Annotated in this window: 200 protein-coding genes, 1 tRNA gene, 1 other RNA gene and 2 pseudogenes (2 of these 204 only partly in view); 102 read left to right on the top strand and 102 right to left on the bottom strand. The window is 62.2% G+C overall.

Annotated features, from left to right (window positions below; translation table 11 throughout):
• Positions 1–1,464, top strand: the 3' portion of a protein-coding gene (locus tag LPW11_RS05535; RefSeq protein ID WP_230997135.1) for an acetyl-CoA hydrolase/transferase C-terminal domain-containing protein. The gene continues 183 nt to the left of window position 1, outside the view; 1,464 of the gene's 1,647 nt are visible here — the last part of the coding sequence; the start codon falls outside the window, past its left edge; it ends in the stop codon at positions 1,462–1,464.
• Between the two features lie 397 nt (positions 1,465–1,861).
• Here the strand turns inward: LPW11_RS05535 and xerC are convergent, their stop codons facing one another.
• Entirely contained in the window at positions 1,862–2,743 is an 882-nt protein-coding gene (gene xerC / locus LPW11_RS05530; protein WP_230997134.1) for a tyrosine recombinase XerC, read from the bottom strand.
• A 57-nt stretch (positions 2,744–2,800) separates the two neighbouring features.
• Here xerC and LPW11_RS05525 point away from each other — a divergent pair, with 57 nt between their 5' ends.
• The 5 genes from LPW11_RS05525 (at position 2,801) to LPW11_RS05505 (ending at position 9,583) form a co-directional block, all read left to right on the top strand.
• A complete protein-coding gene (locus tag LPW11_RS05525; RefSeq protein ID WP_230997133.1) occupies positions 2,801–3,937 on the top strand; it encodes a DUF362 domain-containing protein in 1,137 nt (378 codons plus the stop codon).
• A gap of 500 nt (positions 3,938–4,437) precedes the next feature.
• Entirely contained in the window at positions 4,438–5,892 is a 1,455-nt protein-coding gene (locus LPW11_RS05520) for a transglycosylase SLT domain-containing protein (protein WP_230997132.1), read from the top strand.
• A gap of 193 nt (positions 5,893–6,085) precedes the next feature.
• The gene (locus LPW11_RS05515; RefSeq protein WP_230997131.1) at positions 6,086–6,811 is read left to right on the top strand and encodes a tetratricopeptide repeat protein; all 726 of its coding nucleotides are present in this window, start codon (positions 6,086–6,088) and stop codon (positions 6,809–6,811) included.
• Positions 6,812–6,922: 111 nt separating this feature from the next.
• A complete protein-coding gene (gene typA / locus LPW11_RS05510) occupies positions 6,923–8,728 on the top strand; it encodes a translational GTPase TypA (protein WP_230997130.1) in 1,806 nt (601 codons plus the stop codon).
• Between the two features lie 120 nt (positions 8,729–8,848).
• Positions 8,849–9,583, top strand: a complete 735-nt coding sequence (locus tag LPW11_RS05505) for an outer membrane protein assembly factor BamD (RefSeq protein WP_230997129.1) — start codon at positions 8,849–8,851, stop codon at positions 9,581–9,583.
• On the opposite strand, the gene LPW11_RS05500 is transcribed toward LPW11_RS05505, so the two are convergent.
• Positions 9,552–10,868 carry a GGDEF domain-containing response regulator gene (locus LPW11_RS05500; protein WP_230997128.1) on the bottom strand — a complete coding sequence of 439 codons (1,317 nt, stop codon included), beginning with the start codon at positions 10,866–10,868 and terminating at the stop codon, positions 9,552–9,554. The genes LPW11_RS05505 and LPW11_RS05500 overlap by 32 nt on opposite strands.
• A 318-nt stretch (positions 10,869–11,186) precedes the next feature.
• Here LPW11_RS05500 and LPW11_RS05495 point away from each other — a divergent pair, with 318 nt between their 5' ends.
• From LPW11_RS05495 to LPW11_RS05375, 25 genes and pseudogenes are all read left to right on the top strand, one after another.
• Positions 11,187–11,717, top strand: coding sequence for a DUF4337 domain-containing protein (locus LPW11_RS05495; protein ID WP_230997127.1), 531 nt, complete (start codon positions 11,187–11,189; stop codon positions 11,715–11,717).
• A 35-nt stretch (positions 11,718–11,752) separates the two neighbouring features.
• A complete protein-coding gene (locus tag LPW11_RS05490) occupies positions 11,753–12,886 on the top strand; it encodes a THUMP domain-containing class I SAM-dependent RNA methyltransferase (protein ID WP_230997126.1) in 1,134 nt (377 codons plus the stop codon).
• A 111-nt stretch (positions 12,887–12,997) separates the two neighbouring features.
• Positions 12,998–13,074, top strand: a tRNA-Ile gene (locus LPW11_RS05485).
• A gap of 122 nt (positions 13,075–13,196) precedes the next feature.
• Positions 13,197–14,315, top strand: coding sequence for a Nif3-like dinuclear metal center hexameric protein (locus LPW11_RS05480; RefSeq protein WP_230997125.1), 1,119 nt, complete (start codon positions 13,197–13,199; stop codon positions 14,313–14,315).
• 39 nt (positions 14,316–14,354) lie between these two features.
• Positions 14,355–15,071: a zinc ribbon domain-containing protein gene (locus LPW11_RS05475; RefSeq protein WP_230997124.1), complete on the top strand. Its 717-nt coding sequence runs from the start codon at positions 14,355–14,357 to the stop codon at positions 15,069–15,071.
• 17 nt (positions 15,072–15,088) lie between these two features.
• Positions 15,089–15,454: RNase P RNA component class A (gene rnpB, locus LPW11_RS05470), an RNA gene on the top strand.
• A gap of 120 nt (positions 15,455–15,574) precedes the next feature.
• Positions 15,575–16,165 (top strand): hypothetical protein, encoded by a 591-nt coding sequence (locus LPW11_RS05465; RefSeq protein WP_230997123.1) that lies wholly within the window; start codon positions 15,575–15,577, stop codon positions 16,163–16,165.
• A 30-nt stretch (positions 16,166–16,195) separates the two neighbouring features.
• Positions 16,196–16,522: a hypothetical protein gene (locus LPW11_RS05460; protein WP_230997122.1), complete on the top strand. Its 327-nt coding sequence runs from the start codon at positions 16,196–16,198 to the stop codon at positions 16,520–16,522.
• A 390-nt stretch (positions 16,523–16,912) separates the two neighbouring features.
• A complete protein-coding gene (gene mraZ / locus LPW11_RS05455; protein WP_230997121.1) occupies positions 16,913–17,395 on the top strand; it encodes a division/cell wall cluster transcriptional repressor MraZ in 483 nt (160 codons plus the stop codon).
• Positions 17,396–18,334: a 16S rRNA (cytosine(1402)-N(4))-methyltransferase RsmH gene (rsmH, locus tag LPW11_RS05450; RefSeq protein ID WP_230997120.1), complete on the top strand. Its 939-nt coding sequence runs from the start codon at positions 17,396–17,398 to the stop codon at positions 18,332–18,334.
• Between the two features lie 77 nt (positions 18,335–18,411).
• Complete coding sequence (ftsL, locus tag LPW11_RS05445; protein WP_230997119.1) at positions 18,412–18,747, top strand: cell division protein FtsL; 336 nt, start codon at positions 18,412–18,414, stop codon at positions 18,745–18,747.
• A complete protein-coding gene (locus LPW11_RS05440; protein WP_230997118.1) occupies positions 18,744–20,720 on the top strand; it encodes a penicillin-binding protein in 1,977 nt (658 codons plus the stop codon). Before ftsL ends, LPW11_RS05440 begins: the two co-directional genes overlap by 4 nt.
• Before the next feature lie 16 nt (positions 20,721–20,736).
• Positions 20,737–22,248 carry a UDP-N-acetylmuramoyl-L-alanyl-D-glutamate--2,6-diaminopimelate ligase gene (locus LPW11_RS05435; RefSeq protein WP_230997117.1) on the top strand — a complete coding sequence of 504 codons (1,512 nt, stop codon included), beginning with the start codon at positions 20,737–20,739 and terminating at the stop codon, positions 22,246–22,248.
• A gap of 123 nt (positions 22,249–22,371) precedes the next feature.
• Positions 22,372–23,775, top strand: coding sequence for a UDP-N-acetylmuramoyl-tripeptide--D-alanyl-D-alanine ligase (locus tag LPW11_RS05430; protein ID WP_230997116.1), 1,404 nt, complete (start codon positions 22,372–22,374; stop codon positions 23,773–23,775).
• Positions 23,775–24,851: a phospho-N-acetylmuramoyl-pentapeptide-transferase gene (gene mraY, locus LPW11_RS05425; RefSeq protein WP_230997115.1), complete on the top strand. Its 1,077-nt coding sequence runs from the start codon at positions 23,775–23,777 to the stop codon at positions 24,849–24,851. Before LPW11_RS05430 ends, mraY begins: the two co-directional genes overlap by 1 nt.
• Before the next feature lie 207 nt (positions 24,852–25,058).
• Positions 25,059–26,420, top strand: coding sequence for a UDP-N-acetylmuramoyl-L-alanine--D-glutamate ligase (gene murD, locus LPW11_RS05420; protein ID WP_230997114.1), 1,362 nt, complete (start codon positions 25,059–25,061; stop codon positions 26,418–26,420).
• Positions 26,417–27,523 carry a putative lipid II flippase FtsW gene (gene ftsW, locus LPW11_RS05415; RefSeq protein ID WP_269145390.1) on the top strand — a complete coding sequence of 369 codons (1,107 nt, stop codon included), beginning with the start codon at positions 26,417–26,419 and terminating at the stop codon, positions 27,521–27,523. The genes murD and ftsW overlap by 4 nt, the downstream gene beginning before the upstream one ends.
• The gene (gene murG, locus LPW11_RS05410) at positions 27,520–28,593 is read left to right on the top strand and encodes an undecaprenyldiphospho-muramoylpentapeptide beta-N-acetylglucosaminyltransferase (protein ID WP_230997113.1); all 1,074 of its coding nucleotides are present in this window, start codon (positions 27,520–27,522) and stop codon (positions 28,591–28,593) included. The genes ftsW and murG overlap by 4 nt, the downstream gene beginning before the upstream one ends.
• 87 nt (positions 28,594–28,680) lie before the next feature.
• The gene (gene murC / locus LPW11_RS05405) at positions 28,681–30,060 is read left to right on the top strand and encodes a UDP-N-acetylmuramate--L-alanine ligase (RefSeq protein WP_230997112.1); all 1,380 of its coding nucleotides are present in this window, start codon (positions 28,681–28,683) and stop codon (positions 30,058–30,060) included.
• The gene (gene murB / locus LPW11_RS05400; protein ID WP_230997111.1) at positions 30,060–30,974 is read left to right on the top strand and encodes a UDP-N-acetylmuramate dehydrogenase; all 915 of its coding nucleotides are present in this window, start codon (positions 30,060–30,062) and stop codon (positions 30,972–30,974) included. Before murC ends, murB begins: the two co-directional genes overlap by 1 nt.
• Before the next feature lie 133 nt (positions 30,975–31,107).
• Positions 31,108–32,025 carry a D-alanine--D-alanine ligase gene (locus tag LPW11_RS05395; protein WP_230997110.1) on the top strand — a complete coding sequence of 306 codons (918 nt, stop codon included), beginning with the start codon at positions 31,108–31,110 and terminating at the stop codon, positions 32,023–32,025.
• Positions 32,026–32,089: 64 nt separating this feature from the next.
• A pseudogene (locus LPW11_RS05390) lies at positions 32,090–32,914 on the top strand (cell division protein FtsQ/DivIB); the annotation flags it as partial.
• A gap of 129 nt (positions 32,915–33,043) precedes the next feature.
• The gene (gene ftsA, locus LPW11_RS05385; RefSeq protein WP_230997109.1) at positions 33,044–34,279 is read left to right on the top strand and encodes a cell division protein FtsA; all 1,236 of its coding nucleotides are present in this window, start codon (positions 33,044–33,046) and stop codon (positions 34,277–34,279) included.
• Between the two features lie 188 nt (positions 34,280–34,467).
• The gene (gene ftsZ, locus LPW11_RS05380; protein ID WP_230997108.1) at positions 34,468–35,625 is read left to right on the top strand and encodes a cell division protein FtsZ; all 1,158 of its coding nucleotides are present in this window, start codon (positions 34,468–34,470) and stop codon (positions 35,623–35,625) included.
• Positions 35,626–35,940: 315 nt separating this feature from the next.
• Positions 35,941–37,650: a radical SAM protein gene (locus LPW11_RS05375; protein WP_230997107.1), complete on the top strand. Its 1,710-nt coding sequence runs from the start codon at positions 35,941–35,943 to the stop codon at positions 37,648–37,650.
• Between the two features lie 515 nt (positions 37,651–38,165).
• Here the strand turns inward: LPW11_RS05375 and LPW11_RS05370 are convergent.
• Positions 38,166–38,756, bottom strand: coding sequence for an outer membrane beta-barrel protein (locus tag LPW11_RS05370; RefSeq protein ID WP_230997106.1), 591 nt, complete (start codon positions 38,754–38,756; stop codon positions 38,166–38,168).
• A gap of 115 nt (positions 38,757–38,871) precedes the next feature.
• Complete coding sequence (gene elbB / locus LPW11_RS05365; protein WP_230997105.1) at positions 38,872–39,528, bottom strand: isoprenoid biosynthesis glyoxalase ElbB; 657 nt, start codon at positions 39,526–39,528, stop codon at positions 38,872–38,874.
• A 205-nt stretch (positions 39,529–39,733) separates the two neighbouring features.
• On the opposite strand from elbB, the gene LPW11_RS05360 reads away from it, so the two are divergent.
• Complete coding sequence (locus LPW11_RS05360; protein ID WP_230997104.1) at positions 39,734–40,243, top strand: hypothetical protein; 510 nt, start codon at positions 39,734–39,736, stop codon at positions 40,241–40,243.
• A gap of 276 nt (positions 40,244–40,519) precedes the next feature.
• Here LPW11_RS05360 and LPW11_RS05355 read toward each other — a convergent pair whose 3' ends face one another.
• Positions 40,520–41,752, bottom strand: a complete 1,233-nt coding sequence (locus LPW11_RS05355) for an MFS transporter (RefSeq protein WP_230997103.1) — start codon at positions 41,750–41,752, stop codon at positions 40,520–40,522.
• A 185-nt stretch (positions 41,753–41,937) separates the two neighbouring features.
• On the opposite strand from LPW11_RS05355, the gene LPW11_RS05350 reads away from it, so the two are divergent.
• Positions 41,938–42,537: a DUF1003 domain-containing protein gene (locus tag LPW11_RS05350; RefSeq protein ID WP_230997102.1), complete on the top strand. Its 600-nt coding sequence runs from the start codon at positions 41,938–41,940 to the stop codon at positions 42,535–42,537.
• An 85-nt stretch (positions 42,538–42,622) separates the two neighbouring features.
• On the opposite strand, the pseudogene glgA reads toward LPW11_RS05350, so the two are convergent.
• The 6 genes and pseudogenes from glgA to LPW11_RS05320 form a co-directional block, all read right to left on the bottom strand.
• Positions 42,623–44,126, bottom strand: a pseudogene (glgA, locus tag LPW11_RS05345) (glycogen synthase GlgA); the annotation flags it as partial.
• Between the two features lie 220 nt (positions 44,127–44,346).
• Positions 44,347–45,609: a M48 family metallopeptidase gene (locus LPW11_RS05340; protein ID WP_230998249.1), complete on the bottom strand. Its 1,263-nt coding sequence runs from the start codon at positions 45,607–45,609 to the stop codon at positions 44,347–44,349.
• Between the two features lie 458 nt (positions 45,610–46,067).
• Positions 46,068–46,877, bottom strand: a complete 810-nt coding sequence (locus LPW11_RS05335) for a DNA-binding protein (RefSeq protein ID WP_230997100.1) — start codon at positions 46,875–46,877, stop codon at positions 46,068–46,070.
• 96 nt (positions 46,878–46,973) lie between these two features.
• The gene (clpB, locus tag LPW11_RS05330) at positions 46,974–49,568 is read right to left on the bottom strand and encodes an ATP-dependent chaperone ClpB (RefSeq protein WP_230997099.1); all 2,595 of its coding nucleotides are present in this window, start codon (positions 49,566–49,568) and stop codon (positions 46,974–46,976) included.
• Between the two features lie 330 nt (positions 49,569–49,898).
• Entirely contained in the window at positions 49,899–50,138 is a 240-nt protein-coding gene (locus tag LPW11_RS05325; RefSeq protein ID WP_230997098.1) for a hypothetical protein, read from the bottom strand.
• Entirely contained in the window at positions 50,117–51,190 is a 1,074-nt protein-coding gene (locus LPW11_RS05320) for a branched-chain amino acid aminotransferase (protein ID WP_230997097.1), read from the bottom strand. Before LPW11_RS05320 ends, LPW11_RS05325 begins: the two co-directional genes overlap by 22 nt.
• 211 nt (positions 51,191–51,401) lie before the next feature.
• Between LPW11_RS05320 and rpoH the strand changes: the two genes are divergently transcribed.
• Positions 51,402–52,271, top strand: a complete 870-nt coding sequence (rpoH, locus tag LPW11_RS05315; RefSeq protein ID WP_230997096.1) for an RNA polymerase sigma factor RpoH — start codon at positions 51,402–51,404, stop codon at positions 52,269–52,271.
• Positions 52,272–52,397: 126 nt separating this feature from the next.
• On the opposite strand, the gene plsY is transcribed toward rpoH, so the two are convergent.
• The gene (plsY, locus tag LPW11_RS05310; RefSeq protein ID WP_230997095.1) at positions 52,398–52,979 is read right to left on the bottom strand and encodes a glycerol-3-phosphate 1-O-acyltransferase PlsY; all 582 of its coding nucleotides are present in this window, start codon (positions 52,977–52,979) and stop codon (positions 52,398–52,400) included.
• Positions 52,980–53,197: 218 nt separating this feature from the next.
• On the opposite strand from plsY, the gene LPW11_RS05305 reads away from it, so the two are divergent.
• The gene (locus LPW11_RS05305) at positions 53,198–54,547 is read left to right on the top strand and encodes a sensor histidine kinase (protein ID WP_230997094.1); all 1,350 of its coding nucleotides are present in this window, start codon (positions 53,198–53,200) and stop codon (positions 54,545–54,547) included.
• A 26-nt stretch (positions 54,548–54,573) separates the two neighbouring features.
• Here LPW11_RS05305 and LPW11_RS05300 read toward each other — a convergent pair whose 3' ends face one another.
• The 4 genes from LPW11_RS05300 to LPW11_RS05285 form a co-directional block, all read right to left on the bottom strand.
• On the bottom strand, positions 54,574–55,020 hold the full coding sequence (locus LPW11_RS05300; RefSeq protein WP_331001597.1) for a MauE/DoxX family redox-associated membrane protein: 447 nt from the start codon (positions 55,018–55,020) through the stop codon (positions 54,574–54,576).
• On the bottom strand, positions 55,017–55,538 hold the full coding sequence (locus LPW11_RS05295) for a rhodanese-like domain-containing protein (RefSeq protein ID WP_230997093.1): 522 nt from the start codon (positions 55,536–55,538) through the stop codon (positions 55,017–55,019). Before LPW11_RS05295 ends, LPW11_RS05300 begins: the two co-directional genes overlap by 4 nt.
• Positions 55,539–55,584: 46 nt before the next feature.
• Positions 55,585–56,634 (bottom strand): AI-2E family transporter, encoded by a 1,050-nt coding sequence (locus tag LPW11_RS05290; protein ID WP_230997092.1) that lies wholly within the window; start codon positions 56,632–56,634, stop codon positions 55,585–55,587.
• Positions 56,635–56,739: 105 nt separating this feature from the next.
• A complete protein-coding gene (locus tag LPW11_RS05285; RefSeq protein WP_230997091.1) occupies positions 56,740–57,168 on the bottom strand; it encodes a UPF0158 family protein in 429 nt (142 codons plus the stop codon).
• A gap of 104 nt (positions 57,169–57,272) precedes the next feature.
• Between LPW11_RS05285 and LPW11_RS05280 the strand changes: the two genes are divergently transcribed.
• Positions 57,273–57,989 (top strand): UDP-2,3-diacylglucosamine diphosphatase, encoded by a 717-nt coding sequence (locus LPW11_RS05280; RefSeq protein ID WP_230997090.1) that lies wholly within the window; start codon positions 57,273–57,275, stop codon positions 57,987–57,989.
• Here LPW11_RS05280 and LPW11_RS05275 read toward each other — a convergent pair.
• From LPW11_RS05275 to gspC, 18 genes are all read right to left on the bottom strand, one after another.
• Positions 57,964–58,212 (bottom strand): YkgJ family cysteine cluster protein, encoded by a 249-nt coding sequence (locus LPW11_RS05275; RefSeq protein ID WP_230997089.1) that lies wholly within the window; start codon positions 58,210–58,212, stop codon positions 57,964–57,966. The genes LPW11_RS05280 and LPW11_RS05275 overlap by 26 nt on opposite strands.
• Before the next feature lie 8 nt (positions 58,213–58,220).
• Complete coding sequence (locus LPW11_RS05270; RefSeq protein WP_230997088.1) at positions 58,221–59,558, bottom strand: penicillin-binding transpeptidase domain-containing protein; 1,338 nt, start codon at positions 59,556–59,558, stop codon at positions 58,221–58,223.
• 33 nt (positions 59,559–59,591) lie between these two features.
• Positions 59,592–60,935 carry a YhjD/YihY/BrkB family envelope integrity protein gene (locus LPW11_RS05265; RefSeq protein ID WP_230997087.1) on the bottom strand — a complete coding sequence of 448 codons (1,344 nt, stop codon included), beginning with the start codon at positions 60,933–60,935 and terminating at the stop codon, positions 59,592–59,594.
• 140 nt (positions 60,936–61,075) lie between these two features.
• Complete coding sequence (locus tag LPW11_RS05260; RefSeq protein WP_230997086.1) at positions 61,076–61,387, bottom strand: YtxH domain-containing protein; 312 nt, start codon at positions 61,385–61,387, stop codon at positions 61,076–61,078.
• Between the two features lie 5 nt (positions 61,388–61,392).
• Entirely contained in the window at positions 61,393–61,782 is a 390-nt protein-coding gene (locus LPW11_RS05255; protein ID WP_230997085.1) for a DUF948 domain-containing protein, read from the bottom strand.
• Positions 61,783–61,927: 145 nt separating this feature from the next.
• Positions 61,928–62,815 carry a cytochrome c3 family protein gene (locus tag LPW11_RS05250; RefSeq protein ID WP_230997084.1) on the bottom strand — a complete coding sequence of 296 codons (888 nt, stop codon included), beginning with the start codon at positions 62,813–62,815 and terminating at the stop codon, positions 61,928–61,930.
• A 245-nt stretch (positions 62,816–63,060) separates the two neighbouring features.
• Positions 63,061–63,900 (bottom strand): type II secretion system protein GspN, encoded by an 840-nt coding sequence (gene gspN, locus LPW11_RS05245; RefSeq protein WP_230997083.1) that lies wholly within the window; start codon positions 63,898–63,900, stop codon positions 63,061–63,063.
• Positions 63,897–64,436: a general secretion pathway protein GspM gene (locus LPW11_RS05240; RefSeq protein ID WP_230997082.1), complete on the bottom strand. Its 540-nt coding sequence runs from the start codon at positions 64,434–64,436 to the stop codon at positions 63,897–63,899. The genes gspN and LPW11_RS05240 overlap by 4 nt, the downstream gene beginning before the upstream one ends.
• Positions 64,433–65,707 (bottom strand): type II secretion system protein GspL, encoded by a 1,275-nt coding sequence (gene gspL / locus LPW11_RS05235; protein ID WP_230997081.1) that lies wholly within the window; start codon positions 65,705–65,707, stop codon positions 64,433–64,435. The genes LPW11_RS05240 and gspL overlap by 4 nt, the downstream gene beginning before the upstream one ends.
• Positions 65,707–66,636, bottom strand: coding sequence for a type II secretion system minor pseudopilin GspK (gene gspK / locus LPW11_RS05230; protein WP_230997080.1), 930 nt, complete (start codon positions 66,634–66,636; stop codon positions 65,707–65,709). The genes gspL and gspK overlap by 1 nt, the downstream gene beginning before the upstream one ends.
• Entirely contained in the window at positions 66,633–67,235 is a 603-nt protein-coding gene (locus LPW11_RS05225) for a type II secretion system protein GspJ (RefSeq protein ID WP_269145389.1), read from the bottom strand. Before LPW11_RS05225 ends, gspK begins: the two co-directional genes overlap by 4 nt.
• Positions 67,213–67,548 (bottom strand): prepilin-type N-terminal cleavage/methylation domain-containing protein, encoded by a 336-nt coding sequence (locus tag LPW11_RS05220; protein WP_230997079.1) that lies wholly within the window; start codon positions 67,546–67,548, stop codon positions 67,213–67,215. The genes LPW11_RS05225 and LPW11_RS05220 overlap by 23 nt, the downstream gene beginning before the upstream one ends.
• On the bottom strand, positions 67,545–68,069 hold the full coding sequence (locus tag LPW11_RS05215; protein ID WP_269145413.1) for a pilus assembly FimT family protein: 525 nt from the start codon (positions 68,067–68,069) through the stop codon (positions 67,545–67,547). Before LPW11_RS05215 ends, LPW11_RS05220 begins: the two co-directional genes overlap by 4 nt.
• Before the next feature lie 163 nt (positions 68,070–68,232).
• On the bottom strand, positions 68,233–68,673 hold the full coding sequence (gene gspG, locus LPW11_RS05210; protein WP_230997077.1) for a type II secretion system major pseudopilin GspG: 441 nt from the start codon (positions 68,671–68,673) through the stop codon (positions 68,233–68,235).
• 84 nt (positions 68,674–68,757) lie between these two features.
• Complete coding sequence (gene gspF, locus LPW11_RS05205; protein ID WP_230997076.1) at positions 68,758–69,960, bottom strand: type II secretion system inner membrane protein GspF; 1,203 nt, start codon at positions 69,958–69,960, stop codon at positions 68,758–68,760.
• Positions 69,941–71,503: a type II secretion system ATPase GspE gene (gene gspE / locus LPW11_RS05200; RefSeq protein ID WP_230997075.1), complete on the bottom strand. Its 1,563-nt coding sequence runs from the start codon at positions 71,501–71,503 to the stop codon at positions 69,941–69,943. The genes gspF and gspE overlap by 20 nt, the downstream gene beginning before the upstream one ends.
• Positions 71,504–71,592: 89 nt before the next feature.
• A complete protein-coding gene (gspD, locus tag LPW11_RS05195) occupies positions 71,593–73,521 on the bottom strand; it encodes a type II secretion system secretin GspD (protein ID WP_230997074.1) in 1,929 nt (642 codons plus the stop codon).
• A gap of 150 nt (positions 73,522–73,671) precedes the next feature.
• The gene (gene gspC, locus LPW11_RS05190; RefSeq protein ID WP_230997073.1) at positions 73,672–74,568 is read right to left on the bottom strand and encodes a type II secretion system protein GspC; all 897 of its coding nucleotides are present in this window, start codon (positions 74,566–74,568) and stop codon (positions 73,672–73,674) included.
• 969 nt (positions 74,569–75,537) lie between these two features.
• On the opposite strand from gspC, the gene mqnB reads away from it, so the two are divergent.
• From mqnB to LPW11_RS05170, 4 genes are all read left to right on the top strand, one after another.
• Complete coding sequence (gene mqnB / locus LPW11_RS05185) at positions 75,538–76,257, top strand: futalosine hydrolase (protein WP_230997072.1); 720 nt, start codon at positions 75,538–75,540, stop codon at positions 76,255–76,257.
• Positions 76,258–76,323: 66 nt separating this feature from the next.
• A complete protein-coding gene (locus LPW11_RS05180) occupies positions 76,324–77,214 on the top strand; it encodes a 1,4-dihydroxy-6-naphthoate synthase (protein WP_230997071.1) in 891 nt (296 codons plus the stop codon).
• Between the two features lie 92 nt (positions 77,215–77,306).
• Entirely contained in the window at positions 77,307–79,484 is a 2,178-nt protein-coding gene (locus LPW11_RS05175; RefSeq protein ID WP_230997070.1) for a PAS domain-containing protein, read from the top strand.
• A gap of 105 nt (positions 79,485–79,589) precedes the next feature.
• On the top strand, positions 79,590–80,045 hold the full coding sequence (locus tag LPW11_RS05170) for a septal ring lytic transglycosylase RlpA family protein (protein ID WP_230997069.1): 456 nt from the start codon (positions 79,590–79,592) through the stop codon (positions 80,043–80,045).
• A 347-nt stretch (positions 80,046–80,392) separates the two neighbouring features.
• Here the strand turns inward: LPW11_RS05170 and LPW11_RS05165 are convergent, their stop codons facing one another.
• The 3 genes from LPW11_RS05165 to LPW11_RS05155 all read right to left on the bottom strand — a co-directional run bounded on the left by LPW11_RS05165 (position 80,393) and on the right by LPW11_RS05155 (position 83,420).
• The gene (locus LPW11_RS05165; protein WP_230997068.1) at positions 80,393–80,638 is read right to left on the bottom strand and encodes a hypothetical protein; all 246 of its coding nucleotides are present in this window, start codon (positions 80,636–80,638) and stop codon (positions 80,393–80,395) included.
• Positions 80,639–80,782: 144 nt separating this feature from the next.
• The gene (locus LPW11_RS05160) at positions 80,783–81,268 is read right to left on the bottom strand and encodes a low affinity iron permease family protein (protein WP_230997067.1); all 486 of its coding nucleotides are present in this window, start codon (positions 81,266–81,268) and stop codon (positions 80,783–80,785) included.
• A 151-nt stretch (positions 81,269–81,419) separates the two neighbouring features.
• Positions 81,420–83,420, bottom strand: coding sequence for a tetratricopeptide repeat protein (locus LPW11_RS05155; protein WP_230997066.1), 2,001 nt, complete (start codon positions 83,418–83,420; stop codon positions 81,420–81,422).
• Positions 83,421–83,851: 431 nt separating this feature from the next.
• On the opposite strand from LPW11_RS05155, the gene LPW11_RS05150 reads away from it, so the two are divergent.
• Genes LPW11_RS05150 through thiL form a run of 3 tightly spaced genes read left to right on the top strand, consistent with a single transcriptional unit; the run spans position 83,852 to position 87,725 of the window.
• Positions 83,852–84,289 (top strand): Hsp20/alpha crystallin family protein, encoded by a 438-nt coding sequence (locus LPW11_RS05150; RefSeq protein WP_230997065.1) that lies wholly within the window; start codon positions 83,852–83,854, stop codon positions 84,287–84,289.
• Positions 84,290–84,300: 11 nt separating this feature from the next.
• Complete coding sequence (gene lon / locus LPW11_RS05145; protein ID WP_230997064.1) at positions 84,301–86,754, top strand: endopeptidase La; 2,454 nt, start codon at positions 84,301–84,303, stop codon at positions 86,752–86,754.
• Entirely contained in the window at positions 86,751–87,725 is a 975-nt protein-coding gene (gene thiL / locus LPW11_RS05140) for a thiamine-phosphate kinase (protein ID WP_230997063.1), read from the top strand. The genes lon (LPW11_RS05145) and thiL overlap by 4 nt, the downstream gene beginning before the upstream one ends.
• A gap of 491 nt (positions 87,726–88,216) precedes the next feature.
• Here the strand turns inward: thiL and LPW11_RS05135 are convergent, their stop codons facing one another.
• A complete protein-coding gene (locus tag LPW11_RS05135) occupies positions 88,217–88,612 on the bottom strand; it encodes a secondary thiamine-phosphate synthase enzyme YjbQ (RefSeq protein WP_230997062.1) in 396 nt (131 codons plus the stop codon).
• Positions 88,613–88,616: 4 nt separating this feature from the next.
• A complete protein-coding gene (locus LPW11_RS05130; protein ID WP_230997061.1) occupies positions 88,617–89,096 on the bottom strand; it encodes a tetratricopeptide repeat protein in 480 nt (159 codons plus the stop codon).
• Positions 89,097–89,351: 255 nt separating this feature from the next.
• Here LPW11_RS05130 and folK point away from each other — a divergent pair, with 255 nt between their 5' ends.
• From folK to fsa, 3 genes are read left to right on the top strand one after another with little or no spacing between them, the layout of a single operon-like run.
• Entirely contained in the window at positions 89,352–89,840 is a 489-nt protein-coding gene (folK, locus tag LPW11_RS05125; protein WP_230997060.1) for a 2-amino-4-hydroxy-6-hydroxymethyldihydropteridine diphosphokinase, read from the top strand.
• A 9-nt stretch (positions 89,841–89,849) separates the two neighbouring features.
• A complete protein-coding gene (locus tag LPW11_RS05120) occupies positions 89,850–90,116 on the top strand; it encodes a transcriptional regulator (RefSeq protein ID WP_230997059.1) in 267 nt (88 codons plus the stop codon).
• Complete coding sequence (gene fsa / locus LPW11_RS05115; RefSeq protein WP_230997058.1) at positions 90,113–90,757, top strand: fructose-6-phosphate aldolase; 645 nt, start codon at positions 90,113–90,115, stop codon at positions 90,755–90,757. The genes LPW11_RS05120 and fsa overlap by 4 nt, the downstream gene beginning before the upstream one ends.
• Before the next feature lie 153 nt (positions 90,758–90,910).
• Here the strand turns inward: fsa and LPW11_RS05110 are convergent, their stop codons facing one another.
• Complete coding sequence (locus LPW11_RS05110; protein ID WP_230997057.1) at positions 90,911–91,513, bottom strand: DedA family protein; 603 nt, start codon at positions 91,511–91,513, stop codon at positions 90,911–90,913.
• Positions 91,514–91,596: 83 nt separating this feature from the next.
• Here LPW11_RS05110 and LPW11_RS05105 point away from each other — a divergent pair, with 83 nt between their 5' ends.
• The 5 genes from LPW11_RS05105 to LPW11_RS05085 all read left to right on the top strand — a co-directional run bounded on the left by LPW11_RS05105 (position 91,597) and on the right by LPW11_RS05085 (position 97,899).
• Entirely contained in the window at positions 91,597–93,237 is a 1,641-nt protein-coding gene (locus LPW11_RS05105; protein ID WP_230997056.1) for a putative manganese-dependent inorganic diphosphatase, read from the top strand.
• A complete protein-coding gene (locus LPW11_RS05100; protein WP_230997055.1) occupies positions 93,237–95,108 on the top strand; it encodes a bifunctional homocysteine S-methyltransferase/methylenetetrahydrofolate reductase in 1,872 nt (623 codons plus the stop codon). Before LPW11_RS05105 ends, LPW11_RS05100 begins: the two co-directional genes overlap by 1 nt.
• Before the next feature lie 89 nt (positions 95,109–95,197).
• Positions 95,198–95,887, top strand: a complete 690-nt coding sequence (locus LPW11_RS05095) for an NAD(P)/FAD-dependent oxidoreductase (RefSeq protein WP_230997054.1) — start codon at positions 95,198–95,200, stop codon at positions 95,885–95,887.
• Positions 95,888–95,935: 48 nt separating this feature from the next.
• Positions 95,936–96,703 (top strand): tRNA 2-thiocytidine(32) synthetase TtcA, encoded by a 768-nt coding sequence (ttcA, locus tag LPW11_RS05090; RefSeq protein WP_230997053.1) that lies wholly within the window; start codon positions 95,936–95,938, stop codon positions 96,701–96,703.
• 200 nt (positions 96,704–96,903) lie between these two features.
• Positions 96,904–97,899 carry a 4Fe-4S binding protein gene (locus LPW11_RS05085; RefSeq protein WP_230997052.1) on the top strand — a complete coding sequence of 332 codons (996 nt, stop codon included), beginning with the start codon at positions 96,904–96,906 and terminating at the stop codon, positions 97,897–97,899.
• 72 nt (positions 97,900–97,971) lie between these two features.
• Here the strand turns inward: LPW11_RS05085 and LPW11_RS05080 are convergent, their stop codons facing one another.
• The 13 genes from LPW11_RS05080 to LPW11_RS05020 all read right to left on the bottom strand — a co-directional run bounded on the left by LPW11_RS05080 (position 97,972) and on the right by LPW11_RS05020 (position 109,377).
• Positions 97,972–98,391 carry a TraR/DksA family transcriptional regulator gene (locus LPW11_RS05080; protein ID WP_230997051.1) on the bottom strand — a complete coding sequence of 140 codons (420 nt, stop codon included), beginning with the start codon at positions 98,389–98,391 and terminating at the stop codon, positions 97,972–97,974.
• A 117-nt stretch (positions 98,392–98,508) separates the two neighbouring features.
• On the bottom strand, positions 98,509–99,843 hold the full coding sequence (gene rimO / locus LPW11_RS05075; RefSeq protein WP_230998246.1) for a 30S ribosomal protein S12 methylthiotransferase RimO: 1,335 nt from the start codon (positions 99,841–99,843) through the stop codon (positions 98,509–98,511).
• 63 nt (positions 99,844–99,906) lie between these two features.
• Positions 99,907–100,392, bottom strand: coding sequence for a YajQ family cyclic di-GMP-binding protein (locus LPW11_RS05070; RefSeq protein WP_230997050.1), 486 nt, complete (start codon positions 100,390–100,392; stop codon positions 99,907–99,909).
• 99 nt (positions 100,393–100,491) lie between these two features.
• Positions 100,492–101,196, bottom strand: a complete 705-nt coding sequence (locus LPW11_RS05065) for a LolA family protein (protein ID WP_230997049.1) — start codon at positions 101,194–101,196, stop codon at positions 100,492–100,494.
• Between the two features lie 164 nt (positions 101,197–101,360).
• A complete protein-coding gene (locus LPW11_RS05060) occupies positions 101,361–101,951 on the bottom strand; it encodes a chemotaxis protein CheC (RefSeq protein WP_230997048.1) in 591 nt (196 codons plus the stop codon).
• A gap of 28 nt (positions 101,952–101,979) precedes the next feature.
• Positions 101,980–103,560, bottom strand: a complete 1,581-nt coding sequence (locus tag LPW11_RS05055; protein WP_230997047.1) for a chemotaxis protein CheA — start codon at positions 103,558–103,560, stop codon at positions 101,980–101,982.
• Between the two features lie 6 nt (positions 103,561–103,566).
• Entirely contained in the window at positions 103,567–103,932 is a 366-nt protein-coding gene (locus LPW11_RS05050) for a response regulator (RefSeq protein ID WP_230997046.1), read from the bottom strand.
• 20 nt (positions 103,933–103,952) lie between these two features.
• On the bottom strand, positions 103,953–104,402 hold the full coding sequence (locus LPW11_RS05045) for a chemotaxis protein CheW (protein WP_230997045.1): 450 nt from the start codon (positions 104,400–104,402) through the stop codon (positions 103,953–103,955).
• Positions 104,402–105,676: a methyl-accepting chemotaxis protein gene (locus LPW11_RS05040; RefSeq protein ID WP_230997044.1), complete on the bottom strand. Its 1,275-nt coding sequence runs from the start codon at positions 105,674–105,676 to the stop codon at positions 104,402–104,404. The genes LPW11_RS05045 and LPW11_RS05040 overlap by 1 nt, the downstream gene beginning before the upstream one ends.
• Positions 105,677–105,736: 60 nt before the next feature.
• A complete protein-coding gene (locus LPW11_RS05035) occupies positions 105,737–106,615 on the bottom strand; it encodes a CheR family methyltransferase (protein ID WP_230997043.1) in 879 nt (292 codons plus the stop codon).
• A gap of 132 nt (positions 106,616–106,747) precedes the next feature.
• Positions 106,748–108,052, bottom strand: a complete 1,305-nt coding sequence (locus LPW11_RS05030) for a pyridoxal phosphate-dependent aminotransferase (protein WP_230997042.1) — start codon at positions 108,050–108,052, stop codon at positions 106,748–106,750.
• Positions 108,053–108,271: 219 nt separating this feature from the next.
• Positions 108,272–108,838 (bottom strand): SH3 domain-containing protein, encoded by a 567-nt coding sequence (locus tag LPW11_RS05025; protein ID WP_230997041.1) that lies wholly within the window; start codon positions 108,836–108,838, stop codon positions 108,272–108,274.
• 2 nt (positions 108,839–108,840) lie between these two features.
• Positions 108,841–109,377: a WbuC family cupin fold metalloprotein gene (locus tag LPW11_RS05020; protein ID WP_230997040.1), complete on the bottom strand. Its 537-nt coding sequence runs from the start codon at positions 109,375–109,377 to the stop codon at positions 108,841–108,843.
• Between the two features lie 207 nt (positions 109,378–109,584).
• Here LPW11_RS05020 and LPW11_RS05015 point away from each other — a divergent pair, with 207 nt between their 5' ends.
• The gene (locus LPW11_RS05015; RefSeq protein ID WP_230997039.1) at positions 109,585–110,826 is read left to right on the top strand and encodes a GGDEF domain-containing protein; all 1,242 of its coding nucleotides are present in this window, start codon (positions 109,585–109,587) and stop codon (positions 110,824–110,826) included.
• 60 nt (positions 110,827–110,886) lie between these two features.
• Entirely contained in the window at positions 110,887–111,048 is a 162-nt protein-coding gene (locus tag LPW11_RS05010; protein WP_230997038.1) for a hypothetical protein, read from the top strand.
• Between the two features lie 53 nt (positions 111,049–111,101).
• Here the strand turns inward: LPW11_RS05010 and LPW11_RS05005 are convergent, their stop codons facing one another.
• The 3 genes from LPW11_RS05005 to LPW11_RS04995 form a co-directional block, all read right to left on the bottom strand.
• Positions 111,102–111,317, bottom strand: coding sequence for a hypothetical protein (locus tag LPW11_RS05005; RefSeq protein WP_230997037.1), 216 nt, complete (start codon positions 111,315–111,317; stop codon positions 111,102–111,104).
• A 446-nt stretch (positions 111,318–111,763) separates the two neighbouring features.
• Positions 111,764–112,021, bottom strand: coding sequence for a hypothetical protein (locus LPW11_RS05000; RefSeq protein ID WP_230997036.1), 258 nt, complete (start codon positions 112,019–112,021; stop codon positions 111,764–111,766).
• Positions 112,022–112,300: 279 nt separating this feature from the next.
• Positions 112,301–112,921 (bottom strand): LexA family protein, encoded by a 621-nt coding sequence (locus LPW11_RS04995; RefSeq protein WP_230997035.1) that lies wholly within the window; start codon positions 112,919–112,921, stop codon positions 112,301–112,303.
• Between the two features lie 277 nt (positions 112,922–113,198).
• On the opposite strand from LPW11_RS04995, the gene def reads away from it, so the two are divergent.
• The 5 genes from def to LPW11_RS04970 all read left to right on the top strand — a co-directional run bounded on the left by def (position 113,199) and on the right by LPW11_RS04970 (position 117,539).
• Positions 113,199–113,711, top strand: a complete 513-nt coding sequence (def, locus tag LPW11_RS04990; protein ID WP_230997034.1) for a peptide deformylase — start codon at positions 113,199–113,201, stop codon at positions 113,709–113,711.
• On the top strand, positions 113,708–114,658 hold the full coding sequence (gene fmt, locus LPW11_RS04985) for a methionyl-tRNA formyltransferase (protein WP_230997033.1): 951 nt from the start codon (positions 113,708–113,710) through the stop codon (positions 114,656–114,658). Before def ends, fmt begins: the two co-directional genes overlap by 4 nt.
• A gap of 53 nt (positions 114,659–114,711) precedes the next feature.
• Positions 114,712–115,425, top strand: a complete 714-nt coding sequence (locus LPW11_RS04980) for a DUF116 domain-containing protein (RefSeq protein ID WP_230998245.1) — start codon at positions 114,712–114,714, stop codon at positions 115,423–115,425.
• Positions 115,426–115,434: 9 nt separating this feature from the next.
• Positions 115,435–116,502: a polysaccharide deacetylase gene (locus LPW11_RS04975; RefSeq protein WP_230997032.1), complete on the top strand. Its 1,068-nt coding sequence runs from the start codon at positions 115,435–115,437 to the stop codon at positions 116,500–116,502.
• A gap of 194 nt (positions 116,503–116,696) precedes the next feature.
• Positions 116,697–117,539 (top strand): NlpC/P60 family protein, encoded by an 843-nt coding sequence (locus LPW11_RS04970; RefSeq protein WP_230997031.1) that lies wholly within the window; start codon positions 116,697–116,699, stop codon positions 117,537–117,539.
• 47 nt (positions 117,540–117,586) lie between these two features.
• On the opposite strand, the gene LPW11_RS04965 is transcribed toward LPW11_RS04970, so the two are convergent.
• Positions 117,587–118,624 carry an HD-GYP domain-containing protein gene (locus tag LPW11_RS04965; protein ID WP_230997030.1) on the bottom strand — a complete coding sequence of 346 codons (1,038 nt, stop codon included), beginning with the start codon at positions 118,622–118,624 and terminating at the stop codon, positions 117,587–117,589.
• A 140-nt stretch (positions 118,625–118,764) separates the two neighbouring features.
• Positions 118,765–120,171: a mercury(II) reductase gene (merA, locus tag LPW11_RS04960; protein ID WP_230997029.1), complete on the bottom strand. Its 1,407-nt coding sequence runs from the start codon at positions 120,169–120,171 to the stop codon at positions 118,765–118,767.
• Positions 120,172–120,321: 150 nt separating this feature from the next.
• Here merA and LPW11_RS04955 point away from each other — a divergent pair, with 150 nt between their 5' ends.
• Genes LPW11_RS04955 through LPW11_RS04945 form a run of 3 tightly spaced genes read left to right on the top strand, consistent with a single transcriptional unit; the run spans position 120,322 to position 122,403 of the window.
• The gene (locus LPW11_RS04955) at positions 120,322–121,080 is read left to right on the top strand and encodes an NRDE family protein (RefSeq protein ID WP_230997028.1); all 759 of its coding nucleotides are present in this window, start codon (positions 120,322–120,324) and stop codon (positions 121,078–121,080) included.
• Between the two features lie 40 nt (positions 121,081–121,120).
• On the top strand, positions 121,121–121,495 hold the full coding sequence (locus LPW11_RS04950; protein ID WP_230997027.1) for a TfoX/Sxy family protein: 375 nt from the start codon (positions 121,121–121,123) through the stop codon (positions 121,493–121,495).
• On the top strand, positions 121,492–122,403 hold the full coding sequence (locus tag LPW11_RS04945; RefSeq protein WP_230997026.1) for an ROK family protein: 912 nt from the start codon (positions 121,492–121,494) through the stop codon (positions 122,401–122,403). The genes LPW11_RS04950 and LPW11_RS04945 overlap by 4 nt, the downstream gene beginning before the upstream one ends.
• Positions 122,404–123,113: 710 nt before the next feature.
• On the opposite strand, the gene LPW11_RS04940 is transcribed toward LPW11_RS04945, so the two are convergent.
• Positions 123,114–123,434, bottom strand: a complete 321-nt coding sequence (locus tag LPW11_RS04940; RefSeq protein ID WP_230997025.1) for a cytochrome C — start codon at positions 123,432–123,434, stop codon at positions 123,114–123,116.
• Positions 123,435–123,600: 166 nt separating this feature from the next.
• On the bottom strand, positions 123,601–124,377 hold the full coding sequence (locus tag LPW11_RS04935) for a ParB/RepB/Spo0J family partition protein (RefSeq protein WP_230997024.1): 777 nt from the start codon (positions 124,375–124,377) through the stop codon (positions 123,601–123,603).
• A gap of 1,191 nt (positions 124,378–125,568) precedes the next feature.
• On the opposite strand from LPW11_RS04935, the gene glyQ reads away from it, so the two are divergent.
• The 5 genes from glyQ to LPW11_RS04910 all read left to right on the top strand — a co-directional run bounded on the left by glyQ (position 125,569) and on the right by LPW11_RS04910 (position 132,484).
• Entirely contained in the window at positions 125,569–126,444 is an 876-nt protein-coding gene (gene glyQ, locus LPW11_RS04930; RefSeq protein ID WP_230997023.1) for a glycine--tRNA ligase subunit alpha, read from the top strand.
• On the top strand, positions 126,444–128,507 hold the full coding sequence (gene glyS, locus LPW11_RS04925) for a glycine--tRNA ligase subunit beta (protein ID WP_230997022.1): 2,064 nt from the start codon (positions 126,444–126,446) through the stop codon (positions 128,505–128,507). The genes glyQ and glyS overlap by 1 nt, the downstream gene beginning before the upstream one ends.
• A gap of 110 nt (positions 128,508–128,617) precedes the next feature.
• The gene (ppdK, locus tag LPW11_RS04920) at positions 128,618–131,362 is read left to right on the top strand and encodes a pyruvate, phosphate dikinase (RefSeq protein WP_230997021.1); all 2,745 of its coding nucleotides are present in this window, start codon (positions 128,618–128,620) and stop codon (positions 131,360–131,362) included.
• 78 nt (positions 131,363–131,440) lie between these two features.
• Complete coding sequence (locus LPW11_RS04915) at positions 131,441–131,641, top strand: cold-shock protein (RefSeq protein ID WP_230997020.1); 201 nt, start codon at positions 131,441–131,443, stop codon at positions 131,639–131,641.
• 384 nt (positions 131,642–132,025) lie between these two features.
• Entirely contained in the window at positions 132,026–132,484 is a 459-nt protein-coding gene (locus LPW11_RS04910) for a YaaR family protein (RefSeq protein WP_230997019.1), read from the top strand.
• Positions 132,485–132,507: 23 nt separating this feature from the next.
• Here LPW11_RS04910 and LPW11_RS04905 read toward each other — a convergent pair whose 3' ends face one another.
• The 12 genes from LPW11_RS04905 to LPW11_RS04850 form a co-directional block, all read right to left on the bottom strand.
• Complete coding sequence (locus LPW11_RS04905; protein WP_230997018.1) at positions 132,508–133,470, bottom strand: TIGR01212 family radical SAM protein; 963 nt, start codon at positions 133,468–133,470, stop codon at positions 132,508–132,510.
• A gap of 3 nt (positions 133,471–133,473) precedes the next feature.
• Complete coding sequence (thiE, locus tag LPW11_RS04900) at positions 133,474–134,130, bottom strand: thiamine phosphate synthase (protein ID WP_230998244.1); 657 nt, start codon at positions 134,128–134,130, stop codon at positions 133,474–133,476.
• Between the two features lie 2 nt (positions 134,131–134,132).
• Positions 134,133–134,915 carry a thiazole synthase gene (locus LPW11_RS04895; protein WP_230997017.1) on the bottom strand — a complete coding sequence of 261 codons (783 nt, stop codon included), beginning with the start codon at positions 134,913–134,915 and terminating at the stop codon, positions 134,133–134,135.
• Positions 134,912–135,166 (bottom strand): sulfur carrier protein ThiS, encoded by a 255-nt coding sequence (thiS, locus tag LPW11_RS04890; RefSeq protein ID WP_230997016.1) that lies wholly within the window; start codon positions 135,164–135,166, stop codon positions 134,912–134,914. The genes LPW11_RS04895 and thiS overlap by 4 nt, the downstream gene beginning before the upstream one ends.
• Positions 135,167–135,344: 178 nt before the next feature.
• Complete coding sequence (locus tag LPW11_RS04885) at positions 135,345–135,761, bottom strand: menaquinol oxidoreductase (protein WP_230997015.1); 417 nt, start codon at positions 135,759–135,761, stop codon at positions 135,345–135,347.
• Entirely contained in the window at positions 135,748–136,560 is an 813-nt protein-coding gene (locus LPW11_RS04880) for a HAMP domain-containing protein (RefSeq protein WP_230997014.1), read from the bottom strand. The genes LPW11_RS04885 and LPW11_RS04880 overlap by 14 nt, the downstream gene beginning before the upstream one ends.
• A gap of 130 nt (positions 136,561–136,690) precedes the next feature.
• Positions 136,691–137,905, bottom strand: a complete 1,215-nt coding sequence (locus LPW11_RS04875) for a cytochrome c3 family protein (RefSeq protein WP_230997013.1) — start codon at positions 137,903–137,905, stop codon at positions 136,691–136,693.
• Between the two features lie 57 nt (positions 137,906–137,962).
• The gene (locus tag LPW11_RS04870; RefSeq protein ID WP_230997012.1) at positions 137,963–138,616 is read right to left on the bottom strand and encodes a cytochrome b/b6 domain-containing protein; all 654 of its coding nucleotides are present in this window, start codon (positions 138,614–138,616) and stop codon (positions 137,963–137,965) included.
• 4 nt (positions 138,617–138,620) lie between these two features.
• On the bottom strand, positions 138,621–139,661 hold the full coding sequence (locus LPW11_RS04865) for a cytochrome c3 family protein (protein WP_230997011.1): 1,041 nt from the start codon (positions 139,659–139,661) through the stop codon (positions 138,621–138,623).
• Positions 139,662–139,698: 37 nt separating this feature from the next.
• Positions 139,699–139,926, bottom strand: coding sequence for a hypothetical protein (locus LPW11_RS04860; protein ID WP_331001596.1), 228 nt, complete (start codon positions 139,924–139,926; stop codon positions 139,699–139,701).
• A 39-nt stretch (positions 139,927–139,965) separates the two neighbouring features.
• Positions 139,966–140,361 (bottom strand): response regulator, encoded by a 396-nt coding sequence (locus LPW11_RS04855; protein ID WP_230997010.1) that lies wholly within the window; start codon positions 140,359–140,361, stop codon positions 139,966–139,968.
• Between the two features lie 43 nt (positions 140,362–140,404).
• Complete coding sequence (locus LPW11_RS04850; RefSeq protein ID WP_230997009.1) at positions 140,405–140,635, bottom strand: hypothetical protein; 231 nt, start codon at positions 140,633–140,635, stop codon at positions 140,405–140,407.
• Positions 140,636–141,081: 446 nt separating this feature from the next.
• Between LPW11_RS04850 and LPW11_RS04845 the strand changes: the two genes are divergently transcribed.
• The gene (locus tag LPW11_RS04845; RefSeq protein ID WP_230997008.1) at positions 141,082–142,533 is read left to right on the top strand and encodes a sigma-54-dependent transcriptional regulator; all 1,452 of its coding nucleotides are present in this window, start codon (positions 141,082–141,084) and stop codon (positions 142,531–142,533) included.
• Positions 142,534–142,636: 103 nt separating this feature from the next.
• Here the strand turns inward: LPW11_RS04845 and LPW11_RS04840 are convergent, their stop codons facing one another.
• A complete protein-coding gene (locus LPW11_RS04840) occupies positions 142,637–144,262 on the bottom strand; it encodes a sensor histidine kinase (protein WP_230997007.1) in 1,626 nt (541 codons plus the stop codon).
• A 278-nt stretch (positions 144,263–144,540) separates the two neighbouring features.
• On the opposite strand from LPW11_RS04840, the gene LPW11_RS04835 reads away from it, so the two are divergent.
• On the top strand, positions 144,541–145,323 hold the full coding sequence (locus LPW11_RS04835; protein ID WP_230997006.1) for an IclR family transcriptional regulator: 783 nt from the start codon (positions 144,541–144,543) through the stop codon (positions 145,321–145,323).
• A 76-nt stretch (positions 145,324–145,399) separates the two neighbouring features.
• Here the strand turns inward: LPW11_RS04835 and coaE are convergent, their stop codons facing one another.
• The 5 genes from coaE to mltG form a co-directional block, all read right to left on the bottom strand.
• Positions 145,400–146,005 carry a dephospho-CoA kinase gene (gene coaE / locus LPW11_RS04830; RefSeq protein WP_230997005.1) on the bottom strand — a complete coding sequence of 202 codons (606 nt, stop codon included), beginning with the start codon at positions 146,003–146,005 and terminating at the stop codon, positions 145,400–145,402.
• A 203-nt stretch (positions 146,006–146,208) separates the two neighbouring features.
• Positions 146,209–148,659, bottom strand: coding sequence for a methyl-accepting chemotaxis protein (locus LPW11_RS04825; protein ID WP_230997004.1), 2,451 nt, complete (start codon positions 148,657–148,659; stop codon positions 146,209–146,211).
• 31 nt (positions 148,660–148,690) lie between these two features.
• Positions 148,691–149,455 carry a substrate-binding domain-containing protein gene (locus tag LPW11_RS04820; protein ID WP_230997003.1) on the bottom strand — a complete coding sequence of 255 codons (765 nt, stop codon included), beginning with the start codon at positions 149,453–149,455 and terminating at the stop codon, positions 148,691–148,693.
• Positions 149,456–150,022: 567 nt separating this feature from the next.
• The gene (locus LPW11_RS04815) at positions 150,023–151,003 is read right to left on the bottom strand and encodes a sulfite exporter TauE/SafE family protein (protein WP_230997002.1); all 981 of its coding nucleotides are present in this window, start codon (positions 151,001–151,003) and stop codon (positions 150,023–150,025) included.
• 321 nt (positions 151,004–151,324) lie between these two features.
• Complete coding sequence (gene mltG / locus LPW11_RS04810) at positions 151,325–152,344, bottom strand: endolytic transglycosylase MltG (protein ID WP_331001610.1); 1,020 nt, start codon at positions 152,342–152,344, stop codon at positions 151,325–151,327.
• Positions 152,345–152,733: 389 nt separating this feature from the next.
• Between mltG and LPW11_RS04805 the strand changes: the two genes are divergently transcribed.
• Both LPW11_RS04805 and LPW11_RS04800 read left to right on the top strand, forming a co-directional pair.
• Positions 152,734–156,096, top strand: coding sequence for an alpha-amylase family glycosyl hydrolase (locus LPW11_RS04805; RefSeq protein WP_230997000.1), 3,363 nt, complete (start codon positions 152,734–152,736; stop codon positions 156,094–156,096).
• Positions 156,086–156,790, top strand: coding sequence for a lipoprotein insertase outer membrane protein LolB (locus tag LPW11_RS04800; RefSeq protein ID WP_230996999.1), 705 nt, complete (start codon positions 156,086–156,088; stop codon positions 156,788–156,790). The genes LPW11_RS04805 and LPW11_RS04800 overlap by 11 nt, the downstream gene beginning before the upstream one ends.
• A gap of 118 nt (positions 156,791–156,908) precedes the next feature.
• Here LPW11_RS04800 and LPW11_RS04795 read toward each other — a convergent pair whose 3' ends face one another.
• The 7 genes from LPW11_RS04795 to LPW11_RS04765 form a co-directional block, all read right to left on the bottom strand.
• Positions 156,909–157,016 (bottom strand): RCKP-type rubredoxin-like domain-containing protein, encoded by a 108-nt coding sequence (locus tag LPW11_RS04795; RefSeq protein WP_230996998.1) that lies wholly within the window; start codon positions 157,014–157,016, stop codon positions 156,909–156,911.
• 9 nt (positions 157,017–157,025) lie between these two features.
• On the bottom strand, positions 157,026–158,453 hold the full coding sequence (locus LPW11_RS04790) for a M16 family metallopeptidase (RefSeq protein WP_230996997.1): 1,428 nt from the start codon (positions 158,451–158,453) through the stop codon (positions 157,026–157,028).
• Between the two features lie 6 nt (positions 158,454–158,459).
• Positions 158,460–159,950, bottom strand: coding sequence for a M16 family metallopeptidase (locus LPW11_RS04785; RefSeq protein WP_442899817.1), 1,491 nt, complete (start codon positions 159,948–159,950; stop codon positions 158,460–158,462).
• A gap of 286 nt (positions 159,951–160,236) precedes the next feature.
• Complete coding sequence (lon, locus tag LPW11_RS04780; protein WP_230998242.1) at positions 160,237–162,558, bottom strand: endopeptidase La; 2,322 nt, start codon at positions 162,556–162,558, stop codon at positions 160,237–160,239.
• 92 nt (positions 162,559–162,650) lie between these two features.
• Positions 162,651–164,600, bottom strand: a complete 1,950-nt coding sequence (locus LPW11_RS04775; RefSeq protein ID WP_230996995.1) for an ABC-F family ATP-binding cassette domain-containing protein — start codon at positions 164,598–164,600, stop codon at positions 162,651–162,653.
• A gap of 146 nt (positions 164,601–164,746) precedes the next feature.
• Complete coding sequence (locus LPW11_RS04770) at positions 164,747–164,953, bottom strand: hypothetical protein (protein WP_230996994.1); 207 nt, start codon at positions 164,951–164,953, stop codon at positions 164,747–164,749.
• Positions 164,954–164,986: 33 nt separating this feature from the next.
• Complete coding sequence (locus tag LPW11_RS04765; RefSeq protein WP_230996993.1) at positions 164,987–165,322, bottom strand: YajD family HNH nuclease; 336 nt, start codon at positions 165,320–165,322, stop codon at positions 164,987–164,989.
• A gap of 166 nt (positions 165,323–165,488) precedes the next feature.
• Between LPW11_RS04765 and LPW11_RS04760 the strand changes: the two genes are divergently transcribed.
• Positions 165,489–166,733, top strand: a complete 1,245-nt coding sequence (locus tag LPW11_RS04760; RefSeq protein WP_230996992.1) for a spinster family MFS transporter — start codon at positions 165,489–165,491, stop codon at positions 166,731–166,733.
• A gap of 6 nt (positions 166,734–166,739) precedes the next feature.
• Here LPW11_RS04760 and tsaA read toward each other — a convergent pair whose 3' ends face one another.
• Together tsaA and LPW11_RS04750 are read right to left on the bottom strand one after the other, a co-directional pair.
• Positions 166,740–167,201, bottom strand: coding sequence for a tRNA (N6-threonylcarbamoyladenosine(37)-N6)-methyltransferase TrmO (gene tsaA / locus LPW11_RS04755; protein ID WP_230996991.1), 462 nt, complete (start codon positions 167,199–167,201; stop codon positions 166,740–166,742).
• 1 nt (position 167,202) lies between these two features.
• The gene (locus LPW11_RS04750) at positions 167,203–167,883 is read right to left on the bottom strand and encodes an HAD family hydrolase (RefSeq protein WP_230996990.1); all 681 of its coding nucleotides are present in this window, start codon (positions 167,881–167,883) and stop codon (positions 167,203–167,205) included.
• Positions 167,884–168,046: 163 nt separating this feature from the next.
• Here LPW11_RS04750 and LPW11_RS04745 point away from each other — a divergent pair, with 163 nt between their 5' ends.
• The 11 genes from LPW11_RS04745 (at position 168,047) to LPW11_RS04695 (ending at position 184,443) form a co-directional block, all read left to right on the top strand.
• Complete coding sequence (locus LPW11_RS04745) at positions 168,047–168,877, top strand: exodeoxyribonuclease III (protein ID WP_230996989.1); 831 nt, start codon at positions 168,047–168,049, stop codon at positions 168,875–168,877.
• Positions 168,878–169,361: 484 nt separating this feature from the next.
• Positions 169,362–172,220, top strand: coding sequence for an Rne/Rng family ribonuclease (locus LPW11_RS04740; protein WP_230996988.1), 2,859 nt, complete (start codon positions 169,362–169,364; stop codon positions 172,218–172,220).
• Positions 172,221–172,338: 118 nt separating this feature from the next.
• Positions 172,339–173,157, top strand: a complete 819-nt coding sequence (locus LPW11_RS04735; protein ID WP_230996987.1) for a hypothetical protein — start codon at positions 172,339–172,341, stop codon at positions 173,155–173,157.
• A gap of 26 nt (positions 173,158–173,183) precedes the next feature.
• On the top strand, positions 173,184–173,558 hold the full coding sequence (crcB, locus tag LPW11_RS04730; protein ID WP_230996986.1) for a fluoride efflux transporter CrcB: 375 nt from the start codon (positions 173,184–173,186) through the stop codon (positions 173,556–173,558).
• 149 nt (positions 173,559–173,707) lie between these two features.
• Entirely contained in the window at positions 173,708–176,395 is a 2,688-nt protein-coding gene (locus tag LPW11_RS04725; RefSeq protein ID WP_230996985.1) for a 2-oxoglutarate dehydrogenase E1 component, read from the top strand.
• A gap of 98 nt (positions 176,396–176,493) precedes the next feature.
• Positions 176,494–177,783 (top strand): 2-oxoglutarate dehydrogenase complex dihydrolipoyllysine-residue succinyltransferase, encoded by a 1,290-nt coding sequence (odhB, locus tag LPW11_RS04720; RefSeq protein WP_230996984.1) that lies wholly within the window; start codon positions 176,494–176,496, stop codon positions 177,781–177,783.
• Positions 177,784–177,818: 35 nt separating this feature from the next.
• The gene (gene lpdA, locus LPW11_RS04715; RefSeq protein ID WP_230996983.1) at positions 177,819–179,228 is read left to right on the top strand and encodes a dihydrolipoyl dehydrogenase; all 1,410 of its coding nucleotides are present in this window, start codon (positions 177,819–177,821) and stop codon (positions 179,226–179,228) included.
• Positions 179,229–179,244: 16 nt separating this feature from the next.
• Entirely contained in the window at positions 179,245–179,868 is a 624-nt protein-coding gene (gene lipB / locus LPW11_RS04710; protein WP_230996982.1) for a lipoyl(octanoyl) transferase LipB, read from the top strand.
• A 99-nt stretch (positions 179,869–179,967) separates the two neighbouring features.
• Complete coding sequence (locus LPW11_RS04705; protein ID WP_230996981.1) at positions 179,968–182,400, top strand: Lon protease family protein; 2,433 nt, start codon at positions 179,968–179,970, stop codon at positions 182,398–182,400.
• A gap of 278 nt (positions 182,401–182,678) precedes the next feature.
• The gene (locus LPW11_RS04700) at positions 182,679–183,548 is read left to right on the top strand and encodes a diacylglycerol/lipid kinase family protein (protein WP_230996980.1); all 870 of its coding nucleotides are present in this window, start codon (positions 182,679–182,681) and stop codon (positions 183,546–183,548) included.
• 190 nt (positions 183,549–183,738) lie between these two features.
• Complete coding sequence (locus tag LPW11_RS04695) at positions 183,739–184,443, top strand: response regulator (protein ID WP_230996979.1); 705 nt, start codon at positions 183,739–183,741, stop codon at positions 184,441–184,443.
• On the opposite strand, the gene LPW11_RS04690 is transcribed toward LPW11_RS04695, so the two are convergent.
• Positions 184,412–185,512: a TIGR04283 family arsenosugar biosynthesis glycosyltransferase gene (locus tag LPW11_RS04690; protein WP_230996978.1), complete on the bottom strand. Its 1,101-nt coding sequence runs from the start codon at positions 185,510–185,512 to the stop codon at positions 184,412–184,414. The genes LPW11_RS04695 and LPW11_RS04690 overlap by 32 nt on opposite strands.
• Entirely contained in the window at positions 185,496–186,437 is a 942-nt protein-coding gene (locus LPW11_RS04685; RefSeq protein WP_230996977.1) for a chemotaxis protein, read from the bottom strand. The genes LPW11_RS04690 and LPW11_RS04685 overlap by 17 nt, the downstream gene beginning before the upstream one ends.
• Before the next feature lie 296 nt (positions 186,438–186,733).
• Between LPW11_RS04685 and LPW11_RS04680 the strand changes: the two genes are divergently transcribed.
• The 5 genes from LPW11_RS04680 to LPW11_RS04660 all read left to right on the top strand — a co-directional run bounded on the left by LPW11_RS04680 (position 186,734) and on the right by LPW11_RS04660 (position 189,982).
• Positions 186,734–187,753 (top strand): PilZ-like domain-containing protein, encoded by a 1,020-nt coding sequence (locus tag LPW11_RS04680; protein WP_230996976.1) that lies wholly within the window; start codon positions 186,734–186,736, stop codon positions 187,751–187,753.
• Positions 187,754–187,883: 130 nt separating this feature from the next.
• Positions 187,884–188,435, top strand: coding sequence for a surface-adhesin E family protein (locus LPW11_RS04675; protein ID WP_230996975.1), 552 nt, complete (start codon positions 187,884–187,886; stop codon positions 188,433–188,435).
• 96 nt (positions 188,436–188,531) lie between these two features.
• Positions 188,532–189,011, top strand: a complete 480-nt coding sequence (locus tag LPW11_RS04670; protein WP_230996974.1) for a GreA/GreB family elongation factor — start codon at positions 188,532–188,534, stop codon at positions 189,009–189,011.
• A 181-nt stretch (positions 189,012–189,192) separates the two neighbouring features.
• A complete protein-coding gene (locus LPW11_RS04665) occupies positions 189,193–189,594 on the top strand; it encodes a DUF309 domain-containing protein (RefSeq protein WP_230996973.1) in 402 nt (133 codons plus the stop codon).
• Positions 189,595–189,643: 49 nt separating this feature from the next.
• Positions 189,644–189,982, top strand: a complete 339-nt coding sequence (locus LPW11_RS04660; RefSeq protein ID WP_230996972.1) for a zinc ribbon domain-containing protein YjdM — start codon at positions 189,644–189,646, stop codon at positions 189,980–189,982.
• A gap of 31 nt (positions 189,983–190,013) precedes the next feature.
• Here LPW11_RS04660 and LPW11_RS04655 read toward each other — a convergent pair whose 3' ends face one another.
• Complete coding sequence (locus LPW11_RS04655; protein ID WP_230996971.1) at positions 190,014–190,388, bottom strand: ubiquitin carboxyl-terminal hydrolase 14; 375 nt, start codon at positions 190,386–190,388, stop codon at positions 190,014–190,016.
• A 247-nt stretch (positions 190,389–190,635) separates the two neighbouring features.
• Here LPW11_RS04655 and LPW11_RS04650 point away from each other — a divergent pair, with 247 nt between their 5' ends.
• From LPW11_RS04650 to tpx, 5 genes are all read left to right on the top strand, one after another.
• The gene (locus LPW11_RS04650) at positions 190,636–190,887 is read left to right on the top strand and encodes a type II toxin-antitoxin system RelE/ParE family toxin (protein WP_230996970.1); all 252 of its coding nucleotides are present in this window, start codon (positions 190,636–190,638) and stop codon (positions 190,885–190,887) included.
• 2 nt (positions 190,888–190,889) lie between these two features.
• Positions 190,890–191,210 carry a helix-turn-helix domain-containing transcriptional regulator gene (locus LPW11_RS04645; RefSeq protein WP_230996969.1) on the top strand — a complete coding sequence of 107 codons (321 nt, stop codon included), beginning with the start codon at positions 190,890–190,892 and terminating at the stop codon, positions 191,208–191,210.
• Positions 191,211–191,381: 171 nt separating this feature from the next.
• A complete protein-coding gene (locus LPW11_RS04640) occupies positions 191,382–193,022 on the top strand; it encodes an aspartate:alanine exchanger family transporter (protein ID WP_230996968.1) in 1,641 nt (546 codons plus the stop codon).
• A 394-nt stretch (positions 193,023–193,416) separates the two neighbouring features.
• Complete coding sequence (locus LPW11_RS04635) at positions 193,417–204,648, top strand: fibronectin type III domain-containing protein (RefSeq protein WP_230996967.1); 11,232 nt, start codon at positions 193,417–193,419, stop codon at positions 204,646–204,648.
• 361 nt (positions 204,649–205,009) lie between these two features.
• Positions 205,010–205,513, top strand: a complete 504-nt coding sequence (tpx, locus tag LPW11_RS04630; RefSeq protein WP_230996966.1) for a thiol peroxidase — start codon at positions 205,010–205,012, stop codon at positions 205,511–205,513.
• Between the two features lie 188 nt (positions 205,514–205,701).
• Here the strand turns inward: tpx and LPW11_RS04625 are convergent, their stop codons facing one another.
• Positions 205,702–206,271, bottom strand: a complete 570-nt coding sequence (locus tag LPW11_RS04625) for a manganese efflux pump MntP (protein ID WP_230996965.1) — start codon at positions 206,269–206,271, stop codon at positions 205,702–205,704.
• Positions 206,272–206,446: 175 nt separating this feature from the next.
• On the opposite strand from LPW11_RS04625, the gene LPW11_RS04620 reads away from it, so the two are divergent.
• Together LPW11_RS04620 and LPW11_RS04615 are read left to right on the top strand one after the other, a co-directional pair.
• The gene (locus LPW11_RS04620; RefSeq protein ID WP_230996964.1) at positions 206,447–207,727 is read left to right on the top strand and encodes a hypothetical protein; all 1,281 of its coding nucleotides are present in this window, start codon (positions 206,447–206,449) and stop codon (positions 207,725–207,727) included.
• A gap of 229 nt (positions 207,728–207,956) precedes the next feature.
• Complete coding sequence (locus LPW11_RS04615) at positions 207,957–208,343, top strand: hypothetical protein (RefSeq protein ID WP_230996963.1); 387 nt, start codon at positions 207,957–207,959, stop codon at positions 208,341–208,343.
• A 99-nt stretch (positions 208,344–208,442) separates the two neighbouring features.
• Here LPW11_RS04615 and LPW11_RS04610 read toward each other — a convergent pair whose 3' ends face one another.
• Complete coding sequence (locus LPW11_RS04610) at positions 208,443–209,492, bottom strand: acyl-CoA thioesterase (protein WP_230996962.1); 1,050 nt, start codon at positions 209,490–209,492, stop codon at positions 208,443–208,445.
• 187 nt (positions 209,493–209,679) lie between these two features.
• On the opposite strand from LPW11_RS04610, the gene LPW11_RS04605 reads away from it, so the two are divergent.
• From LPW11_RS04605 to hydG, 3 genes are all read left to right on the top strand, one after another.
• Positions 209,680–210,351, top strand: a complete 672-nt coding sequence (locus LPW11_RS04605; protein WP_230996961.1) for an L-fuculose-phosphate aldolase — start codon at positions 209,680–209,682, stop codon at positions 210,349–210,351.
• Between the two features lie 413 nt (positions 210,352–210,764).
• A complete protein-coding gene (locus tag LPW11_RS04600; RefSeq protein ID WP_230996960.1) occupies positions 210,765–211,037 on the top strand; it encodes a TM1266 family iron-only hydrogenase system putative regulator in 273 nt (90 codons plus the stop codon).
• A complete protein-coding gene (gene hydG, locus LPW11_RS04595) occupies positions 211,030–212,466 on the top strand; it encodes a [FeFe] hydrogenase H-cluster radical SAM maturase HydG (protein ID WP_230996959.1) in 1,437 nt (478 codons plus the stop codon). Before LPW11_RS04600 ends, hydG begins: the two co-directional genes overlap by 8 nt.
• Positions 212,467–212,604: 138 nt before the next feature.
• Here the strand turns inward: hydG and LPW11_RS04590 are convergent, their stop codons facing one another.
• The 3 genes from LPW11_RS04590 to LPW11_RS04580 all read right to left on the bottom strand — a co-directional run bounded on the left by LPW11_RS04590 (position 212,605) and on the right by LPW11_RS04580 (position 215,210).
• Entirely contained in the window at positions 212,605–213,738 is a 1,134-nt protein-coding gene (locus tag LPW11_RS04590; RefSeq protein WP_230996958.1) for an IS481 family transposase, read from the bottom strand.
• A gap of 249 nt (positions 213,739–213,987) precedes the next feature.
• Positions 213,988–214,551 carry a quinol:electron acceptor oxidoreductase subunit ActD gene (locus LPW11_RS04585; RefSeq protein ID WP_230996957.1) on the bottom strand — a complete coding sequence of 188 codons (564 nt, stop codon included), beginning with the start codon at positions 214,549–214,551 and terminating at the stop codon, positions 213,988–213,990.
• Between the two features lie 269 nt (positions 214,552–214,820).
• Positions 214,821–215,210 (bottom strand): BON domain-containing protein, encoded by a 390-nt coding sequence (locus LPW11_RS04580; RefSeq protein WP_230996956.1) that lies wholly within the window; start codon positions 215,208–215,210, stop codon positions 214,821–214,823.
• A 274-nt stretch (positions 215,211–215,484) separates the two neighbouring features.
• On the opposite strand from LPW11_RS04580, the gene lon (LPW11_RS04575) reads away from it, so the two are divergent.
• Positions 215,485–217,935 (top strand): endopeptidase La, encoded by a 2,451-nt coding sequence (gene lon / locus LPW11_RS04575; RefSeq protein WP_230996955.1) that lies wholly within the window; start codon positions 215,485–215,487, stop codon positions 217,933–217,935.
• 78 nt (positions 217,936–218,013) lie between these two features.
• Here the strand turns inward: lon (LPW11_RS04575) and LPW11_RS04570 are convergent, their stop codons facing one another.
• The 4 genes from LPW11_RS04570 to LPW11_RS04555 form a co-directional block, all read right to left on the bottom strand.
• Positions 218,014–218,406, bottom strand: a complete 393-nt coding sequence (locus LPW11_RS04570; protein ID WP_230996954.1) for a YidB family protein — start codon at positions 218,404–218,406, stop codon at positions 218,014–218,016.
• A 201-nt stretch (positions 218,407–218,607) separates the two neighbouring features.
• The gene (locus LPW11_RS04565) at positions 218,608–219,126 is read right to left on the bottom strand and encodes a YgjP-like metallopeptidase domain-containing protein (RefSeq protein ID WP_230996953.1); all 519 of its coding nucleotides are present in this window, start codon (positions 219,124–219,126) and stop codon (positions 218,608–218,610) included.
• 223 nt (positions 219,127–219,349) lie between these two features.
• The gene (gene dmpI / locus LPW11_RS04560) at positions 219,350–219,562 is read right to left on the bottom strand and encodes a 4-oxalocrotonate tautomerase DmpI (RefSeq protein ID WP_230996952.1); all 213 of its coding nucleotides are present in this window, start codon (positions 219,560–219,562) and stop codon (positions 219,350–219,352) included.
• 70 nt (positions 219,563–219,632) lie between these two features.
• Entirely contained in the window at positions 219,633–220,727 is a 1,095-nt protein-coding gene (locus tag LPW11_RS04555) for an NADH:flavin oxidoreductase (RefSeq protein ID WP_230996951.1), read from the bottom strand.
• A 143-nt stretch (positions 220,728–220,870) separates the two neighbouring features.
• On the opposite strand from LPW11_RS04555, the gene LPW11_RS04550 reads away from it, so the two are divergent.
• Positions 220,871–221,470 (top strand): TetR/AcrR family transcriptional regulator, encoded by a 600-nt coding sequence (locus LPW11_RS04550; protein WP_230996950.1) that lies wholly within the window; start codon positions 220,871–220,873, stop codon positions 221,468–221,470.
• A gap of 523 nt (positions 221,471–221,993) precedes the next feature.
• Here the strand turns inward: LPW11_RS04550 and LPW11_RS04545 are convergent.
• From LPW11_RS04545 to LPW11_RS04535, 3 genes are all read right to left on the bottom strand, one after another.
• Positions 221,994–222,998: a hypothetical protein gene (locus LPW11_RS04545; RefSeq protein WP_230996949.1), complete on the bottom strand. Its 1,005-nt coding sequence runs from the start codon at positions 222,996–222,998 to the stop codon at positions 221,994–221,996.
• Between the two features lie 266 nt (positions 222,999–223,264).
• Positions 223,265–225,445: an MASE3 domain-containing protein gene (locus LPW11_RS04540; RefSeq protein ID WP_230996948.1), complete on the bottom strand. Its 2,181-nt coding sequence runs from the start codon at positions 225,443–225,445 to the stop codon at positions 223,265–223,267.
• Between the two features lie 153 nt (positions 225,446–225,598).
• Complete coding sequence (locus LPW11_RS04535; RefSeq protein ID WP_230996947.1) at positions 225,599–226,870, bottom strand: B12-binding domain-containing radical SAM protein; 1,272 nt, start codon at positions 226,868–226,870, stop codon at positions 225,599–225,601.
• Positions 226,871–227,044: 174 nt separating this feature from the next.
• On the opposite strand from LPW11_RS04535, the gene LPW11_RS04530 reads away from it, so the two are divergent.
• The 3 genes from LPW11_RS04530 to LPW11_RS04520 form a co-directional block, all read left to right on the top strand.
• A complete protein-coding gene (locus LPW11_RS04530) occupies positions 227,045–227,326 on the top strand; it encodes a hypothetical protein (protein WP_230996946.1) in 282 nt (93 codons plus the stop codon).
• A gap of 355 nt (positions 227,327–227,681) precedes the next feature.
• Entirely contained in the window at positions 227,682–228,872 is a 1,191-nt protein-coding gene (locus LPW11_RS04525; protein ID WP_230996945.1) for an FIST signal transduction protein, read from the top strand.
• A gap of 18 nt (positions 228,873–228,890) precedes the next feature.
• Positions 228,891–230,686: the 5' portion of a sensor histidine kinase gene (locus tag LPW11_RS04520; protein ID WP_230996944.1), read on the top strand. The gene runs 49 nt beyond the window's last position; 1,796 of the gene's 1,845 nt are visible here — the first part of the coding sequence; it begins with the start codon at positions 228,891–228,893; the stop codon falls past the right edge of the window.

Raw genomic sequence — 230,686 nt, 5'->3', positions numbered from 1 at the left:
GGGAAACTGCGTTTCAACCTCTTCATCGGGGCCTCCGTCGGGGCGGAGACCGAGAACCGCTGGGCCTCGCTCGACATGATCGACCGCCGCTGGCCGTACCAGACGGGGAAGAACATCGCCGCCGGGATCAACGAGGGGCGCATCCGCATGGGCGACAAGCACCTCTCCATGTTTGCCCAGGACCTCGCGTACGGCTTCTACACGAAGGACACCGAGAGCGGCAAGATCGACATCGCCGTTATCGAGGTCTCGGCAATCACCGAGGACTGCGGCCTCATTCTCACCTCCTCCTGCGGCGTCGTGCCGGAACTGATGGCGGTCGCGGACAAGATCATCCTCGAGGTGAACACAGGCGAGCCTTCGTTCGAAGGGATGCATGACATCGTCATGTGCCAGAATCCGCCGCACCGCCAGCCCTTCCTGATCCGCAAGGTCAATGACCGCATCGGCACCTCCTACGTCCCGTGCGACCCGGACAAGATCATCGCCATCGTCGAATCGAAGTACCGGGACAAGGGGCGCTCCTTCACGGAGTCCGACGAGAACGCCGAGGCAATTGCGAACCACATTCTCGAGTTCTTCGCCCATGAGGTGAAGGCGGGGCGCCTCCCGAAGAACCTGCTCCCCCTCCAGTCCGGCGTCGGCTCGATTGCCAACGCGGTCGTCGGGGGGCTGGCGAAGGGGCCCTTTTACAACCTCACGGTGTACACAGAGGTGCTGCAGGACACCATGCTGGACCTTTTTGACTCCGGGCGCCTCGACTTCGCGTCCTCCTGCTCGCTGTCGCTGTCGGAGACCCTCGGCTTCCCGCGCTTCTTCGAAAACTGGGACCGTTACGCCGACAAGATCACCCTGCGCCAGCTCGCCATTTCCAACTCTCCGGAGGCTATACGGCGTCTCGGGTGCATCGCCATGAACACCCCGGTTGAGATCGACATCTACGCCCACGCGAACTCCACGCTTGTCGGCGGGACGAGGATGATCAACGGGCTCGGCGGCTCCGGCGACTTCCTGCGCAACGCCTATCTCTCCATCATGCACACCCCGTCCACGAGGCCGAGCAAGACCGACCCGCTGGGGATTTCCTGCGTGGTGCCGCACTGTTCCCACATCGACCACACCGAGCACGACCTGGACGTGCTGGTAACCGAGCAGGGGCTAGCCGACTGCCGCGGTCTCGCGCCGAAGGAGCGGGCGAAGCTCATCATCGAGAAGTGCGCGCATCCGGCGTACCGGCCGCTCCTCGAGGAGTACCTGGAGATAGCCACGAAGGAGTGCATTGCCAACAAGGCAGGGCACCAGCCGCAGCTTTGGGATCGCGCCTTCAAGATGCACCTGAACTTGCAGCAAAACGGCACCATGAGGATCAGGAACTGGGACATGAAAATAGATCTGTGCGAGGAGCCCGCGGTGCCGACTCTGCAGGCCGCGCAGGTGGGTGCAGTGGCGGCGCCTCCAGCTTAGTTCCGCGCTGCAGAAGGTGTAATGAAAAAGACCCCGGCCACTCGGTCGGGGTCTTTTTTCGTGGAATTATCGACGTTTGTGGGGTGGTTGTAAGGGGTGACGAGAGGCAAATCCGCCCTGTCCCCCCTTCGCAAACCGCAAAGGGGGGACGCGAGGCCCTCGTGCAGTGCTTGTGGAGATGCATTCCTAATTGCAGTTTTGCGAAAGACCCTCTTTTTATCGGAGTGCGATGCAGCATCATCACCGCGTTAATCTGCGGAATCTGCGTAATCTGCGGATAAGGCTTTTACCTTGGGCAGGAGGCTGCAGCACCACGACCGCGTCACTGTGCGAATGTGCGTAATCTGCGGACAAGTTTTAGCCTGGCGCGACTCTGCGAAAGTGCCTAATCTGCGGATCAGCTTTTGGCCTTGGGGTGCGCCTTGTCGTACACCTCCATAAGCTTGTCGATGCTTACGTGGGTGTACTTCTGGGTGGTGGAGAGGGAGCTGTGGCCGAGAAGCTCCTGTATCGCGCGCAGGTCCGCGCCCCCTTCCAGGAGATGGGTGGCGAAGGAGTGGCGCAGGGTGTGAGGGGATGCCTTGCGCATGGAGGCAATGAGGAGCATGTGGGTGTCCACGATCCTGCCGATGCTGCGCCGGGTGAGCCTCCCGCCGCGGGCGTTGAGGATGAGCGGCTCCTCCCCTGTCGGTTTTCCTCTCTCCTCGAAGTAGCGGCTCACCGCCCCCCTCGCGTAGCTCCCCACCGGAACGATCCGCTCTTTCCCACCTTTTCCCAGCACACGCGCGAGTCCCCCCTCGAGATCGAGATCCGAGACGTTCATCGCCACCAGTTCGCTCACGCGCAGCCCGCAGGAGTAGAGGATTTCCAGCACGGCACGATCCCTCACGGTAAGGAGGGTCCCCGCCGAGGGCGCCTCCATCAGTGCGGAGACCTGGTCGATATTGAGATGGAAAGGGACCTTCTTTTCCTTCTTCGGTGCGCTGACAAGTTCGGCAGGGTTGACCTCCACGACCCCCTCGCGCAGGAGGTAGCGAAAGAGGGCGCGCAGCGCCGAGAGCTTCCTGCCGATGGAGCTCTTGCCGAGCTTTTTGTGCAGGAGCGCGAGGTAGCGCCTGATCAGGAGCCGGTCGACCTCTCCCGGTGTGGGGATGCGCTCGCCTTCGGAGGCAAAGGCGACAAACTGCTCGAGATCGCTGCGGTACGCGGCTACCGTATGAGCGGAGGCATTTCTTTCCGTCTCGAGGTACGAGCAGTATTTCTCGATTGCCACTTTCATGCGGTGAAGCTAACCTAGGGGCGCAGCTATTACAACTCTTTTTCGCGAAGGAAGACTATGCATGTCGTCGCTATCGAAAAGGTCGACCGCTACCAGCGGGAGCTGGTGAAAGAGGGGGTGATCCGTCTCCTGCAGCCGCTGGGGGGGATGGGGCGCTTCGTGCGGAACGGGGAACGGGTCCTCATAAAGCCCAACATGCTCTCCGCCAAACCGGCGGAGGCGGCGGTCACCACGCACCCCGAACTCCTGCGCGCGGTCATCGAGCTGGTGCAGGAGTGCGGCGCGGTGGCGCTGGTGGGGGATTCCCCGGGCTTTGGCAGCGCCAGGCGGGTGGCGGAGCGTTCGGGGATGCTCCCGGTCATCGAGGAGACGGGCGCGGAGCTTGTTCCCTTCACGGAGGGGGTGCCGGTCCCCGGTGGCGGCACCTTCCGGCGCTTCGAGCTGGCGCGCCCCTACCTGGAGGCCGACCGCCTCATCAACCTCCCGAAGCTCAAGACCCACGAGATGATGACACTGACCTGCTGTGTCAAGAACCTCTTCGGTGCGGTGGTGGGGGGGGAGAAGGCGGCCTGGCACCTGAAGGCGGGGGCCGACCGCGCCCTCTTTGCCCGGATGCTCCTGGAGATCTACCTCCTCAGGGAGCCGGACCTGAACATCGTGGACGCCATCGTCGCCATGGAAGGGGACGGCCCCGGGAGCGGCGACCCGCGTCATGTCGGGCTGCTCCTGGCGGCGGAGAACGCGGTCGCCCTCGATGTGGTGGCCGCACGGATCGCGAAGATGCCGGAGAAGCTTCTCTACGTGGAGAAGGAGGCTCGCGCCCTGTCGCTCCCCGGGAGCGCGGAGAAGGAGATCTCGGTGCACGGTGTCTCGCTGGAGGAGGCATCGGGGGAGCCGTTCCATCTGCCGGCCATATCTGACGTGCAGTTCGGCCTCCCGGTTTTCCTCAAGAACAGGCTGCGGCACCAGCTCACTTCCCGGCCGGAGGTCGTTGCGGAGAAGTGCCGCCTGTGCGGCGTCTGCGTCCGCGCCTGTCCGCCGCAGGCGATGGAGATCGCCGATGGCGAACTCCGCTTCGACTACCCCCGTTGCATCCGCTGCTTTTGCTGCCGCGAGCTCTGCCCCCATGCCGCCCTCCGGATGCGTGACGGGGCCTTCTTGAAGTTTATTAAGAAGGTGAAGGCGGCGCGTTAATATTTTGTCCCGGTCCTGTTGACAGCGCTGTAGGCGAGGATTATCATTGGGTCATCCGTAAAAAAAACGGCCAGAAATTAACAGCGAAAGGAGACCTAGAATATGTGGACTACCATCTACATGCTTCGCCCGGTAACCCGCTGCAAAGAGGGTTGCAGTAGCCAGCCCACCGGCTAAAGACGGTGGGCGTCCTCAAACAAGCCCCCTGTGAGTGATCGCAGGGGGCTTTGTATTGTTATGGGAGTGTTGATTCAACAGGGAGATAAGCTTGTACTGGACCACTTCGCGGGCTATGTCTTGCGAAGGTACAGCTAAGAGAGAAGAGACTTTCTTTTCCTGCAGTAACAGTCACATCGTAAGCCGCACAGGCGCTTTCAGCGTCCGCGATATCCACAGAGAGACCCCCCCGCCGGCCCGTTTGAATTGACAACCTCCCGCAATTCCGCTATCCTACCGCGTCCACAGATGCACCCTTCAACCGACACTACAGGTCACTGCCTATGCTTAAAGCCTATATGCTCGCTGCGGCGTTCACTGTGCTCGGCGGAATTCCCGCCTTCGCAGAGGAGATGCCTCAGCTCGCGGCGCTTGCCTCTCCGGCTGCCCCGCCAGGGGCGGAGCGAGGGGGCCTTTCTTCTGACGCTCCCGGGGAGGAGCGCTTCGCTGCGGCATTGGAGCTTGCCGCACCCGATGACTCCGCCGACACTGCAGACCTCGACGAGCCGCAAGACGCAGGTCTCGTCATCCCGGAGGACCTGCCCCAATCCGACTTGCCCCTGACCTTCAACAACAAGGTTGAGTACTTCATCAGGTCCTTCCAGGGCTCCGGCCGCAGCGCCTTCGCCAAGTGGCTCTCCCGCTCAGAGCGCTACATCCCCATGATGAAAAAGGTGTTGCGCGAGGAGAAGCTACCCGAGGATCTCGTGTACCTCGCCATGATCGAGAGCGGTTTTGCCCCGCACGCCTTCTCCGTGGCGAGCGCGGTGGGGCCGTGGCAGTTCATGTCGGCGACAGGGAAGCGCTACAGCCTGAGGATCGACCCGTGGATCGACGAGCGGCGCGATCCGCTGAAGTCGACGGTGGCGGCAGCGCTTTACCTCAAGGAGCTCTACGCGCTGTTCAACAACGACTGGTACCTCGCCGCGGCCGGCTACAACGCGGGAGAGAACAAGATCCTGCGCGCCATCAACATGTACAACAGCAGGAACTTCTGGGAGCTCACCAAGGGGCAGTACCTGAAGCGCGAGACGAAGGACTATGTCCCGAAGCTCCTCGCTGCGGCAATCATCGCCAAGGAGCCGGCAAAGTACGGTTTTGCCGAGATCGCCTATCTCCCCCCCATAGAATTCGACACCGTCGAGATCCCGAGCCGTACCGATCTCGACCTGGTGGCAAAGCTTTGCGGGGTGCACGCGGTGGACGTGCGTGCCCTCAATCCGGAGCTGCGCCGCGGCACGACTCCGCCGGATTACCCGGGATACCAGTTGAAGGTCCCGAAGGGGACGGCGGCGCTCTTCCAGGCGGAGTACGCGAAGGTCCCTGCCGACCAGCGCTTCGTGGAGCGGGTGCAGCACGCCCGTTACCGCGCAAAGAGGCACGAGACCCTTGCCTCCATAGCGAAGAAGTTCTCCACCACGCCCCAGGTCCTCGCCGAGCTCAACGGCCTTCACCTGAAGACGAAGAGGGTGCACGGGCGCGTCCTCACCATTCCCGTGGAGGTGCAGGGCGCTTCGCCGGCGCCGGTCGTCGAGGCGCACGCCGAGCGCACAAAGGCGAAGACGGTGGCGGTGAACAAGTACTACACGGTGAAGAAGGGGGACACCCTCTTTGCCCTGGCGAAGCGCTTCAACGTCACCACCCGTATCCTTTCGGCCTGGAACAACCTGAAGACGCGGGTCGCGCTGAAGCCGGGGAAGCGGCTCATCGTGGCCAAGACGCAGGAGCGGACAGGGTAGGGACGCCGGAGATACGGTTGCCGCGCGATGCGGTTCCGGCATAACATGGAGAAAAGGGTTTTGCTCCGCACCTCTGTCTTTCCCTTCGAGGGGAGACTGCGGCAGAAAGGGGTGCAGAGCCTGATACGAAAAGGGATTGGCGTTCCGTCCGCCAACGACCATCAACACGGATTACACGAGAGGACAACAGCAGATGTACAACTTACTGATCTCCGCAGGCGCTGCGATCATCGCCTTTTCCCTCACCCTTCTCGCCGGCAAGGAGTACTGGTGGGTGGGGCTCATCCTCGCCATCCTGGCTTTCCTCGGGTGCTTTCTCCTCATTTCCCGTTACGTCTCCAAAAAGCTGGAGGCGATCATGGGCCCCGCCATGAAGGACATCCAGGCGCAGCGTTTCGAGAAGGGGATCCGCGACCTCAAAAGCGCCCTCAAGTACGGCAAGTGGCAGATCTACGTGGAGAGCCAGATCAACTCCGCGATCGGGATGGTGTACTACGTGAAGCGCGAGTTCTCCACCGCCTTCCCCTACCTGGAGAAGGGGTTCTTCAAGAACTGGGTCACCATGGGGATGCTCGCCGTCACCTACATGAAGCGCAACAAGCACGACAAGATGAAGGAGACCTTTGAGAAGGCGGTCATGGCCTCCCCGAAGGAGTCGCTGCTCTGGAGCCTGTACGCGTACTGCCTGAACGAGACCGGGGAAAACGTAAAGGCGTGCGAGGTCCTTGCCCGCGCGCAGAAGAAGCTCCCCTCCGACGAGACGATCAAGCAGAACCTCGAGCTGCTGCGCGAAGGGAAGAAGATGAAGATGAAGTCGTACGGCGAAATGTGGCTCCAGTTCCACCTGGAAAGCCTCGGCACCATTCAGAAGCAGCAGATGGCCCAGATGGGGAACCGCCGCCGCTTTATCAGAAAATAGCTTGTAACCGACGGCGAAAGATGCCATATTATGCTGTTTTTAAAGACGGGCGCTGCAAAAGCTCGTCTTTTTATTTTGCAGGCGCCCGAAGGAAAAGGAGTTTTTCGAGAAATGCAGGAAAAGATCAGAAATATTGCGATAATCGCCCACGTTGACCACGGAAAGACCACCCTGGTCGACGCTATGCTGAAACAGTCCGGAGTATTCCGCGAAAACGAAGCGATCACCGAGCGCGTGATGGATTCCAACGACCTGGAGAAGGAGCGCGGCATCACCATCCTCGCGAAGAACCTCTCCATCCACCACGGCGAGTTCAAGATAAACATCGTCGACACCCCCGGCCACGCCGACTTCGGGGGCGAGGTGGAGCGCGTCCTGAAGATGGTCGACTCCGTCCTCCTCCTCGTCGACGCCCTCGACGGCCCGATGCCGCAGACCCGCTTCGTGCTGAAGAAGTCCCTCGACCTGGGGCTGCGTCCGATCGTGGTGATCAACAAGATCGACCGCCCCGGCGCGCGTCCGCACGAGGTCGTGGACATGGTTTTCGACCTCTTCTGCGAGCTGCAGGCTTCCGACGCCCAGCTCGACTTCGCCATCGCCTACACGAGCGCGAAGCTCGGCTACGCCATGATCGACCCGGAGCACCCCTCCGAGAACATGGAGCCCCTCTTCGAGCTCATCAAGAACAACGTCCACCCCCCCGAAGGAGACCCGGAGAAGCCGTTCCAGCTTCTGGTCACCAACATCGACTACAACGACTACATCGGCAGGATCGCCACCGGGAAGATCTTCAACGGGAAGGTGAGCGCCGGCGAGACGGTGGCGCTCATCAAGCGCGACGGCACCATCTCCAAGGGTCGCGTCAGCAAGCTCCTCGGGTACGAAGGGCTGAAGCAGGTCGAGGTAGCGGAGGCCTTCACCGGCGACATCGTCACCATCGCCGGCTTCGACGAAGTGGGGATCGGCGAGACCCTCGCGGCCGCGGATCAGCCGGAGGCGCTGCCGTATGTCGCCATCGACGAGCCGACCCTCTCCATGAACTTCATCGTGAACAGCTCCCCCTTCGCCGGGCGCGAGGGGAAAATGGTCACCTCCAGGAATATCAGGGAGCGACTCGACCGCGAGCTGCGCACGAACGTCTCCCTGCGGGTGGAGAACACCGCGAACCCCGACACCTTCAAGGTCTCCGGCCGCGGTGAGCTGCACCTCTCCATCCTGATCGAGAACATGCGCCGCGAAGGGTTCGAGATGGCGGTATCGAAGCCCGAGGTCATCCTGCGCGACGTGGACGGCAAGAAGTACGAGCCGATGGAGTACCTCGTGGTCGACGTCCCGACGGAGTACCAGGGTGTCATCATCGAGCGCATGGGTCCCCGCAAGGGGGAGATGGTGGCGATGACCCCGATGGGGGAGACCACCAGGATCGAGTTCATCGTCCCGGCCCGCGGCCTCATCGGCCTGCGCGGCGAGATGCTGACCGAGACCCGCGGCACCGCGGTCATCACCCACACCTTCCACGACTACGCGCCGTTCAAGGGGGAGATCCCGGGGCGCAAGAACGGCGTCCTCATCGCCATGGAGCAGGGGGAGACGACGGCGTACTCCCTCGACGCGCTGCAGCCGCGCGGCATCCTCTTCCTCGGCGCCGGCGTGGAGGTTTACGGCGGGATGATCATCGGCCAGCACGCGAAGGACAACGACCTCGAGGTGAACCCCTGCAAGGGGAAGAAGCTCACCAACGTCCGCGCCTCCGGCAGCGACGACGCCATCAAGCTCACGCCGCCGCGCCTCCTCACACTGGAGCAGGCGCTGGAGTTCATCGACGAGGATGAGCTCGTCGAGGTGACTCCGCACTCGATCCGCCTGAGGAAGAAGGAACTCGACCCCACCCGCAGAAAGCGCGCCGGCAGGGCGTAGTATCGGCGGATCCCCTCATTCCCTCTGTTCCCTCCCCGGAAGGGGAGGGGCAGGGTGGGGGGCACAGTTTCCACTTATCAGCATGAGCTTCGCATCACCTTTGAAGGAGGGCTCTTCGTCATGGCTTTGCGCACTACTCCCCGTCTGATTCTTCTTTTCGCCGTCGCGCTCCTTTGCGCCTGCGCCACCACACCGAAGGTGCCGAACGCGAGGAATAATTATGAGGCGGGGCAGACCGCCCTCAAGTCGCAGAAGTATGAAGAGGCGATCGAGTACTTCAAGAAGGTGAAGGAGAGCTACTCCTCCCCCGAGCTCTCCGCGCAGGCGGAACTGGGGATTGCCGACGCCTACTTCGAGAACAAGGGGTACATAGAGGCCGCGGCAGCATATGAGGAGTTCCGCAAGCTGCATCCGACCCATCCGAAGGTGCCTTACGCACTGTACCGTCTCGGCATGTGCAACTACCGGGAGGTCACCGGGATAGACACCGACCAGACGCCGGTGAAGAATGCGGTTGCCACTTTCGAGGGGTTCCTCGCGTCGTACCCGACTTCGGAGTACGCCGCCGAGGTGAAGGAAAAGCTGGAGGACTGCCGCAACAAGCAGCTTGCCTACGAGGTGTACGTGGGGAATTTCTACCTGCGCACGAAGAAATACGACTCGGCAATAAAGCGACTCACCGAGGCGCTCGCCAAGTTTCCCGGCAGGGCACACGATGCAACGCTCTTGAGGCTCGGGGAGGCGTATCTGCGCTCGGGGGAGAAGGTGCGCGGGACGGAGACGCTGGAGCGGATGCTGAAGGAATACCCGCAGAGCCCCCTTGTCACGGAGGCGCGGAAAGAGCTGGGGAAGTAGCCTCACCTCCCATGATGACGCTGTGACTCATGCGGCGCGTGCGCCCCTTCTTCTGGCGATACATCCGCTCGTCCGCCAGGCGCCAGGCATCCATCAGCCCCTCTCCGCTGGAGGCGGTGGCTGCCCCTATAGAAAGCCGCAGATGCTTCGCCCCCTCCCGCTTGTTGTGGGCGGCGAGGCTCTGCTCCAGCCGTTCCATCGCCTCGTCGAGCGCCGCCTCCTCCGTTCCCGGCAAGATGGCGGCGAATTCATCCCCGCCGACGCGGGCGACCACATCCTCCCGCCTGAAGGAACTTCTGAGGACGTCCGCGGCCCGCTTCAGAAGCGCATCCCCGGCCGCGTGCCCCTCCTCGTCGTTCATCTCCTTCAGCCCGTCCACGTCCGCCATTACTATGGAGATAGGGAAGTGACGCCCCTGCTTCAGGCGCATGAGCTCCTCGTCGAAGTAGGCGCGGTTGTAGATCCCGGTGAGCATGTCGTGGGTGCTCATGTAGCGCAGCTTCATCTCGGAAGCCTTCCTCTCGGAGATGTCGAAGATCGCGCAGACAATCCCCCCGATGGTGCTGTCACTGTTCTTGAAGGGGGCGCTGTAAAAGATGACGTCCCGCCGCGCGCCGTCTGCGCAGGTCATCGCACCTTCCAGCCCGCGGTTGATCCCCTCGCCCCTGAGGGCATCCTCCCCCCTCCTGAAGAGCGCTCCAAGCTCGAGAGGGAGGACGTCGTGCACGCTCCTGTTGATGATCTCGCCCCGCTGGAGCCCCGTGTGCTCCTCGAAAGCCCTGTTGCAGCCGAGATAGATCCCGTTCGTGTCGTTGTAGAAAATGGGGGTGGGGATGGTGTCGATGAGGACCTGCACGAAGTCCAGCTTGCTCCTCAGCTCCCGCTCCGAACGCCTCTGCTCGCGGCGCATCGCCGCCTCGCCGATCTCCCGCTCGATGGCGGGGACGAGCCTCGTGAGGTTACCCTTCAGAAGGTAGTCGTGGGCGCCGGCGCGCATCGCCTCCACTGCGGTCTCTTCCCCCATCTTTCCGGATACCATGATGAAGGGAAGGTCGAGCCCCATCTCCTTCAGGATGGCGAGCGCCTCCAGTCCGCTGAAGCCGGGGAGGACATAATCTGCGATGACGGCGTCGAAGTGGGCCGCCTCCAGGACGCGACGCATGGCCTCGGCACTGTCGACGCGACGGTAGTGGACCTGGTAGCCGCCGTGTTTCAGCTCCAGGGCGAGAAGATCGGCATCATCCTGGGCATCTTCAATTATGAGAACACGCAGCAGAGTACTCATCCGCGGTACCTCCGGTAGTGTGTAGGCAGCCACTCGTCGCGAAGTTTATTGTAGAACAAATGTCCCTTGGCGCAATGTAATTAGTCAGTGTTAATTTTAAACTTTTATTGATACTCCATTGCCTTGTCTCTGTCAAATTCTTTACCGTGTGTAGAGTTTTTTAACTGCAACAACCGTCGCTGTTACAATCATTTACATTCCGACGCCACCCCTATGACTTGGGAGTTGCCGGTAACTTTGTCGGCACGGCAGCGGCACTCTTTACCACGTCACCACGTTTGGCTTATACTTGCGTCTCCCTAGAGAAAGGAGATCTGGATGTCTGAAGAAAAGAAAGAACCGTGGCTCAACTATCTCGCCCTCACGACCGTCATCCTGGCGGTATGCGCCACCATGGCCACCTTCAAGGGGGGCGGCTTCTCCTCGCGCTCCCTCCTTAGCCAAACCCAGGCCTCGGACCAGTGGGCGTACTACCAGTCGAAGAGCATCAAGGGGTACTTAAACGAGATGCAGAAGGACCAGCTGGAGTTGCAGCTGCAGACCGTGCACCGGGACCCCGCGACGGAAGCGCGCTACCGTGAGAAAATTGAAGGATACGGGAGGAAGGTGGCGAAGTACGAGGAGGAGAAAAAGAAGATCGAGCAGGACGCGAAGCGCCTTGAGCAGGTAAGAGATGAGGCGACCCGTCACGGGCAGGCCTTCGGCGTCGCCGTCATTTTCCTGCAGATTGCCATTCTCCTCTCCTCCATCGCCGCGCTCCTGAAGAAACGCTGGCTCTGGATCGGCGGGTGTGTCGTAGGGTGCTACGGCATCGTGCAGTTTGCAAACGGCTTCTTCCTCTTCATGTGAGGAACCGTGACAGGAAAGAGGGAGAAAAGGCAGGGATGATAAAAGAGAGAGAGTTTTTCGCCAGTACGGCCAAGGGTGTGGAAGAGGTATTGGGCGCCGAGCTCGTACGCCTCGGGGTTTCCTCCGTGTCGCAGGAAAACGGCGGTGTGCGCTTTCGCGGCGACCTTTCGAGCGCCTACCGTGCCAATCTCTGGCTGAGATGCGCCAGCCGCATCCTCATGCCGGTCGCGGAGTTTCCGTGCGAGTCGCCGCAGCAGCTTTACGACGGGATCAGGGGGGTGGAGTGGGGGGAATACCTCACGCCGCAGATGACCCTCTGCGTCGACTGCAACTTGCGCGACTCCGCGCTTACCCATTCCGGCTTCGTGGCGCTGAAGACGAAGGACGCCATCGTGGACCAGATCAGGGAGCAGCGCGGCAGCCGCCCGAGCGTCGACACGAAGGACCCCGACCTCAGGGTGAACGTGCACCTCGTGCGAAACCGGTGCACGGTGAGCCTCGATACCTCGGGCTACCCCCTGGACCGGCGCGGCTACCGGCTGGAGCGCCACGAGGCCCCTCTGAAGGAGAACCTGGCGGCGGCGCTTGTGGAGCTCTCCGGCTGGGAGGGGAACACACCCTTCGTCGATCCGATGTGCGGCACCGGGACGATCGCCATCGAGGCGGCACTGAAGGCCCTGCGGGTTCCCCCCGGCCTCCTGCGGGGCCGCTTCGGCTTCCAGCGCTGGCCCGGATTCGACAGGACGCTCTGGCAGGGGCTTCTGGACGAGGCGCGACACGGTATGCTGGGCGCGCTGCCGGCGCCGGTCGGGGGGAGCGACATCTCGCACTCCGCCGTCGCCATGGCGTGGGAAAATGCCCGCCGCGCCGGGGTGGCGGATCACCTGGAGTTGCAGCGCCTCCCGATAGCGGAGCTCTCCCCGCCCCCCGGGCCGGGAGTCATGATCTTCAACCCTCCCTACGGCAAGCGCCTCGGCGAGCAGGAGGCGCTGAAGCCCCTGTACAAGGAGATCGGCGACGTCATGAAGCAGCGCTGCAAGGGGTACACGGCGTACCTCTTCACCGGGAACCTGGAGCTCGCGAAGTCCGTGGGGCTGCGCGCTTCCCGAAGAATCGTCCTCTTCAACGGGCCGATCGAGTGCAGGCTTTTGAAGTACGAGTTATATTAAAAGGAGAGGGGGAGAGACCCCCCTCACCCGCAAAGGCGCGCCGGAAGCGGCTGCGGGGAATAAAGGGCTTGACACTTTGGAGTTTTTGGCATAGTGTTTAATTTCGCTTTAGGGCCTATAGCTCAGTTGGTTAGAGCTACCGGCTCATAACCGGTCGGTCCCAGGTTCGAGTCCTGGTGGGCCCACCATCTATAAAAAGTAGGATGATGTGGGGATGCCCTTAAAGCACCTGGTCAGACGAAAAAATACACGCAGTGTGGAGAGAAAGAGTGCACGCCGATAAGGATGCACTCTTTTTCTTTTGTGGGCGATGATAACACCAAGACTTTCAGATATAGTCGGAATCACTAACAAAATAGCTCCTCTGCACCTCGCGGAGAGCTGGGACAACGTAGGGCTCCAGGTCGGGGACCCTGCGGCTAGTGTGAACCGGATCATGACCGCGCTCGACCCGGGACGCCCCGCGATTGAGGCGGCAGTCCAGGCAGGATGCAACCTCCTGGTGACCCACCACCCCTTCATCTTCACCCCGCTAAAGAAGATTGTGGCCACTGACGAAGTCGGCAGCCTCCTCCTTCTCGCCATCAAGAACGATCTCGGCGTCATCTCGCTGCACACGAACTACGACATCGTCTCCGGCGGCGTCAACGACCTTCTGGCGGCGCGCCTCGGGGTGCAGGACCCTCAGCCGCTGAAGGTGACCGCCTCCCAAGAATTCCTGAAGCTCGTGGTTTTCGTGCCGGAGGGGCACGAGGAGGCGCTCCTGAAGGGGCTCTCCCCGTTCTCCCCCCATCTCGGCAACTACCGCGACTGCTCCTTCCAGGGAGCGGGTGTCGGGCGCTTCACCCCCCTTGACGGTGCGAACCCGTATCTGGGGAAGGTGGGGACGCCGGAGGCCGCGCAGGAGAGCCGCCTGGAGCTCCTGGTGCGCAAGGAGCTCCTCACCCCCGCTCTCGCCGCGCTGAAAAAGGCGCACCCGTACGAGGAGCCCGCCTTTGACCTCTACCCCGTCCTGAACAGGGGGGAGGCGCTCGGGATCGGGAGGATCGGGACACTTCCCGAGGCGCTCCCTGCGGCAGCCTTTGCGGGGATCGTGAAGGAGAGGCTCGGCGCCCCCGCCCTGCGCCTGGTCGGCTCCCCGGAGCGGAGCGTGCGCAAGGTCGCCCTCTGCGGCGGGTCCGGATCGTCCCTCCTCATGGAGGCGGCGAGAAAAGGGGCGGATCTCCTGGTGACGGGGGATCTCAAGTATCATGAAGCGCGCGACGCGGAGGCCCTCGGGGTCGCGGTGATAGACGCCGGGCACTTCGCCACGGAGTACCCCATGGTGGATGCCATGGCACAGGCGCTGCGGGAAGCACTCGCGGCAAAGAGGTTCGAAGCGGAAGTTACGGCATTTAAGGGAGAGAGGGAGCCTTTCAGCTACCTGTGAGTATTCCCGTTTGCATAAAAAAATGATGGGAGGCAGATTTTGCGTAACAAGTTGAGGTCGCTGTACGAGTTACAGGAGATGGATCTGCGGATCGACGGTTTGGACGGAGAGAAGGCCCAGCTCCTGAGGGAAGTCGCTACCTTGGAGGCGCTGCTCGCCGACTCGCGTCGCAAGATAGAGGAGCGCAGGCAGAGCGCCCAGATCCTCGAAGAGGAGAAGGCGGGGCTGGAGGCGGGCCTTTCCACCGAAAACGACAACATCACCAGGTCCGAGACGAACCTGAGGGAGATCAAGACGCAGAAGGAGTACCAGGCTGTGTCGAAGGAGATCTCCGGGGCGAAGAAGCTCATCTCGGAGCTGGAGGAGCAGATCCTGCAGAAGATCACCGCCCTTGAAGAGATAAGCGGCGACATCGCCCGCAAGGAGAGCGATCTGGCCCAGCTCGAGGCGAACGTGGCGGCTCAGCAGGCGGAGGTGAAGCAGAAGGTCGACGAGCTCGAGGCGAGAATCGCCGCCGACGCCGCAGCCCGCGAGACGACCCTCTCCGCTCTCCCCGCCTCCGTGGTGAAGCGCTACACCCGTCTTCGGGAGCAGCGCCGCGGGGTCGCGGTCGTCGAGGCGCGCGAGGGGAACTGCATGGGGTGCAACATGCACCTGCCGCCGCAGCTCTACAACACCCTCTTCCGCCAGGACGACGTCATCACCTGCCCGCACTGCCAGCGCATCCTGGTGATGAGGCCGCAGCAGGAAGGGTAGCTCGCACGATTTTGGCCGGAGCAGACCAGATGGCCGCCGCCTCTTCGAGGGGGAGGAAAGTCCGGGCTCCACAGGGCATGGTGCTGGATAACGTCCAGCGGGGGCAACCCCAGGGAAAGTGCCACAGAGAGAAGTCCGCCCGCCTCGGCGGGTAAGGGTGAAAGGGTGAGGTAAGAGCTCACCGGATCCGGCGGCGACGTCGGATGCCAGGTAAACCCCACCAGGAGCAAGACCAAATAGGGAAGCGTCAAGGACGGCCCGTCCGTGCTTCCGGGTTGGTTGCTTGAGGCCGTCGGTAACGGCGGTCCTAGATGAATGACCATCGCCCGCAGTGAGGGTAACCCGCTGCGGGAACAGAACCCGGCTTATGGGCTGCTTCGGCCAAACTAGTTCTTTATCAGCTGAAAAGCAGAGCCGTCCCCCCTCCTTCAGTCAGGGGGGCGGCGGCTCTTTCCCGGCCATGCGGGGTCGAACCCTCCGTGGCCGTTTTTGTTCAGGAAACGATGCGCAATACTGCGGATAACGTGAAGGCGTGGGGTGCGGGTGTGGCGAGGGTGCAGGAGGCCTTCGTGCGTCTCTCCCCGGAGAAGAGGGGAGAGCTCCATTCCCTCGCCTGCCACCTCATGGCGCGGAAGAGCGCGATGCAGGCGCTGGTGGAGCAGGTCGATGCCGCCGCCACATGCGCCGCCTGCCGCGGGGCATGCTGCGCCTCCGGGCGCTACCATTTCCGCAACGCCGACCTTCTCGTCTACCTCGTGACGGGAGAGCCGCTCTTTACCCCTCTCTTTGGCAACGGCGCCTGCCCGTACCTCGCGGTCGAGGGGTGCCTCATGCCCCCCGCCTACCGCCCCTTCAACTGCATCACCTTCAACTGCGAGGCGATCGAGGATCTCCTCCCCGCGGGGGACACGGCCCGCTTCTACCAGGGGGAGCGGGAGCTTCGCGAGATCTACCGCCAGATCGAGGAGCTCTTTCCCGGCCGCTCCCTCCACGGCGCACTCCTCGACCTCTCCGGCGAGGATGCCGCCCCCGCCCCTCTCGTAATCTCCGGGGGAGGCGCGGCGACCCCCCTTTCCATGCAATGCAATGAGTGATGATTTTTTCCGAACCAAAGTGGAGGCATAATGGCAACAATCAACGATCTGGTGCTGGCGCACATTGATGAAAAGCCGGCCTTTTACGCGAGAATAGAGGATGTGAGCCCGGACGTGAAGCCCGGGTGGTGGAAAGTGAAGCTCCTCGTCCTTACCATTCCGCTGCAGACCTACACCTGGATACTCGACGAGAGCCAGGTGAACGGGGCTCCCTTCACCATGGGGGGGACCCCGATCATGCTGGAGAAGGTCGTCTCTCCCGAGCCGCCGGTGAAGCCGGTGGCGCCGCTCGGGAAGGGTGCGGGGAAGAAGGGGAAGGTCGTCTCCCTCTTTGACAGGAAAAAGCCGGAAGCATAGGGTGCTGTCGCCGTGGGGAGTCCGGCGACTCCCCCCCCCAGTCGTGGCTCCATCCTGAGGACCCCTTCCCAGCGCTCCCCCGCTTCCCCCGCATGTCGAACTCCGTTCCCGCCAGACCCGTACCGGCCGCCGCCTCCTTTCCTGTCGGAAGGGGGGCGGCGGAGCCGTTTGCGGAAAAATTGATCCTGTTTACGTTTACCTTTTTTAACCTGCCGGAATGACTGCCCTATTTCACCCTCCCCGACCCCCTCTGGAACGAAGGTTAACCCCTTAAAAAAGCTCCGAAAAATTACTTTTTGCCGGGCAGTTTTGCCTTGACATCGCACTTCCCCTGCCGTATAGTTCATGCCCAAAATGTGGTAAATAGTGGTATAAAGTGGCAAGGTGTGTATGTTCCGGGGAAAATTCGAGACGACAATCGATCCGAAGGGGAGGACGAGCCTCCCTGCAAAGTTCCGCGAGGTACTCGTGGAAACCTTCGGAGACGAGCGTTTTTTCCTCACCAACTCGAACCCGGTGCGGCTGGCAAACGGCCTCTACTCCTCGGGGCTGGCGATTTACCCCTACAAGGAGTGGCTCTCCCTGGAGGAGAAGCTCATGTCCGGCGCCTCACTCGGGCTCGGCTCGGCGGAGCTTGCCGCGGTGAAGCGCAGGATCATCGCCCCCGCGGTGGAGTGCGTGGCGGACAAGCTCGGGCGCGTGCTCGTGCCGAGCGATCTGCGAAAGAGCGCGTTTCTCGACAGGGAGATCCTTTTTGTCGGGCTTTTGAACAAGGCGGAAGTCTGGAGCCTTGCTGAGTGGGACAAGGTGAGCCGTCAGGACGAGGAGAACTTCCCGATCGATTCCCCGGCGCTCGCCGCCCTCGGACTATAAATGGCGGACTTTCATCACATATCGGTGCTCCCGGAGGAAGTGCTGGCGCAACTCGCGCCGCGCCCCGGCGGAGTATACCTGGACGGCACCCTCGGCGGCGCCGGCCACGCGACCCTTATCCTGGAGGCATCGGCCCCGGACGGGATCCTCATCGGCTTCGACCGTGACGTCGAGGCGCTCGCCGCAGCAGGGGAGCGCCTGGCGAAATACGGCTCCCGGGTCCACCTCTTTCACGGCAACTTCTCGGAGGCGGCGAGCCGTCTCCCGGAGATCGGCATCAGCGAACTCGACGGCTTCCTCCTCGATCTCGGCGTCTCCTCCCACCAGCTCGACCAGGACGAGCGCGGCTTCTCCTTCCAGACCGACGCGCCGCTCGATATGCGCATGGACAGGAGCCGCGGACCGAGTGCCGCAGATCTCGTGAACACCCTCCCGGAGGGGGAGCTCTGCCGCATCATCTCCGAGTACGGTGAGGAGCGCTGGGCGAAGCGGGTAGCGTCGTTTATCGTGAAGCAGCGCGACATCGCCCCCATCGAGACGACGATGCAGCTTGTCGATGTGGTGAAGGGAGCGATACCGAAGGCGAAGTGGGAAGAGCGCCTCCACCCGGCGACGAGGACCTTCCAGGGGCTGCGCATCGCGGTGAACGAGGAGCTCGCCAGCGTCGAGGAAGGGGTGGAGGCACTCCTGAAGCTCTTGAAGCGTGGGGGGCGAGGGGTGGTGATCTCCTTCCATTCCCTGGAGGACCGCATCGTGAAGGAGCGCTTCCGCGCCGCAGCCACCGGCTGCACCTGCCCGAAGGACCTCCCGATCTGCGTGTGCGGCAGAACCCCGCAGTACAAGGTGCTGACCGGAAAGCCGCTGCGCCCGCAGGAAAAGGAGCTCTCCGAAAACCCCCGGGCGCGCAGCTCGCGGCTGAGGGCGATCGAGAGGGTGTAGCACCCGATGCGGCAGCTCCCCGGTCTCCGCACCGGTCGCTTGAAATAGATACAAACCCAACCTGAGGATATAAAAGCATGGCACACACCAAAGTCGCCTACGGGAAAGTCGCAGCACCGGCGCGCACCGGCGCGGTAGTCAGGGAGAACTGGAACGTCTTCCCGTACCTCACCGCCGTCATGGTCCTTCTGACGCTGGTCTCGATCTTCCACGTCTGGTCGAGGGTCGAGGTGATCGACCTCAACCTGAAGATCTCGGAGGCCTCCCGCCTCTACAAGGAAGAGCTGCAGGCCAACAAGAGGCTCAGGGTGGAAGTCGCCTCGCTTAAAAACCCCGCGCGCATCGAGTCGCTGGCAAAGGGTGAGCTGGGGCTGGCACTTCCGACCGACCAGCAGGTGATCATCGTCAGATGATGGAGAAGCGGGATAAATGGGCGCGGGTAAGGATGCGCTCGGTTGCCCTCTTCTTCTGCGTCTTCTTCCTGCTGGTAACCACGAGGCTCTTTTACCTGCAGGTGCTGCAAAAGGATCGTCTGGTGAAGCTCGCGGAGCGCCAGCACCAGAGGATAGTCTCCCTTACCCCCGGGAGGGGGGGGATCTACGATGTGAACAGCGCTCCGCTGGCGGTGTCGATAGAGATGGACTCCTGCTATGCCGAGACGCGCAACATGGAGCACATTCCGACCGCTGCCGCAAAGCTCGCCCCCCTCATCGGGATGACCGCGCCGGAACTCGAGGCGAAGCTTAAAGGGGCGAGGAACTTCGTCTGGCTCGCCCGCAGGATCACCCCGGACCTGGCGGCGCACATAAAGGCGCTGGGGCTGGAAGGGATCGGCTTTGTAAAGGAGAGCAAGCGCTTCTACCCCAATTCCGAAGTCGCCGCCCACGTGGTCGGCTTCACCGGGATGGACCCCGGCGGGCTGGAGGGGATAGAGAAGAAGTACGACTCCACCATCCTCGGCAACACCGGTTATCTGGTGACCGAGCGGGATGCCCTCGGGCGCGACGTGGACCTGAAGGGGGGGGAGTCGAAGCAGGGCTCCAAGGGGAGCAGCGTCTACCTCACCCTCGACAAGAACATCCAGTACATCGCGGAGAAGGAGCTCGCCCAGGCGGTTGAGAAGAACAGGGCCAAGGGGGGGATCGCCATAGTCATGGAGCCGGACACCGGCAAGGTGCTGGCGATGGCGAATTATCCGACCTTCAACCCGAACACCTATTTCAAGTACCCTCCGGGGGCGCTGAGAAACCGCGCCATCTCCGATACCTTCGAGCCCGGCTCCACCTTCAAGATGTTCCTCGTGGCAGCCGCACTGGAGCACCGCGTCATCTCCGCCGGGGAGCGCTTCAACTGCGAGAACGGGTCGTACCAGTACGCGGGGCGCACGATCCACGACACGCACCCTTACGGGGCGCTGAGCGTGCCGGAGATCCTCAAGTACTCCAGTAACATCGGGGCCGCGAAGATAGGGAGCCGGCTCGGGGCCGAGCGCCTCTACAACGCGCTCATCGGCTTCGGCTTCGGGGACAGGAGCGACGTGGACCTTCCCGGAGAGGCGGGAGGGTACCTGCGCCAGAAGGACAAGTGGTACCCGATCAACCTCGCCACCATCTCCTTCGGGCAGGGTGTCTCGGCGACAGCGCTGCAGATAGCGTCTGCCGTCTCCGCGATAGCAAACGGCGGCCAGCTCATGAAACCGTACCTGGTGGACCGCATCCTCGACGACAGCGGCAATGTCGTGAAGCAGTGCGCGCCGCAGGTGAAAAGGCGGGTCGTCTCGGCCCAGACCGCCAAGACGGTCGCCCACATGCTGGAAGGGGTCGTCATCGAGGGGGGGACCGGCACGAACGCCGCCGTGGAGGGGTACCGCGTCGCAGGAAAGACCGGCACCGCCCAGAAGGTCGACCCGGTCACCCGCGGCTACTCCGCCACGAAGAGGACTGCGTCCTTTGTCGGTTTTGTCCCTTTGGAGCAGCCGCGCCTGACGATCCTCGTGGTGGTGGACGAGCCGGGCACCAGCCCGTACGGCGGCGTCGTGGCGGCACCTGCCTTCAGCGCCATCGCGCAGCAGGCCCTTTGCTACCTGAAGGTCCCGGTGGACAAGGGAGCACCCACGAAGAAAAAGCCGGAAACGGCACCGTCGGTCCCTGCACCGCCGGTGCAGACGGAGCAGATGGTGGAGGGTGGCACCGTCGACGGAGGGGAGGCGGGGGTCATGCCGAACTTCAGGGGTATGAGCATGCGCCAGGTTCTGCGCATAATGGAAAAGAGCGGACTGAACGTGAAGCTGGAGGGGAGCGGCAGGGCGGTGGAGCAGAACCCGGCGCCGGGAAGCCACATCACGCCGCACGATCCGGTCTGGGTGCGCTTCGTACCGTCGGCCTAGAAAAGTTGGGGGAATCATGACGTTTCAGGAACTTTTGCTCGGCATGGAGCCGCTGTCGGTGACGGGAACCCTCGACCTCGCCGTCTCGGGCCTCTACTACGACTCCCGGCAGGTGCAGCCCGGAGGGGTCTTCTTCGCCCTGCGCGGTGTGAAGAGCGACGGCACCGATTTTGTTCCGGCGGCGCTGGAGCGAGGCGCGGTCGCGGTGGTGACCGAATCGCCGCTGTCACTTCCGGGAAAGACGGTGGTGCAGGTGGCAAACGGCCGCCTCGCCATGAGCCTCATGGCCGCTGCCTTCTACGGAAACGCGTCCGCTGCCATGCCGGTAGTGGGGATCACCGGGACAAACGGCAAGACCACAACGAGCTATCTCGTCGAGGGAATCCTGGAACAGGCGGGGTTCCCTTGCGCCGTTCTCGGCACCGTGAGCTACCGCCTCGGTGACTATTCCCTCCCCGCTCCGAACACCACACCGGAATCGGTCGACCTGCAGAGGATCCTCAGGGAACTCGCCGACCGGGGGGCGCGCGCGGCGGTCCTGGAGGTTTCCTCCCACAGCCTGGAGCAGCACCGTGCAGATGGCTGCCTCTTCGACGTCGGGATCTTCACCAACCTGACCCGCGACCACCTCGACTACCACCTGGACATGGATTCGTACTTCCGCAGCAAGCTGCGCCTCTTCACCGACCTCCTGACACCGGAGGGAGCGAAGCCGAAGCGCACCGCGGTGGTGAATCTGGATGATCCGGTCGGCGCGGAGATCGCCGCCCAGGCGACCTGCCCGGTCCTCGGATACTCTGTGCACCGCGAGGCGGAGCTGACGGTGAAGGAGGTGGACTTCTCGGTGGAGGGGATCAGCTGCACCGTGGTGAGCCCCGCCGGGGACATCCGCATCACCTCCGACCTCCTCGGCCGGTTCAACCTGTACAACATCCTCGGTGCCGTGGGCGCCGGGCTGGCACTGGGCCTTCCGACCGATGCCATCCGCCTGGGGATTACCTCCCACAGCAAGGTCCCCGGCAGGCTGGAGCGGGTCGACAACAACCACGGCATCACCGTACTCGTGGACTACGCCCATACGGGAGACGCGCTGGAGAACGTCCTTTCCACAGTGAGCGAGCTGAAAACGGGGCGGATCATCACCGTCTTTGGCTGCGGCGGGGACCGGGACCGCGGCAAGAGGCCGATCATGGCGGAAGTCGCCGCGCGCTACAGCGACCTCACCGTCATCACCTCGGACAACCCCCGCACCGAAGACCCGGCCGCAATCCTTGCCGATGTGAGGGGGGGGATCCCTGCCGGTACGAAGGAATACTCCGCTGAAGAGGCGGGGTCTTTTTCGGAGAAGGGGTTCACCGTCATCGAGTCGCGCCTGGAAGCGATACAACTCGCCATTGCCGCTGCCCGCAGGGGGGACATCGTTCTTCTCGCCGGGAAGGGGCACGAGGATTACCAGATCATAGGGACCACGAAGCACCACTTCGATGATCGCGAGGAAGCCGCCGCGGCACTCGCGCTGCGGGGGTAACCCGCTGAAATTCCGCTTCTTCGGCGACTCGAGCTGAGGTAAGCTTACAGTGGTACAGGGTGTAGCCTTCAGGGATCATTCCCTCCGACGGAGGGGGCACGTGACAGTGGAGAAAAGAGATAGATGTTCAGCTTATTTGAAATAGCCGAGGCGACCGGCGGCACCGTTCGCGGCGAGGGAAACGCCCTCGCCGGCGGCGTTTCCACCGATTCCCGCAGCGTTGCAGCCGGAGAGCTCTTCATCCCGCTGCGCGGGGAGCGCTTCGACGGGCACGCCTTCATCGGCACCGCTCTCGAGCGCGGCGCCTCCATCATCCTCGTGGAAGAGGGGTGGCTCGCCGGCAACTCCCTCCCCGGGACGGTTCCCGCAGTCGTGGTGAAAGACACGCTGCGCGCCCTCGGCGATCTCGCCGCCTGGCATCGCAGCCGCTTCGACATTCCCGTCGTCGGGGTCACCGGCAGCAACGGCAAGACCACCACGAAGGAGATGCTCGCACGCATCCTCTCCGAGACGGGGCCGGGGCTGAAGACCGAGGGGAACCTGAACAACCTCATCGGCCTCCCCCTCACCGTGCTGCGCATGAACGGTCGCCACCGCTGGGCAGTCCTGGAGATGGGGATGAGCGAGTTCGGGGAGATCGACCGCCTGGCTGAGATCGCCGCTCCTAAAGTGGGGATCATCACCAACGCCTTCTCCGCCCACCTGGAGACCCTTGGGAGTGTGGAGGGGGTGGCCCGCGCGAAGGGAGAGCTCTTCCTGCGCCTGAAGGACGGCTGCTGGGCGGTGTACAACGTGGACGATCCGCTGATCTCCAAGCTCCCGATCCCGCTCGGGGTAAAGAGTCTCGCCTTCGGCCTGCGCGGCGCGGAGGTAAGCTCCGCCTCCATAAAGAGTCTGGGCGTTCGCGGCGAGAGCTTTACCCTTCGCCTGCCTGAAGATGAATTCCAGATCCACCTGAAGGCGTTCGGCAGGCACAGCGTGTACAATGCGCTGGCGGCTGCTGCCGCCGCCTCCGCGCTCGGGGTGGAGGGGGAGCTCATCAGGAAGGGGCTGGAGGAATTCACCCCCGCGGACAAGAGGTTCCAGCTGGAGGATCTCTCAGGCGTCGTCCTCGTGGACGACAGCTACAACGCCAATCCGGCCTCCATGGGTGCGGCTCTTACCACGCTCACGGAGATCAACGGGGGCGGGCACATCCACGCGGTACTCGGCGACATGCTGGAGCTTGGAAAGGCGAGCGCGGCGGCTCACCGCGAGCTCGGGCGCACCGCAGCCGGATGCGTCGACCGGCTGTACCTCCTCGGTGACATGGCCGAAACGGTCGCCGCAGGCGCCATCGAGGCGGGGCTTCCGCATGACCGGGTCCTCGTGGGAAAAGATCACGCGGAGATCCTCGAGTCGCTCCTCATACACCTCGGCGAGGGGGACTGCGTCCTCGTGAAGGGATCGCGCGGCATGAAAATGGAGCGGGTAGCGCAGGGCGTGCGCCAGGCATACGACGCAAAGGTACAGGGGGACAACCACTAATGCTGTATCATCTCCTCTTCCCGCTCGCCTCGGACTACAAGCTTTTCAACGTCTTCAAGTACCTCACCTTCCGCTCCATCTACGCGATGATCACAGCGCTCGTCGTCTCCTTCCTCGTCGGCCCCTGGGTGATCCAGAAGCTGGAGGGGCTCCAGGCGCGCCAGGTTATCCGCACCGACGGTCCGGAGTCGCACCTCAAGAAGCAGGGGACCCCCACCATGGGGGGGGTGATGATCCTCCTCTCCATCATCGTGCCGACGCTCCTCTGGGCCGATCTCACCAACGTCTTTGTGTGGATCACCCTCTTCGTCATCGCAGGGTACGGGGTTATCGGCTTTCTCGACGACTACAAGAAGGTGGTGGAGAAAAACCCGAAGGGGCTCTCGCCGCGCCAGAAGATGGTCGGCCAGGTCCTCCTCGCGGGCGCGGTGGGGATACTCCTGTACAACCTCCCCGGTTTCTCCACCCAGCTCTACTTCCCCTTCTTCAAGAGGGTCCATCCGGACCTCGGCATCCTCTTCATCCCCTTTGCCACCCTCGTCATCGTGGGGGCGAGCAATGCGGTGAACCTCACCGACGGGCTCGACGGCCTCGCCATCGGTCCGGTGGCGATAAACGCAGCGACCTACCTTCTCTTCTGCTACATCGCAGGTAACGCCCGCCTCTCCGGCTATCTGCAGATACCGTACGTCCCCGGCTCTGGGGAACTCGCCGTCGTGTGCGGCGCCATGGTCGGCGCAGGGCTCGGATTTCTCTGGTACAACGCCTATCCTGCCGAGGTATTCATGGGGGACGTCGGCTCCCTCGCGCTCGGGGGCGGGCTCGGGACCCTCGCGGTCCTTACCAAGCAGGAGATACTCCTCGTCATCGTAGGGGGCGTCTTCGTGGTGGAGGCGCTCTCGGTGATCTTCCAGGTGGGGAGCTACAAGTACCGCGGCAAGAGGATCTTCCGCATGGCCCCGATCCACCACCACTTCGAGCTGAAGGGGGTCGCTGAACCTAAGATCATCGTGCGCTTCTGGATCATCACCATCATCCTTGCGCTGGTGGCAATTTCCACCATGAAGATGCGCTGAAAAGGGCGCGAAAAAAAGTTTGGGATGTCACCCTTTTTCTGGGGGAAATCACCGGAATTTTCAGGTAGTATAGTGCCGCTTTTTTCCCGGCCGGGAAGGGTCAAAGCGAATTAGGGCGCGCTCACCGGGCGTGCCCGCACGAGTTTGTAGGTGCAGTGGCACGGTGCTTCCGCGCCGGCCGCAGTCAGAAGGCAGAGAAGGAACCAGATGGATCTCCAGGGCAAAAATATTTTGGTAGTAGGACTCGCCCGCACCGGCGTGGCGGTCACCCGTTTCCTCGCCGAGCGGGGCGCGCATCTCACGGTGACCGACATGCGCGACGAGGAGCAGCTCGCCTCCGTGCTGGAGCAGCTGAAAGACCTCGACATAAATTACGAGCTCGGGCGACACAGCGCCCACACCTTCCTCATGGCGGAGCTCATCGTGGTGAGCCCCGGCGTGCCGATGGACCTGAAGCCGCTGGCGATGGCGGTGGCCCAGGGGCGCCGCGTGGTGAGCGAGGTGGAGCTTGCCTCCTGGTTCATCGAAGCACCCATCGTCGCCATCACCGGGACGAACGGCAAGACGACGACCACCACCCTTACCGGGGAGATCTTCCGGCACTGCGGTTTCGACACCTTTGTCGGCGGCAATATCGGCAATCCCCTGATCGAGCTCGCCGCCTCCGGTGAGCGGGTCGACCGCGTCGTGGTGGAGCTCTCTTCCTTCCAGCTCGAGGGGATCGAGAGCTTCCGCCCGAACGTCGCGGTTCTCCTGAACATCACCGAGGACCACCTGGACCGCTACGAGACGTACCAGGAGTACATCGACGCGAAGCTGCGCATCTTCGAGAACCAGAGGGCGGAGGACTTCGCTGTTCTGAACATCGACGACCCGCTGGTGGCGGCCTGCGCCCCCCGGCTGAAGGCCCGCGTCTTCCCCATGAGCCGCCAAAAGGAGCTTGAGGAGGGGATCTGGTACCAGGAAGGCTTCATCACCTTTTCCTTCCAGGGGAAGGTGCTCCGCTTCGGCACCGACGGCATCCGGCTGAAGGGGGTGCACAACCTCGACAACATCATGGCGAGCCTCGCCTCCACGCTCCTCATGCGCTGCGAGGGGGAATGCGCCTACGCCGCCGTGACCTCGTTCAAGGGGCTGCCGCACCGGATGGAGTTCGTCACGGAGCAAAACGGCGTCGCCTGGTACGAGGACAGCAAGGGGACGAACGTGGGGAGCGTGGTGAAGTCGCTGGAGAGTTTCCCCGGCGGCATCACCCTCATCGCCGGCGGGAAGGACAAGGGGGGCTCCTACGAGCCGTTGGCTCCCCTGGTGCAGGAGCGGGTGAGCCACCTGATCCTCATCGGCGAGGCGAAAGAGCGGATGAACGAGGCCCTTGGCGCCCTCACCGACACCCACCTCGCCACGACCCTCGCGGAGGCGGTCTCCACCGCCCGCGCTGTCACGAAGTCCGGCGGCATCGTCCTCTTCTCACCGGCCTGCTCCAGCTTCGACATGTTCCGCGACTACGAGGACCGCGCGCTGCAATACCGCGCTCTCGTCCTCTCCGGCGACTCCGAGGGGGATAAGTGAGGCGTCCGGAAGGGTTCGACATCATCATCCTCGTCATGGCGGTGACCCTCACCTGCTTCGGGGTGGTCATGGTCTACTCCGCTTCCTCGGTGATGGCGGCGAAGAAGTACCACGACGGCTTCTACTTCCTGAAGCGCCAGGGGATCTTCGCCGCGGCCGGTTTTGCCGCCATGGTCTTCACCATGCAGCTCGACTACCACGTCTGGAAGAAGGTGGCGGTGCCCCTCTTCCTTTCCTGCTTCTTCCTGCTGATCCTCGTCTTCATCCCCGGGATCGGAGGGGCGGCCAAAGGGGCGTCGCGCTGGATCAGGCTGCCGGGCTTCAACTTCCAGCCCTCCGAGCTTGCGAAGGTCGCCCTCATCATCTACATGGCGTACTCGCTGGACAAGAGGCAGGAGAAGCTGCGCAACTTCAGCACCGGCTTCTTCCCGTACCTCATGATACTCGGCGCCTTCATCGTGATACTCCTGAAGCAGCACGACATGGGGGCGGCGCTCACCATGGGGACGGTGGCGATCACCATGCTCTTTGCCGCGGGAACAAAGCCGCGCTACATCCTCGGCATGGGTGTGGTCGCTCTTCCCGGCGTTTTTTACCTCGTCGTCTCCGAGGCGTACCGCATGCGGCGCATCACCGCCTTCCTCGACCCGTGGAAGGACCCGACGAACGCGGGATTCCAGATCATCCAGTCCTGGCTGGCGCTCGGCACCGGAGGGATCCTCGGACAGGGGCTCGGCGAGGGGAAGCAGAAGCTCTTTTATCTTCCGGAGGCGCATACCGACTTCATCCTTTCCGTATGCGGCGAGGAACTCGGGCTGGTCGGGGTGCTGGTGATCGCATCGATGTTCCTGTTACTGGTGCAGCGCTCCATCCGCGTCGCCATAGCGGCCGAAGACAACTTCGGTCGCTTTCTCGCATTCGGAATCGCCGTGCTTCTCGGGCTTGAGGCCTTCATCAACATGGCGGTGGTGAGCGGCATGCTCCCGACGAAGGGGCTCGCGCTCCCCTTTCTCAGCTACGGCGGAAGCTCCCTCATCATCTCCCTCACCGCCGTGGGGATACTCCTGAACGTCTCCTCGCGCATGAAGGGGCTCCCCTCATGAGGCTCATCGTGGCAGGGGGGGGGACCGGCGGCCACCTTTTCCCCGGGATAGCGGTGGCGGAGGAATTCCTGGCGACGCCGGGGAACGAGGTCCTCTTCGTCGGGACGAGCCGCGGCATCGAGGCACGCATGGTCCCCCGGCTCGGCTATCGGCTGGCGCTGATCTCCGCAAGCGGCGTGAAGGGGCTCGGCGCGGTGGCGAAGGTCAAAAGCGGCGGCAGGCTCCTCTTCGGCTGCCTGCAGGCCCAAAAGATACTGAGAAAGTTCAGGCCGGACCTCGTCCTCGGGGTCGGCGGCTACGCCTCGGCGCCCGTCCTCCTCGCGGCGCGGGCCTTGGGGATTCCGACCTACGTGCACGAGCAGAACGCGATCCCGGGGCTCACCAACAGGCTTCTTGGCCGCTTCGCCCGGCGCGTCTTCATCTCCATGGAACAGGCGGCGACCTTCTTCCCGCCGGACAGCACGGTGCTCACCGGAAACCCGATCCGCAAGGAGATCCTCTGGGGATTCCAAGGGCAGGACGAGGAGAGCGCCTCCACCTTCCGGGTCCTCGTTTTCGGGGGGAGCGCCGGGGCGCACAGCGTGAACCTCGCGCTGGTGGCCGCACTGCCGCACCTCTTATCCGTGAAGGAGAGACTGGTCATCACCCACCAGACGGGGGAGAAGGACCTGGAAGAGGTGCGGGCGGGGTACCGCGCGAACGGCTTCGACGCCGAGGTAAAGCCCTTCATCGACGACATGTCCGCGGCCTACGGCGCCGCCGACCTCATCATCTGCAGGGCAGGGGCGACGACGATCGCCGAGATCACCGCGTGCGGCAAGGCGTGCATCTTCGTTCCCTTCCCGTACGCCGCGGACGACCACCAGAGGAAAAACGCGGAGTCGCTGGTGGAGAAGGGTGCCGGCTTCATGATCCTCGACAAGGAACTCACCGGAGAACGGGTGGCGCGGGAGATCACCGCCCTCATGGAAAAGCCGGAACTCCTGGAGGAGACGAGGCAAAACGCGAAGAAGCTCGCCCACCTCGACGCCGCGCAGGTGATCGTGACCCGGATGGTGCGGGGGTATTAAGAAATTGCCCCTCCCTTTGCCGGGAGGGGGTGGCGAAGAGACGGCTGAGCGGCGGGTGCCGCCGGATGCCTTTGGATTGGAGTATTGATGTACGGAAAGATCGAGAAAATTCACTTTGTTGGAATCGGGGGGATCGGCATGAGCGGCATCGCCGAGGTCCTCCTGAACCTCGGCTACAAGGTCTCCGGCTCGGACCTGCGCGAAACGGAAATCACCCAGCGTCTCGCCGGGCTCGGGGGAGAGATCTTCTTCGGCCACCGCAGCGAGAACGTGGTGGAGGCGGACGTCGTCGTCATCTCCAGCGCGGTGCACGAGGATAACCCGGAGGTAGTGGAGGCGCACGCCCGCTTCATCCCGGTCATCCCCAGGGCGGAGATGCTCGCCGAGCTCATGCGCATGAAGTACGGGATCGCTGTTGCCGGGACCCACGGGAAGACCACCACCACCTCCATGGTGGCGACCCTGCTGTCCAGGGCGGGGATCGACCCGACGATGGTGATCGGCGGGCGGCTCAACTCCATCGGGACGAACGCGCGGCTCGGCCAGGGGAAATTCCTGGTGGCGGAGGCGGACGAGTCGGACGGCTCCTTCCTGAAGCTCTCCCCCACCATTGCGGTGGTCACCAACATCGACGCGGACCACCTCGACTTCTACAGCGGGATCGAAGAGATCAAGGACACCTTCGTGGAGTTCATCAACAAGGTCCCCTTCTACGGCCTTGCGGTCCTTTGCCTCGACAGCCCGAACGTGGCGGACATCCTGCCGCGCGTGCAGAAGCGCTTCACGAGCTACGGACTCTCCGCCCAGGCCGACTTCCGGGCCACCGACGTGCGCCTTTCCGGCTTCACCACCACCTTCGTGGCGCACCACAAGGGTGTGCGGCTCGGGGAGATCTCCTTTGCCATGCCGGGCGCGCACAACGTGCTGAACGCCCTCGCCGCGATCGCGGTGGCGATGGAGCTCGACATCCCCTTCGAGAAGATCCAGGAAGGGTTCGCTGCCTTCCGCGGCGTCGGCCGCCGGTTCCACCTGAAAGGTTCCGCGAACGACATCATGGTCGTCGACGACTACGGGCACCACCCCACAGAGGTGCGGGCGACTCTTGCCGCTGCCAAGTCCGGATGGGAGAAGCGGCTCGTGGTGGTCTTCCAGCCGCACCGCTACTCCCGCACGAAGGAGCTCTTTGAGGATTTCGTGAAGGCGTTCTACGACGCCGACGTGCTGATCCTCACCGATATCTACCCCGCGGGGGAGGCTCCGATCGAGGGGATCTCCGCGGAGAGCCTCGTGGCGCGGATCCGCCGCCACGGACAGAAGGACGTCACCTGGATCTCCGACCGCGAGGCGCTCGCGGAGCACCTCCTGAAGATCCTGCAACCCGGCGACATCCTTCTCACTCTCGGCGCCGGGAACGTATGGCAGATCGGTGAGAAGGTCCTCGGGCAGCTCACCCCCGGGAGCGAGTGATGGAGCGCACCCCCTGGCAGGACGGGCTGGACAGGGTCGCGGACGGGCTGCGCGGCGAAGCGCGCCACGCCGAGATGATGTCGCAGCACAGCACCCTGAAGGTCGGAGGTGCCGCAGAGCTTTTCATCGAGCCGCTCGATCTTGAGGACCTGCAGAGCGCAGTAGCGGTGCTCGCCCAGGAAGAGATCCCCTGGATCGTGGTGGGGGGTGGATCGAACCTTCTGGTCGCCGATGCCGGTTTCGCCGGGTGTGTCATCTCCCTTGCGCACTTCAACGCGCTGGAGACGTTGCCGGGTGCCCGGCTGCAGGCGGGGGCGGGTGTGACCACATACGGGCTCACCCACTACGCCTGCGACGCCTGCCTGACCGGGCTCGAGTTCATGGTGGGGATCCCCGGAACTTTCGGCGGTGCCGTAGCGGTAAACGCCGGTGCCCACGGCTGGTCCATTCTCGACAGGGTGGACACATTGATGACGCTCACCGCGGCAGGGGTGCGGGAAAGAGGGAAGAGCGAGCTCGAGTTCGGGTACCGCTTCCTGAAGCTGGAGCCGGGGGAGATCGTGGTGAGCGCGATCCTTTCCCTCGACCAGGGTGACTGCGCGGAGATCGAGCGCGTCATGGAGCAAAACCTCTCGCACCGTAAGACCGTGCAGCGAGTGGGGTACCCCAACGCCGGGTGTTTTTTCAAGAATCCCCCCGGGCAGGAGGCGTGGCGCCTCATAGATCAGGCCGGGCTGCGCGGGGTGAAGGTCGGGGGGGCGCAGGTATCCGAGGTGCACTGCAACTTCCTGGTGAACACCGGCTCCGCGACAGCGACAGACTTTCTGAAGCTCTGTGATTTGATCAAGGATCGGGTGAAGAGCTCGAGCGGCATCGAGCTTGAGGAAGAGGTCCGCGTAGTAGGAGTGCTTTAGGTCGGACCGGTCGGACCAGTCGGACCAGTCGGACCAGTCGGACCAGTCGGACCGTCGGACCAGTCGGACCAGTCGGACCAGTCGGACCAGTCGGACCAGTCGGACCAGTCGGACTACAGAAAGGAAGCAGCAAATGACAGTAGCAGAGCTCAAAACCAGGAAGATCGCAGTGCTGATGGGCGGGCTTTCCGCCGAGCGGGAGGTCTCCCTGAAAAGCGGCGCGGCGATCCTCAAGGCCCTCGTGGAGAAGGGGTACGACGCGGTCGGCATCGATGCCGGGCGCGACCTGGCAAGCCAGCTTTCCGCGCACGGCGTAGAGGTCGCCTTCATCGGCCTGCACGGCAGGTTTGGTGAGGACGGCTCCGTCCAGGGGCTCCTCGAGCTGATGGGGATTCCCTATACCGGCTCCGGGATCCTGGCGAGCGCCCTCGCCATGCACAAGGTCTACGCCAAGCGCGTCTTCGAGGGCGCCGGCCTCACCGTCGCCCCGTACGTAGTCCTGCGCCGCGGCGACAAGCTCGAGCTCCCCTTCCCCCTGCCGGTGGTGGTGAAGCCTTCCCGCGAGGGCTCCTCCGTCGGGGTGAGCATAGTGAAGGAGAGCGCGGGGCTGGAGCCCGCACTGGAAGAGGCCTTCAAGTACGACCCCGAGGTGCTCGTGGAGCAGTTCATCGACGGCCGCGAGATCCAGGTCGGCATCCTCGACGGACGGGCGCTCGGCGCCATCGAGATCGTTCCCAAGAACGAGTTCTACGACTACGAGGCGAAATACACCGACGGCTTTGCCGAGCACATCTTCCCCGCACCGCTCCCGGAGGACCTCTACCAGGAGGTGCTGCGCCTCGGTGAGCTCGCCCACGCGGCGCTGGGGTGCGACTGCTACAGCAGGGTGGACTTTCTTGTCACGAAAGACCGTGAGAGCTACATCCTGGAGGTGAACACCCTACCCGGAATGACGGACCTGAGCCTCCTCCCTGAGATAGCTCGCGGAGCAGGGATCGAATTCGGAGAGCTCGTGGAACGGGTTCTCCTCGCGGCAGCACTGAAAAACTGACAGCTACCCGACAGGTCTGACGGCGACCTGTCCAACGTGTCCGACAACGAAGGGCCGAACTCCCATGCGCGACCTGCACAAGAAAACCAAGCGCCAGCTTCCCCAGAACCGGGCGAAGAAGGTCCCGAAGAAGCGGAAGCCGATCAACTGGCGACCGCTCCTGAAGGGGCTTGCAAAGGGGACAGCTGCGCTTGCCGTGTGCGGCGCCCTCGGTGTCGGCGGGTGGCAGGTGAAGAAAGTGGTGGAGAACACCACCTTCCTGCGCCTGGAGACTGTGGAGGTCTCCCCTCTGAAGCGGCTCTCCCGTCAGGAGATCATCACCCTTGCCGGGATCAAACCGGGTGACTCCATGCTCGGGCTGCACCTGAAGGACATCGTGCAGCAGCTCTCCAGGAATCCCTGGATCGAGCAGGTGCAGGTGAAGCGGTACTTCCCGCACACCCTCTCCATCGCGGTCTCGGAACGTGCCCCCCAGGCGGTCGTCAATGTCGGTACCCTTTGCTACCTCGATGCGAAAGGTGTCCTTTTCAAGACCCTCGTCGAGGGGGACCGCCTCGACTACCCGCTCATCACCGGTGTGAACGCGCAGGACGTGCAGGCAGACCCCGCAGGTACCAAGGAGGCGCTGAAGACCGCGCTGGTCCTGATCGACCGGCTGAGGGAGGGGAAGGTTTTCAATCTCGAGGACGTCTCGGAGGTCCATTACGACAAGGGATACGGCTTCACCCTCTTCACGGTGAGCAGCGGCGTCCCCGTCCGCTTGGGCAACGGCGCCTTCGAGGAGAAGCTCGCCCGCTTCGCCTCAGTGTACAAGGATCTGAAGCCGCAGATGCAGGCGCTCGACTACATCGATCTCGACTACACGGACAAGATCGTGGTGAAAAGGTTGCAGCAGGGGAGCACGGAACAGCCGACCAGCAAAGTTGCTGAGAAGACGACTCCGGCCCACCCGATTACCTAGGTTCCAGCAGCTATGATTTTCTGTTTACTAATATAAAGGAAGCAAAAGGGGGAGAGCATGACCACCAGACGGGATAATTTGATCGTAGGCCTCGACATCGGCACCACCAAGATCTGCGCCATCGTCGGCAACCTCACGGAAGAGGGGATCGACATCGTGGGGATCGGCACCGCACCGTCCCGCGGGCTGCGCAAGGGGGTGGTGATCAACATCGAGAGCACCGTCGCCTCCATCAAGAAGGCCATCGAGGAGGCCGAGCTCATGGCCGGGTGCGAGATCAAGTCTGTCTACGCCGGTATCGCTGGGGGGCACATCAAGGGGCTCAACTCCCAGGGCGTCATCGCCATCAAGAACCGGGAGGTCACCACCGAGGACGTGAAGCGCGTCATCGAGGCGGCCAAGGCGATCGCGATCCCGATGGACCGCGAAGTCATCCACATCCTGCCCCAGGAGTTCATCATCGACGACCAGGACGGCATCCGCGAGCCTCTGGGGATGAGCGGCGTGCGCCTGGAGGCGAAGGTGCACATCGTCACCGGCGCGGTGGCGAGCGCCCAGAACATCGTGAAGTCGTGCAACCGCGCGGGTCTCGAGGTGGCGGACATCGTCCTCGAGCAACTCGCCTCCTCCGAGGCGGTTCTCTCCGCTGACGAGAAGGAGCTCGGCGTGGCCCTCGTGGACATCGGCGGCGGCACCACCGACATCGCCATCTTCGTCGACGGCGCCATCAAGCACACCTCCGTCCTCTCTCTTGGCGGCAACCACCTCACCAACGACATCGCGGTCGGCCTGCGCACCCCGATGGCGGAGGCGGAGCGGATCAAGCAGAAGTACGGCTGCTGCCTCTCCAGTCTCGTCGGAAAGGACGAGACGATCGAGGTGCCGAGCGTCGGCGGGCGCAAGCCGCGCGTCCTCTCCCGCCAGCTGCTGTGCGAGATCCTCGAGCCGAGGGTCGAGGAGATCTTCACCCTGGTGAACCGCGAGATCGTGAAATCGGGGCTCGAGGACCTCATCGCCTCCGGCGTCGTCATCACCGGCGGCTCCACGATCCTCGAAGGGATGCCGGAACTCGGCGAGCAGATCTTCAACCTCCCGGTGCGCCGCGGCGTGCCCCAGAAGATCGGCGGGCTCGTGGATGTCGTTAATTCGCCTGTTTACGCAACCGGCGTCGGCCTTGTTGTGTACGGCAGCAAGAACGTCGGCGTGCACGAGTTCCCGACCGCGCAAAGCGACGACCATGTCTTCCGCAGGGTCGGCAAAAGGATGCGCGAGTGGTTCGGTGAATTCTTCTAAAAACGCCAAAAACACCCTCCCCTGAAAGGGGACAGGCCCCCCTCAAAAGGCGCCTGTCCCCTTCTCTTTATTCCGCGAAAAAAGTGCTTGTTTGCTGCATTTTACGCTTCCCTATCGTTCCAAAAAAATGTATAAAAAGGTCCAATAATTTTTTGATCTGCCGGGGGCGGCGATAAGGGGGATATTGAATGTTTCACTTCGATGAGAGCATCGACCAGAGTGCGAAGATTAAGGTAATTGGGGTAGGCGGTTCCGGCGGCAACGCTGTGAACACCATGATTACGGTTGGCATCACCGGGGTCGATTTCATCGTAGCAAACACCGACGCCCAGGCATTGCGCATGTCGAAGGCGTCCATCAAAATCCAGATCGGCACCCAGCTTACCAAGGGTCTCGGGGCAGGCGCCAACCCCAACGTTGGGCGCGATGCTGCAATCGAGGATCGCGAGAAGCTCGTCGAGGCGCTGAAGGGCGCTGACATGATCTTCGTCGCTGCCGGTATGGGCGGCGGCACCGGTACCGGCGCTGCTCCCGTCATCGCAGAAATCGCCCGCGAAATCGGCGCCCTCACCGTCGGCGTCGTCACCAAGCCTTTCTCCCGCGAAGGTCGCCAGCGTCTTGCCAAAGGCGAAGACGGCATCAAGGAACTGAAGAAGCACGTTGACTCCCTCATCGTGATCCCGAACGACCGCCTCCTCGGCCTGGCCGGGAAGTCGATGTCGATCCTCGACGCATTCAAGCCCTCCGACGACGTGCTGCGCCAGGCGGTGCAGGGGATTTCCGACCTCATCACTCAGTCCGGCATGATCAACGTCGACTTCGCCGACGTGAAGTCGATCATGAGCGAGCGCGGCATGGCGATGATGGGTATCGGTCTTGGCACCGGCGAGAACAGGGCGGTTGACGCAGCGACCCGCGCGATCTCCTCCCCGCTCCTCGAAGACATCGACATCTCCGGCGCGAAGGGCGTGCTGGTAAACATCTCCGGACCGTCCGCCATGACCATGGACGAATTCGACGCCGCCAGCCGCATCATCCACGAGAAGGTGCACGAGGACGCAAACATCATCGTCGGTCTCGTCATCGACGAGAGCCTCGGAGAGACGATCAAGATCACCGCGATCGCCACCGGCTTCGGCGACCGCTTCGATCTGGAGAAAGGGCGCCACGAGCTGAAGAACGTCTCGACCCTGGTGAAGCCCTCCGCTTCCGAGATCAACAGGGAGATCCCGACCTTCATCCGCGAGAAGCAGCAGCGCGAGCACGTCGCCCGCCAGCGCTCCTTCCTGATGGACGACGAAGATCAGTACGATATCCCGACCTTCCTCCGGAAGTCAGTCGACTAGTTTAGTGCAATTCGGAGCTTTTCCAGCCCGGCCCTCTACAGGGGGCCGGGTTTTTTTACTTCTTCCGGGAAGCTCCCAGGAACCTTGACTACATTTCCACGAAGCGCTGCACGAGAACTCGCGTTCCCCCCTTTGCGAAGGGGGGGGCAGGGGGGATTTGCTCTTTGGTCGCCGACGCCGGGAACGCCTGCGGCTTATCCCGGCCTACATGTCACATGACCTCTCTCATGGATTCGGTTCCCCGAATTTCGCCTTAAGCGTCTGATATCACACCTTTTCCTTCCTCATCCCCGCAAAGAATGCTACTCTCGACCCATGTCCCGGATACCACACGACAAGCGCCGCGAAATCCTCGCAGGCGAGAGCGGCACCATCCAGCGCAACTGGGGCGGCCGCCTCTCCTGCTGCCTCGTCTACCCCAACAGCTACCATGCCGCGATGAGCAACCTCGGCTTCCAGACGCTCTACGCGATGATGAACGACGACCCCGGCGTCGTCTGCGAGCGCGCCTTTCTCCCGGACAGGAGCGAGCTGCAGGAGCGCCAGCGGCGAGGGGGGGCGCAGCATCTGGTATCCCTGGAGTCGCAACGCCCTCTGTCGTCATTTGACGTCGTCGCCTTCTCCGTCTCTTTCGAGAGTGACTACCTCAACATCCCCACCATCTTCAGGCTTTCGGGGATCTCTCCTTTCGCGAGCAACCGCACCTCCCACGACCCCCTCGTCATTGCAGGCGGCGCCGCGCTCTTCCTCAATCCCGAGCCGGTCGCCCCTCTGATAGATCTGGTTTGCCTCGGGGAGGCGGAAGGGGTCCTCCAGCACCTGCTGGAAGTGCTGAAGGGTGAGTCGGAGTCACGCGAGGAGCTTCTCCTGGAATGCGCCCGCGTCGACGGCATATACGTCCCTTCCCTTTATGCACCGGAGTACGAGGGGACGAGGCTACTTTCCATGCATCCGCTCCCCGGCGCCCCCCCCCGCGTGCAGCGCGTCTTTAGTCGCGATCTTGACGAGCGCCCCACCGTTACGGAGGTCCACACCGCCTGCACCGAGTTCTCCGACATGCACCTCGTGGAGCTCTCACGTGGCTGCCCGCGCGGTTGCCGCTTCTGCGCGGCCGGGTACATATACCTCCCATACCGGCAGCGCTCGCTCGAAGTCGTCCGGCGCGAGGTGCTGAAAGGGGTGCAGGAGGGGCGCAAAGTCGGTCTCGTCGCCGCAGCTGTCTCCGACTACGTAGGGATCGGTGATCTCAGCCGCGACATCATCGAACATGGCGGGAAACTCTCGGTCTCCTCATTCAGGCTGGACCGCCTCGACGAGGAAATGATAGAGGCGCTGAAAACGAGCGGGCAAAAGACGGTGGCGATCGCACCTGAAGGGGGCTCACAGCGGCTGCGCGATCTGATCAAGAAGGGGATTAACGAGGAGCAGATACTCGGCGCCTGCGACAAGCTCATCGCCAGCGGCATCCTCAATCTGAAGCTGTACTTCATCATCGGGCTCCCTACCGAGACGCACGAGGACCTGGAAGAACTAGTGCGCCTTGTGGAGAGGATCCGCGAGCGCGTCCTTGCTGCCGCGCGTGCGCAGAAGAGGATCGGCGAGGTGCAGCTTTCGGTGAATCCCTTTATTCCGAAGCCGTCCACCCCCTTCCAGTGGTGCGGCATGGAGGACTCGAAGAGTCTGGAGAAGAAGGTGAAGTTCCTGCAGCAGGCGATCGGCAAGCTTCCGAATGTGCGGATGCAGACCGAGAGCGTGCGCGAGGCGTATCAGCAGGCCCTCCTCTCCCGCGGCGACCGGAGGCTCGCGCAGGTCCTGGTGCGTGCCGACCAGCTGGGGAACTGGAAACAGGCGGCAAAGGAGGAGGGTTTCGACAGCGACAGTTTCGTCTATCGCGACATCGGACTAGACGAGCTCCTACCGTGGGGATTCATAGAGGGGATGGACCAGGAGCGGCTGCGGCAGGAGTACCGGAATGCGTTCGGAGCGGGAGGTCATGCGGGAGGAGCTCGTGCAGCGCACAGTTGAACCGTCGCAACCGCATCCGGGAAGGGGGAGCGGTGGGTACATTGCCACGAAGCACTGCAGAAGGCCTAACGTTCCCCCCTTTGCGAAGGGGGGGCAGGGGGGATTTGATCAACTCTCCTCCAGAACCCCGCCCCGTTTTGACAGTACATCTAGGTCGTCGAACCGCAGTGCTGCGGCAGTCTAAAGATCAACGACATGAGCCACCAGTTTTTGCGAACTGAATCAAGGAACTGCGCTTGAGACACAGCAGTTGCGCACTTTGCAGGACAGTGCTGGCCAAGTCAAATCCCCCCTGTCCCCCCTTCGCAAAGGGGGGGACGCGAGGTCTCGTGCGGCTCTTCATTGGACCATACTACGGCTTCCCCGGAATCCCAGGAAGACACTTCGTAAAGGGGGCGACGCAGTTGCCTTGCGTAGCTGGCGAGGGAACAGAAGCGCTGGGGCGCCGAGGGACCGGATATACGCGGAAAGGGGAAAGGCCGCTGCGCCCCCCCCCCTTTTCGGTTTATGCAGCTCTAGTTGAAGAAGAACCTCGCGCCGACGGTCGTGGACAGGTTCGTGGGATCAAAGTTTCCGATCTTCCTCCCGTCGTTCGCTCTTAGATCCGACTCAAACCCCTCGGTACCTTTCACCTCTACGTTGATTGCGAGCTGACGGTTCAGGAAAAAGTCGAGACCCGCGGCGAGGTGTACCCCCATGACGGTGTCGGCGGAGCCGTCTGAGATGTCCGGCATGAGAACATCGACCCCCCCTCCGAGGTAGGGCACGATCTGGTTTCGCTCCGGAAGGCGGTATTGCGCGCTGAAGGCGAGAGTGGTGAGATCGACATCGCCCCAGGCGGAGGTGCCGAAGCTGGCATGGGTGACATCCATCTCGATGGCGATTTCTTCATTCACGCCGAAAAGAACGCCGCCACCACCGACGAACCCGGCGTCTGTGTCGATAATCACTTTTCCTGCCGGGACATCTGCGGTGCCATCCGCGGGAATCATTGCTCCGATCCTTCCCGTGACCGCCACCCGCCCCTGCAGATCCTGCGCCCAGAGATTCCCCGCCAAAAGGACTGTCAGTGCCGTACACGCAAGCACGGTGAAAAGCTTTCGCATCTGTAGCATCCCTCCTTGAAGTTGTGGCATCCGATCAATTGAACATCCGGTGCATGCGCCTGTATTGCTCCCCCGTAAGCCCCGGAAGGCACAGCCGAAACGGGGCATGGAGGCGCTACCGGATAAGCTCCATTGTTGCTTTCACGGCCTTCTCGATCCCTGCTGCTGCTTCCGAGATGTTCTGGGCCAGCATGTAGGCGGGGGTGGAGACGATACTGTGTTCCCTGTCGATGACGCAGTCCGTTGCGGCGCACTCGACATGCCTGCTTCCTGTCGCCTCGATGGCCTTGGCGGTTCCGGCATCGTTGCCGATGGTAAGCTGCGGGGAAAGCTCCTTCCCGAGCGCGAGGGCGATGAGAGCCGGTGCGATGCAGATGGCGCAGATCGGCTTCTTCGCCCCTGCCATATCGCGCACCAGCCGCAATACGTCAGGCTGCACGGTGCCACCGGCCCCCTCCGTGGCGAAAGTGCAGAGGTTTTTCGCTGCCCCGAATCCGCCGGGGAAGACGAGGGCGTCGAGGTCGTCGGCGTGCACAGCTTTGATGTCGCTGATGTCGCCACGCGCGATGCGGGCGGCCTCCACGAGGACGCTTCTGCGCGAGCCGGTCTCCTGCATCGTCTGGTGGTTCACCTCGGCAAGCTCGATATCCGGTGCCATGAATACCGCCTTGCCGCCATTATTGGTAATCGCCAGCAGGGTGAGCACCGCCTCGTGAATCTCGCTCCCGTCCCGCACGCCGCACCCTGAGAGTACAACTCCGATTTTTTTCATCTGTGTCCCCCTCCCGTTTTTTGTCTCACTGCCAAAAAGTGGGCCTCATTTTAAGCATCGCACGGTGCCGGCGCAAGCCCTTTGTAGCGTTTGTTCATGTCCGGAGCTAACGAAGTAACAAATTCATTCTTGTCGCTGATGATATAATAGTTGTTGGGAAAGAGGCATTTCCTGATGAGACGGTAACAGATCAGGGGGTAGGGAAATGGCAGCTCAGAGACTGAGTGACAGCGAACTATTCAACTCGTACAGGAAGATAGATTCTGTGAAGGAACTTGTCGAGCTAACGAAGCTGAGCGACGACGAATTGTACCGCACAATAGGCAGTGCGGCGAGAAACTCCATGACGAGCCACGGCAGCGATGGGGCGGGCGAAGAGGCGCTGCAGCCGGGTGACTATACCGCAAGGAAACCGTCCTTCTTCTTCGAGGTGAAGGAAAGCAAGACCTCTCCGACTCTTTATCTTGATCTCCCGGAAGATCCGACGGAAGCGGGGCGGACGGTATTTGACCAGGTCAGCGGCGCTTTCGATAAGATCATGTGCAGGACGGTGAGCGAGAGCCCATTGCAGGGTTACAAGCAGGAGTCGATGTCCCTCGGCATGCAGTGCATGGAGGCGCTCTCGAGGGAATTCCCGTCTATGGACAGGGACATCTTGAAGGCATACGTGGCCTTAAGGACGAAGAGAGAATTTAATAGCTGCAACAGGTGGTAGGGGGGAGGATGTGTGAGGCAGGAAAGGGCGCCACGGCGTATGCTGTGGCGCCCTTTTTTCATTCATAGGTCAAACTACTAGAGATCCTTGTCCCTCTAGCAGAGCGCGAGCTCGTGTGTCCCCTCCCTTTCAAGGGGAGGGCCAGGGTGGGGATGGGGTACAACGCGGTGGTCGCCGAACCCCATCCCCCACCTGTCCTCCCCCTTGAAAGGGGAGGGACGTGCTGTCGACGGCTGAGTCTTCTAGGTCTTGCATTGCAGGTGTGAAGGGGAGCAATCAGCTCTTCCGCTGAAGGGAATCGAAGTGCGCCAGCTGCGGAAAGAGCCGCATCCAGAGAAGCGCCACGACTACCGTGCCGGCCCCTCCCAATAGCACCGCGGGGATCGTTCCGAAGAGCGCCGCGGTGACCCCCGATTCGAACTCCCCGAGCTGATTCGAGGTCCCTATAAAGAGGGAATTGACGGCACTCACCCTGCCGCGCATCTCGTCCGGCGTTTCTATCTGCACAAGAGAGGCGCGGATGACGACGCTTATGACGTCTGCGGCTCCGAGCACCATGAGACTTGCGATGGAAAGGGGGAAGGAGTGCGACAGGCCGAAGGCGATCGTCGCTATTCCGAAGATGATGACGGAGATGAACATGGTGCGGCCGACACGGTTTTTGAGCGGGTGGCGCGCAAGGTAAACCGACATGGCGAGTGCCCCGAGCGCAGGGGCGGCCCGCAGTAGCCCCAGTCCCCACGGCCCCGTCTTCAGGATGTCCCGTGCAAAGATCGGAAGAAGCGCGGTGGCCCCCCCAAGGAGTACCGCAAAGAGGTCGAGCGAGATGGCGCCTAGTATGTCGGGGCGGCTGCGGATAAAGGAGATGCCGGCAAAGAGGGAGTTGAGGCTGAGCGGCTCGCGCCGCGAGGCGTCATGGGTGCTGTGGATGAAGGAGACCAGCGTACTGGCCGTCAAGAAGAGGGCCGTGGAGGTGGCATACACGGTGGTCGGCCCCACCGCGTACAGGAGTCCCCCCAGCGCGGGGCCGAGGATGAAGGCGGTCTGCATCGCAGAGGCGGACCAGGCCGCAGCGGTAGGAATGAGCTCCGGCTCCACGAGAGTCGGCAGGAGCGCCTGCATGGTCGGTCCCTCGAAGGCGCGTGCAGCGCCGAGGAGGAAAACGATGGCGAGAATCGCCTCTTTTCCGAGCCATCCGGAGTGGCTACCGACGGTCAGAAGCGCCAGGGCGATCCCCTGCGCGGCCATGCACGTTCGCGCGACGTTGCGCCGGTCATAGCGATCCGCGACATGCCCCACCGGCAGGGTGAGGAGAAACATCGGGAGAAACTGGGCGAGTCCCACGAGGCCCAGGTAAAAGGCGCTGCCGGAGAGTGCATAGATCTGCCACCCCACCGCAACCCCCTGCATCTGGAATGCGATGATGGAGAAGGTGCGGGCAAACCAGAAGAGCCTGAACGATGGGTGTCGAAGGATGGAGCGGTCCGGCGGGGCTGATTCCTGAGGCATGATCTTCCTGTCGCGCGTGCTGAATGTTTTGGCGTAAACCTAGCTCTTTACCCACCCGATGTAAAGGGCTTTGTCCCTTTGATGGAGCTTTCGCACTTTTGACATCGGAAATGGAGAAGCAGATACTTTCCATAGAGGAAGAAAATGAAAAGACAACCGGAGGGGGAGTCGCGGAGAAAATACCTATGGCAGGAGTAACACGCAAGGGGAAGAAGGCAAGCACCGATGGCATGGGCGCTGTCGTCGACCGGAACATAGCAGCTCTCATTACGCGGCGGCAGTCAGAAGATGCGAGAAAGACCGTAGAAGATAGGATCGCCGACGGCATCACCAGGTTTACCGGGAGCATGCTCTTCGTCTACCTGCACCTGATGATCTTCGGCTCGTGGATCGCCATAAATCTTGGCTGGATCCCGAGGATACCGCGCTTCGATCCGAGCTTCGTCGTCCTCGCCATGGCCGCTTCCGTCGAGGCGATCTTTCTTTCCACCTTCGTGCTGATCAGCCAGAACCGGATGCAGTCGGCGAGCGACCGCAGAGCGGACCTGGACCTGCACGTAAGTCTTCTTGCGGAGCACGAGGTGACGAGGCTTATTTCGCTCGTAACGGAGATTGCCGAGAAGATGGGGATCGAAGAGGCGAAGAATCCGGAATTGCAGGAGCTTGCCAAAGACGTGGCACCTGAGCGTGTCCTCGACAAGATGATAAAGGCGGAGGAGGATCTCTCCAACGGCAGCTGCGCCGTCCCGGTTGAGCTAGCCCGCGTCGCCGAACCTCGCAAGTAGCTGCGCTGGTGACTTCGGCATGCCGAAGTGCCGCTGAGGTCTTCCCCGACTGTGCGGTAGCACCAGAAGGGGACCGATCGCTATACCCTTTCCCGCTCCAGCGTCTGTAACCGCTGGCTTCCGAGCCGGCGTCGCAGCGCATCCAGGTAAAGGCCCTCATATTTCCGGGCCGCTTCCTCCCAAGTGAAGCGCTGCTGCATCGCGTTCTTTCGCAAGGCCTCGATAGCCGGTTTGTTGTGGTACCAGGTGTGGACGGCCCAGCCGATGGTGTCGAAGAGTGCCCCGGCGTTCAAGTTCCAGAACTTGAAGCCGGTTCCGGTGATGTCGGCTTCGCTGAAGTTCTCCACGCTGTCGTCCAGCCCGCCGGTGGCGCGCACGATCGGCAGGGTGCCGTAGCGCATGCTGTACATCTGGTTGAGGCCGCACGGCTCGAAAGCGGATGGCATCACGAAGAAGTCGCACCCGGCCTCGATCTTGTGCGCGAGCGCGTTGTCGTACCCGATCCGGCAGGCAAAGCGCGCCCTGTTTTTCGCCGCGATGTCGCCGAAGTAGAAGTGGGCCCACGGCTCCCCCGCACCGAGCAGCACGAATTGCACGTCGAGGCCGAGGATCCTTGGTATCGCCTCGGCCAGCACATCAATCCCCTTCTGCTTTACGAGGCGCGAAACCATGCCGAGGAGGGGCACGTCGTCCCTCTCCGGGAGCCCGAAGATCTGCTGCAGTTCCCTCTTGCACAGGGCCTTTCCGCGCAGATCGCTGTCGCTGTATGTCGCTGCGATGTGATCGTCCCTTTCGGGGTTCCATTCGGTGTAGTCGACGCCGTTCAGTATCCCGAAAAGATCACCCGAACGCTCTCGTACCACCTCTTCAAGCCCCCAACCGTACTCCGGCGTCTGCATTTCACGAGCGTACCCCTCGCTCACCGTGTTCAGCACGGTGGCATTGTAGAGCCCCCCCTTCAGAAGGTTGACCTGGTCGTCCATCTCCAGCCCAAGGAAAGTGAAGTGCTCCCACCCGACTCCGAGGACCTCGATCACCCCCTCGTAGAAGTTCCCCTGGTGCTGCATGTTGTGGACTGTCAGGACGGAGGCGGCCTCGCGAAGGTACGGATCGTTCCGGTAGTTCGTGTTCATCAGGAAGGGCACCGCAGCGGTATGCCAGTCGTGCGCGTGGACAATGTCGGGATGAAAGTCGATCATCTTGCACAGCTCGAGGCTCCCCTTGGACAGGAAGACGAAGCGGTTGTCGTTGTCGATATACCCTTTGTTGTCCATCTCGTACAGCCCTTCGCGGCCATAGAACTGCTCGTGCTCGAGGAAGTAGATCGGCACCTCGCTCCCCGGCATTTTCCCTTCGAGGACGCCGCAGTACATGTGACCGATGATCCCCATCGGCACCACCAGCGTGCCGGGCATCTGCCGGAGCTGGAACTTCTCCCTGTCCACCTTGTAGTAGCGCGGCATCACCACCCTGACGTCATGCCCCAGTGCGTGCAGGAACTTCGGGAGTGCGCCGACCACATCGGCGAGCCCTCCCTCCTTGGCGAAAGGAACCGCTTCGGAAGCAGTCATAAGAATCTTCAGGTGCATGGGGAGCGATCCTCCTGTCGCTGCTGGTGGAATTTTAAGCTTTACTAAGGTACCACGGCAACCTGCTTCAGGCAACGGTTCACAGATATGTTGGAAAGGTGTGTGCGGGGGGAGTCGTAGTTGTAGGCCGGGATAAGCCGCAGGCGTTCCCGGCGTCGGCACAGCCGATGTACGTTGGACGAAAGCTGCCGGAAACGCAGCGCTTATTCCGGCCTACATTTCAGTGCGCGGTTTCCCGACCTGGAACCCCCGTCTGCTCCAGCAGCTTCTCCACGCGCTGGACCACCGGAGGATGGCTGTAGTAGAAGGCTGCATACAAGGGGTGGGGATGGAGATTGGAGAGGTTTTCCCTGGAAAGCTTCACGAGAGAGCTCGCGAGAGCGCCGGGGAGCCCGGAGAGCTCGACTGCGTAGCGATCCGCTTCCCACTCGTCGCGCCGGGAGAGCCACGACGAGAGAGGGGTGATCGGAAATCCGGCGAGGCTGCCGAGAAAGCCGACCATGAGGAACTGTGCCACAAACGAGGCGTCCGACAGGCCGAAAAGGGGAGGGAGTCCCCCCCAGGCAAGCAGGCGGTAGCTCAGGTAGAGAGCCGCCAGCGCCCCTACTTCCGTAAGCACCAGCCGCTTCAGGAGGTGCCCTTTTTTCCAATGCCCCACCTCGTGCGCGAGTATCGCGAGGATCTCGTTCCGGTCCATCTGCTTTAGCAGAGTGTCGTACAGGACGATCCGCTTCGTGCGGCCGATGCCGGTGAAGTAGGCGTTGGAATGGAGGGTACGGCGCGAGGCGTCCTTTTGCAGCACAGCCTTTACCCGCAGACCCGCCTTCTCCACCAATGCGTGGATCTCCGCGTCGAGCTCCGCGTCCTTTAGCGGCTCCACCTTGGAAAAGAGGGGCTCGATGATGTAGGGAAAGAGGTACATCATGGTGATGGTGAAGGCGAAGAAGAAGAGCCAGACGACCAGCCACCACAGGTTGGGCCAGTGCTGCACGAGAAGGAGGGCGCCACCCACCATGATCGCCAGGAGGAGGGCCGAGATGAGGAGCGACTTGATGAAGTCGGCAATCCACAGGCGCGGTGTCATGGTGTTGAAGCCATATCGCCTTTCGATCTGAAAGGTGCCGTAGAGGGAGAATGGTATTTCCAGCACGGTCTGGGCGAGTGTGAGGACCAGCATGAAGAGAATTCCCTGCACCACGAAGGACGGGGAGAGAGAAGCTATCCACCGGTCGTAGAGCGGTAGAAGCGGAGTGAAGAGAAAAAGGAGGAGGAGCGCGCTGTCAAAGACAGCTTCCACGAGCCCGAGGCGGCTCTGCTCCACCGTATAGCGCGATGCCTTCGCCAGCGCCTCGCCGTCCACCTGTCCGGCAAAGACTTTCGGAATGGTCGCGCCGTGCTTTCTGAGGTGGCGCAGGTTCAGCTCGCGCAGCAGGAAGGTGGCCGCGAAGCGCAGCAGGAAAAGGGTTATGAGTACGCCTTTCATGTCGTCCATCTGCCGTCCTCTCCAGGAGCCGCAACAGAGCCTCTCTCTTACTGTAGCAGGAAAAGGTCGATCAAGACCTTGTCCTGGCACAGGTAGGTGACATGTAGGCCGGAATAAGCGCAGCGTTTCCGGCAGACCTCGGCAGCGTGTATCGGCTCACGCCGACGCCGGGAACGCCCTTGGCTTATCCAGGCCTACAGGTACCAGAAGAAAATGTTCACCCAGCGTCCGCCGCCCCTGACGTCACTATGTAGGCCGGAATAAGCGCAGCGTTTCCGGCAGCCCTCGGCAGCATATCGGCTCGCGCTGACGCCGGGAACGCCTGCGGCTTATACCGGCCTACGACTGCAACCAGAACAGGTGGCCAAGCCCCATCATAGGGAGGGGAGGGACAGGGTGGGGATGGGGTGAAAGGTGAAAAAAAGGCCTCCCGCTTTCGCGGGAGGCCTTTGTCGATCCTACTGTTTTTTCACTGTCGCCTGTTCGACTATGACCGCGTACTTGTAGCCGCTGCCGAAGTCCTTGTCCTTGGCGACGGTGCCGGAGATGGTGATCACGTCTCCCTCTTCCGCCTGCTCCTTGCTGGTCACCACCAGGTCGTTCGTCTTTTTCTTCGCGTCGCCTGTGCCGTCCTGCAGGTGGATCCAGTTCCGGTTCATGATGCCGGTGGCAACCTTCACTACCTTCCCTCTTACCTGTACCTTTTTGCCGTTCAGAGCCGCGCTCTTGGCAAAGACTTCTGCAACGGTATAGGCATTCGGGCCCGCTGCCTTTTCAACCGATACCTTCTCTGTAGCCGCTGCCGCCCCTGCGCTACCGGGCGATTTCTTCCCCTTTACCGCCTCGGCTTTCGCCGTCTTTACCTTCCCCTTCTGCTCGGGACCGCCGCAGAAGAGGACTTTGTCGAAGGTGCGCTTCAGGCTCTTGCTCGTGAAGTTCGACATCTCGGAGCAGCCGCTAAAGGAGAGCTCTTCCCCGACTGCGACAGTTGCGGACGGAAAAGCTACCCACGCCTTCTTCTTGCCGTTCTCGAGATTGACGTAGCGGTATCCCCCTCCCTCAAATGTCTCCACGACCTTTCCTGCTGCGGCCGTGGCGCCGGTGCCCCCTCCGCTCATCATGGAACCCATGTGGCTTTTGGACATCGAGTTCTGGATCTCCTGGATGGTCTTCTCTTTTTTCGCCGCATCCTCGTCTACCGCAGCGTGCGCTGCGAGCGGTAGAGAAAGAGCAAAAAGAATGGCTATGGTCTTAACTGCCTGCTTCATGAAGATTCCCCTTTCGTTGTGGCGCCTGGCGGCGCTCCTGGTGCCGTTTTCGGCATGCACGATACCATAAAGCGGCGGCGAGAACAACGGGGACCCTTACTCCATCCTCCTTATTGCCAGCGCATCGCCGCCTGCGTTGACATCGACGACGACCGTATCTCCATTGGTGAACCGTCCTTCGAGGAGCATGAGCGCCAGGGGATCCTGGATCTTGCGCTGCAGCGCACGCTTCAAGGGCCGCGCTCCGTACGCGGGGTCGTACCCCTCGCGTGCCAGGTATTCCTTCGCCCCCTCCGTCACCTCCAGTTCGATGTTGCGGTCCTGGAGGCGCTTCTTCAGCGATTCCAGCTGTATAGCCACGATCTCCTTGATCCTTTCCAGCGGAAGCGCGTGGTAGATGACGATCTCGTCGACGCGGTTCAAAAACTCCGGCTTGAAGCTCTGCGTCAGCGTTTCCATGACCATTGCCTGCATCTGCTGGTAGTCGCTGGTGCCGTACTGCTGGATCCACTGGCTCCCCAGGTTGCTGGTCATGATGATGACGGTGTTGCGGAAATCGACCGTGCGCCCTTGGCCGTCGGTCAGCCGGCCGTCGTCCAGCACCTGCAGAAGGACGTTGAAGACCTCCGGGTGCGCCTTTTCGATCTCGTCGAAAAGGACGATGGTGTACGGGCGCCTGCGCACCGACTCGGTGAGCTGCCCACCTTCCTCGTACCCGACGTACCCCGGAGGGGCGCCGATGAGGCGGGCCACCGTGTGTTTCTCCTGGTACTCGCTCATGTCGATGCGCACCATCGCCTGGTCGTCGTCGAAGAGGAAAGAGGCAAGTGCGCGCGCCGTCTCCGTCTTCCCGACGCCGGTGGGGCCGAGGAAGATGAAGGAGCCGATGGGGCGGTTCGGGTCGGAGAGGCCGCTCCTGGCACGCCGCACCGCGTTCGATACGAGAACAAGTGCGTCGTCCTGTCCCACCACCCGGGTCTTCAGGCGCTCCTCCATGTGGATCAGCTTTTCCGACTCGCTCTCCAGCATCCGGTTCACCGGGATGCCGGTCCATTTGGCCACCACCTCCGCCACCATCTCGGCGTCGACCTCTTCGGAGAGCATCTTGCTGTCCTTCTGGAATTCCTCCAGTTCGACCTTTTTCTGCGCCATCTCCTTCTCGAGGCGCGGGATCTCTCCGTAGCGGAGCTCGGCGGTCCTGCCGAGGTTTCCTTCCCGCTCCAGCCTCTTTGCTTCTTCTCTGGTCTCCTCAAGTTGCTGCTGCAGCCCCTCGAGGTCCTTGATTATCGTCTTCTCCCGCTGCCAGTGTCTCTTCAGGTTGGCAGATTCCGCCTTCAGCGCCTCCAGCTCGTCGCTCAGTTTTCGCAGACGCTGCTCGCTTTGCACGTCCTTCTCGCGCATGAGCGCCTCTTTCTCGATCTCCAGCTGGATGATGCGGCGGTCGACCTCGTCGATCTCCGTCGGCTTCGAATCGAGCTCTATGCGCAGCCGCGAGGACGCCTCGTCGATCAGGTCGATCGCCTTGTCCGGCAGGAAGCGATCGGTGATGTAGCGGTCCGAGAGGGTTGCCGCCGCGATGATGGCGCTGTCTTTGATGCGGATGCCGTGGAATGTCTGGTAGCGCTCCTTCAGCCCGCGCAGGATGGAGATCGTCTCCTCCACGCTCGGCTCCCCGGCATAAACCTGCTGGAAACGCCGCTCGAGCGCCGCATCCTTTTCGATGTACTTGCGGTACTCGTTCAGCGTCGTCGCCCCGATGCAGTGCAATTCACCGCGGGCGAGCGCAGGTTTCAGCATGTTGGAGGCGTCCATCGCCCCTTCTGCGGCGCCGGCGCCGACGAGCGTGTGCAACTCGTCGATGAAGAGGATCACCTTCCCCTCGGAGCGCGCCACCTCCTTGATGACCGCCTTCAACCGGTCTTCGAACTCGCCGCGGTACTTCGCCCCGGCGATGAGAGCTCCCATATCGAGCGCCGCCACCGTCTTGTCGCGCAAAGTCTCCGGCACGTCACCGGCCACGATGCGCTGCGCCAGACCTTCCACGATGGCGGTCTTGCCGACCCCCGGCTCGCCGATGAGGACCGGATTGTTCTTCGTGCGCCGCGACAGGACCTGCAGTACCCTGCGTATCTCGTCGTCACGGCCGATGACGGGGTCTAGCTTGCCGCGGCGGGCGAGGTCGGTGAGATCCCGCGCGTACTTCGCCAGGGCCTGGTATTTCTGCTCCGGGTTCTGGTCGGTGACCGACTCGCCCCCCCTGAGGGACTGCAGCGCGGTCAGTATCGCCTGCCGGGTGACGCCGCTCTCCGTGAGGACGCGCGTCGCCCCCCCCTTCTCCTGCATCATGGCGAGGAGGAGGTGCTCAGTGCTCACGAAGGCATCGTGCAGAGCGTCCGCCTCTTTCTGCGCCTGCTCAAGGGTGCGGATGAAAAGGGGAGATGGCTGAATCTGCACGGAGCTCCCCGAGACGGTAGGCAGCCTTTTCAGCTGCGTGTTCAGCGCCTCCTTCAAACCCCCGACGTTTGCCCCAATCTTCTGCAGGAGCTCAGGCACGAGCCCCCCCTCCTGCTCCAGGAGAGCAGAGAGGAGGTGTTCAGGCTCGATGATCGCCGCCGACATCGAAGCCGCTTTCTCCTGTGCTGCGGCCAGCGCTTCCTGCGTTTTCACCGTCATTTTTTCCGGACGTACCATTTTTATCTCCTTTATTATCTTTCCGGAAATATAGGTACCCCCCCAGTGCCTGTCAAGGCACGGTCCGGCACGGCCATGCGCAGGGAGATCCGAAAGGGGGGGGAAGGTGAGACGCGGGGGGAGATGGGCGTGTTGGGGGGGCTGACTTTGTAGGCCGGAATAAGCGCTAGCGATTCCGGCATGCGCTGGCGCTGCGTCTGCGTCTGCTGTGGACCGCCGGGAACGCCTTTCGGCTTATCCCGGCCTACATGGACTACAAGGAAGCCCGGATGAACTAAAAAAGGCGCCCACAGGGGGCGCCTTTCAGTGCTCATATCTATTTTATCCAGGTTATTCCTTCTCTATCGGCAGCGCCAGTTGCTTCCAGTCCTCACGCTTCAGCTTAGGGCCCGGGTAGTACCTCGGACAGGAGGCTATGAGGGCGCTGCGCTCCTGCTTGCAGGAGCGCCGGCACGACAGGCACAGGGGATTGGCGTCCTTGACGGCAATCTTCTTCGCGCCCTTTGCGCGGGGCGTCTTTCCCTGTTCCCCGCACAATTCGTCCGGGACTAGCTGATCTTTTTGATCCATCCGAAGGTGTCCGCTACCTTCCCCCACTGAATACCGGTGAGGGTGTCGTACAGTTTTTGAGTAAGCGCCCCGACTCCGCCGCCACCGATTTCCAGACAGTCGTCCTTGTAGCAGAGTTCCCCCACCGGGGTGATGACCGCGGCGGTGCCGCTGCCGAAAGCCTCGGTGACCTTTCCGCTTTCGATGTCCCTCATGAGGTCGTGGATGTCGATCTTGCGCTCCTCCACCTCGAAGCCGAGGGAGCGGGAAAGCTGCAAGACGGAGTCCCTGGTGACGCCGTTGAGGATCGTGCCGCCGATCGGGGCGGTGACCACCTTGTTGCCGTAGGCAAAGAACATGTTCATGGCGCCGACTTCCTCGACATAGCGCTTCTCCACGCCATCCAGCCAGAGCACCTGGTCGAATCCCTTCTTCTTCGCCTTCAGCCCCGCCTTCAGCGAGCTGGCGTAGTTGCCCCCCGTTTTGGCCTCACCGGTGCCGCCGGGAGCGGCGCGGACGTACTCGTCCTCCACCATGATGCGCACCGGCTTGAACCCTTTCGGGTAGTAGGCGCCGACCGGGGAGAGTATGACGAAGAAGTAGTAGTGGTCGGAAGGCTTCACGCCGACGACCGGCTCCACCGCGATCATGGCGGGGCGGATGTACAGGGAGGTGCCAACGGCGCCCGGCACCCAGTCGCGCTCGAGAGAGACCAGCTGCTCGATCCCCTTCAGGAAGAGCTCCTCCGGCATCTCCGGCATGCACAGCCTGTCGGCGGAGTGGTTGAAGCGGCGGGCGTTCATCTCGGGACGGAACAGTGCGATCGAGCCATCCTCCCAGCGGTACGCCTTCAGCCCTTCGAAGATCTCCTGCGCATAGTGAAAGACGAGCGCCGCGGGCTCGAGGACGAACGGCTCGTACTTCTTTATCCTGGCGTCGCCCCACCCTGTGCCTGCTTTCCATTCGATAAGGAGCATGCGGTCGGTAAAGGTCCGGCCAAAAACGAGATTCGTCTCGTCGGTGAACTTCGGCTTCTTGTCGGCTTCACTAAGTGGCAGTACCTGAATCTCCATCTGCGCACACCCCCTCGGTATTTCGGCGCCAAGCGTCGGTTAATAACCACTTCGTTTACCATACTCCCCCCCGCAGGGGCAAGCAATTTAACCCTTTGGCAACAGAAGATAATCTGCCCGCACCGGGTTGATTTTTGGGGACCCCTTTGTTATATTATTAGCACTCGGCAGAAAAGAGTGCCAAAGTTCCAGAAAGCGGGAGATGACTTGTATGAGAGAAGCAGCAGTCCTTAACTACTCGATGCCGGTCCCTGTCGATAATCTCACCCTCTATCTGGCGGAGATCAACCGGTTTCCGTTGCTCTCGGCGGAGGAGGAGACGACCCTGGCGGAACGGTTCCGCAACGAAGGGGATCTGGAGGCGGCGCATACCCTCATCACCTCGAACCTGCGCTTCGTGGTGAAGATCGCCGGTGAGTACCGTTCCTACGGGCTGAAGATGCTCGACCTCATCCAGGAGGGGAACATCGGCCTCATGATGGCCGTGCGCAAGTTCGATCCGGCCAAAGGGGTGCGGCTCGTCTCCTATGCCGTCTGGTGGATCAGGGCGTACATCCAGAACTACGTCATGTCCGCCTGGAGCCTCCTGAAGATCGGCACCACCCAGGCACAGCGCAAGCTCTTCTTCAAGCTGAACCAGGCGAAGCAGGCGATCCGGAGCATGACCGGCGAGGAAGACCTTCATGCTGCGGCGCTCTCCCTCGATGTGAAGGACGGCGAGGCGCAGGAGATGGACCAGCGGCTGAAAGGGGAGCTTTCCCTCGACCTGGAGATGTTCGACGGCGAGGCGGGGACTTTCCTCGAGACCCTCCCGGACCAGCGGCAAAACCAGGAGGAGATGCTGGCCGAGCGCCAGGACGTGGCTCTTCTGGAGCAGAGCGTGGCGGCCGCCCTTCAGGGGCTGAACGAGAAGGAGCGCTACGTCATCGAGAACAGGGTGAGCTCCGATACCCCCATGACGCTGCAGGAGATCGCCGACCACTTCTCCATATCGAGAGAACGTGTCCGGCAGATCGAGGAAGGGGCACTGAAAAAGATGAAACGTCTCCTGACCCCACTTGTGGTGGCGCAGGGGGCCTAAAGATACTTACACAGCAGGCGCAAGAAAGGGGCATCCCATCCGGGAGAGCCCCTTTTTTCGTCCGTAGCGACCTTCCTTCCCCTCAGGCGGGGCACGGCAACGACTTTACGTGCCGGCGCCACCCCCCTATGCGCGGAAACGGTTCTCCGTTCCAGCGCGCAGTCTCCTGATATTCTCCTTGTGCCGGTATATGACGATTGCCGCGACGACTACCGACATGGCGATGACTTCGATCTTTCCTTCCGCAATGGTGATTATGATCGGCACCACGGCAGCCGCCGTTATGGAGGCAAGGGAGACGTAGCTCGAGCGGTAGAGGACGAGTGCAAAGACCGCAAAGGCACAGAGTATGGAAAGGGGGGAGATCCCGAGGAAGACGCCGAGTGCGGTCGCCACCCCCTTGCCACCCTTGAACCCGAGAAAGACGGTGTAGACGTGACCGAGGAAAGCGGCGAGCGCGACTGCGGCAACGATCGCCAGCGGAAATCCGAGCCACTGTGCCACCAGTACCGGGAGAAGTCCTTTGAGGCAGTCGCCGAGGAGGGTGAGGATGCCGAGCTTCCTGCCGACCGTGCGGTACACGTTCGTGGCGCCGATGTTGCCGCTCCCGGTGGCCCGTATGTCCACCCCCCAGGCCTTCGCCAGCAAAAGCCCGGTGGGGATCGAACCGATGAGATAAGCGGCAATGAGCAGTGCGGTTTCTTTCAAAAGGGTGCCTCCCTGGGGTGCGGTGCGAAATCGAACGGCATACTAGCGTATTTCACCGGAAACCGCAAGTTACGGGGGGGGCAGGCGGCGGGGGTATACCTTTTATTAGATTAATATTATTGCCTTCTTCTCCTCTTTTGGTGCATTATGCGGTTCTGTCATTCCCCACCAAATCAGGTGACATTACTGCACCCGCGGTTATCGGAGGCCGGCGCTACATGACGGCTCGAATTTTTGCCCAAAAATCGAAAGAGGCACGCATCATTGCCGTCGGCCTCGCCGTCATGGCTGCTTCCTGGTTCGCCGACACTCTCCTCGATGCCGGCGTCAGGAATAAAGCATTCCTCCACGAGTTGCTGCACCCTTCCGGCAACGACTTTGCCATGCGCTGCCTTTACTTCGGCGCACAATTTCTCTTCCTCTTGTACCTCGCCAAGATCATGAAGAGCTTTCAGCTCCAGGGGGAACTCCTGGAGGAGGCACTCCTGAGCGCGAAGAACGAGAAGGCTCGCTCCGATGCCATTCTGCAGGCGGTGGGGGATGCCATCAGCATCCAGGACCCCGACTACCGCATCCTGTACCAGAACGAGGCGCACAAGGAGCTTCTCGGTTCGCACGAAGGGGATATCTGCTACGAGGCGTACCAGCAGCGCACCACTCCCTGCCCGAGTTGCCACATCGCGAGCTGCATGAAAGACGGGTTGACCCACAAGTGCGAGCTGAGCAGAAAGACTCTGCACGGGCAGGGGTACCTGGAGATGATCTGCACCCCTCTCAGGGACGGACACGGGAAGGTCGTAGCGGGGATCGAGGCGGTGCGCGACGTGACGGAGCGGGTACGGGCCGAGCGGGAGATAAAGAGGATGAACGAGGAGCTCGAGCAGCACGCCCGGGAGCTCGCCTCCGCCAACCGCGACCTGGAAGCCTTCAATTACTCCCTCTCCCACGACCTGCGCACCTACATCACCCGTATCAGCACGGCACAGCAGATACTGGCGGAATCGTGCCCGGATGCGGAGTCGAGGTTTCTGGTGCAGAGCGTGGCGGAGTCGTGCCGCGGCATGGACGAGCTTATAGAGGCGATGCTCACCCTGTCACAGGTGTCGCACAAGGAGCTGGAGCTTGGCGAGGTCGATCTCAGCGCCATCGCCCTGGAGACCGCTTTGCACCTGCAGCAGCACGCGCCGGAGCGCCAGGCCCGGATCGACATTGAGCCGGGGATCACTGTCCGCGGAGACCGGCAGCTTCTGAAGATCTGCCTGGAAAACCTCCTGGGGAACGCCTGGAAGTACACCGGCGGGGTACGCGAGCCTGCGATCGTTTTCGGGGTGCGCGAGGAGGAGGGAAAGCGTCTCTACTACGTGCGCGACAACGGCGCGGGGTTCAGCATGGAAGAGGCGGGGCAACTTTTCAAACCGTTCAAGCGGCTGCAGAACTCCCGCGGGATCCAGGGAAGCGGCGTCGGCCTCGCCACGGTGCAGCGCGTCATCCAGCGGCACGGCGGCGAAGTGAAAGGGGAGGGTAAGCCGGGGGAGGGAGCCGTCTTCTCCTTCTCCCTCCCGGAGTAGATGAGGTTTCCCCTTCAAAAAGGGTGTCAGGCGCGTTTTACGCCGCGGCGCTCCTCCCCGCTGGTCCTTACGATATAGAGGGCCATGCAGATAAACACCACGTCTCTCCCCAGCGCAATCCACGGGGAGGTCTTCTCCCCCCCCCCCTGCCTGAAGCAGCCGCAATCGATGTCCAGCCCCCGCACGATAGCCGAGGCGAGCGCCACGATGAAGACCGCGTTCAGCAGCGCGATGACGACCGCCCCCGCCTTCGGGCGGAAGCCGCAGACGAGGAGGGCACCGGAAATTACCTCCACCCAGGGGAGAATCGCGGCGGTAAGGTAGCTCCAGAAGTACGGCACAAGCTTGTAGGCGGCGACGTTCCCCGCAAAAGCGACCGGATCGGCGATCTTCAGCACCCCCGCGTAGATGAACACCCCGCCGAGAATGACCCGTACCACCAGCGGCAGATACTCCTTCACTCTCGCGATCATGGTTTCCTCCCCTGAGAAATGGGATACCCCGCGCCGTACCACTCGGGATACCCACCCTCGTACACGTACACGGTCCGGTATCCCCACTTGATGAGGAGATTGGCGAGATCCATGCTGTCGTGGCAGGAAAACCCGTTGCAGTAGACGATGAGCTCCTTCGCGGTGGGGACCTCAGCCTGGAAGGAGGGGGGCGCCCCCTTCGACGCCTCCCCGAGGGGGAGGGAGACCGCGCCCTTTATGTGGCCGGCCTCGTAACTCTGCATGTCGCGGGCGTCGATGATGACCGCTTCCTTTGCGTCGTACAGCTCCTTCACCTGCATGAGACCGAGCGGCAGCGGGACAGCCTCTTGCGCAGCCGGCCCCGGGACCTCCTGCGTTTCCGCGGCAGGGGGGGCGGAGGTTGCCTCTCCGCGCCACGCCTTCAGGAGAAGTGTGTGATTCCAGGAGAGCCCGAGGACTGCTGCAACGACGAAGACGAGAAGTACGTCGGTCATCAACCGACTCGAGGCTTTTTTCATCGGTGACTCCTTTCGAAGCGAAAGTGCGCCCGTTCCGGCAGCGGGGCTACAGAGATTCCTCCTGCCTGAAATCCCCGCGCTCGGCGTGCACCGCGATGATCCTCGCCGCGGCTGCGACAGGTATGGCGAGGAGTATCCCCCAGAAACCTATGAGTTCGCCGAGCGCCATGACCATGATGATGGTGAGAAGGGGGTTCAGGTCCATGGAGCTGCGAAAGACGAGGGGCTTTACCAGGTACCCCTCCAGAAAGTAGATCGCGGCAAAGGCCGCAAGCACCTTTACCAGCGCGAGCCCGCTCTGGAACTTCAGGTAGGCGAAGAAGAGGGGGGGGATGGTGGCGATGACGACGCCGATGAAGGGGAGGACGGAGGCGACCCCTGCGAAGATCCCGTTGAAGATCGCGTAGTCCACCTCCATGAGGGCGAGGGTGCCGCTCACCAGGATCGCCACGATGGCGGAGACGATGATCTGCCCCTTCAAAAAGCCGCCGATACTGTCGTTGATCTCTCTCCCCAGCGACAGGAGGGTGCCGCGGTGGCGCACCGGCAGCCACGCCGCGATCTCCTCCTTTATGTCCTTTTTGTAGTACAGCATGAAAAAGACGAGGATCGGGGCGAGCACCAGGTTGAAGAGGTTGAAGACGACGCTCGCCGCCGCGGAGGAGACGCCGCTTCCCACGCTCCTGAAGACGTTGTCCAGCCACTCCACCGCCTTGTCCGCGGCCCAGCGCCACTCCGCGCCGTACAGCGGTTGCACCTGTCCCTGCAGCTCGAGCCCAAGGTTCTTCGCCTTCTCCAGGTAGGTCGGTATGCTCGGGATGAGCGCCTGTCCCCGCACAATCGCGTAGGGGACGAGATAGGAGAGGACGAATACGGAAAGGATGGCGAGGAGGACGTAAAGCGTCACGATCGCCGCGGGCCTGCGCACCCTGCGATGCTCGAGCCATACCACGAAGGGGTCGAGCAGATAGGCGATGACGAAGGAGAGGAGAAAGCAGGACGCGGTGTGGCTCAGGGCGTGACCGGCGGCGAAGAGTGCGGCTGCGACGAGGAGTATCACCACGGTCCGGTTCGCGGCGTTTCTTTGTGCAAGCATGGGTGCCTCTGGTTATGGGATGTGGCCGCGCCCGGAAAGGAAAAGGGGCGAGGAAAGAAGCGCCGTGCGGGTCGGTTGGGCCCGGCGTACGGTGCGAGGGGCGGTCTACCGGTCGGGGGGGAAGATGTCGTGCTCCTCCAGCCACTCTCCGGCGCGCCCGGTGATGACCTGCTCCCGCACCGCCTCGAAGCGCTCCTGCTCTTCGGGATAGAAGGAAAGGATCTCGCTCAGGCGCCCGTAGGCGCTCTTCCCGACGAAGGCGCGCACGAGCATCGCCTTCAGCGCCGCGTTGCTGACCCCCTGGATGAAGCCGTGCACCATCTGGCGCTCCTGCGCGTAGTCGAAGGCGGGTATTTCGAGGTAGCGCTCGTCCGCCGCCGCCATCTCCTCCCAGAACGTTTCGTCGTCGTAGTCGGCGGGAACGGAGAAGACTTCTCCGGTCTCACGGTCCAGAAAGTAGGTCAGTTCCGGGTCGGGGTTCTCGAATGCTTCCATCAGTTCGTCCCAGACTATCTCCACACTTCGCATGGCCATGCAGTCAACCTCGTCAGGGGAGGTGGGCACGAAGGGAGGTGCCGCCACCCTCCAGCGGGGGAACCCACTGGACCTCACCCATAGTTTTGTATATATTGTGCCCCATGCGCAACATTTTTATCGCCGATGCCCACCTGAAGCAACCGGGGGACGCGAATTACCGCTCCCTGCTCCGCTTCCTGGATACCCTCCCCCCGGACACCGACACGCTCTACATCCTCGGGGACCTCTTCGAGTTCTGGGTCGGCTCCCCGACCCCCGTGTACCGGCACTACCGGGAGGTCGTCGACTCCCTGAAGAGGGTGCGCGGGCGCGGTGTGCGCCTCGTCTACTTCGAGGGGAACCACGATTTCCACCTCACCCGCTTCTTCCGGGAGGAGCTGCAGGCCGAAGTGCACCGGCGCGGCGCGATCGTAACGATCGGCAGCCAGCAGGTCTATCTTTGCCACGGCGACCAGATCAACAGGAGGGACTATCGCTACCGGGCCTTTCGCCTCCTGCTGCACAGCCGGCTCGCCGGCGTCCTCCTCCCCCTCTTTCCCCGCGGCTTAGCGGGCGCGGTCGCCGCCATCCTCTCCAGGCTCAGCGGGAAGAGGCACAAGGTCCGCCGCGTCAGGTGGGACCGGCGCGCTATCACCCTCTCCTTTGCCAGGGGATGCTTCGGGAAGGGGTGCGACGCCGTCGTTACCGGCCACTTCCACCTGCCGTACCTGGAGCGGGAAGGGGAGCGGGTCGTCGTGTCGCTCGGGGACTGGATCACCCAGTTCTCCTACTGCGAGTGGCTCGACGGGGAGTTCACCCTGAAGACCTTTCCGCAGTAGCCCCGAAAAGGGCGAGGTACTTTTCCACCCGTTCCTCCAGCGTTTCCGCACAGATCATTCTGCAGATCTCGTCGGGGCGGTAGCCGCGGCACACGGCGGGGCGGTTCCCGTAGTCGGCGCAGGTCAGATCGTCGGAAAGGTGGGGACACCGCTCTCCGATCCTCTTCCCGAGCGCCGAGATGTCCGGCGCCACGCAGCACGTCCCGCAGCGCAGACACTCCACACTTACCCCTACTTGAAGAACGCCTCGAGCGCCTGCTCCCCGAGAAACGGTGCCTTTATCTTCCACTTCGCCTCGTTGATGACGAGCGCCGCGATGGCGATCTGTGGATCCTCCATCGGGGCGTAGGCGGTGAACCAGCTGTAGTGGCCGGCGGGGTCGGTCCCGTCGATGGAACCGGTCTTCGCCGCGACCTTCAGGGAGGCGAGCATCGGGCGCCCCCTGCGGTCGTGGAACGCCTTTCTCGAGGTCCCGGTCACCGTGGTGGTGGAGAGCATGCGGGCGAGCTCCGAGGCGGTCTGCGGCGTCACCACGCGGCGCAGCTCGAACGGCTGCTGCTTGAAGAGGGTCCCCCCCTTCGCGTCGACGACCTGCTGCGCGAGGCTCGGGGCCATCATGACCCCGCCGTTTGCGACGGCCGCCATGAGAGAGGCGGCGTGCAGCGGCGAGACCTTCACGTCGTGGTTCAGACCGGCGCCGGTCAGCATGAGCTGGTCGAGGGAGTCCGGAGGGGGCGCAGTGCTCGGGATCACGGGGCAGCCGGGGTAGATCTCCTGGTTGAAGCCGTACTTCTGGGCGCAGCTTATCAGCGCGTCACGCCCCACGATGTCGCCGGCAAGTCTGCCAAAGACCGGATTCACCGACTTCCCCATCGCCTGCGCCAGCGGCATCTGCGGGCTGCGGCGACCGGTCGACCGCCAGTGCTTCGGGCTCTCGGAGGTGAGGCGCCCGTTGAAGGCAAAGGGGGTGTCGGCGGTGACCTTCTTGTCCTCCAGCGCCGCGGAGGCGGTGACGATCTTGAAAAGGGAGGCCATCGGGTAGAGCCGGTAGCAGGCATCCTTCTCCCAAGCCGGTTGCGCGGTGGAGTGGGAGACGACGGCGAGGATCTTCCCCGTCTTCGGCTCGATCGCCACCAGCGCGGCGTACGGCACCTTGAAGTCCTGCATGACCTTCGCCACGCGGCTTTGCAGCCGCTCGTTGATGGCGTACACGATCTTCCCCCCTTGCGGCAGGGGGGCGGCAAACTCGTTTGCCTCCTGCTTCGCGCTCGGGAAGACCTCGGCTGCCAGCTTGAAGGAGCTCCAGTTGTCCGCTTTCGTGAGGACGGCGGCCGGTGAGGACGTGGTATGGGGGGCTGTGGTGGTTTTCGCCGTGCGGGCGGAGTTCAGGAGTCCGAAGAGTGGATAGCTGGCGAGAGCGAGGGCCAGGACCGGAAGCACGATCTTGAGCCTGTTCTTGCGGGGGGGAGGGGTTTCGAGGACCGCCTTGAAAGCGTTGCGCGCTTCCTCCCCTTTCCGCCTGCCGTGCCGGCGTCGTTTCTTTTTGTGTATGTTCTTAAAATCTTGCATGAACCTGCTGCTTTTGGGGGTGGGATCACGACACTATATGTCAACTGATCCCCCTTTGTCAACGACGGCAGCCGCCTCGTTTTCGAGGACCAGCTCCTTCAGCGTCGTCCCCTTGAACGCCTCCCTGAGTGCCTCCTCCCCCCGCTCCAGAAGGCCTGCGGCCGCCTCTTCTCCGGGAAGGAGGCAGCACGCCCCCTGGCTCTTCAGGGAGAGGATGACTTCCGCAAGGACGATCTGGTCGAGCTCCCGTGCAGGTTGGTACGGCTCCCCCGGGGCGCTGGTGGAGACGATGAAACCCGCCTCGGAAAGCTGGTTCAGTGTCGGCCGCAGGATGCGCAGCGGTATCCCCAGGGAGAGGGACAGCTGCTGCTCCCCCCAGCGCAACTGACCGTGGTGGAAGGACTCCCCAATCCTGCGCAGCACCGCCAGCGCTAGCAGCTCCCTGAACGACTGGTTGACCTGGTGCCCGAGGAGCTCCCGCCGGAAAGTGGTGCGCTGCTGGTGCACCGCCACCACCTCCATCCCGAAAAGGACGATGAGCCAGCTCGTGTAGAGCCAGATCATCACGATGGGGAGCGCCGCCAGCGTCCCGTAGATGGCGTTGTAGTTCGCCACCCCGATCTGGAAGTGGATGTAGGCCCACTGGGCACCCTCCCAGATCGTGCCGGCGAGGACGGCGCCAAAGAGGGCGGAGCCGACGCGCACCTTCGTGTTGGGGATGAAGATGTACAGGAGGAAGAAGGCGGCCCACACGCTCACGTACGGAACGAGGCGCAGGAGCTGGAGGTAGATGTCTCCGAAGTAGGTCGACTCGAGGAGCCAGCGCACCACCGCCTTGTTCTGCAAGGTGCTGGTGATGCTGGTGGCGGCAAGGACGAGAAGGGGGGCGCTGACGAGGACGCTCAGGTAGTCGCTGAATTTCCGGTAGAAGGAGCGGGTCTCCGGCACGCCCCAGATCGTGTCGAAGGAGTCCTCCACGCTGCCGAGTGTGGAGACGGCGGTAAAGAGGAGCATGAGGAGGCCGATGGCGCCGATCGACCCTGCATTGGTGTTGTTTATGTAGGTGACGATGCGGGTGACGACGACCTCCGAGCCTGCGGCGACCTGGCGCAGGATCACGGGGGCGAGCTTGTTCTGTGCCCCGAGCCCCTTCAGGACGGCGAAGGTGAGGGCAAGGAGGGGGACGATGGAGAGCAGGGTCGTGAAGGTGAGGGCGGCGGCCCTCAGCGGCGCGCTGTTGGTGAGGAAGTTCTGCATGATGAAGACGACGACCTGCACGGCGCGCAGGAGCTTTCCCCGGTACCCTCCGAGCGTCTCGGGGTCGGTCTGCCACAGCCACTTGCGGGAGAAGATGATTTCGTCCTGGCCAAGACGCATGGGGAGGGCTCTCTTTCTGTGCTCCCGGCCGAAACGCCGCCGGCCGGAGTGATCGAATGTCAGTGGGGTCTTTGGCTGCTCGGCGGGTATTGCAGCGGCAAGAAAAAAGCCCACCGGGGGGTGGGCTTTTGGTGGTGATCTTACATCACCTTCTGTTTTTCCTTTTCGCGCTCCATTGCTTCCTTACCTGCTTCGATCGCGGAGGAGATGATGCTCTTCTTCTCCATGACCTTGTCCCTCCCCTCTTCATAGCTGGAGCGGATCCTGGTCTGTGCGTCGCTCGCGTAGTCCTTGATCTTGCCGACGGCATCGTCGGTCAGGTCTCTGATCTGTCCGCGCATCTCCTCGCCGGTTTTCGGAGCAAAGAGGAGGGCGGCCCCTACGCCGACAGCTGCGCCCGCGAGAAACGAAAGCAGAACTGTTCCTGTCCCAACACCACTATCTTCTGACATGGCAGTTACCCCCTTTTTCTAATAAGTTTATCAGCAATGAACCTTCCCGCAACACGTGCGCCGGTCATCCATGCGGAGGAACCGGCCACCAGGGTGGAGACCACCCCCACCACTCTGTTGATCGCTCTGATGTGCTCCCCGGTCTCTCCCAACTCCTCCATGAGGAGGCTCACGCCGTCTGCATTGGCCGCAACGGAAGCGGTGACGATGCGGACTTCGGCGACCGCGGAGCGCGCCTCCATGAGGAGCGGCTCCAGCTGTGCCTCGGTCTTCTCCGCGACGCTGCGCAGAGCAGCCGCGGCTTTCTTCATTTCCATGAGAGTGGGGATAAGAAACGAGGTGAGGACAACAAGTGTTACTGCTGTCACCGCTGAGGCAATTCCCAGTAAAAGCATCGAAACCTCCCTGCACAGGCGGCAGTTCGTACGAGTAGCTGCTGAAGAGATGGGCAATGGAGCTTTGCTTTTACCTCGCCGGCTGCGGCAAGGGGATAAGAGAAGGCCGGCCTTGTGAGCCGGCCTTCTCCCTTTTTGTTACCGATTACTTCTTGGCAGGCGCCTTCTTGGGGGCAGGGGCTGCCTCGCCTTTGGCCGGCGCTGCCGGTGCCGCCGGTTTAGCCGGTGCGCCGGTGGTGCTCCAGCGGTTCAGGTCATGAGCGATGCTGTGGCAGTCGCTGCATTTCGGGAACTTCGCCATCATCGCCGCCGGGTGCGGAGTGCCGTGGCAGCTGGTGCAGGCCGGAACCATCTTGTGCTTCGCCTGATGGCAGTACACGCAAGCGAGCTTGTTGTGCTTCGCCGGGCTGGAGGCGAGGAGGTTCGCCGCCTTGGAGTGGCAGGCCGCGCAGAACTTGTTCGGGGTCTGTGCGTTGTACGTCACCACCGCCGGCTTGTGGGCGCTGTGGCAGGCCTTGCAGTCCTTCTGGGTCATGTCCGCGGAGTGCGGCTTGTGGCACTGGGTGCAGGGGGGGATCCTGCCGTGAACGTTGTGGCAGAAGGAGCAGGCGAGCTTGCTGTGCTTGCTCGGGAACGCCTTCAGCTGCTCCATCTGCGGCTTATGGCAGGTGAGGCACGGGTCGGTGACGTTGTTGCCGAACTTGATCGCCTTCGGGGTGTGCGGGTTGGAGTGGCAAGCGTTGCACCCTTTGAGCTCGTAGTGGGGTTTGCCGGAGTGGCACTGGCTGCATGCCGGGATCGGCTTCTTCACTTTGGGGGGGTGACCGTTGTGGCAGTCCTGGCAGGTGACCTCGGTCTTGTGCTTCCCGCCGTTCGCGGTGATGTCCTTCACCGGCTGCTCGTGGCACTTCACGCAGTCGGCGTTGCTAAGAGTGGTTGCTGCCGGCGCCGCCGGTTCAGCTGCCCATGCTGTCCCGATACAGCAGAACAGGAAAAATGCAGAAAAAAACTTGGTTAACTTTGCTACTCTCATTGCCCCCTCCTTAGGAATAAAACACAGTAATCATTATCACGGGTTTATATAACGTCTTGAGGTGCATTGTCAACAGTTGCCTGTAAAAATCGACGTATTTTCGTGCTGCTGCAACGACCCCTTCACTGCGCAGAAAGGAATCTGTTATCGGTGAGATAGTATGCAGCGATGGCGGGGGTGGTGCAGAGATTGCGCGGATCGTCTAAAGAAGGTCCCTCCCCCCTGCGGGGGAGGGTGCCGAAGCGCTAGATGCTCGGGTGGGCGAGGGAGCCGCGGACCGGGATGGTGTAGGCGCCGGGGGAGGTCTGGTACTTCATGAGGAGGAGAAAGACGAACTTCTGCCGCTCCAGAAAGGAGGGCTTCGGCATCATCTCCACCGTCAGGTTGAGGGGAGAGAGCCCCACCGGCTGGGCGAGTACCGCGTCCCCCTTCAACCTCACGTAGATCCCGTCGCCGTCCAGGGTGAAGCTCTTCAGCGTGGCGCGTCCTCCATCGATGGCGAGGGCGCCGCGCACGTCGCGGTACGCAGCATCGGGAAGGGGGGTCTGCGCGATCTTCACCCCCGCGAGCTCGGCCCCCCGCACCTGCAGCTGGATTCCTCCCGCCATGCCGGCACCTTTCTGCACGAGCGTCCCGTCCCCCCTGAGCTCCCCCTTCACGCGCGCCGAGGCGACGGTGCTGAAAAAGGGAATATCTTCCAGCCGCACACCTTTCGCGGTGAAGCTCAGCTGGCGGCGCCTTCCGGCGTCGAAGTCCCCTTCGATCCTCCCCGCAGCTCCGATCCCCGCCTCATATCCGAAACGGATCTTCCCGGCCAAAAGCGGCAGGACCCGCAGCGCGACCCGCGTGTCCTTCAGTCGCAGCACTTCACCCTTACCGGAGGAGAGCGACAGCGCGGGCGCCTTCACTCCGATCGGGAACGCCTTGGAGAGCTTCGGGCAGTCGAGGGTGTAGCCGCCATTTTCCGCCACACGCACCAGCACCCCTTTGATGGCGTCATTCGGGATGAACCAGAGGGTGAGGAGGAAAAAGAGGAGGAGAGCGGCGGGAACGCCGCACGCGATGAGAAGGGCGCGCCTTTTCATCGGCTACCCTGCGGGGCAGGCTTGATGAGCGCCACGGTGAGGCCGACATCGACCTTCGATTGATCGTCGAATCGCTGCTTTATGAGGGCCTTCTTCACCGCCACCGGGCGGGTCCCCTTCTCCAGGCGGTACAGGAGGTTCACCGCCTCGTTGGAGGTGAGCCCCTCGATCTTCACCTCGGCGGCGTCCTCCACGTATCCCGGTATCTCCTCTCCCTTCACCGGCTTCACCTGGCTCCCCTTCCCCTTGATCCCTATCTCTTCCACGATCTTTGCCGGAGAGTCGTCCGCTTTCGTGGCGGCCAGGCGGTTGGAGAGGCGCTGCGAGACCGCACTCGCCTCCAGATAGCGTACCTTCAGGGTCATCATCTCTTTTAAGTCCGCCTCCCGGCTTACCCGTTTCTTTTCCAGCGTCTTTATGCGGCCGTTCAGGGCGGAGAGCCCGATCGCCGCGACGAGGGCGACGGCGAGGGCGATGCCGAGCGTCAGCCGCGTCGTCCTGTCCATGCGCTGCAGGAGATCCGTAATCTGCTTCATCGTGCCACCCCCTTCCAGGTGCCGTGGTAGGCAAAGGTCACAGAGCCGTCGGGGCGGGACTTGTTGTCGGTGACCTCGCCGCCGTCGAAGAACTTCGCGGCGCGGCTCTTGAAGTCCGCCGTCCCCTGGAAGGAGCGGGCGTCCCCTTTCGCGCGCACTTCGTTGCCGTCCACCTCGATCTCGTACAGCCCCGTGACGTCGTCCCCCTTCGCCTCCGCGAGCTGATTGAGGACGGTGAGGACGTTGCTGGAGGTCTTCGCCCCTTCGAGCCTCCTGATCTCGGAGCGGAGCTCGGCGACCTCGTCGACCGGCTTCTTCCGGGTCGGAAAGACGGCGCGGTAGATCCCCTTTATGGAGGAGTCGAGGGAGACCACATCCTTGTACACCAGCCGGTAGCGCACCCCGCTCTCCACGAAGGCGAGCACGATGAGGACTCCGAGGAGGACGAGCGGTATGCGCAGCCTCCTGCGCAGCTTCTCGGTTCCCGCGGTGTAGGAGAGGGGGCCGCGGCGCAGATCGACCGCCTTCCCGGCGGCGACCGCCGCGGCGACTGCATAGGCACCGGCAAGGTCGCGTGCCGCGTGGGCGTCGTCCCCGAACGCTCCGGCGAGTTCGGCGCTTACCTCTGCGCTCTCCCCTCCGAAGGCGTGCGAGATGCGCACGACCCGCTCCACCTCGACCCCCTTACCGATCTCCAGCGCGGCGACCGTTCTTTGCACCTCTTCGTCCCCGGCATGGGGAGGGAGGGCACGGAAGAATATGGGGGTCCTGTCGGAGAAAGCGGCGAGGGCCTCGCCGTCGGCGACCGCCACCGTTCCGGCGGCGGGGGCGAGGGTGTCCCAGTGGAAGAGGGAGGCGGTGATGATCTCCGGCTCCAGCCCCGCATCTTTCAGCAGCGCTACCTTTTCCGCGAGATCCTTCGCTCTTCCCCACACCGCCAGGAATTTCCCCGGCTCCAGCGGGAGCGCGTCGAAGACGAGCTCGTCGGTGTCGAGCGCGGTCTCCCCTTTCAGCTCCAGCGGCAGGAGTTCGCGCACCTTCCCCCTGTCGGTGAGGGGGAGCTCGAGCTCCCTCATGAAGAGCTCCGTGGGGGGGAGCGCCAGTATGACGCGCCGCTCGGTGCCGGGAGGGACGCTTCTCAGCACCGCGGCAAGGTCATCCTCCCCGTTCGGGTGTCGCTGCGCCTCCACAAAGGTGACGGCTCCGCGGTTCCTGCGGAAGGTGGCGAGGATGACCTCGTCCCTTTTCAGTTCGACGACGAAAAGATCCATCAATATTCTCTCCAGTATAGAAAAACCGGCTGCGTTCCTGAACGCAGCCGGACGACCGCTTCCGTTACCCCTACGCTTTCTCCGACCTTCGCTTCGGCATGAATCCGGTACACGCTGCCGCTGTAGGTGATGTTCATGCGCGCCTCCGGCGTGAGCTTTTCCGCCCCCGGTATGCTGCTCAGATTCTCCGCCTTGATCGCCTGCTTCTTCCTGAAGTCGAGGATGTTCTCCACGAGGCTGTCTGAGATGTTCTCGTCGAGGGCGGCGAGGACCTCTTTCGGCGCCGTATTTATATTGACCCGCGTCGTGCTCTCCCCGCTCATCGACTCGCCGTACACCGTCACCAGCGGGCGGAGCTTCGTGAGGACCTCCGGGGTGAACCCCTTCAGCAGCGCCAGTTCCTCTACCGTGTCGAGGCGCGCGTTCTTCGCACCGTACGCCGGCTTGAGCGTTCGGTAGTAGCTGCTCTCCGCGCCGTTGGGGGAGGGGGTGTCGTTTTCGTCGGCCCAGTCCATGACGGCATCGGTGAGGTCGGGGGAGACTCCTGCCTTCTTGAAGAGGCGGATCGCCATCTGGGTGTACTGGTTCGACATCCCGTTCGGGGAGGTGGCGGTGTTGATGTTCATCTTGCCGCTCTCTTCCTCGATGGTGACCGTGATCGTGCCTGCCCCCGCATCGTAGCTGATCGGCTTCGCCCACAGGTCGAGAAGGGAGCTGTAGCCGTTGTGGGTGGGGAGGTCGAACTGCAGGAGCTTCACCGCGAGGGGGACCCCCGATGCAGCGAGAATCCCCGCCTGCTGGGAGGCGACGAAATTGTGGCTGTGGGAGGTGTCGACGTACACCTCGCTGACGAATTCCACCAGGAGCGCCGTCAAGAGCGCCGTCACCATGAGGGCGATGACGAGGGCGAAGCCGCGTTCGTTTTTCATTGCTTCACCCCCGGCGAGGCGATCGTGCTGAAGACCTCCCCCCCTTTCAGGGTGATGGTGACCCGCACCTTGTCGGGGATCCGCCTGTTCAGCTCCGTATCCCAGCTCTTCACCCACTTACCGCCGTCGTAGCACTCCACCGAGAACCCCTCGACAGTGTCCATGATCGGGTAGAGGAGGGGCTTCACGTCGAGGTAGAGGTCCTTCGACTCCCGCATGAGGGAGAGAATCCCCTCCTTCTCCTGCACCGAATAGCGCACCACCGCGAGATCGGAGGCGGGGGCGGGGTCCACCCGGGGAGGGGTGATGGTGGTGAACTGCAAGAGGGAGGTCGGCTTTCCGAAGGCGTCCCGGTCCTCCACCACGAAGTGGAGGCGCTTGTCGCCGCTTGCGTAGAGGGCGGAGGCGATCTCCTGGTGCAGCTTCCCGAGCGTCGTCGACAGCTCCCGGCGCTCCTCGACCCGTTCCCCCCCCTTTTCCCGCGCGCGCATGACGGAGAAGTAGGTGCCGTACAGCGCTCCGGTGAGGATGACGAGGAGCACCAGCGCGATCATCAGCTCGATGAGGGTGAAGCCCTTATTTTGACGTAAATTGCACAAGGGAAAGCCTCTTCTTGCCGTCCTGCCAGCTCACCGTGAGGACGGTGCGGCTCACCGTCGGAAGCTCCGTCGGCGTCGTCTCCCGCTCCCAGGAGAGTTCCGGGTGTTCCGGGGCGAAGGTCCCCTTCTTCTCGGAGATCTTTACGAAATCGGGATCTTCCAGCTTCGCGCGCCCGACGAGCGCCGCCACGGTCTCCTCCCGGTCGTCCCCCACGATGGAGAGATGGTAGTTGACGGAAGAGATGACGGTGAGGAGAACGCCGGCGGCGATGGCGAGCGCGATCATCACCTCGAGGAGGGTGAACCCTTTCATTTCCTCTCCTCCCCGGTGGCCACTTCTTGGTAACCCTCCTGCACCTGCACCTTGCTCCCCCCGGGGTAGGCGATGACGGTATAGTGCTCGCTCCCCCCCCTGAGGTGGGCGGTGAGGCACTCCTGGTTGCCGCGGGGGCCGAAGGTGACCGTGACCTCCCCCTCCGACACCCGGCCGAGCTTCGGGTCGGTGACGTCCTCGATGGAGATCCCCTCCTCGATGAGCTTTCGGTTCATGAGCTGGTCGTCGGGGGGGAGTACCTCGCCGGAAGGGGAGAGCTTCGCGATGGAGGCGCTGTTTTCCGCCATGTTGAAGGTGAGCCGGTACACCCCTTTGGTGATGATCGCCTGGTCGTTCAGGAACCTGATGGCGGTGGCGAGGTTGCGGGCGGAGCTCTTGAGTCTCGTCCCTTCGGGGGCGGGGAGTCGCGGCACCACGATAGCCGCCGCGAAGGCGATGATGGCGAGGACTACCACGACCTCTATGAGGGTGAAGCCGTTTTTCGGGGTTTCTTCTCTCAGAATCTTTCCCTGCCTGAGGCGCGTGAAGGCCGGATCAGGTGCGCGATCGGCGGCGCCTGATCCGGCTGCACAAAGTATCTTCTGGCTCGTGGGGAACCGTCTGCCCCGAGCGTGTCAGAGCCTGTTCTCCGGAGCGAGATTCTTCCCGGAGGAAATACTGCTGCTAGTGCATGTTCCAGCTCTCGATGTCGGCGTTTTTCTCCTCACCGCCGCGGGCACCGTCGGCGCCGAAGGAGTAGAGGTCGTAGTCGCCGTGCTCGCCGGGGGAGAGGTAGACGTAGTCGTTACCCCACGGGTCTTTCGGCACGTTCTTGTTTTCCAGGTACCCCTCCGCCTTGTAGTTGTTGGGGATCTTCCCGGTGGTCGGCTTCGTCACCAGCGCCGCGAGCCCCTGCTCGGTGCTGGGGAAGTTGCCGCTGTCGAGCTTGTAGAGCTTCAGGGCGGTCTCGATGTTCTTGATCTGCACCTTCGCGTCGGCGACCTTCGCGTCGTCGCTGCGCCCGATGATCTTCGGTCCGACGAGGACCGCGAGAAGGCTCAGGATAACGATGACCACCATGATCTCGATAAGGGTAAAGCCGGCATTGCTGCGCAATCTCTTCATTGTTGATGCTCCTGTGTTTTTTATTGTCGGACCGGTCAGACCAGTCGGACGTGTCAGACCTGTCCGACTAAAGAGTGTGGCTCGCTACTTCACCAGCTGGTTCAGCTGGAATATCGGCAGCAGGACCGCGAGGACGACGACGCCGACGCACACCCCCATCCCGAGGACCAGGAGAGGCTCCAGGAGCGCCATGGAGCGGGTCACCGCCGAGTTGAACTCCTTCTCAAACGCTTCCCCCGCCTTCATGAGCATCCGGTCCAGCTCCCCGCTCTTCTCCCCGACGGAGGTCATGTGCACCAGGAGCGGCGGGAAAAGGGCGCTGCCGCGCAATGCTCCGGAGAGGCTCCCCCCCTGGATGAGGCTCTCCTTTGCCTCCAGGAGAACGGCCCGGTACTCGCGGTTCACCACCGCCTCCCCGGTTATCTCCAGCGCCCTCACGATGGAGACGCCGCTTGCCAGGAGGAGCCCCAGCACCTTGGAGACGCGGGAGAGGACAAGACGCTGCAGGAGCGGGCCGACCAGCGGCGTCTTCAGGAGGACGCGGTCGCGACGCCTGATCATCGCCTCCTCCCGCATGAGCTTCTTCATCCCGGCGACCGCTGCGACGGCGGCAATGGCGAGAACCCACCACGCCTTTCGCAATGTGGTGCTCACCTTTATGAGGAGGACCGTTATCAGGGGGAGGGTCGCCTTGCTCTCCTGGAAGACGGTGACAATCTTCGGCACCACGAAGGCGAGGAGAAAGAGCATCACACCGCCGCCGACGACGACCATGAGGCTCGGGTAGGCGAGCGCGGTGGTAATGCGGCTGCGCACCTCCGCCTGCCCCTCCAGGAACTCGGCGAGCCGCTCCAGCACCCCTTCCAGCGCGCCGCTGGCCTCGCCGGCCGCCACCATCCCCACATACCCCTCGGAAAATACCTTCGGCTCTGCAGCGAGCGCCTGCGCAAGGCCGCTTCCTTCGGCGAGCCGGTCCCGCACCCTGCCGAGAACCTTCTTCAGCTCGCCCGGGCGCTCCTGCTCCCACAGCGTCGTCACCGCCTCGTACACGGGGACGGCGGAGCCGAGAAGGGTGGCGAGCCTTCTGGTGGCGAGGGAGAGCTCGGGAACCGCGACGCGGGAGCGCCCCCTGCGTCCTCCCCCCTTCTCCTCCGCAGGTGCGATCTCCTTCGGAAAGAGCCCGTCCTGCTTCAGCTTCTGGCGCGCCTCGTTCAGGGACGCTGCGTCGACGGTGCCGGAGACTTCGCCGCCACCCGACTTGAAGGCGCTATAGCGAAAGGTCGGCATAGTCTTCCTGGGTTACCCTCAGGACCTCCTCGATGGTGGTGACGCCTGCAAAGGCCTTTGCCAGTCCGTCTTCCCGCAGGGTCTTCATCCCTTTGGAGATGGCGTACTCCTTTATCGTCCCCGCCGGCGTCTGCCGGATGATCATGGAGACCATCTCGCTGTCCACCAGCAGGAGCTCGTAGATACCCATCCGTCCCACGGTGCCGAGCCCGAAGCACTTGTCGCAGCCGCGCCCGCGGTAGAGGCGGTCCGGCAGCTCGATCCCGGCATAGGAGCGCTCCGGCTTGTACGACTCCTTGCAGTGCGGGCAGATGACCCGCACCAGGCGCTGCGCGAGGACGGCGGAGAGGGACGATGCCACCATGAACGGCTCGATCCCCATGTCGATGAGACGCGTCACGGCGGTCGCCGCGTCGTTTGTGTGCAGCGTGGAGAGGACGAGGTGGCCGGTGAGCGCGGACTGCATGGCGATCTCGGCGGTCTCTGCGTCGCGGATCTCCCCCACCATGATGATGTCCGGGTCCTGCCTGAGGATGGAGCGCAGCCCGCTGGCGAAGGTGAGCTCGATCTTCGGATTCACCTGGATCTGACCGACACCCTTCAGCTGGTACTCGATCGGGTCCTCGATGGTGATGATGTTCTTCTCCGGCGAGTTGATCATGTTGAGCGCCGCGTAGAGCGTCGTCGTCTTGCCGCTGCCGGTGGGGCCGGTTACCAGAATGATTCCGCTGGTGCGCTTCAAAAGGCGCTCCATCGCGGCGTCGGTGACCTCCGAGAGGCCGATCTCCCGCAGCGAGAGGATGCCGCGCTGCTTGTCCAGGAGCCTCAGGACCACGCGCTCCCCGAAAAAGGTGGGGATGATGGAGACGCGGATGTCCACGTCGCGCCCGGCGACCTTCACGCGGAAGCGGCCGTCCTGCGGCAGGCGCTTCTCGGCGATGTTCAGTCCCGCCATTATCTTCACGCGGGAGGTGAGCGCCTCCTGGATGACCTTCGGGGGAGCGAGCATCTTGTACAAGAGGCCGTCGATACGGAAGCGCACCTCCAGCTCCCGCTCGAACGGCTCGATATGGATGTCGCTGGAGCGCTCCTTCACCGCCTGGAAGAGGATGGAGTTGAGCAGGCGGATGACCGGCGCCTCGTCGGTGAGCTCCATGAGGTCGCGCGGCTCGTTGAAGGAACCTGCGACGGTGGAGAGATCCTCCCCTTCGAGCTCCTCCACCACTTCCTGTGCGGAGCCGGAGAGCTTGGAATAAAGCCGGTTGATGGCGTCGAGGAGCGCGGGGCGGGGGACGGCGACGACGTCCACCGGCGCGCCGAAGAGGCCGGCAAGCTCATCGAGCGCGAGGAGATTGGCAGGGTCGGCGCTGGCGGCGAGCACGCGACCTTCCTCCGCCTTTACCGGCAGAAGGAGGTTGTTGCGCGCAAAGGTAAGGGGGAGGCGGCTTACCAGCGCCGCGTCCACCGCGGTGTCGTCGACCTCCGCCTGGAACGGTATCCCCAGGCGGCTCGCGATCCTCTCTATGTCCATTGTTTCTGCCATGTCTTTTCCGGTTCTGCTTTTTGTGTGGGTGTCGTGCGAGTTCCCGCGCTCCTTCAAGAGGAGGTAGCGGATCGTCCTGCTTTCACGCTCTACGGCTTCTGGCTGAGCTGCTGGTTCAGGTTGAAGGGTGTGTCGTTCTTGATGACGTTGTCGAACTTCATCTGCTGCGACTTGGTGACTTCCACCATCTCGTCGGTGCCGCGGATGATACGCGGGGTGAGGAGGATCATCAGGTTCGTCTTTTGCCGTTGGGTGGACTTTGTCTTGAAGAGCCACCCCAGAACCGGGATGTCGCCGAGCAGCGGCACCTTCCTGACGGTGGTGTTATCGCTGTCCTGGATCAGCCCGCCGATCACCACCGTATCCTTGTCGCGCACCACCACCGCGGTCTTCGCGGCGCGCTTGGTGGTGGTGATGTCGGCTGCGGCCCCCTTGTTGAGGGGGTCCTTCACCGCGGAGATCTCTTGGTAGATGTCGAGCTTGACGTATTCGCCCTCGCTGATCTGCGGGGTGATCTTCAGGGTGATACCGGTGTCCTTCCTTTCCACCGACTGCTGGGAGAGGCCGGTGGAGGAGAGGTTCGTCCCGGTGATGAAGGGGACGTTCTCGCCTACGAAGATTTCCGCCTCCTTGTTGTCGGAGGTCATGATGGTCGGGGTGGAGAGGACGTTTACCGCGCCGTTGGAGGCAAGGGCCCTAATCACTCCGGCGACCTGGATGTTGCTAGGGCCTCCTGCTGCGGGTAGGGCGAGGGCCGTCAGCAGATTGATGACACTTTGCTGGCTCGCGTCGGTCTTGTTGAGGACTCCGAAGGGGTCTACGGTACCGGCACCGGTTATTACACTGTTCTTGCCAAAGCCCAGCGCCGCGAGTTCCACCCCCGCTTCCTTCAGCTTGTCCAGCGAGACTTCGGCGATCACCGCCTGCACGAAGACCTGGCGGCGCCTCTTGTCGAGCTTCTGGATCACCCCGATCAGGTTTTGGTAGTCGTTGGGGGAGGCCATGATGACGAGGGAGTTCGTCGCCTTGTCCGGAGTGATGGTGATCCTCCCCCCTTCGAAAAGGGTCTGCTGCGCCGCCGCGGAGGCGGCCGCCGCCGGGGTCCCGGCCGCAGGTGCGCCGGATGTCCCCTTCAGGACGCCGTCCATGACTTTTGCCACCTCGGTCGCCTCGGCGTTCTCCAGATAGTAGACGTTCACCTTGCTGCTGGAGGTCGGGGGGACGACGTCGATGAGGGTGATGAACTTCTTCACGTCCGCCTTGTCCCTGTCGCTGCCGAAGATGATGATGGCGTTGAGCCTCGTGTCGGGAACGACGATCCCGGCGCCGCTCGGCTGCGCGGCCGCCGGCTGTCCCGCCCTCGGAGTGGTCTTGTCTTTCCCGGCGAGCCAGTCGCGCACCATCGCCGCCACGTTTTCCGCAGCGGCATTCTTCAGGAATACGAGCTCAGCCCCCTCCCTCGTCTGGTCGGTGTCGACCTGCTTCAGTATCCCCAAAAGCTTCTGGATGTTCAGCGCCGAGTCCACGAGGAGTATCTTGTTCGCCGGCCCGAAGGCGGAGATGTAGGCGTCCTTGGAGATCAGCGGCTGCAGGAAGGAGACCGCATCCTGCGGGGCGATACTCTCCAGCGTCACCACCCGCGCCACGTACCCCTCGTTCACCACGCCGCGCTCGCGGTCGGTGAGGACCTTCATCCCCGACTGCTTTGCCACGGAGGTGGGGACGATCTTCAGGACCTTTCCGGCCGGGACGACGGTGAACCCCTTCAGTTCCAGGACGGAGGTGAAGACGTTGTATGCCTCCTCGTTGGTGAGCTTTGCCGGGGAGAAGATGGAGATCTTCCCCTTCACCCGGTCGTCCATGATGAAGTTCTTCCCGGTGAGGTCGCTCACGAACTTCACCATGGTGGCGATGTCCACGTCGGTGAAGTTGAGGACGACCCCCTTCGCGAAGACGAGCGTCGGGGCGGTAAGGAGGAAGAGGGTCAGCGCAATGAGAGGAGCAATTCTTCTTTTCAACGAAAACCTCCTTGAGGTTCAGCGGGGGTACTGCAGGTCACTGTCTTTATTCGGTGCTGCCCGGTGTGCCGGCGCCTCCACGATGCGGCGCTTCCGGCGTCACTGAGGCCGGGACCGGTTTTGCAGCGGGAGCGCGGGGGAGGGACAGCGCTATCTGATGTCGTAGCTGAAGGTAGTCGGCTGCCCGTCCCTGATGAGGTCGAGCTTGATCCTGCTCTGCCCCTTCAGGGAGGCAAGGGACTGAATCGCCTTCTCAGGGGAGTCGATGGGGAAGTCGTTCATGCGCAGCAGGATGTCGCCGTTTCTGATCCCGATCGTGCCGAATATCCCCTGCGGCTTCACTTCGGTGGCGCGGAAACCCTCCACCTTCCCGTCCTTCATGCTCGGCAGGAGCCGCGCGTCGGTCATCGCCGTGCCGATGTTGTCGAGAGCGGCATTGAGGGCGCGCTGGTCGACGACGTAGCTCCCGGCGCCGGTCTGAGCGGCGAGGCCGCCGCCAGGCTGCGGCGGGGGGGCAGGTTTTTGCCCCTCCGGATTGGCAGCTATCGCCATCGGGGTGACGATCGGTACCCGCCTTCCTCCAACCAGGATCTCCGCGACCTCCTTTTTCACCGAGACCAGGGGCCCCGCGGAAAAGACGATTTCTCCGATGCGGAAGACCCGCTCCTCCTTCGTGCTCCCCTTCGCTATGAGGGCGAAGGACTCCCGCAGGGAGCCGACGACCGTGCCGAGGAGGGTGAGGTCGGAGACGTTGGCGGCGGGAGGGGGGGCGGCTGCCTGCCCCGCCGCACCTTGCGGCTGCTGCGCGGCGCTCAGTTTCCCCTCCGTTCCCTTCCCGAAAAGCCCCTTCTCAACGATCGGCGCGAAGCTCAGCAGATCCTCCGGAGCGGCTGCCGAGGTCGCCTGCACCGCCACGGCTCCGGTGCGCCCGCTCTTGGGGTAGAGGGAGGAGATCTTGAAGCTGAGGACGTCTGCGGCAATCAGCGCGAGCACCGCCACGATCAGGAGGGAGATGACTATGTTGAGGGGAAGAATCCACCGCGGCATGAGAGCCCCTTTGCTAACGTCGCTAAAACTGTGTGAATATATTAAATACAAAATGCATATGCAACAAAAAAGGGCGCTTTGTGTCAAATATATGACACCTGAAGAGGGGTCGCCGCAGGACAGGCCTTAGTAGCAATAAGCGGGCCAGCATGCGGATTCCCCCCTCTTTCTTCCTCCGGTCAACATTTTCCTGCTTCCCGTGCCCGCACCGGTCCAGGACGGGGATGGGAGGTGGTCAAGGAAGGAGACAGTGACGCCGCAAGGGGTCAAATATACGACACCCTTACGCACTCCTTTCGGGACGGTGCATCTCGGGGAACCAGAGGTTTGCCGCCACTCAAAGGAGAGGCGAGGCTAGTACGTTCCCCCCTTTGCGAAGGTTCTTCAGGAAATTCTGGGGAAGCCGTAGTGTATCTTAATGGAGCGGCGCAAGAGGCCTCGCGTCCCCCCCTTTGCGAAGGGGGGACAGGGGGGATTTGGCTCTTGTTGGCCTATTACCTCCACAACCGTTTCCAAAAACGAGTCACGGCTGCCATCACCTTTCGGACATTCTGAAGGCGCTGGCTGCCACCTCGTTCTTGCCAGCTGAACTGGACAGAAAAAGGCTTGTTGCAAGGTAGATGAGGACACAGCAGTTTCTCAGCATATGCCGGCTTCTACTGATGCCCTGTGGTCTGACAAAGTCAAATCCCCCCTGCCCCCCCTTCGCAAAGGGGGGAACGTAGGCTCCTGCAGTGCTTCGTGGTGCACCCACGCTACTCCCCGGAATTCCCGGATGAACCTTCGCAAATGGGGGAAGGTCAGGTCTCCTGCAGTACTTCGTCGCAATAACTCCCAGCGCGGAAGACCATTGGGAAAGGGGCGTGGCTCAGGCGGTTCCAGCCGAAGTCAGGGCTCTCCTCACTGTTGTTTGCCTCCTGTCGCTGTGCTACACTCCGTCATCCCAGAACCGCAGCACGGAGAGACCCCTTGAAGCAGATCATCGTCACAGCCTCCACCCTCCTTGAACTCTCCCTCCTTCTCGAGGCGATCGGCGCTGTGCCGACTCCGGATGCGGGACATCTGCGGGCCTACCGCGGGAGCTTCGGCGACGTCGATCTCCTCATCGCCGTCACCGGGATGGGGAAGGTCAATGCGGCGAGTGCCACGACCCTCCTCCTCGAGCGCTTCGAGCCGAAGCTCCTTGTCAACACCGGGTGTGCCGGTGCCTTCGCCGGGAGCGGTCTCGGGATAGGAGATCTCGCGATAGCTTCTTCCGACTCCTTCGGGGACGAGGGGGTGGAGACCCCGCTGGGTTGGCAGGGGCTCGAACTGATAGGGATACCGGTATACGAGGGGAAGGGGGCGCGCATCTTCAACACCTTTCCCCTCTCACCCGAGGTGGCAGCCCGAGCCGTGGACGTTGCGGGGCGCGGGGGGACGCGGTCCCTCCTCGGCCCGTTCGTGACCGTATCGACCTGCAGCGGCACCGCTTGCCGCGGCGACGAGATCCTGCGCCGCTTCCCCGGCACGATCTGCGAAAACATGGAAGGTGCTGCCGTGGCACAGGTGGCGACGGCGTACGGCGTCGACCTCCTGGAGGTTCGGGGCATCAGCAACATGGTTGAGGACAGGGATCTCTCTCGCTGGGACCTGAAGGGGGCTGTCGCGGCGGCACAGCACTTTCTCCTCCGCTTCCTGCGACAGTGACGCGACCTGACTCCGCAGGGGAAGAATATATATATATACTCCAGCTTTGACAGGAAGGATCAGTCGATGAGTGACTCACCAGCCGGCGCACCCGGCAACGCATCAGATGAAACAAAAGGGGAAGGGCGCCGCATCCTCACCCTCGGGTACTCTCCCTGCCCCAATGACACCTTCATCTTCCATGCTCTCGTTCACCAGGAGATAGAGTGCGGGCTCGCCTTCAGGGAGCGACTCGAGGACGTGGAGACGCTGAACCGCCTCGCGCTCGCTTCGACCCTCGACGTCTCCAAGGTCTCCTATCATCTTCTCGGGCACGTGCTGGACGACTACCTCCTTCTCCGCTCCGGCGGGGCTCTCGGGCGGGGGTGCGGCCCGCTGGTGGTGGCGAAACCGGGAGTCGAGCTTTCATCGTTGAGGGAGAAGCCGGTAGCGCTCCCGGGGGAGTTTACCACCGCGGCACTCCTTTTGCGGCTGTACGACCCGTCCCTTGAAAACCTCGTCTACCTCCCCTTCGAGAAGATCATGGGAGCGGTCGCCGACGGCTCCGTCGCTGCCGGGGTGATCATCCACGAGTCGCGCTTCACCTACCAGGGGTACGGGCTGCAGCAGCTTCTCGACCTCGGGCAATGGTGGGAAGAGGATACCGGGTACCCGATTCCTCTCGGGGGGATCATCGCCCGGCGCTCACTCGGGCGCGATACCCTCCTCGCCCTCGAGCGCGGCATCGCGGAGAGCGTTCGTCACGCCACCGCACACCCCGACGGGGCAAGGCCGTATATCCGGGCCCACTCGCAGGAGATGAGCGAGGAGGTTTGCTCCGCGCATATAGCTCTCTATGTGAACCGTTTCAGCGTCGATCTCGGAAGGGAGGGGGAAGAAGCGGTAGCCTTTCTCCTGCGGCGGGCTGCAGCTGAGGGGATCATCCCCGGAAGGAGCGCTTCTCTTTTTATCGAGTAGGGGAGGAGGAAAAAACCCTAACGACATTTCCGTTTTGTCCGATACAAATCGTCAGGTAATTCCCGATGCGGGACCTGCGGAGGTTTTCCCAGATGGATGAGCGGCGGATCCAGAAACGACACGTCCTGAGTGCGGTGGCACTCTGCGCCTTCTTTTGGGCAATGGACGCGCTCCTGGACGGACTCCTTTTTCCGGAGCGCTACTCCTCCGGCTTCAGCTTTGCCGCGACCCCCCGGGAACTGTGGATGCGCACCGTGGTCTCCGTCCTCGTTGGCTGCGTTTTCCTCTTCGCCCGGTGGCGCGCGCAGTGGCTGCGGCATACGGAACGGGTGAAGCGCCGGGCCGACGAGCTCTCCCGCGTCCTCTTCGAATCCGCCACCGATGCCATCTGCCTCATCGACTCCCGGGACGTCAAAGTCACCGCAGTCAACACCCTCTTTCTCAAAAGGCACGCCCTTACCGAGGACGACGCCCTCGGCCAAAGCCTCTACGACCTCATCAGCATGCGCCGCCTCCCGGCGGACGCTCTCGCCCCCCTCGAGGAGACCGCCATCACCGGCGAGCCTGCCACCTGCGACCTTGCATACCCCGGCGATGACGGGGAGCTGGTGTACGAGGAGGTGGCGACCTACCCCATCGGCGACCCCGGCCTCGGTACTTCCGGCGCCCTCTACGTCACCCGCGATGTCACCACGCGCCGCCGCTCCGAAGAGCTCGTGAGGAACTCCGAGGAACGGTACCGCGCCATCTTTGACAATACCGGCACTGCCATGGCGATTGTCCATGCAGGGGGGGTGATCCGCATGGTGAACCGCGGCTTTGAGGAGGTGACCGGCTACGGCAAGGAGGAGCTCGAGGGGCGACTCTCCTGGAACGACCTCGTCCCCGAACCCGCCCTGCAGCTCCCTTGCGCCGCCCTCGAGGGTGCGCTGCCGCGGAGCTTCGAACTGGCCCTCCTGGACAAGGGGGGGGTGGAGAAGACAGTCGCCGGCAACTGGTCCTCCATCGCCGGCTCAGAGGAGACAGTCGTCTCTCTCCTCGACATCACCGGGCAAAAGAGGGTGGAAAAGGCGCTGCGCGAGAGCCGGGCGGCACTGGCGGTCGCCCAGCGCATCGCTCATATGGGGAACTGGGAGTGGGATGTCGTGCTCGACGAGCTGACCTGGTCGGAGGAGATGTTTCGCATCTACGGTCTCCCCTCCGGCGAGATCGCACCGACCTACGAGGGGCGCCTCCAGGCGGTCCATCCGCAGGACAGGGAACTCGTGATAAAGGCGATGAATGCGGCCCTGTACGACAAGACGCCTCTGGAGCTGGACTACCGGATCGTTCTTCCCACCGGCGAGACCCGCACGATAGCCTGCAGGGGGGAGGTGAGCTACGACCGCCTCGGGAACCCCCTGCGCATCATCGGTACCGACCAGGACGTGACGTGGCGCAAGGAGGCGGAGGAGGCGCTGCGCATCTCCGAGGAGAAATTCTCCAAGGCCTTCCGCGCCAGCCCCGATCCTATTGCCATCATGAGAGCGGAGGACTGCGCCTACATCGACGTCAACGAGGCATTCCTGAAGACGACGGGGTACAGCGCAGAGGAGCTGATCGGTCACACCTCGAGCGAGCTGCAGCTGTGGGCGGAGCCGGAAGCACGCATCGCCATGCTGAAGATCCTGAACCGGTACGGCCACGTGCGCAACCTCGACGTGCGCTTCCGCATGAAATCGGGGGAAATCCGCCAGCTCCTCTGGTCCGCGGACATCATCGAGTACCGCGGAGAGGGGTGCCTCATCGCCATCTCCCGCGACGTCACGGAGCAGAGGCAGCTGGAGAAGGAACTGCACGAAAGCGAGGCGAAGCTCTTCATGAAGCACGAGGAGCTGAAGAGTCTCTTCCAGCAGATGGAGAGCATCAGGCGGGAGTGGGAGGAGACGATGGACTGTGTCGACGACATGTTCATCCTCGCCGACGGCTCCGGGAAGATCAGGCGCTTCAACAGGGCCGTGGAGACCTTTTCCGGCAAGCCGCATCGCGACATCGTGGGGACCGAGTGGTCCGCCTTCCTGGAAACGCAGGGGATGGCCCCCCACCTTGCCGCACCGGGGACCGAGATCTACCACGCCGGAAGCGGCAGGTGGTTCGTGCTGCACTCCTATTCGTTCAGCATGAATGATGTGGACGGCGCCCTGCGACAGGTCATTATCATCAACGACACCACCAAAATCGGCAGAAAAACGCCTGAAATCCGGGTGGCCGGGTCAAAAATCGCGCTGTGAAAACGTCGCAAAAACAGTATGATACCGGCGAGTTGCGGTATTTTGCCTTGACTTTGGGCGGTCTCGTTGTTATAAGAACTACCTCGCCCAACAAAGGAGGTGCGCATGGCATCACCCGAGCGAAGCGGCAAGATGGCCGTTATTGGCATCATCTCTCTGCTGCTTCTCCCGATCCACACGCTTCCCCTGCTGGCTGCTGAAAAAGTTGAAAAAGAAGCAGAGCCGAAAGTAGAAAAAGAGGAAAAAAAGTCAGTAGTAAAGCGGCTGATTGGTCTTGCGACCTACTACGCCAAACGGTACAACGGGAGACGGACCAGTTCCGGAGCACGTCATGATCCGGAAGAAATGACTGCGGCTCACCACAATCTCCCCCTGGGTACTAGGGTGCGGGTTACCAATCTCGCCAACAACAAAGAAGTCACCGTCGTTATCAACGACCGTTGCCGCAAGATGTCAGTTCCGTTTATCGATCTGTCACGCGCCGCGGCAAGAAAGCTTGGGTTTCTCGGAGCAGGCAGGGCCAACGTGGCCATCTCGCTGCTCGCTGAAGGGGAATCCTGAAATTAAATACACAATGGGCGAAAAAAGAGGAAGGCCGGGGATTGTTCCCGGCCTTTATCTTTTTGAGCTTCTCCCCCTACGAGTGTCGCCGACTTCGGCATGCCGAAGTCGATGCCCCCTCTACTCTCCCGGTGGCGAGGTTAAGAGCACTTCGGCGTGCCGAAGTGACGCTAAGGGTCTGAAATAAAAGGGTGTGGAGAAGGGAAAACGGTTTAACGCGGTGGGGGATGATCTCAGACGAAGACAATAGGGCCTGATACGGTTCACGCCACTTCACGAGAGCGTGCCGGAAAGGGGGGGCAAGCCGGCTCAGGGAAGAGCCGGTGTAATCGGGGCGCCTTTTTGAACTACTTCGGGAAGAGGCTGGGGACTTCCCCGAACAACTTGATGGTCCGCATCGCCGTAAGGTTTGCGGTGGCGTTTCCCGTCAGCTTCTGTGCCGTCTCCTGAAGTGCTTCGGACGACGGAAGGGGCGAGAACGACTGCGCTGCGAGCAGCGTCAGAAGCGCGGCGTTTTGTCCCTGAAGGACTTCCACCTGCTTCGCCAGGTCTTGCACGCTTTTCCGCAGATCGTGGATCTCGTTGATTGGCATGGCACCCTCCTCAATACGAATATGCGGTAAACATTAGCCCAACTTTAAGCTGCAGGCAATATCAAAGTATACGGGAATGAGAAAAAGTCTACGCAGGAACGAAACGGAGGCCCCACCGGGGCGGCGGGCGCTCCCCGGCAGCCTTCACGGGGTCGGAGGCGATGGATGGCGGCTGCCGCGAGGGCGCCTTCTGTAACGGGGTTTTGAAGGGGTTCGGGAGGCGCTGCGGCTGGTTGGAGGCTTCTTCCCGCGCTGGCTCGACCTTCGTGCGTCCTCTGCAAGTCTCAGGTATCCCTTCCGCAGCCGCTCCAGGTCCTTCTCGTCCAACTCCTCCATGTTTAGCAGCGCGTTGTTCGCGCTCCCCAGTGAACGGATGATCTCGTCGAGCTTGATCTGGGTTGCAGCGGAGTCCCGGTTCTGTGTGTTCTGGATCAGAAAGACCATGAGAAAGGTGATGATGGTAGTGCTGGTGTTGATGATGAGCTGCCAGGTGTCGCTGAATCCGAAGAGGGGACCGGTGAGGGCCCACAGAGCGATGGAGCCGACGGCAATGACGAATATGGTGGGATGACCTGAGGAATGGGCAGCCCAGGTGGCGAACCTGGCAAAGTGCGAACTCTTCTTGAGCAATGGATACTCCCGCTCACTGTGCAGCATCTACGTTGTTACCGCCTGATGTCAGTGTATCCGTGCCTCCACCGTCGTCAACAAAGGGTGTGGATGATAAAAAAAGGCAGCCGTTCCCGGCTGCCTTCTTCAGCATGTATATAAATAGTGAACTCTACTCCTTGTGCTTCTTCGCGGACTTTCCGCTCTTCCCTTTCTTTTCCTTTTTCTCTTTTTTTCCTGCGGATTTGCCCTTCTTTTTCCCCTTTGCCTTCTTGCCGGCGTCGTCATCGTCGGCGGCTTCGGCCTTCGCCTTCTTCCCCTTGCGGGTAACGGCCTTCTCAGACTTCGCGTGCCGTCCCTTCGAGGAGCGGTACCTGCGGTAGCTGCGCGGCTCCGGGGTCAGCTCGTCCTTTATGTTGCTCAGAAGGACCGTCGGCTCCTCCAGTTCGGGGTCGGCCTTCTTCGCCGCTTCCAGCGACTCCTTTGCCTCGGCGATCCGGCCGTTTTTCATCTGGACCCGCCCCATGGCGTTCAGCGCCTTCGCATGGTCCGGCTTCAGGGTGACCGCCCCCTTGTACTGCTCTGTCGCCTCATCGTACTTTTTCTGGAACTCGTACACGAGCCCGAGCTTGTAGTGGGCGTTCGGGTCGTCCGGGGTGAGCTGCACCCCTTCCTTCAGAAGAGTGACGAGGTCGTCGTAATTCTTGTTCTTCACGTAGATCGCGGTGAGAGCGGTGCGGGCGTCGGCGTCGTCCTTCTTCAGGCGCAGCACCTCGGCGTACTCCTTCGCCGCTTCGTCGTTCAGGTTTCGCTTGCGCTGCAGCGAGGCGAGCTCGCGGTGGGCGTCGAGAAGGTTCGGATCGAGCTTTACCGCAGCGGCGTAGGCCTCCGCAGCAGCCTCCAACTCCTTCGTGTTCTGGTAAGCCCTTGCGAGCTTCAGCTGCACGGAGGCGTCAGCCGGCTTTCTCTTCACCAGTTCCTTGTACTGGTCGAGCGCAGGCTGAAAGGAGCCGCGCAGCGTGTAGATCTCGGCAAGGCGCAGGCGCGCGTCTTCGTTTTCCGGGGTCTGCAGCAGTGTCTGGCGGTATTCCACCACCGCCTCGTCCAGAAGCGCCTTGCGCTCGTACAGCAGACCGAGGTTGTAGTGAAGCTGGGCGTTGTCCCCCTTGTTGCGCAGAGCCTCGCGGTAGGAGACGATCGCCTCGTCGTCGCGCCCCTGAGCCACCTGGCAGTCCCCCAGACGCTGCAGGGCGACCGCGTCGTTCGGAGCCTCCGCGAGGCGCAGCCTGTACTCGGCGGCGGCCTTCTCGATCTCCTTCGCGGCCATAAACTCGTCTCCGAGCCGCACATGGTCCACCTTCGCCTCGGTCGACTCCTGCTTCTGGCGCACAATGCCGGCCAGGACCTCCTCGTACTCGGCGCTCTTCGTGTCCCCCTTGCGGGTGTACCCTTCCGCCAGCAGGCGGTGGACTTCCTTGTTCCCGGGATCTGCGAGCTCGGCCTGTTTCAGCTCACCGACAGCCTTGTCGATCTCACCCCTGTTCAGGAGGAGGGTCCCCAGCCCGAGCCGCGCTCGCCCGTTCCCCGGCTCAAGTACCAGCGCCTTGCGATACTGGTCCTCCGCGTTCTGCATCTGCCCGGCACCGACGTATGCCGCGGCGAGTTCGGCAAGGATCGACGCGTCGTTCGGGAAGGCGTTCACTGCCTCCTGGTAGTGATAGATCGCCAGCAGGTAGAGCTGCTTCTGGCTGAACACCCGCCCGAGCCCCTTGTTGTAGCGGGGATCCCCCTGCTTCAGCCCTGCGGAGAGCTCCACGGCGGCTTCCTCGCTCGCCCCCCTCTCCACGTGGATGAGGCCGAGGTTTCCGCTGGCGGCGTAGAAGGCGGGATCGAGCCTGAGGGCCTCGCGGTACTCGGCAGCCGCCGCGTCGGGGTTTCCGGAGCGCTCCAGCTGAAGGCCCTTCAGGTAGTGCCCGGCAGGGCCGTTGGGGCAGAGTTCCTTAACCTTCGACTCGGCTTCTCTTCTTTTCGCATCGCTCGACTTTGCGGGGATATCGAGGATGATGCGTTTGGCGTTGCGGCAGCTGTCGCTGGCCGGGAAAGGCCAGTCGAATCCGGTCGTGAAGAGGCTCACGGCCAGAAGCGGCAAGAGGGCTTTTTTATATTTCTGCATGTATTTCCTTTTTCGTTCCGGCACTTGTAGCGGGTCCGGGGCATGCTCTTTTCGATCCCGTCGCGGCGGCTCCCCCTTCTCCTGCTTCGTGCGGGGAGGGGATAAAATGAAAAGAGCGCTGTAAAAAATTCTCCCTCATGTGGGAGTCTTGCTCTGTCGATAGAGTTCAGGACGGGGGATTATACACGGCGCGAAGGGAAACTTCAATTCCAAAGAGGAAAATCCCAGTGATTCCGAGAGGGTGGAAGGGGTGCTGATGGCGGATCCGGGCCCCTGCCGGCGGGTGGATTACCTTGACTTTCAGCCTAAAGATGGTTAAATCAACTGTCAGGCCAGCCTTTATCATTAAAAGTCTGCGTGTACGCAGTCTGCTTCGGGATGCTGCCACCTTGCAGGATTAATTGGTGCAGCCTCCCTGCGCGAGGGGTATCATGGCGGTAATTCCGAAGGAGCCGTTGGAGTGGCTGAGTCTATTTCGCCAGCAGATGGACGAGATCTTTCAGTACCTCTCGAGCCTGGAGGGGAAGGAAGGATTCTCGGAGCAGGAGCCGCCGTTGGTCGACGTCTATGAGACCCCTGACTCCTTCGTCGTGGAGGTGGAACTTCCGGGGTGCGCCCCGAAGGACATCTCCCTGAGCATCTGCTGCTCCACCCTCGTCATCGAGGGGATGAAGCGACAGGAGGCGCAGCCGGGGGTGAACTACATCTGCCTGGAGCGCCGCTACGGGCGCTTCTGCAAGGCTGTCGAGATCTCACCCGCGGCGGATGTCGACAACGTGAACGCGACTATGGCAAAGGGGCTTCTGGTCGTTGCCTTCCCCTGGGCCAAGAGCAAGAAGACGCACATCCGGGAGATTCCCATCAAGTAAGGAGATGTAACATGGCGGAAAACAGGCAGGAAACCGAAGAACTGAGCATACCGGATGTTCTGCCGCTCCTCCCGGTACGGGACGTGGTTGTCTATCCCTACATGATCCTTCCCCTTTTCGTGGGGAGGGAGATGTCGATAAACGCCGTCGACTATGCGCTGGCCAAGGACAGGATGATCTTCCTCGCCACCCAGAAGGAGGTGGGGGAGGAGGACCCGACCCCCGACTCGATCTACCGCGTCGGCACCGTGGCGATGATCATGCGCATGCTGAAGCTCCCCGACGGGCGGGTGAAGATCCTGGTGCAGGGGCTAACGAAGGGGCGCGTCGCCGAGTACCTGGAGGAGAAGCCTTTCTACTCCGTGCGGGTCGACCGCGTCATCGAGCCGGCAGCCGCCGAGAACACCATCGAGGCGGAGGCGCTCATCAGGACGGTGAAGGAGGAGCTGGCAAAGATCGTGGCCCTCGGGAAGGCAGTTTCTCCGGAGGTCATGGTGATCGTGGAGAACATGCAGGAGCCCGGCAGCCTCGCCGACCTCGTCGCCAGCAACATCGGGCTGAAGGTCGATGAGGCGCAGTCCCTCCTGGAGATGACCAATCCCCTCGAGCGCCTGAAGAGGGTGCACGACTTCCTCAACAAGGAGAGCGAGCTCCTGAACATGCAGGCCCGCATCCAGTCCGCCGCGAAGGAGGAGATGGGGAAGAGCCAGCGGGAATACTATCTGCGCGAGCAGCTGCGCGCCATCCAGCAGGAGCTCGGCGAGACCGACGCCAGAAGCGAGGAGATGGCGGAGCTGAGAAAAGGGATCGAGGGGGCGAAGATGCCCCCGAACGTGGAGAAGGAGGCCTTCAAGCAGCTGGGGCGCCTGGAGCAGATGCACCCGGACGCCGCGGAGGCGGGGATGCTGCGCACCTATCTCGACTGGCTGGTGGAGATCCCCTGGAGCAAGGCGAGCAAGGACGCGCTGGAGCTGAAGAGGGCGAAGGAGATCCTGGACGAGGACCACTACTACCTCGACAAGATAAAGGAGCGCATCCTCGAGTTTCTCGCGGTGCGCAAGCTGAAGAAGAAGATGAAGGGTCCGATCCTCTGCTTCGTCGGCCCTCCGGGGGTCGGCAAGACCTCCCTCGGGAAGTCCATCGCCCGCGCCATGGGACGCAAGTTCGTGCGCATCTCCCTTGGCGGTGTGCGCGACGAGGCGGAGATCAGGGGGCACCGGCGCACCTATGTCGGCGCGCTCCCCGGACGGATCATCCAGGGGATCAAGCAGGCGGGGACGAACAACCCCGTCTTCATGCTGGACGAGCTGGACAAGCTCGGCTCCGATTTCCGCGGCGACCCCTCGTCCGCCCTTCTGGAGGTTCTCGATCCGGAGCAGAACAACAGCTTCTCGGACCACTACATCAATCTCCCCTTCTCCTTGGCAAACGTCATGTTCATCGCCACGGCGAACCAGATCGACACGGTGCCGGGGCCGCTGCGGGACAGGATGGAGGTGATCTCCCTCTCCGGCTACACCGAAGAGGAAAAGCTGGAGATCTCCAAGCGCTACCTCGTGCCGAGGCAGGCGAAGGAGAACGGCATCACGGAGGATATCATCACCTTCTCGGAGGAGGCGCTGCGCGCCATCATCTCCAAGTACACCCGGGAGGCGGGGCTTCGAAACCTTGAGCGCGAGATCGGCACCGTCTGCCGCAAGGTCGCCCGCAAGGTCGCGGAGGGGTCCGAGAAGAAGTTCATCATCACAGCCGGTAACCTGGCGAAGTACCTCGGCCCCCCGAAGTTCCTGCGCGAGAAGGAGATGGAGAAAAACGAGATCGGCGTCGTCACCGGTCTTGCCTGGACCCCTGTCGGCGGCGAAGTCCTCTTCGTGGAGGCGAGTACCATGAAGGGGAAAGGGGGGCTCACCCTCACCGGGCAGCTCGGCGATGTCATGAAGGAGTCCGTGCAGGCGGCACTTTCCTACATCCGCTCGCGCGCCGCGGAGCTGAAGCTCCCTGAGGACACCTTCAGCTCGCTCGACATCCACGTCCACGTCCCGGCAGGCGCCATCCCTAAAGACGGCCCGTCTGCGGGGATCACCATGGCCACAGCGCTCGTCTCGGCCCTCACGAAGGTCCCGGTGCGCAAGGAGGTGGCGATGACCGGCGAGATCACCTTGCGCGGCAAGGTCCTCCCCATCGGCGGGCTGAAGGAGAAGATCCTCGCGGCCGCGCGTCTGGGGATCCGCACCATCGTCATCCCGGAGGAGAACGTGAAGGACCTCGAGGATGTGCCGAAGACGATCCTCAGGAAGGTGAAGATCGTCAGTGCCTCCAGCATCGACCAGGTCCTCGCCGTCGCCCTGGAGCAGTACCCGCCGCCGAGCGAGCCGAAGACGCCGGCTCCGGCGAAGGCGAAGTCGCCGCGCCAGCGCCCGCTTCCGCCGACCCGCAAAAGCCCCACTGCGGGAGCGAAAGGATGAAGGTGAAGGATCTCGGGGAATTCGGACTGATCGACCGCATCGCTGCCAGGGCCCACACGGGCCCTGGCGTTCTTTTGGGGATCGGGGATGACTGCGCGGGGCTCGCCCCGACCCCCGGTACCGTCACCCTCATCACCTCGGACATGCTCCTGGAGGGGGTGCACTTCGACCTCTCCTTTACCGACCCCCGCACCTTGGGGAGGAAATCCCTCGCCGTCAACCTCTCCGACGTCGCCTCCATGGGGGGAGTCCCGCGCCAGTTCCTGCTCGGCATCGCCCTTCCGAAAGAAGCTTCCCTCGAATTTATGGACCCCTTCGTATTCGGCATGCTGGAGATGGCCGAGCGCTACGGCGCGGTGCTGGTTGGGGGGGACACCTGCTCCAGCAAGGGGGGGGTCGCCATTTCCATCACAGCTCTCGGGGAGCAGATTCCCGGGCGGATACTGAAGAGAAGCGGAGCGGCGGCAGGGGACCTCGTCTTTGTGACGGGGACTGTCGGGGACGCGGCGGCAGGACTCGCCCAGCTCAGAAGAGGTGAGAGGTCGGGAAGACTGGTGCAGCGCCAGCTCGATCCGACGCCGCGGGTGGAAGCTGGGGTGGCCCTTGCCGAGGGTGGAGTGGTGAGCGCCATGATAGACGTGAGCGACGGCGTACTCGCCGACCTCGGGCATATCTGCGACCTCTCCGCGGTGGGGGCGCGCCTCGAGCTCTCCCGGCTCCCCCTTTCGGGGGAATACCGCGCTTTCTGCGGCGACGATCCGTATTCCCTGGCACTAAGCGGCGGCGAGGACTACGAGCTCCTCTTTACCGCTCCGTCTGCGCATGAGAGAGAGGTGCTGGCGATTGTGGAGGGAGTGGGGCTTTCCTGCACGGTGATCGGGGAGATTGTTGAAGGGAAGGGTATAGAGCTAGTGGGGCCGGGGGGGGAGCCGTACGCGGTTTCCGGGAAGGGGTTCGATCACTTTGGCTGAAGAAACCGAATTCCTCCCGGTCCCCCTTCGCGAAGGCTCATCCGACAATTCCGGGGAAGCCGTAGCATGTTCCAATGAAAGGGCGCACGAGGCCTCGCGTCCCCCCCTTTGCGAAGGGGGGACAGGGGGGATTTGACTTGGCCAGGAGGGTCCTGCAAAGTGCGCAACTGCTGTGGTCTCAAGCCAAAACTGGTGGTGCCCATGTCGTTGATCTTTAGACTGCCGCAGCACTGCGGTTCGACGACCGAGATGTACTGATAAACGAGCTGCGGTTCTGGAGGAGAGGTGAAGATTAAATCCCCCCTGCCCCCCCTTCGCAAAGGGGGGAACGTTAGGCCTTCTGCAGTGCTTCGTGGGAATGTACCGAGATCCCCCTGAATCCTCGGATGAGCCTTCGCGAAGGGGGGAACGGAGGCCTCCTGTTCCTGTGATGGCACGGACATCGCGGATTGCGCGCGCCGCCTCTCTTCCCAGAGCGCGGAAGGACTCATTTACCCGCTGATGCTGACTGCGACTTTTCTGCTCCTCGGGCCGTCGAACTCGCAGAAGAAGATCGCCTGCCACGTCCCCAGGATGAGCCGCCCCCCTTCGATGAAGATCCTCTCGGAGCTTCCCACCAGCGTCGTTTTCACGTGAGCCGCGGAATTCCCTTCCGCGTGGGTGAAGTACGGGGCATCCGGCACCAGCCGGTCGAGGCAGGCGACCATGTCGTGCTGCACGGCAGGGTCGGCACCTTCGTTGATGGTGACTGCCGCAGTCGTGTGCGGCACGAAAACGTCGCAGATCCCTTCCCGCACCCCTGCGCTCTCCACAAGCTGCTGCACGCGCTCTGTAATGTCGATCATCTGGCTCTTGCGCTTCGATTCCACCTTCAGATAATGAACCATCCCCTCACCTTCCCTTGTTGAGGTTCATGCGCAGCTTCCCCAGGTACTTGTTGAGGGGGTGGGCGCGTGACAGAAAGGGGAGGACCGGTTTTTTCCGCGTCCCCAGCGCCTTCAGTTCCGCCACTATTTCGGGGTTCTTCTCGATCCTCAGCCCGAGCTGGAAGATCCTGATCGCCTCTTTCTTGCGCCCGGCCAGACGCTGGACCTTGCCGAGCCGGAAGAAGTGCACCGAATTCTTCGGATCTTTCTTCACCGCCTCCTGGCAGAGGAGGACGCTGGCGTAAAACTCCGAGTTGTACTGCGCGAGGCAAAGGCCGAGGTGGGACAGGTAGAGGGGGCGACGATCGAGTTCGACTGCGCCCTTCATCGACTTTATGGCTGCGCCGTGATTGCCGGCCGCCAGTGCCTCAACCCCTTCCTGATACAGCTTCTTTCCCTCGCTCGCCGAGATCTTTCCGAGCGGTCCCGCTTCCGTGCCGTTCATGCGCACTTCCTTTCTCTGTGTGGCGTAGTACCAGTTCCAGCGGCGCCGCAAGGGGCGGGGCTGCGAACACCCCCACTATAGCATCAAAGAATCTCCATACAAAACTTATTAAAAGGTGCACCCCTTTTCCGGCTTCCAACGTTGACGATCCCTTAAAAACCTGTCCCCCGTCGCCTATTTGCGCCGTCGGGGGAGCGGGAGAAAAGTGCGGGCAGGGTTGAAAAAAAAAGAGATCTATGCTCTAATCGCCGAGCCATGGAAGAATCCGCCTACATCGGGTTGGGGAGCAACCTGGGAGACCGCGAGGGTGCGCTGCTTTCGGCTGTTGCCGAACTGGGCCGCATCCCCGGAACCAGGGTCACCGCCCTTTCCCGTTTCTACGTCACGGAGCCGGTCGGCCCGGTGGCGCAGGAGAATTTCTACAACGCGGCGGCGCGGGTTGCCACAGCTCTTGACCCCTTCGAGCTTCTGGCTCACCTGAAGAGGATCGAAACCGAGGTCTTCCGGCGCGAGCCGACGGTCCACTGGGGCCCGCGAACCCTCGACCTGGACATCCTCATCTTCGGAGACTGGGTCGTCGATTCCGCGGAGCTCACCATCCCGCATCCCCGCCTCTTCGAGCGGCGCTTCGCGCTGCAACCGCTCGCCGACATCGCCCCCGACCTGATGCACCCGGTCCTGGGTAAGACCGTCGCCGAACTCCTCGCCGCACTGAAAGGGAGCGAGCGGGTTGAGGCGCTCTAGGAGGACGACGTGCGCATACTGATCTGGATTTTGCTCGGCTACCTGGTCCTGCGCATGTTGCGGGGGCGCAAGGAGGTCAGGGCGGAAAAGGGGCGCGTCGCCGCGGCTGAGACGCACCGCGATCCGGTATGCGGCACTTTCGTTGCCGAGTCGGACGCGGTCGTCGGGATCCTCGACGGCAAAAGGCATTACTTCTGCTCCAGGTCGTGCCTGGAGCGGTTTCGGGAAGAGATAGAACAGAAAGCAACACCAAACCAAAGTGGAGGGAAGGGATGAAGTTTTTTATCGATACAGCCGACGTGCGGGAGATCCGTGAAGCAAACGAGCTCGGGCTCGTGGACGGAGTCACCACCAACCCGTCGCTGATTGCCAAATCCGGCAGGCGCTTTGAAGACGTCATCAAGGAGATCACCGAGATCGTCGACGGCCCCATTTCGGCGGAGGTCATCTCGCTGAACCATGACGGCATGGTCGCCGAGGCAGAGGAACTGGTAAAGATTCACAAGAACATCGTGATCAAGCTCCCGATGACGCCGGAAGGGCTCAAGGCCTGCAAGACCTTGACCTCCCGCGGGATCAAGACGAACGTGACCCTGATCTTCACCCCGATGCAGGCGCTTCTCGCCGCGAAGGCGGGTGCTACCTACGTCTCCCCCTTCGTCGGCCGCCTCGACGACATCTCCCAGGACGGCATGGGGATCATCGGCGAGATCAGGCAGATCTTCGACAACTACAACATGACCGCGGAGATCATCGTGGCGAGCGTGCGCAATCCGATCCACGTGCTCGATTCGGCAATGATCGGCGCCGACGTCGCAACCATCCCCTACAGCGTCATGCTGCAGCTTGCCAAGCACCCGCTGACGGACGCCGGCATCAAGAAGTTCCTGGAAGACTGGGAGAAAGTACCGAAGTAAGGAAAGGCCCGCGCCCCCTCCTGCGAGGGGGCGCATATTTCGAAAGGGGTCGGTGCCGGGCACCTTGTCAGCGCTTTCCCCTCCTTTCAGAGGGAGGGGGAGAGGGTGAGGCGTGGGAGAGCCGGTAGTGACAAAACCGGAAGGCGGTTGCAGCTAGCTCCGGTTTTTTCTTTTCTGCAGCTTCACATAGGCAACGATCAGAAGGGCGCTCAGAACCACCACCACCGCGAGGGCATGGTGGGAGTAGCGCATGATGAGCTCCTGGTTCTCGCCGATGACGTAGCCGATGACGGTAAGGACCGTGACCCAGATCCCGGCGCCGAGGACCGTATAGAGGCAGAACTTCAGGTGGTTCATCCGCGCAAGCCCCGCGGGGAGGGAGATGAGGTGGCGCACCACCGGCAGGAGCCGCCCGATGAAGGTGGAAATCTCGCCGTGGCGCTGGAAGAACTCCTCCACCTTCGCGAACTTCTCCTCGGTGATGAAGACGTACTTGCCGTACTTCAGCAGAAGGGGGCGCCCCAGGTATTGCGCGGCGAAGTAGTTTGCATAGGCGCCGACCAGGCTTCCAGCGGTGCCGCAGATGATGGCCATCACGAGGTTCATTTCCCCTTGGGCCGCCCAGTACCCCGCCGGGGGCATGACCAGTTCGCTCGGAATGGGGATGATGGAGCTTTCCATGGCCATCAGGAGAAAAATCCCGGTGTACCCCCAGGTCAGTATCGTCTGTAACAGCCAATCAACCACAGCATGCATGCAGTTCTTCTCCTTTTCTTTTTGCCAAACCGGCATTTTATACGGGCGTCGGTAAAAAGACGACAAAAATAATGCAGGATGTCATGAAAAAACAGATCTATGTGATCGGCCACAGAAACCCCGATACCGACTCCGTCGCTTCCGCCATCGCCTACGCCGAACTGAAGCGGATGCAGGGGGAAGAGCAGGTTATCGCAGCGATGGCGGGAGCGCCGAACCCGCAGACCTCCTACATCCTGAAGCGTCTCGGGCTCCCTGCTCCCCTCTATCTTCCCGACGTGCACCCGAAAGTGCGGGATGTGGTGACGAGGACGCCGGTCACGGTGGCGGCGAGCGAGCCGCTGGTAAAGGCGCTGCAGCTCTTCCACAAGAACGGCATCCGCGTCCTGCCGGTCCTCGACGAGGAGAGGCGGCCGATGGGGGTGGTTTCCCTCCTGAAGCTCTCCGAGCTCGTTCTCCTGACGGGGCACGACAACCTGCGGCTTGTTACCGCCTCCCTCTATTCCCTCGCCCAGTGCCTCGGCGGCACCTTCCTGTGCGGTGAGCCGAACGAGGTGACGGAGACCCTCTACCTCTTCATCGGGGCGATGGCGGAGGGCTCCTTTGCCTCCCGCATCGAAGGGTTCACCGCCTCGAAGCTCATCGTGGTGACCGGAGACCGCCGCTCCATCCAGATTGCGGCGATCGAGCGCGGGGTGCGCCTCCTGGTGGTGACGGGCGGGCTCCCGGTGGACGCCGACGTCATTGCACTCGCCGCCGAGAGGGGGGTCGTCGTCATCTCCACAAAGCTCGACACCGCGGCGGCGGTTTCCGCGGCGCGTCTCGCCACTCCGGTGGGGCTCCTCGCCGAGCCCTCCTTCGAGTCGATCGGGGTCGGCGAGCCGCTGGGGCGCCTGAAGGAGAAGCTCCTCTATGCGAGTGCGGTCCTCGCACTCGAAACGGACGGCACCCTCGCGGGGGTGGCCACGAAGTCGTCCCTTCTGGCCCCTCTCCCCTACGCCCTCATCCTCGTGGATCACAACGAGCTCGGGCAGGCAGTGCCGGGCGCAGAGGACGTGGAGATCCTCGAGGTGATAGATCACCACAAGCTGGGGAATGCGGGCACCCCGCAGCCGATCCCCTTCACGACTGCGCCGGTGGGGAGCACCTGCACCCTGGTGGCGAACCTTTTCCGCGCGGCCGGGCTCACCCCCGGCGGGAACAGCGCAGCACTTCTCCTGGCCGGAATTCTCTCCGACACCGTCATCCTCAAGTCCCCGACGACGACGGACCGCGACCGCCTGGCGGTGCAGTGGCTCTCCGGCCTTGCCTGCCTCGACCACAGCGCCTTCGGCGCCGACATCTTCGCGGCCTCCGCGGCCCTTTCCCAGTACGGGAGCGCAGACCGCATCGTCTCCTCCGATTTCAAGCTCTTCGAGGAGGGTGACACCCGCTTCGGGGTGGGGCAGGTGGAGGTCTTCGGCCTCGACGAGTTCCGCGCCATGAAGGAGGAGCTCTCCTCCGCACTCGCCGACCTGCGCGAGCGGGAGAGCCTCGACATGGCGGGGCTCATGGTGACTGACATCTCCAGCGAGAGCACCATGTTCCTCATGGACGGGGGGCAGGGGCTCCTGCGCCTCATGGGGTACCCGCAGCCAGAGCCGCGGGTCTTCGAGATGAAGGGGGTCATGTCGCGCAAGAAGCAGCTCGTTCCGCATCTTCTGAAAGTCCTGGGGGGACGCTGATGAAGTCGTTTCTGGACAGGGTACGCCATACCGTCCTCGTCGGCGACGGTGCGGTGGGGACCATGCTCTACGCCAAGGGGGTGGCGCTGGAGGCGAATTTCGAGCACCTGAACCTGGTGCGCTCGAGCCTCGTGGAGGAGTTGCACCGCGAGTACCTGGATGCCGGCGCGCAGGTCATCGAGACGAACACCTTCGGCGCGAACCTGGCGAAGCTCTCCGCCATCGGTCTTGCCTCGAAGGTGGCCGAGATAAACCGCCAGGGGGCGATAATCGCGCGACGGGCGACCGCGGGGCGCGACGTCTTTGTCGCAGGCTCCATCGGACCCCTCGGGCGCGGCAAGGCGGACCTCAGCGTTGAGGAGGCGCTCGCGGCCTTCCGCGAGCAGGCGGCGGCGCTCGCCGACGGCGGGGTCGACCTCTTTATCCTGGAGACCTTCAACGATCTGGAGGAGCTGGAGTGGGCCCTCGAGGGGGCGAAGGAGACGGGGCTTCCGGTGGTGTGCAACCTGGCCTTTGGCGAGGGGGCGCGACTGGCGGGTGGGATCGAGGCGGAGGAGGCGGCGCTTCGCGTGGTGCGCGCCGGTGCCGATGTCGTGGGGGCGAACTGCGGAGCGGGTCCCCTTGAGCTTTTGAAGACGCTGAAGAGGATCGCGGCGGTGACCGAGGTCCCGCTCGCTGCCTACCCCAACAGCGGCTTCCCCGAATATTTCGAGGGGCGCTACATCTACCGCGCCACCCCCGAATACCTCTCAGGTATGGCGGCCGAGATGGTCGAGGCGGGGGCTGCCCTCGTCGGCGGCTGCTGCGGCACCACGCCGGCCCACGTGCGGGCGATCGCGGCCCGGGTGGCGGGGCTCGCGCCGGGGGAGCGGCGGGTTGCCACCGTCACCTTCCCGAGCGCCGACGCGCGCCGCGAGCGTGGAGGGGGAGAGGGATTCCTCTCCGGGTGGGGGAGCCGTGCCGTCGTGACGGTGGAGCTCGATCCCCCGAAGGGGCTCGATTGCACGAAGATTCTGGAGGGGAGCAGGACGCTGAAGGAGGCCGGCGCCGATGCCATCAACCTGGCGGAGAACCCGCTGGCGAGGGTGCGCATGGGCAATCTCGCCCTGGCGGCGCTGGTGCGGCGCGAGGTGGGGATCGAGACGATAGCGCACGTGACGTGCCGCGACAGGAACCTCCTCGGCCTGCAGTCCGACCTCATGGGGGCGAGCCTTCTGGGGATCAGCTCGATCCTCGCGGTGACGGGGGACCCTGCGACGCTCGGCGAGGATGCCGGCGCCTCGTCGGTCTTCGACCTCAACTCCTTTACCCTCATAAAGCTCCTGAGCGACCTGAACCACGGCGTCAACGCGCTGGGGAACCCGATCGGGAAGGGGACCGGCTTCACCATCGGTGCCGCCTTCAACCCGAACGTGCAGAAGATGGAAGTGCAGGTGCAGAGGCTGGAGAAGAAGGTGGCAAACGGGGCGGTCTTCGCCCAGACGCAGCCGATCTACCAGATCTCGCGGCTGTACGAGATGCTCGACCGCACCTCCCATCTCTCCGTCCCGATCCTCCCCGGGGTACTCCCCCTGGTGAGCGGCAGAAACGCGGAATTCCTGCACAACGAGGTCCCCGGTATCACCATCCCGGAGGAAATAAGGCGCAGGATGGCGGGGCTCACCGGTGACAAGGGGGTCCGCGAGGGGCTGGCGATCGCGAAGGAGCTCATCGAAGAGGCGCTGCAGCACGTCGGCGGCTTCTACCTCATAGCCCCCTTCGGGAAGTGCGACGTCGTGGCGGAGCTAGTCCGCTTCATCAGGGAGAGAGAGGCAGACGCGAAGGCCGCCGGGCGTATACATAATCGCGCTCCAGAGAGTTCCATGCTATGACTTGCAGCCGGGTTCATTAACCGAAGATCCTGCCGCAATTCCGGCGCTTTTGACTCACATCATGTTTCTAAAAAGGAGGGGGAGGCACAATGAAAAAGGACATCCTGGCAAAAGGGGCGATACTCCAGCGGGACAAGGAGACGTACGCCATCGCGCCGCACATTCCGGGCGGGCTGGTGGACACTGCAACGCTGAGAAAGATCTGTGACGTGGCGGACAAGTACCAGGTGCAGGCCCTGAAGCTGACCTCGGCGCAGCGGATTGCACTGGTCGGCATAAAGGAAGAGGAACTCGATGCGGTCTGGGCCGACCTCGCGCAGCAGCCGGGGGCGGCGATCGGCCTCTGTGTGCGTTCTGTGAAGATCTGCCCGGGGACCACCTTCTGCAAGCGGGGCATCCAGGATTCGGTCACGCTCGGGCTCAAGATCGACGAGATCTACCACGGCATGGAACTGCCGAACAAGATGAAGATGGGGGTCTCCGGATGCATCCTCTCCTGCGCGGAGCCTGCGGTAAAGGACATCGGGGTCATGGGGACCGCCAAAGGGTGGCGCATCCTCGTGGGTGGAAACGCCGGGAGCCGTCCGCGCCTCGCCGACCTGCTGGTGGACGACGTGCCGACCCAGGAAGAGGTGCTCGACATCATCTCCCGCATCATCGAGTTCTACAAGAAGTCCTCCAGGAAGGAACGCCTGGGGAGGATCGTAGAGGAAATGGGTATCGAGGCATTCCGCGCCGAGATTCTCGGTTCCGCTCAGCCGGCGCCCGCCGGCGTATAAGGTACGAGGAAGGCTAGCAGCCGGTCCTCGAGAAGGGGGTTTTTCCAGTTGGCACTTATCGAGGATCGGCTGTACACGCGCATCAAGAACCGCATCGGCTCCGCCATTGCGGACTATGACCTTATCAGCGAAGGGGACCGGATCGCGGTCGGGATCTCCGGGGGAAAGGACTCCTACACCCTTCTGCACATGCTGGACGTACTCAGGCGGCGCGCGCCGGTGCGCTACGAGCTGGTGGCGATCAACATCGACTCCGGCTACCCCGGCTTCCGTGCGGATCTGATCGAAAAGCACCTGCAGGAGGAAGGCTTCACCTACCACATGGAGAAGACCGACCACTACGGGATCATCTCCGAAAAACGCCGCCCCAACTCTTCCTACTGTTCCATCTGTGCCCGCCTGAAGCGCGGCGCCCTGTACGGCCTGGCGCAGCAGTACGGCTGCAACAAGCTGGCGCTCGGGCACCACATGGACGATTTCATCGAGACCCTTCTCCTGAACCAGTTCTTCGTCGGTTCGCTAAAGGCGATGTCCCCGAGCATGCTCGCCGACAACGGCGTCACCACCGTCATCCGCCCCCTCGTCTACGTCCCGGAAAGCGATATCATCCCGTTTTCCCGCAACAACCGCTTCCCGGTGGTGTGCTGCCGCTGCCCCGTGTGCGGGAGTGCCGATTTGCAACGGAAGCGGATGAAGGAGTTGCTGGCGACGCTGGAGCGGGAGAATCCGCAGATCAAAAAGAGCCTCCTGAAGGCGCTCTCCAACGTCCACCCGCGCCACCTGCTCGACAAGGGGCTCGCGAGGATCCCTTCCTGACGCAAGTCGCTGATGATGTCCTTTACGGTGAGATAACCGCAGTAGAGCACTATTCCTACTGCACAAAAGACCATCGGTTCCATGGGCGTTCCCTCCATTGTTGATGATTGGAGGGTAGCACGGAAGGGCGACAGAAAATGTCGCGTGCTAGTGCAGTCGGACCGGTCCGACCGGTCTGGCAGGTCTTAGAGGAGTTTTCCATGACGCAAAAGAACGTGCAGCGGCTGCGCCTGGCGGTGCAGGCGGGGTTTCTCTTTTTCTCCCTCTACCTGGGGGCGCAGTTTTACCGCTTCGTCCTCCACTTCCGCTCCGGCGGCGCGACACCGCTCGTGGCGCGTCCCGACGGAGTGGAGGCGTTCCTTCCGATCTCGGGCCTTGTGAGCCTGAAGGGGTGGCTTGCCAGCGGCGAGATCAACAGCATCCACCCCGCGGCCATGGTGATCTTCCTCTCCATCGTGGCGGTATCGCTCCTGCTCAAGAGATCGTTCTGCTCCTGGATCTGCCCGGTGGCGACTCTCGGCGAGTACTCCTGGAAGTGCGGCGAGCGCGGGCTCGGCCGGACCTTCACACCCCCCCGCTGGCTCGACATCGTGCTCCGGGGGCTCAAGTACCTGCTGCTCGTCTTCTTCCTGTACATCGTCGTGCTCGGCATGCCGGGAGAGCAGGTCGCCGCATTCATTGCCTCCGACTACAACAAGATTGCCGACGTGAAGATGCTCGACTTCTTCCTGAACCTCTCGGGAACCGGCCTCGTGGTGGTCCTGGTGCTCGTCGGGCTCTCCTTCTTCCTCAAGAACCCTTTCTGCCGCTATGTCTGCCCCTACGGCGCCCTCCTCGGCCTCGTGTCTTACCTTTCTCCGGTGAAGGTCGAGCGGAGCGCCTCTTCCTGCGTTTCCTGCGGTGCGTGCACGAAAGCGTGTCCGTCGGCCATCGACGTCATGCACAAGGGGAGGGTGCACTCGGAGGAGTGTATCGGCTGCCTCCGCTGCGTAAGCAGCTGCCCGGTCCCCGAAGCGCTGCAACTGCGAGGCTGTGGCGGGAAAAGTGTGATAGGTGGAAGGGCTTTCGCGGTGATGGTGGTGGCACTCTTTGTGGGGGGGACGCTGATCGGCAGGATCACCGGGCACTGGCATTCCTCCATCGGAGTGGAGGAGTACCGCAGGCTTATAGACATCGCCTCCTTCCTCAGTCACTAGGACGTGAGGGAGAGCAACAAAAAAGGGACGGCATATCTGCCGTCCCTTTTTTCGTATCTGACCTTTCGGTGACTACGCTTCCTCTTCTTCTCCCAGCGCAATCTCCCGGTAGGCGCGGTCCTCTTCGAAGCGTCGCGTCTGGGCCTGCTGCTTCTCCAGATCGGCCTTGCACTTCACGCAGTGACGCGCAAAGGGGACGATCTTCAGCCGACCCATCGGGATCTCTTCCTCGCACTCCTCGCAGATGCCGTATTCCCCTTCTTCGAGACGAAGCAGCGCTTCATCTATGTTTCTCAGCTTCTCACGCTCCCGGTCCCCCAGAAGGAGCCCGAGCTCCCTGTCCCGCTCGCTCGAGGCCTGGTCGTAGATGTCGCCGCTCGGCTCGTTCACGGGGAGGTCCGAGCCGGACTTCAACGCTTTGTTGATCTCCTGAAGAGTCTCTTCTTTCATCTTCAGGAGCATTGATTTCAATTCTTCCGGTTTTTCTGTCATGTAAAATCCACTCCGTTTTTGACTGTCCCCATACAGCGACGCTCTGATACAGGAATCGGGGGCATGTCACCCCTTAAAGCGACGCAATAATACAGCAATTGGGGGGCATGTCAAGGTTCATGTAATGATCTCGCCGATGAGATCGTAGTCAGAGGAATCAGTAACTTTCAGCTTTACAAGGTCTCCGATGTTGGCGTTTCCGGCGGTGATATACACCTGTCCGTCTATGTCAGGAGCCTGTCGGGAAGAGCGCCCTTTGAGCAGGAGCTCTGTCTCTTCGCTGTACCCCTCGACAAGAACCTCTTCGATGGAGTTTACCAGTTCTCTGTTCCTCTTAAAGGAAAGACGCGCCTGTGTGCGCATCAATTTCTTGTGACGCTCCCTTTTCACCCGCTCCGATATCTGGTCCGGCATCTCGGCGGCGGGGGTTCCCTCCTCGCGCGAGTAGCAGAAGACCCCCAGCCGGTCAAAGCGGGTCTCCTCAACGAAGTTGAGGAGCTTCTTGAAGTCCTCCACCGTTTCCCCGGGGAAGCCGACGATGAGGGAGGTGCGGATGGCCAGATCGGGGATCTCCCTCCTTAACTTCGCGATGAGCTCGCGGATCTCCCCCTCCCCGCTTCTGCGACCCATCCTCTTCAGGACCGGGTCGCTGATGTGCTGGATCGGCAGGTCGATGTACTTGCACACCTTCGGCTCGTTCTTGATGAGCTCGATGAGGGAGTCGGTGACCCCGTCCGGATAGGCGTACAGTAGCCTGATCCAGCGGATTTCCTCCATCGCCGCAAGCTCCTTGATGAGCTCCTCCAGCGTCGGGGCCTCCGGGAGGTCCTTGCCGTAGGCGGTGATGTCCTGGGCGATGAGGTTCAGCTCCTTCACCCCGCCCGCCACAAGCTGGCGTGCCTCGGCCAGCAGGCTCTCGATGGGGCGGGAGCGGAAGCCGCCGCGCAGGGTCGGGATGATGCAGTAGGCGCAGCGGTTGGAGCACCCTTCCGCGATCTTCAGGTACGCGGTGTAGTACGGGGAGGAGGGGAGGCGCGGCAGCTGGTCGTCGTAGATGAACTCCGGGTTCCCGGTGTAGCACAGCTGCTCGCCGGTGGAGCGGTGCTCGGCGATGATCTCGGCGATGCGCGGGTAGTCGCCGGTGCCGATGAAGATGTCCACCTCCGGCAGCTCCTTCGCGAGCTCCGTCTGGTAGCGCTGCGGGAGGCACCCGCTGACGATGAGGAGCTGGCAGCGAGCGTCGTGCTTGCGGTCGGCGAGATCGAGGATGGTGTCTACGCTCTCCTGCTTCGCTTCCTTTATGAAGGAGCAGGTGTTGACGATGATGACGTCCGCCTCTTTCTCGTCGGTGGTGACCTGGTAGCCGACCTGGGTGAGGCTGCCCAGCATGATCTCGGCGTCCACCAGGTTCTTCGGGCAGCCGAGGCTTACCAAGCTCACTTTCTGAATGATATTTTCGCTCAAATAATTCCCCTTCTGGCGGGCGTGCCCGTCGGCCGCCCGGTGTTGCACGGTTTACTGCCTGAAGTTGACGAACTGCAACTCGATGTCGAGGTCCTTCCCCTTCAGGGTCTTTATGACGTCCTGGAGGTCGTCTATGTTCTTTCCGGTGACGCGCACCTGGTCGTCCTGGATCTGGCTTTGCACCTTCAGCTTCGTCTCTTTTATGACGGCGCCGATCTCCTTCGCCTTTTCCTTGGAGATCCCCTGCTGCACCGTGATGATCTGGCGCACCATGGAGCCGGAGGCGTCCTCCGCTTTCCCCATCTGCAGCGCCTTCGGGGAGATCCCCCGCTTTATGAACTTCGACTGCAGGATTTCAATGATCGCCTTCAGCTTGAAGTCGTCGTCGGCCAGCACCTTGATGCTCTCCTTCTCCATGGTGACCTCCGACTTGCTCCCCTTGAAGTCGTAGCGCTGCGCGATCTCCTTGATCGTCTGGTTGACGGCGTTGTCGACTTCCTGCATGTCCACCTTTGAAACGATGTCGAATGACGGCATGATACCTCCTGAAAAAAAGAATTGAGGTTGAGGTTAAGACTGTCGCCTTAACGGGAACCTCAACCTGTTATGGAATCTGACTCGCGCGCGGAGCGGATGCTATCTCTTCACCACTTCCACCCCTGCCGGGATCTTGAAGGTGAACTTCTCCGAGGAGACGCCGCGGTTCGTCTTCACCTTGCTGAACTCGATCCTGGTGGTGTTCCCCATCTGGTCGTACACCACGCTGGAGACGATCGGGAAGGGGACGCCGGCGCGTCCTTCCGCCACGAAGCGGTCGACCGCCTCCCCCTGCACGGTGAGCTGAAGCTTCGTCATGGCCGGTGTCGGTTTCTTCGGCGTGAGATCGAGGACGTAGTTCCCGTTCTTGTCGCGGGGCTGCGAGGCGAAGGCTGCGGTGAAGTCGCGGGAGATGTGCCCCATCCCGGTGAGGTAGTTGAGCGCCACCGAGTTCCCCCCCTCGAAGAGGTGAGAGACCTCCATCACCATGACCTGCTTGTTTTCGGGGAGATAGTACCATACCGTCTTCCCGTTGGAGACGATCTGCTGTTTCGGCTTCGTGTAGTTGAAGCGGAACATGGCGCCGGAGCGGGCCATCTTGATGAATACCTCGCCCCCCCCCTTCTCCTCGCGCTTCATGGTGGCGAGGGTGCTTCTCTGGCTGAAGTCGGCCTGAAGGTCGTTGAGGCTGCCGTACCCCTGTTCGAGTGCCCGCACCACCTGGGACAGATCGGCCCCGAAGGAGGTGGCTGCGGCGAGGGCGTTGATGATCAGGGCCAGGGCCAAAACAGCGTAGCGTCTCATAGGCTCCCCTTAAAATGTGTAAAGGCGACATGGTCCCTGTCGCCTCCTCGTAAAGCACTGCTTGATTCTGTCGGAAAGGGCGGTCGGTCCGGGTGCCCGGCACTGACACCGCACGATTCTGACCGGTGATTCTGCCATAACTCAGTAAAGGGCGCAACCCCTTTTCAACGCGTCCCCAGCGCCCCGAGAATCGCCTCCACCCCAGCGGCGCCGGGGATGAGGAGTATCCTCCCTTCCCCCGGGAGGTCGGGAACGGTGAAGACTGTCTGGATGATGAGGGGGGGATCTATGGCGAGGGCGCGCGCGAGCGCTGCCTCGGCGATGGCATCGGCTGCGGCGCACTCGAAGACGGGCTCCGAAGGGGAGAGGGGGAGATTGAGGAGCATCCCCACCGCATGGAGGTAGGCCGCCGCGACCTCTCTGCCCCCCTCGACGAGGGGGACGACATCCGCATCGACGAAAGATGCGGCGCCCCCTCCCTTCCCGAGGATCTGGAGGGCGTAACGGTGCGGCAGGAGAATGAGGAGGGATCCGCATACCCCGCCGAAGATCTCCATGGAGAGCCCCACCGCCTGCTCCGGCACGACGGGAGGGGCGATGAGTCGCGGGTCGAGTATCCGGAGGTTCGGGACCTCGAGCACGACCTCCATCTTCATCATGGAGGAAAGCGCGACCGCGGCGTGCCCCATCCCGATGTTACCGGTTTCAGCCAGTGCATCGAGTTCCAGCGGTGAAGGTTTCTCTGGTCTTTTCACGTCCGCGGCACTCCTTCAGTATCCCGATCTACAACAGATCCGCCACGTCGAGTACGGTGATGACTTCGCCGTCACCGAGCGTGGCCCCGCCGGCCACCCCTTTCAGCCTGGAGAGGGGCCTCCCCAGCGGCTTCAGGAAGAGTTCGGCCTGCCCAAGGAGCCTGTCCACCACGAGCCCCACCCGCCGCCCCTTCGCCTCGCTCACGAAAAGGGGGACGATCCCGTCCGGGAAGCGTCCGAGCGGAAGCCCCAGCGAGCGGTTCAGGCTGAGGAGGGGGACCGGCTCCTCCCCGAGGTAGAAAACCTGGCGCTTCCCGATCGTCTCGATCTCATCCCGGTGCAGCTCCACCGTGCGCTGCACGGTGTTCACCGGTATCGCCACTTTCATCTCGCCGCACGTCACCACCAGCGCGTGGATGGTGGCGATGGTCATCGGCAAAAGGAGGGTCATCTTCGACCCGGCACCCGGCTCCGATTCGATGGAGAGGGTGCCGCCGAGCCTCTGGATGGAGGCGTTCACCACGTCCATCCCCACGCCGCGCCCGGAAAGTTCCGTCACCTGCTTCGCGGTGGAGAATCCCGGTATCACAGAGAGCATGAGCGCCTGGCGCGGTGAGAGGTGCTGCGCCTCTTCGGCCGTGATGAGCCCCTTCTTCAGCGCGCTGGCGGTCAACGCCTCCGGGTCGATGCCGCGGCCGTCGTCGCTCACCGTTATCACCACCCGCTCCCGGTCGCGCTGCACCGAGAGTGTCACGACGCCGCGTGCCGCCTTCCCCGCGGCGAGACGCTCCTCTTTCCCCTCCACCCCGTGGTCCACCGCGTTTCTGAGGAGGTGGTTCAGGGGGTCGATGAGCTGCTCCAGGATGCCGCGATCGAGGGAGATGTCCCGCCCCCTCAGTTCGAAGTGGACCTCCTTGCCGCTTTTCTTGGCGATGTCGCGCATGGCGCGCTGGAAGCGCTCGCAGATGGCGTCAAAGGGGATGAGCCGCACCTGCATGACGTCGTCGTGCAGGCGTCTCAGGAGCTTTGAGGTCTCCCCGATCGCCTCGGAGAGGGGGGGGGAGGCGACTTCCTCGCTCACGGTGAGGAGGCGGTGCTTGTTGGCGATGAGCTCGCCGGTGAGGTTGATGAGCCGGTCCAGAAGCTCCGTGCTCACCCGCACGGTGCTGAGCTCCGCCGCGCCCTCGGGGGGGGGCTCTTCCTTCGCCTGCGGCGCGGGGGGGGGGGCAGCGGGTCCGCCGGTATAGTCGGCGAGCCTCTGGGGGAGGTCGCCGGCGGGGCGCATCTCGCTGTCCTTTTCCAGGTCGCGCAGCATCCCCCCCATGAGGTCGGCGCCCTCCAGGAGGAGGTCCCCCACCCCGGCGTCGAACGGCAGCCCCTCGTCCCTGACGCGCACCATCAGGTTCTCCATGGCGTGCGCCACCATAACGACCGGGGCGTAGTCCATGGAGGCGGCCATACCTTTCAGGGAATGGGCGGCGCGGAAGAGGGCGTCGATCTTCCCCCGGTCCTGCGGCGCCTCTTCCAGGGCGACCACCATCTCACCGATCGACTTCACGTATTCGCGCGACTCGGTGATGAAGAGGGTGCGGTACTGCGACATGTCCATGGCTGGTTACCCCTCGGCGGCGTCCCTGATGACCCGGGCGACCGCCTCGGCACTGAACGGCTTTACCACGAAGGACTTTGCCCCGACCGCCTTCGCCTCGGCGATCTGGCTCTCCTGCCCGAGGGATGAGACCATCACCACCTTCGCGGCGGGGTCGAGCGCCATGATCTCCCGCAGCGCCTCTATCCCCGTCTTGTTCGGCATGACGATGTCGAGGGTGGTGAGGTCGGGGCGGATCTCGGAGAATTTGGCCACAGCCTCGGCGCCGTCGGCGGCTTCGGCTACGACCTGGTACCCCGCGTTCTCCACGATGTCCCGCAGCATCTTCCTCATAAAGAGTGAATCGTCGACTATCATGACCTTGGCAGCCACCGCTACCTCCCGGTATTCGTTCAACTGTTGTGGTTGTGGTTCTGCTCCGGCGCGGCCGCCGCCACCCCCTCCTCCAGGAGGGCCAGCAGAGCCTCGATCCGGATGAGCTTCACCGCCCCGTCCTCTGTCTGAAGGAGCGCCTCCAGGAGAGGGTCTTCGGCGGGTTCCCGTGACAGGGAGGGGTCCTCCCTCACGATCGCCCCCACCTCGTCCACCCAGAGCGCCAGGCTTGCGAGCCTTTTGTCCAGCAGGAGAAACTTCCCCTCCGCGGCACGGCCGCCGCGCCCGAGGTAGCGGGAAAGATCGACGACCGCGGTGAGGGTCCCGTGGGAATTGAAGATCCCGGCGAAGTACTCCGGCGCCACCGGGAGCGGGAAGGTCTGCCGCGGCTCCGTCACCTCCGCCACGTCGGAAAGCTCCAGGGCGTAGCGCTCGCCGCCCGCATGGAAGGTGAGGAAGCGCCGGGGCATCAGGCGGTCCCGTCGGTGCCGATGCGGAACTTCTCCACCGACTGCAGGAGCTCGTCTGCGAGCTGCGAGAGCTCCTTTGTGGCGTACACCATCTCGTGCATCGCTGCGGACTGCTGCTCCGTGGAGGCAGAGACTTCCTCGGTCGCGGCCGCGTTGTCCTCCGCCACCCGCGCGATCTCGTCCACCATGCTCACCATGCGGGTCGCGCCGTCGGTCTGCATCTGGGAGAGGTCGGCGATGCTGTTTGCCTTCCTCTCCGTCTCGGTGACCACCCCCAGTATCTCCTGGAATGAGGCGGCGGTGGTGTCGAGGTTGCGCTTTCCGGCCCTCACGTTGCGGGAGCTCTCGTTGATCGTCTCCTGCAGCCTCTGGCTCTCCACCTTCACGACGTCGATGAGCTCCACGATGTCCGTGGCGGATTTCGCGCTGCCGTCTGCGAGCTTTCTGACCTCTTCCGCGACGACCCCGAATCCCCTGCCGTTCTCGCCGGCGCGAGCCGCCTCGATGGAGGCGTTCAGCGCGAGGAGGTTCGTCTGCCGGGCGATGTCCACGATGAAGTCCGCGATCTTTCCGACCTGCTGCAGCTTCGCGTTCAGATCCATGAACTGCATGCTGATGAGCTCGACGCTGTCAAAGAAGCTCTTCATCCGCTCCAGCGAATCGCTGGCGAGCTCGCCGCCGCGCTGGGCGGTGGCGCTCGTCTCGCGGGCCGCCTTCGCGGTCTCCTTCGCACGGCGGGCGACGAGGTCCACCGAGATCGCCATGTCGTGGATGACCTTGGAGGTCTTCGATACCATCTCCGCCTGGCTCTCCGCGCCGCGGGAGATCTGCTCCACCGCCTGGGCGATCTCCTCGCTCGAGCCGTTCACCTCCAGTGCGGAGGAGGAGAGGGTGCGGGAGGAGCGGGACACCTGCTCGGAGGTCTCGCGGATCTGGCGCACCAGCCCTCTCAGGCTCTCCAGCATCCGGTTCACCGAGGCGGCCATGTCGTTTGTCTCGTCGGGGAAGCGCGATCCGGAGACGGCGACCTCGTTGGTGAGGTCACCCTGGCTGATGGCTTCCGTGGAGGCGCGCAGCAGCGAGATGTTCCGCGTGAAGCTCTTGGTGAAGATGGAGCCCATGATGAGCCCCAGTGTGAGCGCCACCACGTAGGAGAGGATGCTGGTGATCTCGGGGGGGTAGCCGAGGCGTTGCACCCAGGCGGGAACAAACGCTACGGCGGCGACGACGGTGAGAAAGCCGAGGATGAACTTATACCCGATCTGGATGTACATGCCTTGCTCCTGTAGGGGGCGTTCCCTGCCGTGCCACGCGCACGAGGGGGCGCCGGGGGATCACACGACGCGGTAGATGCGCTCCACCGGGCATACGGTGGCGAAGCGGCGCCGCGCCTGCCCCACCAGCGTTTCCGACTTTCCGAGCACCAGCACCCCTCCGGGGGAGAGTGCGTCGGCAAAGCGCAAAAGTATCTCTTCCTGGCGCGCACGCTCGAAATAGATGAGGACGTTCCTGCACAGTATGAGGTCGCTTTTCAGGTAGCTTCCCGGGTCGTTCAGGTCGCCCTTTCTAAAGGCTACCATCTTCCGGATCTCGTCGGCGAGCTCATACTTCCCCGCGGCGGGGGTGAACCAGCGCTCCAGGAGCCGCCTCTCCACCTCCTCCAGGCGCTCCGTCCCGTAGCGCGCACCTGCTGCGGCCTTGAGCGTTGCGGCATCGACATCGGTTCCGGTGATGGAGAGCTTCAGGCGGGCGAGCTGGGAGGGGAAGCGCTCCTTCATGATCAGCGCGAGAGTGTACGGCTCCTCCCCGGCGGCGCACCCCACGCTCCAGAGGTGCACCTCCTCGCCGTCCCCGCGCCCCTTCAGGAGGGGGGGGAGTATTTCTCGGCTCAGCTTCGCAAAGGTGGAGGGGTTTCTGAAAAAGTGGGAGACGTGAATGGTGAGGACCCGCAGCAGTTCGTCGCGCTCCACGCCGTCCCTGGCGAGGAGCTCGCAATAGTCCTCCGGGGACGCGGACCCGGTGGCGCGTATCCTGATCCCGATTCGCCTCTTCGCGCACTTGTCCTTGTAGCATTCCAGGGTGAAGCCGTCATGCTCCTTCAGCACGGCACCGATGGAGCGGAACACCTCCTGGCTCATCTCCTCACCCTGGGCGAGTTCCGGCGCTGCGGCGGCCGGCGCGCCCTGTGCGGGGTGGGTAGGAGATGCCGTCATAATGAAACCTTATTACCTTTATTCATAATGAGAAGGGGCGGAAACTCGGCATGGATAGCAAATTGCGCCGTAAAAGTCAATCCGGCAAAGAAAAAGCCCCGCCTGGGGGGCGGGGCTCTGTGTGTTCTTTCATTATGACGCGAGGTATTCCGCGATCTTTTCGGTGAGAATGGTGTAGATCCTGCGGCACTCCTGCTCGTCCTTCTCCAGGAGGGTGACCCGGAACCCGAGCATCTCCGTGTTGAAGGAGGAGAGGGGGACCGTGCAGATCCCGGTGTGGGCGAGGATGTAGTAGACGAATCTCTTGTCAGGCGCGACCCCCGGAACGTTCACCATCCCCTCCACCAGCTCCCGCACCTCGCGGTTCTCGATGGGGAGGGACTGGCGGTTGGTGAGGAGCCCCGGCTCGAAGCCCACCGCCATGTAGAAGGCGCCGTTTGTCCTGTTGACGATCAGCCCCGGCACCTGCTTCAGGTAGTCGTAGGTGATGTTGCTCATCCGCTCGTAGCGGGCGATCCTCTCGTCGAGGTACTCGCGGTACCCCGGGTGGGTCAGGATCGCGGGGAGACAGCGCTGCGGCAGCGTCGTGGAGCAGACCTCGTTCATCTTGGAGGAGAGGATCGCGTTGATGAACTTCTTGAAGCGCGGATCCTTGTCGGAGTTGTAGCACTCGATCCAGCCGCAGCGGGAGCCGGGCCAGGGGAGTTCCTTCGAGATCCCCTTCATGGCTATGGCGGGGACATCGCCGACGAGGTCGGAGATCGGCACCGTCCTCTCGCCGTTGTACACGATGTTGCTGTACACCTCGTCCACGATGATGAAGAGGTCGTACGCCTTGGCGATCGCCACGATCTTTTTGAGGATCTCCGGCGGGTACACCATCCCGGTGGGGTTGTCCGGGTTGATCATCATGAGCCCGGAGATCTGGGGGTTGTACTTGACGTGACACTCCAGGTCCTCCATGTCGGGGTACCAGTTGTCCTCCGGTTTCAGGCGGTAGCAGACGGGGATGGCGTTGGCGTGGATCGCCTCGCCGAGGGAGTGGGTCGTGTAGGTCGGCGCCGGCATGAGGACCCGGCTCTCGGCCCGGAGGTTTCCGTACACCTTCGCGATGGCGTCGCCGAGGCCGTTGAAGAAGATAACGTCGTCAGGGGTTATCTGGGCGCCGTTTCTGCGGTTGGTGATGTCGCACACGAAGTGGCGGGTCTCCAAGACGCCGCGGGTCGGGCAGTAGGCGTAGCTCTCGTCGTTCATCGCCTCGGCCGCCACGATCTCCTTCATCCACAGAGGGATCGACTCCCCCTTGACGATCGGGTCGCCGATGTTCTCCCAGTTGATCTTCACCCCAAGGCTCTGCACCTTTTCGGCGACAGTGACGATGTTCCTGATCTCGTATGTCAACTCTCCCGCGCCGGGAGCGACAATCTCGTTGCGCATCTCAATCCCCCAGAAAGACTTTTGTTCCCCTCGTTGCGAATAAAAAAAGGCCGCGGGAATCCCCCACGGCCTTCAGGTGTTTATCTAGTTCTGAATCAGCAGTGGCGGCTCGGTAAAGGTCTGGCTGCCGCCGCCGCGTGCTGATAATGTCGTTGGATTGTATACCGGGTGCTTTTCATTCGGTTCCAATATCATGAAAAGAGGGGGTCGTCAACGTTTTTATGGGAGCGGGAACGGGTCGAGGGATATGGTGAGCCGCCCCTCCGCGTCGCGCCACCTGAACCACCCGGACGGCTTTTCCGCCAGGGCCCAGTCGTCCTGCACCGATACTATGCGGACCAGCTGGTTTTTCGCCAGTTGCCCCGTTTCGGCGCCCCCGTCGACAGGAGCCGGCCGCAGGGCGTAGACCCCCTTTTTCATCGCCGGGAGGAGGCGGGCCTCTCGTCCGGCCAGGGCATCCTTCCACGGCAGGTACTCCCACGAGCGCGGCGCCTCGATCCACCCCTGCCGTTCGGCATCGTCGTAGGCGATCTTTATCCAGCGCCCCTTGCGGGTGAGGGCCGCCAGCGTCGTCTGCGCATCGTCGCGGGAGATGCGCGGGATCCGCTCGAGCGGCAGGAGAGCCACCCGCTGCACCCCCGGCTCCGCGTACACGGCTATCTCCTCCGCCGTCCGGGGTGCGGTGAGGAGGGCGCAGCCGCTCAGCGGGCGAGGGGGGGGCGCACCGTGGGCATCGAGCCCCGCGAGGGAGAGGACCAGGAGGAGTGCGGTGGCGAGGCGGCGCATGATCAGAAACACTCCAGGAGGCGCTGGTGGAAAAGGGGTGCATCGGGGGACCCTTCCTCCGGAGCCCAGGGAGCCTTTTCCGCCGCGGCGATGGGGGTGTAGGGGCCCCCTTTCGACTCGAAGAAGACGGAGCCGCTGGCAAAGCTCACCACCGTATGGAAGGAGCCGTGCGGAATGTTCACCGCCACCCCGTTGCCGCCCGCTTCGAGACGGACGGCATCGACGACGTTCCCTGCCTCGTCGAAGCTGATGACCCCGAGCGCCCCGCGCACGATCACCAGCGATTCGTCCTTAAACTCGCTCAGGTGGCGGTGCGGCATGATGTAGGAGCCGGGCTCCATCGCGTTCAGGAGGCGGTGGCAGGGGGCCTCGTCGCCGTGGTGCAGGTTGCGGTTCTTGCGCAGCCGCGGAGACCCCTTTGCCTCCTCGGTAATCTCGTCCAGAAATTGCTGGTCGATGACAATCATCACCCCTCCCTCGCTGCAAACCTCCCGCTGCCGGGGGCTCGCAGTCATTTTTTCTACCATCTTGGTTGCCATGATGGTATCTTACGCAGGCTCCTTTCATAGCAGAGGGAACCGGGGCTGGCAAGCGCGAAGTGCGCGGCTCCCCCGTGACGTGATGGGGCGTACGCGCCCTCCGCTTTTCTGAAAAGAACATTGTTGTCGCAACTCCCATGGGGATCCCGTCCGGGATCCCGCGTCAGTAGCAGAGCCCCGGGTGGCATTGCAGGAGACCCCGTAGTCTTGCCGTATGTTCTCGTTAAAAGATTGAGCGTCCTGGTGCTCCCCTGTCTCCTGTTGTGCCTCGCTTTTGCCGCGCTGCAGAGGGTTCCGCTTCTTCCCGCTCCACAGAGGGAACTTGCCTTCCAGGCCCCCTATCTCGCCATCGCCGCCGGACTCGCCCTCAGTCTTTCCTTCAAGCGCGGCCGCGTCTTCTTCTCCCTCCTTGTGCTTGCCTTCTTTTACCTCCTCTGGCGCAACACCTTGCAGCCCGATCTCATGCAATACGGGGCGCGCACGCTCTATATCGGCGTCTGTATCCTCATCCCGCTCGACTTCGCGCTCTTTTGTTTCATGCGGGAGCGCGGCATCTTCACCCATGCAGGGAAACTGCGCCTCGCCTTTCTGATTGCGCAGGTGGTGGCGCTTTTTTGGGTAGCGAGGTTTCGTCAGGACTATGCTGCGATTCCCGATCTCCTGGCGCGTCCGATCTTCGCGGGGCTCGGTCACCTCACGCTGCCGCAGTCAGGTTTCTTCTCCTTTCTGATCGCAGGCTTTCTCGTCTCCATCCGCGCGGTGAAGAGGCGATACCCGATAGACGCCGCGCTTCTGGGGGCTCTCATCGCCACAGCCATCGCCTGCGACCGCATCGGCACCCCTTACACCCCCGCGCTCTTCGTCGCCGCAGCAGCGATTCTTCTGAGCGTCGCCGTTTTGCAGGATTCACACAGCATGGCCTTCAGCGACGACCTGACGGGGCTCCCGTCGCGACGGGCGCTGAACGAGCACACCATGGGGCTCGGGCGAAAGTACACGGTGGCGATGCTGGACGTCGACCATTTCAAGCGTTTCAACGATACGTACGGTCATGACGTGGGGGATCAGGTACTCAGGATGGTGGGGGCGAAGTTGCTGACGGTAAAGGGGGGTGGAAAGCCGTACCGGTACGGCGGGGAGGAGTTCACCATACTCTTCCCAGGGAAGGAAGTGAAGGAAGTCACCCCGCACCTGGAAGAGCTGCGTCAGGCGATCGGCTCGTACCAGTTGCGTCTGCGGAGCACGGAGCGGCCGAAAGAGCAGTCGCAGGGGGTGGCGCAGCGCAAGAGCTCCGGTGGGGGTAGTGGGGGGAAGACAGTATCGGTGACGATCAGCATAGGTGTGGCAAGTTCCGCCCTCGACGTGCGCAGCGCCGCCGAGGTGTTGAAAGCCGCGGACAAGGCGCTGTACCGCGCGAAGCAGAAAGGAAGAAACCAGCTCTCCACCTGATGCACCCGCAGCGATCGTCCACGACGCACCAAGTCCACGAAGTCGACGAAAGGAGGTTCTATGATCTGGTTCAAGATACTCGGCGTTCTGTGCCTGATCTTTCTAATATGTTGTGTGGCTATCGCCGTCGAGGAGACGATGCTGGGGGGGCGCCGCAGGCGCCGCCTGGAGCGGGAGGCGCGGCAGAAGGCGCGCGAGAGGGAAGACGAAAATCATGGCTGAAGCCGTCAGCGGCTGCCTTTAGGCAGCCGCTGTACGACCTCATTGGCCCGACGTCAGGCCATGTAGATGAGCTTGCAGTCACGGCACTTGCCGTAGCGTGCAGGCGGGAAGAAAACATTGACCGTCAGGCAATTTTTGCAGATCCAGAACTTCATGTCAGTCGCCTCGCGTCCGGCTAACTCACTATAAAGCCATCGATAATAGGCGTCCCAGTCATGTTCCGAATCATGGTCCTGCTCGGCCTTTTTCATCAACTGTTCGATTAGCATGCCTAATCCTTAACCGTCCGTTATGTCCGGTTCCCACATCCTTGATGCTGTTGCAGCCGTCACAACGGGCTCGGTACAACGCCTCGCACATGAGGGTTGTCTGTTTTTAAAGCCGCTTCCTGCGAGCTCCGGCAAGCCTCCATGGAGCCCGCGGTGCGCGGCTGAGGTTTGAAGTGTTGGAGTAATCATCTTGCTGACTGCCTCCTGAAAACCATTTTCTCAGCAAATTAACAGCCACTTTAACAACAGCGCCCGGTCCCGGGAGATTCCCCCGTTCCCGCTGCTCATTATGTGCCATTGTTAATATTATCGTACCTGCCTGCTCTGGGAGTGTCAAGGAAATGCGGGGAAGAGATTGATGTGGAAGTGTTAGAATTTGCTGATAGATTCTGCTGATCCGGCGTCTGTTCCCCCGCCTGCTGATGCGGGTTCCGAATCGCGCATCGTCAGGAAGGGCGAGTCCCGGTCGGGGCAAGGGTGCGACTCTTCCGAGCGCGGTCATCTGCGCACTGCGCTCTGTCGAGACACGCTGCCAACGCGAGCATGACCACCGATAGGGCCCCTACCATTGTGAGTCCCCCCCACGGAGGTCCGGCCGAGCTGAGCCGCAGCAGTGCCGACCCGATGATCGCCACAAAAACCGCCTTTACCGCCAGTGCCACCTTTTCCGAAAGACCTCTTTCCCTGCGTGCGCTCCCCGTCATGTCAGGTCCCCCCTCACACGGTTTGAACGAGCTGCTTCACTTGGTCTACTTTCGTCTGCCGGGTGGATGCGTCCCAAGGGCTTCGCTGCTCTGGCGCCCCCAACGTTAGTGGGCGCTAAAATACCGGAGGCTGCGGCTCTTTTCAACTACAAAAGTTAGTGGTCTTTAAAATACTCAGCCGGAGGGGACGACGGGGGGAGGGGGGCGTGAGGGGGAGATTGAAGGGGGAGCTTCGGGGCCCGGTTTCGGCGATGCAGTACTACAAAGGGGAGGCGTAGCTCAGATTCGCACCTTGCGCCATACCTCCACGACCACGCCTATGGTGCGGGTGCCGGCGTCGGGGATGAAAGGGGCATAGGAGGGGTTGTCCGGTGCCAGGTACACCTGCTCCCCCTTCACCCGGAACCTGCGCAGGATCGGCTCCCCCCAGCGATTGTTGACAAGGAGGATGTCGCCGCTCTTCTTTTCCCCTTCCGGGGCGAAGATGACGAGATCCCCATCCCGGATGGTCGGCGCCATAAAGTCGCCGTAGCATACGATGGCATAGCACCCGTCGGGAAGGTTGGGGAGGGTGACGTACTCAGCACCCGCCGCTGCCGGGGGGAACTCCTCCGGTATGGTGTGCAGCAGCGGCGCTATCCCCTTGTGCCGCGGGGCGGGCGCGCGACCGGAAAACATCTCCCCGGACCCGTCCGACAGCCACCCGGCATTGATGCCGTAGCAGTGGGTGAGCGCAATGAGGAGGGTATCGGAAGGGTATTTCTTGCCGCATTCTATGCCGCTCAAAAACCCCTGTACGATGCCGAGCGAAGCTGCGAACTCCTTCTGGGTCAGCCCCAGGGCGAGCCGCGCGCTGCGCAGGCGTGCTCCGAGTTCCTTGCCTCTTCCTGTTTCGCTCATTCCTCTGTATCTCCATGAGATGCTGTGTTGAAGGTGTTTGCGGCAATCCTCCGCCCGCTGCCGATGTAACGTGCCGAAGAGGCGGATGTGAGCTTACCAAGGTTGTCCCCTTGCTGCAATGCTAAAATTGCTGTGTGATATTCACTCCCCGTTTTAACTGCAGTTCCGCACCCTCCTTGCAAAGGCGCAGGCCGGTTCCTTCATGAGGAATAGAATTGATTTTTCAGCACCAACTTGTATATAGTGTTTCGAGCTCAAACCGACGAAAAGGACAGTTATGATACGCACTATTCTTACCTATCCCGACCCGGAGCTGAAAAAGCTGTCGCATCCGGTAACGGTGATAAATGACAAGATAAGGGAACTGGTCCGCGACATGGCTGAGACCATGTACGCTGCCCCCGGGGTCGGCCTCGCCGCACCGCAGATCGGGGTGCACCAGCGCGTCGTGGTGATCGACATCTCTGGGCAGGACGAGCCTTCGGACCTGATAGTGGCCATCAATCCGGTCATAGTCCACGCCGAAGGTGAGTCGTACGAAGAGGAAGGGTGCCTTTCGGTGCCGAAGTACGCAGCGAACGTGCGCAGGCATGCCCGCGTCGTGGCGAAGGCCCTCAACCTGGAAGGGGAAGAGGTCACCTACCGCGCCGACGGCCTCCTGGCGATCGCCTTCCAGCACGAGATCGACCATCTGGACGGTGTCCTCTTTGTGGATCACCTCTCCCCTCTGAAGCGCAGCATGTTCCGCAAGCGGCAGTCCCGCCTCCTCGAAGATAAGGAAGTCGAATGACAGGACTTCGTATCATCTTCATGGGAACCCCCGGTTTCGCTTGTCCCACGTTGCAAAAGCTGATCGACCGCGGCGAGAACGTCGTCGCGGTGGTGACCCAGCCGGACCGCCCGAAGGGGAGGGGGCAGCAGACCCTCCCGCCGCCGGTGAAGGTCCTTGCCGAAGGGGCTGGTATCCCTGTCCTGCAGCCGGTGAAGGTGCGCCACCCCGAGGCGATAGAGGAGATCCGGACTCTCGCCCCCGATCTGATCGTGGTGGTGGCCTTCGGGCAGATCCTGCCAAAGGCGCTTCTCGACATCCCCCGCTACGGCTGCATCAACGTCCACGCCTCACTCCTCCCGCGCTACCGCGGCGCCGCGCCGCTTAACTGGGTCATCGTGAACGGCGAGCAGGAGACCGGTGTCACCACCATGCTCATGGACGTGGGGCTCGATACCGGGGACATGCTCCTCAAGAAGACCACCCCGATCGACCCGGACGAGGATACCCAGAGCCTGCACGATCGGCTGGCGCAGATCGGCGCCGACGCCCTCGCGGAGACTCTGGATGCCCTGGTTCAGGAGGAGCTGCAGCCGGAGCCGCAGTGCGACGACCTGTCGTGCTACGCGCCGATCCTCAAGAAGGAGGACGGCCTCATCGACTGGAGCAGGGACGCGGTTGCGGTGAAGAACCTGGTGCGCGGCATGACTCCGTGGCCCGGCGCCTACAGCTATCTCGGCGACAAGCTCCTGAAGGTGTACCGGGTGCGGACCTCCAGCGAGGGGGGAGAGCCGGGGGTTGTCCTTTGCGCGGGGCGCGACGGGATCACGGTCGCCTGCGGCAGCGGGAGCGTCGTTATCGAAGAGCTGCAGCTTGAAGGGAAGAAGCGGCTCGACGCGGCGCAATTTTTGGCCGGCTGCAAGATGGAGCCGGGTGTACGACTTGAACGGAAAGAGGTAGCAGCTTGACAGGAACCGCATCGCCTCCGCAACCGCCCAAGAAGAGGATCTTCGTGGCCCTGATGGGGGGCACCTGCCTTCTTCTGGTCGGGCTCATCTATCTCGGATGGTGGATCCCCACCAAGGGGCTTGCCAACATACATCCGGACCTCCCCCGTCTGATCGGGGTCCTTTTCAGCGTCCTCTCGGGGATAGCACTCCTCGGGACGCTCCTCCTGGTTCTGACCACCGCTCTCGGGAAGGACATCCTCTTCACCCGCTTCATGCGCGGGGTGGTGATCAAGTTCCTCCTGCCGCTCATCGAGCAGATCGGCAGGCTGTGCGGCATCTCCAAGGACTCCATCCGCCAGTCTTTCGTCGCCATGAACAACAGCCTCGTGGCGAGCCAGAAGCTGAAGATCAAGCCGGACCGCATCCTGATCCTCCTCCCCCACTGCCTGCAGCTCTCCGAGTGCGAGATAAAGGTTACCGGCGAGATCAGCAAATGCCTGCGCTGCGGGCGGTGCGACATTATGGGACTTGCCGACCTCGCCCAGAAGTACGGCGTGGACATTTCGGTCGCCACCGGGGGGACCCTGGCACGAAAGGTCATCATCGAGAAGCGTCCGAAGCTGGTGCTGGCGGTGGCGTGCGAGCGCGACCTCACCTCCGGCATCAAGGACTGCTACCCCCTCCCCGTTATAGGTGTCCTGAACGACCGCCCCTTCGGCCCCTGCTTCAATACGAAGGTTGATGTCGCAAAAATCGAAGAAGCCCTCCGCTCCGTACTCGTTTAAAGGAGAACCATGAAACTGCTGTGTCCGGCAAGGAGCCTGCTCAGCGCAGCTGCCCTTGCCGGTTTGCTTTTGTGCGCTCTTTTTGTTGCCCCTCGTGCAGGGTATGCAGATGTCTCAGCCATTACCGATTACCGGGTCATATCGCAGACAGGTGTCGGACCGGGGGGGAAGCCGCTGGTGGCGATACGGAGTCTGCGCCGCGACGGCATTCCCCTTTTCCTCACCGTCGACCCGTACACACTGGAGACGGCGCTCCGTCCGGTGTCGCAGGTCTCCCTCCTTCCCGCCCCCCCCTGGGAGACGCTTTCGGGCACGCCGTACCTGACGGCGCTCGAGCACGGCACCGCCCCTCCGTGCCGGCTGCAGAACCATGGCGCGGTCCGCGGCGCGGGGGACGGCATCTTCCTCACCGTCGATCTCTGTCCCTCGAAGCGGCAGTTCGAGCGGGAGCTCTTCCTTGCCGCCGAGGCGGCGGCGCAGGCGCACGGGTACGGGAAAGGTGCACCGGTGGCGGTGGCGATCTCGGGGTTGTGGCTGGAGAACCATCCGGAGGAGCTCGCCTTTCTGAAAGGTGAGAGCGCAGCGGGACGGCTTTCCATCACCTGGGTGAACCACTCGTACCATCATGTGTACGCGCCGAAGACGCCGCTGGAGCGAAACTTCCTCCTCACCCCGGGCACAAATTTCGATGCCGAGGTTCTGGAACTGGAGCGGCTCCTCCTGGCGCACGGATTGACCCCTTCCCCCTTCTTCCGTTTTCCGGGTCTCGTTGCCGACACCGCCACCATGAAGCGCCTGCGCGAGCTCTCCCTCATTCCGGTGGGGAGCGAGGCGTGGCTTGCCAAAGGAGAGCACCCGCGGCAGGGGAGCATCGTGCTGGTGCACGGGAACGGCAACGAGCCGAAAGGGATCGCTCTCGCGCTCCCCATCCTGCGCACCGGGCGCTGGCGCCTCCTACCGCTCGCTGCCGCCTTCGCAAACGACCAGTGCCCCGTCCCCAATCTGCGACCCCTGCCGCAGGAGGCCGCTTCCGTCCCCCGCGGTGCCACCGTCACGCCCCCAAAGGCTTCTTTTTAGGCTCATCGTGCAATGCCGGAGGGCCTGCGTCAGGAAGTTCCCCTCCCTTGACAGGAGAAGGACAGGGCACGTTGACATCTATCGGAATGGTGGCACCTTCCCCCCTACCCTGTCCCTCCCCCGCAAGGGGGGAGGGGACGTTCGGACTGACTCTCTCCTTTTCTGGAGAACCTCTTTTTAGCCGGAGGTAGCGTATGAAATCCCTTTTCCTTTCCCTTCTTCTTCTCCTGGCGTTCGCTGCGAGTGCCGCTGCGGGGGGCGCTCCCCGATACGCGGTAGCCACCTCGCCGGTACCGGTCCTCAACACCCCGGACTTCGCCACCGTTTTCGGCGGCTCCGTGGAACTCGACCCCTGCCGCGGGGTGCGCCCGATCGAGTTCGTCGCGCTCACCGGCACCCTCTTCCGGGTCGAGGGTGAGGAGACCACCGGCGGCGTCCGCGTCTACCGCGTCACCACCAGCGACTACCCCTATCCGACCTCTACCGGCTACTATGTCGATGCCCGCTTTGTCGCGCCGGTTGAGGAGGGTCACTCCGAGCGCCCCCGCCGTCTCCCCCCCCTTTCCGAGGTGCAGCGCGCGCTTCTCGCCCCTCTCGGGAAGCCGTATGTGTGGGGGGGGAATGTGAAGGATGGCGTCCCCCTCCTTGCCCGCTACTATCCGAAGGGAGACCCCCTGGCGGGTGTCGACTGCTCCGGCCTGCTCTATGAGGCGACCGGCGGGTACACGCCGAGAAACACCTCCGCCCTCACCTCGTACGGCAGCGCCGTGCCGGCAGCGGGGCTCTCCGCCGATGAGCTCGCTCGCCGGCTGCGTCCTCTCGATCTACTGGTGTGGAAAGGTCATGTCATGATCGTGCTCGACCGGGAGACACTGATCGAGAGCACCATGGGTTGTGCGGGAGGGGGAGGTGTGCACAGGGCGCCGCTGAAGGGGGCTCTGGCCAAGCTGATGAAGAGCCGGCAGCCGCTGGACGCCTGGGTGGCGGATACGCCGGGGAGGAAAGGTTTCGTGGTAAGAAGGTGGTTCCCGCAGTAAGGGCGGGATGAGGGGGGCGCGAAGCTCCGCGCGAGCGGCTTCCCGGGTCAGGCGGTAGCGCCGCCGTGGGGGTGGGGAGTGCCGCGCTCATGGGAAAGTACGAGGCCGATCTCTTCCTGGTTTTCCTTCGCCAGCGGTATCTGCTCCTTATCCACCACGGAAAGGAAGATCTCCACCACCTCCGGATCGAGGTCGATGCCACCCTGTCGCCTGATGATCTCCCTCGCCTCCGGGACCGGATACCCCTTGCGGTAGGGGCGGTCCATGGTGAGGGCGTCGTAGACGTCGGCGACCGCCACGATCCGCGCCTCCAGCGGGATGCCGGTGCCGGAAAGACCGTCGGGGTAGCCGGTGCCGTTGTACTTTTCGTGGTGGTACTGGATGATGTTGCGGGCTACCGCGGAGAGCTCCGCCTTCGCCGCGACGTCGGCGCCCCACACCGCGTGCATCTTCATCGTCTCGAACTCCTCGTCCGTGAGGGTCCTCTCCCCGTTCAGGATGAATTCGGAGATGCCTATCTTGCCGCAGTCGTGCAGCCAGCTGCCGTACTTTATCTGCCTCTGGACTTCCTTTGGAAGGCGCATGTACTCCGCGATCTTCAGGGCGTAGATCGCCACCCGGTCGCAGTGTCCGCGGGTGCTCGGGTCCTTCAGCTCTATCGTCTGCGCCAGGGAGCGCAGCACGTTGTCGTCCTCGCGCCTCACCGTGTTCATCAGGTGGTAGCGGCGCACCCCCTCCTCCACCACCTCGATCACTTCCTCTTCATTCCACGGTTTCAGGAGATAGCGGAATACCTCGCTGCTGTTTATCGCCGCGAGTGCGGTGGCGAGGTCCGCATACGCCGACATGAGAACCTTTATCGTCTCGGGGGAGATTTCTTTCAGCGCGGAGAGAAACTCGAGCCCGGACATCCCGGGCATGTGGTTGTCGGAGACGACGACCGCGATCTCCTTCTCCTGGAAGAGCTCCAGCGCCTCCGCCGCGTTGCAGGCGGTGAGGATGCTGACTCCCCTTTCCAGGAAGAGGTCCTTGGCGATCTCGAGGATCAGCCGGTTGTCGTCGACAAAGAGAATCTCCGCACCCATCAAACATCCCTCCCCGGGGCGAACGCCCCCGCCGCAGTCAACCGCAGCGCGGCATATCGTAGGCTGTCGTAAACGCCTTGTCAATGAGAATGTCCGCATTGGTCGGCGCAAAAGAAGGGGTGGGTGCTCCCCCTGCAGCCTCATTCGGCGCAGCAGGAGAGGCGGTCGAGGTCTCTGCGGAACCCCTGGGCGCAGAGTCTCAGACCTTCCCCCATGGAAGGGTAGACGTGCAGCGTGTCGGCGAGGTCGGAAACGGTGAGGCGGAAGCGCACCGCCAGCGCCGCCTCGTTGATGATGTCGGCTCCGCGGTGGCAGCAGAGGTGCACCCCGAGGATCCTGCCGCTCACCTTGTCGGCGATGATCTTGATCGCCCCCCGCGTCTCGCTGGTGACGTGGGCCTTCGGGATCGCGGAGGCGGAGATCGTGTGGGTGATGACATCGAATCCCGCCTCCTTGGCGCTCCCTTCACCATACCCCACCATTCCGACCTCCGGATCTGTGAAGATTGCCATGGGGATGGAGCGATAGTCGACGGTGCAGCGGCATTCCGGCGTCAGGATGTTGTCCACTGCGGCTATCCCCTCGCGGGCGCCGACCGTCGCCAGCTGCATCCCCCCCGTGACATCCCCCGCGGCCCAGATTCCCGGGGCTGTGGTGCGCATCTGCGGGTCCACCTTGATGTACCCCCTGCCGTTCAGCTCCACCCCCGCGGCTTCAAGCCCGATACCGGCAGTCGCCGGCGCGGTCCCGGTGGCTACAAGAATGGTGTCGGAGAGAAATTCCTTCTCCGTTCCGTCCACCTCGGCCTGCACGATGCAAACTCCGCCGCGCTGCTCCACGTTCACCACGCCCGCCCTTACCACGATCTTCAGACCCTCCTGGGCGAGGGAATGGTACAGCGCCAGTACCACTTCTTCCTCCACTCCCGGGAGGAGCCTCGCGCCGTGCTCCAGAATGGTGGTGGGGACCCCGAGGCGGCTGAACATCTGCCCGAGCTCGAGCGCTATGACTCCTCCGCCGATGACGGTGAGGGACGAGGGGAGTTTCTTCAGAAGGAGGGCTGTTCTGCTGGTGAGATAGGGGACTGTCTCGAGGCCAGGAATGGCTGGGACGCGGGGGGCGCCGCCGACGGCTACGATGAAGCTGTCCCCCTTGAGGAGAGTGCTGCCGACCTGCAGCGTATCGTTCGAAAGGAAGCGGGCACTCCCTTTGATGAGCTTGAGGTCGGGAACCTTCTCCAGTACGTCGAGGTAGCGGGTCTTGCGCAGGTGCTTCACCACGGCCGCCTTGTGGGCGTTCACCCTGGTGAAGTCGACGTCGCCGGTGCCGGTCCCGACCCCGATCCCCCCTCCCTTTTTCGCCTCGTGGCGCAGGAGGGCGGCGTGAATCAGCGTCTTGCTGGGGATGCACCCCCAGTTGATGCAGGTGCCCCCCAGCATGCTCTTTTCGATCATGATCGGTTGTGCACCCTTCGCCTGGGCCCGCAAGGCCGCGGCAAAGGCGGTGGAGCCCGATCCGACGATGATGATCTCCTTCCCCTTGTCCATTTCCGCCCCCCCGCTCACAGTGTACCGTGAAGCCGCGCGCGGGTAAACTGCCCGCCATCCCTGCAACCGCGTCTTCTGCCGCGGCACCTCCGTCCGTGCTTGGCAAAAAGGGGGCAACGAGATACCATGAGCGCACATGGAGGCTCTCTCGTGTGTCTGATCCTGCTGGCGAATCGGGTTCATCCGCGCTACCCGCTGGTCCTTGCCGCGAACCGCGACGAGTTGTATGCCCGTCCGTCCGCTCCAGCCGCTTTCTGGGAGGATGCACCGGGGGTGCTGGCGGGAAAGGACCTGTTGCAGGGGGGGACGTGGCTCGGGGTGACCCGGCAGGGGCGTCTTGCGGCGGTGACCAATCTCCGGGACGGCCGTCCGTTCCGTGCCGACGCCCCCACCCGCGGCAACCTGGTCACCGATTTCCTCTTCAGCGCTGAGCCCCCTCCGGCATATGTCGAAGAACTCGGAAGGCGAGGGGGGAACTATAACGGCTTCAATCTCCTGCTCGGCGACCGATCCGACCTGTATCTATATAGCAACAGCGCCGACAGCAGCGTGAGGCTCACCCCGGGGTTCCATGGCATCAGCAACCACGGGGTGGAAGCGCCGTGGCCAAAGACGATGCGGGGGGTGCGCCTTCTGGCGCAGGCGCTGGCGGCCCCCTTCTCCGTGGAGGATCTCCTCGCCATACTCTCCGACGCCACGATCCCCGACTCTGCGACGGCGGGGGGCGAGGAAGAGGGGGAGACGCAGCGCTCGCCGATCTTCATGCGGGGCGCTGCCTTTGGTACCCGCTGCTCCACCGTCTTGCTTCTCGACCGGGAGGGGACGCTCACTTTTGTGGAGCGGAGCTTCAGGGACGGCACCTTGGAATCCTCGACTGCAACGTTTCAATTCCGTTTATCGCTCCCGTAGCCTTTGCCGCTTTATGATGCCGATGCCATTGGAGGCCCGCATGCCCTGGAAACCATCCTCACCCGAGATAGTCTCCCTCCTCGAGGCTGCTCTGTGCGACCTTTCCTGCGAGAAAAAGAAGATGTTCGGCTGCCCCGTCTATTTCACAAATGGCGCCCTCTTTGCCGGCGTCCACGAAGGGAGGATCTTTCTGCGCCTCTCGTCTTCCGACCGTGATGCATTTCTAAAAGATCACCCGGATGCTCCCCCCTTCGAGCCGATGCCGGGGAGGCGCATGCGGGAGTACCTCCTCGTTCCAGCGGCGCTTGCTGATGCACCCCCGCAACTCACCCGCTGGCTCACCAGCTCCCATCGCTATGCCGCGTCCCTTCCTCCGAAAACGAGGCCCGCTACGAGCAGAAGGGGGCGGCCGTGAGCCGGGAGGAGAAGTACCGGATCGGGATAGATCTGGGGGGGACGAAGACCGAGGCGGTTTTGCTCGCTCCGGATGGCACGCTCCTCGACCGCCGGAGGCAGCCGACCCCCCTGGCGCTTGGCTACAGCGGGGTCATCGACGCTGTAGCAGCGATGGCCCGGCACGCCGCATCCGGCGTTCCGTCGGGGCACGACTGCACGATCGGGGTGGGGATACCGGGTTCGATCGACTCGGTAACCGGGCTTGTGCGCAACGCCAATTCCACCTGCCTCATCGGAAAGCCCCTGCAGCGGGATCTCGAGAGTCATCTGGGGCGGCCGGTTGGGGTGCGAAACGATGCCGACTGTTTCACCCTCGCCGAGTGCCGCCTCGGAGCAGGCGCAGGGTACGGTCTCGTCTTTGGCGTGATAATGGGGACAGGGTGCGGCGGCGGCATCTGCATCGATGGAGATGTGCGGGAAGGGCCGCACAGGATCTGCGGGGAGTGGGGGCACTTCTCGGTCGACCCCTTCGGCGCCCCCTGTTATTGCGGTAATCGCGGCTGCGTGGAGACGAAGATCAGCGGATCGGGAGTCGAGGCTTCCTTCTTCAGAGACACCGGAGTCGAACTGTCGATGGACAGGATAGTAGCCGGTGCACGGGAGGGGGAGCCCCGATGCAAAGCTGCCTTCGAGCGCTTTCTCGACGATTTCGGGAGATGCCTCGGTGGTCTCATTTCCCTTCTGGATCCCGACGCAGTCGTTCTGGGGGGAGGTCTATCGAACATAGAGGAGCTCTACGGTGCCGGGGTGGCGCGGGTACGGCACTACGCCTTTCATGATGATCTGTGCACGCCCATACTGAAAAACCGCCTCGGCGATTCCGCCGGTGTCTTCGGAGCGGCGATGATCGGAGCTGGACGCGAATGAGGAGGGGGCGTCCCAGACCGGAGGGTGGGCTGGCTGTGCCGGTTGAGCACGGCCTGATCTGGGCCTCATCCGAAAGTACGATGAACGTACAGTAGACTCCCACGGCCGCTGCACGAGAACAGGCGTCCCTCCCTTTGCGAAGGCTCTTCCGGGAATTGTGGGGAAGCCGTAGGATGTTCCAATGAAGGGCCGCATGAGGCCTCGCGTCCCCCCTTTACAAAGGCTCATCCGAGAATTCCGGGGAAGCTGTAGTATGTTCAATGAAAGGCCGCACGAGGCCTAGCGTTCCCCCCTTTGCGAAGGGGGGACAGGGGGGATTTGACTCGGCCAACACCGTCCTGCAAAGTGCGCAACTGCTGTGGTCTCGAGCAATTCCCTTGATACCAGTTTGCAGAAAACTGGTGGAGCCTATGTCGTTGATCTTTAGCTGCCGCAGCACTGCGGTTCGAAGACCGAGATGTACTGTTAAACGGGCTGCGGTTCTGGAGGAGACTTGAAGATCAAATCCCCCCTGCCCCCCCTTCGCAAAGGGGGGAACCTTAGGCCTTCTGCAGTGCTTCGTGGCAATGCACCCACGCTCCCCCGGAATTTCCGGAAGAACCTTCGCAAAGGGGGGAACGTAATAGCCTCGCCTGCTCCTGTGAGGGGAAACCCCCTCGCGTCATGGGAGGAGGCAGCTAAAGCAAACTTTTTCTGAACCAGATGAGCCTCTATTGGCGCTTCTCTTTCAACGGGTGCTGCTTCCAGTAAATTCCCAGCACCTCGCGCTCGTTCGTGGTTAGCTTCGCTCCTTTTTTCTCCATGGACTTCTGGATCGCCAGCATGTCCTTTTCGGACTTCAGCGCGCTGTTGATCACGCTCGAACTGTGGCAGACCGTGCATTTCTTCTCGATGACGCTGAGGGCGATCTTGAAGTCCCCTCCTGTGACGCTTCCGAGGTTCTTCCCCGATATCGGCGTCTCCTGACTCCCCCACAGCGGAGTCGCCAAAGCAAGGGCAAGTGCCACTGACGGTATTCTCCCTGGTTTCATAGCTCCTCCTTCCTAACGGGAATGAGGAGATGATAGCGAGGCGCCGGCAATAGTCAACGTGGACGGGGTTTCCGGGTCCCGGTGCTGGTCTGCGTCACGCCCTCTCACTGCCAACGATGGCCGACCTGCTCCTTTGCTCACTCTGGTCGGTGTCCACTTCCTTCCGTCACGTCGCGATCGATTTCACCTTCTGCTTTGCTGTCGAGCGCAGCTTCCCCAGTTCTGTTGCCAGGAGCTCCGCCTGGGCCTTGTCCAGCTTTCCTACGTCGATCGCTTCGATGCGCGCCGCGCATGCGGAAATGAAGTTCAGGTTGATCCCGTCGGCACCGCGTGCAGCCCTGCTTCTGTGCCGGATTTCGCCCCTGGTCAGGCCGCTCTCCTTGTACTTTGCGTACAGCGAATTCATCTTTTCCTGGCTCCCCTGCTTGGCTATTTCCACCAGGATCCCCCGCGATGTCTTCGGATCGCTGCGGCAGTCCTCCTTTACCGATGCTGGGAGCTTTGTCAGGGAGAGGATCTCCGAGAGCGTAGACTCCGCCTTCCCGAGCACCATGGAGAGGTCGGAAAGCTGGTAGTCGTGTTGCGCCCGGAGGCGTTCGATAGCTTCTGCTTCCTCTATGGCAGTGAGATTTTCCCTCAGGAGGTTCTCCACTATGGAGATCTCAATGGGATTGCCGTCCGTCAGTACTGCGGGGATCGTGGTGCGCCCAGCCAGAAGGGAGGCCTGGTAGCGCCTTTCCCCGGATACCACCAGAAGCCGGCCATTCTCGTCGCGGCGCACCAGAACCGGTTGCAGTACTCCGTGCTTCTCGATCGACCCTTTCAGCTCGAGGAGCGCCTTTTCATCGAAGTACTTGCGGGGCTGGCCCTCGTCGAGATGCAGCTCGGACATATTCAGCTCGTAGATCTTTCCCTTTTCATACTCGACGTTTTCCTCGGACATGCTACCTCCTCTATTGTGCAGGCAATCGTTATTAGTTAAGAAGCTGCGCTGGTGTCGGAACTCGCGTTCCACGGCAGATAAACTATATTAATTACTATAATAAGCTCTAGCGTCAACCTCTCTAACCCTTTCTGTCTCGGTTTTTGTTGGCGTTGCTGTCCTTGTAGTCTTTGTAAAACTCCTTTCGATTCAACGCGTTAGCTGCTAAGGGCGCGTCGCCTGCTTCTTCGTTTATCCGGGATGAGTGTGTCGCACTCCATCGTTCGGCGGGCGGAATCGCTTGATCTGCACGGCGGGTAGACGCGACTTCGGCATGCCGAAGTCGGGTGTGATTTCGCCGGAGAAGAGGTTGGGATCAGTGTTTGCTGACTTCGGCATGCCGAAGTCGGGGAGGTAATGATGCTGAAGGTTGTAGAGGTGCACCTGTGAGGGGCGTAGACTACCCGTCCTTCACTTCGGCATGCCGAAATGGGGGAGTTAAGAAGCGGCGACACGTGTACATCGACTTCGGCATGCCGAAGTAGCTTTGCCTATAAGCACCAGTTCGGGGTCATATGTTCGTTTGGGAGCGCAGGAGCTCACACGTCCCCCTCCAAAGTGTGTCGGTGACAATTCCCCGAACGCCCCAATTAAAGCCTACCTCTTTTAGGCGCGCTTAAACCAGGTCTATGGTTGCGCTGAACCTACAGGTCGCTCGCTCTTCCGCTGTGCTTGCCGCAGGTCCCGCTGTTCCTTCCCGGGTGGGAAAAGAGTGACGCATGGTGGCGGGCCGATGAAAATTAATCGCTATTACAATGCTCCCTATCTCTGCGCGTCCAAATCAGTGTCGTGGGAGGAGACGTGGAAGAAGGTCGTGGCGTAGAAGTGGCCCGGCAGAGGCAGGCGTATGGCGGGTGAAAAATCCTGGTCAGCATAAAGATCAGCCAAAAAAAAGTTGTTTGACAAGTGGGAAGATTTAATAATAATTTGCAAATCCATTTGCCCCTGAAGAGGGGCTTGCAGTGCAGTCCGCCGCCTCCCTCCGCGAGTGCTCGGTAGGGCCAAAACCCTTTAAATATGAGGCTTAAGCCCCGATAGTCCTTGACAGTGATACTGTAAAATTGTATTCTGGCGAGCCTGACTATTTGTATACGCTATGGTTTTTTTATTCCCGGGCGGACCGGAATTTTTTGAGTCACGGAGGCGACGGCATTGACATTTCAGGATCTCATCCTCTCGCTGCAGGGGTACTGGGCGGGCAATGGATGCATCATACAGCAACCGTATGACACGGAGAAAGGTGCCGGTACATTCAACCCCGCCACCTTTTTGCGCGTCTTGGGCCCGGAGCCTTGGAACGTAGCTTACGTGGAGCCCTCCCGGCGCCCCACCGATGGCCGCTACGGAGAAAATCCGAACAGGCTGCAGCACTATTACCAGTTCCAGGTAATCATGAAGCCGAGCCCCATGAATATCCTGGACCTCTACCTCGACTCCCTGCGCGCTTTCGGGATCGATCCCGCAAAGCATGATGTGCGCTTTGTGGAGGACGACTGGGAGTCCCCGACGCTCGGCGCCTGGGGGCTTGGGTGGGAGGTGTGGCTCGACGGCATGGAGATCACCCAGTTCACCTACTTTCAGCAGGCCGGCGGTATCGACCTGAAGCCGGTCTCCTCCGAGATCACCTACGGCTGCGAGAGGATCGCCATGTATCTCCAGGGGGTGGACAATGTCTACGACCTGGAGTGGGTCAAGGGGGTGAAGTACGGCGACATCCACCACGAAAGCGAGGTGGAGTTCTCCACCTACAACTTCGAGGAAGCTGACGTCGACATGCTTCTCAACCTCTTCAGGATGTACGAGAAGGAGTGCGTGCGCCTGGTGGAGAAAGGGCTGGTCCTTCCCGCCTACGACTACGTCATGAAGTGCTCCCACACCTTTAATCTCCTCGATGCACGTGGCGCCATTTCCGTCACCGAGCGCGCCTTCTACATCGGCAAGGTCCGCAACGTCGCCAGGCTCTGCGCCGAAGAATATCTCAAGATGCGTGAGCGGCTCGGCTTCCCGCTTTTGAAAGGAGGCCGCTAATGGCAAAAGAACTCTTCCTGGAGATCGGATGCGAGGAGCTTCCGGCGAGCTTCGTGCCGAAGGCGATGGCGGACATGGCAGCCATCATGAAGCGGGAGCTGGAGAGTGCACGCCTCTCCTTTGACACTATAGTCACCCAGGGGACGCCGCGCCGCCTTGCCCTGGTGGTGCAGAATCTGGCCGAGCACCAGCCGGATGCGGAGCTGACCGCAATGGGCCCGGCAAAGAGCGTGGCCTACGACGCGACCGGAGCGCCTACGAAGGCTGCCCAGGGCTTTGCCAGGGGACAGGGTGTCGATGTCTCGGCACTGACCACGGTCATGACGGAAAAGGGGGAGTACCTCGCCTGCGTGAAGAAGGAGATCGGCAGGGGGACGGACGAGCTCCTGGCCGAGATCCTTCCCCGCCTGGTGGTCACCATCCCCTTCAAGAAGTCGCTGCGCTGGGGGGACCAGGAGGTACGCTTCGCCCGCCCGGTGCACTGGATCGTCGCCCTCTACGGCGGCGGCGTCGTCCCCTTCTCCTTCGGGAATGTGCAAAGCGGCAGTGTCTCCCGCGGCCACCGCTTCATGGCCAATACCTCTTTTGAGGTGCGCGACTTCGCCCACTACCAGGAGGAGTGCGAGCGTCACTTCGTGATAGCCGATCCGGAGCGCAGGAAGGAGATCATCCGCCGCGAGATCGAGCGGGTGGCGAAGCTTGCCGGCGGGAATGTCCTTGCGGACGAAGGGCTCCTGGAGCAGGTGACCTACCTGGTGGAGTACCCGAGCGCGGTTGCCGGGACCTTCTCTCCCGATTTTCTCGCTGTGCCGCGCGAGGTACTTATCACCTCCATGCGTGAGCACCAGCGCTACTTCTCCCTGGTGGACGAAAACGGGAAGCTCCTCCCCGGCTTCATCACCATCAACAACACCCTGACGGAAGACCCCACGGTGGTGGTGAAGGGGAACGAGCGGGTGCTGCGCGCCCGCCTCTCCGACGCCCGCTTCTTCTTCGACGAGGACCAGAAGCACCCCCTGGAGACCCGCGTCGAAGCGCTGAAGAGCGTGGTGTACCAGCAGAAGCTCGGGACCTCCTACGAGAAGATGGAGCGCTTCCGTGCTCTGGCCGCCTCCCTGTCGCAGAAACTGAACCCCGACGTCCTCGACAAGGTGGAGCGTGCCGCGACACTGTGCAAGGCTGACCTTGTGACCGGGATGGTCGGCGAGTTCCCGGAGGTGCAGGGGATCATGGGGCGCGAGTATGCGCTGCACGACGGCGAGGATGCCGCGGTCGCCAATGCCATTGCGGAGCATTACCTGCCGATCCAGGCAGGCGGCGAGCTCCCCGCCTCCGACATCGGCGCCTTCGTCTCCCTTGCCGACAAGATGGATACGATCTGCGGCTGCTTCTCCGTCGGGCTCATCCCGACCGGCTCCGCCGATCCGTACGCCCTGCGCCGTTCCGCGCTCGGCATCATCAACATCATCCTGGACAAGAAGTACCGGATCGCTCTCGCCTCCTTCGTGGACTCGGCGCTCGAGCTTCTGCGCCCGAAGATGACCCGCAACGCGGACGAGGTGCGTCGCGACGTGCTGGAGTTCTTCAGGGGGCGTTTCGTGAACCTCCTCGCCGACCGCTACCCCGGCGACGCGGTAGATGCGGTTGTCAGCATCTCCTTCGACGACCTCGTGGAAGCGGAGGCAAAGATCGCAGCGCTGGCGGAATTCCGCAAGAGAAGCGATTTCGGCCCCCTCGCCGTTGCCTTCAAGCGCGTCTGCAACATAGTGAAGGAAGGGGTGGACGTCGCGGTGGACGCGGCACTATTCCAGGATCCTGCCGAAGAGGAACTGCACTCCGCCGCTTCCGGGGTTACCGGGAAGGTTGATGCAGCTGTCGCCGGTCGGGACTTCCTCGGCGCCCTGACGCACATCGCGACGCTGAAGGAGCCCGTGGACCTCTTCTTCGACAAGGTGATGGTCATGGCGGAGGATGAGGGGGTCCGCCAGAACAGGCTGGCGCTCCTTACCGGGATTTCCAGGCTCTTTGCCCGCGTTGCGGACTTCGCAAAGCTTTCCTCGTAGGGTCAGGGACACGAATTCCGTTCCTGTATTGAAAAAAAATAATTATAGGCTACGTTTTATACTTTCCGGAAAATACCGTAGACACACTATCCGTAATGGGAGGGGTTCAAATGGGAGCGAAGTACGTATATTTCTTTGGCGCGGGGAAAGCTGACGGCAACGCGCAGATGAAGGAGCTTTTGGGGGGGAAGGGAGCCAACCTCGCCGAAATGACCAGCATCGGCCTGCCGGTTCCCGCAGGTTTTACCATCACCACCGAGGTCTGCACCGAGTACTACAAGAACAACAGAAACTACCCCCCTGCACTTGCTGCGGAGGTCGCGGAGAACCTGGCGAAGGTAGAGGCGTTGATGGGGAAGAAATTCGGTGACGCCGCCAACCCGCTCCTCGTTTCCGTCCGCTCCGGCGCCCGCGCTTCCATGCCGGGGATGATGGACACCATCCTGAACCTCGGTCTCAACGACACCACCGTGCAGGGGATCATCGCGCAGAGCGGGGACGAGCGCTTCGCCTACGACGCGTACCGCCGCTTCGTGCAGATGTACTCCGACGTCGTCATGGGGATGGACAAGCACGAGCTGGAGCACCTCCTCGAGAAGAAGAAGGAAGCCCGCGGCGTGCACCTCGACACCGAGCTCACCGCTTCCGACTGGAAGGAACTGGTTCTGGCGTTCAAGGCGCGCATCGAGGACGTCCTCGGCGTTCCGTTCCCGGAAGATCCGAAAGATCAGCTCTGGGGCGCGATCAGCGCAGTCTTCGGCTCCTGGATGAACCAGAGGGCGATCACCTACAGAAAGCTGAACAACATCCCCGCGGACTGGGGTACCGCAGTCAACGTGCAGTCCATGGTCTTCGGCAACATGGGGAACGACTGCGCCACCGGCGTTGCCTTCACCCGTGACCCTTCCACCGGAGAGAACTACTTCTACGGCGAGTACCTGGTCAATGCGCAGGGGGAGGACGTCGTTGCCGGTATCCGCACCCCGCAGCCGATCAACAGGGCGAAGCACAAGGAAGGGGACCTTCCCTCCATGGAAGAGGTGCTCCCCGAGTGCTACGAGCAGCTGGTGGGAATCCGCGACATCCTGGAGCGTCACTACAAGGACATGCAGGATATCGAGTTCACCATCGAGAAGGGGATCCTGTACATGCTGCAGTGCAGGAGCGGCAAGCGCACCGCGAAGGCTGCGATCAAGATCGCAGTGGAGATGGTGCAGGAAGGGCTGATTGACGAGAGGACCGCCGTTTTGCGCGTCGCCCCGAGCCAGCTCGACCAGCTGCTGCACCCGTCCCTCGACCCGAACGCGGAGAAGAAGATGATCGCGAAGGGGCTCCCCGCTTCCCCGGGCGCCGTCTCCGGCGAGGTCGTCTTTACCGCCGACGAGGCGGAGAGCGCAGCGAAGCTCGGCCAGAAGGTCATCCTCGTGCGTGTGGAGACAAGCCCGGAGGACATCCACGGCATGCACGCCGCCCAGGGTATCCTCACCGCCCGTGGCGGCATGACCTCCCACGCCGCAGTCGTTGCCCGCGGCATGGGTAAATGCTGCGTCGCCGGGTGCGGCGACATCAAGGTCGACTACCGCGGCGAGGCGTTCGTCACGAAGGACGGCACCGTCGTGAAGAAGGGGGATGTCATCACCCTCGACGGTTCCACCGGCGACGTCATGCTCGGCGCCGTCCCGACCGTGGCGGCCGCAGTAAGCGGCGACTTCTCCACCCTCATGGGGTGGGTCGACAAGATCCGCCGCATGAAGGTCCGCGCCAACGCTGACACCCCGCACGACGCCCGCGTCGCCCGCGAGTTCGGCGCTGAAGGTATCGGCCTGTGCCGCACCGAGCATATGTTCTTCGAGGCCGATCGTATCGCCGCTGTGCGCGAGATGATCCTCGCTTCCGACACCGAAGGGCGCAAGAAGGCGCTCGCCAAGATCCTCCCGATGCAGAAGGGTGACTTCCTCGGGATCTTCAAGGAGATGAAGGGGCTGCCGGTAACGATCCGTCTTCTCGACCCGCCGCTGCACGAGTTCCTGCCGCAGGCGGAGAAGGACATTGAAGCACTCGCCGCCACCATGAATGTGTCGGTGCAGACCCTGAAGCACAAGGTCGAGTTCCTGCACGAGTTCAACCCGATGCTCGGGCACCGCGGCTGCCGTCTCGGTGTAACCTTCCCGGAGATCTACGATATGCAGGTTCAGGCAATCATGGAAGCCGCCTGCCAGCTCGTGAAGGAAGAAGGGTACGAGATCGTTCCGGAGATCATGATCCCGCTCGTGGCTGTCACGAAGGAGCTTGCGGTCCTGCGCGCCAATGCGGTAGCAATCTGCGAGGATGTCCAGGCACGTTACGGCGTGAAGGTGAAGTACCTGATCGGCACCATGATCGAGCTCCCCCGCGCCGCCATCACCGCCGACCAGATCGCAGTCGAGGCGGAATTCTTCTCCTTCGGCACGAACGACCTCACCCAGACCACCTTCGGTCTTTCCAGGGACGATGCCGGGAAGTTCCTCCCCGCATACGTGGAGAACGGCATCCTTGAGGACGACCCCTTCGTCACCCTCGACCAGAACGGCGTCGGAGCACTGGTGCGCCTCGGTGTGGAAAAGGGGCGTCAGGGGCGTCCGGGGATCAAGGTGGGGATCTGCGGCGAGCACGGTGGCGATCCTGCCTCCGTCATCTTCTGCGACTCCATCGGCCTCGACTACGTCTCCTGCTCCCCGTTCAGGGTGCCGATCGCCCGTCTGGCAGCTGCCCACGCGACGCTGAAGCACGGAAACGTGCTAAAGACCGCTCCGGAGAGTTGCAACAAGGAACGTTCTGCGGGTTCGACAACAATCGGCTTGACAGCGTCTGTGTAAAAGTGTAGGAAAGTACCTTCATGCCCGCCTGGGTCCTGCCCGGGCGGGTGCATAAAAGCAATACCAGGAGAAAGAGTAATGGCAAACGGTGTGGTGAAGTGGTTCAACGATGCAAAGGGTTTCGGTTTTATTGAGCAGGAAAACGGCGTGGACGTCTTCGTGCACTTCTCCGCCATCCAGGGTGACGGCTTCAAATCCCTGGCTGAGGGTGACGCTGTGAGCTTCGACGTCGTCCAGGGCGCCAAGGGCCCGCAGGCAGCCAACGTGGTGCGCAACTAGCTCGGTAGGACTATGCTGTGTAGGGGGCTCCGGAGAAATCCGGGGCCTTTTTTATGTCGTGGAGTGACTCTCGTGTCCCCCCTCCCTCGACGGGAGGGGGACAGGGGGAGGGTGAAGCTGCCATCTTCCGAACTGGTGAGTTATCTTCCCCCCCCACCCTGACCCTCCCCCGCAAGGGGAGGGTGCGACCCTCCGCCGCCAGATTGATCTGGAAGCCCGGGACTGTTGCCGGGGCTGTTGACGGCTGCGGTAGCTCCCGGGTATTATTGCGGTGGCGCGGGAGTGGACCGTGTGCTGCAGAACGGATGATAATGGTAGTGAGTACTCTGGAGGGGGCACGCCCTTCGTGGGGCCGATGCTTTGCCGGCAGAAATCGGGGCAGCCATGCGTATTGACGAGAAAGCAGGATCGAGAGGGGTCGCGAAGAAGGGGAAAGGCGGAAAGGGGACAGAACCGCGTGCCGTCGGAGGCACGGACGGCGCCCTCTTTGCCGGCAGGCTGACCCAGGTCGCGAAGACGAGCGCCGACTACGCAGGGGCACTCCAGCAGTTGAAAGAGGATCTGGACAAGGCGGGAGCACTCCTGGAACAGGAGCCGACCATCGCCAACTTCAAGGTCTTCAGGGACCTCATCGCTACCATGGCTCGGAAGGTCACCTCCGAGGCGTACCGGGTCGAACTCGTGGGGGGGCCGCTTACCGGCCGCAGCCATGAGGTTATCACCGTCATCGACAAGGAGGCGGATCTCCTCTACCACCTCGTGATGCGCGAGCAGAAGGACCACATCAGGATCGCTGCTCAGATCATCAAGATAAAGGGGCTCGTGGTCGACTTTCTGCTATAGGACCGGCACCATGGTGCTCCAGATTAACCGTGTCGCCCCGCAACCGCTTGCCGGGCCCGAAACCTGCACCCCTGCCAGGTACCCCGCCTTCTCAACTCATTGACCACGCTGTACCACATCTGGTTGTTCTTCAGGTTCCAGTTCGGTGCCACCCGGATGGAGAGCGGTGCCGAGCCGTAAAGGCGCTGCAGAGATACCTGCGGCGACAACTCTTCCAGAAAATCGCATACCCCCCCCACATACTCCTCGTGACTCAGCGGGGTAAAGCTCCCTCTCTCGTACATCTCCGCCAGGCGCGTGCCTCGCACCGCATGCAGCTGGTGCACTTTCAGGCTGTTTATCGGCAGATCCGACATGATGCGCGCCCCCTCCAGGAAACCCTCCCGGGTCTCCCCCGGAAAGCCGTAGATGAGATGGGTGCAGATGTCGATGCCGCGCCCGGTCAGACGCCGCACCGCGTCGCGGTACTCGTCCAGGGTGTGCCCCCGGTTCATCCAGGAGAGGATCCTCTCGTCTATCGACTGCAGCCCGAGTTCCACGCACACATACTTCTCCGTCGCTATCTCGGCGAGGAGCTCTATCGCCTCCTCTTCGAGGGAATCGGGGCGCGTTCCGACCGATATGCCGATGACGTCGGGGTGCCTGAGGGCGCGGCGGTAGAGGTCGGAGAGCTTCCCCACGGGGGCGTAGGTGTTGGTGAATTTCTGGAAGTAGACGATGAACCTGTCGCTGCGAAGCCGGGTGCGGTGGTAGCTGATCCCGGCCTCTAGCTGCTCTTCGAGCGGGATTACCGGCTGCGTCCCTTTCGGAGAAAAGGAGCTGTTGTCACAGTAGATGCAGCCGCCGGTCCCCCTGCTGCCGTCACGGTTGGGGCAGGTGAAGCCGCCGTCCACGTTGACCTTGCTCACCCGGCACTGGAAGCGCCGGCGCAGATAGGAGCCGTACGAGTTGATACGCAGCTCCGGATGGATCAGTCCGTTCGTCATCTTCTAGTCGTTGCGGTCGAGGGCGGGGAGTCGGGAGAGTATCTGGCGCGCGGCCTGGCGCGGATCGGGAGAAGAAAGGACGGCCGAGATGAGGGCTACTCCGTGGGCGCCGTGGTCGACGACCTCGGCGCAGTTTTCCCCCTTCACGCCACCGAGGGCAAAAACGGGGATTCTCAGAAGCTTCGTCACCGCCTCCAGGCGCTCGACGCCGAGCGGTTCCCCCATCCCGGCCTTCGAGGGGGTGAAGTACACCGGTCCATAGGTGATGAAGTCGGCGCCCGCCTCCTGTGCCGAGGTGGCCTGAATCTTGTTGTGGCAGGAGACGCCGATCAGTTTCTTCTCCCCCAAAAGGCGTCGTACCTTGTAGGTGGGCATGCTGCGGTTGCCGAGATGGACGCCGTCGGCGTCGACGGCGAGGGCGACGTCGACGCGGTCGTTTATGATCAGTTTGGCGTTGTGGCGCGCCGTCACGCGGCGCATGTCGTAGGCGAGCTCGTAAAGCTCCTTCGTGGAGAGATCCTTTTCGCGCAGCTGGACCGCGCGCACACCGCCCCTCAGCGCTTCCTCAACCACGAACTCCAGCCCGCGGCCGAGGGCCTGGTGCCGGTCCGTGATGAGGTACAGCGTGAAGTCGATCCACGGTGATGACTCGTTGAAAATGCTCACGCAATGAGTCCGGTGAGGGGGGACGAGGCGTTGGCGTGGAGCTTCATGGGGATGCGACCCGCCTGGTAGGCGAGTCTCCCCGCACGCACGGCGAGCTTCATCGCCTCCGCCATGGCGAGCGGGTCCTGCGCCCCGGCGATCCCGGTGTTCATCAGCACGCCGTGGCAGCCGAGCTCCATGGCGATGGCGGCGTCGGAAGCGGTTCCGACCCCTGCGTCGACTATGACCGGAACCTGCACCGTATCGAGGATGATCCGGATGTTGTACGGATTCCTGATGCCGAGCCCGCTGCCGATCGGAGCGCCGAGGGGCATGACCGCTGCGCAGCCGATGTCCTCCAGCTTTTTGCACATGATGGGGTCGTCGCTGGTGTACGGAAGGACGGTGAACCCTTCCTTCACAAGGACCTTCGCCGCCGCCAGGAGCTGCTCGTTGTCCGGGAAGAGTGTCTTCTCGTCCCCCAGCACCTCGAGCTTCACGAAGTCGGAGAGACCCGCCTCGCGGGCGAGACGGCAGGTGCGAACCGCGTCGTCCGCGGTGTAGCATCCGGCGGTGTTCGGCAGGAGAGTGTATTTCTTCAGGTCGATGTGGTCCAGCAGCGATTCCCTGCTGCGGTCGCAGATGTTGACGCGGCGCACGGCGACGGTAATGACCTCGGCCCCCGATGCCTCGATGGCAGCCACCATTTGGGGGAAGTCGGCGTACTTCCCGGTTCCCACCATGAGGCGGGAGTTGAACTCGCGTCCCGCTATGACCAGTTTGTCGTTCTTCTCTGTCATCGTTTCTCCCTGATCATCTGTCGATCTCCATTATCCCCTCTCCCGGCGGGGTACTCCCCCCCTCCGACGAAGTGTACTATCTCCAGCACATCCCCGTCCTGAAGGAGCGTCCCCTGGTAGTCCGCCTTCGGGAGTATCTCCCGGTTCAGCTCGACCGCAACCCTGACCGGGTCGATCTGGAGGGAGAGGAGGTAGTCCTGGACGGAAATAGGATCGATCGTGACGGCTTCGCCGTTTACCGTGATCTTCACTGCGGCTCCGATTTTTTCGTGCTTGGATTCGTTAAGGCGAGCTGCGCCTTCGGTGGTGGGCTCTGCTGCTCCGCGCGGGCGGTCTTCGGGATATTTCAATGCAAACTAACAACTTGGCTGTGCCGTGTCAACCGTTTTCTATTCCGGTAGGGGAGTCGCCAGCCCACTGGCGACGCGGCTACAGCTCGGTCTCCTCGTCCTCGTTGTAGCTCCAGATCTGGTAGCTCTCCAGGGAGAAGATGGTGACACCGGCGGCAAAGACTGCCCAAAAGTTTTCGGGGAGCACTCCGGAGAGATGGTAGAAGACGTAGAAGGCGCCGAGGTACCCGGCATGCGCGATGCCGCCGGTCTTCAGTGCATTCCCCATCATGCGGGCGAGGGAGAGAATGATGGCGGAGAAGCTGTACACGATAAGTGCGAGACTCAGCATCCCCTGGGAGGGTGCGGGACCGAGGATCTCTCGGGCGTGGGCGGAGAGGGGAGGGAAGAGGTCGAAACCGCGCACGGCAACGGTACTCGAGGCAATGAAGAGTGCGATTGCCACGAGCTCCCTGATCTTTGCCCGCTGGGATTGATCGCGGCTAGCTGGCAGCATCGGCCCCTTTGCGGCTTTCAGCCCCTGTGCCTGCTGCGCTCGAATTCGCCCGCTCCGCGAGGGTGCTTATGTTTCGGGCCAACTTGCCGATCTCGGCGCAGCGATGGGAGAACGGCTCCCGCGTCTCGCCTGCTGCGGCGCGGTCGCTGTACTCGGTGAGCTGGCGGATCGGGGTGAAGATGTTTCTCTGCAGGAGCGCGGCGACACCCCCGATCGTAAGGAGGAGCACCATGATGCAGAAAAGGAGCATCCTGTTGCGCACGAGGGCGAGGCTGCGGTGCAACGGCTCGGTCGACACCGCGATCTCCAGGGTGCCGAGCGTCTGCTGCGCCTTGTCGTGGACGTGGCACGAGGCGTTGGAGCAGGCGGCTTCGTTGGGGATCGGTACGGAGATGGCGAGGATCTCGGTGCCGTTCGCATTGACGAGGCGGCGTCCCTCCGGTAGGGGAGTGGCCGCATGGGCGCCCTCGGCGGCACCTTTCGGGCCGGGGGTGCCGACCTCGGCATCCCTGCTGGAGAACGCGACGACCCCTTCTGTATTCACAATACGGACATGCTCGACGCCGCGCCCTTCCCCGATGTTGCGCACGATGTTGCTGAGCCCTTCGCGGTCCGCCTTCAGCATGGTGTAATGCGCCGACTTGATGACGGTGGCTGCGAGGCTTTTCTCCTGCTCGATGGCGCCGTGGGTCAGGTCCTCCTTTACCGCTGCGTAGAGGAGCACGCAACAGATCACCACGAAGCCGGTGATGGCCATTGCGACCGGAACCACTGCCCTTGCTGTGAGTGTCCTGAACATGCCGCTTGTACTCCTATTCTTGTTGAGTGGCCTGTGTGGCGGAATCGGCAGGGCCACTTCCAAAAAGAACCCGCCCCTCCAGGGGTTCGAAGGGGCGGGCAGTTGTGTGAACGTTGTTGAGAGCTACGACCTAGGACGAGGGGTCCATGTCGTGGCACTTGCCGCAGTTTTCCTGCACCGTGAAAGCCTTCTTCCCGTCGTGGCAGGCGCCGCAGGACTTCGCCTGCTCCATCTCCCCCATCGTCACCGGACGTTTCTTGCCGTTGGGGAAGATCTTGGTGTGGCACTCGCTGCAGCTGTACTTCGCGAGGTGCGGCTTGTGGCTGAAGTCGACGTCGCCGGCGAACTTGATCTTGTACTTCACGTTCATGACGGCGTGGCAGCGGCTGCAGTCGGCGACCGCGAAAGCCTTTTTGCCGTTGTGGCAGGCGCCGCACGATTTACCCTGGTCCATCTCCTTCATGGAGACCGCTTTCCTCGCGCCGAAGGGGAAGACCTTCGTGTGGCAGTCATCGCACTTCTGGCCGACGAGGTGCTTTTTATGGCTGAAGGTAAGGGGGCCGGTCTGCGCGATCTGGAAGGTCTTGTCCTTCACTGCGTGGCAGCGGTCGCACTTGGCGATGGCGAAGGCGCCTTTCCCGTTGTGGCACGCGCCGCACGATTTCCCCTGCTCCATCTCCTTCATGGAGAAGCTCTTCTTGGAGCCGAGGGTGTACACCTTGTTGTGGCAGTCCGCGCACCCTTTCTTCGCCAGGTGCTTCTTGTGGCTGAAGGTGAGGGGGCCGGTCTCCTTGATCTGGAACTTCACGTCCTTCACCGGGTGGCAGGTCGCGCACGCCTCTATGCTGAAGGCGGTCTTGCCGTTGTGGCAGGAGCCGCACGATTTCCCTTTCTTCATGGCGTCCATGCCGACCGGGGCGTTGCGGCCGGTCTTGTACAGCCTGTTGTGGCAGGCGCCGCAGTCGGCGGTCTTCGCGGTGTGACGGGCGTGGCTGAAGCGGACCGGGCCGGTGCTGGCGACAGGGATCATGACGTCGCCGACCTTGTGGCAGCGCACGCAGGCGGAAAGGGGGAATGCCGCCTTGCCGTTGTGGCAGCCGCCGCACGATTTCCCCTGCTCCATATCGGCCATGGTGGCGGGGGTCCTCTTCTTCATGTTGAAGAGGGTGTTGTGACAGCTCTTGCAGTTGTTGGATATTCCCGATTGCTTCAGATGGTTCTTGTGGCTGAAAACGACCTTTCCGGCATTCTTGGTGCTGAAGGATACATCCTTCACATCCACCGCGTACGATGACACGGCGACAAGAAGTGCGGAAAGGGTCAGCAATGCTTTACGGATAAGCATGGTCCCTCCTCCGGGGTGACAGTGAAGCGATTCAATAACACTCTTCATTGTTAAATGTCAATGGTGATGCTCTTCAACTTCTTCCCACCCGTGCCACATCGGCTTGAAGTGGGCGAAGGGTGTGTGCCCCAGGGTCGCCAGGTAGATATGCGCAAAGAGGAACGCGTTGAAGGAGCACGCGATCAGGAAGTGGGAGGAGACCAGTACCTTGAGCCCTCCGAGCATGGCGATGACCTCCCTGAGCGGTGCCACGTTCAGGAGCATGAACCCCGTGGCGATGACCAGCGGCAGGAGGACCAGCATGATGGCGAGGTAGGCTGTCTTCTGCAGCGGGTTGAACTTGTTCTCCGGCAGGGTGTGGTGCGGGTTCGGCCCCCCCAGGAAGTACTGGAAGAAGTAAAAGAGCGCCTGCCGGAAGAGCCCCGTTTTTATGTCGGTGAGGGTCGGGACGTAGAGCTTTACCAGCGTCCTCGCGATCAGGCCGTAGTAGAGGATCCACAGGACGTAGGAGCAGGAGACCACGATCCCTGCGGTGTTGTGCAGCTCGATCGCCGCCTTGTAGGAGCCGAAGACGTTCACGTGGTCCGGGAACCTGATCTGCGCGCCGGTGACGCAAAGGGTCACGATGCCGAGGGCGTTCAGCCAGTGCCAGATCCTCACCGGCATCGGGGTGAGATAGATATATTCTTTTTCCTTGTGGTGATCACTCATGGCGTCAGTGCTCCTTTCTGTTCTTTCTGGTGAGGAAGCGCAGGCTTCCGTGTCCCAGCGGCATGGCGAGGCCGCCAAGGATAATGAGACCGCCGAGGACGCTGAGCGGGAAGCTGCGGGTGGAGCCGAGCATGTAGAAGTCCGGGGTGCCGTACAGGAGGTCGAGCACCGCGCCGCGCTGCACCTGGAAGCGGGGGTACTGGCCGTTGGCGTCCGGCAGCGCGAGGAAGCTTTCCTGGTTCGTCTTAGGACCGGCTGCGTGGCAGTAGGTGCAGTCCCAGCGGTTGTCCATCGTCTGGAAGGTGTGGGACATCGTCTTTGGCACCATCATCCCGGTCAGGATCAGCCCCTTCGTCTTCGTGTACTTGTTGAAGGAGCGCAACTCCTCCAGCGAGATGTTGCCGTCGCCGTTTTTGTCCACCATCCCCTTGATGTCGCGCCCCGGCTCCAGCGCCGCGAGCTCCTGGTACGATGCGGTCTTCAGCTCCCCCTTGGCGGCTTCCTTAACCACGTACAGGTTGATGACGTAGTCCTTGCTCCCGACGTGGCAGGTGATGCAGGGGACGGCGTCCATGTGCAGGTCGGACTGGGGGAGCCACCTGCCGTGCAGCGCGAGCATTTTCCCCTTGTCGTGGCATTGGGCGCACTGGCGGTTCATCTCGGCGCCGGAGGCGTAGGCGATCGTCTTCGCGCGATGCGGGTCGTGGCAGTCGGCGCACCCTGCCTTCTGGGCGTGGCGGGTCTGGGCGTATTCCTGCATGACGGCGCCGTGGCACTCCTGGCAGTTGGCCCGCGGCGGCCTGATGCCGTCTTTCGGGTGGGCGGCGGAGACCCCGTTGTGGCAGGAGGGGCAGCCGATCTGGGCGTGGGAGGTGCTGGCGAACTGGAGCGGGTCGATGAAGAGGTGGTTGCCGCGCTCGGTCTTTGCCATGCTGCTCTCCCCGTGGCAGGAAAGACAGCTGCCGTTTCCGGCAGGCGCTGCGTGCGCTGCGGCGGAGCCCCACACGGTGAGCGCCGCTATGGCGATTAGTACGAATTTCTGCATGATGGCAATGTCTCCTATGTGAGTGGAACGGAAGTATCTACCTGTGGGAGGCGCTCTGCTGCGCTCCCTGCGGCGCCATCCCTTTGGCTATGCCGAGCATGACCAGGACGGCCGGGACGAGCTGCGCCACCACGATAAGGGCGCAGAAGCCGAGGAAGGCCCAGACCAGAAGCCCACTGTGGTCCTCACGGCCGCCGGCGGCAAAAGCGCTGCTGGAGCTCCCCAGCAACAGGATCAACGCGTTCATGCATTCTTTCGTTTTCATAGTGTTTCCCCCTTGTAATGATTTCATCTGCAATGTCTTTCAATGCATGGCAAAGTGTGCAGCGGACAGATTGGCGAAGGCGCAGCGTACCGCCTGGCGGATCTCCTCGCGGTCTTCGGCACGTACCGGCTTCAGCGCGTGGTAGAAGATCCCTTCCTTGCGCAACTTCCGTATCAGCGGCAGTGATGCGTCGCTGGAGACGAGGATGATACTCAACTCCTTGTTGCACTGCTTCAGGATGGGGATCAATTCTGCCGCCGAGATGTCATCGAACTGCTCTCCCAGTAACACCACGTGGGCGTTCTTTTTCAGAATGGATTGCAATGCCTGGGCAGCGGAGCCGGTTACCGTGACGTCGTAACCCTCCTCGATGAGGATGTCAGCGAGGATCTTCCGAGCGCTCCGGTCTTTGTCCAGTATGAGAAGTCCCACCATGTGCTCTACCCCTTTTCTGGCGTTGTGGCGAAAGCGGCCCGACCTAGGACTGCTTCACCTCCGGCTGGGCGGGGGCGGACACCGCGGAGAAGAGACCCTTCACCATCCCGAAGAGGAGCAGAAGCGCAGGGACGAGCTGAAACGCGATGATGAGGGCGGCAAAGCCGAAGAAAAGGGCCATCAGCATGCCGTTGCCACTTTCCTGTCCTGTCGAGGCGTATGACGGCGTTGCGGCGGCGATGGCTGCGATGATTCCTTTGATCGAGGTCTTCATGGTGTTTCTCCTTTAATGAATCTTGTTCCTGCCGGTGCGGCGTAGATGTCCCTCCCTACTGCAGATCGCATACCAATGCGTGGTGGAGTTGTGGATTCTTGTAACTAGCCGATATTACACGCTTGGATGGAGCCGGGTACGCAGCTGGTACGGAGTCGGTGTATAAAAAAATCATACGGGTGCCGGAGTTGACAAAAGCGGCCCCATGAAGCTTCCGCCTTGTATGTGGCTGTATTTCATAGTATGTTTATGGTTCCCGGGGGAGCATAAAAAAATATACACCTGCGGATGACCCTGTATATTTCTTCATAAGAGGGGTAGCAGGGTGGGAAGGGAACGGCCAGGGGGGCGCAAAGCCGCGCCGGAAGCCGTATTTCTTGTTTGACTTGGCAGTACCGTTATTGTATTCATGTCATGAAAAGTCGTTCTGGGGCGGGAGGATAGAGATGGAAGGTGCAGACGCAGGCGTATCGGGTGAAAAGATTCAGGCACGCATCCTCGTGGTGGATGACGAGCCGGTGATCAGGGAGGGATTGCGGCGCACCCTCGAAACCGGCGGCCTGGAGGTGGAAACCAGCGCCAGCGGCTATCTTGCCCTGGAGATGATGCAGAACAAGGGGTTTGACCTCGTCCTCACCGATCTGAAGATGCCGGGGATGAGCGGCATCGAGCTCCTCACCGCCATCAAGGGTCTCCAGCCGGAGACGCCGGTCATCATCATCACCGGGTATTCCACGGTCGACACCGCGGTGGAGGCGATGAAGTGCGGCGCCTTCGACTACATCGCGAAGCCGTTCGAGCCGGACCAGATCCTCGCCAAGGTGCAGGGGGCGCTGGCGCACCGCACCGTCCTCATGGAGAGCCTTTCGCTGAAGCAGGACCTCAGGCATCGTCAGGGGCTGGACGCCTTCATCGGCGAGAGCCGGGAGATGCAGAAGGTCTACCACCGGATCATGCAGGTCGCCCCGACCGACAGCACCGTCCTCATCCTCGGAGAGAGCGGCACCGGGAAGGAACTGGTGGCCCGCGCCATCCACAAGAACAGCACGCGTCGCTCTCACCCCTTTGTGGCGGTCGACTGTACCTCCCTCGTGGAGAACCTGCTGGAGAGCGAGCTCTTCGGCCACGTGAAGGGATCGTTCACCGGAGCGCTCCACACAAAGAGCGGCCTCTTCAAGGTCGCCGACGGCGGTACCCTCTTCCTTGACGAGGTAGCCAACATCTCCCTCACCACGCAGGCGAAGCTTTTGCGCGTGCTGCAGCAGCGCGAGGTGACTCCGATCGGGGGAACGCAGCCGGTACCGTTCGACATACGGCTCGTCGCTGCGAGCAACAAGAACCTGCGCACCATGGTGAAGGAGGGGACCTTCCGCGAGGACCTCTTTTTCCGCCTGAACATCATCCCCATCGAGCTCCCGCCGTTGCGCGAGCGGAAGGGGGACAAGCCCCTCCTGATAAGCCACTTCCTGAAGGTCTTTGCGGAGGAGACCGGGAAGGAGATCAGGGGGATCAGTCCCGCGGCGCTCGCTCTCCTGGAGGAGTACCCTTTCCCGGGGAACGTGCGGGAGCTGCAAGGTGCCATCGAGCGCGCGGTGGTTCTCTCTGCCGGGGAGATGATCCAGGTCTCCGATCTGGAGCTCCACGGCTCCGGCGAGAAGCAGGGGGGGGGGATGCTTCCGGGGTTCGTGCCGCAGAGCGCTGACGAGCTGAAGCAGACGAAGAGGCTGATCAGGGAGCAGGCGGTGGAGCCGGTGGAGAAGGCATTTGCGCTGCAGGCCCTGGAGCGGAACAACTGGAACATCACCCGCGCTGCCGAGGAGACCGGGATGCAGAGGCCGAACTTCCAGGCGCTGGTGAAGAAGCTGGGGATCTCCATAAAGGGGCAGGCTTCGGAATAGTCGCCCCCCGAAAAGATCGTGGCATGACAAAAGCCCCGCCTGTTGCAGGCGGGGCTTTTTGCGTCTGTCGTGGACGGGGTGGACGGGGTGGACGGCGCCGGCGCTAGGGGGTCTCTGCTCCCGCTTCTTCTGTCTCTTCGGGGAGCGGGAACTTCAGCGTGAAGATGGTCCCTTTGCCGACCTCACTTTGCACGTCGATGGTGCCGCCATGCTTCTCGATGATGCCGTACGAGACGGATAGTCCCAGCCCTGTTCCCTTGTTCTGCTTCGTGGAGAAGAACGGGTCGAAGATCTTCGGCAGGTGCTCCTCGTCTATGCCGCAGCCGCTGTCCTTCACCGAGAGATAGACCCACCCGCCATCACGGTCGACGCCGCTAAAGATCTCCAGTACCCCGTCACCCTGCATCGCCTGCGCTGCGTTCACAAATATATTCACCAGGACCTGCTCTATCTGGCTCGAATCGAGCTGCAGCCTCGGCACCGTTTCATCGTATTCCCGGATGATCGCGATGTTCATGAAGAGGGACTGGTACTCCACCAGCGACAACGCGGAGTTGCAGATGTCGTTTATGGAGGCCGGGCCGGTCTGGGGATTGGAGCAGCGGGAGAATTCGAGGAGCCCCTTCACGATGTTGGCGCAGCGCTTCGTCTCCTTGATGATGGTGGCCACATCAGGGCGCAGGCTCTCGTCCAGCTTCGGGGAACCCTGCACGAGGGAGGAGAAGACGAGGATCCCTGTGAGGGGGTTGTTGATCTCGTGGGCGATGCCGGCGACGAGCTGGCCGAGGGAGGCGAGCTTCTCGGAACGGATCAGCTGGGCCTGGATCTGGGAGAGCTGTCTCGTGCGCTCCTGTACCATCTGCTCCAGGTTTCGCCCCCACCCCTCCAGCTCCTCGTGCGCTGTACGCAGGTTCTGCGTCATGTTGTTGAAGGAGGCCGCGAGCTCTCCCAGCTCGTCTTTTGCAAAGGCGGGGACCTTTCCGCCGAACTCGCCGCGCGACAGGAGCTTCGTGTGCTCAAGGAGCTCCCGCACCGGGCGGTTCACCAGCTTCTGGGTGGAGAGCATGAGGGAGAGGGACATGACCCCCAAAAGGACGAGGGTGAGTATGAGGATCCGGTTGCGGTAGGCGTCGAGGAGCGAGTACATCTTGTCCAGCGAGACGACGACGTCGAGGATGCCGAGGATCTTGTACGACTCCGGGTGGAAGTGGCAGGTCGCCGTGTAGCAGCTCTCCTCGTTGTAGATCGCGTTGGTGATCCCGAGAAGCTCCTTCCCCCCCTGCTCGTAGATGCGCCTGCTCCTGTTCTTGGAGGAGGCGGAGACGAGCGGCTCCTTCCCGCCGTGGCAGATGGCGCAGATGTCGGTGCGCTTGTTCAGCATGGTGCCGATCTCGCTCTCCTTGGTGGAGAAGATCACCCTGCCGGTCTTGTTGATGAGCCTGATGCGCTCCACACCCTGCTGCCCGCCGATCTCCTGCATCGTCTTGTAAAACTGCGGGCGGTCGTCGCGCAGCATCTGGTTATGGGTCGCGCGGATGATCGTCTCGGAGATCTTGTCGGCGTCGGAGACCGCTTCCTGCAGGAGGAGGGTCTTCAGGTTGTTTATGTTGAGGTAGGCAAAGAGTGCCATCGCCAGAAGGAGCACGACGCTGGTGGCGATGGTGAGCTTGGAGATGAGGTTGAGGCGACTGGTGGCCGTGGTCAGCTTTTCGATCAGCTTGAGGCGCAACGCAGGCCCTCCTGTGGTGTGACGCAGGCAAAGGCCGGGGCGCTAAAGGCTTTTGCTGCTTGACAACGATAAAACATTATTCTATAGAATGGTGAAGCTCTTTAGCCGATGTACGCGTCCTGACCCTTTGTTCGGCACGAAGGTCTACGGTGTTATAGAACGGCAGCCGGAGTGTACTCACATGAATGCAGATTATCAAGCAATAAATTGTCTTGACAGAAGTGTGCAGGCGGGCTAATTAGAGCAGTTGCGATTTTATCAACGGACAGGTGCACCTCATGGCAAAAAAAGAGAAATCAGAATACATTATACAGGCGGTCTCCCACGCCCTTGATCTTCTGGAGCAGTTTCACGACGAGGTGGACGAACTCGGCGTGACCGAGCTTTCCAAGAGACTCAAGTTGCACAAGAACAACGTTTTCAGACTGCTGGCGACGCTGGAGTCGAGAAATTATATCGAGCAGAACAAGGTGACCGAGAACTACCGGCTCGGTCTGAAGACCCTGGAACTGGGGCAGACCTTCATTAGACAGATGGGGCTTTTGCGCCAGTCCCGCCCGGTCCTCGAGTCGCTGGTCCGGGAGTGCAACGAGACGACGTACGTGGCGATCCTGAAAGACAGCTTCATCGTCTACCTCGACGTGGTGGAGACGGACCTGACTGTCCGCGTCGTGCCGCGGGTCGGGGCGAGGCTCCCGGCGTACGCCACCGCCGCCGGGAAGATGCAGCTCGCCTACATGACGGACGAGGAGCTGGAGAACTATCTCCCGACGAAGGAGATGCACCGTTACACCCCGAAGACGATCACGGACCGCGACGAGTTCAAGAAGCAGCTGAAGGTGATCGCGGAGCAGGGGTACGCCATCGACGACGAGGAGATGGATCCCGGCGTCAAGTGCGTCGGCGCGCCGATCCGGGACTATACCCGCAGGATCGTGGGGGCGGTGAGTGTTTCCGGTCCTGCCATGCGCTTCACCGATGAGCGGATGGAGAAGGAACTGATCCCGCTGGTGATGAGGGCGGGGGAGGAGATCTCCCAGAAGCTCGGCTACCACAAGTAGAAAAAGGCCCCGGAGACGGGGCCTTTTTCGTTGGTGCGGAGGTGACGCGCCTTCCGTTGAAGGGGGAGGGGGACGTTCACGACACTTCGCCGCCCACTTCCTCCCGCCAAAGGCGCAGCACCTCTTCACGGAGCGCTTCCTTCGTACCGCGGTTGTCTATGACGATGGCGGCGTATCCCTTCTTCTCCTCCATCGGCATCTGCGCCGAAATCCTCCCCTGTGCCTCTTCCCTTGATACCCCCTCGCGCTCCATCAGCCGCGAGAGCTGCGTCTCCTCGTCGACATAGACGACCCAGAGCTCCGTTACTCGCGAAAGTGCACCCGCCTCGATGAGGAGAGGGGCGACGTAGAAGACGACGCTCTCGCCGGCCCGCCGGCAGGAGGCAAGCCGCTCGAGCGACCTTTCCGCTATTGCCGGGTGCGTGATCCGCTCCAGCGCGCGGCGCGCCTCGGGGTCGGAAAAGACGAGGCGCCCGAGAGCCTTTCTGTCGAGAGTGCCGTCCGGCGAGAGTACCCCTTCCCCGAAAGTCGCCACGATTGACCGGTAGGCAGGCTCCCCCGGTTGCACGACTTCCCTGGCGATAAGGTCCGCGTCGATGATGACGCACCCCACCTCCTCCAGGATGGCACTGACGGTGCTCTTTCCCGACGCTATCCCTCCGGTAAGCCCTATTATGCGCACTTCCTTCTTCCTCCCCCCTATGCAGCTTTACTTGTTTTATGGACAATGATGAGGGAAAAGACAACTTTTTTCCGCTCCGGCTCACCAACTACTGAGGTCAGACAGCTGGAGCGCAAAGGAAAAGGCGAGGGGGAATTCCCGCCTCGCCTCCTGAGGATGATGTGGTGCCACCTGCGGTGGCGAAAGTGATGAGGAGCGATTTATCAGAGCTTGAACCACCCGACCATGGTGTCGAGATCGGAGGCCAGGTGGGAGAGCATGCCGGAGGAACTCTTGATGTCGGTAAAGGAGGTACGCAGCTCGCGGGCGATGGTGAAGATCCCCTCGATGTTGCGGGACACGTCTTCAGTCGAGGATGATTGATCCTTTGCCGCTACCGCAATCCGCTGCACCATCCCCGTCACCCGCTCCACATAGGCTGTGATTTCATCCATCGCCTGCAGTGTCTGCTGCACCTGTTCCTGCACCCGATCCACCGAAGCACGCTCCTCCTGCATCAGCGCTATCGATGCCTTCACGCTCTCCTGCATCGCCTTCACCGTTTCGTAGATGTTGTTGGTCGCCTCACTCGTCCGTTCGGCGAGGAGCTTCACGTTATCGGCGACGACGGCGAAGCCTCTCCCCTGCTCGCCGGCCCGCGCCGCCTCGATAGCTGCGTTCAGCGCCAGGAGATTGGTCTGATCGGCGATGTCGCTGATGAGGGTGACGATTTCGGTGATCTGCTCCGACTGCTGCCCCAGACTTTCGACCCTGTCGGCGGTAGCCTTTACGGAGGCGGCGAAGCGGTTCAGCTCGTCTCCGGTCACGTACATGGCTCCCTTTCCTTCGTTCGCCAAAAGCTTCATTTTTTCCGCGGCGTCGGAAGTATCCCTGGAATTCTGCACCACCTCCACGGTACTCTGGGTCATCTCGCTCATGGCTGTAGAGGACTGGTCAATGCGGCTGGTCTGCTCCTCCGAGCCGCGCTGCAGCGCCGTTGCGGTGGCGGAAAGCTCCTCCGAGCTGCTGGCGAGGCTACCGGTCGCGTCCTTGATTTTGGCGAACATTTCCCGCAGGTTCTTTACCATTTCCGCCATCGCCATCTGCACCTGTCCCACCTCGTCATTGTTGGTAGTGTCGATATGGACCGCAAGATCGCCGCCGGCGACCGCGTGGGAAACCTCCAGCAACTTGTGCAGTGGGCGGGAGACGGAGCGGTAGATCCAGACGCCGAACAGGATCCCGAAAAGGATGGCGCCCCCTCCGATGGCACCAATGATCATGGTGCTGAAGGTGGCCATCCTGTTCACGGTGGAAATCGCCTTCTCCTGGTCCACCTGCGCGACCGATACCGTCTGTTTTCCCTTCTCCGCCTGCTGCAGCACTATCTCCCGCAGCTTCTCCATCGCCGCCGATGCTTTCGCCTCCATTTCCAGGCGGTTGCGTATCTTCATGACCACGCCGCCGTGGGCGGTGATCCCCGTATGCACCGAGTTCAACGCCCCCTGGGCATTAAGGAGGAGCTGCGTCTCGCCACGGGCGCCAAGCTTCTTGAGGGAGGCGCCGAGTTCCGCCTCCACCTCCGCAATCCTTGAAAATACCCGGTTGAGGTCTCCTTCTACCGCGGCTACGTCCTTCACATTTGAGGCAGAGAAAAGTCGCTCGGAGAGCCCCTGTGCGTTCAGCCCCAGAGAGAGGAGCTCCGAGTTCGCAGCCATAATGGTGGTGGCGAGGGTGGAATTGCCAAAATAGGAGTTCTGCTTCCGGGTCTCGCTCGCGAGGTTGTCGGTCGCCACCACACCTTCCTGATCCAGGTAGAGTACCACCGCATTCATCTTGTCCGTTATTTCGTTAACCAGTGCATCCCGGGCGGCGGTATCTGCACCTGCCTGCCCCGCTACAGCCATCTGTGCCTTCACCAGATTCGGGAACTTCTCCGCGACGATCTTCACGTCGGCGGCCATGAGGGGAGCGCGTTTCATGATGGCGCTCTCCTGCACTTTCTTGATGTCCGAGTTGCATTTTCCCTGGGAGATCAGTACCCCTTTTTTGGTCTGCGACTGCACGAGCTGCAGGAGCCCCAACTGCAGGTCCTTCATTATGAGCTTCGTTGCTTCGAAATCCCGCACCCGCCCGGAGACGTCGGTAGTCGCGGTCATCGACTTGCTGTAGGAGGTAGAGGTAGAGCCCTGCAGCTCCTTCGTTTTTTTATCCAGCTCCTTGAGGCGCGCAGTGGCCTCGCGCAGACGGTCCCCTATAGCCTTGCGCGCTGCGACAGCATCTTCATTCGCCCTGAGGCGCCCCTCGCTTACTGTGAAGAGCTCGCTGGCGATGCTGCTCAGAGCGCCATACGCCTCGATCTTCGTGTCGCCAGCAAGGGCCTGCAGCGCGGTCTGCGCGCTTTGCACGTCCTCGAGGGACTTCTCTGCCTCAGCTTTATAACCGTTGAACTCATCGCGGGTGCGGGCGGCGCTGACTTTGGTAAGATCGGCGGTGGCTCCCTGTATGGCACGCTGGAACTCCACCGTGCGCATCTGGAAGGGCGTACTGCGCTGAGTCAGATCGTGCAGTCGGCTCTTCACGAACTCCATAGCTACAATGCTGGTAGTCGCCACCGCCGCCACAATGATGATGACGATGACTACATTCAGGGTGAGCTTTGTCTTGATGGTCATGTCTGCTCCATCTGAGTGATCTGATTGGGGGCTACTGCTTCAGGTACTTCTTCCCTTCACCTTTCATGAAGTCCAGAAGCTTCTGCACCTTCGGCGAGGGCGCACCTTTGGTGACGACGATCATCGGGCGCGAAACCTCCGGCGTCTGCACGGTCTTTACCGACTGGTCCACCTTGGGCGCCGGATTGAAAGCGATCGCCTCCGGGTTCGCCGCCACCTTCTCGCGCACGTCCTCGAAGCTGCCGGCATCCAGGACGTCCGTGGCATACGGCTCTCCGCTCATGGCAAGGGTCCTGAAGGAGGTGACGGTGGCGGGATTGATCTTCGTAAGGACGATGAGAATGGGCGCATCCTTCCCCCCCACCTCTTTCCAGTTGGTGATCTTCCCGGTGAAAATACCCTTCAGCTGATCAAGTGTGAGGGCGTTCACCGGATTGTCCTTATGGACCATGGTGGCGATCTTGCTGGCACCGATGGTGGTGGCGCTGAAGGCACCGGGGTTGGCAACCGGCATCTTTTCCTTCTCCATCGCCTTGACCAGATCGTCGTAAGCCATACCTGCGGAGCAGAGGTCCACTTCGTTTGCCATCAACTGCTTGAATGCCAGGGTCGCGTTGCTGAAGACGAAGGTCATATTGATGCCGGTTGTCTTCTCGAACGGCTCCTTTACCGGCTTGAAAAAGCCGTCGATAGGTGCCCCGCCGCCGCCAACCTTGATCTCTTCGCCCGAAGCGCCAGTGGCGCCGAGGCACAGTAGAAGCAGAATGCCGAAAAGAGAAAGAATCTGTTTTTTCATGTCACCCTCCTGATGTCTGTTGTTGACACGTTCTTTGTCCTGCAGGAAATGAGCAGGGTGAAGCAGCAGTTGTTTCATCATTCGCAGGTGGTCGGGAAAGATCAATTGATGCCGGCCGATAACCCTCGGCTGATAGTAGATACTGTGCAGGGGCAACAGTCACGGGAGCAAAGCACATTGTCAAAATACATTAGAACATACCAAAGTCAACCAGCCCGCCCGTCCTAGGACATAGCGAGAGCCGCCCCCCTCATTGCCCTTTCAGTTGCTCTACCGTTACAAGATCCCTGCTGCGAAATAGCCACGCAGTATCTGTGTTTAGTCCTAGAAGATGTCGCTGCCAGTGTGAAGGCGTCAGGCGAAATAGTGAAAAGAGTTCTCCTCTGGTAGTCAGTGAATGACAGCTATGACAGTTAGCCTTCACAGCAGGCATTGCTGTACGAGGGAAAGCTAAGGCAGGGGGAGCGACGAACCCACACTGCCTGTGTCCGCCACGCGCCCCGCCATACATCCAAACGGGAAGGGTCCGAAGCACTCGGCCTCGGACCCTTGGTATCCCCGTTCCCTTTACAGCATCCGCGTCAGGATCGATCCGAAATTCTTCAGAAGCAGGGCCATTCCCGATAGCCCCAACAGCAGGAACGAGACGCGCCTGAAGTTCACGTCGGAAATACGCTTGTACAGGAAAAGCCCGCACAGTGTCCCAGGCAAAACGGCTGGCAACGAGGCCAGGAGAAGCATCCAATAGTCATGACTCAGGTATTCCGGATGCAACGTCGCGACGAGCGCCAGCGAGAAAAGCTGGGACATGATGATGTACGGCTGCACAATGGCGCGATTCTGAGTCTTCGGGAGATCCCGAAGTCCTGTCCAGACCACTACAGCCGCTCCGGGAAATGCCGTAAACCCGCCAAGGGCGCCGCCAATAAAGCCGACTACCGTGCCTGTTATGGGACCGTCAAAGCCCTTCAACTTCGCGCCCGCCGGCTTGAAGATCGAATAGATCGCGTACAGCACCAAAAGCCCGCCGAAGGCGGTCGTTAGCTGCCGTCCGGGAAGATGGCTGAGCAGCCAGATTCCGAGACAGGAGCCTGGGACTCCCCCCAGAATGCAGAATCCCGGCCCGTCCCAGAAATTTTTCCACGCCTCAGGGGTCCCGAAACTCGGCATATCGGCCCGTAACTGCTTTACCGAAAGGAGCTGGTTGCAGGTGGAAAGCGTCTGGAGCAGCGGAGCTTCCAGAACGGGACTCATGAAGAGGAGCGTGGCTGCGCCGACGGCCGAAAACCCGAAGCCGGAAAGGCCGCTCATGACGCCGGAAAAGAAGAGGATTGTCTCAATGAGCATCATGTCGTCAGTGCTAAAGCCGGCGACGGTAGCCTTGATATCGAGGGAGCTATAGAGGCGAAACACCACTGCCACTGCGACAAACGGGAGCAGGATCCACAATAAATTCCACGATCGCGCAGAGGGTTCTACGACGCCAGTACCTGCAACGCCAGTATCTACGGCCAATTCTTGCAAAATAATTTTTTCTCCAGCTGACATAGCCTGCCTCCCTTTTAGGATTCGAGGTGAATGCGCCGACGCCGCGAGCTGTATGGAGGTGAACGAAACAGACCCCTTCGCTCTTCCATCAACGGAGCGGCTCCCCAAGGTAACCTTTCGGCGCAGGCGGTAAGATCTTTAACAAAAATTAAGTAAAAATTCCAAACTCGGAGCGGGTGCTATGGAAGGGGGACGGGGGCTGGAGTCGCAGGTACGAGGGGGGGGGCTAGGGGGGGGCGAAGTTGCAGACAGGGCGCGCGCGGGCACGGAATGCGCCACCGCACGTTTAGAGCGAAGCGAAAAGGAGCAGTGTCGGTAAGGCTAGCGCCGTGCCTGCGGAGGGGGATTCTGCGGGGATGCGCTCACCGCGCACGATGCAGAGGGGGCCTTGAGAAAGCGGTACACGGCCCGGTTATGCTCCACCAGTGTCGAGCTGAAGCAATGGCTGCCGTCGCCGCGGGCAACGAAGTAAAGGTAGGGGAGTTGGGGGTGGTTCAGGACCGCCTCTGCAGCCTCCGGGCTCGGGTTCCCGATCGGGCCGGGGGGGAGGGCGGCGATGAGGTAGGTGTTGTACGGCGAGGGGCGCAGGATGTCCTTTTTGGTGACCGCGCCGGCAAAGGCGCGCACGCCGTACACTGCGGTCGGATCGCTCTGCAGGCGCATCCCCTTGTTCAGCCTGTTCGCGAAGACTGCCGCGATTATCGGGCGCTCCTCCGGCCGGACCGCCTCCTTGTCCACCATGGAGGCAAGGGTCAGGAGCTTCGTGAGGGAGATCCCGGCGCGCTGCGCCCGGGCGGCGAGCGCGGCGTCTCCGGCGCGGTACCGTGCGTTGAAGCGCTGCACCATCTCGCGGAGGAGCTGCCGCTCCGTCATGGCGGGAAGGACGTTGTAGGCGCCGGGAAGGAGGTATCCCTCGACGCTCTCCCCATTTATCTGGAGCTCGGCAAGGAGCTTCCTGTCGCGGCACGCTTCCAGGAAGGCGTCCCTTTTGAAGAGCCCCCGCTTCTCCAGCATCTCACCGATCTGGTAGGTGGAGTACCCCTCCGGGAGGGCGAAGAGCCGCTCGTAGAAATCCCCCGCCACCATCTTTGCCAGGATCTCACCGGGGCGCATGCCGTCGTTGAACTGGTAGTATCCGGCCTTCACCCGGCTGTCGCTCCCCTTCATGCGTGCATAGAGGGTGAAGAGCCGTGCACTGGTTATGATGCGGCGGGAGTCGAGCTCGGCCGCGAGGGGGCGCAGGGTGTACCCTCGCCCGAGTTCCACGATGGCGCTGCGGCTCCCGTTGCCGGCGGGGATGGAGAGGAAGAGGACGAAGGAGGCAAGGGGAAGAAGCGCCAGGAGGATGCAGACGCAGATTGCTCTCCGGCGGTGTTTATTGAGGTACTTTAGGACGGCAAGGTCGTTAATGGCTGATATCCTGATAATGTAATGGCCGCATGATAGCGTGCGGCCGGCGCGAGGTCAACCCCAACGTCTCCGGGTCCGACCTCGCGGCAGTAGACAGCTGAAGGGAGGCGCCGCGTTTGCGGTGGGCGCGATCTGCCACAGGGCATCTGCGCGGAACGCCGAGGAAAAGGGATGAGAGCAGTCTCGGCAGATGGTTAATTACATTATTTTAAAGACAGTGGTGGCTTTCCAAGGTATATTTATGGCTTTGGGTGCGCCGGGAGCGCGGCTTCGGCGAAATCTGCCATGACTTTATGAGGTGTCTCGTGGAACAGCAACTAATGAAATCCAGGTACTTCTCCTTCGGTATTCAGATTTCCAAGGCGTGCGGTGACAAGATCGGGCTTGTTGAGCTGCTGGACGATATCAACGGTGTCCCCGGTGTGGTATTCGCCCGCCGTCTTGCCAGGGCTCTGAACGATACGGGGGGGGGCGTGGAAGGATACGTCCAGCCGGGGCTCCTCCACATGTACGGGATGTTGAACCGGGTCTTCCGCTACCTGATCGGCCACTACACCCAGAAGCAGCATCCGGGGATACTCCCGGTGGTGGCGGAACGGGGAGGCTTTCCCGCCTTCGAGGGGGGAGCGAGGGGCGAGTTCTCCGCTTTCATGGAATACTTCCCCGCACGCGACATGGTGCTCGGGAAGACCAACCCTCAGCGCTTTCTCGAGGAGGACCAGCAGCTCGGCAACAGGCAGCTTCTGGCCATGGAGTGCCTCCTGCTGCGCCTGAGCGCGGAGAATCCCGCCGTGGACAGCTTCCGGCAGCTCTTCGACGACGAGGAACTGGCCGGCGACTCCAGCTACCCCGACGTGACCTCCACCATCGACCGCCTCCTGGGGGAGTGCCCCCCCTTCGAGTCGATGCCCCTTTCCCTCCCCGCCCTCCTGCGCGCCCCGATCCTCGCCTCCCCCAATTCGCTGGAAGGTCAGATCGACTACATCCGGCAGAATTGGGCCTCCATCCTCCCGGCCGATCTCCTGGAGGAGCTCGTCGCGGCGCAGGAGATCGTCAACGAAGAGGGACGCGTCTTCTTCGGAGGGGTGGGGCGACCGAAGGTTCTCAGGTTCGGCAAGGGTGTCGGTGAGTTCGGCGGGTACGACTACCCGGAGTACGAGCGCTACTCCCGCGACGCCGACTGGATGGCGAACGTGGTGATGCTGGCGAAGATGGTGTACGTCTGGCTCGGACAGCTTTCCAAGACGTATCGCCGCGAGATCCACCGGCTGGACCAGATTCCCGACGAGGAGCTGGACAAGCTGGCGCGCTGGGGGTTCACCGGGCTGTGGCTGATCGGGATCTGGGAGCGCTCCAGCGCCTCGCAGAGGATCAAGCAGATCGCGGGGAACCACGACGCCATCTCCTCCGCCTACTCCCTCTACGACTACATCATCGCCCACGACCTGGGAGGGGAGGGGGCGCTGCAGAACCTGAAGGATCGTTGCGCCCAGCGCGGCATCAGGCTCGCCAGCGACATGGTCCCGAACCATACCGGCCTCTACTCCAAATGGGTGGTGGAGCATCCGGACTGGTACATTCAGCTAGACTATCCGCCGTACCCGGGGTACTCCTACAACGGCCCCGACCTCTCCCCGGACGGGCGGGTGGGGCTTTGGATCGAGGACGGCTACTGGGAGAAGCGGGACGCGGCGGTGGTCTTCAAGCATCTGGACCGCGGCAGCGGCAGGGTCCGTTACATCTACCACGGCAACGACGGCACCAGCACCCCGTGGAACGACACGGCGCAGCTGAACTACCTGGTCGCCGAGGTGCGCGAGGCGGTCATCAACACCATCCTCCACGTGGCGCGCAACTTCCCCATCATCCGCTTCGACGCGGCGATGACGCTGGCGAAGAAGCACTACCAGCGCCTCTGGTTCCCCCAGCCCGGTCACGGCAGCGGCGTCCCGTCGCGCATCGAGCACGGGATGGATCGCACCTCCTTCGACGCCGTCTTCCCGGTGGAGTTCTGGCGCGAGGTGGTGGACCGGGTGGCGAGCGATGCCCCCGACACCCTCCTTCTGGCGGAGGCATTCTGGCTCATGGAAGGGTACTTCGTGCGCACCCTGGGGATGCACCGGGTGTACAACAGCGCCTTCATGAACATGCTGAAGATGGAGGAGAACGCGAAGTACCGGCAGACGCTGAAGAACGTGCTGGAGTTCGACCCGCGCATCCTGCAGCGCTTCGTGAACTTCATGAACAACCCGGACGAGCGGACCGCGGTGGAGCAGTTCGGGAAGGAAGGGAAGTATTTCGGCGCCGCCGTCCTCCTGGTCACCATGCCGGGGCTCCCCATGTTCGGTCACGGCCAGATCGAGGGGTTCCACGAGAAGTACGGCATGGAGTACAAGAGAGCCTACTGGGACGAGCCGATCGACGAGCACCTGGTGGGGCGCCACGAGTGCCAGATCTTCCCCCTCATGCGCAGGAGGCACATCTTCTCCGGATCGGACCACTTCGCCCTCTTTGACTTCTACAGCGGCAGCCACGTAAACGAGGATGTCTTCGCCTACTCCAACCGGTCGTACTCCGGAGAGCGCGGCCTGGTCATCTACCACAACCGCTTCGCGGACACGAGCGGCTGGATCAGGGAGTCGAGCGCCATCGCGGTGAAGGACTCCTCCGGCGGATCGTCGCTGATCAGGAAAACGCTCGGGGAGGCGCTCGGCTTCAACCCCGACTCGCGCCACTATTACCGTTTCAGGGATTACTCCTCCGGGTACAGCTACCTGCGCAGCGGGCGTCAGCTATGCGAGCAGGGGCTCTACGTCGAGCTTTCCGGTTACCAGTACTACGCCTTCCTCGACTTCGGGGAGATCGTGGACGACGAATATGGCACCTGGGGGGCGCTCTGCCACCGTCTGAACGGTACCGGCGTGTGGAGCCTCGAGGAAGAGGTGAAGCAGGTGCGCTACGCGGTGCAGAACGAGGCGCTGCGCGAATTCCTGAACAAGCTGATAGGGCTGAAGCAGGTGGGACCGGGACTGGCGGGGAGCCTGGAGTCGACGTACAGTGCCTTTCTGGCGGCGCTCGCGCCGGACAGGCCGGAGCGGGAGAGGGCGCAGATCGTGGCGCGCTTCTCCTCCGAGGTCCGCGATGCCCTGCCGCTCCTGACGCGCGATCCGTTCAGCAGGACTGTTTTCACCACCTTCTTCGCGCTCCATCACATGACGAAGATTCACCCCGGAGAGAGTGCGGATCAATACGACGCCTATGGCCTCGCCCGTCCCTTCGAGGAGGCGTGCCAGTGCATGGCGGCGGGAACTCCGGAGCTCCCCACCCCCCTTCCTCCGAGCGACTGGGCGCTCCTGCTGCACACCCTGCTGAGCCAGGAGACCTTCTTCCGCAGCGTAGCGGAGAAGGGAAGGGCGGCTGCCTGCGCGAACCTCTTCGGCGACACCGCTGCGATGCATTTCCTGCAGCTGCATGACAGTGGCGGGGCGGAATGGTTCAACAAGGAGCGCTTCGAGCTCCTGCTGCGCTATCTCTTGCAGCTGGCACCCCTTGCCCCCGCGATACCGTCTCTGCCGAAGGCGCAGTTGACCCAGATTTGCGACATACTTGTCGACGCAGCAAAAGAGGCGGGATACCGTTTGGACCGCTTCCTGAAAATCCTGGAAGGTGCCCATGACGTGTAGTCCCCGTTTCCCGATGCGATACCGCCTCCTTCTCATCCTTTTCCTATTGATACTTTCGGGGTGCGCCACGGCGCGCCCCCCTCTGAAGGCCACCCCCGGGGTGTCTGTAGAGACGCTGCGCTCCGACGTCGCAGTCGCCGTGAGCGGCGCCAGAAGTGGCAGCGCGCGTGGCTATCTGGTCTTCAAGCGCCCCGACCGGCTGCACGTCGCCATCCTCTCCCCCTTCGGAACGAGCCTCCTGGAGCTCTTCAGCGAAGGGGAGAAAATCGTCTGCATACTTCCCTCGAAGATGACGGCATACAGCGGCACCGCTGCGGACCTCGCCGCTCGCGGGCTCCTGGCGGAGTGGAGCCTCCTGCAATGGGTGCTCGCGCCGGCGCCGACGGCGGAAAACGGCGCTCCCGGCACCGAGACGGTCTCGGCTGACGGCAGGAAGGAGCAGGTGTTTTTCTACGACAACGGCCTCGTGGAGCGCAAGGTCGCGGACGGGGTCGAGGTGCTGTACAAGGATTACCGCGAGGTGGATGGGGTGCCTTTCGCGGAACGGGTCGAGATCACCGGTGTAGGGGGGGATAGGGTAACCATTGCCTTCGACGAGCCGGAGGTGAACCGTCCCATTGAGGAGGATGTGCTGGCGCCGAAACTTCAGGGGTACCAGCTCCTGCCGCTGGCTTCCTTCCCCTCGAAGCTGTAGGGGGCGGCGTCGGTCGCGGTAGAGATGAGATAGGACAAAAAGGGCAGGCGCCGCAGGAGTGATTCCCTGTTTCGCCTGCCCTTTTTTATTTCTGCGTCACCTTTGCAGGCGTTTGGAGTTATTCCGCCTTCTCGAAGTTCCCCTTCTCCTGGCACTGCGGGCACTTCTGGGGCTTGCACCTACCTTCCTTGCTGAAACCACACGACTTGCACTTCCACGTTGCCATCCTTACCTCCTATTGTGAGTTTTGCAGCTTGATTTCCTGCACCGACCCGAAGGTCGAGAGGGGCTGGTCGAACTTCTTCTCATCCCCCACCACAACGAGCTTCATCGCCTCGGGGTGCAGGTATTTGCGCGCCACGCGCAGCACATCTTCCTTCGTTACTTTCGCTATCTTCTCCCGGTATGTCTCCAGGTAGTTCGGAGGGTAGCTGAAGAACTCCAGGCGGGCCTGCTGGTTCACCACCGCTTCAGTCTTCGTGAAGCCGAAGATGAAGGAGTTTACGATGGCATCCTTTGCCAGGTTCAATTCCCGGTCGGTCACCTCCGCCTTCGTCATCCCCTCCACGATGGAGTGCATCAGCGTGATCGCCCTCCCCGTCGTTCCCGACTTCGTCTCCGTCTCCGTAATAAAGGTGCCGGGGAAGCGCCTGCCGACCTCGAAGTCGGACTCCACGTTATAGGCGAGCCCCTGGTTTGAGCGGATTTCCTGGGTGAGGCGGGAGGTGAAGCCGCCACCGAGGATGTAGTCGAGCACCTTCAGTGCGTACAGGTCAGGGTTGTTCTTTTCGATCCCCAGGTGCCCCATGCGGATCACCGACTGGTTCACCCCCTTTTGCACGTGCAGGACCTCTGGCATCGGGCTCTCCTTCGGCGCCGCGATCTGCGGGAAGGAGGGGGTGCGCTGCGGCCATTGCGCCAGCATCCGGTTCAGGCACTCCAGGATCTCGTTCTTGTCGAAGTCGCCGGAGATGGCGAGAATGGTGTTGGCGGGGATGACGTAGCGCTCCTTGAAGGCGATGACGTCCTCCCGGGTGATCCTTTGCAGGTCCGGCACCGTGGGGGTGCGCCCGAGCGGGCTGTTGGGGTAGATGGCGCGCCTGAGCTCCCGGTCTGCCACCGCCTTCGGGTCGTCGTTCTCGCGGCGCACCGCTTCGATCGCCTGCTTCCTGAGGACTTCCAGCCGTGTCTGGTCGAAGCCCGGCTGCAGCAGAAGCTCGGTCATGAGCTGCAGCGTGCGGTCCAGGTTACTGGTAAGGGTGGTCATGGAGATGCTGGCATACTCCATCCCGGCAGCGGCCTCGATGGCGGAGGCCATGAATTCGAGCTCGGCATCGAGCTTCTCCGGCGGTGTCCGCTTCGATCCTCCGCTCCTCATCGCCGAGGCGGTAATGGAGGCGAGTCCTGACTTCTCCGCCGGATCGAAGATGCTGCCGGCGTTGATGTAGGCGGTGACGTTCACCAGCGGAAGGTCATGATCCTGCAGCAGGTACACCACCATCCCGTTTTTGAGGGTAACCCTGTCGCTCTTCGGTATCTGGAACTTCAGCGGCGGAAAGGTGATGGTGCGCGGGTTGATGGCGCCCTGCGGCGCGCCGTAGGCGGGGGCCCCGCAGGAAATCGCCAGCAGGCAGAAAATGAGAAGTGTCTTCATCAGTTTCATCTACGGTTACCTCGCGGGTGCGGTCGTGTCTTTGGTAATGAAGCCGACGTTGCGGTTTTCCCGCGTGAAGTACTGCCGCGCGACGCGCTGCACGTCTGCGGCCGTGACCTGGGAGACCTTCTGGCGGTGCTCTATGAGGTAGCGCCAGCTTCCTGCCACCGCCTCGTATTCCGTCAGGTTCCTGGCGAGGCCGCTGTTGGAGACCATCTGGTGCGACTCCTCGAATTCCAGATTGTTGAGGATCTGCTTCAGCTCCCTCTCCGTTACCGGCTCGGACTTCAGCCGCTCCAGCTCCTCATAGATCGACTTCTCCACCTCGACGACCGTATGCGGCGCCCGCGGCGTGGCGTTGATGATGAAAAGGTTCGGATAGCGGTCCCCCGGCGCCGAGAAGGAGGAGACCGAAGTAGCGAGCTGCTTCTCCAGTACCAGTTTTTTGTACAGCCTGGAGGTGCGCCCGTTGGTGAGGAGCATGTCGATGACGTCGAAGACGTAGTCGTCCGGCGCCGGGAGGGTCGGCTTGTGGAAGCCGACCAGGAGCTCGGGCTCCGCGTCACCAAGGATCTCGGTCCGTTTCTCCCCCTGCTGCGCCGGTTCCTCCACCGTCACCGGCGGCACGGGGGTCCCCGGCGGGATCTTCCCGAAGTAGCGCTCGATGAGCTCGATCGTCTGCTTCGGATCGATGTCCCCGACGATCGCCATGATGGCGTTGTTCGGCGCGTAGTACTTGTGCAGGAAGCGTTCGGCCTTTGTCCTGGTGAGTCCCTCGATGTCGGACATCCACCCGATGGTCGGCTGCCCGTTCGGGTGCGCGTTGAAGGAGTTGGCGATGAAGGTCTCCCAGAGCTTCCCTTCCGGCTCGGCGTCGTAGGAGCGCCGCCTCTCCTCCATGACCACGTTCCGCTCGGTGTAGAACTCTCGCAGCACCGCGTTTTGCATGCGGTCCGACTCGATCGCCGCCCATAGTTCCATCTTGTTCGCCGGCATACTGATGATGTAGGTGGTGCCGTCCTTGCTCGTGAAGGCGTTGTATCCGGAACCGCCGTTCCTGGCGTACAGGTCGGCGAATTCCTCCTTTATCACGTACTTCTCCCCTTCCTTCTCCAGGCGCTGGAGCTCGGATTTCAGGCGCGCGACTTCCTTCTGGTCCGCCTTCTCCTTTTTCTGCTCCTCCGCCATCAGCTTCTGGGCTGTTTCCTCGATCTTGTCCAGGACCGGCTTTTCCGCCGCGTAATCTTTGGTGCCGAGCGTCTTTGTTCCCTTGAAGAGCATGTGCTCCAGGAGGTGGGCCAGCCCGCGCTCGTCGCTGCGCTCGTCGACGCTGCCGACCTTGAAGCGGATCCAGGCTGCGACGGTGGGGGAGGTGTGGCGCGCCACCATGAGGACCTTCATGCCGTTTTTCAGTGTGTGTTCCTGCACCTTGTCCGCCAGCCCCTGGCCGAAACAGGTTGCGGCACTCAGGAGGAGGGCGCATACGAGGGCAGCTTTCGATGGCATATTCATTATGACCTCGTAATCCGGAAGTTAATGCTGAGCCTCGAAAAACATAGCACCAAGGTCTGGGGTTTGCAACGGGTAAAAGGGGGGAGATGGCGGCGAAGCCGCGGATGGCGCGGGCCGGGCCGGTCACGGTGGGGTCGTGGTTTGGCTGGATCAGGGCGCCGGCGGTGGACCGCCGGGAACGCCTGCGGCTTCTCCCGGCCTACAGTACCACAGTACAGAAACGCCGCCCGCTCCCGGAGCGGGAGACGGGCGGCGCAAAGAGTGAATGCGGCATCCGGTGTCAGGGCTTCAGTGCGAGTTTCAGCACCTCGTGCACGTCCTCCACGAAGTGGAACTCCAGCTCCTGGCGCACGTTCTCGGGGATATCCTCCAGGTCCTTCTTGTTCTTCGCCGGGGCGACGACGGTGCGCACTCCCGCCCGCCGGGCCGCCAGCACCTTCTCCTTCAGCCCTCCTATGGCGAGGACGCGGCCGGTGAGGCTCATCTCGCCGGTCATGGCGATGTCGCGGCGCGCCGGGCGCCCGGAGAAGAGGGAGACAAGGGTCGTCGCTATGGTGATGCCGGCGGAGGGGCCGTCCTTCGGGATGCTGCCGGCGGGGACGTGGATGTGAATCGTGGTGTTCTCGAATTCCCTCTTCTGGATCCCCAGCTCGGCGCAGTTCGCCTGCACGAATGAGACCGCGGCGCGCGCCGATTCCTTCATGACTTCGCCGAGGCTCCCGGTGAGGAGAAGGTCTCCTTTCCCCTTCATCTTTGTCGCCTCCACAAAGATGATGTCGCCGCCGGTCTCGGTCCAGGCAAGCCCCGTTGCCACGCCGACACGGTCCTTCTCCGCCGCGACTTCCTCGAAGTGCTTGCGCGGTCCGAGAAGCTCCGCCACGCTCTCCGGATCGATTACCGCGCGCGGCGTTTTCGCCTGGGCGATCTCCTTTGCGACCTTTCGGCAGACGGAGGCGATGTTTCGCTGCAGGTCGCGAACCCCCGCCTCGCGGGTGTAGTCGCGGATAAGGCGGACGATCGCTTCGTCGGTGAAGGTCGGCGGTGTGGCGGAGAGGCCGTTTTCCTCGATCTCCCGCTGCACGAGGTACGTTTTCGCGATGTTCAGCTTCTCCTCGTCCGTGTAGCCGGAAAGGGTGAGGACCTCCATGCGGTCCTTCAGCGGGGCGGGGATCGGGTCGAGCTGGTTCGCGGTGGTAATGAACATCACGTTTGTCAGGTCGAACGGGACGTCCAGGTAATGGTCGGTGAAGGAGAAGTTCTGCTCCGGATCGAGGACTTCCAGAAGGGCGCTGGCGGGGTCGCCGCGGAAGTCGGCGCCGATCTTGTCGACCTCGTCGAGCATGAAGACGGGGTTGTTCGACCCGGCGCGGTTGATCTCCTGGATGATGCGTCCGGGGAGTGCGCCGATATAGGTGCGCCGGTGCCCCCTGATCTCCGCCTCGTCACGCATCCCGCCGAGCGAGATGCGGATGAACTTGCGCCCGAGCGTGCGCGCGATGGAGCGGCCAAGGCTCGTCTTCCCGACGCCCGGAGGACCGACGAAGCACAGGATCGGGCCCTTCATCTTTTCCTTCAGGGCGCGGACGGCGAGGTACTCGAGGATGCGCTCCTTCACCTTCTTCAGGTCGTAGTGGTCCTCGTTGAGGATCGTCTCGGCCTGCCTGATGTCCTTGTTGTCCTGCGTGCTTACCTGCCAGGGGATCGTCGTGAGATAGTCGAGATAGGTGCGGGAGACGGTGTACTCGGGTGAGGCGGGGCTGATACGTTCCAGCCGCTTCAGCTCCTTCTCGGCGATCTTTTGCACCTCGGGGGGCATCTTTGCGTTGTCTATCTTGTGGCGCAGCTCGTTCACCTCGCTGTGCCGCGAATCTTCCTCGCCGAGCTCCTCCTGGATCTGCTTCATCTGCTCGCGCAGGAGGAATTCCTTCTGGCTCTTGCCGACCTTCTTCGTCACCTCGGCCTGAACCTCCCCCTTGATCTGCAGGCGCTGCACCTCGTTTGTGAGGTGCATGTACACCTTCTTCAGGCGCTCGAGCGGGTCGACCGTTTCCAGGAGCTTCTGCAGTTCATCGACCGGGAGGTTGAGATAGAGGGCGACGAGGTCGGAGAGGCGGGCCGGGTTGTCGATGAAGTCGATCATCTTCATGACATCGTCCGGAAGGGGCCTGCCGTAGGAAAGAGCGATCTTCAATAGGGCGTTCAGGCTTCCCACCAGCGCCTCGGAGACCATCGACTTCTCGGCGAATTCGCGCACCGGCTCGAGGCGGGAGAGAATGACCGGCATCTGCTGCACGATGGCGAGGACCCTGACTCGGACCACACCTTCGAGGACGACCTTTGCGCCACCCTGGGGGAGCTTGTTGATCTGCATCACCTTGCAGAGGGTACCTACTTCGTGCAGGGCACCCAGGAGCTCGGTCTCAGGCTCGTGCTTCAGTTTGACGAGTGCTACGAGGTTGTTGAAGAGCGCGGCTTCTTCAAAAGGGGCGAGTTCGTCCTGTTTCAAGAAGATCGTGAATACCATGTACGGGAAAGCGATGATTTCCCGCAAAGGGTAGAGGGGCACGATCTCCGGCATGTTGATGGTGATGTTCTCGGTCATAGTCATCCCTGGATCCCTTTTGTCGGTTGATGATGGGAAAATCCAAAGAAAAGATAACTATCGAACCCCCCCCTGTCAATGAGGGGGCCCGGTCAGACCGCCTCCCACGCCTCATAAAGCTCTGCTATCTCTGCTGAGAGGGATGCATGGCGCTCTCCTGCCAGACGCGCCGCTTCCACATCCTTGAAGAAGTCGGGCTCGGACATGGTGCTTTCCAACGCCGCGAGCTCGCTCTCCTTTTCGCCGATCTCGGCCTCCAGCTGTTCCAGCTTGCGCTGCCTCGAACGCTCTTCCTTCTGGCGCTGTTTCTCCTCTTCCCTCTGCTTGCGGCGGTCTACCGGGTCGGAGCTGCCGGGACTGGCTGCGGCACTCCTGGTATCGGCCTGCGCCTTTTCGTTTGCGGCGCCGCTCCCCCTCGCCCCCCCGGGTATTCCGGATCCTTCTCCCGCGGTCTTTTCGAGGTAGTACTCGTAATCGCCGTAAAAATTCTCCAGCTTCCCTTCCCCGACCTGCACGACGCGGGTCGCCAGGCCGTCGATGAAGTGGCGGTCGTGGGAGACGAAGACGACGGTGCCGGGGAAGCTGCGCAGTGCCTCCAGAAGGACGTCCTTGCTGAAGAGGTCCAGGTGGTTCGTCGGCTCGTCCATGAGGAGGAGGTTCGACGGGCGCAGCAGGATCTTCGCCAGCGCGAGCCTGTTCCGCTCCCCGCCGGAGAGGACCTCCACCTTCTTGTGGATGTCGTCGCCGGAAAAAAGGAAGGCGCCGAGGATGTCGCGCAGCTGCGGCACCATGTCGAAGGGGGCGGCGGAATAGATCTCGTCGTAGACAGTGCGGCTTTTATCGAGCTCCTGTGCCTGGTCCTGGGCGAAGTAGTCGCGCACCACGTTGTGCCCGACCTTCACCTCACCCGCAGTCACCGCGCCTCCGGCAAGGACGCGCATGAGGGTCGACTTCCCGGCGCCGTTATGCCCGACGAGGGCGACCCGCTCGCCGCTTTCCACGGTAAGGTCCACACCGTTAAGGACGACGTTTGCGCCGTACGCCTTGGTAACCCCCTTCAGCTCCATGACCGTCTTCCCGCTCTTGGGGGGAGTGGGGAAGCTGAAGCGGATCCTCTTTCTCTCCGGCGGGAGGACGATCCGCTCAATCTTTTCCAGCTGTTTTACGCGGGACTGCACGAGGGACGCTTTCGTTGCCTGATAGCGGAAGCGGGAGATGAAATCCTCGATCTTCTCGATCTCCTCGTCCTGGCGGCGCTTTGCCTCGCGCAGCGCCGAGACGCGCTCCTCCCGCACGACGAGGTAGCGGCTGTAGTTGCAGTGGTAGTCGGTGATGGCGTGATTCCACACCTCCGCGATACGGGAGCAGACCTGGTCGAGGAAGAAGCGGTCGTGGGAGACGAGCATGACGGAGTAGGGGTATCCCTGCAGGTACCCCTCCAGCCAGTTGCGCGCCTCTATATCCAGGTGGTTCGTCGGCTCGTCCAGGAGAAGCACCGTCGGCTTTTGCAGGAGGAGCTTCGCCAGCGCAATCCTCATCTGCCACCCGCCGGAGAACTCGCCGCACTCCTTGTTCCATTCCGACGGGGAGAAGCCGAGACCGGCAAGGACGTTGCCGACCTCCGACTCCATGGCGTACCCCCCCTTCAGGCGGAACTCCTCCTGCAGGTGGCCGAAGCGGTCGAGGAGCTGCTCGTGGCCGGGAGCGTCGTGCGGCTCCGTCTCCAGCCGCCGGGTAAGCTCGCCGATCTCCCGCTCGATCTTTTGCAGCTCCGCGAGGGCGGTCATCACCTCCTCAAAGAGAGGGCGCCCCTTCGCCACGATCCCGTCCTGCGGGAGGTACCCGACGGAGCCGCCGCGGGCGAGCTGGATCTCGCCGCTGGAGGTCTCCACCTCGCCGGCGATGATCCTCATCAAGGTCGATTTTCCTGCGCCGTTCTCGCCGACGAGGCCGACGCGCTCGCCTTTCTTGAGGTGCCAGTTTATTTCCGTGAAAAGGGGTTTTCCTGCGAAGTCCTTGGAGAGCTTTTTGAGGTGCAGCATTATGAGGTCTTTCCTTTGCGCTACTGTACCGGCCGATGCGAAGCAGTATCGTCGTGGGGTGGATTAACAGGGCATTCTAGGGGGAGATGCGTCCCGTTGTCAATTCTTCCGCACCCGGCGATACCGCTCGCATCCTTTTGTCCCGGTTACAGGAGGAGGACTTCCTCCCGCACAAAGTGGAGCCTGACCCTTCTGGGCGCATCACCCTTCCCGCTCTGGCAGGTGACGGCATCCCGGATGTGGTAGCGCAGTTCCGGGACGCTCTCTGCCTGAAGATAAATCGCTTCGCCTTCTGCGCGAGCCGTGAAACCCCCTTCTGAGGCTTCCTCGATGATGAAGATCAGTTCTTTCATGGTCTTCTCCCCTTGGACACCGCCCCGGCCGGTTCACTTCTTCTCTTCGCCCGCCAGATAATCCGCCAGGATGGTGCGGCTGTGCTCGTCGTCGTGGCAGTACACGCAGAGGTTCTCCCAGTTGCTGCCGTCGGGAGGGTTGTAGTTGTGGTTGCCGTCCTTGTGGTGCACCGTCAAAAGGTGCAGGTTGGAGAGCTCGAATTCCCTGCCGCACTTGGCGCAGATCCAGCCGTGGATCTTCAGCGAGCGCTCCCGGTAGTTCTCCGGGCGCGTCTCCTGCGTCCTGATGCGCCGGACTATCGCATCGACCTCTTCCGCGCTCTTCGGCGGGACTGTCCTTGGTCCGCGGGAGCGGAATGCTGCTGCCATCGGTGTTCTCCCTTCGATTTGAGTGTACTCTGAAGATGTGAAGCAAAGGCGATAGTAGGTAAAGCTAATGTTTCATGGTATAAGAAGACGCCAGCCGATGCACCTCTTTTTCATGAGCGCACTTTCCGCCAGCGGTTGCAGATCGCAGAAGGCTCCCGGAGAACCGATGACCCTCCCTGAAAAATCACTCTCGTACAGCCGGTACGCGCTCGCGCTCCTCATGGCGGTGAACCTCCTGAACTACGTGGACCGGCAGGTTCTCTATGCTGTCTTTCCCCTTATAAAGGCGGATCTGGCACTCTCCGATACGGCGCTTGGTTTTCTCGGGAGCTCCTTCATGATCTGCTATCTCCTCTCCGCCCCCTTTCTCGGCTTTCTCGGGGACCGCTGGAGCAGGCGGGGGCTCGCCTCCGCCGGGCTGACTGTGTGGAGCCTCGCGACCGCCCTTGCCGGTGTCGCACCGGGGTACCGCACCCTCCTTGCCGCGAGGACGGTCGTGGGGATCGGGGAGGCGAGCTTTGGAACGGTCTCGCCAGGTCTCATCGCCGACTTCTTCCCGAAGGAGCGACGAGGCCGCGTCCTTTCCTGGTTTTATCTCGCCATCCCGGTCGGGAGCGCCCTCGGCTACCTTCTCGGCGGCGTCCTCGGTCACCGCTTCGGGTGGCACGCGGCATTCCTGATGGTCGGTGTGCCGGGGCTTCTTCTCGCCATCCCTGTGGCGCTCCTGCGGGAGCCTCCGAGGGGTGGGGACGAGGTCGGCTCCTCTATGGAGAAACGTCGTGGGTACGGCGCCTTTTTCTCCAACCGCTCCTTTGTCTGCAATACGCTGGCGATGGCGGCGATGACCTTTGCCATGGGTGGGCTCGCCCAGTGGCTGCCGTCCTTTCTGAACCGGGTGCACCACGTCGACGTGGAGAAGGGGAACTTTCTCTTTGGCCTCGTCACCGTTCTCGCCGGCATACTCGGCACCGCCGCCGGTGGGTGGCTCGGGGACCGCTGGCAAAAGAGGACCCGCAAGGGGTATCTCTTCATTTCCGGCTGGGGCTTCCTCATCGGCACCCCGATAACCGCCTGCTCCATCATGGCCGACTCCCTTGCCGGCTGCCTCGCCGCCGCCTTCCTGGCGGAGTTCTTCCTCTTTCTGAACACCGGGCCGCTCAACACGGTCATCGTGAATGTGACGAAACCTTCGGTGCGCGCCATGGCCTTCGCGGTCAATATCTTCTTCATCCACGCCCTCGGCGACGCCGTCTCTCCCACGATCCTTGGATGGCTCTCGGACCACTGGGGGCTGCGCGGCGCGTTGCTGGTCACCCCGGCGGCGGTGGCACTGGCGGGGATCTTCTGCTTCGTCTGCAGCCGTTACGTGGAGGCGGACATGGCCCGCGCCGAAGGTGAGCCTGCGCCGTGAGACGATCTACTCCCTTCCTGCCGGCTTCGGGCGGGGGGGCTTCTCGCTCAGCCACCCTTCCGAGGCGTCGTCGATCTTGTCGAAACGCGGCATGTACGGCTTGATGTCGAGGAGGGGGGTGCCGTCCAGCACGTCGATCCCCGCGACTTCCACCACGTTATTTTCCCTCTTGAGTACCTGGACGATGGACATGCCGATGCCGTTTGGCCTGCACGGGTGCCTCGTGGCGAAGACGCCATGCGGCAGGTCGTCCAGAAAGGGGGGGCGGAACATCTTCACCTCGCCGGAACGGTCGAAGTGGTACAGGAGGTAGACGTGTGAAAAAAGCTCCACGTCCCGCAGCCCGGAGGCGTACGGCTCGAAAACCTCCACTTTTCCCACCGCCCCCAGTGCGTACATCGGCTGCATGGGGCACTCTTCCTTTGTCTGAAACGGCGTGTGGATGACGCCGATCGGCTCGAACTCCATCTCACTCTCCTTCCGGTACTGTTCCGTTGAGCCTGCGCAGGAGGGCGGCCGCTTCCCTCACTCCTGCGCCGTTTTCATCCGCGACGAGCTGCGCCTTGTCCTGGACGACCTGCAGGGCGTTGCCGGTGGCGACCGCGTACCCGCACCGGGAGAGGAAGTCGAGGTCGTTTTCCGCGTCGCCGACCCCCATCGTCTCCTGCCACTCCACTCCCAGTTCGCTGAGGGCAGCATCGAGCCCCGTCCCCTTGTGCACCCCTCGCGGCAGGATCATCACCGCGTTCTTGTTATAGATCACGGAGAGATCCAGTCCGAGCTCTGCGAGCGCTTCCGCCGTCTCCCGCTCGAAAGGGCGCGTGGTCGCAACTATAACGATTCCAGTGGCGAAGTCGACACCGCGCTCCCGCAGGCGCGTGCAAAATATCGCCGGAGGGGGGGCGGCCAGCGCCTGCTGGCTCCCGGACTGCGGCCGGCAGAGGACTGCCCCGTTTTCCGCGACGATGAGGTCGAAAAGCTCTGTCTGCGGAAAGACGCTGCGTAGATCCTCCATCTCCCGCCCGGTGACCAGAACGAGCTTTACCCCGTCGTCCCGCAGCGTCGCAAGAGCCGCGACCGTCTCCTCCGCGACCTTCCCGCGGCGCGCCAGAGTCCCGTCGTAGTCGGTGGCAAACGCCCTGAACCTCATCCGTTAGTCCCCCATCTCCTTCACGCTTAACAGTGTCCCAGTTTCCGGCGCAGGTGCAACTCTCTGAAATACCGTCTCCCTCACGGAAAAGTGTTGGTGTGGGCTCCAGGAACGGTTACCTTTGATTATTGAAGAGGCAGTCAGCAGGGCACGAGGCAAGGCCATGAAACTTCTTTCCTGGAATGTGAACGGGCTGAGGGCCCGGATGGAATCACAGGTCCTTCCCCTCCTGCAGGAGGAGAAGCCGGACCTACTTCTCCTTCAGGAGACAAAGGCGGAAGAGCATCAGGTGCCCGCCCTTTTCCTTTCCGAGCTGGGGTACCGCTCCTGGTGGCACCCGGCACTGCGCCCGGGGTACAGCGGGGTCGCCACCTTCTCCCGCATCGCGCCTGTGTCGGTGGAATGCGGCATAGGAGTCCCCGACATAGACTGCGAAGGGAGGGTTCTCACGCTGAACTTTGCAAACGGGATTGCGGTCGTCAACGCCTACTTCCCGAACAGCCAGCGTGGACTATTGCGTCTCGACCACAAGATCTACTTTCTGGACAAGATTCTCCGCTATCTCCAGAAAAAGAGGGAAGAGGGGTACTCGGTCGTCATCGGAGGGGACTTCAACATCGCCCACCGCGAGATCGACCTCAGAAACCCCCGCCAGAACATGGAGAATGCAGGCTTCCTCCCGGAGGAGAGGTCGTGGATCGACAGGTTCATTGCCGCAGGCTTTGTGGACACCTTCAGGATCTTTTGCCCCGACGGCGGGCACTACACCTGGTGGAGCTATCGCCCCGGGGTGCGCCAGAGAAACATCGGGTGGCGGATCGATTACTTCTTCGTGGACGCCTCCCTCGCCGGCAAGGTCTCTGCCGCAGGGATCCTCTCCCATATCGCCGGATCCGATCACTGCCCCGTCTCGCTGGAAGTCGCGCCACCGCGCGCAGAACTGTCCTCCGTACCGTCTGAAGACCCTCCGGTAGCGAGTCCTGATGAGGATTGACCGCCATCGTGCGGTTTGTTACTGTGAAGGCAGGGCAGGCTTCCTTTTTTAGTTTCTTTTTCCTGGACGGAGGAAGATTGACTGAAAATCGGAGATCTGCCTTTTCTTTTTGCTGCCTTTCACGGGGAAACGGCAGTCTCAGCGGAAAGGGAGCGAACGATCCGTCTGAAAACGCCTTCGGTATAGGAGGCGGTTAACCAAAATAGATCTATTTCCGAACGTGTCGGTACTGTCGGTTGCGCACCGTTCTGTATGGTGGTATCTCGTTTGCTGCAGCAAATGCTTTTTTGTGTGATATGACAGAGAAACTCTGCTATAATCCCACAGTTTTAATGAGCTATTGGCCCCTGCCGGACGGCGGGGATCTATATAAAGAAGTGGATCGGCCCTCATCGGGGGCTCTGATATGTAATGGGCTTTCCTGCATACCTGCGTGCAGCGGTGCGTGCGGACCAGCCCCAACAAAAGGAAATCAAAGGACTTTATGCCGAAAAAAATGTTAATCAATGCGCTTCACGCTGAAGAAGCGCGCGTGGCGATCGTCGAGGATGGCCGCCTCGTGGATCTTGACGTGGAGATTGCCGGGAACGAGCAAATCCGCGGCAACATCTACAAGGGGGTCGTGGTCCGTGTAGAGCCGGGTCTGCAGGCAGCCTTCGTGGACGTGGGGCTCAAGAAGCTCGGCTTTTTGCAGATGGGTGAATTGCACCCGGAAAACTGGAAATGGCGCGACGACGTGCCGGAGGAGCAAAGGCACAAGCGTCCCCGCATCCAGGAGGTGCTGAGAAGGGGGCAGGAAATCATAGTGCAGGTGGAAAAGGGGGAGCGGGACAACAAAGGCTCCGCACTCACCACCTACATCTCCCTCCCCGGACGCTACATGGTGCTGATGCCCGGCAGCGATTCCTCGGGGATCTCCCGCAAGGTGGAGAGCGAGTCGGAAAGAAAGAAGCTCAAAGAGATGATCGCCGGGATGAACATACCGGAAGGGTACGGCTACATCATCAGGACGGAAGCGGTGGGGCGCACCGTCGACGAGCTCCAGAAGGACCTCAACTCCCTCATCGCCCTGTACCAGGGGGTGCGCGAGCAGGGGAGCGGGATGAAGGGGGCGGGACTCATCTACCAGGAGTCGTCCCTCATCGTGAGGACGATCCGCGACTACTTCAGCGCCGACATCGACGAGGTCCTCGTCGACAGCAAGGACGTCTTCAAGGACGTGCGCGACTGCCTGAAGGAGATCGACCCCCAGTTTGAAAAGCTCGTGAAGATGCACCAGGAGAAGCGCCCGATCTTTTCGCGCTACCAGCTGGAAGAGCAGATCGATCTCATCTACGAGAAGAAGGTACCTCTCAAGTCCGGCGGCTCCATATTCATCGAACCGACCGAGGCGCTCGTCTCCATCGACGTCAACTCCGGGAAGTCGACCGGCGAGAAAGGGGTCGAGGACACCGCGTTCAAGACGAACCTCGAAGCCGCCGAAGAGGCTGCGAGGCAGCTGCGGCTGCGCGACCTTGGCGGGCTCATCGTCATCGACTTCATCGACATGCGTGACCGCAAGCACAACGCGGAGGTGGAGAGGACGCTAAAGACGGCGCTGAAGGCGGACAAGGCGCGCGTGAACGTGGCCCGCATTTCGGAGTTCGGTCTCCTGGAGATGTCGCGGCAGCGCATCAGGCAGACGCTCCACCAGGCGAGCACGCTGGAGTGCCCGCACTGCGACGGGCGCGGAAAGGTGAAATCGGTCGAGGCGATGGCACTCTCCTTCCTGCGCAAGGTCCATGCGGCCGCCGCGAAGGGGGTCATTGCCGACGTCATCGGTAGTCTCCCGCTGGAGGTGGCCTACTACCTCCTGAACCGGAAACGCCGCGAGCTCTCCCAGATCGAGAACGACTACGACATCCAGGTGACGGTGAAGGGAAAGCCTTCCTTCCTCCTGAACCAGATGGAGCTCGAACTGGTGAGGCGCGAAAAGGTCCTCCTGGAGGAAGCTCCTGCAGAGAAGGTCGCCCTGCGCGCAGGGAAAGAGGAAGTGCCGCAGGAAGGGGAACGGAAGAAGAAGAAAAGAGGGAAGGGGAAAGGCGCCGCAGAAGAGGTGCACCCCGCCGTTGTGGAACTTCCTGTGGCAGCAGCCGAAATGGCTGCGACCGAGGCAGCGGGCGAGCCTGCGGCTGCGCTTGAGCCGGCAGTCGCCGCGGAAGGGGAGACCGAAGAGCCGAAGAAGAAGCGCAGACGGCGGCGCAAACGCGGCAAGGGTGGGGGCGCTGAAGGAGCTGCCGCCGAGGCTGCTGTCGCCGAGGACGCCGGCGCCCCTGCCGAAGGGGAAGCCGCGGAAGGAGCAGAGGGCGCTCCCGAAGTTCTCGAAGGAGCACCGGCCGCCGCGGAAGAGACCCCGGAGGGTGCCGCAGCGGCGGAAGTGACCGGCGAGGAAGGGAAGAAGAAACGTCGTCGCAAGAGACGTCGTGGCGGGAAGCACCCGCAGGAAGGGGCTCAGGCTGAGGCCGCCGCCGAGGCTGATGTGGCGGGTGAAGGGGAGCCGCATGCGGAGCCCGAGGAAGAGATCGCTGTGCCTCTCCCCGCGGAGCCCGTCGCCGCAGGCGCCGAGAAGCCGAAGAGAAGCCGCGGGCGCAGGAAGAAGGCGGCTGCCGGTGCTGCCGGCGAGGGTGCCGTCGAGGCCCTCCTCGAAGGAGCAGGGGAAGAGGAAATAACCGTTGCTGCTGTCATGGTGGAGCCGATAGAGGTCGTCGTCCCCTTCGAGATCATCCAGCCGGCAGAGGTTGTTTTGCCGGTGGAGATCGTGCAACCGCTGGAGGAGGCGCTCGCGGATGTCGAGCTGCAGGAAGGAGAGGCAGACGCCGAGGTGCTGGAAGGGGAGTCCGCTGCTGAGAGTGAAGAGGCTGCGGAGGAGGAACCTCTGGAGGCGCAGCAGCCGGTCGAGGTGGAACACCCCGCCGCAGAGGAACAGCCACCGGCGCAGCCGGCCGAGGGTGAGCAGCCGGCTCTTCCGGAAGCTTCGGCTTCCGCTGCGGAGAAGCCGGCGAAGCCCCGCAGGAGCCGAAGCCGCAAGCCGAAAGGTGAAAAGCCCGCAGCGGAAGGCGCCGAGCCCGCCGCATCCGCCGAACCGACGGTGGCCCCGGTGGCAGCACCGCTGGCCGGAGGGGACGCGGTGCCGCAGCCGCAGCCGGAGGGGAATGAGCCGGCACGCAAGAAAAGAGCTCCGCGCAAGAAAGGACCGGCCCAGGCGGCACCGGAAACGGCAAGCGCGCCAGCCGAGGCACCCGCCGAGAAGCCGAAGAAGCCGAGGGCTCCTCGGAAGAAGAAAGAACAGGGGCCGGCACAATAGCTTTACCCCTTCGCCTCACCCGCACGCCGTGCGGGTGGGGTACCCGGCGGGGCATCAACCAGCAGGAATGATCTTTTACGGCGGCTTCGGCACGTCACGGTTCTAAGGCTTTCTTTCAATGAAACTAATCGCAACGCTTCTCTTCTCGCTCTTTCTCGCCGCCCCCGCTTTTGCTGCTTCACCGGACCGGGTCATGAACTGGTCCGTCTACGGCTTCGTCGATTCGTACAACTGGCGGGAGTACCGGGGGGGGGAGAGGCTCCTGAAGGAAAGCGGCCCCATGCTCGGCGTCGGCTCCGACCTTCTCCTCAACCTGCTCGACGAGGGAAACCTGGTTGTAAAGGCAAAGGCGGAGATGTTCGGTTCGGTAGTGGACTACACGGGGCAGACCCAGGAAAGTTCATTCTCCCCCACGCGAAGCAAGCGCCCGGTGAACACGGACGTCGACTACATCGGCTCCCGGCTCGAGGGTGACGTAGGGTGGCGCTTCCCCCTCCAGAGCGTTTCGGTGGAGCCGTTCGGCGGTTTCGGGGTTCGCTGGTGGCTGAGGGACCTCAATGATTCCACCGCGTACGACAGCACCGGCACCCCCTTTCTCGCTTCCGGGTACACCGAGTCGTGGACCAGCGTCTATGCGACTGCCGGAGTGCGAGGGACGCACAAAAGCGGCAAGAACCTGCAGTTTTTCCTCGAAGGGGGAGTGCGCTACCCCTTTTACGTTTCCAACGAGGTCGACGTTTCAAGCGTAGGCACGATCACCCTGCGCCCCGAGGGTCAGCTTTCGGGGATCGGGGAAGCGGGCGTCACCTACAAGCATCTGCGCATCTCCGCGCATTACGAAGGGTTCTACGTCGACGAGTCTCCGGTCGTCTCGGGGTACCTGCAGCCGAAGTCGAGCTCCGATGTGTACGGGGTGAGATTCGGGTGGGCCTTCTGAGGAGCCGGTAAGGGAAGGACGTCTCCATGCAACAGGTCCTGTGCATAGCCGCACTCGGCGCCATCGGGTGCCTCTCACGCTATTTCCTCTCAGGCTGGGTCTACAAGATCTGCGGCAACGCCTTCCCTTACGGCACCCTCGTCGTCAACATCGTCGGAGCGTTCCTCATAGGGCTCATCATGGAGTTCTCCATGCGCAGCGCCCTCGTGCCCCCCGTCCTGCGCGTAGCTGTCACAGTCGGTTTCCTGGGCGGGCTTACCACATTCTCCACCTTCAGCCTCGAAAGCTTCCGCCTCCTCGAGGAGGGGCAGTTCGTGGTGGCCTTCTTCAACATGCTCCTCAGCGTCGTTGCCTGCCTCGCCTGCACCTGGCTCGGAGTGGCGACAGCCCGCTCTCTCTAGCACACCTTTCCTCTCTTTCTCCCCGCCATTTCCCTCTCCGCACGCACCTCAAAAGAAGGGGCGAATCCGCGCGAAGCCAGAAGGGACGTGCCTTGAAAGCTCAATGTCGTCTGCTATAGTTCCTACGGTTCAATAACAAGGAGTAGACGATGGGGATGCTGGATAACGTAAGCCCAGCCTGGATCGAGCACCAGTACAGGCTCTGGAAGAGCGCGCCGGACTCCGTTCCCGAGGACTGGCGCCTTTTTTTCGCCGGCTTCGAGTTCGGCGCCGTCACGCCCGCTCCGGAAGGGGCGCCGCTGACCCGTGACGACGCGCTGAAGCATTCCGCCGTCCAGTCCCTCATCTACCGCTACCGCGACATCGGCCATCTGCTCGCCTGCACCGATCCCCTCTCGCCGTGCATTCTGGAGCACCCCCTCCTTTCCCTCTCCGCATTCGGGCTGGACAACGAGGACGTGGAAAAGACCTTCCACACCCGCCGGTTCTTCAAGCAGAGCGCCACGCTGAAGGAGATAGTGCAGGTGCTGCGCACGACCTACTGCGGCTCTATCGGGGTGGAGTTCATGCACATCCAGGATCCTGACGAGCGCCAGTGGCTCATCGACCGGATGGAGCCGGTGGGGAACCGGTCGGTATTCACGCCGGAGCAGCGGCTGAGGATTCTCAACAAGCTGAAGCAGGCCGCGATCTTCGAGCGGACGATCCACAAAAGATATCCCGGCCAGACCCGCTTCTCCCTGGAAGGGGGGGACGTCCTCATACCGATGCTGGACCACCTGGTCTACTCCTGCACCACGCTGGGGATCACCGACATGGTCGTGGGGATGGCGCACCGCGGGCGTCTGAACGTCCTTGCCAACGTCTTCAACATGCACTACGAGACGATTTTCGCCCAGTTCGTGGACAACCGCGAGTTTGGGATCGTCGGCGAGGGGGACGTGAAGTACCACATAGGGTACGCCACCGAACTCACCCTGCCGGGGGAGAAGAAGATTCACCTCACCCTCGCCTCAAACCCGAGCCACCTTGAGGCGATAAACCCCGTCGTGGAGGGGAAGTGCCGCGCGAGGCAGGAGCGCCTCGGCGAGAGCGGGGGAAAGAGAGTGCTCCCTCTCCTTATCCACGGCGATGCAGCGTTCGCGGGGCAGGGGGTGGTGGCGGAGACGCTGAACCTTTCTGAGCTTGCGGGATACACCACGGGCGGGACGCTCCACATCGTCCTCAACAACCAGATCGGTTTCACCACCCTCCCCGCCGACGCGAGGTCGAGCATCTATGCAACGGACGTGGCACGGATGGTGCGGGCGCCGGTCTTCCACGTCTACGGAGACGACCCGGAGGCGGTCCTGCACGCAGCGGAACTCGCCCTCGCCTACCGCGACCGCTACGGGAAGGATGTGGTGGTGGAGGTGATCTGCTACCGCAGGCACGGGCACAACGAGGGGGACGAGCCGTATTTCACCCAGCCGGTCATGTACGAGCAGATAAAGGCGCGCCCGCCGCTGCACGCCATCTACGAGGCGGAGCTGCTGGAGGAGGGGTACGACGAGGAAGACCTGAAGGGGATGGAATCGGAGATCAACGAGTGCATCTCCCTTTCGGTGGAGAAGGCTTCGGGGGCGGCCGACGAGCGGCCAAGCTGGAAGCGGGACCGGCTGGTCTATCCGAAGACGCCGGCCGCAAGCTCGGTGCCGAGGGAGACTCTGAGCCGGATCGCGCAGAGCCTCAGCACGATCCCGGAACGGTTTTCCCCTCATCCGAAGGTCGCGGCGCTCCTGCAGAAACGCTTGGAGGTCGTGGAGCGAGGGGAGGGGCTGGACTGGGGGACGGCGGAATCTTTAGCCTTTGGCACCCTCCTTGGCGAGGGGATCTCCATCCGCCTCTCCGGGCAGGACGTGCGGCGCGGCACCTTCAGCCACAGGCACGCCACCATCTTCGACCAGAAGAGCGGGGTGGCATTCAACAGGTTCGAAAGGGTGGCAGCGCAGGGGGCCGCCTTCCGCGCCTACGACAGCGCGCTCGCCGAGTTCGCGGTCTTGGGGTTCGAGTACGGTTACTCGCTGGAATCTCCCGAGGGACTCACGATCTGGGAAGCGCAGTATGGAGACTTCGCCAACGGCGCGCAGGTGGTCATCGACCAGTTCATCGCCAGCGGAGAGGCAAAGTGGGAGCAGCCGAGCAACCTGGTCCTGATGCTGCCGCACGGCTACGAAGGGCAGGGGGCGGAGCATTCCAGCGCCCGCATCGAGCGTTTCCTCTCCCTCTCCGCAAGCGACAACGTCCAGCTCGTGACTCCGACGACACCTGCGCAGCTCTTCCACGTACTGCGCAAGCAGATGAAGCAGTCCTTCCTGAAGCCGCTCGTGCTCTTCACCCCGAAGAGCCTCCTGCGAAACCCCCTGTGCGTATCCTCCCTCGACGAGCTCGCCTCGGGCTCCTTCCAGTCGATCCTCGCCGATCCCGCGGACCCGTCCACCATCGACAGCGTCCTTGTCTGTAGCGGGAAGATCTACTACGACCTTCTGGAGCAGAAGGTACAGGGGAAGGGGGAGGGGACGGCCCTGGTGCGCATCGAGCAGCTCTACCCGTATCCGGACGAGGCGCTGCGGGAGGTGCTCGGCAGGTACCACAGAGGGACCGCCTTCACCTGGGTCCAGGAGGAGCCGCGCAACATGGGCGCATGGAACTTCCTGCGTAACATCCTTGCCGACATCCTCGGCAGCACGCCGCGGTACGTGGGGCGGCCTGAAACAGCAGCCCCCGCCTCCGGGTCGCACCGCATGGACCGCCTCGAGCAGGGGCGGATCGTCGCAGAGGCACTGCAAAAGCCGTAAACATCCATAACGAGTAAGACCAGTGCAGGAAGGGATCCCGCGGCCACAGGGGCGCGGGAGATGTGAGGCCGTTCTGACTCACAGCAAAGGGGGGGAAGATGGAGCTAAAGGTGCCGCCAGTCGGCGAATCGGTAACAGAGGCGCTGATTGCCAGGTGGCTCAAGAGCGATGGCAGCAGCGTCGCGAAGGACGAGGCGGTCTGCGAGATCGAGACCGACAAGGTGACGCTGGAAATCACCTCCGAGATCGCGGGAACCCTCTCCATCGTCGTGCAGGAAGGGGAGACGGTGAAAATTGGCACCGTCATCGCTCGTATCGAGGAAGGTGCTGCCAAAGAGGCGAAGCCGGCTGAAGAACCACGGACGGTCGTGGAGCAAAAGATAGAGCAGCCGCCCATACCCCCTGCGCCGCGTGCCGAAGCGCCACAGCCGCAGCAGCCACCGCAGCCGCCGGCACAGCCGCAGGAGCACCGTGCACCGAAGGATTTTGCGCCGCCGGAATCGACAGCATACCCTTCCTCCCCTTCCGGTCGAAAACAGGCTCGCGAGAGAGGGGAAGAGGGGGTACCGATCTTTGCACCGTCGGCGGCGCAGCAAAAGGGCGCTGAGCCGACTGTGAAACCGGCTGCAGAAGGTGCTCAGCGTGAGGTCGCGACGCCACCCCCTTCCGTCGTGCGGGAGGAGGCGCTGGGACGAATTACTCGGAAGCCGATGACACCGATACGCAAGCGCATCGCGGAGCGGCTGGTCGTCTCGAAGCAGTCGACGGCGATGCTTACCACCTTCAACGAGGCGGACATGAGCGAGATCATGGCGCTGCGCAAGAAGCACGGGGAGAAATTCCTGCAGCGCCACAAGATAAAGCTCGGCCTCATGTCCTTTTTCGTGCGGGCCTGCTGCGATGCGCTGAGGGACTATCCCGAGATCAATGCGAGCATCGAAGGGGATGATGTCGTCTACCACCACTACTGCGATCTCGGGATCGCGGTCGGGAGCGAAAAAGGGCTGGTGGTCCCGGTGCTGCGCTCGGCGGAGACCCTCACCCTCGCCCAGATCGAGCAGCGCATCGCCGATCTGGCGGAGAAGGTGCGCGGCAATCGCATCACCATCGGAGATCTGGAAGGGGGGACCTTCACCATCTCCAACGGCGGGATCTACGGCTCGCTCCTTTCCACACCGATCCTCAACCCGCCGCAGAGCGGGGTGCTGGGGATGCATGCCATACAGGATCGCGCGGTGGTGCGCGACGGCGCCATCGTGATCCGGCCGATGATGTACCTCGCGCTCTCCTACGACCACCGGATCGTGGACGGCACCGGCGCGGTCGGGTTCCTGAAGAGGATAAAGGAATGTATCGAGGACCCGGAGGAGATGCTCCTGGAAGGGTGAACGCGGCGCCGGAGGAAGGGAGGGAGGTTTAGCACATGGCAGAAGAAACGTATGATCTGATCGTTATCGGCGCCGGACCTGGCGGGTACGTGGCAGCTATACGCTGCGCACAGCTCGGCATGAAAGTGGCCGTCGTGGAGAAGAGGGATGCGCTCGGAGGGGTTTGCCTCAACGAAGGGTGCATCCCCAGCAAGGCGCTTCTCGATTCGAGCGAACTCTTCTCCCTCGCGAAAGAGCGCTTCGCGGGGCACGGTATAGAGATACCGGCCCCTTCCCTCAACCTCGCGAAGATGATGCAGCGGAAAGAGGAGGTGGTGCGAAAGCTCACCGACGGGATCCAGTATCTCTTCAAGAAGCACTCCATAGACCGCTTCAGCGGCGAGGGGCGCCCGACCGGAGCGGCCGGAGGGGGGCAGGGGGTGGAGGTAAAAGGAGCGCAGGGGGTGCAGCAGCTGACGGGGAAGCGGGTCCTCCTTGCCACCGGGAGCGACGCGGTGGAGCTGCCGGGGCTCCCGTTCGACGGGGTCGACGTGGTGAGCGCGCGGGAGGCGCTCTCCTTCGATGCGGTCCCGGAGCACCTCCTGGTGGTCGGTGGCGGGTACATAGGCCTCGAACTCGGGAGCGTATGGCTGAGGCTGGGGGCGAAGGTCACGGTCGTGGAGCTCCTTCCCCGCCTCGTGGCAGGAAGCGACGGACAGGTGGCGGAGTCGCTCATGAGATCCCTAAAGAAGCAGGGGATGGCCTTCCTTATGGGCGCGAAGGTGACAGCGGTGCAGAAGCGGGATGGGAAAGTCGTGGCGAAGCTCGAGGGTGGCGGCGCGCCCCCCGAGACCTCCTGCGACAAGGTGCTGGTGGCGGTGGGCCGCCGACCCCTCTCCGCGGCACTGGGGCTCGACCGCCTCGGCATCAGGCAGGAGCGCGGCCGCGTGGTGGTGGACGAGAACTACCAAACGAGCGTCCCCGGGATCTACGCCATCGGCGACCTCATCCCCGGACCGATGCTCGCGCACAAGGCGATGGAGGAAGGGGTGGTTTTCGCCGAGCGGCTCGCGGGGCAAAAGAGCATCGTGGAGTACAACTACATCCCGGGCGTTTGCTACACCTGGCCCGAGGCGGCCTCCGTCGGGAAGACGGAGGAGTCCCTCAAGGAAGAGGGGGTAGATTATCGTGTCGGGCGCTTCAACTTCGCCGGAAACGGCAGGGCGCGCTGCATGGACGAGACGGAAGGTTTCGTGAAGGTGCTGGCGGCCGGAGGGAACGGGAGGATCCTCGGTGTCCACATCCTCGGGCCGCGTGCCTCCGACATGATAGCCGAGGCGGTGACGGCGATGAGTTTCGGCGGGAGCGCCGAGGACATAGCGCTCACCATACACTCCCATCCGACCCTTTCGGAAGCGCTCAAAGAGGCGGCACTCGATGTGAACAAGCAGGCGATCCACGCGTAAAGGTTGGAGAGGTAGCATGATAGTCCATGATCTCGGCACCATAAGCTATTCGGAAGCGTACATCATGCAGGAGCAGCTGGTGCACGCGGTTCGGGACGGGGGGGAGGAGACCCTCCTCCTCCTCGAGCACCAGCCTGTGTACACCATAGGCTCCGGCGGGAGCCTCGCCAACATTCTCGATCCCACCATTCAGGCGGTGCGGGTCAATCGGGGGGGGGACGTCACGTTCCACGGCCCGGGCCAGCTCGTCGGCTACCCCATCATCGACCTCTCCCGGCGCGGGCGCGACCTGCACCGCTACCTGCGCTTTCTGGAGGCGCTCCTGAAGGGGGTGGTGGAGTCCCTCGGGGTAGGCGGCTTCACCATCCCCGGCTACACCGGTCTTTGGACCGAACGCGGCAAGCTCGCCTCCATCGGGGTGGGAGTGCGCAACTGGATCACCATGCACGGCTTCGCCCTCAATGTCTCCCGCGACGTCGCCCCCTTTACCCGCATAAACCCCTGCGGCATGTCTGGATGCCGCGTCACCTCCCTCGATCTGGAGCGCGGCGGCCACCTCCCCCTTGACGCCGTCAAAGAGCTCTTCACCCCCCGTTTCGAGCAACTCCTTGAGGAGCGGCTCCCCCACCGGGAGCGCTGACAGGCGCCTCCACAGCGTAGCCAGCTAAAATGAGATAAAATTAACCTGTCTCATGAGTGTCGGGGTGTTCCCGAACCTCCACGCCCCAAGGAGGCACCTATGTCTGAAAAAAGCTGCAGACTCCCTGCGGAAAAGCTGAAATGGGCTTGCGACCCGAGCATCTTCAACTTCCGGAGCACCGACGAGATAGGAAACCTGGAAGGGAGTATCGGACAGGAGCGCGCCCTGAGCGCCATCCACTTCGGGCTCGGCATTCAGGACAACGGCTTCAACATCTTTCTCGCCGGGGAGCCCGGCACCGGGCGGAACACCACCATCGCGAACCACCTGAAGTCCCGGGCGAGGACCGAGCCCACCCCCAACGACTGGTGCTACGTCTACAACTTCGCCGCTCCCGACAATCCGCTGGCGCTCTCCCTGCCGGCAGGGATGGGGCCTGAGCTTGCCGCGGACATGAAGGAATTCATCGACGGCGTGCGCACCAACATACCGAAGGCGCTGGAGAGCAGGGAGTACGAAACGCACCGCGTCGCCACCATCGAGGAGTACCAGGAGAAAAACGGCGAGCTCTTCAAGATCCTGGAGAAAGAGGTGGAGGGGGAAGGGTTCGCCATGCAGCGGACCGTTTCGGGCCTCGTGGTGGTCCCCCAGAAGGAAGGGCGCAACTTCACGCAAGAGGAGTACGACGCCCTGGAGCAGGAAGAGCGGGAGCAGATGGATGCCCACGGCAAGGCGCTGACGGAGAGGCTGAACGATGTCATGCGGCAGGTGCGTGACAACGAGAAGTCGCTGCGCGAGGCGCTGGCGCAGCTCGACCGCGAGCTCGGGCTCTCCGCCATCGGGCACCACGTCGGTCCCCTGCAGGAGAAGTACGCCTACTCCGAAAGGGTGGTGAAATACCTGGAGAGCGTGCAGGAGGACCTTCTGCTGAACCTGGACGACTTCAAGCCGCAGGCCGCCGCCCCCCAGATCCCGGGGTTGCGCGTCCCGAAGCAGGAGCCGAACCTGGAGCGCTACCAGGTGAACGTCTTCGTCACCAACGACGACCACTCCGGGGCTCCGGTCGTCTTCGAAACGAATGCGACCTACAACAACCTCTTCGGGCGCATGGAGAGCGTCATGCAGATGGGGGGAGTGGCGAGCACGAACTTCACCCTCATAAAACCGGGTGCACTGCACCGCGCCAACGGCGGCTACCTCATCGTCGACGCCCGCGAGGTGCTGATGAACCCCTTTGCCTGGGACGCGCTGAAGCGCTGCATCAGGAACGCGGAGATCAGGATCGAGGACGTCCTCGAGCAGTACCGCTTCATGACCTTCGTGACGCTGAAGCCGGAGCCTATTCCGCTGAAGGCGAAGATCATCATGATCGGCTCGCTGTGGATCTATTACCTCCTCTTCCACCTCGAACCGGAGTACCGTAAGTTCTTCAAGGTAAAGGCGGACTTCGACAGCAGGCTGAACAGGACCCCGGAGGTCATGCAGGACTATGCCCTCTTCGTCGCCACGCACTGCCGAAACGAGGGGCTGCTCCATTTCGACCCCGGCGCAGTCGCCGCCCTCCTCGAGTACTCCGCGCGCCTTGTGGAGGATCAGGAGAGGCTCTCCTCGCAGCTCATGGAGCTTACCGACCTTTTGCGGGAGGCGAGCTACTGGGCGAAAGAGGGGGGGGACTCCCTGGTGACGCGGGAGTGGGTGATAAAGGCGATCCACCACAAGATCTACCGGAGCAACCGCATCGAGGAACGGATGCAGGAGTATTTCGAGGACGGGACGATCCTGTGCGACACCGACGGGAGCGTCACCGGGCAGATCAACGGCCTCTCCGTCATCACCCTCGGCGACCACACCTTTGGCCGCCCCTCGCGGGTGACCGCACGCACCTACATGGGGCGCGCCGGAATGGTCAATATCGAGCGGGAGGTGAAGCTCTCGGGCCCCATCCACGACAAGGGGGTGCTGATACTGACCGGATACCTCGGAGGAAAGTTCGCCCTCGACCGTCCCCTCTCCCTTACCGCCTCCATCTGCTTTGAGCAGTCGTACGAGGGGATCGAAGGGGACAGCGCCTCCTCGACCGAGCTGTACGCCCTTCTTTCCGCCCTCTCCGGCATTCCGCTCCGGCAGGGGATAGCCGTTACCGGGAGCGTGAACCAGCACGGCCACGTGCAGCCGATCGGCGGGGTGAACTACAAGATCGAGGGGTTCTACGCCGTGTGCAAGGCGAAGGGGCTGACCGGGAGCCAGGGGGTGATGATCCCGAAGCTCAACGAGCGGAACCTGATGCTCAGCGAGGAGGTTGTGCAGGCGGTGCGCGACGGCATGTTCCACATCTGGAGCGTCACTACGATCGACGAGGGGATCGAGGTGCTGACCGGAGTCCCCGCCGGAACCCTCGGCCCGAGCGGGAAGTACCCCGATGGAACGGTCAATCACCGGGTGCAGGAGCGGCTCCTGGAGATCTCGGAGAAGATGAAGCGCCTCCTCGAATCGGAGAAGGGTGAGAAGAAGGAGGAGAAGGAAGAGAGGTAAAGGCTACGTTTTCGCCTCGCTACACCCTCCCCCCTTGCGGGGGAGGGCCAGGGTGGGGGGGAAGGTGCCACCCGTTCAGCAGACGGCAGCTCCACCCACCCCCTGTCCCCCTCCCGTCGAGGGAGGGGGGACGTCGTGCGGAAGCTCGTCGCATTTTCCAGATGATCTTATCGCGACCTCCTCCAGGAAGCAGATCCCCGAGGAAATCTCGACGAACCCACCCCTCTTTTGATATAACCCGGTCACCCGCGCAACATCACATCCATCCGGAGCCTCCCTTGCCAAAGCGATCTTTCCTTATCGTCAATCCTGTTTCCGGCACTTCTTCTCCCGAGAAGGTGAAGGCCCTCATGGAGCGACTCGTTACCGCGGGGGTGAATCCCGAGCTCCTCGCTACCACCTGCGCCGAAGACGCCGGACGCTTCGCCAGCCGCATCTGCGCCGAGGAAGCGGACCCCCTCATCCTGGTGGCGGGGGGGGATGGCACTGTGAACGGCGTGGTGAACGGACTTCTTCCCGGCCGGGCCACGCTCGCCGTCATACCTCTTGGCACCTCCAATGTTCTTGCGCGCGAGCTAAAAATAGCTTCGGTCGAAGACGCAGTTGCCAGGGTGACGCGCGGGGTGCGGAAGGCGGTCTCGGTTGGAGAAATGAGCTGGGACGGGGGGGCGCTCCGCTTCATCCTCATGGCCGGCATCGGTGTCGACGGCGCTGTCGTCGAGGGGGTGCGACTCCCGGAGAAGAAAGCTTTCGGCAAGGGTGCCTACGTCCTGTCGGCGCTGCGGACGCTGCGCACCTGGGACAGGGAGGAGATCGCGGTGCGCGGTGCGGGAAGGAGCCTCTCCTGCCACAGCGTCATCGTCTGCAACGCCGGGAGGTATGCCGGGGACTTCGTGCTGGCACCGGAGGCAGACCTCTTTTCTCCCGGCTTCCAGGTGCTCTGTGTCAAGGGGGGACGCTTGGACTACTTCCGCCTGGCGCTGAGACTCTTCAGCGGTACGGCGTCCCGCAGCAGGTCCCTCACATCCTTCCACGCGGACGAGGTGGAGGTGGGGGGAGAGAAGTGCATCCAGCTGGACGGTGACTATTGCAGGCGGGCACCGGTGAAGATCCGGTCACTACCAGACTTCATGCAGCTGGTCGTTTGACGGCAGAGAAAGGGGTAAATTCTGTCACAGAGAGTTCCCTTTTACTGTCAGCGACAGTGCAATGAGAGACCCTGCCTTTTCTGTCTTGACAAAAGATGAATAGTATTCGATTAATGTGGCCATCTTGCGAGGCTGACACAGAAATGTGGGCCGGTGCCGGTGACGTGAAATAACTTCTTGAGGAGTAGCCGTGGCCAAACCGAAGATATTGCTGGTGGACGACACAAAGCTCGTCCTGGAGCTGGAAAAAGGCTATCTCAAGTTCTCCAACGTTGACGTCATCACCGCAGCAAACGGCCAGGAGGCGCTCGACCTGGTCCGCACGGAGGTCCCCGACCTCATCTTCATGGACATGCACATGCCGGTGCTGAACGGCATCGGCTGTTGCAGGAAGATCAAGGCAGATCCCTTTTTCTGCGAAATCCCGGTAGTAATGCTCACCACCGCCGGGAGGGAGGAGGACCGGGAGCTTGCCGCTCAGGCCGGCTGTGACGACTACCTCACCAAACCGATCGATCGATGTGCGTTCCTGGAGATGGCCCGTCGCTTCACGGCAGGGGTCGACAGGAGGGTGCCGCGAGTGCCGTGCCGGATACCGGTACTCGTCGTGCAGGAGGGGCTGCCTGTTGCGGCGGAGAGTGCCGATCTCGCCGAGGGTGGAGCCTTTATCACATGGTCCGGGAGTGTGGAGAAGGACACGGAAGTAAAGGTCGCATTCTTCCTGCCGGTGGAGGGGGACTCCCTGGTGGAGGCCACAGCGAGGGTGGCCTGGGTGAATAGCGGGGAGGAGCGGGTAAAGCCGGCACTCCCCCCCGGCTTCGGCGTGGAGTTCTCTCTTCTTGAGGAGAAGTCCCTGGCGGCGCTCAAGCGCTTCGTTCAGGGGAGCATGGAGTAGATTTAAGCCTCAGCCTCAGCGTCACCATCCTGAACCACCCCCACACGAGGACGGTTGCCGCGACCCGTCCCGCCACATTATCTGTCAGCCGCTCCAGGTAGCGGTCGTAGCGCTGCAGGAATTTCCCCTCTGTCGCACCCTCTTTTTCCTTTCCCCCCACCATTACGTCCATAAAGAACGGCACCTGCCACGCGTTGCGGCGCACGTAGCTCCCGCTTTCGTACCAGAAGGTCATCCGCTCACGCAGCGGTAGACGCGCGATGGTGCGCCTGAGCGGGATGAGGAATCCCTCCAGCGCCAGTCTCCCGGCGGAGTCGTGGCTTTTGTAGGTGCTCCTTACGTCCGTGAGAAGCCCGAGCCGCTGCAGCGCCGCGAGGTTCATGAGGACTGCGTTGAGCGTCTGCCTGGGGAGGAGCCCCTCCCGCTGGAAGCGCCGGGGAGAGGTGGTGATCGGAGAGGGAAAGAGGAGCCATGCGCCGCGCTGGCGGATCTTCTCCGCCAGGAAGGTGTCCTCCATGAGGGGGAGGGACTCGTCGAAGGGGCCGATCTCCTGGAAGAAGCGCCGGCTCATCAGGAACCCCTGGTCGCCGTGGGTGCACCCCGGGCGGTGCAGGCGGGCCTTTCTCTGGTAGTAGCGGTAGGGAAGGGGGGGATCCCCGGAGAAGTCGAAGCGGAGGGGGAAGTGCCCGGCGACGCGGTCGTCACCGCGTGCCGCAGCGGCTGCCGCGATGGAGTCGAGCGCCTTTCTGAAGGCGAGGGGATCGTCAAACGAGCTGTCGACGTGGAGAAAAAGAAGAAGGGTGGCGCAAGCATGCGCCACCCCCCTGTTTTGCTGCGCTGCCCGCCCCCTGGTGCCGGTGATGATGCGGCAGGGAAAGGGGGCACGGCGCTCCAGCTCCCGTCCTCTGGCGACGGTGCCGTCACTCGACCCGCCATCGGAAAGGACAAGCTCCAGCCGTACCGAGCGCTGTGCCGAAAGGCACTGGAAAAGCGCCTGCAGATTCTCTTCTTCATTCAGTACCGGTACGATGACCGAGAGTTCGGTCGCTTCCTCATATGACAAGTTCATCCGCCTTTTCCACCAGGTTGGGGAGGTCCGGCTTCGTGAGGATCTCGCTGGCTCCCAGGGTCTTCCACTTTGTCTTGTTATCGTCGCTGGCAAGGGACGAGAAGATCACCACCGGCAACTCCGCGAGCCCGCTCTCGCGCCGCACCAGCGAGGTGAGGCGCAGGCCGTCCATGCGCGGCATCTCCACGTCCGTTATCACCAGGTTGAGCTCGGCGCTCAGGGGAACCCCCGCCGACTGGGCCCTTGCCAGCTTCGACTGGATCAGATCCCACGCCTCTTCGCCGTTTTGCGCCTCCTCTATGCGGTATCCCGCCTCCCGCAGCGAAGAGGTTATGGTGTTCCGGATAAAGTGGGAGTCGTCGGCGACGATTATCGTCTTTTCGCTGCGGTTCAGCACCGGATGCGGGCTGAGCTGCCGCTCATCGGGCGCCGAGAGCGCGTCGGAGCAGGAGAGCTCCGCCACGATCTTCTCGAAGTCGAGGATGAGGATAATGCGATCCTCCATCTTCACCACGCCGGTTATGTTTGCATCGTGGATCGCCTTTACCGGCGGCTCCACGTTTTCCCACGAGATGCGGTAGATCCGCGAAACGGAGTGAACCAGGATGCCGACAACGATCCTGTTGAACTCGAGGACGATGACGCGGTCGGCGTTCAGTTCCCCCGTATCCTTGTTGAGCGTGCGGGAGAGGTCGATGAGCGTGATGACCTGGTCGCGCAGCTTTATCATCCCGGAGATGGCGGGGTGGGCGTTCACCACCTTGCGCAGCTTCGGGAGGCGAATGATCTCGCGCACCTTCGCCACGTTGACGCCGAAGTAGCACGGGACAACTTGCCCGTTTTTATCGCACTCGTCAATCCTGAACTCGACGATCTCGAGCTCGTTGGTATCACATTCCAGAAGAATCTTGTTGCTCGCTTCCATTTTTCCCCCATCTCTTCGACGTTGACGGTTCCGCCCTCTGCCTCTCTACATCGGCACCCCCCGCGAAAGCATGAGGGCAATTTTCCCGATCATCTCTTCTCATCCTGCATGAGCTCGATTGTACCCCTGTTGCTATGAGTCAACGCTCACTGTGCCGGCGAGAGACGCAGCTCATGAAATGGCGCAGCGGTGCCGAATAGAAAGAAGAGCGGTAGCATCCACGCCCTTGCATTTCAAAGGGCATGGAGTTTACTGTGATAGGTAAAGAAATCATAGGGTTTCAGGAAAGGGCGCGCATGAGAGACGATTATGCCGAGTATGCGTCGTACCTCCACACGGGGTTGCGGGTGGAGATCGGCATTCCTCTGGCGGGGGGCGGGGTCTTCAGGGACTGGGCGATCATCAACGATTACCACGAGGACGAGGTGGTAGCCCAGATTTCCCGCGACGTCCTCCCCGCGAACGTGCGTGTGGAGGTGGGGAGCATCCTCGATCTCAGCGTGTGGGTGGAGAAGGACGCCTATACCTGCAGTTGCATCGTCACCGAGAAGGAGAGCGCCCGGACTTTCAGGATCAGGCTCTTTGGCACCTTCAACCTGCAGGAGCGCCGGCAGTTTTTCCGTCTCCAGATGGACCTGCGGGCGCGCTTTGCCGCGGTGGAGGAGCAGGACCGCGACCTTGTGAAGACAGACTGGGAGCGGCGCAAGGAGCTGGAGCACATGAAGCTCCAGGGGTACGACCGCTTCGTCATCGCCGCCCATCAGGCACAGTTTCCGCCAGCACTGGAGCTGGATTGGCGGGAGATTCCGTCCCCCAGCAGCAACGTCGGAGGGGGTGGCATCAGGCTCCGGCTCCCCCGGCGGGTGCGCCCCGAGGAGTTGCTGAACCTGGAGATTCATCTGCCGGTTCATCCTCCGCGGCTCATCTATGCGGTCGCCGAAGTCATGCACATCATGGAACCGAGAGTGGTGAAGGGGAAGACGGAGTATCCAGCCGGTCTCAAATTCCTCCATCTCGACGAACGGGACAGGGATCTCATATTCCAGCAGATCTCCGTGCGACAGATCGAGCACCTGCGGAAGCTGGCCGATGCGCGCAGCATGCAGGAGCCGGTGACCTCCGCCGAGCCGGAGCGGAGGGGTCAGCGGATGCTGCGCAGCACGCTGCTCGCGCTGGTCGTGCTCATTCTCTCCTTTTGCCTCGTGAGGTTCTTGATCCGCTACAACGAGACCGGCCCCCAGAATCCGATCGGAACGACGTACGAGAAGTCGATCAAGCAGTATCGGGGAGTGCGTGATTCATCGGCGGTGCGGTAACGAATTGCTCTGAAACTTTTTACACACTGAAGAAGCCGGAGGTTAGCGGCTTCTTTTGTTGTTTGCGCTCGTGGAGAAAGTGGTCTATGATTGCCATCCTGATAAATCGGCTTGCAAAGAGGGGGGCTCCATGCGGTTAAGAGTCGTGTTCGCCATGCTCTGTGTCGTCTGCTTCAGCAATCTAGCTCATGCGGCAGATGAAAGATGGTACAACTTCGCCGAGGACAGCGACCTCAGGTACTACATCGACCAGAAATCGGTAGTTAACCGCAGCGGAGACATCCATATCTTCTGGGTGAAGTCCGTCGCAAAAAGCAAAGAATACTATCGCCAGGAGTACAACCTGAACCATCTCGCGTACATTCTCACAAACTACGAGATGGATTGCTCCGATGCCACCTTCAGGGTACGGCAGACGCTGATGATGGACAGGAATCGCAGGGAGCTGAATAAAAGCGTCCCCTCCGGCGCCGAGACCGACTTTGAGCCGATCCCCCCCGAATCTGCGCTCGAGTTGGCGCAGGAGATAGTGTGCACCGGGACCGGGAACGATGAAAGTGACGAGAAGGAGGCGCCGACCCCGGGAGTGAGCCCTGCCAAGCCCGCATCTCCTGCCGGCGGCTCTGATGCCGACGAGTCCGAGGAGTCCGCTGGCGGTGACGAGGGGGTCTCGATCCAGTAATTGTGGCGGAATTAGAGATGGCGGAAGAGCCTGTGGATGGATCAAGCTTCTCGAAGGAGTGCAGGGAAGCCTTGAATAGATAATGGAGTAGCAACGATGAGCAGCAACATGATCAGCGCCGAAGGTAAGAAAAGGCTTCAGGCGCGCTACGACGAGCTGTGGGAGATCGAGCGCCCGCGCATGGTAAAAAACATGGCAGACGCTGCCGCAGAAGGTGATCGCAGCGAAAATGCCGAGTACATATATTCAAAAAAGAGGCTGCGGGAGATCGACCGCGAGCTGAAGCATCTGGGCGACCGGCTGAAGGTCGTAAAGGTCGTCTACCCGCCCCTCAACCCCACCACCGTAACCTTTGGCTGCTGGGTCACCTACGAGGACGAAGAAGGTGAAGAGCGCTGCTATCAACTCGTCGGGCCGGACGAGTTCGACGTGAACCAGGGGAAAATCAGCGTAGACTCCCCGGTGGGAAAGGCGCTTCTCGGAAAGAAGGTAGACGACGAAGTGGTGATCCGGCGCCCCGCAGGGGATCTCTTCGTCACCATTCTCGATATCAGTTCGACCCGGCCTCGGAAGTAGGGTATACCTCCTCAAGCAGAGAGTTCCCCCACCCATCATGCGGCAGCCGCCCTGCGTCCCGCACCCGCGCCTTTCCTCCGGTCTCCTGTAGCTGTACCCTTTATGTGTGGTACGAGTTTGGGGCTACGACCGCTACGGGGTTATTTCCGCGGGAAGTGAAGTCGGCGCAAAGGGGAACGACATGCAAACGTGCGAACAGGAGCCGTCGAAAGAGGTGCTCGAGGCTGTTGAGCTTTTCAACCGGGGGGAGTGGTTTGAGGCGCATCACGTCCTCGACAGGCTGTATATGCAGGAAGAAAAGGGGGAAGTCCGCTACTTCCACCAGGCGGTCATCCAGGTGGGGGCAGCCCTGATTCATTGGCAAAAAGGGAATTTTGACGGCGCAATGGCTGTGCTCGAGCGTGGCCTGCAGCATCTGAGCGAATTGCGGGGATCGTGTCAGGGGATTGATGTCGCAGACTTCATTCTCGGTGCGAAACGGCTGCGGGAAGCGCTGCAGGCTCTTGGGCCCGCCCGCATGTCAGAGCTCGACCCTGCCCGGATTCCGAAGCTGAAGCTGGTGGGAAGGGAGCGGCCGTCGTAAAGCTGCAAGAACAAGAAGTGGAAGAACATCAAAACGCAGAAAGGAATTTATGAGTACCTTACCGAAGTGCCCGAAATGCAGCTCCGAATACACCTATGAAGATGGAGACCTCTACATCTGCCCCGAATGCGCCCACGAATGGGGCAAGGAAGCGGCCGCGGCCGCCGACGAGAAGCTTGTGGTGCGTGACGCCTTCGGCAACCTCTTGAGCGACGGCGATACTGTCACCGTCATCAAGGACCTGAAGCTGAAGGGTTCGTCACTGGTCGTGAAGGTGGGGACGAAAGTGAGGAACATCCGGCTCGTCGAGGGGGACCACGACATCGACTGCAAGATCGACGGGATCGGCGCCATGCAGCTTAAATCGGAGTTCGTAAAGAAGGCGTAGGTGTGAAGAGGCCGATACTGTCGGCCTCTTCCTAATCCAGTTCCGCCATCTCCTCATCCACATAGCAGTACCACCACCGCTCTCCCGGCTGGAACGATCGTATGACCGGGTGACCGGTGGCGTGGAAGTGTCCGGTGGCATGCTTGTTCTTCGAGCTGTCGCAGCACCCCACGTGCCCGCAGGTATCGCAAAGCCGCAGGTGCACCCACGTATCCCCCGTCTTCAGGCATTCCTCGCATCCGTCCGTTTTGGGCGATGCTTCCTTCAGTTCATCAAGGTGCGAACAGAGTCTCGCCATTTCCGTCCTCCGTGCCGCCGGGAGAAGCCCCATCTCCCGGAAGAACTTCCTGATCCTGTAAGCGACGTAGCGCAGAAAGAACCACAACTGTCGTCGCGTCTGCTTCATTTGATGTCTCGCCTGCCCGGCTGACCATACAGACTGCTTTCCATGTCGGATCCTTTTTCCATGGTAGCATCTTCCAGTACACCGGCGACAGCCCCGCGACGCATCTTCCAAATTGAATCAACGGTAACGGATATGTTACTATATGCCTGTGACATACGAGTCGAGGAATACCTTCGCCCAGACGGCACAAGTCCATACGGGGAGTGGTTCCTGACGGTTGATTCGGTGGCCGCGGCCGAAAATTAGAGTGGCGATCCTCAGGATGGAGCAGGGGAACCTCTCCAGCCTGAAGTGGTTTCGCGGCATCGGAGAGTGCAGGATTAACTGGGGGCCAGGGTACCGTATCTACTTGGGCCGGGACGGCGAGAGATTGATAATCCTCCTAGGAGGAGGTACGAAGAAAGGGCAGCAAAAGGATATCGAGCGGGCAGTAGCGCTTTGGGGAGAGTACAAGGCTCGCAAGAAGATGGGTGACCGGCAGGAGACCGCAGGAGACTAGAAATGGCTCTGACAAGGGAGTTCAAAGAGACAGTAAGGCAGCGGATTACTGATGATCCGGAATTTGCCAAAGCCCTCCTTCAAGAAGCTATAGACCTTATAGTAGACGGTGACAGTACGACAGCAAAGCTGGTTCTACGGGACCTGATCAACGGAACGGTTGGTTTCGAGCGTCTGGCGGAAGAGCTTCAAAAACCGAGCAAGAGTCTGCACAGGATGCTGTCCGCTACCGGCAATCCCACCATGGACAATCTTTCGGCCATTCTCTCGGTAGTAAAGAAAAACCTGCATGGCGGGATCGAGACGACGGGAACGTCAATTTAGGTGGTGTATGGCGTAGCAGGCGGACAGGTCGGACAGGTCGGACAGGTCGGACAGGTCGGACAGGTGCCCGCCCTCAGCACCACTCTTTTCATTAATCATCCCCTTCACCCTCGATAATCTCTGCTATACTTCATGGCGCTTGGCGACATCCCCCCGCTTCGAGGCCGTGCCATGATCAAGATTCTGCTCGACAACCCTCTTTTACTCCTCTTCCTTGTAGCCGGCATCGGGTTCCCCCTCGGACGGATCAAGATCTTCGGCAGCAGCTTTGGGGTCGCCGCCGTCCTCTTCGTCGGGCTCGCCTTCGGCTCGCTTCACCCGCAGATGAAACTCCCCGACATCGTGTACATGCTCGGCCTCAGCATCTTCATCTACTCCATCGGGCTGAGCGGGGGGCGCATCTTCGTTGCTTCGTTCAAAAAGCAGGGGCTCAAGTACAACCTGATGGTCCTCCTCATCCTCACCATCTGCGCCGCCCTCACCGCGCTCGCCGGGAAGATCTTCAACCTCAAGGGGACCATCACCGCCGGGCTCTACTCCGGCAGCCTCACCAGCACGCCGTCCCTTGCGGCGATCCTCGACACGCTGAAACACAACTACTCCGGCCCCTGGCTGGAACAACTCCTGGCGGAGCCGGTCGTCGGCTATTCCATTACCTATCCGATGGGGGTCATCGGCACCGTCCTCGCCATCACCGTGGCGCAACGGATCTGGCGCATCGACTTTCACGCCGAGGCGAGGGGGCTCTCCGGGCTCGGTGCGGCGACGGAGCCGCTGAAAAACTGCACCATCCGCGTCCTGAAGCCGGAGGTGTCAGCAAAGACGCTTTACGAGGCGCGCCACGAAGAGGAGTGGGACGTCATTTTCGGTCGCCTGAAACGCGGGGACCACTACGCGCTGGCGGCGCCGGAGGCGAGGCTGCAGCTTGGTGACCTGATAACGGTGGTGGGATCCGCGGCGGAGATAGAGCGGGTGGCGGATTACCTCGGGGAGCGCAGCGACGAGGAGATCGACCTGGACCGCAGCGAGTTCGACTATCGCAGGATCTTCGTTTCCAACCACGACATCGCGGGGCGCCGGCTGCGCGACCTCAAGCTGCGCCAGAGATTCGGCGCCGTCGTCACGAGGGTCAGGCGCGGCGACGACGAATTCCTCCCCAATGCGGACCTCGTGCTCGAGCTCGGGGACCGGGTGCGCGTCCTCACCCACCACGACAACATAAAGGAAGTGACGAAACTCTTCGGCGATTCTTACCGCGCCGTCAGCGAAGTCGACGTCCTCACCTTCGGACTCGGACTGGCGCTCGGGCTCCTCCTGGGGATCGTGCCGATACCGCTTCCGGGCGAGATTACCTTCAAGTTCGGCTTCGCCGGAGGCCCCCTTGTCGCGGGACTTGTGCTCGGGACGCTGGGGCACACAGGGAAGATGTTCTGGAACCTTCCGTACAGCGCCAACATGACGCTGCGCCAGATCGGCATGGTCCTCTTCCTCGCCGGGGTCGGCACCCGTGCCGGGTACAGCTTCCTCTCCACTTTCACCAAAGGGGGGGGCTTCCTGATCTTCGGCATCGGGATCGCCATCACCTGCACCGCGTCCCTCCTCGCCCTCTGGATAGGTTACCGTCTCCTGAAGATCCCGATGAGCCTCCTCATGGGGATCATCGCGGGAATGCAGACACAGACCGCCGTCCTCGGCTATGCACTGGAGCAGACCCGTAACGATCTCCCCAACATCGGTTTCGCTTCCGTCTATCCGGCGGCGACGATCCTCAAGATCATCTGCGTCCAGATCCTCCTGGTTATGCTCCAGTAACCTCCAAAGCCCCCCGCGCCCGCGTCTCCCGCGCATCATCTGCCGGTCCCCACCCGGGATCGGCATCTTCACTTTCCCCCCTTTCCCCCTCCTGTTTTCCCTATGTCATTCACCCATTCAATGCTGTCTTACCAATTGTCCAGCTGATTATTTTTCGCTAATTCTGTCTCTGCAGATCCCCTATTACACTGGAGGCGAGCGGCGTATACCGCAACTTTTGAGAAACACTGTTTTTTGTCCCTCAAGAAAAAGAAACGCCGTGCCGATTACTGTACCCACCGCAGGAAGGTACGGGTTATGAGTATGCCCGCGTCGGCAAATCCCGATTCACTCAGTGTGAATTTCTTAAAAGCAGTTTAAGCAGTGGCAGAGTCTTTTCCTTGAAGGGGGTAACATGAGAGTCAGTCGCAGTTTGTGGGGGATGTTTGCAGTTATGCTCGGTGTCGTTTTTGTTATGGCTGCCAACGCCATGGCGTACGACATATCGGGCACGGTGACCAACGGCACCGGAAAAAGCGGCAGGATCTACCTGCGCGTGAAGTATCCGGACGGAGGTGCAACCGGACTCGGCGTCAGTATCGCCGCCCCCGGCCCCTACACGATCCGCGGGGTGCCGAGCGGCACCTACAACGTGGAGGCCTTCATGGACACCCAGCTGCCCGAGGGGGGGATTCGCCACGTCTCCGACCCCGGCGGCTACTCCGCGCAGGTCAGCGTCTCCGGCGCCAACGCCAGCGGGGCCGATATCACCCTGAAGGACGCGTCACCGCCACCCCTCGTTGCGCCCCTGTCGGCACAGGCTGTCGCCGGCGACGGGCTCGCGTTCGTCATGTGGGAGGGGGCGCGCAGCAACGACTCCGAGATCGGGCGCTTCTACACGGTCTACTGGAGCGACACGCCGAACCCGGGACCCTCCAACTTCAAGGGGAAGAGCCCCGATCTCCCGAGCTCCCGCAACACCGGATACCTGGTAAGAGGGCTCAGTAACGGGACGAGCTACTACTTCGGGATTTCATCGCGGCTGACCAGCGGCGGGACCGAGAGCCCGGTCGCCTTCGCCAACGGCGGGGGGGCGGTTATCACCGGTACCAACCCCAACGGCTACCAGATCTCCGGCACCGTGGACAGCACCGGTATCGCCAAGAGCAGCACGACCCCTCTGTGGGTGGCAGCCGCTCCCCGCGACCGCGGCCCCGTCGCCTTCAGCTACATCGCCACACCTGCAAATCTCCAAAGCTACTCCATCGCCGGCGTTCCTCCCGGCACCTATAACCTCTACGCCATACTCGACATGAACGGCAACGGCGTCATCGATGCAGGCGACTACATGACCTCGGACCGCAAGGCGAAGGTCGTCACCGTCACCGGCACCGACCTCACCGGCGCCGACTTCTCGCTGGCACCTGAAGAGACCGAAGTCGCGGTCTCGACGGGGCACTGGAGCGACGCGAAGGGTGAGGTGTACTCCCTGCAGTTCACCGCGCGCGGGACCCGGAAGCTCCCGGTGAACGTGGCGGTGAACGGGCCGCAGCTTGGCGGCGCAGTAGACATGGCGCCGGACTACGACGGCGGCGGCACTTTCAGGAGCTGGGTCGGCGTGCCGAACCGCCCGCAGGTGGCGCCTACGCCGGACAGCTACAGCTTCATGGTCGCCTACGCCGACTCCAGCACTTCGTCCCTTTCGGCGAACGTTACCGGCGTGCTCGACGGCTACGCGACCCCCGCCTCGCCGGTCGGAACGGTGCAGACGGCGACTCCTGCCTTCACCTGGAGCGCGCCAGGCACCCCGCCGTCCTCCCCCTACTCCTACCGCCTTGAGCTCCATGGCAACGCGATGCACTGGAGCAGCGATCCGATCCCCTCCACCCAGCTGTCGCTCAAGTACAATGCCGACGGAACGGCGCCCGCGCTGATGCCGGGGGGGCAGTACAACTGGAGAGTCAACCTCGCCGACTCCTACGAAAACAGCGCCAGCGGCACCGAGGCGACCTTTACCGTCGGGAGCGCGACCGGCACCGCTAGCGGGACGTACACCTTCAATCCCGCGAACAATGTCCTGACGCTCAACTGGAAGTCCTCCGATTTCCCGTGCGAGGGGCCGAGACTTGGCACCGAGAGCGACAACGTCACCACCCTGAGCGCCACCACCCTCACCTGGGTGGATCCGATGGACAGCTCCAACACCATGACCTGGAACAGGAGTGCAGGGACGACAGGTGACATCGTCGGCACCTGGAGCGCCACCGATCCCGGGAGCAACAACTCCTACGTCCTGACCTTCAACAGCGACGGCACCGTGTCCGCCTCCGGGACGATCAGCCAGTGCGGCGGCACCTCTACCGGCGAGCCTTCCATGGCGATTTTCGGGTTCACTCCGTACAGCGGCAGCGCGGGGACCGTAGTCACCATCAACGGAAAAGGCTTTGGCACGCAGTCCCCGGGCAACAGCGTCACCTTCAGCGGGCAGCCTGCTGCGGCAATCCAGAGCTGGAGCGATACCGTTATCGTGGCCACCGTTCCGGCGACCGCCATCACCAGCGGCCCTGTCTCCGTCTACACCCCCAACGGGAGCGCCACCAGCAGCAACTTCTTCAACATCTTCGGTCCGGCCGGCGCGCAGGTGACCGGCTTCAATCCGCAGAGCGGCCCCGTCGGCACCTCCGTCACCATCTACGGCTCCGGCTTCGACTCCGATCCCGCGAAAAACTTCGTCACCTTCAACGGCACACCGGCCACGGTGACGAGCGCCTCCCCGACCCAGCTGGTGACGGCTGTACCTGCCGGCGCCACCAACGGCCCGATCTCAGTCTCCGCCAATGGCAGCACCATGTCGACCCCCGGGCAGTTCATGGTTGTCACCGGCCCGATCTCTATCAGCGGCGTCGTCAAGAGCTCCGACGGGAACGGCATCTCCGGGGTAGCGGTGGAGGTGCTGGAGAATCCGATCCTCTCCGCAGTGAGCGGCCCTGACGGCAGCTTCACCATCGGGAACATTGCGCCTGCCCAGCCGTTCACACTGAAGGCGAGCGCCGCCGGCAGCAGAAACACCTACATCGGCCCCTTCAACAACACGATCAACATCATCGGGAAGACGATTGTACTGTACAGCACCCTCGATGCGAACAGCTGGGGGCTTCTCCCCGGCAACGGCGCCATCGCGGGCCGCGTCGTGGACGCCGCCAACACCAGCAGCAATCTCGCCGGTGCCGTCGTTACCGCCTCCAGTGCACTCCACCCCGATCAACCGTATCCGGTGAGCTACTATGACGGATACGGGTGGGGCGGGATCTCCACCTTCGACAACGGGAAGTTCGTGATCCTGAACGTGGAGCCGGGGGACACTGTCACCCTCAACGCATCGAAGTCGCAGTACAAGTTCCTGACCAGAACCGTGCAGGCGTACGCCGACGGCGTCACCGAGACCACCTTCCTCGGGACCGGCACCGCCACTTCGGGCGGCTACCTCTCCGCCTCCCCCATGTCCGTCGGCTTTGAAGACCTCAACGGCACCGGCATCTACCAGCCGCAGACCATCACCTTCACCAACAACGGCACCACCAACGTGACGGCGCAGTCGTGGCTTCTTACCGGGGACGCCGGGAGCTTCTCGGTACAGCCGGGTGGCGCCATTCCCTGCCCGCAGTTCCCCCACACCTTCGCGCCAAGGGAGAGCTGCACCTTCGTGGCGAACTTCACTCCGGCAGGCCCCGGACCGAAATCGGCGTCGCTGCAGGTAAGCTCCGACCTTTCCGGCGCAGCCATCCTCTCTGTTTCGCTCAACGGCTACGCGCAGCCTCAGCAGGGGAGCATCTCCGGCGCCGTAACCGATCCCAGCGGGGCCGGATTGCGCAACGTGAACGTGCAGGCGATCGATGCCTCCTCGGGCATGGCCTTCTACGGCTCCACCGACGAAAAGGGTAACTACTTCATACCGGGGATCCCCAGCGGGACGTACAAGGTGCAGTTCAGCTACTACGCCGGGATGTCCTCCACCACTCTCTGGTACAAAAACGCCACCACGGAGGAAGGTGCAACCGCCGTCGCGGTTAACGCTCCGAACACCTCGACCGGGATCAGCGCCGTCATCGACACCGCCGCCCTCGGAGTGTACAGGGTAAGCGGCCGCGTCGTAGACGCGAAGGGACAGGGGATCTGCGGGGTAAGCGTTTCCGCCAACGGCTTCGCAGGCTCCGGTTATGAGAGGACCGCCTCTGACGGCAGCTACAGCATGTACCTTGCCGCCGGGGAATACACCGTCTCTATCAGCTATTACGGGGCATCTCCGAGCTGCGGCACGGTCCAGGGCTACCCGCAGTACTTCGGCCCCGGCGCCGCGCTCACGGTTGCAGCCACCACCGTCCGCGACTTCTCGTTCCCGCAGGTCTACACCGTCTCTGGAAAGGTAATCGACGCCGCCGGCGCCCCAGTTGCCGGTGCATCGCTAAACTTCTCGACCGCCCCATCCGGCAACACCGTCCCGGGCACCACGCCGACCGGCCCCAGTCTCTTTGCCAACGCCACCGCCGGTGCGGACGGGGTCTACAGCGTCAGCCTGTACGGCGGCACCTATGCCGTCAATATCTACAACGGCTCCACCAGCGTCATGGCGGCAAACGCCTTCGTGGTGGACGGCAACAAGATCCGCGACTTCAGCTTCGTCCAGATGCCGGTGTACGATCCAGTCATCACCGGGTTCTCCCCCGCCAGCGGCAAGGGGGGCGACCAGGTCACCATCAGCGGCAGCGGCTTTGGCGGGCCGAACTATTCAAACTCCGTCAACTTCGGCGGGATGTATGCCCCCATCATGACCTGGAGCGACACCCAGATCGTGGTGAGCGTCCCCTACGGCGCCCAGAGCGGGCCCATTGACGTCTATGTTCAGGGGAGCCGCGCGACGAGCCCGGAGCCGTTCACCGTGCTGGTGGACGCTCCGAAGGTCGTGCGCACGGTCCCTGTGGCGGGATCGAACTCCATGCCGCTCAACGGCGGGATCTTCGTCTCCTTCGACAAGGAGATGGACAGGGGGTCCATCAACCCGCAAAGCTTCACCATCAGACAGACAACCGGCGAGCCGGTCGCCGGAACGGTGCAGGCGCACGATGGCACCTTCGTCTTCATCCCCGCGTCCCCCCTTCGTTTCGGCTCGCACTACAGCGCGACCCTCAGTACCGAGGTCCGGAGTATTGACGGCGCGCAACTGGCCGCCCCCTACTCCTGGGACTTCACGACTGCGGAGGCTCTCGGCAGCAGCTTTTCCCTGCGGGGTGGGGTCTACAATCTGGAGTCGATGCACGACAACGGCACCGACAGCTACTTCTATGACGTGGTCCGCCTCTCCACCGACGGCAGCCACCTCACCGACAGCTGGTACAGCTGGACGAACGGCGTGTGGAACAGCGCCAACCCGCTGAACGGTGACAGATCGTACTCCCTGACCGACAACGGCTGGCAGCTCGTTTCCGACTCCCCGGAAAACGGCACCGTTACCGAGAACGGCGACGGCTCCTTCACCTGGAGCAACACGGCAGACGGGAGCGCTCAGCGGATGGAGCCGGTGGAGTACAACCTCGCCGGTCACCCCCTTTCCGCCTATGCGGATCCGGCAGACCTCCCCGCGCCCCCGTTCGGTACCTATCCTGACGGGTCATTCGCGTACGTCTTCAGGACCACCGCGCTCAACGACAGCTACCACATCGGGACCTGGCAGAAGGAACCGGGTACCGCGGACCAGAACTACGTGCGCTACTACGATTCCACCGGCGAGCACGCGGTGGCGACCCTTCCGGAACTCCAGGAACGTTTCGCTCCGGGACAGAACAACTGGCTCCACCTGGACGGCAACCTCGGGATGCAGCTTGACGTCTACGGCAAGGTGCAGCTCTTCCAGTTCGTGCAGAACCAGCAGGCGCCGACTCACCTCTCCAGCACCGGCACCTGGGAGTATCAGACGGTGAAGGGAGAAGAGCTTCTCCTTGTACACCTCCCGGAGGGGGTGCAGACCGACCGTTCCGAGCTCTTCTTTGCGGCAGTGAACGGCGTCGTGAAGCAGGGTGAGGTGACCCGTGCCGGCGCGCAGAAGATGGACGTAAATCCCAACTACAACCAGACCGCCTTCAGCTGGATGGTAGGCCCCTTGGCGGTCCCTGCCAAAGAGGCGCAGGGGATCACCGCAATGGCCTTCACCGCGGAGGCGCTGAAGGTCGGCGCCACCACGACCGTCAGCGCTACCGGGGGCGCCTCCGGTAACCCGGTGGTATTCACCTCCCTCACCCCGAACGTCTGCTCCGTGAACGGCAGCACCGTCACCGCGCTCTCCGTGGGGACCTGCACCGTCGCCGCCGACCAGGACGGGAACGAGAGCTACAACCCTGCTCCGCAGGTAACCATGCAGGTGGCGGTCGCCCCTGCGGTCCCGGGCGCACCGGTGAAGGTGACCGCAAGCGCCGGCAACGGGCAGGCAACCGTCAGCTTCGGCGCGCCGACCTTCAACGGCGGGAGCCCCATCACCGGATACACGGTAACCTCCACCCCGGGGGGCTTCAGCGCCACCGGGCCCCAGAGCCCCATCACCGTGGCGGGACTGGCAAACGGCACCTCCTACACCTTCACCGTTACCGCCTCCAACGCCGCCGGCACCGGTCTCCCCTCGGCACCCTCCGCGGGGGTGATTCCGGTCGCAGTGCCGGGCGCCCCGACCGCGGTGAGCGCGACGGGAGAAAATGGCAGCGCAACTGTATCCTTCACCGCCCCGGCAACCGACGGCGGGAGCGCCATAACCGGCTACACCGTCACCTCCACCCCCGGCGGGATCATCGCCAGCGGGACCGGGAGCCCCATAGCTGTGCAGGGGCTCTCCAACGGCACCTCGTACACCTTTACCGTCACCGCGACAAACGCCAAGGGGAGCGGCGCGCCTTCGGCACCGTCGGCAAGCGTCCTCGTGGCCACCGTTCCGGGCGTCCCCACTGCCGTCAGCGCCAGCGTCGGCAGCACCCACGCCACGGTCAGCTTCGCCGCGCCGCAGGCAAACGGCGGGAGCGCCATCACCGGGTACACCGTCACCTCCACACCGGGTAACATCACCGCAACGGGGATCGCAAGCCCGATCGTGGTGAACGGCCTTGCCACCGGGACCACCTACACCTTCACGGTGTCGGCGGCAAACATCAAGGGGAGCGGCGCCGCTTCCGCCCCCTCCAACAGCGTCACTCCTGATATCGTTCCGGGAGCGCCGGCGGCGGTCAGCGCCAGTGCCGGGAACGGTGAGGCGACCGTTTCCTTTACCCCCCCTGCCGACAACGGCGGGAGCGCCATCACCGGCTACACCGTGACCTCCAACCCCGGCAATCTCACAGCCACCGGGAGCGCGAGCCCGATCACGATGGGAGGGCTCGTTAACGGTACGGCGTACACCTTCACCGTCACCGCGAAAAACAGCAAGGGAGCGGGCGCTTCTTCCGTCCCCTCGGCAAGCGTCACCCCCGACGTCGTCCCGGGCGCCCCGACCGGCGTCTCCGCGACGCACGGAAACGCGAGCGCGATGGTGCGCTTCACGGCGCCGCAGCCAAACGGCGGCACCGCGGTGAAGTACTACACCGTCACCTCCAACCCCGGTAACCTGAGCGCCTCCGCAGCGGCGGGGCCGATAACGGTCACCGGCCTCACCAACGGCACCGCCTACACCTTCACGGTCGTTGCCTACAACGGGAAGGGTGCGGGGGCGGCGTCCATCGCCTCCGAGGCCGTCACCCCGGCTGCAGATCTCCCGGGTGCACCTTTGATCGGTAAAGCGGTCGCCGGCAACGGCACCGCGACGGTAACCTTCAGCGCCCCGGCCTCCAACGGCGGCAGCGCCATCACCGGCTACACCGTCACCTCCATCCCCGCCGGTGGCGTGGACAGCAATGCGGGCTCCCTCGACACGGTCCACACCGTCACCGGGCTGGCAAACGGCACGACCTACACCTTCACCGTCACCGCCGCGAACAGCACCGGCAGCGGCGCGGCATCGGTCCCCACGGAACCGGTGACCCCGATGACGAAACCGGGGGCGCCGACCGGCGTCTCTGCCAGCGCCGAGCACGCCCAGGCGAAGGTCAGCTTCACCGCTCCGGTTTCAGACGGCGGCAGCCCCATTACCTGGTACACCGTTACCGCCAACCCCGGCAGCATCCGCGCCGTGGGGACCTCCAGTCCGGTAACGGTAAACGGCCTCACCGACGGGATCGGCTATACCTTCTCCGTCACCGCTACCAATGCGGTGGGGACCGGACCGAGCTCCGACTTCTCCAACACGGTCGTCCCGGCCGACCGGGTCCCCCCCGTTGTGCGCGGCTTCGCACTGCCGGGATCGGCGAGTGCCTATGACGGCGCCACGAGCGTGAACCTCCCGGTTGCCTCCTTCTCCGCTACCGATGCGGTGGGAGTCGCCGGATACCTCATCACCGAAACCTCCAGCACGCCGGCAGCTGCTGCCGCCGGATGGAGCAGCTCCGCGCCGACCTCCTACGCGATCGGTACCGCGGCCGGCGCCCACACGCTATACGCCTGGGCCAAGGACGCGGCGGGGAACGTATCCACGCCGTACACCGCCACCGTGGTGGTGACACCTAAGGACACCATCGCCCCGGTCATCCTCTCCGGACCGACGGTGACCTCCATCAGCAACACCACCGCGGTCATCGAGTGGCAGACGAACGAGCCTGCCATCGGCGGGGTGAAGTACGGGCAGTCACCGTCCCCGGCGAATGCCGCTCCAGAGAGCGAGTACAAAACGAGCCACACCCTCACCCTCAGCGGGCTCGCCAGCGACACCGTCTACTACGTCTCCGTCTTCGGGACGGACCAGTCCGGCAACGGCGCGACAATAAGCCGCGAGATTTCCCTGCGCACGAAGCCCGCTCCGGACACCGTAGCGCCATACATCACCGAAGGGCCTTCCGTCACCAGCATCGGTCCCGACGGCGCCACCGTCCAGTGGCGCACCAACGAGCCGGCGCAGGGGCAGGTACTGTACGGCACCGTCAACACCTTGGGGCTCTCCGCCAGCGAGGCGGGGTTCAGCACCGCGCACAGCGTCAGGCTGACGGGGCTCGCCCCTGAGACCCTGTACTACCTGAAGGTGAACGGCACCGACCTGGCAGGGAACGGCCCGAGGGAGAGCGGCATGACCTCCTTCAAGACCGTCGCCCTTCCCGACACCACCGCGCCGGTAATCGTGGAGCGGCCGATGGCGGTGAACATCTCCGACAGCAGCGCTACCATCCTGTGGAAGACGGACGAGCCGGCGACCGCCGTAGTGATGAGCTTTGACGGTGCGAGCTACGGCTTCTTCTCCGACAACACCCTCTCCAACGGCCACTCCGTGACCGTTACCGGGCTCACGGCATCGAAACTGTACCGTTACCAGGTCATCTCCACCGACGCCTCGGGGAATTCGAAGATGACCGAAAACTTCAGCACCTTTACCACCACCGCGGCTCCGGACCGGACCGCACCGGTGATCATCGAGGGGCCGCTGGTGGTGGATGTCTCCTTCCAGTCCGCCGCCATCCGCTGGAGCACCGACGAACCGTCCGACAGCGTCATCGAGTACGGCACCTCCGAGGACTTCGGCAGTGTCGACAGCAGCAGCGCGCTGACGCGGGTGCACAACCTCACCCTCACCGGGCTGGAAGCAGGCACCACCTATTACTTCCGGGTACGCTCCACCGACCCCTTCGGGAATGGGCCGACCTCCAGCCGGATCTTCACCGTAACCACCGATCTCGACTCCAGATACAAGGTGCCGGTGATCACCGTTTCCCCGAGCGTGGTGTACAAGACCGACACCTCCATGACGATCTACTGGGAGACCGACGACCCGAGCGACTCCGTGGTGGAGTACGGCGAGGGGAATACCCTGACGCATCGCGTGTCGAACGGGGAGAAGGTACTGAAGCATCAGATCACCATCACCAACCTTAAGAAGGACACCTCCTACAAGGTGGTGGTCTCCTCCACCAATATGAGCGGCAACACTGTGTACGCCAAGGGTGGGAGCGAGAAGCGCTTCCTCGCCATGAACATGGTGTTCAGCGGGTCCGGTGCCGGCGGCGTGCTGCCGCTGGGGGACGTCACCACCGGCTCCGATCCCGATGCGACCGCGCCGCAGATAAGCGCGGTGGCAGTCAGCGGCGTCACCGACACCCAGGCGGTGGTGACGTGGACAACGGACGAGATCTCCGACTCCGAGGTGACGTACGGCAAGACCGGGAGCGCCACCATGACGGCGGGGGATACGGCGCAGGTGACGAAGCACGTGGTGGTGCTCACCAACCTCCTCCCCAATACGGCCTACACCTTCACCGTTGCCTCCGGGGACCCGAGCGGCAACAGCAGTAGCAGCAGCACTCCGGTGGAGTTCACCACAGCCCTCGAAGCGGACACCACGGCGCCGGTTTTCGTGGTCTCCACCTCCACCGACCCTGCCGTGGGGATCTCCTTCCAGGACGGCACAGGTAGAACGACGCTCGACTGGGTCACCGACGAGCCCGCGACGACACAGATCAGGTACGGCCTCTCCGCCGACGCCATGAACTCCCAGGCGGCCATGCCGGGGCTCTCGCAGTCCCACACCCTGACCCTGTCGCTGCAGCCGGGCACCACCTACTACGCAGCGGCGGTGGCGATCGACGGCTCCGGAAACGTCGCCCAGAGCCAGGCCATCACCTTTACCACCGAGGGGGCCGTCGACGCGACGGAGCCGACCACCACCGCCACCCCGGGGGAGGGGGTCTATCTTGGGCCGAAGACGGTGACCCTTGCCGCCGACAAGCCTGCCAACATCTACTACACGACCGACGGCAGCACCCCGACGACATCGTCGGCGCAGTACAACGGCCCGATCGTGGTGGCGGCGTCCAGGACGCTGAAGTACTTCGCCATCGACGGCTCCGGCAACCGCGAGATCCCGAAGACGGCGCAGCTGGTGATCCAGTACGGCATCAGCGCGAGTTCCCTCGACGGGAACGGGACGATCTCCTGCCCGTCCGCGGTGAACTACGGGGAGAGCGCCGTCTGCACCGTAGCCCCGGCCACCGGCTACCGCGCCGCCACGGTCACCGGGTGCGGCGGGAGCCTGACCGGCTCCGGCTACACTACGGGAGCGATCACCGCAGATTGCTCGGTGAGTGCTGCCTTCGCCCCGATAACCTACACCGTCACCCCGTCCGTCAGCGGCCACGGCACCATTTCTCCGGCCACAGCGCAGACGGTAAACTACGGCGCCACCACGAGCTTCACGGTGGCTCCGGGGGCCGGATACCGCATCGCGTCGGTGGAGGGTTGCGGCGGGACCCTTTCCGGCACCACCTACACCATCGCAGCCGCCTCGGGGAGCTGCACCGTCAACGCCACCTTTGCCGCGGCTGAACCGACCGGCGACCTGAACCTCGACGGGAAGGTCGACATTGCCGACGCAGTCCGCGCCATGCGGATGTCGATAGGACTCACCGTACCGACCGCCGACGACCTCGCCCTCGACGTCGGGCCGCTGGTGAACGGGAAGCCCGCCCCGGACGGGAAGATCGACCTCGGCGACGCCCTGATCATCCTGAAGAAGGCGGTGGGAATGATTTCCTGGTAGGAGGGAGTATTAGGAGGGATTCGAAGGAGGGATTTGCAATGCTGACGGCGGCCATTTTGGCCGCCGTTTTTTTTACCCGTCTGGGAGCCTTGAGATCGCGTCATTCAAAGCTGAGCCGCCGGCAGCACGTCCCTCCCCTTTCAAGGGGGAGGCAAGGAGGGGGATGGGGTTCGTCGCGCGCCACCGCATTCTACCCCATCCCCACCCTGTCCCTCCCCTTGAAAGGGAGGGGACTCGTTAGTTCCTGCTCTCCTAAAGGGACTGACACCCTCGGAATTTGGGCTTGGCCCGGAGACCACAGTTGCATTCCGCCGCAAATGCCTTACTCTTTCCCACAACTTTTACTTCAATGGAGGCGACCATGCCAAATGTGACATTCAAAGGGAATCCGGTAACGCTGGTGGGGCCGGAACTGAAGGTAGGGGATGCCGCCCCTGATTTCTCCCTGGTGGACAATGCCCTGAGTCCTGTGAACCTTGCTACCTACGCCGGGAAGGTGAAGATCATCAGCGTCGTTCCGTCGCTGGACACGCCGGTGTGCGACACCGAGACGCGGCGCTTCAACCAGGAGGCCGCGGGGCTTCCGCAGGAAGCGGTTCTCCTAACCGTCAGCGTCGATCTTCCCTTTGCCCAGAAGAGGTGGTGCGGTGCCGCCGGCATCGACCGCGTCATCACCCTTTCCGACTACCGCGACCGCTCCTTCGGCCAGGCGTACGGGGTGGTCATCGACGAGCTGAAGCTCCTTTCCCGCTCCATCTTCGTCATCGACCGGGACAACACCATCCGTTATATCCAGCACGTGCCGGAGATAACACAGGAGCCGGACTACGCGGCGGTGCTCGCTGCGGCGCGGCAGCTTCTGTAGAAGACGGAAGGTGTGAAAACGAGCGCCCGGTCGGCATGGAAGCCGCCCGGGCGTTTTTAATTGGTGGTGCTTGCCATTTCTGCTTGACCGGACCGAAATAGTGAGGCACTTTTACTGCATTTTGAGGGATTCCGCGGCGTTGGCCCGTGGGAGTGCAATAGGCCGGTGTGAGTAGAGGCAGGGACTGTCTACTTGAAGATGGTGTTCTCGAGAAGGATCTTCACCCCGATCGCGCAGAGAATCAGCCCTCCGCAGACCTCGACCCGCTTCCCCCACATTTCACCGAGGCGGCGCCCCAGCTTCATCCCTATGACGGTTAGTACGCCGGCAACGAGGCCGATGACGACGGCGGGACGCCAGATGGCGACCTTCAGCATGGCGAGGGAGAGGCCGACCGCCAGCGCGTCGATGCTCGTCGCCACCGCCAGCATGACCATGGTGAGCCCGCGGGTGGGGTCGGTTGGGGCCTTCTCCTCTTCCTCCTCCTCGGTAAGGGCGGCCCAGATCATCCTTCCACCGACCGTGGCGAGGAGGGCAAAGGCGATCCAGTGGTTGTAGGTGGAGATCCACTGCTGGATGCTGAGTCCGGCGAGCCAGCCGATGACCGGCATCAGCAGCTGGAAGAGGCCGAAGTGGAAGCCGAAGCGAAAGAGGTGTCTGCCGGTAAGGGGGTCGAGGACGGTGCCTGCCGCCAGAGCCACGGCAAAGGCGTCCATGGCCAGGGCGACCGCTATACCGAAGATCGAGATCCAATCCATTGAAACTGCTCCTTAATGTGAAGATCCGGCCACTATAACGGGTGGGATGGGGGGAAGTCCACCTTTTTGAAGTTCGGGCGAAGGTGGAGGGCCTTCGCGCTCCCGCTCCGCCCGAAGGGTCCCGAAGGGGCAATCACTGGTGCGCGCAGGTGCGCGGGCCACGTATGGAGAGAGTATGCCTATCACTGTGTTTGAGGCGATAAGCGGGAACATCCGCTCCTTTCTCGGTGGAGCGGAGATCGACCTTGTCCGGCTTGAAGGGGAAGAGCGTGACGGCGCGGGGCGCGACGGGATCAGGCAGGTCGTGCATGTCGAGGAGACGGGATACCTCTTCACGGCGCAGCGGCCGGAACTCCCCTTCACGCGAACCGAGGAGGTCTTCTGCCGCGAGCTCCTGACTGCGTTTGCGGCGATGTTCGCCGGTTTCCAGAAGGAAGACTACTCCGCCCACTTCAGGACCGCGCTTCTTGCCTCCATGATGGACATAACGGTGGCTCGCTTCCTGCGGGGGGACAACCGGAAGGGGTTCTGGCCGATCCAGCAGCTGATTCAGCTCCTGAAGAACCTTTCCTACCAGCGCTACGAAGGAACACCCGCCACAACCGGGTTTATCGTGCACCGCACGACGCAGCCCGAGCTGCAGGAGCTGATCGGGGAGCGCGGCCACAACCTGGTTGCGCTGAAGCCGCATCAGCCGATCTCCGACGACTTCTTCGACAACCCCCTCAACTTCCGCTTTGTGGACGGCAACACACTTTTCTTTGTGGCGAACATCCTCATGCAGGTCTCCGGGGTTCTCATGGCCGGCGACTTCGAGAAGCAAAACGACGTCGAGCGGCTGACCCACCGCGGCGTGTACTCGCTGGTGCGCAGTGCCGGCACCGGCGCCTTTGCCATCATCGTGAATGCGGTCTCCGAGATCGAAGTGCTCATCAATCCGGACAAGCTCATGGTGCGGCGCAAGGGGAGCTGGGCGATCTTCGACCCGGACATTATCCGCTCCTTCCTCGCCGGAGGGCTCGAGTCCGAGTACATAGACGACATCCTCTGGACCGTCTACGCGCTCTCGAAGCTGCGGCACGGGACCGTCGTCCTGATCTACGACGGGACGCCGGAGCAGCTCCACGAGCTCAAGAAGGGGTCGGTGGGGGGGAACGACCCGATCGGGATGCTCTTGATAAGCCAGGTAAAGGGGAAGTCCGTAGGGTCGTTGAAGAAGGCCGGGGTATTGCTGAGGATCCTGTCCTCCGATGGCATGGCGGTATTCAGCAGCGAGGGAAATCTGCTGGAGACCGGTTTCATCATCGACACCTCCCACGCGCGCGAAGTCGTCATCGGCGGGGGACGCACCACCGCCGCGAGCGCGGCGTCATTCTTCGGGAAGGTCATCAAGGTCTCGCAGGACGGCCCGATAGAGCTGTACAGGGACGGGAAGCTGATCTACCGCTTCGGGTAAAGGACGGCGCGTCCATGTAGGCCGGGATAAGCCGCAGGCGTTCCCGGCAATCCGGTGCCACGAGGGACGACGTTGCCGGAAACGCTGCGCTTATTCCGGCCTACATTCCCGGCCCCGATTCAGCGTTGGGTTGGCTGCACCCTCTGTTGACAAGCTCTTCGTAGCTGTAGCACTCTGGAGGAAAAGGGTGCGACGGCGGCGTGCCGTCGGGTAAAAGGAGAGCCTTCAGATGAGCGATATCGAAGTCAGCGAGGAGATCCGCAGGAATTTCCACCTTTTCTGGGACAATTTCCCCTTTCCGGTAATGCTCCTGTACAAGGACCGCACAATCGTCGACACCAATGCGGCGGGGCAGACGGTGGGGCTCCCCCAGGGGCGGCGCTGCGTCGACATGGGGGAAAAGAAGCATCATGCAGGGTGCCTGGCAAACCTCGCCATGAAGGAGCAGACCGGCAAGCGCGTCGTCGGCTACATCGAGCACATGGGTGTCGTGCTCGACTCCTACTGGGTACCCCTTGCAGGCGCGGAAGACTTCTACGTCCACTTCGGGATCGACATCACCGAGTACGCAGCCGAGCGCCTCATGCCGACGGCGGAAGGTGAGGGGAGCGAGTAACTCCGGGGTCAGGCTTTGCATTTGGGGATTTGCTGAAATCCCAATATGCAAAGCCTGACCCCACTCCGGTGCCTGGGGGTGAGCCGGCGCCGCCCACCCCTAGATGATCCTGTAATGCTCCGCCAGCATCGTATAGCTTCTGTGCGCGGTGAGATAGCGCGCATCTTCGGCGTAGGTGGTGGGATAAACCTGCGGCACCGGGAGATGCTCCAGGTTGTCCCCCACATTCACAAAGGTGAAGAGGCAGGAGTTGGACAGCGCCCTGCTGGTGCGGTCGCGGCTTATCCGCTCTATATTCGCTTCCACGCAGACGAAACTCCCCTTGGTGTACACGACCTTCGCAGTGTAGTGCAGCTTGTCCCCCATCCTTACCGGCTCATAGAAGTTGATCCTGTTCACCGCTGCCACAACCGGGCGGTCCGGCGCCACGATCTCCGAGCATATGGCGGCCAGTTCATAGGCGCGCCTGATCAGGTACCCCCCGAAGATCTTCTGCGGCACATTCTCGAATTCCGGCACCATCCTCTCCCACGAGTCAGTCGCCACCCTTCCCGCCAGCAGCCCCTGGAAGGCCGGCTCATCCTGCGCCTTGTGCAGCGCCGTGAACATCTCGTACTCCTCGCGCGTCGGGGGCTCCAGCAGCGCCGCGGTGTGCTTGCGGTACTCGTCGCGTCGCGCCAGCGCCTTTGCCGAGCGGTTCTTCTCCAACTCGTCCTGGTACTCCAGCGGAGGGAGAGGGACGCTGACGGCGCCCTCCCCGGTCCCTGAGCGCGCCACCATCGTGAAGTAGCAGGAGGCGACGTGATTCTTCGGCTCTCCCGGCTGCTCCACACGGATCCCCACCTCCAGCGAACTCCTGCCGATGTGATTGATGCGGGCGGCAAAGATGAGGTCTTTCGTCACATCCGCGGCGTGGCGCACGAGGATGTTGTCTATCGCGGCCGTCACCACGCGGGCCTCCGGATGGAAACGGTTCACGTACTTGAGCGCGGTCTCCTCCGCCACCTTGTCCAGTATTTCCAGCAAAAGCCCGAACCTCAGGTTTCCCTGCAGATCCGGATCGTCTATCACCATGAAGCGGCGGCGCAGCTTCAGGTCGGTGCTCAGAGGAAGGATCTGGTAAAAAGAGGTTTCAATCGGTGTTGTCATCCGCTGCTCCCTGGTCGTGTTTGATATCGTGCCATAGTACTCGCGACAGTATAAGGGGTCAAGCTCGCGCTGTCCGCTCTGGAACAGGGGATGGTATACGTGCATCTTCGGCTTTTTTGGATGGACACGGATCACTCCTTTCCGTAGACTTGCACCGCTTTGAGAGCAAAAGTAAAGGAGCTGTCCGATGCTATTACTGGCACAGAGAGAAGAACTGATCCGTTTTGGCAAAAAGATGCTGACCGCCCGCCTCACCTCCGGTACCGGCGGCAATCTGAGCGTATACGACCGCGCCGAGGGGCTGATCGCCATCACGCCGAGCGGTATCGAATATGAGGACATGGAGCCTGCGGACATCCCGCTGGTGGACATCTCCGGGCGCGTGGTGGAAGGGAGCCGCAACCCCTCCAGCGAGCTCGGATTTCATCTCGCGCTGTACCGTAAGCGCGCGGACATCACCGCCGTCGTCCACACCCACTCGGTCTACGCCACTACTATGGCCTGCCTCAACTGGGAGATACCCGCCGTGCACTACCTCGTCGCTTTTTCCGGCCAAAAGGTGCCTCTCGCGCCGTACGCGACATTCGGGACCGATGAGCTGGCGGAAAACGTGGTGCAGGGGATCGAAGGCTACAACGCGGTCCTTCTCGCCAACCACGGGCTGGTGACGGTCGGTCGGAACCTCCCCACCGCCTTTGCGGTCGCGGAGGAGATCGAGCTGGTCTCCCAGATCTATTACCAGACAAAGTGCATCGGCCAACCGGTGATCCTCCCTGAGGACGAGATGTCCCGGGTTATCGAGAAGTTTGCGGTGTACGGACAGAAGGGGAAGAAGATCCCGCTGGAGGGGGAAAACTGAGGTCCTTCCGGGAGTTCCGGGACTCTGGACGCCGACTAAGAGCAAATCCCCCCTGTCCCCCCTTCGCAAAGGGGGAACGTAATGGCCTCGGCTGGTCCTTCGATGGGAAGAACGTTGGCTCCCCCCGGTTTCCCGGATGAACAAAAATGAGTCGTGTCCTTTTCTGAGAAAATGTAAACATTGATATACTGCTTGAAAGGGAGTATGTAGAACCTATTAATTCTGAGAAGTCGGGGCTTGGACGGCCTGCCTTCGAGGAATCCCCCGTAGCAAGACATACCGTATCTGACGCAAGGGCAAGGCCTGAGCGGAAGGATCGCCAGAAGTGCCAAGCGGTATATAATACCAAAGGTCTCTAGCCTTCTTTTGCTCCGCGCAGAAGAAGGCTTTTTCATTTTCCGGAGGGTAGCGCCATGAGTAAACGGGTAGGTGTCATCGGCATCGTCATCGACGATCCGAAAGAGGTGAGGGACAAGGTGAACGCCATCATCAGCAGCTACGGCCACGTCGTCGTCGGGCGGATGGGAATCCCGCGGCTGGAGGCAAACGTGGGGGTCATCGCTCTTATCATCGAGGGGACGACCGACGAGATCGGCGCCATGACGGGCAAGCTCGGCAACATCAAGGGGGTGACGGTGAAATCCGCGCTGACCTCGCAGACGATCAAGGAGGCAAGGAATGATTGACGAAAAAGAGCGCAGCTCCGACCGGTTCATCGACGACGACCTCATCCTCAGGCTCATAGACGAGGGGGCGTCCACCGCGGCAGAGCCGGCGGCGGTGCGGGCAATCATCGAAAAGGGGAGGGGACATCACGGGCTTTCCGCCGCAGAGGTCGCCGTTCTCCTGCAGGTGCAGGACCCGCAACTTCTCGGCGAAATGTACGCCGCCGCGGCCGCTGTGAAGGAGGCGATCTACGGCAAGAGGATCGTCATCTTCGCGCCGCTCTATCTCTCCAGCCACTGCGTGAACAGCTGCGTCTACTGCGGCTACCAGATGCAGAACAAGGAGCAGCTGCGCCACCGCCTCACCATGGAGGAGGTGCGCAGGGAGGTGGAGATCATCGAGTCCCTGGGGCACAAGCGTCTTGCCCTCGAGGCGGGTGAGCATCCGGTGCAATGTCCCATCGAGTACGTGACCGATGCTATCCGCGAGATCTACAGCATAAAGGACGGCAACGGTGCGATCAGGCGGGTGAACGTGAACATCGCCGCCACCACGGTGGAGGAGTACCGCAAACTGAAGGAAGCGAAGATCGGGACCTACATCCTCTTCCAGGAGACGTACCACCGCCCGACCTACGCCGCCCTCCACCCCGCCGGCCCGAAACGGGATTACAACTGGCACACCACCGCCATGGACCGGGCGATGCAGGGTGGGATCGACGACGTGGGGATCGGCGTCCTCTACGGACTGTACGAGTTCAAATATGAGACGGTGGCGATGTTCCTGCACGCGGAGCACCTGGAGAAGACCTTTGGCGTGGGGCCCCACACCATCTCCGTCCCGCGCATGCGCCCGGCGGGGACGGTGAACCTGGAGAGCTTCCCTCATCTGGTGAGCGACGACGACTTCAGGAAGGTCATCGCCATCATCCGGCTTGCGGTGCCGTACACCGGGATGATCCTTTCCACCCGCGAGGAGCCGGAGTTGCGCGACGAGCTCATCACCTACGGCATCTCCCAGGTCAGCGCCGGGTCGTGCACCGGCGTCGGCGGCTACCAGAAGGTGTACGAGGAGCACCAGGCCACCAGCAACATCAACAACGGCCAGCAGTTCGAGCCGAGCGACCAGCGCTCCCCGAACGAGATCATCCGCATGCTGTGCCGCAAAGGGTTCATTCCGAGCTACTGCACCGCCTGTTACCGCCAGGGGCGGACCGGAGACCGCTTCATGGAGCTCGCAAAGAGCGGGGAAATCCAGAACGTCTGCCTGCCGAACGCCCTCCTCACCTTCAAGGAGTACCTACTCGACTACGCAGACGAGGCGACCCGGGCGGACGGGGAGGTCCTGATAAAGGAGGCGCTGGCGACGATCCCGGACGAGACGATCCGGAAGACCGCTGTCGAGCGCCTTCAGGAGATAGAGAAGGGGAAGCGGGATCTGTACTTCTGATACTGCTGCAACTGGCGGAGATTCCGGAGCGGCCTCATCGTTGCGGCGCCACATCTGCAAATCCCCCCTGTCCCCCCTTTTTGTTTGGACCGGAGTCAAGGGTTACAAGTGTGCGGGGACATAGGTAACACTTTTGGACTACTCTGCCGCCTCGGACATGTGAACTTCTCTGAGCTTCTGGTTGCAAAAATGTATCGAAAATTTGCCGTCTTGGGCGGTCTCCCTGAATGCTACAGGCTGCCCCCTTAGAGCCTTAGAGAGTCGAAAGATTCTGCCTTTAAAGTGGACGTCGCCATTTTCTTGAACCTTTCTGACTGCGTCCCCCGGCCAGTATTCTATCTGAGGGAGGACCTCGGGATACGGACGCTGGCTCGGCTCGTACCGGGTGATAGGAGTGTCTAAACCTAGCGCTTCGTGAGGTCGTTCGAGATTATAGATGTCACGAAACCTATCGAACGCGCGCTGGCACTCGTCCAGGTCGGCAAATACAGCCTTAGAGATGCAATCCTCACCCAGAGTGCGATGAAACCGCTCGTCCTTTCCTTGGGTCTGGGGATGATATGGCCGAGAATGGCTCACTGCCACACCGACACGGACAATCCAGACAGTCAGCTGTGTGAGACCGGTGAACGCGTCGTTGCCCCAAGGGCTTCCATTATCCATCGTGATGCGATTAGGAAGGCCGTAGCGTCGAAACGTCTCGATCAACGCTTGCTGAACCGTCGCAGTTGTCTCATCAGCACATGCTTTCAGCAGCACATCAAAGCGCGAATGGTCGTCAAGGATCGTCAGAGGATGGCAGCGCCTGCGGCGCGTCATGAAGTGTCCCTTGAAGTCCATCTGCCACAGATCGTTAGGGTGAGGGTGCTCGAAACTACCAAGCGGTTGGTGCTTCAGCGACTCAAGCGGATCGATAAGCCCTCGGCGCCGCAGGATGTCGGTTATAGTCGATGCAGCCGGCACCTCTTCGTGCCCAAGGTCGGTCATTCTCCTGCGGAGCTTACGTCCCCCCCATGTCTCATGTTGGCCCCGCAGGGCAACGACAGCGTCTTCAACAGATGCCTCTGTCTTCGATGGGCTGTTATGGGGGCGACGCGATTGATCTACCAGGCCTGCTGCGCCTGACTCTTTAAAGCGGTCGAGCCACTTGTAGCCCGTCTTCCTACTGATGTTGAAACGCGCGCACAACTCGGAGAAGTTGCAGGACTCCTGTTGCGCGAACAACACGAACTCAGACTTAAGGGCCAAGATACTCACCTCTTGCCAAGACATGACCGCCCTCCTTTCAAAGAGAGATGCATGTCTAGATCATAAAGTGTTACCTATGTCCCCGCACAGTTGTTACCTATGTCTACAGTCTATACACCCTTCGCAAAGGGGGGGACGCAAGGTCTTCTTCAGCGCCTTGTGGGGCACAGGCACTCGGTTCCCCGGCACTGCGGAAGGACGCAACAAAAAGCCCCGCCTTTTCAGACGGGGCTTTTTGTTGCCGTTTCAGGGCCTGAAGCGGTCGCGCCTCGGTCAGAAGCTTCCTTTGGGGCGCGGCTTGTCCGATACGTCCTCATCGGAGTCACTTTCCCCCTTGGAGCCGATGTCTTCAGCACCGGTGCGCTTCAGGATGTCCATTGCCTGCTTTTTCCAGTCCCTGTTGTCGCAATGCACCGAGAGGAGGATGCCGCCATCCTTCACCCGCCCCTCATACCGTTGCGCCTCGTACTCGGGGATACCCATTCCCACGAGGGCTCCGGCGATGCCGCCGACGACGCCACCGGCACCGATACCTGCCAGCAGCGAGACGATCGGGCCGGCTGCAATCAGAGGGCCGACACCCGGGATGGCGAGGCTGCCGATGCCGGCAAGCCACCCGAGCGTGCCGCCGATCACCGCACCGGTCCCTGCTCCCGCGGTTGAACCTTCAGGCATCTTCGTCTCTTTTTCCACCGCGAAGTCTTTGGTGCCGGTATTCTCGGAGAAGAGAACCGAAATGTCGGCATTGCGGAAGTCGGCATACTTCAGTGCCTCGACCGCCTGTTCTACTTGGCTGCGGTTACGATAGATCCCAAAGACTGCTATGTTTTTTGCCATGGTCATATCTCCTGTGCTCAAAGCCTGCTATGTCCGTCTCTACAACCCGGGATCGGGAGATCCCCTTTCTCCGGTCCTTGCCAGGCTTCTACTTCCACTCCCTGGGGAGTCACACTGTCCCGCTATTCAAGTGTACCATTGCCGGCGAGCGATGAGTTGTAAAATTGACGGTAAAACGGGACCTTACTGTCTCTGCTTCGTCTGGTGCCACTCCTCCGCGATGCAAAGAAAAGCCCCGCCAGGTTGTGGCAGGGCTTGTTTTCTGCCCACTACTTCTTCTCGGGCGCTACCGTCAGTTCGTTGGTGACCTTCCCTTCTCCCGCGACCTGCGTCGCTGCCTGCTCAACGATCTGCTTCTCCTCTTCCGATTTTACCGGCCCCCGGAGGCTGACTTGCCCGCCACGGGTGATTATCTTAACGTTGTGGGCCTTGGTGGAAAGGGACTTGTTCTTCGTTATCGCTTTGCGGATCTGCTGTGTCATCTTCCGGTCTGCCGGATTTTCCTTTTGCTGATCCGCGGTCCCCTTCTGCCGCATCTCCTTGTTTACTCTCGTGTTGTCCGGCTCTGTCCCGGTGTCCGACTGTGCAAATCCCGTGATCGGCGCGCTCACGGCAACGACGGCTGACAATGCGAATGCAACGGCTAGCTTTCTGTTCATGTTATTCCATCGCCTCCTTGTTCAAGTTTCGGTCCATTCTGTCGTGGCTGCCTCTAACGGTGAAGCGGCTGGACGCGGGATGCCACCTTTTGACGGAAGTGACGCTTCACCGACATCGGCATTATAAAAGTGTAGCACTCCCGCAACGTCATTCCACGGCACCGGAAGCTTTAGACGTGCTCAGTGCAGCCGTCCGCCCTTCGCTATGACGTCGTTCACTTCCACGGGTGCCGAGTATGTTACAATTTTCTCAAAACCCAGAAAGGAGAAGGTCATGGCGAAACTCATCAATGAACATAGCAGTCATATAGCGGTACCGGAGAAGATGCCGCTGCTGCCATTACAGGACACCGTCATTTTCCCCATGATGCGGATTCAACTGACCGCTGAGCGTCCTTTCTCTGTCGCTGCAGTGCAACAGTCACTCCTGCAGGACCGGTTCATTTTCCTCGTCGCCCAGCAGAACGCGACGGATGACCCGTCGCTGGACGACCTGTACCCGGTGGGGACGATCTGCATTCTGCTCCACTCCGTGCCGCAGGAAAACGGCACGGTGATCCTGGTCCAGGGCGTTGCCAAGGCGCGCATAAACGATATCTGGTCGGAGGATAACTTTCGCATGGTCTCGGTGGAGCATCTTCCCGACTCCACGGTGAGGAATGTGGTGGAGGAGAGGGCGCTGATGCGGGAGGTGATGGAGCGGTTCCGCGCCATTGCCCTTTCGGGAGACAGCATTCCTGCGGAGCTGGTGAACTTTCTGCAGGGGATAAACGATCCTGGGGTGGTGGCATTCGCCATCGCAGCTAACATCCGCCTCTCCATGTCGGAGGCGCAGTTACTTCTGGAAACGACGGACCCGGTGCACCGGCTGCAGACCCTCCTCGACATCCTCTCCAAGGAGGCGGAAGTCCTCTCGATGCAAAACCAGATCAAGAGCACCGTGGACGAGGAGATAAAGAGACACCAGAAGGAGTATTACCTGCGCGAGCAGCTGAAGGCGATACAGAACGAGCTCGGCGGGAACAGTTCCCGTGCCGATGCAAGCGATCTGCGGGACAAGATCCTTGCCAAGCAGATGCCGGAGGTCGCCGAGAAGGAGGCGCTGCGGCAGCTGTCACGCCTGGAGCGGATGCCGCAGGAAGGGCCGGAGGCGGAGACGGTACGCAACTATTTGGACTGGATGGTGGATCTCCCGTGGAATACGGTCTCTGACGACTCCATCAACATCGTGGAGGCGAAGAAGGTACTGGACGAGGACCATGCCTTTCTGGAGAAGATAAAGGAGCGCATCCTGGAATTTCTGGCTGTGCACAAGCTGCAGAAGACGTCGAAGGGTTCGATCATCTGCTTTGTCGGTCCCCCGGGAGTCGGGAAGACTTCGCTCGGGAAATCGATATCGCGGGCCATGGGACGCAAGTTTGTGCGTATCTCGGTCGGCGGCATCCACGACGAGGCGGAGATCCGCGGGCACCGGCGCACCTACATCGGCGCCATGCCCGGAAGGATTATAAACGCACTGAAGCAGGCGGGTACGAGGAACCCGGTCTTCATGCTGGACGAGATCGACAAGATCGGGACCGACTTCAGGGGGGGAGACCCGTATTCCGCGCTCCTGGAGGTCCTCGATCCGGAGCAGAACAACACCTTCACCGACCACTATCTGAACGTGCCGTTCGATCTCTCCAAGGTCGTCTTCATCACCACGGCAAACTCCCTGGAGCGTATCCCGGCCCCCCTCCTGGACAGGATGGAGATCATCCAGCTGGCCGGGTACACCGAAGAGGAGAAGCTGGACATAGCGCTGCGCTACCTCGTCTCCAGGCAGATCGAGAAGAACGGGCTGACGCCGGCACAGGTCGAGTTTCTCCCCGAAGCTATCATCACCATCATCAGGAGCTACACCCGCGAGGCGGGGCTCAGGAACCTCGAACGCGCCATCGGAAAGGTCTGCCGAAAGCTCGCCAAGAAGGTAGCAGAAGGGAGCGCCGAGAACTTCCGGGTCACCGCGGCACAGGTGGAGGAACTGATGGGCGAGCCTCCGCGGGTGTTCGACACGGAACTCGAGGAGGACGAGGTGGGGACGGCGACGGGGCTCGCCTGGACGCCGGTCGGCGGGGAGATTCTCTTTGTGGAGGCGATGGCGATGGCAGGAAAGCCGACCCTGCACCTGACCGGTTCGCTGGGGGAAATCATGAAGGAATCGGCCGACGCCGCCCTCTCCTACATCCGCGCCAACGCCACGCGCTTCAACATACCTCCGGAGCGTTTCCGCGACACGGCCCTCCACATCCACGTGCCCGCAGGCGCCCTGCCGAAGGACGGCCCGTCCGCCGGAATCACCATGGCGACCGCGGTACTCTCCACCCTCACCAGGAAGCCGGTGCGCCATGAGGTGGCGATGACCGGCGAGATAACGCTGCGGGGGAAGGTCCTGCCGATCGGCGGACTGAAGGAGAAGATCCTCGGTGCGGTCCGTGCGGGGATCAAGGTCGTCATCGTGCCGGAAGGGAACATGCGGGACCTGGTCGACATTCCGGCTCAGATCCTCGAGAAGGTGAAGATCGTGCCGGTGAAGACGATCGACGACGTCTTCAATGAAGCCTTTGTGCCGGGTGGTGCGCCGGTTCCGTCACCGGCGGAACCGGTGATATCCGCGCCGTCCGGCGTGCCGGCACAAATGCTGGAAGAAGGGAGTGACACCATATACGAGGACGGCGAGTACTGACGAGAACTCCGTGATGGAGATGCATGCATAGAAAAAGGGGACGGCTGCTTCGCCGCCCCCTTTTTTTCACTCTTCCCCCTAGAACTTGCTCTTCAGGAAGTCCATGCCCTCTTCCAGCGCTCCCCCTTCCGGGACCCTTCCGTCCGGGGTCAGCTTGTCAACCACGTTGGGGAGGTGCTCCGAGAGCTGGGTTGCCGCCTCGTCGTTGGATATCCCGGCCTCTGCCGCCACCTGCTGAATCCGCTCGTTTCCCAGCCCTTCCTTAAGCTGAGTAGGGGATATCGGTGCGTTCTCTCCCTTGCCGATCCACGTTGTCATTATGTCGCCAAGTCCGTTCAGCCTGAAGGACTGGATGATCCCGCTCAGTCCGCCTCCGGAAAGGATGTGCGCGATCCCCTTCATGAGGCCGGGGGAGCCGTGCTGTCCCATCAATCCCTGTGCCTTCCCTGCCATGTCGTCGAACATTCCCATGGAAAACCTCCTCTACCTCCAAGGCTGCATGGAGTCCGTGCAGCCTCCTTGCGACGGTGGTATCTCCGGTCGATAAAACTGCTGCCAAATTAATAGTTTACACGTCTGGCGCGCGGATGCAACAGTCTCGGGGATCTGCCGTCATTCCGGCGGCCGAAGGCGCTGGCAGAGATGCCGGGAGTGCTGGCGGTGGCTGTGGAATCAGTAAAGGGGGACGGCGTGGTCGAGGTGAGTCAGGTAGAGGCGGGTGTCGAATTCGAACTGGTGGTAGGCGGGCTCCATGTATTCGCAGAGACTGTAAAAGGCCTTGTTGTGATCCTTCTCCTTCAGGTGGGCGAGTTCATGGACCACTATCATGCGCAGGAACTCCAGGGGCGCGTCCCTGAAGATCGAGGCGACCTTTATCTCGTGCTTTGCCTTGAGCTTGCTTCCCTGCACCCGCGAGGCGAAGGCGTGCAGGCCGAGGGCATGGTTGATGGTGCTGATCTTCGGGTCGTAGACAACCTTGGAAAGAGGCTGTGACTTCTTCAGGTACTCGTTCTTTATGGCTACCGCATAGTCATACAGCGCCCTGTCGGTCTTGATGCCGTGCGCCGACGGGTATTTCTTCAGGAGGAGGGGGCCGAGCTTCTCGCCCGCCACAAGGGCGCCGACCTTCGCCCTGATCTCATCCGGGTATCCGTCGAGGTACTTCAACGTGATGCTCTGCTCGCTGTTCATCTCTCTCTCGTGCCGGGAAAATTGGCGGCTGATGCGCCTTTGCGTGACTATACACCAGGGGAAGGGGGGGAAGCCAGAGGGTTTTTGCTGCTGCGGCGGCTGGACAACCCGGCAGGAGGCACCCCTTCACCGTTTCCGGCGGACGCGGCCAAAGGTTCGGGGTAACCTCTCCCCGCTGGAGGAAGGAAGTCGCGCGGCGTTTAGCGGGGAGAGGGAGTGAAAGCTACTCCGGTTTTGCCTGGGAAAGCCTTGCCTTCAGGTCGGCGACAGTTTCGCCGGCGACACCGAGGTTCTCGTCGGCCTGCTCCCGGACGAGCACGGAGTGGAAGTGGAGGGGGACCTTCGTGATCTCGGATGCTGCCTTGCTGAGGGTGGTAATAAGCTCCCGCTTCTGTTCAGTTGTGAGTTTTCCGCCTTCCCATGTGATTACGGGCATGTTCGTCTCCTTTGAGGGTTATGTTCAGGGTGAAGTGAAGTGTCGACTTCAGCGCAGCGGGCTATAGGAATCATTCGTCGCGGTCGAGAGGGCAGTAGATCCCCTTGTTCGCGATGAGAGGGGCGAAACAGCTGTTGCATGAAACACAGCGCGCGGGGGCGAGGTCGCCGCCGAGCCAGCGTTTCACCAGTCCCGGCTCTCGGATCAGCGGACGGCACAGGGAGATGAAGTCAGCCTCCCCCGCTGCGAGAAGCTTTTCCGCGATATCAAAGGAGCGTATGCCGCCGACGAGGATCAGCGGAATGGTGACCTCTTCCTTGTATGCTTTTGCCGCTGCGCGGTAGAACCCTTCCTCTTCCGGTGGGACCTTTCCGGTCCGGATCGCCCCGTACCGTCCCGGCTCGTAGATCGTTCCACCACTAAGCTCGATGGCGTCAACCCCGGCGGCTTGCAGCATACGGGAGACTGCCACCATCTCCTGTACGGAAAAGCCCCCCTCGAGAAAATCCTCGGAATTCAGTTTAACGAGGACGGGATACTCCGCCCCGACCGTGTCCCTCACTGCCTGGTACGTCTCGAGAAGGAGGCGCGCCCTGTTATCGATGCTGCCGCCGTACTGGTCGGTGCGCCTGTTGTAGTAGGGGGAGAGGAATTCGCTCAGCAGATAGCCGTGAGCGGCATGGATCTGGACGCCGTCAAAACCCGCCTTCTTCGCACGCAGCGCGGCGGCCGCGAATGATGCGGCGGCTTTCAACAGGTCCTCACCATCCATCGCCCGGCAGCTCTTCCCTGCAGCGGTGGTCAGCTCCGATGGGCCGATGGCGGTACTGCTGGCGAGCGCGTTCACGCCGCCGTGGGCGAGTTGCAGCACGATCGCGCCCCCCTCTTCGTGCACTCCTTTTGCCATCGACGACAGTGCAGGTATGAGGGCATCATCATAGGCACCGATCTGGCGTGGCCCCGCTTTCCCTTCCGCGCTTACGTAGCAGTGGCCGGTGATCACAAGACCAACGTCCTTGGCGGCGAGATTTGTCATAACGCGGTTCAGCGCAGCTGTGGGCGCGCCGTTGTCGTCCGCCATTCCTTCCCAGGTTGCCGAACGCACCGTTCTGTTGCGAAGCTTCAGCTTTCCGATGGTGGCGGATTCCAGAAGCATGGTTATCATGGTCCTCCTTTTGCGAGATCCATCCCGCCGCGGCTGTGCTGGTGGCGCGATGCACCTAACTTCGAGGGGTAACGATAGGCGAGACGGTCCGTCTTGTCAAGGCAAAGTAGACAAAGCGTCTCGTCTCGTATAAGCTGCCGGCCATGGAAGAAGATAGCAAATATCCGCGTCGCCGCAGCAAGGAAGCTCATCAAGCTATCCTTGCGGCAACGCTCGACCTGGTGCAGGAAAACGGGTACTTCGGCCTCAGCCTGGAGGCGGTCGCTGCAAGGGCAGGGGTCGGGAAGCAGACGATCTATCGCTGGTGGAGTTCAAAGGCCATGGTGGTGCTGGAGGCTTACGCTCTAGCCGTAGCCGAGCAGATACCGATGCCCGATACCGGCGCCGTAGAGGAAGATCTTTTCCGGTTGCTGGACAGCATCTTCACCCGGATAGCCACCTCGGGATCCGGAAAAGCGCTCGCAGGTCTCATTGCAGAAGCCCAGGCCGATCCGAATTTTGCGGAAGCCTTTCGTTCCGGCTTCATCGAATCACGCAGGGAAGGGGTGCGGGGGATCCTGCGCAAGGGAATAGAGCGTGGCGAGCTGAACGCGGAGATCGACCTCGAAGTCGCGGTGGACGCACTCTTTGGTCCCATGTGGTACCGTCTCCTCATGCAGCACGCCCCTCTCGACGCGAGCTTCGCGCGCCAGTTGGTGCGTCAGCTCATTGCCGGGATAGCGACAGGGCAGGGAAGGAAATAGGTCAAGAGAAGGAGGCGCTCGCGCCAGCAGGCCCGTTGCCACGAATGGCTGCACGAGAAGTCGCGTGTCCCCCCTTTGCGGGCTCATCGGGGAAGTCGGGGGAAGCCGTAGTATGTTTCAACGAAGCGCCGCACGAGGCCTCGCGTCCCCCCCTTTGCGAAGGGGGGACGGGGGGGATTTGCCTTGCTCAGCCGATACGCCGGATCAGCATGTAGGCCGGAATAAGCGTAGCGTTTCCGGCAGCCCCGGTGCGGCATTGCGTTCGGCTGCGCCGATGCCGGGAACGCCTGCGGCTTATCCCGGCCTACAAGTGCCTTGAACGCCGGCGTTTCCCGTAGCCATCGCTAGCACACGACAGGGGCGGGGCCGCCCTAACGGAGTTCCATTCCGGAGAACGAAAAAGCCGCCAGGCACTTGCTGCCCCGGCGGCTTCATGAGGATCAAAGGAGGGCGAACCTCCTACCTGATCTTTTCTTTTCGTGGTCGTGGAACCTCGCGGAGCTTCCCGTGCCGCCAGCCGATCCTAAAGCCCCGGCTGGACCTGCAACAGCGCTGACTGCGCCACATCGATAAATCCCCCTAGAGCCGATGCTGTCTGCACCGCCACCAAGGATGAGACGGAGTGGTAGTCGATCTGGCTGTAGGAGGCGGGTGCGTACTGCGCCCCATCGGTATAGACGAAGCGGAGATACTTCACCTTGGAAAGATCGACCGTCCCCGCGGAAGCCGTCGTCAGTGCCGGCACAATGGCAAGCTCCCCCTGCGGTGTCACCAGTCCGGTAGGTGAGTGGTTCACCTGCGAGTACTGAAGTGCGGAGTGCCCGAGGTAGCTGTTGTTGGCGTCGTAAAGCCAGCAGTACATGTTGTAGGCGCGTGGCTCAGCGGCGAGATATGCCGCTGTGACTTCCGCGAGCCCCCTGGTCGTGATCATCCCGTCATTGTCCGGAGAGTACTCCACGATGTACCCTTCCGAAGGGAACCTCGCGAGGGATGCAACATAGTCGGAGGCGTTCGTGGTAGGAGTCCAGTCGGCCGCGGTGTAGACGTAGGCATGCGTGGCATCGGCGGCGCTTCCCGGCTCGTGGAAGGTGCGCTGAATGGTAGCGGTCGTACCATCTTTCAGCGTGAGCGTGAAGGTCCAGATACCTGCCAGAGGAAAGGACTGCTTGTTGCTGCCGTACACGAGCCTCCTGCTTATAAACGGCTTCCCGTTGCTGCTGGTGCCGAACTGGCTCGCCGTCGCAGCCGAGGTCCAGCGGGTTCCGGCGGGCGCGGTTACAGTGAACCCGTCGATGTCAGACGTCGCAAGGGCTGAGTCGTAATAAAGGGTGACGATCATGCTGGACGTCGTCCCGCTGTTGTAGTCGGGAGCGTTGTTCTCGATATACCACCCGACGCTGGTGAGTGCAGCGGCAGGAGTTCCGATAGTGGTAGCCCCCCCTCCGCCACCGCCCCCCCCGCAGCCGGAGAGGAGCAGTAACAGCGTGCTGATCAATAGGATCGATACTGTGACGAGAATCTTTCTCATGTCGTCCTCCGGGTTTCGCTGCAGCGGGCATAATTTCGGCGCGGCTGCAGCGGGCACAAAATCACATTCCAGATGGCGAACCCTGTCCGCCAGCGCGTGAGGATTCTACTGTTCTTATGAGAAACATACAACAATTATTTTAATTGGAGAAAACTTGTCAGGGGGTCAGGTCTTGAATTTTAGTGTTTTCGACTGCAGTACCTTATATTTCAAGACCTGACCCCGGTTGCGTTGTGATGACGCGCCCGCCGCGGCACGCTTGCCTCTCAGGGGGCGGCAGAGCTCGCCTCTGCACCTCCTGACGGTGCGCAGGGGATCTCCACGATGAACTCCGCGCCGTCGGCGGTGTTGCGTGCAGTAAGGTGTCCGCTCATGTTGTGGTCGATGATGAGCTTGGACATGTACAGCCCGACTCCCGTCCCCTTGTCCGGCCCCTTGGTGGTGAAGTATGGCTCGAAGATCTTGTGGATGATCTCTTCAGGGACTCCGCCTGCATTGTCGGTGACGACGAGGCGATCGGTTTCTCCGTCTGATCCGGCAGCTATCGTGATGACGCGCCTCTTTATGTCGTCGCGCTCGGCGAAGGCGTCGCGCGCATTCATCAGTATGTTGAGGAGGACCTGGGCGTACTGGTTCGCATAGCCGTAGATCACCATACTGTCGCTTATCTCCACCTCCACCTCGACCCTCTGGTTCATCAGGCTGTCCCGTATGAGGGAGAGGGTTCGGGTGACAACTCCCTTCACCTGGAAGCGCTCCTTGTCCCTGTCAGGGCGAAAGAAATCACGGAAATCGTCGATCGTCTGCGACATGTGGAAAAGAAGCTCCTTCAGCTTTTCCACCCTCTTGTCCAGAAATTCCTGGCTGCACTCTCCCGCTTCGTGCATCATCTGGAGTTCCTGAACGATGAGGCCGACGACGTTGAGCGGCTGCCGCCACTGGTGCGCGATGTTGTTGATCATTTCCCCCATCGCCGCCAGGCGGCTCTGGTGGATCAGTTGCCGGTCCTTTTGGTAGAGTGACTCCATCACGCGCAGGCGCTCCAGCGTTTCCTCCTGCAGTGCCTTCTCTGCCTCGCGGCGGCGCGCCTCCACTTCCATGTTCTCCAGTGCGAAGGTGATCTCCGTCGCCATCTGCGACAGCAGGTTGGCCAGTTGCGAGTGAAAGAAGTCCCTTTCCGCAGCGTGCATGGTGAGCGCGCCGATGACCTTGCCGTGAACGGTGAGGGCGATGGCTGCTGATGAGCCGAACCCGCAGCGCTGCGCTTCCTTCCTCCACGGCTCGGGGGCGTCTTTGCTCATGCTGTCGCTGCAGATCCGGAGCCCCCCCTCCCTGATGGCGATGGCGGTCGGCCCTGCTCCATGCGTGGCGTCGCGCACTGGCGCCGCCCCCTCGACATGCCCCTCTTTCTCCCCGCTCCACGCCACGACTGTGACTTCCCCTGCATTCTCATCGACCACGCCAATCCACGCGGTGCGCAGACCTCCGTGTCGAACTGCGACTTCTGTGACGTCCCGAAAAAGTGCGTCCCGCTCGGTTGCCCTTACGATGCACTTGTTCGTTTCACTGAGGACCGTGTACAGCCGGTTCAGGCGCATCAGCTTCTCGTTTGCACGCGAAAGGTCTAGGTACGGCTTGCGCACTGCGGCAGCGAAGATTCCTTTGTAGATGAGGTAGAACGCGACGACCTTGTAGATGTGCCCGAGCACGTTGTAGGTGTCGAAGCCGGTCTTGTAGGAAGCAAAGACCCCCTCGCTGAAGATGCAGATGATGAGCGCGTTCAGGAAATACAGGATATTCCTGTCGCCGGTGTTGCACAGCCGCTTCCAGTACATTACCGAGGCCGCGCACAAAACGGCAATGATCATGAGCTCGAGGTAGCGCTTGAGCGGGGTGAGCCCCACACCCGGGATGGCTGTCGCGGGGAGGTACTCGGGATAGAAGATGACGGCTGTGAAGATGATCCCTGCCAGGGCCAGTGCAGCGGTTATGACTGTGGAGCACGATACGGAACGGATCGGCTTCTTCGGATTTACGAAGGCACTGAGAAGAAAAACGGACGCATCGACTCCCCTTGCGGCGATCCAGAACTGCGTCGACTTGTTCGTGGAGTTCGCGGTGATAAAGGGTGGCATGGCCGCATTGCTGAGGGTGTGCATGAAATCGAGCAGCCCCACCAGGAGGAATGCGCCTCCCAAAAGCAAAGAGCGCTGGTCCTTCGACTGGTCGTAGGTGTACCAGCCGACGCTGAAAACGCACAGCGAGACCATGATGCTGAAAAACTCTGCGATGTTGTGGAAGACCAGGTAGGAACTCTTCTCCATGACCCGGTCAAGCTGGGAGGGGAGCAGTTGCACCATCAGAAAGGGCAACAGGCATGCTACAAAGGTAGCAGTGACCTGTGCGCGGGGGGAAAGCTGCTGCAGGCGTTCCTGGGGTGCGGACATTGGGTCTCCGGGAAGGGGGGGTGAACGTAAGGGCGCGTACATTGTAGCTATTTTATAAAGAAATTCAATTGGCTACTGAAGCGTTGCCAGCGCTAGCGGCAGGGGGCGCCGGGGCAGCGGGGCGTGGATTCCGCTCGTTGCCCCGGCGCGCTTTCAGGTGATGCAGTACGGTCGCTGTGACATCCACTCCCTTAACAGCGGCGCGAGCCAGGGCTCAAGCCCCTTTGCAAGATAAAAGCGGGGGTGGAGCAGGTCGTCTCCCCTGGCGATAACCCCTTCCTTTCGCGCAATCTTCTCTAGCGCGGTTCCGGGGTAGATCCTTATTCCGGTCGTCACCTTCAGCATGTCCAGGCGGAGCGAATCCGCGAAGTCGAGACTCTCCTGCACGGTCTCCCTTGTTTCTCCCGGACCGCCGAGAAGGAGAAACCCCATCCTGCGGATGCCGTGCTTGCGCAGCAGTTCCGAGGAAAGCTGCACCTGGTCGGTAGTGTATTTCTTGTTCAGCTTTTTGAGGATGAGAGGGCTGCCGCTCTCGAAACCGAGGCTCACCTCAAAGCACCCGGCGTCGGCCATCTTTTTCACAAGCTTTTCGTCGATGAACCCGGGGTAGAGGATGCAGCGCCAGCGGATCTTCCACCCGGCTTTGATGATGTCCTCGCAGAGATACTTCGCGTAGTCCCGGGGGAGATTGAAGGTATTGTCCACGAAGTAGAAGTCGGTAAAACCTGCCGCCACGTGCTCGCCAAGCGCTTCCACGACTTTGTCTATGTCGTATTTCCTGATTCTCGTCCCTTCCAGGGCGCTCGTGGAGCAGTAGCTGCACCTCATGGCGCAGCCGCGCCTCGTTTGCAGCGGTACGCATGTCTCTCCCGCGAGCCCGGCTGGGACGTTCCACAAGGAAGGGTCGGGGAGGGGGAGGATGTCGAGATCCTCTCTGTACGCAACGCTCCCGGCCTTCTGGCCCGGGAGCCATACCCCACCGATCTTCGCCGGATCCCAGCCATCTTCCAGTGCCAGGAGAAGATTTGCGAAAGCGACTTCCCCCTCACCGCAGATTCCGATGTCCGCCCCGAGATAGCTGAGGATCGCCCCCGGAAAGAGGCTGAAGGCCGCGCCGCCGACGACGATTGTGGCGTCCGAGAGGGTGCGGCACAGCTCTACCGCCTCCCGAACCGGCTCCAGGAGAAATCTCGGCTCTGCCATGTTCTGGTTGTCGACGTTTCTCACCGAGATGCCGATTACCTGTGGCTGCATCTCCTCGATGGCATGGCGAATCACTGATTGATTGTCGCCACTTCCCATCAAGTCCACCAGCCGCACCTGATGACGGTCTTTCCGGATTTCCTTGGCAACACAGTTGAGGCCCAGCGGGAGGGGGGGCATGTACAGCTTTTCTGTATTTGCAGAGATAAGAAGCACTCTCATGGCACTTTCCTCCATGCGGATCGATATGTCGCGGGCGCATTCTACTTTCTTTGAAAAGAGATTACAAAAGCTAAATAATGGTGCGTGGGGAAGGGGCCTTCACCGCTGTGACTTGAATTGCAGGGAACTTTTGCTATTAAGTCAAAGATCACACTGACAGAGGGGGATCAGGAAATGAGACTTAAAGCTGCGTTGACAGGTTTCGTTCTTCTTGCCGCAACGACGTCATTTGCCGCCCAGGTGAAGACGTACCAGGTAACCGGCCCGGTGCTCGAGGTGAAGGACGACATGATCGTGGTGCAAAAGGGAAATGAAAAGTGGCAGATAGCGAAGGACCAGGGGACGAAGGTCACCGGCGACCTCAAGGTCGGAAGCAAGGTAACAGTCATGTACACGATGAAGGCGGTCTCGGTGGAGGTAAAGGCCGATACACCGGCCCAGAAGAAGAAAAAGTAGTTCCGGCATTGCATATGGCGATTCCAGCAAATCCCCAAATGCAAAGCCTGACCCCGGGTCATGGCGGCGTGAGATGCTTCACGCCGCTTTTTCGCGTCCGGCGCCGCAGAGTCCGGGTTTCCCTCACATTCTCTGTTGGAGCTATAATGTCCTTATGCAGGGGACGGCAGGGTGGAGGAACGGTTTGCCGTAGGCAAAGGTGAGCGGGGAGAGGTTCGCCCTCTCGATGCCGCAGCCGCCAGCCATTTGAGCGGAAGGAATCGGGACCTTTTCCCGCGGCGACACGGAGTCCAAAACCGCTTTTTGCGTTACCTCCCGCAATCGGGCAACGGCGCCAAGGAGGGTGGAGTTATCGATGGGAACGTCGGTGGGAGTCGGCTACAGCATCCTTAAAAACCCGGAAGCGGCGGGGAAAGAGGCGGCGCGAAAGGCGCTCGAGCAGAAGGGGCCAGGGAAGGCGGACTTCGTCTTTGCCTTTGCAACTGTCGGATACAACCAGCAGATCCTGGTGCGCTCCATAAGGGAGGCGACATCCGAAGCACCGCTGTGCGGTTGCTCAGGCGAAGGGGTGCTAACGCAGGGGATGGTTTCCGAAACGAACTTCAGCGTCTGCGTCATGGCAATCACCTCGGACGAAGTGAAATTCGACCGCGCCTGCATCGAGGACATCACCAGCGAGCCAGACTACGGGGGCTCTCGTCTTGCCGCCGAGATGAAGCCGTTTCTGCGCTCCGACAGTCGCGCCTTCTTTCTCTTTGTCGACGGCGTCACCTTTGACTTCGACCCTTTCCGCGCTGCCTTCGAAAAGGCCCTTTCCCCTGAGCAGGTACTCCCCCTCTTCGGCGGGCTCGCCGGGGACAACTGGGCCGTGCGCAAGACCTACCAGTATGACGACGACAAGGTCCTCACCCAGGGGATGTGCTGCGTGGTGATCTCGGGTGATGTGCAGGTCGCCTGGGGGATCAACCACGGCTGCGTCCCGATCGGCTCCAGACGCACCATCACCCGCAGCAAGGGAAACGTCATCTACGAGATCGACGGCATTCCCGCGCTCCAGGCGTTGAGGGAGTACGTCGAGGAGGATTGGGCGACCCAGTGGAACAAGATGTCGCTAAACCTCTGCCTCGGATTCAAGACTCCACAGCAGCTGAAGGAAGAGTACGGCGAGTACATCGTCCGCTACATGATCGGCAAGAACGACGACGATGGCTCGGTCACCATCCAGTCCGACGTTTCGAGCGGCACGTCGTTGTGGATCGTGCGCCGCGACAAGGACCTGATCCGGAACGGGCTGAAGTCCATATCGCGCCAGATAAGGGAGAAGACGGGAGCCCGGAAACCTAAGTTGGTGATGCATTTCGAATGCATGGGGCGGGGGAAGGTTGTTTTCAGGGAGCAGGAGAAGATCGAGCTTCTGCGCTCCCTCCAGGAAGATATCGGAACCGACATCCCCTGGATCGGTTTTTATACGTACGGCGAGATCGGCCCGATTGCCACCTCCAACTGCATCCACAACTTCACGGCCGTCGTCACCGCCGTCTACTGAGCCGGTCTCGGGGATGCTATGAGAAAAGACCCTGACAAGGTTACCCAGGAGCAGGACCGGATGATGGAGCTTCAGCGGGAAAACGAAACCCTTTCCCAGCAGGTGAAGCGCCTTATCATGGCCGAGACGAAGCTCTATGAGTACCAGGAGGAACTGGACGTCCAGCTGAAGGAGTACAAGGATCTTTACGAGCTGAACAAGAAACTGAACGTGACGCTGGACCTCGGCAAGATCTTTCAGTATGCAGTGGAGCATGTGGTGCAGAACCTGGATTTCGAGAGGGCCATATTACTCCAGCTGAACGAGGAAGCGGGAAGCTACCGGGTCTACGCCCTGGACGGATATTATGCTCCCGAGGAGAAAGACCGGGTGGAGCAATTAACGCTCGATCCCGACGCCCAGGTCCTGCGCCCTTTGTTCGACGGGGCGGAGTGTCTGATCTGCACGGATGATGCTGAAGGGGAGTTGACGGAGCTTCGCGCAAAGCTCCTCATGGATGAGTTCTTCATCTACCCCGTCGGTGCCGGCTCCTATCCGACCGCACTCCTCGTCGTCGGAAACTGCGCCGAGAGCGCCGAGTACTACCGGAAGGTCAACGAGGACGCAGCGCTCATCAGTATGGGTAACCTCGTCGGTCTCATCTCCACTTCGGTCGACAACTGCATCTTTTGCCGCGCGATGGAGCGGGCGCTGGAACATGAACGGGTCGCCGAGGCGAAGTACCGCAGCATTTTTGACAACGCCGTCGAGGGGATCTTCCAGAGAACCCCTGCAGGGAAGTACCTCGATGCGAATCCCTCTCTCGCACGCATGCTCGGATACGCCTCTCCGCATGACTTCGTCTCCTCTGTCACCGATGCCGGCACACAGCTCTACGTGAGGCCGGAGGTCTTTGCGGAAATCACGCGGCACCTCGAGGAGAAGGGAGCGGTGGAGAGGTTCGAGGCGGAGATGTACTGCAAGGACAGGAGCGTGATCTGGGTCTCCGTAAGCGCGCGCACCGTCAGGAACAGCGCCGGGGAGGTGCTCTACTACGAGGGGACGACGGAGGAGATCACGGAGCGCAAGAGGGCGGAGGAGGCGCTGCGGGAGAGCGAGCGGAAGTACCGCCAGCTCAGCGAGGCGCTGGAGCAGCGGGTTCAGGAGGCGGTGCACGAGTTGCGGCAGAAGGACGAGATGCTCGTCATCCAGGGGCGGCAGGCGGTCATGGGGGAGATGCTCAGCAACATCGCCCACCAGTGGCGCCAGCCGCTCAACATCCTGGGGCTTCTCGTCCAGGATCTCAAGATGACGAAGGGGATGGGAGATCTGACGGAGGAGTATATCGACAGCAACGTGAACAAGACGCTGGAGATCATCGACGGCATGTCGAAGACCATCGACGACTTCCGCTACTTTTTCAGGACTGACAAGGAGAAGATGGAGTTCAGCATCTACGACATCCTGCAAAAGTCGCTCTCGCTCCTTGAGGGTGGGCTGGCGGCCCACGGGATCGTCGTCGATGTGGAACGCAGCGGCAACCCCACCGCCGTCGGCTTCCCGGGGCAGTTTACCCAGGTTCTGCTGAACATCCTCATCAATGCGCGCGACGCCCTGATCAAGCGGAAGACGGCAGCGCCGAGCATCAAGACGAGGATATTTACCGAAGAGGGGAAAACGGTCGTGACCATAACCGACAACGCGGGGGGGATACCGGAGGAGATCATCCATAAGGTCTTCGACCCGTATTTCAGCACGAAGGGGCCAGAGCAGGGAACCGGCATAGGGCTGTACATGTGCAAGAACATCATCGAGAAGAATATGGGGGGCACCCT

The sequence above is a fragment of the Geomonas sp. RF6 genome (assembly GCF_021044625.1).
In the GTDB taxonomy this organism is placed as follows: Bacteria; Desulfobacterota; Desulfuromonadia; order Geobacterales; family Geobacteraceae; genus RF6.
This window is presented reverse-complemented; position numbering and strand designations above follow the sequence as displayed.

Coding starts and splice junctions, on each gene's coding strand:
- xerC (WP_230997134.1), bottom strand. CDS start 2,743: ATGAAAGTGGCAATCGAGAAATACTGCTCGTACCTCGAGACGGAAAGA.
- LPW11_RS05525 (WP_230997133.1), top strand. CDS start 2,801: ATGCATGTCGTCGCTATCGAAAAGGTCGACCGCTACCAGCGGGAGCTG.
- LPW11_RS05520 (WP_230997132.1), top strand. CDS start 4,438: ATGCTTAAAGCCTATATGCTCGCTGCGGCGTTCACTGTGCTCGGCGGA.
- LPW11_RS05515 (WP_230997131.1), top strand. CDS start 6,086: ATGTACAACTTACTGATCTCCGCAGGCGCTGCGATCATCGCCTTTTCC.
- typA (WP_230997130.1), top strand. CDS start 6,923: ATGCAGGAAAAGATCAGAAATATTGCGATAATCGCCCACGTTGACCAC.
- LPW11_RS05505 (WP_230997129.1), top strand. CDS start 8,849: ATGGCTTTGCGCACTACTCCCCGTCTGATTCTTCTTTTCGCCGTCGCG.
- LPW11_RS05500 (WP_230997128.1), bottom strand. CDS start 10,868: ATGAGTACTCTGCTGCGTGTTCTCATAATTGAAGATGCCCAGGATGAT.
- LPW11_RS05495 (WP_230997127.1), top strand. CDS start 11,187: ATGTCTGAAGAAAAGAAAGAACCGTGGCTCAACTATCTCGCCCTCACG.
- LPW11_RS05490 (WP_230997126.1), top strand. CDS start 11,753: ATGATAAAAGAGAGAGAGTTTTTCGCCAGTACGGCCAAGGGTGTGGAA.
- LPW11_RS05480 (WP_230997125.1), top strand. CDS start 13,197: ATGATAACACCAAGACTTTCAGATATAGTCGGAATCACTAACAAAATA.
- LPW11_RS05465 (WP_230997123.1), top strand. CDS start 15,575: ATGCGCAATACTGCGGATAACGTGAAGGCGTGGGGTGCGGGTGTGGCG.
- LPW11_RS05460 (WP_230997122.1), top strand. CDS start 16,196: ATGGCAACAATCAACGATCTGGTGCTGGCGCACATTGATGAAAAGCCG.
- mraZ (WP_230997121.1), top strand. CDS start 16,913: ATGTTCCGGGGAAAATTCGAGACGACAATCGATCCGAAGGGGAGGACG.
- rsmH (WP_230997120.1), top strand. CDS start 17,396: ATGGCGGACTTTCATCACATATCGGTGCTCCCGGAGGAAGTGCTGGCG.
- ftsL (WP_230997119.1), top strand. CDS start 18,412: ATGGCACACACCAAAGTCGCCTACGGGAAAGTCGCAGCACCGGCGCGC.
- LPW11_RS05440 (WP_230997118.1), top strand. CDS start 18,744: ATGATGGAGAAGCGGGATAAATGGGCGCGGGTAAGGATGCGCTCGGTT.
- LPW11_RS05435 (WP_230997117.1), top strand. CDS start 20,737: ATGACGTTTCAGGAACTTTTGCTCGGCATGGAGCCGCTGTCGGTGACG.
- LPW11_RS05430 (WP_230997116.1), top strand. CDS start 22,372: ATGTTCAGCTTATTTGAAATAGCCGAGGCGACCGGCGGCACCGTTCGC.
- mraY (WP_230997115.1), top strand. CDS start 23,775: ATGCTGTATCATCTCCTCTTCCCGCTCGCCTCGGACTACAAGCTTTTC.
- murD (WP_230997114.1), top strand. CDS start 25,059: ATGGATCTCCAGGGCAAAAATATTTTGGTAGTAGGACTCGCCCGCACC.
- murG (WP_230997113.1), top strand. CDS start 27,520: ATGAGGCTCATCGTGGCAGGGGGGGGGACCGGCGGCCACCTTTTCCCC.
- murC (WP_230997112.1), top strand. CDS start 28,681: ATGTACGGAAAGATCGAGAAAATTCACTTTGTTGGAATCGGGGGGATC.
- murB (WP_230997111.1), top strand. CDS start 30,060: ATGGAGCGCACCCCCTGGCAGGACGGGCTGGACAGGGTCGCGGACGGG.
- LPW11_RS05395 (WP_230997110.1), top strand. CDS start 31,108: ATGACAGTAGCAGAGCTCAAAACCAGGAAGATCGCAGTGCTGATGGGC.
- ftsA (WP_230997109.1), top strand. CDS start 33,044: ATGACCACCAGACGGGATAATTTGATCGTAGGCCTCGACATCGGCACC.
- ftsZ (WP_230997108.1), top strand. CDS start 34,468: ATGTTTCACTTCGATGAGAGCATCGACCAGAGTGCGAAGATTAAGGTA.
- LPW11_RS05375 (WP_230997107.1), top strand. CDS start 35,941: ATGTCCCGGATACCACACGACAAGCGCCGCGAAATCCTCGCAGGCGAG.
- LPW11_RS05370 (WP_230997106.1), bottom strand. CDS start 38,756: ATGCGAAAGCTTTTCACCGTGCTTGCGTGTACGGCACTGACAGTCCTT.
- elbB (WP_230997105.1), bottom strand. CDS start 39,528: ATGAAAAAAATCGGAGTTGTACTCTCAGGGTGCGGCGTGCGGGACGGG.
- LPW11_RS05360 (WP_230997104.1), top strand. CDS start 39,734: ATGGCAGCTCAGAGACTGAGTGACAGCGAACTATTCAACTCGTACAGG.
- LPW11_RS05355 (WP_230997103.1), bottom strand. CDS start 41,752: ATGCCTCAGGAATCAGCCCCGCCGGACCGCTCCATCCTTCGACACCCA.
- LPW11_RS05350 (WP_230997102.1), top strand. CDS start 41,938: ATGGCAGGAGTAACACGCAAGGGGAAGAAGGCAAGCACCGATGGCATG.
- LPW11_RS05340 (WP_230998249.1), bottom strand. CDS start 45,609: ATGAAAGGCGTACTCATAACCCTTTTCCTGCTGCGCTTCGCGGCCACC.
- LPW11_RS05335 (WP_230997100.1), bottom strand. CDS start 46,877: ATGAAGCAGGCAGTTAAGACCATAGCCATTCTTTTTGCTCTTTCTCTA.
- clpB (WP_230997099.1), bottom strand. CDS start 49,568: ATGGTACGTCCGGAAAAAATGACGGTGAAAACGCAGGAAGCGCTGGCC.
- LPW11_RS05325 (WP_230997098.1), bottom strand. CDS start 50,138: ATGGATCAAAAAGATCAGCTAGTCCCGGACGAATTGTGCGGGGAACAG.
- LPW11_RS05320 (WP_230997097.1), bottom strand. CDS start 51,190: ATGGAGATTCAGGTACTGCCACTTAGTGAAGCCGACAAGAAGCCGAAG.
- rpoH (WP_230997096.1), top strand. CDS start 51,402: ATGAGAGAAGCAGCAGTCCTTAACTACTCGATGCCGGTCCCTGTCGAT.
- LPW11_RS05305 (WP_230997094.1), top strand. CDS start 53,198: ATGACGGCTCGAATTTTTGCCCAAAAATCGAAAGAGGCACGCATCATT.
- LPW11_RS05300 (WP_331001597.1), bottom strand. CDS start 55,020: ATGATCGCGAGAGTGAAGGAGTATCTGCCGCTGGTGGTACGGGTCATT.
- LPW11_RS05295 (WP_230997093.1), bottom strand. CDS start 55,538: ATGAAAAAAGCCTCGAGTCGGTTGATGACCGACGTACTTCTCGTCTTC.
- LPW11_RS05290 (WP_230997092.1), bottom strand. CDS start 56,634: ATGCTTGCACAAAGAAACGCCGCGAACCGGACCGTGGTGATACTCCTC.
- LPW11_RS05285 (WP_230997091.1), bottom strand. CDS start 57,168: ATGGCCATGCGAAGTGTGGAGATAGTCTGGGACGAACTGATGGAAGCA.
- LPW11_RS05280 (WP_230997090.1), top strand. CDS start 57,273: ATGCGCAACATTTTTATCGCCGATGCCCACCTGAAGCAACCGGGGGAC.
- LPW11_RS05270 (WP_230997088.1), bottom strand. CDS start 59,558: ATGCAAGATTTTAAGAACATACACAAAAAGAAACGACGCCGGCACGGC.
- LPW11_RS05265 (WP_230997087.1), bottom strand. CDS start 60,935: ATGCGTCTTGGCCAGGACGAAATCATCTTCTCCCGCAAGTGGCTGTGG.
- LPW11_RS05260 (WP_230997086.1), bottom strand. CDS start 61,387: ATGTCAGAAGATAGTGGTGTTGGGACAGGAACAGTTCTGCTTTCGTTT.
- LPW11_RS05255 (WP_230997085.1), bottom strand. CDS start 61,782: ATGCTTTTACTGGGAATTGCCTCAGCGGTGACAGCAGTAACACTTGTT.
- LPW11_RS05250 (WP_230997084.1), bottom strand. CDS start 62,815: ATGAGAGTAGCAAAGTTAACCAAGTTTTTTTCTGCATTTTTCCTGTTC.
- gspN (WP_230997083.1), bottom strand. CDS start 63,900: ATGAAAAGGCGCGCCCTTCTCATCGCGTGCGGCGTTCCCGCCGCTCTC.
- LPW11_RS05240 (WP_230997082.1), bottom strand. CDS start 64,436: ATGAAGCAGATTACGGATCTCCTGCAGCGCATGGACAGGACGACGCGG.
- gspL (WP_230997081.1), bottom strand. CDS start 65,707: ATGGATCTTTTCGTCGTCGAACTGAAAAGGGACGAGGTCATCCTCGCC.
- gspK (WP_230997080.1), bottom strand. CDS start 66,636: ATGAAAAACGAACGCGGCTTCGCCCTCGTCATCGCCCTCATGGTGACG.
- LPW11_RS05220 (WP_230997079.1), bottom strand. CDS start 67,548: ATGAAAGGGTTCACCCTCCTCGAGGTGATGATCGCGCTCGCCATCGCC.
- gspG (WP_230997077.1), bottom strand. CDS start 68,673: ATGAAGAGATTGCGCAGCAATGCCGGCTTTACCCTTATCGAGATCATG.
- gspF (WP_230997076.1), bottom strand. CDS start 69,960: ATGCCGACCTTTCGCTATAGCGCCTTCAAGTCGGGTGGCGGCGAAGTC.
- gspE (WP_230997075.1), bottom strand. CDS start 71,503: ATGGCAGAAACAATGGACATAGAGAGGATCGCGAGCCGCCTGGGGATA.
- gspC (WP_230997073.1), bottom strand. CDS start 74,568: ATGCCGCGGTGGATTCTTCCCCTCAACATAGTCATCTCCCTCCTGATC.
- LPW11_RS05180 (WP_230997071.1), top strand. CDS start 76,324: ATGAGTGACTCACCAGCCGGCGCACCCGGCAACGCATCAGATGAAACA.
- LPW11_RS05175 (WP_230997070.1), top strand. CDS start 77,307: ATGGATGAGCGGCGGATCCAGAAACGACACGTCCTGAGTGCGGTGGCA.
- LPW11_RS05170 (WP_230997069.1), top strand. CDS start 79,590: ATGGCATCACCCGAGCGAAGCGGCAAGATGGCCGTTATTGGCATCATC.
- LPW11_RS05165 (WP_230997068.1), bottom strand. CDS start 80,638: ATGCCAATCAACGAGATCCACGATCTGCGGAAAAGCGTGCAAGACCTG.
- LPW11_RS05155 (WP_230997066.1), bottom strand. CDS start 83,420: ATGCAGAAATATAAAAAAGCCCTCTTGCCGCTTCTGGCCGTGAGCCTC.
- LPW11_RS05150 (WP_230997065.1), top strand. CDS start 83,852: ATGGCGGTAATTCCGAAGGAGCCGTTGGAGTGGCTGAGTCTATTTCGC.
- lon (WP_230997064.1), top strand. CDS start 84,301: ATGGCGGAAAACAGGCAGGAAACCGAAGAACTGAGCATACCGGATGTT.
- thiL (WP_230997063.1), top strand. CDS start 86,751: ATGAAGGTGAAGGATCTCGGGGAATTCGGACTGATCGACCGCATCGCT.
- LPW11_RS05135 (WP_230997062.1), bottom strand. CDS start 88,612: ATGGTTCATTATCTGAAGGTGGAATCGAAGCGCAAGAGCCAGATGATC.
- LPW11_RS05130 (WP_230997061.1), bottom strand. CDS start 89,096: ATGAACGGCACGGAAGCGGGACCGCTCGGAAAGATCTCGGCGAGCGAG.
- folK (WP_230997060.1), top strand. CDS start 89,352: ATGGAAGAATCCGCCTACATCGGGTTGGGGAGCAACCTGGGAGACCGC.
- fsa (WP_230997058.1), top strand. CDS start 90,113: ATGAAGTTTTTTATCGATACAGCCGACGTGCGGGAGATCCGTGAAGCA.
- LPW11_RS05110 (WP_230997057.1), bottom strand. CDS start 91,513: ATGCATGCTGTGGTTGATTGGCTGTTACAGACGATACTGACCTGGGGG.
- LPW11_RS05105 (WP_230997056.1), top strand. CDS start 91,597: ATGAAAAAACAGATCTATGTGATCGGCCACAGAAACCCCGATACCGAC.
- LPW11_RS05100 (WP_230997055.1), top strand. CDS start 93,237: ATGAAGTCGTTTCTGGACAGGGTACGCCATACCGTCCTCGTCGGCGAC.
- LPW11_RS05095 (WP_230997054.1), top strand. CDS start 95,198: ATGAAAAAGGACATCCTGGCAAAAGGGGCGATACTCCAGCGGGACAAG.
- LPW11_RS05085 (WP_230997052.1), top strand. CDS start 96,904: ATGACGCAAAAGAACGTGCAGCGGCTGCGCCTGGCGGTGCAGGCGGGG.
- LPW11_RS05080 (WP_230997051.1), bottom strand. CDS start 98,391: ATGACAGAAAAACCGGAAGAATTGAAATCAATGCTCCTGAAGATGAAA.
- LPW11_RS05070 (WP_230997050.1), bottom strand. CDS start 100,392: ATGCCGTCATTCGACATCGTTTCAAAGGTGGACATGCAGGAAGTCGAC.
- LPW11_RS05065 (WP_230997049.1), bottom strand. CDS start 101,196: ATGAGACGCTACGCTGTTTTGGCCCTGGCCCTGATCATCAACGCCCTC.
- LPW11_RS05055 (WP_230997047.1), bottom strand. CDS start 103,560: ATGGACATGTCGCAGTACCGCACCCTCTTCATCACCGAGTCGCGCGAA.
- LPW11_RS05045 (WP_230997045.1), bottom strand. CDS start 104,402: ATGCCCCGGCGCTTCCTCACCTTCCATGCGGGCGGCGAGCGCTACGCC.
- LPW11_RS05040 (WP_230997044.1), bottom strand. CDS start 105,676: ATGTACATCCAGATCGGGTATAAGTTCATCCTCGGCTTTCTCACCGTC.
- LPW11_RS05035 (WP_230997043.1), bottom strand. CDS start 106,615: ATGACGGCATCTCCTACCCACCCCGCACAGGGCGCGCCGGCCGCCGCA.
- LPW11_RS05030 (WP_230997042.1), bottom strand. CDS start 108,052: ATGCGCAACGAGATTGTCGCTCCCGGCGCGGGAGAGTTGACATACGAG.
- LPW11_RS05025 (WP_230997041.1), bottom strand. CDS start 108,838: ATGCGCCGCCTCGCCACCGCACTCCTCCTGGTCCTCTCCCTCGCGGGG.
- LPW11_RS05020 (WP_230997040.1), bottom strand. CDS start 109,377: ATGGCAACCAAGATGGTAGAAAAAATGACTGCGAGCCCCCGGCAGCGG.
- LPW11_RS05010 (WP_230997038.1), top strand. CDS start 110,887: ATGATCTGGTTCAAGATACTCGGCGTTCTGTGCCTGATCTTTCTAATA.
- LPW11_RS05005 (WP_230997037.1), bottom strand. CDS start 111,317: ATGCTAATCGAACAGTTGATGAAAAAGGCCGAGCAGGACCATGATTCG.
- LPW11_RS05000 (WP_230997036.1), bottom strand. CDS start 112,021: ATGACGGGGAGCGCACGCAGGGAAAGAGGTCTTTCGGAAAAGGTGGCA.
- LPW11_RS04995 (WP_230997035.1), bottom strand. CDS start 112,921: ATGAGCGAAACAGGAAGAGGCAAGGAACTCGGAGCACGCCTGCGCAGC.
- def (WP_230997034.1), top strand. CDS start 113,199: ATGATACGCACTATTCTTACCTATCCCGACCCGGAGCTGAAAAAGCTG.
- fmt (WP_230997033.1), top strand. CDS start 113,708: ATGACAGGACTTCGTATCATCTTCATGGGAACCCCCGGTTTCGCTTGT.
- LPW11_RS04980 (WP_230998245.1), top strand. CDS start 114,712: ATGGGGGGCACCTGCCTTCTTCTGGTCGGGCTCATCTATCTCGGATGG.
- LPW11_RS04975 (WP_230997032.1), top strand. CDS start 115,435: ATGAAACTGCTGTGTCCGGCAAGGAGCCTGCTCAGCGCAGCTGCCCTT.
- LPW11_RS04970 (WP_230997031.1), top strand. CDS start 116,697: ATGAAATCCCTTTTCCTTTCCCTTCTTCTTCTCCTGGCGTTCGCTGCG.
- LPW11_RS04965 (WP_230997030.1), bottom strand. CDS start 118,624: ATGGGTGCGGAGATTCTCTTTGTCGACGACAACCGGCTGATCCTCGAG.
- merA (WP_230997029.1), bottom strand. CDS start 120,171: ATGGACAAGGGGAAGGAGATCATCATCGTCGGATCGGGCTCCACCGCC.
- LPW11_RS04950 (WP_230997027.1), top strand. CDS start 121,121: ATGCCCTGGAAACCATCCTCACCCGAGATAGTCTCCCTCCTCGAGGCT.
- LPW11_RS04940 (WP_230997025.1), bottom strand. CDS start 123,434: ATGAAACCAGGGAGAATACCGTCAGTGGCACTTGCCCTTGCTTTGGCG.
- LPW11_RS04935 (WP_230997024.1), bottom strand. CDS start 124,377: ATGTCCGAGGAAAACGTCGAGTATGAAAAGGGAAAGATCTACGAGCTG.
- glyS (WP_230997022.1), top strand. CDS start 126,444: ATGGCAAAAGAACTCTTCCTGGAGATCGGATGCGAGGAGCTTCCGGCG.
- ppdK (WP_230997021.1), top strand. CDS start 128,618: ATGGGAGCGAAGTACGTATATTTCTTTGGCGCGGGGAAAGCTGACGGC.
- LPW11_RS04915 (WP_230997020.1), top strand. CDS start 131,441: ATGGCAAACGGTGTGGTGAAGTGGTTCAACGATGCAAAGGGTTTCGGT.
- LPW11_RS04910 (WP_230997019.1), top strand. CDS start 132,026: ATGCGTATTGACGAGAAAGCAGGATCGAGAGGGGTCGCGAAGAAGGGG.
- LPW11_RS04905 (WP_230997018.1), bottom strand. CDS start 133,470: ATGACGAACGGACTGATCCATCCGGAGCTGCGTATCAACTCGTACGGC.
- LPW11_RS04895 (WP_230997017.1), bottom strand. CDS start 134,915: ATGACAGAGAAGAACGACAAACTGGTCATAGCGGGACGCGAGTTCAAC.
- LPW11_RS04885 (WP_230997015.1), bottom strand. CDS start 135,761: ATGCTGCCAGCTAGCCGCGATCAATCCCAGCGGGCAAAGATCAGGGAG.
- LPW11_RS04880 (WP_230997014.1), bottom strand. CDS start 136,560: ATGTTCAGGACACTCACAGCAAGGGCAGTGGTTCCGGTCGCAATGGCC.
- LPW11_RS04875 (WP_230997013.1), bottom strand. CDS start 137,905: ATGCTTATCCGTAAAGCATTGCTGACCCTTTCCGCACTTCTTGTCGCC.
- LPW11_RS04870 (WP_230997012.1), bottom strand. CDS start 138,616: ATGAGTGATCACCACAAGGAAAAAGAATATATCTATCTCACCCCGATG.
- LPW11_RS04865 (WP_230997011.1), bottom strand. CDS start 139,661: ATGCAGAAATTCGTACTAATCGCCATAGCGGCGCTCACCGTGTGGGGC.
- LPW11_RS04860 (WP_331001596.1), bottom strand. CDS start 139,926: ATGAAAACGAAAGAATGCATGAACGCGTTGATCCTGTTGCTGGGGAGC.
- LPW11_RS04855 (WP_230997010.1), bottom strand. CDS start 140,361: ATGGTGGGACTTCTCATACTGGACAAAGACCGGAGCGCTCGGAAGATC.
- LPW11_RS04850 (WP_230997009.1), bottom strand. CDS start 140,635: ATGAAGACCTCGATCAAAGGAATCATCGCAGCCATCGCCGCCGCAACG.
- LPW11_RS04845 (WP_230997008.1), top strand. CDS start 141,082: ATGGAAGGTGCAGACGCAGGCGTATCGGGTGAAAAGATTCAGGCACGC.
- LPW11_RS04835 (WP_230997006.1), top strand. CDS start 144,541: ATGGCAAAAAAAGAGAAATCAGAATACATTATACAGGCGGTCTCCCAC.
- LPW11_RS04825 (WP_230997004.1), bottom strand. CDS start 148,659: ATGACCATCAAGACAAAGCTCACCCTGAATGTAGTCATCGTCATCATC.
- LPW11_RS04820 (WP_230997003.1), bottom strand. CDS start 149,455: ATGAAAAAACAGATTCTTTCTCTTTTCGGCATTCTGCTTCTACTGTGC.
- LPW11_RS04815 (WP_230997002.1), bottom strand. CDS start 151,003: ATGTCAGCTGGAGAAAAAATTATTTTGCAAGAATTGGCCGTAGATACT.
- LPW11_RS04805 (WP_230997000.1), top strand. CDS start 152,734: ATGAAATCCAGGTACTTCTCCTTCGGTATTCAGATTTCCAAGGCGTGC.
- LPW11_RS04800 (WP_230996999.1), top strand. CDS start 156,086: ATGACGTGTAGTCCCCGTTTCCCGATGCGATACCGCCTCCTTCTCATC.
- LPW11_RS04795 (WP_230996998.1), bottom strand. CDS start 157,016: ATGGCAACGTGGAAGTGCAAGTCGTGTGGTTTCAGCAAGGAAGGTAGG.
- LPW11_RS04790 (WP_230996997.1), bottom strand. CDS start 158,453: ATGAAACTGATGAAGACACTTCTCATTTTCTGCCTGCTGGCGATTTCC.
- LPW11_RS04785 (WP_442899817.1), bottom strand. CDS start 159,950: ATGCCATCGAAAGCTGCCCTCGTATGCGCCCTCCTCCTGAGTGCCGCA.
- lon (WP_230998242.1), bottom strand. CDS start 162,558: ATGACCGAGAACATCACCATCAACATGCCGGAGATCGTGCCCCTCTAC.
- LPW11_RS04775 (WP_230996995.1), bottom strand. CDS start 164,600: ATGCTGCACCTCAAAAAGCTCTCCAAGGACTTCGCAGGAAAACCCCTT.
- LPW11_RS04770 (WP_230996994.1), bottom strand. CDS start 164,953: ATGAAAGAACTGATCTTCATCATCGAGGAAGCCTCAGAAGGGGGTTTC.
- LPW11_RS04765 (WP_230996993.1), bottom strand. CDS start 165,322: ATGGCAGCAGCATTCCGCTCCCGCGGACCAAGGACAGTCCCGCCGAAG.
- LPW11_RS04760 (WP_230996992.1), top strand. CDS start 165,489: ATGACCCTCCCTGAAAAATCACTCTCGTACAGCCGGTACGCGCTCGCG.
- tsaA (WP_230996991.1), bottom strand. CDS start 167,201: ATGGAGTTCGAGCCGATCGGCGTCATCCACACGCCGTTTCAGACAAAG.
- LPW11_RS04750 (WP_230996990.1), bottom strand. CDS start 167,883: ATGAGGTTCAGGGCGTTTGCCACCGACTACGACGGGACTCTGGCGCGC.
- LPW11_RS04745 (WP_230996989.1), top strand. CDS start 168,047: ATGAAACTTCTTTCCTGGAATGTGAACGGGCTGAGGGCCCGGATGGAA.
- LPW11_RS04740 (WP_230996988.1), top strand. CDS start 169,362: ATGCCGAAAAAAATGTTAATCAATGCGCTTCACGCTGAAGAAGCGCGC.
- LPW11_RS04735 (WP_230996987.1), top strand. CDS start 172,339: ATGAAACTAATCGCAACGCTTCTCTTCTCGCTCTTTCTCGCCGCCCCC.
- crcB (WP_230996986.1), top strand. CDS start 173,184: ATGCAACAGGTCCTGTGCATAGCCGCACTCGGCGCCATCGGGTGCCTC.
- LPW11_RS04725 (WP_230996985.1), top strand. CDS start 173,708: ATGGGGATGCTGGATAACGTAAGCCCAGCCTGGATCGAGCACCAGTAC.
- odhB (WP_230996984.1), top strand. CDS start 176,494: ATGGAGCTAAAGGTGCCGCCAGTCGGCGAATCGGTAACAGAGGCGCTG.
- lpdA (WP_230996983.1), top strand. CDS start 177,819: ATGGCAGAAGAAACGTATGATCTGATCGTTATCGGCGCCGGACCTGGC.
- lipB (WP_230996982.1), top strand. CDS start 179,245: ATGATAGTCCATGATCTCGGCACCATAAGCTATTCGGAAGCGTACATC.
- LPW11_RS04705 (WP_230996981.1), top strand. CDS start 179,968: ATGTCTGAAAAAAGCTGCAGACTCCCTGCGGAAAAGCTGAAATGGGCT.
- LPW11_RS04690 (WP_230996978.1), bottom strand. CDS start 185,512: ATGAACTTGTCATATGAGGAAGCGACCGAACTCTCGGTCATCGTACCG.
- LPW11_RS04685 (WP_230996977.1), bottom strand. CDS start 186,437: ATGGAAGCGAGCAACAAGATTCTTCTGGAATGTGATACCAACGAGCTC.
- LPW11_RS04680 (WP_230996976.1), top strand. CDS start 186,734: ATGAGAGACGATTATGCCGAGTATGCGTCGTACCTCCACACGGGGTTG.
- LPW11_RS04675 (WP_230996975.1), top strand. CDS start 187,884: ATGCGGTTAAGAGTCGTGTTCGCCATGCTCTGTGTCGTCTGCTTCAGC.
- LPW11_RS04670 (WP_230996974.1), top strand. CDS start 188,532: ATGAGCAGCAACATGATCAGCGCCGAAGGTAAGAAAAGGCTTCAGGCG.
- LPW11_RS04665 (WP_230996973.1), top strand. CDS start 189,193: ATGCAAACGTGCGAACAGGAGCCGTCGAAAGAGGTGCTCGAGGCTGTT.
- LPW11_RS04660 (WP_230996972.1), top strand. CDS start 189,644: ATGAGTACCTTACCGAAGTGCCCGAAATGCAGCTCCGAATACACCTAT.
- LPW11_RS04655 (WP_230996971.1), bottom strand. CDS start 190,388: ATGAAGCAGACGCGACGACAGTTGTGGTTCTTTCTGCGCTACGTCGCT.
- LPW11_RS04645 (WP_230996969.1), top strand. CDS start 190,890: ATGGCTCTGACAAGGGAGTTCAAAGAGACAGTAAGGCAGCGGATTACT.
- LPW11_RS04640 (WP_230996968.1), top strand. CDS start 191,382: ATGATCAAGATTCTGCTCGACAACCCTCTTTTACTCCTCTTCCTTGTA.
- LPW11_RS04635 (WP_230996967.1), top strand. CDS start 193,417: ATGAGAGTCAGTCGCAGTTTGTGGGGGATGTTTGCAGTTATGCTCGGT.
- tpx (WP_230996966.1), top strand. CDS start 205,010: ATGCCAAATGTGACATTCAAAGGGAATCCGGTAACGCTGGTGGGGCCG.
- LPW11_RS04625 (WP_230996965.1), bottom strand. CDS start 206,271: ATGGATTGGATCTCGATCTTCGGTATAGCGGTCGCCCTGGCCATGGAC.
- LPW11_RS04620 (WP_230996964.1), top strand. CDS start 206,447: ATGCCTATCACTGTGTTTGAGGCGATAAGCGGGAACATCCGCTCCTTT.
- LPW11_RS04615 (WP_230996963.1), top strand. CDS start 207,957: ATGAGCGATATCGAAGTCAGCGAGGAGATCCGCAGGAATTTCCACCTT.
- LPW11_RS04610 (WP_230996962.1), bottom strand. CDS start 209,492: ATGACAACACCGATTGAAACCTCTTTTTACCAGATCCTTCCTCTGAGC.
- LPW11_RS04605 (WP_230996961.1), top strand. CDS start 209,680: ATGCTATTACTGGCACAGAGAGAAGAACTGATCCGTTTTGGCAAAAAG.
- LPW11_RS04600 (WP_230996960.1), top strand. CDS start 210,765: ATGAGTAAACGGGTAGGTGTCATCGGCATCGTCATCGACGATCCGAAA.
- hydG (WP_230996959.1), top strand. CDS start 211,030: ATGATTGACGAAAAAGAGCGCAGCTCCGACCGGTTCATCGACGACGAC.
- LPW11_RS04590 (WP_230996958.1), bottom strand. CDS start 213,738: ATGTCTTGGCAAGAGGTGAGTATCTTGGCCCTTAAGTCTGAGTTCGTG.
- LPW11_RS04585 (WP_230996957.1), bottom strand. CDS start 214,551: ATGGCAAAAAACATAGCAGTCTTTGGGATCTATCGTAACCGCAGCCAA.
- LPW11_RS04580 (WP_230996956.1), bottom strand. CDS start 215,210: ATGAACAGAAAGCTAGCCGTTGCATTCGCATTGTCAGCCGTCGTTGCC.
- lon (WP_230996955.1), top strand. CDS start 215,485: ATGGCGAAACTCATCAATGAACATAGCAGTCATATAGCGGTACCGGAG.
- LPW11_RS04570 (WP_230996954.1), bottom strand. CDS start 218,406: ATGGGAATGTTCGACGACATGGCAGGGAAGGCACAGGGATTGATGGGA.
- LPW11_RS04565 (WP_230996953.1), bottom strand. CDS start 219,126: ATGAACAGCGAGCAGAGCATCACGTTGAAGTACCTCGACGGATACCCG.
- dmpI (WP_230996952.1), bottom strand. CDS start 219,562: ATGCCCGTAATCACATGGGAAGGCGGAAAACTCACAACTGAACAGAAG.
- LPW11_RS04555 (WP_230996951.1), bottom strand. CDS start 220,727: ATGATAACCATGCTTCTGGAATCCGCCACCATCGGAAAGCTGAAGCTT.
- LPW11_RS04550 (WP_230996950.1), top strand. CDS start 220,871: ATGGAAGAAGATAGCAAATATCCGCGTCGCCGCAGCAAGGAAGCTCAT.
- LPW11_RS04545 (WP_230996949.1), bottom strand. CDS start 222,998: ATGAGAAAGATTCTCGTCACAGTATCGATCCTATTGATCAGCACGCTG.
- LPW11_RS04540 (WP_230996948.1), bottom strand. CDS start 225,445: ATGTCCGCACCCCAGGAACGCCTGCAGCAGCTTTCCCCCCGCGCACAG.
- LPW11_RS04535 (WP_230996947.1), bottom strand. CDS start 226,870: ATGAGAGTGCTTCTTATCTCTGCAAATACAGAAAAGCTGTACATGCCC.
- LPW11_RS04530 (WP_230996946.1), top strand. CDS start 227,045: ATGAGACTTAAAGCTGCGTTGACAGGTTTCGTTCTTCTTGCCGCAACG.
- LPW11_RS04525 (WP_230996945.1), top strand. CDS start 227,682: ATGGGAACGTCGGTGGGAGTCGGCTACAGCATCCTTAAAAACCCGGAA.